Raw genomic sequence first — 223,500 nt, forward strand, 5'->3', positions numbered from 1 at the left:
CTTCATCCGGGCAGCCCCGACGTCTCCTACGCCTACTACATGCGGGCGCTGTCCTATTACGAGCAGATCACCGACGTCCGCCGCGACCAGCGCATGACCCGTCTGGCGCTCGATGCGCTGTCGGAGGTCGTGCGCCGCTTCCCGGACAGCCAGTACGCCCGCGACGCCAAGATCAAGATCGACCTGACCAACGACCATCTCGCCGGCAAGGAGATGGAGGTCGGGCGCTTCTATCTGAAGCAGGGTCAGTACACCGCCGCCATCGGTCGGTTCCGCACGGTGATTGAAAACTACCAGACCACCTCCCACGTCCCTGAGGCGCTGCACCGGTTGGTGGAGTGCTATCTGGCGCTGGGAATCACGGACGAGGCGAAGACCGCCGCCGCCGTGCTCGGCCACAACTTCCCCGGCAGCGAATGGTACACGGACAGCTACGCACTGCTGGTGGACGCCAACGTGCGTCCGGAGCGAAACGAGAAGTCCTGGATCAGCAGAGCCTGGAGCTCCCTGTTCTAGGACGATCCATGCTGGCGTCGCTGACGATCCGGGACGTCGTCCTGATCGAACGGCTGGGGCTGGGCTTCCGCAAGGGTCTGTGCGTCCTCACCGGCGAGACCGGTGCGGGCAAGTCGATCCTGCTCGACGCGCTGGGATTGGCGCTCGGTGCGCGGGCCGATTCGGGCCTCGTCCGCCACGGCGCCGATCAGGCGTCGGTGACGGCGGAGTTCGACCTGTCCGGCGACCACCCGGCGCTCGCCATCCTCAGGGAGCAGGGCCTCGACCCCGAGGAGCGGCTGGTCGTCCGCCGCACCGTCAGCGCCGACGGGCGCAGTCGAGCCTGGGTCAACGACCAGGCGGTCGGCGTCGGCCTGCTGAAGCGGCTGGGCGAGGAGCTGGTCGAGGTCCATGGCCAGTTCGACACCCACGGCCTGCTGAACCCGCAAACCCACCGCGGCGTGCTGGACGCCTACGCCGGGCTGTCCGGCCACGCCGCCCAGGTCGCCGCCGCCCACCGGGCGTGGAGGCAGGTCGAGGACGCGCGCGCCAACGCCGCCGCCGAGATCGCCCGCGCCCGCTCGGAGGAGGAGTATCTCCGCCACGCCGTGGCCGAGTTGGATGCCCTCGCCCCCAAGGCTGGCGAGGAGGAGGAGTTGGCCGAGACCCGCGCCGTGCTGATGCACCGGGAAAAGCTGGTCGACGCCCTGAACGCCGCCTATGGGGAGCTGTCGGGCGACCGCGGGGTGGAGCGCGCCCTGTCCTCGGCCATCCGCACGCTGAGCCGCATCGCCGACAAGGCCGCCGGCAAGCTCGACCCGGTCATCGCCGCCCTGGACCGCGCCGCGACCGAGGCGGGGGAGGCCATCGCCGGTCTCCAGGCCGTCTCCTCCGACGTGGACATGGACCCGCAGGCCCTGGAGAAGCTGGAGGAGCGGCTGTTCGCCCTGCGCGCCGCCGCCCGCAAGCACGGGGTGGACGTGGACGCGCTGGCCCCCCTGCGCAAGGACATGGCCGACCGGCTGCTGCTGATCGAGGACCAGGGCGATCTGCTGGCCCGCCTCGCCCGCGAGGCCGAGGTCGCCCGCGACGCCTACCGCAAGGCCGCCGAGTCGCTGAGCCGGGAGCGTCAGCAGGCCGCCGGCCGCCTGGATGCCGCCGTTGCCACGGAACTCGCTCCGCTGAAGCTGGAAAAGGCGAAGTTCCGCACGCTGGTCGAGCCGCTGGCCGACGAGTCGGACTGGACGGCGTCGGGCATGGACCGCGTGGCCTTCCAGGTCGCCACCAACCCCGGCTCGCCCCCCGGCGCGCTGAACAAGATCGCCTCCGGCGGTGAGCTGGCGCGCTTCATGCTGGCGCTGAAGGTGGTGCTGGCCCAGACCTCGACCGTCGGCACGCTGGTGTTCGACGAGGTGGATACCGGCATCGGCGGCGCCGTCGCCGCCGCGGTGGGCGAGCGGCTGAAGACGCTCGGGCAGGGGCTCCAGGTCCTGGTGGTCACCCACAGCCCGCAGGTCGCCGCCCGCGGCTCCATCCACCTCAAGGTGCAGAAGTCGGTGAAGGGCGAGCAGGTGACGACCGGTGTGGTCGAGCTGGACGGCGACGACCGCCGCGAGGAGATCGCCCGCATGCTGTCCGGCGCCACCGTCACAGCCGAGGCCCGCGCCGCCGCCGACAGCTTGATCGCCGGGCGGGGGTAGCATCCATATAGCGGCGAGCGAATGAACGGACCTTCTCCCTTCATTCGCTCGCCGGAGCGCCCGACTGGGCGCCGCGCCCAAGATGGAATTTGGCTTGGCGCGAAAAGCCTGCGTGGCGTTTGAACGCAATACGTCAAGCCAAGTCTTTGGCTTGACGGTATCAGGTCACAGCAATCGCCCGCAGCGGTCATACGGCGGCCACAGCAAAACACGCATAGTCCAGCCCTGCGCGTCCGGTAACCGGGCGCCGTTCGCCCAAGAACGAACAAGGTTGGCAAGATGTCGAACAGCTCCGCTTCCGCCGGCAACGTCGTTGTGATCGACAGCGGCCTGTCCTCCGCCTGGAACACGGGCCGGCTGGTCTATCAGCATGACTTCTACGGAAACGACAACGACGTCATGGTCGCCAACGCGAACACGCACGGCGCCCTGGTCACCGCGGAAATCCTGGAGAACGCGCCCGACGTCGGCATCATCGCGCTGAAGGTCATGCCCGACGACGGCAGCGGCGCCAGCGAGGCCAACATCGAGAAGGCCCTGCAGTGGGTCGTCGCCAACGCCGACGCCTACAACATCACGGCGGTGAACCTGTCGCTGGGCGGCGGCGCGCAGACGACCGCGGCCACCACCTCGATCTCCGACGAGCTGGCCGCTCTGGCCGCCAAGCGCGTGCTGACCGTGGCCGCCGCCGGCAACAGCGGCGACGGCGGGGTGTCGCAGAGCGTCTCCAGCTACTCGGCCGACGTGAACCAGATCTGCGTCTCGGCCTCGACCGGCGACGGCGCCTTCCCGTCCTGGGCGCAGCGCAGCCCGACCCTGACCGACGTCTGCGCCGATGGCACCGACGTGCGGATCACGAACCTCTCGGGGGTCACCTACACGGCCAACGGCTCCTCCTTCGCCGCTCCGGCGGTCACCGCGGCGGTGGCGAAGGCGCAGCAGGCCTGGGTGGAGCAAACCGGCACCCGGCTGACCCAGTCGGAATTCCTCGATCTCGCCCGCAGCACCGGCAAGGCCATGGGCACCGCCGGCTACTTCGAGCTGGACACCGATGCCCTGCTCGCCAAGATCGCCCAATCCGCTCCGGTCTCCACGGCGCAGAGCGCCACGACGATCACCGTCAACGCCTCCGGCGCGCCGGCCGGCGGGGTGAACGCCCATTTCAAGCTGCTGGTGGACGGCAAGACGGTGGGGCAGGCCACGGTGGATTCGGCGGCGAAGGACTACAGCTTCACCACGAACCTGACCGCCGACCAAGCCCACAAGGTGCAGGTCCAGTACGACAACGACGGCTTCGTGAACGGCCAGGACCGCAACCTGTTCGTCAACAAGGTCACCATCAACGGCACCGCCCACAGCCCGACCGCCGCCAACGTCACCTATGACAAGGGCGCTCTCGACGGCAAGGACGTGGTGAAGGGCCAGTCGTCCATGTGGTGGGGCGGCACGCTGGTGGTCGATGCCCCGGCCAAGGATTTCCCGGCCCAGACGGCGCCCGCCAACACGACCATCACGGTCAACGCCTCCGGCGCTGCGGCCGGCGGGGTGAACGCCCACTTCAACCTGTTGGTCGACGGCCAGAAGGTCGGCGAGGGCGTGGCCGGCACGGCGGCCAAGGACTTCGCCTTCGCCACCAACCTGACCGCCGATCAGGCGCACAAGGTCCAGGTGCAGTACGACAACGACGCCGTGGTGAACGGGCAGGACCGCTCGCTGTTCGTCAACAAGGTCACCATCAACGGCCACGCCGTCGCCCCCACGGCGTCGAACGTCACCTACGACAAGGGCGCTCTCGACGGCAAGGACGTGGTCAAGGGGCAGGCCGGCCTGTGGTGGAACGGCACGCTGGTCGTCGACGCCGACAAGTCCTGGTTCCCGTCTTCCGGAACCGCCTCGGGAAGTGGCGCCATGGCTTCCGCCCTGTCGGCGGACGGACAGGACACGGTGTGGCAGCACCTCGTTGCCCAGGGGTTGGAGGCCGCGGCGCCGGTCCATGCGGACGCGGCGCTGTCCATGGCGGATCTCGGCCTGTCGGGGGATGTCCACGCCCACGCCGCGCTGACGGACCATCACCCCGACCCGCTGCACCCGTTCGACGTGGCCTGAGCGACGGCGCCCTGAGCCGTACCATCAGGACGAGGGGTGGGAACGCCCCCGTCCGGTCACGCCGCCACGCGCAGGGACATCATGTGCGACAGGAACTTGTCCAGCGCGGCGCGCAGCTCCTCCGCCGTCCCGCTCAATCGGGCGGTGGTGTGGAAGGCGTCCTCGACCGACGCCATGACCGACCGTGCGCCGTCGGCGAGGTGCCCGGCCTCGTCGGACATGCGTTCGGCGGACTGGCTGGCCTCGTGGATGTTCTGGGCGATTTCCCGTGTCGCTTCGTTCTGCTGGCCCATGATGGACAGCACGTCCTGCGAATGGGCGCGCAACGCTCCAACCACTGAGCCAATTCCGGCGATCTCGTCGCGGGTCCGGCCCGTCGCGCCGTCGATCTCCTGAAGCAGGCGGGTGATGTCCTCCGTGGCTCCGGCGGTCTGCTTGGCGAGCACCTTGACCTCCGCCGCCACCACGGAGAAACCGCGCCCGGCCTCGCCGGCGCGGGCCGCCTCGATGGTGGCGTTCAGCGCCAGCAGGTTGGTCTGGTTGGCGATGGCGTTGATGAGCTTCAGCGTCCCGCCGATCCGTCCGGCGATCCCGGCCAGCGCGGTGACCGCCTCGGTGGAGCGCTGGGTGGCGGCCTGCGCCTGGTTGACGATGGAGAAGGCGCTCTCCATGCGCGATACCACGCTGTGGTTGGTGGCGGTCAGCTCCTCGGCGGCGGCGGCGATGGCGCGGGCGTTGCTGGCGGTTCCGGAAACCGCGCCGGTCAGATGCTCCGTGCGCACGCCGGTGTCCTGGGCGATGCCGCGCACAGCGCCGGTCGCCGCGTTGACCGCCGCCGCCGAATGGCCGACGGTATCGATGGCACCCTGCACCGTGTCCCGGAAATTCTCCGCCAATTCGACCAGCATCCGGTTGGTCATGGTCATCACGGCGGTGCTGTAGGCGTCGAAGGACAGGTCGAGGTCGAGGAAGATCGCGGTTTCCACCGCTCCCATGATCTTCATGGCGCGCGGCGCGTCGCGGCGGTGCCGCTCGCCGATCAGCCCGCCCAGCCGTCCCATGACCAGCCGGTAGGCTCCGAAATACCAGCGCGGGTGCAGGCCGATGCGGTAATGCGCCTGGCCCACCGCCTTCACGCGCGTCAGGTAGACGTCGTCGAAGCTCCCGGAAAACAGGTATCGCCAGTGGTTGACCTGGGCATCCTTCAATCGCTCGACGGATTTTCCGTCCAGGATCTTCCGGAGTTCGGGTATGGCGAGAAGGTGGTCGTAGAAGTCTTTGAGAATGACGGGCAGGTGCGGCTCGGCGATGCTCCAGGCTTCCTTCAGAAGCGTGGCCGTCTCACCACCAATCCGCAGAAAGGAAAGGCGTTCCTGAATGCCGCCTTGAGTGCCGCCTTGAATGCCACTGTCCATGGTGTTCGTCTCTTTGTTCTTGGTTGGCAAGCGTTGAGCTGCGGCTGGACCGGGGCTCCTCCCGGCTGATCACCGCTCGGCTATCACCATGCGGGCATCATGGACATGACAATTTTAACGATTGGTTTCATGATCTATTGCAGCTCTGTAAAATATTAAATTTATCGAATTTCCGGAGATAAAAAGAGAAAACCAGGGGAATTGCATAATTTCCCATGCCCGTCTTTTGCCTGGGTCATAGGAGATAAGGCAGCTTATCAAGTTGCTGGAAATCTTCGCAAAGATGCTGCGAGGCAACTTTGACCGCTGTCTGGCGGTTCACTGCCGGAACGTTTTAATACTGTGGTATGCGACAACCGGGCGCAGGTCTATGCCGGTCTCATGCGGCGCTCTTCCAAGGTTGCCAGCCGCCCAGACGAAGTCCGACCGCGATGCCGGTGAAAGGGATGCGCAACTCCAGGTCGCGGGGCTGAAAGAAGGTCAAGCGTTCCGGCGTGCCGGTGGCTCCGTATTCCAGGCGGGCGCCCTTCGGCTCCTCGGCGAACTCGTCGCTCATCACCTGCCAGATCTCCAGGTCGTCGCCGTGGTTGGAGATCTTGTACTGGCCGCAGCGCCAGACCGGGGCCTCGCCCACGCCGCCCTCGACCACCTTCTTGTCGCCGTCCATCTTCACGTCGCCCACGCCGGCGGCCCGGCCCGACATGGACGGCCCCTGGCTTTCCGCCCGAAATCCCAGACGCAGCCAGGGGGATCGGGTGCGCGGGATCATGCGGCGCAACAGGCGCGCGTCCTCCGTCGCGAAATGGTCGGGATCGTCGTACAGGATGCGGTCAAGCGCCGCGGCGATGACGAATCGATCGTCGATGGTCAGGCTGCCGGCGGTCGCACGGCTGGTCGGCTCGGTCATACAGCACATCCGTTCACGGGCGCCGGCTCATCATACACACAACCCTCGCGCCCCCGCAGCTTTCTAGGTCTGCTCAATCTCGGCGGTTTCAAGGTTGGTGCGCACGGGGTCGAATGCCAGACCGGCTCAAGGCCGGACTCCACGCCACGCCCCCGCGGCGCTATGCTGCGCGCCCGGCGGCGCCCGCCGATCCAGCGCCGTCCTCATGAGAAGGCACCGAAGAGACCCGCCATGAACGACCTGTTCGACACCCCCGCCGCGCTCCGCAGCATCCCCGTGGAGGAGCTGACGGTGGAGCAGGCGCAGGCGGAACTGGCCGCGCTGGCCCAGGAGATCGCCCACCATGACCGGCTCTACCACCAGCAGGACAAGCCGGAGATTTCCGACGCCGCCTACGATGCGCTGGTCCGCCGCAACAACGGGATCGAGGCGCGCTATCCGGAGCTGCGCCGGGCCGATTCGCCGTCGCTGCGCGTCGGCGCCGCCCCGGCGGCGGCTTTCCGCAAGGTGCGGCACGCGCTGCCCATGCTGTCGCTCGGCAACGCCTTCGAGCCGGAGGAGGCGCACGAGTTCGTCGCCCGCGTCCGCCGCTTCCTCGGCTTGTCCGACGACGCCCCGCTGGAGTTCGTGGCCGAGCCGAAGATCGACGGGCTGTCCTGCTCGCTGCGCTACGAAAACGGCCGGCTGGTCCTGGCCGCCACCCGCGGCGACGGGACGGAGGGCGAGGACGTGACCGCCAACGTCCGCACCATCAAGGACGTGCCGCAGGCCCTGGAGGCGCCGTTCCCCGCGGTGCTGGAGGTGCGCGGCGAGGTCTACATGAACCGCGACGACTTCCTGGCGATGAACCGCGCCTATGCGGAGAGGGGCGAGGATCTGTTCGCCAACCCGCGCAACGCCGCCGCCGGGTCGCTGCGCCAGAAGGACTCGAAGATCACCGCGTCGCGCCCGCTCTGCTTCTTCGGCTACGCGCTGGGCGAGCTGTCGGAGCCGATCGCCGACACCCAATGGGGCATCCGCGAGCGGTTGCGCGGCTGGGGCTTCTCGCTGAACCGCCCGGCCAACCTGTGCGACGGTGCCGAGGCGCTGCTGACCCATTACCGCAAGATCGGTGAGGAGCGCTCGGCGCTGCCCTTCGACATCGACGGGGTGGTCTACAAGGTCAACAGCCTGGAGCTTCAGCAGCGGCTGGGCTTCGTCAGCCGGGCGCCGCGCTGGGCCATCGCCCACAAATTCCCGGCCGAGCAGGCGCAGACCCGGCTGAAGGGCATCACCATCCAGGTCGGCCGCACCGGCGCCCTGACCCCGGTGGCGGAGTTGGAGGACATCACCGTCGGCGGCGTGGTGGTCAGCCGCGCCACCCTGCACAACGAGGACGAGATCGTCCGCAAGGACGTCCGCATCGGCGATCTGGTGACCGTCCAGCGGGCCGGCGACGTGATCCCGCAGATCGTCGGGGTGGTGGAGGGGCAGCGCCCCGACGACGCCGTGCCCTACGTCTTCCCCGACCATTGCCCGGTCTGCGGCAGCCTCGCCGTGCGCGAGCCGGACGAGGCGGTGCGCCGCTGCACCGGCGGCCTGATCTGCGCCGCCCAGGCCAAGGAGCGGCTGCGCCATTTCGTGTCGCGCAACGCCTTCGACATCGAAGGGCTGGGCGAGAAGACCATCGAGGAGTTCTGGGAGGACGGGCTGATCCGTTCCCCCGTGGACATCTTCACGCTGGAGCGCCGGGTGGAAGCGGGGGAGATCGCCATCCTCGGCCGTCCGGGCTGGAAGGAGAAGTCGGTCGAGAACCTGTTCGCCGCGATCAACCAGCGGCGTGAGCGCATCGACCTGCACCGCTTCATCTTCGCGCTGGGCATCCGCCACATCGGCGAGGTGACCGCAAAGTCCCTGGCCCGCCATTACGGCTCGATCGACGGCTGGCTGGAGGGGATGGAGCGTGCCGTCGCCAACATGCCGGGGGAGGCGTGGCGCGACCTGCACGCGCTGAGCGGGCTCGGCCCGGTGAAGGCCGACGCTCTGCTCGCCTGGTTCGCCGACCCGGAGAATCTGCCGAAGCTGGACTTCTACGCCGGTCCGGAGGCGCTGCGGCTGGACAGCGTCATCAAGCTGCTCGGCATCAAGAAGGTGGACAGCCGCGCCGCCCAAGCGCTGGCCGAACGCTACGGCACGCTGGCGGAGTGGAAGGCGGCGATGCTGGCCGCCGTTGGTGCGCAGCCCGGCCCCGGCTGGGGCGAGCTGGTCGCCATCCCCGACGTGGGCGAGGTCGCTGCCGAGGAGCTGGCCGGCTTCTTCCAGGAGGAGCGCAACCGCGCCATCATCGACGACCTGCGCGCCGCGGGCGTGCGGGTGGCCGACGCCGAGCGCCCGAAGGCGGCCAGCGGTTCCCCCGTCGCCGGCAAGACGGTGGTCTTCACCGGCACGCTGGAAACCATGACCCGCACCGAGGCGAAGACCCGCGCGGAGTCGCTGGGGGCCAAGGTCGCCGGCTCGGTCTCGGCCAAGACCGATTACGTCATCTGCGGGGCGGACGCGGGGAGCAAGGCCGCCAAGGCGCGCGACCTGGGCGTGACCATCCTCAGCGAGCAGGAGTGGGCCGAGCTGATCGCCGGCTGATCGCCGGCCGGCCCTGGGGGTGGAAGGGGAGGGGCGGCGCGGCTGAGTGCCGCGTTGACGCCCCTCGCCGCCGGTTCCATAAAGGGACGAAGCACCATAAGAAAAACGAGACGGGGGATCGCTATGGACTCCATTCAATGGTCGCGCTGGATGAGCGTCGGCATCGAAGAACTCGATGAGGATCATCGTGTTCTCGTGGACATCGTCAACAAGCTGGGCGCGGACGAAAACCGCGCCTCTCCTGACGTCGTCGAAGCGATCCTCGACGAATTGATCCACTACACCAAGGATCATTTCGCACGCGAAGAAGCGCACATGGCGCAGGCCAATTACCCGACCTTCGCCGCGCACAAGGCCCTGCACGACACCCTGACGCGCAACGTGGAATCCTACCGCGAGCGCTTCCACGCCCAGCGCGACACCATCACGGGCGACGCGGTGTTCGAGTTCTGCGCCGACTGGCTGGGCAAGCACATCCTGAAGGAAGACACCCGCTTCGGCGCCTACGCCGCGGAGCAGTGAGTGAGTGGCCCTCTCCCCTCTGGGGAGAGGGAAGGGACCCACGCCGTAGGCGTGGGAAGGGTGAGGGGGTTACGCCTGGTGGTGTGTTCGGCAAAAGCACACCCCCCTCACCCCGACCCTCTCCCCAGAGGGGAGAGGGATTTGATGGCGTCGCCTCCGGCGACATCTCAAAAACACCACACAAAATATTGATATAATTCAATATTCTATTGACTCTGAATGCGGCGCGCAAAAATCCTGTCCCTCACTCCCCCGGAAGGGGAGGGGAGTGCGCGTGCGACTCGCCTTGCGCGAATCCGAGAGGGGAGGGGGGTGCGCGAAACGAAAATGCCCTCCCCGGAAGGGGAGGGCAGGGGCAACGCGGCGCTGTGAGGCGCGTATCAGGCGACGGCCAGCCGCTCGGTCGCGTGCCAGACGGCGCCCGGCAGCGCCGTGCTCGGCGGGGTCTCGTAGCACCAGGCGTTGGCGTCGGCGAACAGAGCGCGCAGGAGCTGGTTGTTCAGGGCGTGGCCGGACCGGACGCCGTGGAAGTGACCGACGAACATTGCGCCGGCGAGATAGAGGTCGCCCACCGCGTCCAGGATCTTGTGGCGCACGAACTCGTCGTCGAAGCGCAGGCCGCCTTCGTTCATCACCTCGTCGCCGGAGATGACCACCGCGTTGTCCAGCGAGCCGCCGCGGGCGAGGCCCATCTTGCGCAGGCCCTCGACCTCGTGCAGGAAGCCGAAGGTGCGGGCGGCGCTGATCTCGTCGCGGAAGGTCTCGGCGTCCAGCTCCATCTCGTGGCTCTGCTGGGCGATGGCCTTGCTGGCGAAGTCGATTTCGAAGCTGAAGCCCGTCGTGTGGTCCGGCGTGAAGGTGGCGCTCTTGTTGCCCTCGGTCACGGTGACCGGCTTCAGGATGCGGATGGCGCGGCGCGGCGCGTTCTGCGACACGGTGCCGACGCGCTCGATGGCCTCCACGAAGGGGGCGGCGCTGCCGTCCATGATCGGCACCTCAATGTTGTCCAGCGCGACCACGGCGTTGTCCACGCCGCAGCCGGCCAGCGCCGACATCAGATGCTCGATGGTGCCGATGGTGGTGCCGTGGGCGTTGCCGATGACCGTGCACAGCTTGGTGTCGACCACATGGTCCCAGCGTGCCGGGATCACCGCGGCGGGGCCGCTGAGATCGGTGCGCCGGAAGACGATGCCGCTGTTCGGCTCGGCCGGGGAAATCGTCAGGGTGACCGTCGCGCCCGTATGCAGCCCGACGCCCGAGCAACGCACCGGCTTCGCCAGGGTACGCTGCAGCATGCCTTCGGTCTTGATGCGATTTTGAGCCACGGTGTCTGTCCCGTTTCAATCTTGGTCTTGTGCGGTCGGTCCGCGATTTGCCGCCGGTCTCCGCCGAGGGCGGGGCGGGTCAGCGCTTATGACCGCATATGCTAGGTATCATTGGCCCCTATGGAGGACAAATCACTCTTTGTTACCGTTTGTTGCAGGGCGGTAGAGCACCGTCGCCGGACGCGAAACGGGCGTCCCCCAGACACGAAAAGACCGCCCCCGGAGCGTTCTTGCGAAGCTCTGGAGGCGGCTGAAGTCTAACAGGTTGTGGATGCCCGCCGATGCCGCTTCGAAAGAGGCGGCGGCGACCGGCGGGTTGCTGTTGCCCTCAGATCAATTGGGCCAGCCTCTGTGACGCGTCAGTTGGCCTGACGGCGCAGGAAGGCGGGGATGTCCAGCGCTTCCTCGTCGATCTTCTGGGTGGTGCCGTCGCCCATCGCCTGCGGGCGCGGGGCCTGGGCCATCGGCTGCTGCGGGGCGGCCATCGGCGGCTGCGGCATCATCGGCTGCTGGTGTTGCGGCTGGTGATGCTGGGGCTGATGGTGATGCTGCGGCTGGTGCTGCGGCTGCGGGGCCGGCTGGGGTGCCGGTTCGGCCTTGCGGCCGGCCAAGCCGGTGACCAGACCGAACAGGAAGTTCGGCTTGCGGGCCGGCGGCTCCGCCTGGGCTGCGGCGGCGAGCTGGCTCGACATCGGCGGGGCATTCATCGGCTGGCGCGGGCCGGGATCGGCGGCCTTCGGGGCGATGAAGTGGCCGTCGCGGCGCTCGCTGTGCAGCGGGCCGGTGGCGACGTTGCGGGTGGGGGCGGATTCGACCGGCTGCATGGCGTCGTGGCCCATCGGCATGTGCGGGTGGGGCGCATGCTGCGGAGCGTGCTGGACCATCGGATCCATGGGCTGCTGGACCGGCTGAGGCGCCGGCTGCTGCGGAACGTGCTGCTGGAACTCCGACGGGTGCGGCGGCTGAACCTGGGGCTGCGCGACTCCGCCCATCGGGCGCGGGGCCAGACCGGCGCCGGGAATCGCCGGGGCGACCTGACCGGGGGCGGCGAGCGGCGCCGGGGCGGCCTGGGTCAGGCCGGTCGCGCCGGCGGGCTTCTTGGCGCCGCCGTTGCCGCCGTTGCGGTCGGAAACCAGCGACAGGTTGACCGGATGCAGGGTGCGCGGGTTGGACATGGCCGCGGCGTCGATGCCGGTGGCGACCACCGACACGCGCATCACGCCGTCCAGCGAGCTGTCGAAGGTCGAGCCGAAGATGATGTTGGCGTCCGGATCGACCTCGTCGCGGACGCGGTTCGCCGCCTCGTCGACCTCGAACAGGGTCATGTCGTAGCCGCCGGTGATGTTGATGAGGACGCCGCGGGCACCCTTCATCGACACGTCGTCGAGCAGCGGGTTGGAGATGGCGGCCTCGGCGGCCTCGATGGCGCGGCGCTCGCCGCCGGCCTCGCCGGTGCCCATCATCGCCTTGCCCATCTCGGTCATCACCGAGCGGATGTCGGCGAAGTCCAAGTTGATGAGGCCGGGCATCACCATCAGGTCGGTCACGCCGCGCACGCCGGAATGCAGAACGTCGTCGGCCATCTTGAAGGCGTCCGCGAAGGTCGTCTTCTCGTTGGCGATGCGGAACAGATTCTGGTTCGGGATGATGATCAGCGTGTCGACATACTGCTGCAGCTCGGCGATGCCCGATTCGGCCAGCCGCATGCGGTGCGCGCCCTCGAAATGGAAGGGCTTGGTCACCACGCCGACGGTCAGCAGGCCGCGCTCGCGGGCCGCGCGGGCGATGACCGGGGCAGCGCCCGTGCCGGTGCCGCCGCCCATGCCGGCGGTGATGAACACCATGTTGGCGCCTTCGAGGTGACCGATGATCTCCTCGAGCTGCTCCTCGGCGGAAGCGCGGCCGACGTCCGGCTTGGAGCCCGCGCCCAGGCCGCGGGTCATGGTGGTGCCGAGCTGGACGCGCTTCTCGCAGAGCGAGCCCTTCAGGGCCTGCGCGTCGGTGTTGCCCACGACGAAGTCCACGCCTTCCAGGTTGGACTTGATCATGTTGTTCACGGCGTTGCCGCCGGCGCCGCCGACACCGAAGACGGTGATGCGGGGCTTCAGCTCGGGTTCGATGCTGGGGATGGTCACGTTGATCATGTTATGGCCTCCACAACCTTTTGATTGGTTCGATGCTTTGCGTCGCGGGTTCTTTGCCCGGTTGGGTCCGGGTGATGTTTTTAGGCAGGAATGACAGGGCGTGCCGGGAGCCTTTTTGGGTTCAGTTCAAAGGTTCTCCCGCAGCCACAGGCCGACACGCCCGAAGAACCCCGTGCCGGCGCCAGCCTCATGGCCCGCCACGGGAAGTTCCGCCGGATTGCGCACGGCGTGGAGAAGAAGGCCCGCGGCGGTCGCGTAGGACGGACCGCCTTGCGCCTCGTTCAGACCGGTGATCCGCGTCGGTCGCCCGATGCGGACCTGTTTGTCCAGGATCAGCTGCGCCAGCTCGCGCATGCCCGGCAACTGGCTGGCGCCGCCCGTCAGGACGACGCGCCGGCCGACCAGCTTCGCGTAGCCGGAATGCTCCAGCCGCGAGCGGACATGCTCGAAGATCTCCTCCAGCCGCGGCTGGATGATGCGCACCAGATAGGATTTCGGCAGGTTGTTGGCGCCGAGGCGCTCCTCCTCGCCGACCTGGGGGACGTCGATCATCTCGCGCTCGTCGGCGGGGCTGGTGATGGCGCTGCCGTGCAGCGTCTTCATGCGCTCCGCATGGACGACCGGCGTGGTCAGCCCGCGCGCGATGTCGTTGGTGACGTGGTTGCCGCCCAGCCGGATGCAGTCCGACCAGACCAGAGTGCCTTCGGAGAAGACCGAGATCGTCGTGGTGCCGCCGCCCATGTCGATGCAGGCCGAGCCCATCTCCATCTCGTCGTCGACCAGACAGGCGAGGCCGGACGCGTAGGGGCTGGCGACCAGACCCTCGATGTCGAGGTGGCAGCGGGCCACGCAGGTCTGCAGGTTGCGCACCGCCCCGGCGGGCGAGGTGATGACGTGGGCCTGGACGCCCAGCCGCTCGCCGTACATCCCCTTGGGGTCGCGGATGCCGCGGCTGCCGTCGAGCGCGAAGCCGACGGGGATCGCGTGGACCAGCGCTTGGTCCGGGCCGACCTGCAGGCTGCGGGCGTGGGCCAGCGCGCGGCGGACGTCGCTCTCCGTCACCTCCTGGCCGGAGACGGGGACCTCGGCGTTGAAGCCATGGGAGATCGGGGAGGACACGTTGACGATCACGTCGCGGATCGTCTCGTTGGCCATCTGCTCGGCCGCGTGGACGGCGGCGCCGATGGAGGTCTCCGCCGCTTCCATGTCGATGATGGCGCCGGCGCGCACGCCCGTGGCGATCTGGTGGCCGATTCCCACGATGCGCACGGCCCCCGCATCCTCGACGCGGGCGATGAGGCAGCACACCTTGGTCGAGCCGACGTCCAGCGCGGCGATGATCCCGCCGCGGGTGGCTCGTTTTGGCTTTTTCGCCCCGTTGAAGCCCATGTTCAGCACAACCCTATGGCCTCGATGCGTCCGGTCGTTCGCGTTTCAGAAAGAGGGGTTCAGAAAGAGGAATGGCGGAGGATCACGTCTTCTTGCCGGGCTTCTTCTTGTTCTCCTCCTCCGTCCAGGGCAGGACGGCGGTGGCGGAGGTCTGCAGCACGGCGCGGTCGTTCTGGCGCAGGTCGATGGCCACGATGTCGCGGTCCAGGACCTGACCCGTCGCGTCCATCTCCGCCAACTGGCGCAGCGCGGACGGCATGCGGGCTTCCGGCAGTTTCACCACGACACCGTTCTTCAGCTTGAGGTCCCAGCGGCGGTCGCCGACCCAGGAGGCGGCGCTCACCTTTTCGCGCAGAGCCGGCACGTTGTCGAGGGCCGCGAGCAGCTTCGGCACCTGCATCGGCGCGTTGGCGCCGACGACCTGCGGCAGCGTCTCGATCCGCCGGTTGCCGCGCCGCGCCAGCTCGGTCGCGTCGGCCAGCGGGCGGCCCTCGCGGTCGATGACGGTGAACTTGCGGTCGTGCTGCCAGATCGCCATCGGCTGCCGTTCGGTCAGGCGGACGAACAGGATGCCGGGCAGGTGGCGCTCGATGGAGGCCGAGGCCACCCAGGGCAGGCTTTCCAGCTTCTCCTTGGCGTCGGACAGCGTGACGGCGAGAATCGGGTCGCCGCGCTGCACGCCGAGCACGCGCAGGATGGAGGCCGGGTCGGTCTCGGTCCGGCCCTCGACCAGCACGTCGGCGATGGCGAAGCCGGCGGACGCGCTGGTCTGGATCAGGCTTTCCTGAAGCGCCGCCGTGGTCTCGGCGAAGGTGCCGCGCTGCCACGCCGACACAGCCATGCCGGCGACGACCAGGACGGGTGTCAGCAGGATGGCCGCCTTGACCGCGGGACGGGTCCAGCGCGGCCAGGCGCGGCGGCGGTTGCCTTTCTGGGCCGACTTCGCCATGGCGCGCGGCGGCACCGGCATGTCGTCGCGGCCCCGGTTCGCAGAGCCCCCGAAGCCGGCGCGGAACTGCGGATCGATGCTCAGTCGAGTTGACATGCGGCGTTCTCCACCATCCAAGCAACGAGAGCCCCGTAGGAGAGCCCCACGGCAGCGGCCTGTTCGGGAACCAGCGACAGCGGCGTCATGCCCGGCTGGTTGTTGATTTCCAGGAAAAAGAGTCCGTCGGTCCCACTTTTACGATCATCCCAGCGGAAGTCGCTGCGCGAAACGCCGCGGCATCCGAGGGTCCGGTGGGCCAGGACCGCCAACCTCTTGGCTTCTTCCGCGACTTGCTCGGGAATCTGCGCGGGCACAGTATGAACGGCATGGCCCGCGCTGTATTTAGCCGTGTAGTCATACACCTGTGCTTCGAAGTGGATCTCCGTCACGGTCAGGGGGCGGCACTCGCCGTCCAGCCCGCCCATGACGCCCACGGTCAACTCGCGGCCCGGGATGAACTCCTCGACCAGGGCGCGCTCGCCGAAGGTCCAGGCATCGCCGACCGGGCTGTTCTGCCCCTCGCGCACCAGCGTGACCCCGACCGTCGAACCCTCGTCCACCGGCTTGACGATGTAGGGGGCGGGCATCGGGTGGGCGCCGCCGGTCAGCTCGCCCTTGGTCAGGACGAGGCCCTTGGGCGAGCGCACGCCGACCGGGGCGAGCAGCGCCTTGGTCATCGCCTTGTCCATGGCGACCGCGGCGGCGCGCACGCCGGAATGGGTGTAGGGGATGCCGAGGAATTCCAGCACGCCCTGGATGGTCCCGTCCTCGCCGCCGCGCCCGTGCAGGGCGTTGAACACCGCGTCGGGGCGCGGGTCGGTCAGCGCGCGCAGCAACCCCTCCAGGTCGCGCTGCACGTCCACCGCGGTGACGCGGTAGCCTTCCTCCTCCAGCGCCTTGGCGACGCCGGCGCCGCTGACCAGCGATACCTCGCGCTCCGCCGACCAGCCGCCCATCAGGACGGCGACATGCTTCTTGTGGGGGGTGGTCATGCGGACGCTCCTTCGCGGGCCACGCCGACCCGCTTGATTTCCCACTCCAGCGTGACGCCGGAGGTCTCGAACACCCGGCGCCGGACCTCTTCGCCCAGCGCCTCCAGCTCCGCCGCGGTGGCGGTGCCCTGGTTGATGAGGAAGTTGCAGTGCTTCTCCGACACCTGCGCGCCGCCGATGGTCAGCCCGCGGCAGCCGGCCCGGTCGATCAGCTCCCACGCCTTGTGGCCGGGCGGGTTCTTGAAGGTCGAGCCGCCGGTGCGCGAGCGGATCGGCTGGGTGTCGGCGCGCTTGCCGGAAATCTCCGCCATGCGTTGGGCGATCTCCGCCGGGTCGCCGGCTGCGCCGCGCAGGGTGGCGCCGGTGAAGATGACGTCCTCCGGCACCCCGGCGTGGCGGTAGGTGAAACCCATGCCGGGGTTGTCGTAGGACACCCGTTCGCCGCGGCGGGTCACGCCCTGGGCGGACACCAGCACGTCCTTGATCTCGTGGCCGTAGGCGCCGCCGTTCATGCGCAGCGCGCCGCCGATGGTGCCGGGGATGCCCGACAGGAACTCCAGCCCGGCGACGCCGGCGTCGCGCGCCACGGCGGCAACGTTCAGGTCGAGCGCCGCGGCGCCGGCCTCCAGCGTCAGCCCGTCCGCCGCGATGCCGGCGAAGCCGCGGCCCAGACGGATGACCACGCCGGGAATGCCGCCGTCGCGGATCAGCAGGTTGGAGGCGACGCCCAGCACCGTCACCGGCACGTCGTCCGGCAGTCCGGCCAGGAAGCCGGCCAGATCGTCGGCGTCCTCCGGCCGGAACATGACCTCCGCCGGACCGCCGACGCGGAACCACGTCACGTTGGCCAGCGGCGCCGCGGCGGTCAGCCGTCCGCGGCAGGCGGGCATCCGATCGATGAGGGAGGCGGTGGTGGCTGTCATCGGACGATCCGTCACGCCTTGCCCGACAGCTTGTCCAGCTCGCCCGGCAGGGCGTTGGCCCACTGGGTGATGTTGCCGGCGCCCAGGCAGACCACGAGGTCGCCGGACCGCGCGATCTCGCGGACCAGCTGCGGCAGCTCGTCCGGGCCGTGCAGGGCGAGCACCTGACGGTGGCCGTGCATGCGCAGGCCCTCGACGAGGCTGTCGCGGTTGACGTTCTCGATCGGCTGCTCCCCGGCGGCGTAGACGTCGGCCACGATCACCGCGTCGGCGTCGTTGAAGCAGGTGCAGAATTCCTCGAACAGGTTGGCGAGGCGCGAATAGCGGTGCGGCTGGACCACGGCGATGGTGCGGCCGGTGCCGGCCGTGCGCGCGGCCTTCAGCACGGCGGCGATCTCCACCGGGTGGTGGCCGTAATCGTCGATGACGGTGATGCCGTTCGACTCGCCGGTCTTGGTGAAGCGGCGCTTGACGCCCTGGAACTTCGCCATGCTGTCGCGCATCACCACGTCGGGCAGGCCCATCTCGTTGCCCACGGCGAAGCAGGCCAGCGAGTTCTGGACGTTGTGCGGCCCGTACATCGGCAGGCGCACGCCGATGATGGTCCGGCTCTCCCCGGTGTGGCGGTCGTCGATCACCACGTCGTACTCGGCGCCCTCGGTGCCCAGCCGCATGTTCACGGCGCGCACGTCGGCCTGCGGGCTGAAGCCGTAGGTGATGATGCGGCGGTCCGACACGCGCGGGATCATCGCTTGCACCTCGGGATGGTCGATGCACAGCGCGGCGAAGCCGTAGAAGGGGATGTTCTGGACGAAGCTGTCGAAGGCGGCCCGCATGTTGTCGAAGGTGCCGTAATAGTCGAGATGCTCCGGGTCCATGTTGGTGACCACAGCGATGCAGGCCGGCAGCTTGATGAAGGTGCCGTCGCTCTCGTCCGCCTCGACGACCATCCAGTCGCCGGAGCCGAGCCGCGTGTTGGTGCCGTAGGCGTTGATGATGCCGCCGTTGATCACCGTGGGGTCGAGGTTGGCGTGCTCCAGCATGTTGCCGACCATCGAGGTCGTCGTGGTCTTGCCGTGGGTGCCGCCGATGGCGATGGCCCATTTCAGGCGCATCAGCTCGCCCAGCATCTCGGCGCGGCGGACGACCGGGACCAGGGCGGCGCGGGCGGCGACGACCTCCGGGTTGTCGCGCTTGACGGCGGAGGAGACGACGACGACCGCGGCCCCGGCGATGTTCTCCGCGCGGTGGCCGATGCTGATCTGGATGCCCAGCCCGCGCAGGCGCTTGACGTTGGCGCTCTCCGCCAGGTCGGAGCCCTGGACGGTGTAGCCGAGGTTGCGCAGCACTTCGGCGATGCCGCTCATGCCGATGCCGCCGATGCCGACGAAATGGATGGTGCCGATCGAGAGGGGGAGGGCGCGCATGTCTGGATTACTTTCCGCGGCGGAGCATCAGGCTGAGGGTGGCGTCCACGGCCATGTCGGACAGGCCGTAGGGAAGGGGCTGGGAACCGATCGTGACGTGCAGCCGGTCGCGCAGGAAGCCGGCGCCGGCGCGCGGCAGCAGCGGGCAGTCGGGCCGATTGCCCCAGGCGCCTTCGGTCCGCGTCATGGCCGCCGGCCAATCGCCCAGGGGCCGGGACAAGGGGGGCCGGGACGAGCGGGGGCGTGCGATGGTGCTGCGCGTTGCCTTGTTCATTCCGCGGCTTCCTTGGTTCGGGCGTGGTTCGGGTTGGCGATCATGTCGAGCACGGCGTCGGCCAGCCGTCGCGCGGCGTCGGCCATGCCCCAGCCGTGGGCGGCCTGCGCCGCTGCGGTCAGCGCGTCGGGCGACTCCAGCAGCGCCGTCAGGCGGGCGGCGAGCGCGTCGGCGGTGAAGTCCGGCTGCGGCATCACCCAGGCGGCCCCGGCGGCGGCGAGCTGCCGCGCGTTGGCCGTCTGGTGGTCGTCCATGGCATGGGGATATGGCACAAGAATGGCCGGGCGCCCGATGCAGGTCAGTTCGGCGATGGTCGAGGCGCCGGCCCGCGTGATGGCGAGATGGCAGGCGGCCAGCCGGTCCGGCACGTCGCGGAAGAAGCTCTCCAGCTCCAGCCCGCCGAGGCCCATGCCGGCGTAAGCGGCGCGGGCGGCCTCCAGGTCCTCGGGCCGGCACTGCTGCGCCAGATGGATGCGGGCGCGCAGTTCGGTGGGCAGGCGGCCCAGCGCCTCGGGGATGACCTCTGAGAAGACGCGCGCGCCCTGGCTGCCGCCCATCACCAGGATGCGGACGGGGCCGCCGACGCCGGGAACAGCGTAGGCGGCGTCGCGCTGGGCGGCGACGGCGGGGCGGACCGGGTTGCCGGTGCGGACGAGGCGCGGACGGTGCTCCGCCTTCACCGAGGCGACCTCGGGGAAAGCGACGGCGATGCGGCGCGCCGCGGCGGCGAGCATCCGGTTGGCGCGGCCCAGCACGGCGTTCTGCTCGTGCAGCATCACCGGCACGCGGCCCTGCGCGGCGGCGTAGACCGTGGGGACGGAGGGGTACCCGCCGAAGCCGACGACGGCCGCCGGCTTCAGGTGGCGCATCAGCGCGTTGGCACCGAGCAGGCCGAGGCCCATCTGCCACGCCGCGTTCATCTTGGCCAGCAGGTTGCCGCCGGGGGCGGCGGAGCGGATGCGGTGGACCGTCACCTCCGGCAGGCTGTCGCCGAAGGCCTGGCCGCGCTTGTCGGTGACCAGCGCCACCGCCTCGCCGCGGGCCAGCAGCTCGCGCGCCAGCGCCTCCGCCGGGAAGAAGTGCCCACCGGTGCCGCCGGCGGCGAGGATGATGGGGCGTTGCGTGGTGTCGGCCATCGTCGTCACTCCGCCGGGCCGAAGCGCTTGCGGGTCAGCGCCAGCACCATCCCCATGCCGAAGCCCAGCGCCAGCAGCGAGGAGCCGCCGTAGGAGATGAAGGGCAGCGTCATGCCCTTGGTCGGCATCAGATGCAGGGCGGAGCCCATGTTGATCGCCGCCTGCAGGCCGAACTGGATCAGCAGGCCGCTCGCCGCCAGCAGCACGAAGTAGTTGGTGTCGTTGAACACCCGCGCGAAGCCGCGCAGCACGATGAAGGCGAACAGGATGATGATGATCAGGCAGAAGATCAGCCCCATCTCCTCGCCGGCGACGGCGAAGATGAAGTCGGCGTGGCTGTCCGGCAGCGAATACTTCACCGTTCCCTGGCCGGGCCCCGTGCCCATCAGCCCGCCGTTGGCGAAGGCCTCCAGCGAACGGCTGACCTGATAGGTGTCGCCGCTCGACGGGTCGAGGAAGCGGTTGATGCGGCTGTGGACGTGCGGCAGCGTGAAGTAGGCGCCGACGAGACCGGCGACGCCCAGCACGCCGAGCCCGCCGACCAGCATGATGTTCAGCCCGGCCAGGAAGAACTGCGAGAACCACACCGCCGACACCACCACCGTCATGCCCAGGTCGGGCTGGAGCAGCAGGCCGCCGACGGTGAGGCCGTAGAGCAGGATCGACAGGATCGTGCCGGGAAAACCGGGGTTGGTGCGCGACAGCGAGAACAGCCACGCCCCGACCACCGCGAAGGCCGGCTTCACGAACTCCGACGGCTGGATCGACAGGCCGGGGATGTGAATCCAGCGCCGCGCGCCCTTGATCTCGACGCCGACGACCAGCGTCGCGTAGACCAGCGCCACCGAAATCAGGAAGACCGCCAGCGCCGCCCGCCGCACGCCGCGTGGGCTGAGCAGCGAGACGCCGCACATGATGGCGACGCTGGGGATCAGCATCATCAGATGGCGTTCGACGAAGTAGAAGGTGTCCTGGATGCCGATGCGCTCCGCCACCGGCGGGCTGGCTGCGGTGATCAGGACCGTGCCGAGCGCCATCAGCACCGCCAGCGCGGCGAGCTGCCAGCGGTCGACCGTCCACCACCAGCGGCCGAAGATGGATTGGTCGGTGCGGTCGAAGGTCATCATCAGGCGCGGTCCTCCGGAGCGGCGTTGCCTTCGAGGCGGTTCACGGCGTCGGCGAAGGCAGCGCCGCGCTTCTCGAAATTCGCGAACTGGTCCCAGGAGGCGCAGGCCGGCGACAGCAGCACGCAGGCGCCGGGCAGCGCTTCGGCCAGCGCCAGCTCAGCCGCGGCGTTGACCGCCACGTCCAGCGTGCCGCAGCGGGTGTGCGGGACCTTGTTGGCCTCCAGCCACGCGGCGAAACGGTCCGACGCCTCGCCGATCAGGAAGGCGTGGCGGACGCGCGGTGCGTAGGCCTCCAGCCCGTCCAGACCGGTCTCCTTCGCCTGACCACCGAGGATCCAGTAGATCGGGTCGAAGGTCGCCAGCGCCTTCTCCGTCGCGTCGGCGTTGGTCGCCTTGCTGTCGTTGACGAAGCGCACGCCGTCGATGGTCCGCACCAACTGCTGGCGGTGGGCGAGGCCGGGGAAGGTGGTCATGGCGGCGACGATGGCCGGGGCCGGCACGCCCGCCGCCTTGCAGGCGGCATAGGCCGCGGCGGCGTTCTGCCAGTTGTGCGTGCCGAGCAGCGCCGGGAAGGCGGCAAGCTCGGCCACGCGCTCCGCGGCGCCGAAGGTGTCGTCGACCAGCCAGCCGTCCGCGGCGTAGACGCCGCCGGCCACCGAACCCAGGGCGGAGACCGGCCAGATCACTTGGTCGCCCTTGGCCTTGAGGTCCTCCCAGATCGCCCGGCAGGTCGGGTCGTCCACGCCGATCACCGCGGTGCGCGGCTTGGTCTGGCGGTGGAAGATCAGTTTCTTCGCGGCGACGTAGCCGTCCATGCCGCCGTGCCGGGCCAGATGGTCCGGCGTGATGTTGAGCAGCACCGCCACGTCGAAGGTGATCGAGTAGGTCAGCTCAAGCTGGTAGCTTGACATCTCCAGAACGTAGCTGCCGCCGGCCCCGACGGAGGGGAAGGTCAGCGCCGGGGTGCCCAGGTTGCCGCCCACCGCGATGCGCCGCCCGGCGGCCTCCATCACATGGCCGATCAGGGTGGTGGTGGTGGACTTCCCGTTGGTGCCGGTGATGCCGATGTAGGCCGAATCACGCTCCGACCGGGCCAGCAGCTCGATGTCGCAGACCAGCTCGATGTTCGCGGCGCGGGCGCGCAGGGCCACCGGGTGGGGCTTCGGGTGGGTGTGCGGGATGCCCGGCGACCAGACGATGGTGGTCAGCTCGGTCAGGTCCGCGGTGGTCAGGTCGACGACCTTGTAGCCCTTGCTCAGCGCGGCGGCGCGGCTGGACTCATTGTCGTCCCACACCCAGACGTCGGCGCCGCTCTGGGTCAGCGCCTCCGCCGTGGCGAGGCCCGACTTGCCCAGCCCCATGACCGCCACCGGCAGTCCTTCCATGTAGAACAGGTTGATCATCGGGCGGCGACCCTTACCGGAGCTTCAGCGTGGACAGGCCGACCAGGGCCAGGATGGAGGCGATGATCCAGAAGCGGATGACCACGGTGGACTCCGCCCATCCCTTCTTCTCGAAGTGATGGTGCAGAGGCGCCATGCGGAACACCCGCTTTCCGGTCAGCTTGAACGAGGCGACCTGGACGATCACCGACACGGTCTCCAGCACGAACAGGCCGCCGATGATCGCCAGCACGATCTCGTGCTTGGTGACCACGCTGACGGCTCCCAGCGCGCCGCCGAGGGCCAGCGAGCCGGTGTCGCCCATGAAGACCATGGCGGGGGGCGCGTTGTACCAGAGGAAACCGATCCCCGCACCGACCAGAGCCCCGCAGAAAACGGCAAGCTCACCAGCACCGGGCACATGGTGGATCTGGAGATAGTTGGCGAAGATCGCGTTGCCGGTCAGATAGGCGATCAGGCCGAAGCAGCCCGCCGCGATCATCGTCGGCACGATGGCCAGCCCGTCCAGCCCGTCGGTCAGGTTCACCGCGTTCGAGGCGCCGACCATGACGAAGGCGCCGACGGGGATGAAGAACCAGGAGAGCTGGATCAGGAAATCCTTCACGAAGGGCACGGCCAGACCGCCGGACAGCGGCGGCGCCGACACATACATGATGGCGGCGGCGGCGGAGACGCCGATGATGATCTCCCAGGTCAGGCGGAAGCGGCCCGACAGGCCCTTGGTGTTGCGCTTGGTCAGCTTCAGGTAGTCGTCGCCGAAGCCGATCAGCCCGTAGCCGATCGTCACCAGCAGCACGATCCAGGTGTAGGCGTTGGTCAGGTCGACCCACAGCAGCGTGCTGATCGACACGGCGATCAGGATCATCAGGCCGCCCATGGTGGGCGTGCCCTTCTTCTTCATATGGCTTTCCGGCCCGTCGGAGCGGATCGGCTGGCCCTCGCCCTGCTTGCGTTTCAGCCACGCGATCAGGCGCGGAAAGAACACGAAGCTGATGACGAGCGCCGTCAGCACCGCGCCTCCCGTCCGGAAGGTCAGATACCGGAACAGGTTGAACGGCGTGAAGACGTCCGCCAGGGGGAAGAGCAGGTTGTAGAGCATCGTGAAGCGGTCAGCCTTTGTGCCCGTGCGCCGCGGTCTGATCCGTGTCAGCCGCGGGCGAGGAGCCGTTGTTGTTCTTTTCGGTTTGTTTGCTGTCTTTGGTGTCCAGGGCGGACAGGGCGTCCACCACCGTCGCCATGCGGCTGCCCAGCGAACCCTTGATCAGCACCACGTCGCCGCCGCGCACCGCACCGGCCAGGAGAGGGGCCAGCTCGGCGCTGGTCTCCGTCCAGGCGCCGCGCATGGCGGCGGGCAGGCGGTCGAACAGGGCGCGCATGTGCGGGCCGCAGGCGTAGACCGCGTCCACACGCGCAGCGCGCAGCGGTTCGGCCAGCGCGGCGTGCAGGGCGTCGGCGCGGTCGCCCAGTTCCCGCATGTCGCCCAGCACGGCGAGGCGACGGCCGCCGGCGCCGGGGTCGATCTTGCCGAGCACCGCGAAGGTCGCGGTCATGGCGGCGGGGCTGGCGTTGTAGCTCTCGTCGATCAGGGTGAAGGCGCCCCGCGCGGCCTGGACGCGCTTGCGCGTGCCGCGGCCCTTGACCGGCGCGATGGTCGACAGCGCGCGGGCCGCCGCGGCGACGTCGGCGCCCAGCGCCTTGACCGCCAGCAGCACGGCGAGGCTGTTCATCACCCAATGCCGGCCGGGCAAGGCCAGGCAGTATTGGATGCGCTCGCCCCGGACGATCGCGGTCACCGCGCTGCAGGTGGCGTGCAGCGAGCAGTCCACCAGACGCGCGTCGGCGTCGGCGTGGGAGCCGAAGCTCCAGATGCGGCTCAGCCCCTGGGTCCGCGCGGCGGCGAGCAGGCGTGCGAAATGCGGGTTGTCGCGGTTCAGCACGGCGACGCCGTTGGGGTTCATGCCCTCGAAGATCTCGGCCTTGGCGTCGGCGATCGCCTCGACGGAGTCGAAGAACTCCAGATGGGCCGCCTCGACCGTGGTGATGACCGCGACGTCTGGCATGACCTGCCGCGACAGCGGTCCAAGCTCCCCGGCGTGGTTCATGCCCAGCTCGAACACGCCGAACTCGCTGTCCTCCGGCATGCGGGCCAGCGACAGGGGCACGCCCCAATGGTTGTTCAGGCTGCCTTCGGTGGCGAAGGTGCGGCCCTGCGCCGACAGGACGTGGCGCAGCGCCTCCTTGGTGCTGGTCTTGCCGACCGAGCCGGTGACGCCCACCACCTTGGCCTGGGTGCGCAGCCGCGCGACGTGGCCGAGATCGCCCAGCGCCGCCAGCGTGTCCTGCTCCACCGCCAGAAGGGAGGCGTCGCCCGGCACGCCGGGCGGCACGGTGCTGACCAGCGCCGCGGCGGCGCCGGCCTCCAGCGCCTTCGCCACGAAGTCGTGCCCGTCGAAGTTCGGCCCCTTGATGGCGACGAACAGGTCGCCCGGCGCCACCTTGCGGCTGTCGATGCTGACCCCGGTCGCCGCCCAGGAGCGGGTCGCCTGACCGCTGGTGGCGGCGGCGGCGTCCTCGGCGGTCCACAGGACGGTCTTGGCCTCGCTCATGCTGCTCCAACCTCTGCCACGGCGGCTCGTGCCTCGGTCGCGTCGTCGAAGGGAAGGACTTCCGTCCCGACGATCTGACCATGCTCATGTCCCTTGCCGGCGATGACCAGGACGTCACCGGGCCGAAGGCTGCGGACGGCGGCGCGGATGGCCTCGCGCCGGTCGCCGATCTCCTCCAGGGCCGGGTGGCCCGCCAGGACCTCCTTGCGGATGGCCGCCGGCACCTCGGTGCGCGGGTTGTCGTCGGTGACGATGGCGCGGTCAGCCAGACGGCCGGCCAGCTCCCCCATCACCGGCCGCTTCCCGCGGTCGCGGTCGCCGCCGCACCCGAACACCGCGATCAGGCGGTTTCGGGCGTGCTGCTTCAGCGCCAGCAGCACCGTTTCCAGCGCGTCGGGCGTGTGGGCGAAATCGACATAGACCGCCGCCCCGCAGGGGTGGGTGGCGACGTGCTGCAGGCGCCCCGGCACGCCTTCCAGGCGGGTCAGGGTGGCGAGAGCCTCGTCACGGTCCGCGCCGGAGCCGATCACCAGGCCGAGCGCGCACAGCACGTTCCACGCCTGGAAGCGGCCCGCCAGCGGCAGGTCCACGGTGATGTCGCGGCCCAGGACCGTCAGATCCAGGCGCTGGCCGTGGGCCAGCGGCTCGACCCCGTTCACCCGGATCTCGCGACCGGCCAGACCGTATCCGAAGACGCGGTGACCGCGCTGTGAACAAATCCCGGCAAGTTCGGCGAAGGTGCCGCTGTCGGCGTTCAGGACGGCGGTTCCCCCATCGGGCAACACCCGTCCGAACAGCATCGCCTTGGCCTGGAGATAGGCCTCCATGGTGCCGTGATAGTCCAGATGGTCGCGGGTCAGGTTGGTGAAGCCCGCGGCCTTGAGGGTCACGCCGTCGAGACGGAACTGCTCCAGCCCGTGGCTGGACGCCTCCATCGCCAGATGCTCGATCCCCTTGTCCTTGACGACGGCGAGGTCGCGATGGAGCGACACCGGGTCCGGTGTGGTCATCCCGCCGTAATCGTCCAGCCCCGGCCCGATCAGCCCCAGCGTGCCCAGGCTGGCCGCCTTCAGGCCCATCAGGTCCCACATCTGGCGGGCGAACTGCACGGTGGAGGTCTTGCCGTTGGTCCCCGTCACCGCCACCACGGTGTCCGGCTGCCGCCCGTGGAAGGCGGCGGCGAGGCGGGCGAAAAGGCGGCGCGGCTGCTCGTCCGCAATCAGCGTCGCGGCGCTGCCGGCGGGCAGGGCGGTCCCGACGGGCGCCACCACCGCGACGGCGCCCTTGGCGAGCGCGTCGGCGATGAAGGCGCGCCCGTCCGCCTTCGCGCCCGGCAGGGCGGCAAAGACGAAACCGGGCCTGACCGCGCGGCTGTCCGCGGTCAACCCGGTCACTTGGACGGCTGGCACCTCGACGGAGGAGGACGCAGCGTCAGCGCGGCTTGTTGCCAGCAGGTGGGACAGAAGCAACGGTGCTGCCTTTCGGTTGCGCGGGCGGAGGCGGCGGTGCGGGCGGGGTCGTCTGACCGGCGGTGTTGATGTAGGTGGCGTTGATGACGTCGGGGGAAGCCTCGTCCACCGGCTGGACGCCCAGCAGCGGGCCGATCTGCTTCACGATCCGGCCGACCGCGGGAGCGGCGACCCAGCCGCCGGTGGCGAAGCCGTAGGTCTTCTTGGTGCCCTTCGGCTCGTCCACCAGGACATAGACGATGTAGCGCGGGTCGTGCATCGGGAAGGCGCCGAGGAACGACGACATGCGGGAGTTCCGGACGTAGCTCCGGCCCTTCTGCTTCTCCGCCGTGCCGGTCTTCCCGCCGACGACGTAGCCCTTGGCGTTGGCCGACTTCGCCGTGCCGTCGGTGACCACGAAGCGGAACAGGCGGCGCATCATCGCCGAGGTCTTCGGGCTGATGACCTGCTCGCCCGGCACCTCGACCGCGGGGTCGCGCTTCAGCAGGGTCGGCGGGTGGAGCACGCCGCCGTTGATGATCGAGGCGGCGGCGTTGACCGTGTGCATCGGGCTGACCGACATGCCGTGGCCGAAGGAGATGGTCATGGTGTTGACCTCACGCCACGGGTTCGGCACCAGCGGCCAACCGTTCTCCGGCAGCTCCAGTGAGGTCGGGCGGGTCATGCCCAGCTTGGTCATGAAGGACTTCTGGTGCTGCACGCCCAGCGACATGGCCATGCGCACCGAGCCCAGGTTCGACGATTCCTGGAACACCTCGGCCACCGTCAGGTTGTGGCGAAAGGGGTGGTATTCGCGGATCGTGAAGCGGCCGACCTGGATGTTGTTGATCGTGTCGAAGGTGTCGGAGACGCGGATCTTGCCCGAATCCAGCGACATCGCCGTGTTGAAGATCTTGAAGGTGGAGCCCATCTCGTACACGCCGAGCGTCGCGCGGTTGAACAGCGTGTCCGGGTCAAGTCCCGTCGGGTTGTGCGGGTCGAAATCGGGCAGCGAGACCATCGACATGACTTCGCCGTTGCGGACATCATAAATGATGCCGGTGGCGCCGATGGCGCTGAACTCGTCGATCGTCGTCTGCAATTCCTTCTTCATGATGTGCTGAAGGCGCAGGTCGATCGACAGCTGCAGCGGCTTCGGGTCGGTGGTCAGCCGCTTGTTGAACTGCTGCTCCAGCCCGGCGAGGCCGTTGTTGTCCACGCCGGTGAAGCCGACCAGATGCGAGGTCAGGTTGGAGGCCGGGTAGAAGCGGCGCTCCTCCCGTTCGAAATAGACGCCGGGCAGGCCGAGCCGGAACACCGCCGCCTGCTGCTTGGGCGTCAGGTTGCGCTTGATCCAGACGAACCGCTTGTCGCCGCTGAGCTTGGTCAGCAGGTCCTTGTAGTCCAGCTCGGGCAGGGCGGTGGTCAGCTTGCGCGCCACCTCGTCCGGGCGGCTGATCAGCTTCGGGTCGGCGTAGAGCGACTGCGTGGCGAGCGAGGTCGCCAGCAGGTTGCCGTTGCGGTCCACGATGTCGGCGCGGTTGACCGGCGGGGCGTCGACCTCCGCGGCCATGCGCGGGCGCGGCTCCGCCGCATGGTTGAACAGCGTCGCGTCCACCAGCTTCACGCCGATGGCGGAAAAGACCACGGCGACCATGGCCGCGGTCACCATCAACCGGTTCCGGCTCTGCTCCAGCGCGACCGACAGCGACGTCCGCGGCTTGGAAGCCGGGGGCGGAACGCTGTAGGCGCCGTGCGCGGGATCGATGCCGGGCGGCGGAACGCTCATCGGTTGGCTCCGAGACGGGCGACGAGAAGACCGATGCTGTCATGCGGGGCGGCCGGCGGCGGGGCGGCTTGGAAGCCGGCCTGCTGCGGCTGCGGACGGGCCGCGGGCGGCGCCAGCGTCCGGGAGGTGACCGGCGGCTTGGTGGCGACCTCCGTCGGCTTGGTCGTTACCACCGGAGCCGGGGCGGACTTGGCGGCGGAGGGCAGGGGCGGGACCTTGGCCGAGGCGGGCACGATGGCCGAGGGCTTGATCGGGGCCGGCTTGATCGGCGAGGCCGAGGCCGGAATGATCACGCCGCCCTGAATGCCACCCTGAACGATGGCGCCGCCGCCCACGACGCTGTCCCCGGTCGAGGCCGTCGCCACGTTCGGCGCCTTGCCCGGCGTCTGGTTGCGGACCATCGGCGGCAGCGGGGCCTCCTCCGGCGCGACGGTGGGGGAGGGGCGCATCGGCACGATGTTCATCGCCACGAACTGGCGCGCCTCGGTCGGCTGCAGCGCCAGATGCTCGCGCGACAGATTCTCGAGACGGGTCGGGTCGTTGAGGAAGCTCCACTCGGCCTTGAGGACCTGGATGGCCTCCTGCTCCACCATGATCTTGCGGTTGAGCGAGCCCAGCTTTTCCTCCAGCTCCTGAACCTCGTAGCTGGTCTCGAACAGGACGAAGCCGGCGGCGGCGATCAGGCCACCCCAGAAAAGTGCGGATTTGTATTTCATGCCGCCTCCTTGCCGGGCGCCGGATAGGCCGGCGCCGCCGTGCGTTCAGCCGCGCGCAGCCGGGCAGAGCGCGCGCGTGGGTTGCTGTGGGCTTCCTGGTCCGTCGGCACGATGGGCTTGCGCGACAGGAGCCGGAAGGATGGGGAGCGCGCGTCCGCCGCAAGGCTCGGCGCGTGTCGGGACGGGGAGGGCGGGGGCGAGGAGCGTTCCTTCAGGAACGTCTTCACTTCCCGGTCCTCCAGCGAATGGAAGGAGACGACGGCGAGACGGCCGCCGGGCTTCAGAAGGGATTCGGCGGCGGCGAGGCCGCGGCGCAGCTCGCCCAGCTCATCGTTCACATGGATGCGCAGCGCCTGGAAGGTGCGGGTCGCCGGGTCGATGGCGTCGCCCTTCCCCTTCGGCACCACCGACCGTACCACGTCGGCCAGCTGCTTGGTGCGCGCGAACGGGGTGTCCAGACGCGCGGCGATGATGGCGCGGGCCACGCGGCGGGCCATGCGCTCCTCGCCGTAATGGAAGATGATGTCGGCCAGCTCGTCCTGGGTGGCGGTGTTCACCACGTCGGCGGCGGTCGGCCCATCGCGTCCCATCCGCATGTCGAGCGGACCGTCGAATCGGAAGGAGAAGCCGCGCTCCGGTTCGTCGATCTGCGGGGAGGAGACGCCGATGTCCAGCGCCACGCCGTCCACCGATTCGACGCCGTGCCCGGCGAGCAGCCGGTCCATGTCGCCGAATCGGCCTTCGACGATCTCCAGCCGGCCCGGATAGGCGAGGGCGAGCTGGCGGCCGCGCTCGATGGCTTCGGGATCACGGTCGATTCCCCAGACCCGGCAGTCGGCACGATCGAGAATCGCGCGGGAATAGCCGCCGGCGCCGAAGGTGCCGTCCACATAGACGCCGCCGTCGCGCGGGGAGAGCGCGTCCACGACCTCGTTCAGCAGGACGGAGATGTGGGGGGAAGCCGGGACGGCGGCGGTGGGAGCGGGGCCAGGGGGCTTCACGATCATGCGCCCTCCCCTGCCCGGCCGGCGGCGGCGCGGGACGCCTTGGCGACGATCTGGCTCAGCGAAATGTCCTTGCGCACGACCTGGTCGCGCAGCGTCTGTTCATGGGCCTTCAGGGCGCCGGGCTCCCAGATCTGGAAGGTCTTGCGGCGGCCGATGAAGGCGGCTTCCTCGTCGATTCCGGCGAACTCGGCGAGTTCCTTGGGCAGGACGATCCGGCCTTCGGTGTCCAGCGAGACGGGGATCAGCTTGCCGAAGATGAAGGTCTCGATCATGTCGCGCTCGTCCGAATCCAGATCGGGGGATTCCAAGCTTTCGGAAAGCACGTCGAGATAATCCTGATCGGCGCCTTCCAGCGCCTGATGATTCAGCGAAGGCCAGAGATAGACGGTGCCGGGAGCCGACGTCTTGGCAAGCGACTGCCGGAACTGCGCCGGGATGGAGCAGCGGCCTTTCCTGTCAACTTTGTTGACGTATGTGGACAGGAAAATGGCCATCGGCCTGACGAACGCCCCCCTTATCCCGTTGCCGGTCTTCGCCGTCGCGAAGCCCTATCCGCTCTTGCCGCTGAACGCGCCCGGTTTGGCTACCTTGGTTGGGTAGTTCCCCCTCCGAACTGGGCTTTCATGGGATAGCATGGGACAGTTTGGGCGTCAACGCCCCCTCCAGTATTCATATGGTGCTGTCAAGACTTTTGGGGCGATGTGTTGCCAGCGTGCAAATAGGTGAACCGAATCGGCGAGAATCGGCAATATACCAGCGCGCTAATGAGCGATTACGCGGCGTTGCCCCACAGAGTTCGCAGGATGTTCCGTGAGTCCCGCGAATGGTTCCCACCATGTGGCTTTCCATAAAGGCGAATCGCACCCTACGAATGGTATAGCCTGCTGGGGTAACCTGCCGTGGTGGGGCATGGGACGGCATGGGAATTTGCCCCACAGTTATCCACCGGCTGTGGATGAAGCTGGGGACATCTGTGGACAAGGGGGCGCCATCCCAGTCCCGCGCCGCGGAAAAGGGGTGGTCCGGTGATCCGGAGGTGGTGGGGATAAACGCCAGATGGCCTGTAAGCCGGGTTTTGTCCTCAGGTTACCCTGATGGATGGCCATTCATCTGGGACGCCGGTTGCCCGGCGCCTCACGCAACCAACCCGGGCGGCGGCGCGGAAACGCGCTTGGCCCCAGACCATCTCCTAAGAGATGGCGGGCCGTGCCGCCCCTATTCGGTCTTGCTCCCGGTGGGGTTTACCGTGCCGCCCCTGTTGCCAGGCGCGCGGTGCGCTCTTACCGCACCCTTTCACCCTTACCGCCGGCACGAGGCCGGTGGCGGTTTGCTCTCTGTGGCACTTTCCCTAGGGTCGCCCCCGCCGGCCGTTAGCCGGCACCGTGTTTCCGTGGAGCCCGGACTTTCCTCCCCCGATCTAAAAGGTCGAAGGCGGCCATCCGGCCATCTGGCGCGGCACTGTGTACAGAGTCGCCGTTCGATTCGCAACGGTGTTCGGAGGCGATTCGGATTCTCAGCGCCCGGTCATCCGCAGCAGCGCGCGCAGGCGGCGCAGCGTTTCCGGATCGGGCTTCCCGGTCAGGCGTTCGGGGTGGAAATGGCGCTGGAAGGACAGCAGGACCCGCGATTCGGCGGTGTCGTACCCATAGCGTCCCAGAAGCGCCGCCACATCCTCTGCAGACTCCGCCGAGTCGATCGGCGTGTCGTCCACCGCGGTTGGCTGGGGCCACAGCCCGATTCCGCGCGCGGCCAGCCCCGGCCAGTCGAACAGCTCGCCGGGGTCCTCCTTGCGGGCGGGCGCGATGTCGCTGTGGCCGAGCACATCGGCCGGTGCGATTCCATGCCGGCCCATGATGTCGAGGCAGAGATCGGCCACGGCGGCCATCTGGACGGCGGGGAAGGGGCGGTAGCCGAACTCGTGCCCCGGATTGACGATCTCGATTCCGATGGAGCGGCTGTTCACGTCGGCCTGCCCCCTCCAGGAGGACAGGCCGGCGTGCCAGGCGCGGCGGTCCTCCGGCACATGGGCGTAGACGGTACCGTCCTCGTCCACCGTGTAGTGGGCGCTGACCTGGGCGGCGGGCTCGCACAGCCGGGTCAGCGCCGACTCGGCGGTGGGCATCCCCGTGTAATGGAGGATCAGCAGCTCCACTACCACCCCCTCGGGCCGCGGCCCGTGGTTGGGGGAAGGGCGGTCGATGCATCCGGTGCCCGTGCGCATCATGGTGTCCTCAGGTCGGATTCGTCACCTTCTCCGCCAGCGCCGTGGGGCGCCGCTTCACGATGACGGCCATGCCGCCCACGGTCAACAGCCCGCCCAGGACCAGACGGAGCGTGAAGGGATCGTCCATCAGCAGAACGCCCGCCAGAACGCCGAAGACCGGCACGGTCAGCAGGAAGGGCATGGTCTGGTTGACCGAGTATTTGCGCAGCAGCGGGTACCACATCCCATAGGCGCCCATGGTCACGCCCACCGCCATGTAGGCGACGGAGCCCCAGCCCCACAGGGTGGCGTCGGTGAGCGCGGCCATCTGCCCCTCCTCGAACAGGAAGGAGAGCAGGAGCAGCTGCGGGGCGGCGAACAGCGCCATCCAGCCGTTCAGCGCGAAGCCGTCCACCCCGACGATCATCTTCATCTGGATGCTGGCGACGGCGAAGGCGAAGCTGGCGCCCAGGATCATGAACAGCGGCACCAGCGATCCGGACAGCCGCGGCTCCCCCGCGATCACCGCGACGCCGGCGAAGGCCGCGGCCATGCCGATGGCCCGGCGCCAGCCCAGCTTGTCCTTGAAGATCAGTGCGGCCAGCAGGGAGGAGAAGGGCACCTGCGCCTGCGCGGCCAGCGAGGCGGTGGCCGCGTCGATGCCGTTCAGCCCGGTGAACATCAGCGGAAAATGCACGGTCCCCAGCGTCACCGACAGAATCGCGATGGGCCGCACCGCGCTCCACGGGATTCGCTTGAAGGGCAGGATCAGCGCCGCCACCGCGATGAAGCGCAGGGCCATGATGAACAGCGGCGGGAACTCGGCCAGTCCCCATTTGGCGACAACGAAGTTCAGGCCCCAGATCGCCATGACCAGGAGCGCCAGCAGCGAGTCGCGCAGACTCATCCGCGGCCGCCTTCCAGCTCCTCGCGCAGGGCCTCCAGCTCCAGCCAGCGCTCCTCGGCGGCGGCCAGCTCGTTTTGTTTCGCCTGCAACTGATCGGACGTCTTCTGGAACTTGGCGGCGTCGCGGGCGAACAGGTCGGGATCGGCCAGCGCCGCTTCGAGCTTCGCCACCTCCGCGGTCAGCTTGTCCATGCGGGCGGGCAGGTCGTCCAGCTCCCGCTGGTCCTTGTAGCTCAGCTTGCCCTTCGGCTTGGCGGCCGCCGGAGCGGCAGCGGGCTTCGCCTTGGCCGGGGCGGCGGCCTTCTCCTTGGGCGGCGGGCGCTGCACCAGATAGTCGGAGTAGCCGCCGGGATATTCGGCGATCACGCCGTCCCCCTCCACCGCGATGGTGCTGGTGACCAGCCGGTCGAGGAAGTCGCGGTCGTGGCTGACCAGCAGCAGCGTGCCCTGGTAGTCGCCGAGCACATCCTCCAGCAGGTCCAGCGTGTCCATGTCGAGGTCGTTGGTCGGCTCGTCGAGGATCATCATATTGCTGGGCCGCGCGAACAGCCGGGCGAGCAGCAGCCGGTTGCGCTCTCCGCCGGACAGCGCCTTGACCGGGCTGTCGAGCTGGCGCGTGTCGAACAGGAAGTCGCGCATGTAGCCGGCAACGTGGCGCGGCTGGCCGTTGACCATCACGCTGTCGCCGCCAAAGGGGCAGAGCACCTTGCGGATGGTGTCCTCGGGGTCCAGCCCGTCGCGCCGTTGGTCGAAATAGGCGGTTTCCATGTTGGTGCCCAGCCGGACCGTGCCCTCGTCGGGCTCCATCTGGCCGGTCAGCATCTTCAGCAGGGTGGTCTTGCCGGCGCCGTTCGGCCCGATCAGCCCGACCCGGTCGCCGCGCAGGATGCGGGTGGAGAAGTCGTTGACGATGGTCTTGCGGCCGTCCGCCGTGTCGAAGCCCTTGGAGATGCGCTCGGCCTCGATGACCAAGCGCCCGCCGCGCTCGGCCTCGGCGACGGCGAGCTTGGCCTGCTGGCCACCCTTGATGCGCTCGGCGCGGTCGGTGCGGAGCTGGAGCAGGGCGCGCACGCGGCCCATGTTGCGGGTGCGCCGGGCCGAGATGCCCTCGCGCAGCCATTTCATCTCGCCTTCGATCTTGCGGTCGAGCTTCTGGGCGGCAATCTCCTCCGATTCGAACACCTCGGCCTGCCAGGTCTCGAACTCGGCGAAGCCGCGGTCGGTGGCGCGCACCGTGCCGCGGTCCAGCCACAGCGTGCGCTTGGCCAGCCGGTTCAGGAAGCTGCGGTCGTGCGAGATCAGCAGCAGACCGCCGCGGTAGGCCAGCAGTTCCTCCTCCAGCCACTCGATGGTGGGGAGGTCGAGGTGGTTGGTCGGCTCGTCCAGCAGCATGACGTCGGGGGCGCCGACCAGCGTGCGGGCCAGCGCCGTGCGCCGCGCCTCGCCGCCCGACAGCGTGTTGGGGTCGAGATGGCCGGGCACCTGGAGCCGGTCCAGCACGGCGTCCACCCGGTGCGTCTCGTCCCGCTCGTCGGCGGGCAGGCCGGCGGCGACGTAGTCGTGGACGGTGGCGCAGCCGGTGAAGTCCGGCTCCTGCGGCAAATAGGCGATGCGGGCGCCCGGCTGGGTGAAGACGGTGCCGCCGTCCGGCTGGATCATGCCAGCCAGCACCTTCATCAGCGTCGATTTGCCGGACCCGTTCCGCCCGACCAGACAGGCCTTGTCGCCCCGCCCGATGGACAGGTCGATGGTTTCGAACAGCGGACGGCCACCGAAGGTGACGGACACGCCCTGGAGCGCGGTGATCGGAGCGGGAGGAGCCATGACCCAACGGTACGGTGTGCGGAGGTGTGCTTATATAGCGTGCGGTCCGCAGGCTCGCGACACCCGATTGCGCCGGGGCGGGGATGCGTCGGCAGGGCAGGAAGGCGCGACGCCTGACTTTACCCGCGCGCGCGCTCCTTCTCGATCCGGTCGAAGGCGGCGTTGATGGCGGCGACCTTCTGCGTCGCCAGATCCACGAACTCCTGCGGCATGCCCTGGGCGATCAGCACGTCCGGATGATGCTCGCGCACCAAGCGGCGGTGCGCGGCCTTGATCGCTTCGTCGCTGGCCCGGCGGGAGACGCCGAGCACGCCGTAGGGATCGGTCTCGTTCGGCGTGCCGGCGATGTGGTGGCCGGCGACGATGCGCTCGAACTCCTCGTCGGTGAAACCGAAGATGTGGGCGACCGTGCGCAGATACTCGACTTCCGTCTCGTGCAGCTCGTCGTCGGCCTCGGCGATGGCCAGCAGGCTGTCGAGCAGTTCCTCCAGAACGGCGCGGCGGTCCTCGAACAGGCCGGCGATCTGCTGGGCGTATTCCTCGAAGCCGTGGGTGTCCTTGCGGGCGAGGTCGAAGACGTGGCCCACCGTGTCCAGCTCCTCCGGCGGGACGCGGAACAGGCGCTTGAAGGTGTCCACCTCCACCCGCTTCACCACGCCGTCGGCGCGGGCCATCTTCGCCGACAGGGCGATCACGCCGATGGTGAAGGCGATGGACTTGGTGGCGTCCGCCGGGCCGCACAGGCCGCGGATGCCGCGCCCCACCGCGTAACCGGCGGCAAGACCGATCAGGCCCCCGATCGGCCCGCCGATGGTGAAACCGGCCGCCCCGCCCAGGACGCTGCCCCAGATGCTCATTTTTATCCGCCTTTCGCCCGCGGGAGCAGCATACCGGCAGTCCGGCACCGCGCCAACCGGCCCATACTTTTTCGTTGTTTCCCAAAATCTTCGCGCGCCGCGCCCTTTTCATCCGTTGGGGGTACGGGATTTTCCGGCGGGGCGGGATGTTGCTGCACTGCAACAGAGTCGTGCCGTCGTCGCCAGGGGCCTTGCCCTTTGGTCCCGTCTTCTCCATGTTGCGCCGCAACAAAAGAGGGTGGCTGGTCCAAGCCGCCGATGGGGAAGCGGACGGCGCGAAGCGGTGCGATGTCCCGAATCACCAGCGCCACGAGTCCCCCCATGTCCGCCATCCGCAAGCTTCTCCCCGCCGAGCGCGGCCAATACCGCGCGCATCTTCTGCGGCTGGACAAGGCGGACCGCTACGCCCGCTTCACCGGCACCGTTTCCGACGAGGTCATCGCCCAGCATTGCGAGTCGCTCGACTGGACGCGGACGACGCTGGTCGGCTTGTTCGACCGCGGCGAGCTGCGCGGCGCGGTGGAGCTGTGCTTCGACCGGCTGCTGTGGCCCGGCGCGGCGGAGCTGGCGATCAGCGTCGAGAAGGGGTTTCAGGGGCGGGGCGTCGGCTCCACCCTGGTCCGCCGCTCGCTGTCCATCGCCGCCAACCGGGGCATCCGGCAGGTCCACCTGATGTGCCTGTCCGACAACACCCGCATGCGTGCCCTGTCGCGCCGCTTCGGCGGAACGATGGAGCGCGACGGCGGGGAGTTCGCCATCACCTTCGACCTGCCGCGGCCCTCCCAGGTTTCGTTGGCGCTGGAGGCGTTCGAGGATGGGGCGGGGGCCGTGAACGCCGTACTGGACGGGTTGCCCGCGCTGCTCAAGGCGGCCTGACCGGACGGGCAGGAGGAGGGGGCGCATCCCACCCTTTCGTGCACCCCGTCTTGACCCGCGGCGGCGTATCGTCACACTCCCGTCAAGACATCAGGCGTCGAGACAAGACATCAGGGAGTTGGGTATGGCGTCCCAAGCGCAGGGTCGGTGGCAGTTCTGGATCGACCGTGGCGGCACCTTCACCGACATCGTGGCCAAACGCCCGGACGGGTCGGTGGTCACGCACAAGCTGCTGTCGGAGAATCCGGAACGCTACCGCGACGCCGCCATCCAGGGCATCCGCGACCTGCTGGGCCTCGCCGCCGGCCAGCCGATCCCGGCGGAGGCGGTCGAGGCGGTGAAGATGGGCACCACCGTCGCCACCAACGCGCTTCTGGAGCGCAAGGGCGAGCGCACGCTGCTGCTCATCACCGAGGGGCTGGGCGACCAGCTCCGCATCGGCTATCAGGCCCGCCCGAAGATCTTCGCCCGCCACATCGTGCTGCCCGAGCTGCTGTACGAGCGGGTGGTCGAGGTGCCGGAGCGGGTCAAGGCCGACGGCACGGTGCTGAAGGCCGTGGACCTGCGCGCCGTGCGGGTCCAACTGGAGCAGGCCTACCAGGACGGCTTCCGCGCCGCAGCGGTGGTGCTGATGCACGGCTACCGCTTCCCGGACCACGAGAAGCAGGTGGCGGCGCTGGCCCGTTCCATCGGCTTCACCCAGGTGTCGGTCAGCCATCAGGTCAGCCCGCTGATGAAGATCGTCGGGCGCGGCGACACCACGGTGGTCGACGCCTACCTGTCGCCGATCCTGCGCCGCTATGTGGAGCAGGTGGCCGGGGACCTCTCCGGCGTGCGGCTGATGTTCATGCAGTCGAACGGCGGGCTGACCGACGCGCGCTGGTTCCAGGGCAAGGACGCCATCCTCTCCGGCCCGGCGGGCGGCATCGTCGGGGCGGTGCGCACCGCGCGCATGGCCGGCTTCGACCGGGTCATCGGCTTCGACATGGGCGGCACCTCCACCGACGTGTCGCACTACGCCGGGGAGTATGAGCGCGCCTTCGACACGGTGGTGGCCGGGGTGCGGATGCGCGCCCCGATGATGCACATCCACACCGTGGCGGCGGGCGGCGGCTCGGTCTGCTTCTTCGACGGGACCCGTTTCCGCGTCGGGCCGGAGAGCGCCGGGGCCAACCCCGGCCCGGCCTGCTACCGCCGCGGCGGTCCGCTGACCGTGACCGACTGCAACGTGATGGTCGGCAAGCTGCACCCCGACTTCTTCCCCCACGTCTTCGGGCCGGAGGCCGACCGGCCGCTGGACGCCGCCATCGTCCGCGAGAAGTTCGCCGATCTGGCCGAGGAGGTGAACGAGGCGCTGGGCACCGAGATGACCCCGCATCAGGTGGCCGAGGGCTTCCTGAAGATCGCTGTGGACAATATGGCGAACGCCATCAAGAAGATCTCGGTCCAGCGCGGCTACGACGTCACCCAATACACGCTGAACGGCTTCGGCGGGGCGGCGGGGCAGCATGTCTGTCTGGTCGCCGACGCGCTGGGCATGCGCAAGGTCTTCCTGCACCCGCATGCCGGCGTGCTGTCCGCCTACGGCATCGGCCTCGCCGACACGGTGGCGATCCGCGAGCGCGCGGTGGAGGCCCGCCTCGACGACGCCCTGGTGGACGAGCTGACCGTTACGCTCGCCGCGCTGGAGGCCGAGGGGCGCATGGAGCTGGCCCGCCAGGGCGTGCCGGAGGACCGTCTCGCCGTTCTGCGCAAGGCGCACATCAAGGTGGAGGGCTCCGACAGCCCGCTGGTCGTCGATTTCGGGCCGCTCGACGCCATGGCCGCGGCCTTCGAGGCGGCGCACCGCCAGCGCTACGGCTTCATGATGGAGGGCAAGGCCCTGGTGGTCGAGGCCGTGTCGGTGGAGGCGGTGGGCCGCACCGAGAGCGCCGACGACCAGGACCTGCCCGGCGTCACCGGCGCCCTGCCGCGCCGCCTCGCCACGGTCACCCTGCACACCGGCGGCGCCGACCGCGAGGCGCCGGTTTACGACCGCGACCAGCTCCAGCCCGGCAACCGCGTCACCGGCCCCGCCGTCATCAAGGAGAAGATCGCCACGACGGTGGTCGAGCCCGGCTGGATCGCCGAGGTGACCCGCAAGAACCACCTCGTGCTCACCCGCTTCGAGGAGCTGCCGCAGCGCCTTGCCATCGGCACCAAGGCCGACCCGGTGATGCTGGAGGTCTTCAACAACCTCTTCATGTCCATTGCCGAGCAGATGGGCTTCACGCTGGAGAAGACCGCCTATTCGGTGAACATCAAGGAGCGGCTGGATTTCTCCTGCGCCCTGTTCGACGCGGACGGCGGTCTGATCGCCAACGCCCCGCACATGCCGGTGCATCTCGGCTCCATGGGCGAGAGCGTGCGCGCCATCGTCGAGCGGCGCCACGGGGAAATGAACCCCGGCGACGTCTACATGCTGAACGACCCCTATCATGGGGGCACGCATCTGCCGGACATCACCGTCATCACCCCGGTCTTCGACGAGGCCGGCGAGCGCGTGCTGTTCTACGTCGCCTCGCGCGGGCACCACGCCGACGTCGGCGGGATCACCCCCGGCTCGATGCCGCCGGACAGCACGACGATCGATCAGGAGGGCGTCCTCCTCGACAACATCCAGTTGGTCGAGCGGGGCCGCTTCCTGGAGGAGGAGGTCGTCGCCCTCTTCACCGCCGGGCCGCAGCCGGCGCGCAACGTGGCGCAGAACCTGGGCGACCTGAAGGCCCAGATCGCCGCCAACGAGCAGGGCGCGCGCGAGCTTCGCCGGATCGTCGCCCAGTTCGGGCTGGAGACGGTCAACGCCTACATGAAGCTGGTCCAGGACAACGCCGAGGAGCAGGTCCGCCGCGTCATCGACGTGCTGACCGACGGCGAGTTCGTGCAGGAGCTGGACAACGGCGCCGTCATCAAGGTCCGCATCACCATCGACAAGGACGAGCGGTCGGCGCGGGTGGACTTCACCGGCACCAGCCCGCAGCTCACCAGCAACTTCAACGCCCCGACGGCGGTGTGCCGGGCGGCGGTGCTCTACGTCTTCCGCACGCTGGTGGACGACGAGATCCCGATGAACGAGGGCTGCCTGAAGCCCATCGAGATCGTCATCCCGCCGGGCACCATGCTGTCGCCCAGCTACCCCGCCGCGGTGGTGGCCGGCAATGTGGAGACCAGCCAGTGCGTCACCGACGCGCTGTACGGCGCGCTCGGCGTGCTGGCCTCGGCCCAGGGGACGATGAACAACACAACCTTCGGCAACGAGCGCTACCAGTATTACGAGACGGTCTGCGGCGGCTCCGGCGCCGGCCCCGGCTTCGACGGGACGGACGCGGTGCACACCCACATGACCAACTCGCGCCTGACCGACCCGGAGGTGCTGGAATGGCGCTTCCCGGTGCTGCTGGACAGCTTCCGCATCCGCCGCGAATCGGGCGGGGCGGGGCGCTGGCGTGGCGGCGACGGGGTGGTGCGGCGCCTGAAGTTCCTGGAGCCGATGACCGCCGCCATCCTGTCCAACCACCGCCGGGTTCCCCCCTTCGGCCTGAAGGGCGGCGCCCCCGGCCAGATCGGGCGCACCTGGGTCCAGCGCACCGACGGCTCGGTGGAGGAACTCGGCCCCCAGGACAAGACCGCCATGGGGGAGGGCGACGTGCTGGTCGTCGAGACACCGGGCGGCGGCGGCTACGAGGAGGCGTGACGGCGCCAATCCCCTCTCCCCTCCGGGGAGAGGGTTAGGGTGAGGGGGTTGCGCGTGGCGATACGTCCGGCAAAAGCGCAACCCCCTCACCCTCCCCGCGCCTGCGGCGCGGGTCCCCTCCCTCTCCCCGGAGGGGCGAGGGGCTTCCAAAAGCGCAAGCCCCCCACCCATGCGCGCGAGTCGCTTGTCTGCGCGGGCGGGGGGGCTTAGCTTCTCCGGTCCTACCACCGCACGGCACCGTGCCAAAAGGACCCCCGGGGAGAATCGTCCATGACCGCCGTACCCGCCACCCAGCCTCGCGTCGCCTTCACCGACGAGATGAAGGCCGAGTTCAAGGCCCTGCTTGGGGACCGCTTCACCACCGCCGCGGCGGTGCGCGAGCATCACGGCAAGGACGAGTCCTACCACCCCAACTTCCCGCCCGACGGCGTCGCCTTCGCCACCTCCACCGAGGAGGTCAGCGCCATCGTCACGCTCTGCGCCAAGCACAAGCTGCCGATCATCCCCTTCGGCACCGGCACCTCGCTGGAGGGCGGCGTCGCCGCGCTGGCCGGCGGCGTCTGCATCGACGTGTCGAACATGAAGGAGGTCCTGCGCGTCAGCCCGGAGGACCTCGACGTCACCGTCCAGGCCGGCGTGACCCGCAAGCAGCTCAACGAGCATCTGCGCGACACCGGCCTGTTCTTCCCCATCGACCCCGGCGCCGACGCCTCGCTCGGCGGCATGGCCTCCACCCGCGCCAGCGGCACCAACGCCGTGCGCTACGGCACCATGCGCGAGAACGTGCTGGGGCTGACCGTGGTGCTGGCCGACGGCCGGATCATCAAGACCGGCGGGCGCGCCCGCAAGTCGGCCGCCGGCTATGACCTGACCCGCCTGTTCGTCGGGGCGGAAGGCACGCTCGGCATCATCACCGAGGTGACGCTGCGCCTCTACGGCATTCCGGAGGCGATCTCGTCGGCGGTCTGCCCGTTCAACGACATCCGCGGCGCCGTGGACACGGTGATCCAGACCATCCAGTCGGGCATCCCGGTCGCCCGCATCGAGCTGCTGGACGAGGTCCAGATGGACGCGGTGAACAAGTATTCCAAGCTGGATTACAAGGTTGCCCCGACCCTGTTCTTCGAGTTCCACGGCACCGCCGCCGGGGTGAAGGAGCAGGCGGAGATGGTCGCGGCCATCGCCGCGGAGTTCGGCGGCAGCGAATTCACCTGGGCGACCCGCCCGGAGGACCGCTCCAAGCTCTGGCAGGCCCGCCACGACGGCTACTACGCGGCGCTGGCGCTGCGTCCCGGCTCCAAGGGCTGGCCGACCGACGTCTGCGTGCCGATCTCGCGGCTGGCCGACTGCATCCTGGAGACCAAGAAGGACATCGCCGAATCCTCGATGCTGGCCCCGCTGGTCGGCCATGTCGGCGACGGCAACTTCCACCTCGTCTACGTCATCGACCCCGACAAGCCGGAGGAGCTGGCCGAGGCCAAGCGCCTGAACGACCGCATGGTCGACCGGGCGCTCGCCATGGGCGGCACCTGCACCGGCGAGCACGGCATCGGCTACGGCAAGATGGAGTTCCTGGAAAAGGAGGCCGGCGACGCCTTCGCCGTGATGGGCGAGCTGAAGCGCGCCTTCGACCCGGAGAACCGGATGAACCCCGGCAAGGTCGTCCGCATCTGAGGACAAAAAAAGGGGAGCGCCGCGGCGCTCCCCATCTCCTTTCCCTCAGCGCGTCAGCCGCGTCATCAGGCTGGAGGTGTCCAGCCGGTTGCCGCCCATCCCCTGGACCTCGGCGTAGAACTGGTCGACCAGGGCGGTGACGGGCAGGGTGGCGCCGTTGTTGCGCGCCTCGTCCAGCACGATGCCCAGGTCCTTGCGCATCCAGTCCACGGCGAAGCCGAAGTCGAACTTGCCGTCCAGCATCGTCTTGGCGCGGTTGTCCATCTGCCAGGACTGCGCCGCCCCCTTTCCGATCACGTCCACGACCTTGTGCCCGTCCAGACCCGCCTTCTGCGCGAAGGCCATGCCCTCGGCCAACCCCTGCAGCAGCCCGGCGATGCAGATCTGGTTGACCATCTTGGTCAGCTGACCGGCTCCCGCCGGCCCCATGTGGGTGACGGAGCGGCCGTAGCAGGCCATCAGCGGCTGGACGCGGGCGAAGGCGTCGGCGTCGCCGCCCACCATCACCGTCAGCACCCCGTTCTCCGCCCCGGCTTGCCCGCCGGACACCGGCGCGTCGAGGAAGAACAGTCCGCGCTCGCGGGCCAGTTCGGCCATCTCGCGCGAGACGGCGGCGGAGACGGTGGAATGGTCGGCGACGATGGTGCCGGGCTTCATGGCGCCCATCGCCTCGCCAGCCACCGCCCGCACGTCGTCGTCACCGCCGACGCAGAGGAAGACCACCTCGGCCTCACGGGCGGCGTCCGCGGGGGTCAGGGCGCTGGCGCCGCCGAAGCGGGCGGTCCAGGCGTCGGCCTTGGCGGCGGTGCGGTTGAAGACGGTCACCCGGTGGCCGCCCCGGACGGCCAGATGGCCGGCCATGGGAAAGCCCATCGTGCCAAGCCCCAGAAAGGCGACGGAGCGGGAAGCGGTCGCGGTGTCGGCCATGGTCCTGTCTTTCTTCGTTGTATCGGCTGCGGATCGTTTTTTGTCGGCGACCGCCTTTTTGTCGGCGTCTGCCCTTGGACCGCCAAGCTAGGCCGGGAGCGCGCCCTGATCAAACGCCGTCCGCCGGACGCAGCGCGATTGAAGTGCGGCGGGGTCCTTCCCCCGTCCGGCATCACCGGGGAGCGGCACTCTGCCGCGGGAGGCATGACTCTTTCGAACGAGGTTGTCTTGCCGCGCCCTTGCTACCGGCGCGTGATGTGTTAAGACGTAAATGCCGGGTTTGCAGCGCAGCACCCGGCCATGCCGGCGCAACGGCGCCGGTGAACCAGGGCAGAGCCGGGGCCGCAAGACCCGGGCCGGAGAACAAGGGAAGGATAGCCGCATGACGAATCAGTCGGGTTTCCAGGATGCGCCGCCGGACGAGCGTTCGAACCTCACGGACGAGCAGGAAAGCGCCATCCGCGTCCTCGCCAACAGCCTGCACCGCCTGAACGACGCCGTCGTCAAGGCCGTGGAAGCCGGCGTGACGGTCGAGCTGATGCGCACGGCCCGCTATCACAACGCGACGGGCAACTGGGGCGACCAGCTCACCCCGATGATCCGCACCAAGTAAGCGGCTCATCCCATCCGACCGGAGGGCCTCCCGTCCGAAAGGACAGGGAGGCCTTTTCCTTTTCGGCATGCCCCATCCTGTCCCACCATTGTTCCCATCGCGGTGCGGAACCGCGGTGCCCTTCGCCGGTTCCTTCCTTTTGGCCCCCAGCAAGGAAACGGTCATGAAGGACGCTCAGAACCACACCCCGCAGCGTCAGGGGCAGCGTCAGGGCATGAACGACCGCGAAGCGTTCTGGCGCATGCACTGCCTGTCGGAACCGACCTTCACCGACCTCACCCACGGCATTTTCCTGGGGCTGATCTGGTCGGCGGTGCTGTGGGCGCCGATGTTCATCAGCGTTCTGCTCTGACCCTCCCGTCCGCTCAGAACAGCCCCGGTCAGGCGGCCTTCGTGGTGCGGAGCAGGGCGCGGACGCGGGCGGCGAGCTGGTCCGGGGTGAAGGGCTTGGGCAGGACGGCGGCGTCGGCCTTCAGGCCGGACAGCGATTCCGGGCTGTAGCCGGAAATCAGAAGGACCCGGATGCCGGGCCAGCGCTCCTGGACCCGCCGCGCCAGATCGATTCCCGATACGCCGTAGGGCATCACCACGTCGGTCACGATCACGTCGAAGGCGGTGTCCTGCTCCAGGATCTCCAGGGCGGCGGCGCCGTGGTCGGCGGTCTCCACCTCGAAGCCCTCCTGGGTCAGCCCCTCCACGGTGGCCATCAGGACCAGCGCGTTGTCCTCGACCACCAGCAGGCGGACCGGGCCGCTTGGCGCCGCCTCCGCCGCGTCCGGCACCGCTTCCGGCTCCGGCGCCTGGCCGGACACCGGCAGGGACACGCGGACGACCGTGCCGCGGCGCGGCGCGCTGGAAATGGTCGCGTTGCCGCCCGATTGCCGGGCGAAGCCGTAGACCATCGACAGGCCCAGGCCCGTCCCCTTGCCGTGCGGCTTGGTGGTGAAGAAGGGCTCGAAGGCGCGGGCGGCGACCTCCGGAGGCATGCCGCCGCCGGTGTCGGTGATCTCCAGAACGGCCAGCGGGCCGTCGGGCGTTTCCTCCTGCCGGACGGCGATGCGGATTCGCCCGCCCTCCGGCATCGCGTCGCGGGCGTTCACCACGAGGTTCAGCACCGCCAGCTCCAACTGGACCGGGTCCACCTCCACCCGCAGCGGGGCGCTGGGAAGCGCCCAGTCCAGCGCGATGTCGGCGCGGATGGAGCGTTCCAGCAGATCGGCCATGGCGCGCAGGGCATCCCCCAGATCGATCACCTTGGGGTCCACCGCCTCCTGGCGCGAAAAGGCCAGCAATTGCCCGGTCAGCGTCCGGGCGCGCTCCAGCGCGGTGCGGGTGCCGTCCAGATAGCGCGTGCCTTCCGTCGGGAGGTGCCGTTCCATCAAATGCAGGTTGGTCAGGGCGGCGGTCAGCAGGTTGTTGAAGTCGTGGGCGACGCCACCGGTCAGCTGGCCCAGCGCCTCCAGCTTCTGCGACTGGCGCAGCGCGTTCTCCAGGGACTCGCGGGCACGGGCCTCCTCGGTCCAGCGGCGGACCGCCCGCATCTCGCTCTGCGCGCGGCGCAACGCCAGCAGGGTGATGCCGACCAGAGCCAGCATCGCCGGCACGGCGAAGCTGGCGTACAGAAGGATGTTGCGCGCCCAGCCGGCCCGGATGTCGGAGATCGGGATGCCGTAGGTGACGTAGATCGGGTAGGGCGCGACGTGCATGAAGCCGTTGAGCCTCGGCATGCCGTCCATGCGGCCCCGTGAGCGGAACACGCCCTCGGTCTGCCCGGTCGCCATGGCGCTGAGCAGAATGCTGTCCGCGGCATGGCGGGGCTGCCGGTCGCCCATGGACGGGAAGCGGACCAGGATCGAGCCGTCGCGGCGGACGAGGGAGATCGACTCCTTCGGATCGGAAACGACGAGCTGGTAGAAATCCACCAGATAATCGGTCAGCACCGCGGTCAGCAGGACGCCGTTGAACGGCCCTTCCGGCCCACCCGCGGCGGTGCGGCGGCGCGTGACGTTGAACTGCCGCTTGCCCGAGCCGCGCCCCGTGATCGCCTCGCTGACGAAGACGCCGGCGTCCCCGGCCGCCTGGGTGCGGAAATACTCGCGGTCGCCGACGTTGATCAACGAGGTGGGGAACAGGCGGTTGTCGTTGCGCACCGAGCCGTTGGGATCGATCAGCCCGACGACACCGATTTGCGGAAGCTCTTCGATCAAGGTGCGCAGATAGCCATGCAGATCGTCGGAACGGCCGATCTCGTCCCAGCTCTTGCCGGCGGTGCGCTCGTCCAGCCGGTCCAACACCTGTTCGACCGTGTCGAAGACCTTCTGCATGTGCTCGTGCAGGATCAGCACGGTCTTGCGGATGTTGCGCTCCGCCTCCGCTTCGGCCTCGCGGTAATCGTGCCAGGCGATGGCCGTGAACAGCAGGGTGGGAACCAGGATGGCGGCCACCAGCAGGATGCGCAGAAGACGCACCATTCCCGCCGATTCAGTTGCCAGGGCATCGAGGTAGCGAAGAGGCATGGATGGATTGTGGGGATGACGACCGGGGAAGGAAGGGACGGGTGGCGATGGGGCGGGTGCCTGGGTGCGGGACGCCGGGCTTGGGCCACCTTTGGGAGAAAGCTATGCCGGTCCGTGGCATCCGGGGCAACCTCAACTTTCCGGCGCCCCTATGACTTTCAGCGAGGAGCGCCATGAGGCGCGGGCCCTTCGCCATGGTCCTGCGGGAGGGAAGCGGCGACAATGGGGGGCGCCGGTGCCCCCGCACCGATGCCAACCCTGCCGCGGAGACCATCAGCCATGACCCTGAAGCCCATCGAGCACGCCGACGCCGCTCCTGAGGTGCGCGCCGTCTACGACGACATCAAGGCGGCCCGCAACGTGCCGGACGTCAACAATTTCTGGAAGATGGCCGCCCATCACCCGCCGACGCTGAAGCGCACCTGGGAGAGCCTGAGGGAGGTGATGGCCCCCGGCGCGCTGGACCCGCTGGTCAAGGAGATGATCTTCGTCGCGGTCAGCGTGACCAACGGCTGCGACTATTGCATCCGCTCGCACGAGGCCGCCGCGCGCCGCGCCGGCATGACCGACGCCCAGTTCGGCGAGCTGATGGCCGTCATCGGCATGGCCAACGAGACCAACCGCCTCGCCAAGGGCTATCAGGTGGAGATCGACGAGGCGCTGAAATAGCTCATCACGCGATGTCGTCGAGGGCGTCCTCCAGCGACGGGTAGATGCCCTCGGCCAGCGAACCGTCCACCCGCACCGGCCGGGGCAGGACGGCCACGGCGTCCAGCGCGCCGCGCAGCGTCAGGCCGGTGACCTCCACGAAGCCGCCGCGGTTGCCGTAGCGCCCGGCGGTCCATTCAGCCCGGTCGGGGTCGCCGGACAACCGCCCGTTGCAAGTGATCATCTCGTGGGTGTCGTCGCCGCCGCGCCGGTTCCAGGCCATGCCGCCGCCCACGCCGCTGCCGATGTCGCGGGGGCGGAAGCCGTGGGGCTGGAGCAGGTCGCGCACCGCGCGGGACACCACCACGGCCTTGGGGTCGATCTCCGTCCCCACCGGGCCGCCCGCCGCCTGGGGTTCCTGTCCGATCGCCTGTTCCATGGGTCCGCTCCCCGTCTTGTGTCGCTTACCAGGGACAACAGGCGGGAGCGCGGCCTGTGCCGCAGCGGCGGGCCGGAAAAGCGAATGGGCAAAAAGCGAAAGGGCCGATGCGTCACCGCATCGGCCCTTTTCGTATTGGTCGGAGAGAGAGGATTCGAACCTCCGGCCCCTGCCTCCCGAAAGCAGTGCTCTACCAGGCTGAGCTACTCTCCGGTCCAGTCGGTGCCGCCGTTGCCAGCGTCGCCGTGGAGCGGGTGTATAGACCCATTGCCCGCGGGCTGCAATGGGAATAAGCGGCATTTGCGGAATGTTTTTTGCCGGGAGCGCGAAAGCCGGTGCGCAGGCCGCTGCAACGGCTGGTTGGCCGGGCCGGAAAAGCGAAAGGGCCGATGCGTCGCCGCATCGGCCCTTTTCGTATTGGTCGGAGAGAGAGGATTCGAACCTCCGGCCCCTGCCTCCCGAAAGCAGTGCTCTACCAGGCTGAGCTACTCTCCGGTCCGTCGGTGGCGCCGTCGCCAGCGTCACCGTGGGCCGCGTATATAGCCGCTCGATCCGGGGGCTGCAACGTGAAAATCACCCCCGGCGGCGAAAAAGTTCCCGAGGCTTAGAAATCGCGCTCGATCACGAAATCCAGCACCTCCAGCAGGGCGGCCTTCACCGGCGTGTCCGGGAACAGGCCCAGCGCGTCGCGCGCGATGGAGCCGTAGTGGCGCGCGCGCTCCACGGTGTCCTTCAGCGCGTTGTGCTTGGCCATCAGTTCCTGGGCGCGCTCCAGGTCGCCCTCCTGCTGGTCCAGCTCCTCCATGGTGCGGCGCCAGAAGGCCCGCTCCTCGTCGTTGCCGCGGCGGAAGGCCAGTACGACGGGGAGGGTGATCTTGCCCTCGCGGAAGTCGTCGCCGACCGTCTTGCCCAGCTTCGCCTGCTTGGCCGAATAGTCCAGCACGTCGTCGACAAGCTGGAAGGCGATGCCCAGATTCATACCGTAATCGTAGAGCGCCAGCTCCTCCGCCTGGGGGCGGGCGGCCACCACGGCGCCGACGCGGCAGGCGGCGGCGAACAACTCCGCCGTCTTGGCCTTGATGACCTCCAGATAGGCCTGCTCGCTGGTCTCGGTGTCGTTGGTGGTGCGCAGCTGCAGCACCTCGCCCTCGGCGATCACCGCGGACGCCTTGGAGAGGATGCGCAGCACGTCCAGCGACCCGACCTCCACCATCAGCTCGAAGCTGCGGGAGAACAGGAAGTCGCCGACCAGCACGCTGGCCTTGTTGCCGAACACCGCGTTGGCCGAGGCGAGACCGCGGCGCAGGTCGCTCTCGTCCACGACGTCGTCGTGCAGCAGGGTGGCGGTGTGGATGAACTCCACCACCGCGGCCAGCATCTTGTGATCCTCGCCCTTGTAGCCGCACAGCTCGGCGGCGGCGAGGGTGAGGACGGGGCGCAGGCGCTTGCCGCCGGCGGCGATGAGATAGCCGGCAAGCTGCGGGATCATATCGACGGACGAATGCATCCGCTGGACAATGATCTCGTTCACCGCGCTCAGGTCATCGGCCACCAGGGCGGTCAGATCGTCGAGCGGGGTGGACTTCCGCCGTTTCGGCTCGAGGTTGGTCACGACCGCCAAGGTCGACTCCAATGATGATTGACGTGACGAATTCCGGCAGGGAGCATAACGGCATAGCCTCTTCGGTCAAGTCCGCAAGGCGAATAAGGGCACAGAACAGCCGGGATTTCATGAAGGAACTGCTGCGCACCACCGATCCGGTCCGTCTGAGCTGGCTTCTCGCCCTGCTGACCGACGCGGGAATCGAGGGGATCGTGCTGGACACCCACACCAGCATCCTGGAGGGCTCCATCGGCGCCATCCCCCGCCGCCTGATGGTGGCGGAGGAGGATCATGCGGCCGCCTGCCGCCTGCTGCGCGACGCCGGGGAGGAGCTGGGGGCGTGACGATGGAAAGCGACGCGGCGTTCGACACGCTTCTCGACGGGCGCGTCCGCCTGCACCAGCCGCGGGCCGGCTACCGCGCCGCCATCGACCCGGTGCTGCTTGCCGCCTTCACCGCCGCCGGGGCGGGGGAGCGGGTGCTGGACGTCGGCACCGGCACCGGGGCGGCGGCGCTGTGCCTCGCCGCCCGCGTGCCGGGTGTCGTGGTCGTCGGGCTGGAGAAGCGGGCGGAGGCGGCGGCGTTTGCCCGGCGCAACGCCGCCCTCAACGGGCTGGAAAGCCGGGTGGGCGTCCTTGAGGGCGACCTGCTGGCCCCGCCGCCGGAGCTGGTTCCCGGAATCTTCGACCGGGTGATGATGAATCCGCCCTATCTGCGCGCCGGGGCGGCCAGCGTCCCGCCCGATCCCTGGAAAGCCGCGGCGAACGTGGAGGGGGAGGCGGGGCTGGCCGACTGGGTGCGCTTCGCCGCCGCGATGCTGAAGCCGCGCGGCACGCTGACCATGGTCCATCGGGCCGACCGGGTGGACGAGATCCTGGCCGCCCTGCACGGCGCCCGATTCGGCTCCCTGACGCTCGTCCCGCTCTGGCCGAAGGCGGGGGAGGAGGCGCGGCGCATCCTGCTGGCGGTGCAGAAGGGGGGGCGATCGCCGGCGCGATTCACCGCCGGGCTGGTGCTGCATGGCCCCGATGGTGCCTATGGCGGGCAGGCGCAGCGGATTCTGCGCGACATGGAACCGCTGATCGCTTAAGCCAACGCTTTCAATCCGGCGTCAGCGCCACCATTTCAACCGGCGATGAACATGACGAAGCTGCTCGCCAAACTCCCGTTCGGCCCCTGGCGCGACGCCGGGCCGATCGTGTCCGTCCTCCGCCTGTCCGGTGTCATCGGTCAGGCCGGAGCCTTCCGCCAGGGCCTGACCATGGCCAACATGGCCGGGCTGATCGAACGCGCCTTTGCGCCGAAGGGTCAGGCGGCGGTGGCGTTGGTCGTCAACTCGCCGGGCGGGTCGCCGGTGCAGTCGGCGCTGATCGCCAAGCGCATCCGCGACCTCGCCACTGAGAAGAAGGTTCCCGTCTTCGCCTTCTGCGAGGACGCGGCGGCGTCCGGCGGCTATTGGCTGGCCTGCGCCGCGGACGAGATCTGGGCGGACGAGAGCAGCATCCTGGGGTCCATCGGCGTGGTGTCCGCCGGCTTCGGCGCGCACGAGTTCATAGAGCGTTACGGCATCGAGCGGCGGCTCTACACCGCGGGCGACAAGAAGGTGATCCTCGACCCCTTCTCGCCGGAGCGGGAGGACGGGGTTGCCCATCTCAAGGCGATTCAGGTGGAGATCCACGACGCCTTCAAGGCGATGGTGCGCGACCGCCGCGGCGCCCGCCTGTCCGGAGCAGAGGAGGAGCTGTTCTCCGGCGCCTTCTGGGCGGGGCGGCGCGCGCTGGAACTGGGGCTGATCGACGGCATCGGCGACCTGCGCACCGTGCTGCGCGGCCGCTTCGGCGAGAAGGTCCGGCTGCGCGTGGTGCAGGAGGACCGGCGCTGGTTCCGCCGCATGGGCTTCCGCGTGGATGCGCCGGTGGGCACGGCGGCGTTGGACCGTCTTGCGGCGGACCTCCCCGCGGCGGCTCTGTCCGCCGTCGAGGAGCGCGCGCTCTGGTCGCGCTACGGCCTCTGAGTTTTCCGTTTCGTGGCCGCTGCGGGCCCCCACCCTAGCCCTCCCCCGCTATCGCAGGGGAGGGAACTCCGCCGCACGACCATCAATCCCCTCCCTTGCGCAGCGGGGGAGGGTCAGGGTGGGGGCCCGGTACGGGGACTCACTCCCTCTTACCGGGGCTCCAAACTCTCACTGGGTGACTTCACGCAGGCGTTCGGACGGCGGCGGGACCGGCTCGCCGGTGCGGCGGGCGTTCTCGATCCAGGCGGCGATGGCGTCGAGCGCCGCCGTGCTGGCGTCGGCGGGGGTGGCGCCGCCCGCGGTGCAGCCCGGCAGGTCGGGCACCTCGGCCACATAGCCGACACCCTGTTCCGGGGGCAGGGGGCGGACGATGACCGGATAGGCGCTGGCGTTCATGACGTTGCGTCTCCTCTGCGCACGGTTTTCATCCATTAGGTGCCGCTTCCGCTGCGGACGACAAGGATTCTTTGCGCTGGACGGGCGCTTCTTTCGAAGTTCGATCCATTTTCGATGCTTCAACCGTTCGAGGTGCGCTCGGGGTGAAGGCCGCTCTTGACCGGGCGGCCCCGCACCCCCTAATCCTCCTCCCATGTTCAGTCTCTCCAAGATCCTGTTCCTGGCCCTGGTGATCGGCGCCGTGTGGTTCGGCTGGCGCTGGTACAACCGCGTCGGCGCGGTCGGCCGGGAGCGCCTGCGCGAGCGGGAGCGTCGCGGCTCCGGAAAGCCCACCGCCACCAGCGGCGGCTCGCCCCAGGTGGGCGCTGAGGACATGGAGAAGTGCCCGGAATGCGGCGCCTACGTCGCCCCGCGCTCCGCCGTGGCCTGCGGCCGGCCGGTCTGCCCTTACGGTCGTTGAACCTTAAACCCAGGCGGGCGCTTGATTCCGGGGATTCCGCCGCGTATCGTGCGGCGCGTTTTTCCACACCAATCATAAGTGACCGCCGATGGCCTCCCCGAGCGGGTCTTCCCAAGACAGCCGCGGCCTGTCCTTTCAGGCCCTGATCCTCAAGCTCCACCAGTTCTGGTCGGAGCAGGGCTGCGTGATCCTCCAGCCCTACGACATGGAGGTGGGTGCGGGCACCTTCCACCCGGCGACGACGCTGCGCGCGCTTGGCCCGCAGCCGTGGAAGGCGGCCTATGTGCAGCCCTCGCGCCGCCCGAAGGATGGCCGCTACGGCGAGAATCCGAACCGGCTCCAGCATTATTACCAGTATCAGGTGATCCTGAAGCCCTCGCCGGCCAACCCGCAGGAGCTGTATCTGGAAAGCCTGAAGGTGCTGGGCATCGACCCGTCGCTGCACGACATCCGATTCGTCGAGGACGACTGGGAAAGCCCGACGCTGGGCGCCTGGGGCCTCGGCTGGGAGGTCTGGTGCGACGGCATGGAGGTCACCCAGTACACCTACTTCCAGCAGGTCGGCGGCATCGAGTGCGACCCCGTCGCGGTCGAGCTGACCTACGGGCTGGAGCGTCTGGCCATGTATGTGCAGGGCGTGGAGAACGTCTACGACCTGGACTTCAACGGCCAGGGTGTGAAGTACGGCGACGTGTTCAAGCGCGCCGAGGTCGAGTATTCGGCCCACAACTTCGAGCACGCCAACACCGACATGCTGCTTCAGCATTTCAAGGACGCCGAGGCGGAGTGCCAGTCGCTGATCGCCAAGGGCGTCGCGCTGCCGGCCTACGACCAGTGCATCAAGGCGTCGCACCTCTTCAACCTGCTGGACGCGCGCGGCGTCATCAGCGTCGTGGAGCGCGCCGCCTACATCGGCCGCGTGCGCGCGCTGGCGAAAGCCTGCTGCGAGGCGTGGATCGCCGGGGGGGCCAAGTAACATGTCGGTCAACATGCCCGAACTTCTGATCGAGTTCTTCTCCGAGGAAATTCCGGCGCGCATGCAGGCGCGCGCGGCGGACGACCTCAAGCGCCTCGTCACCGAGAAGCTGACCGCCAACGGCCTGACCTTCGCGTCGGCCGAGGCCCATTCCACTCCCCGCCGTCTCGCGCTGGTGATCGACGGCCTGCCCGAGCGCACCGCCGACGTCCGCGAGGAGAAGAAGGGGCCGCGCGTCGGTTCGCCCGAGCAGGCGGTCGCCGGCTTCCTGAAGTCCGCCGGCCTGACCAGCCTGGACCAGTGCGAGCAGCGCGACACCGGCAAGGGCGTCTTCTACTTCGCCGTGGCGGAGAAGAAGGGCCGCGCCACCGCCGAGGTGCTGGCCGAGATCATCCCGGCGGTCATGGGAGACTTCCCCTGGCCGAAGTCGATGCGCTGGGGCACCGGCACGGTGCGCTGGGTGCGCCCGCTGCACTCGATCATCGCGCTGTTCGGCGGCGCGGTGCTGGAGGGCTCCTTTGACCTGGGCGGCGCGCAGGGCAAGCTGGCCTTCGGCAACAGCACCCGCGGCCACCGCTTCCTGTCGCCGGACGCCTTCACTGTCGAGAGCTTCGCCGACTACAAGGCCAAGCTGCGCGCCGCCCACGTCGTGCTCGACCGCGCGGAGCGCAAGGCCAAGATCAAGGCCGACGCCGAGGCGCTCGCCGCGCAGGAGGGCCTGACCCTCTCCCCCGACGACGGGCTGCTGGAGGAGGTTGCCGGCCTCGTCGAATGGCCGGTCGCCCTGGTCGGCACCATCGACGAAAAGTTCATGGATGTGCCGTCGGAGGTCCTCATCACCTCCATGCGCACGCACCAGAAGTATTTCGCGCTGCTGGACAAGACCGGGACGATGGCGCCGCGCTTCGTCGTGGTCGCCAACACGGTGACGGCGGACGGCGGCAAGGCCATCGTCGCCGGCAACGAGCGCGTTCTGCGCGCCCGCCTGTCCGACGCCAAGTTCTTCTGGGACCAGGACCGCAAGACGAAGCTGGAAGACCGCGTGTCCAAGCTGGGCGCCATCACCTTCCATGCCAAGCTCGGCACGGTGGCGGAGAAGGTCACCCGCGTCCAGGTTCTGGCCGCGGAGATCGCCCGCGCCATCGGCGCCGATGCGGACGCCGCGACCCGTGCCGCCCTGCTGTCCAAGGCGGACCTCGTGACCGAGGTGGTCGGCGAGTTCCCCGAGGTCCAGGGCATCATGGGCCGCTACTACGCGCTGGGCGAGGGCGAGAACCCGGCGGTGGCCGAGGCCATCGCCGAGCATTACAAGCCGCTCGGGCCCTCCGACAGCTGCCCGACGGCGCCGGTGTCGGTCGCCGTGGCGCTGGCCGACAAGCTCGACACGCTGGTCGGCTTCTTCGCCATCGACGAGAAGCCCACGGGCTCCAAGGATCCTTATGCGCTGCGCCGCGCCGCGTTGGGCATCATCCGGCTGATCCTGGAGAACGGGCTGCGGCTGAACCTGACGCAGCTCTTCAAGGCCGCGCACGGCGCCTATTCGGTCGGTGGTTTCGCCGCCGCCGATGGCGTCGCCACCGACCTGATGGCCTTCTTCGCCGACCGTCTGAAGGTCACGCTGCGCGACCAGGGCGTGCGGCATGATCTGGTGGACGCGGTGTTCGCGCTGGGTGGCGAGGATGACCTCGTCCGTCTGCTGGCCCGCGTGAAGGCGCTCCAGACCTTCGTCGGGTCGGAGGAGGGGGCGAACCTGCTCGCCGCCTACAAGCGCGCCAGCAACATCGTCCGCATCGAGGAGAAGAAGGACGGTAAGTCCTACGACCAGCCGGTCGATCCGGCCCTGCTGACGCTCGCGGAGGAAAAGGACCTCTACGGCGCCCTGTCCGCTGCCGGCGAGACGGCCCGGCCGCTGCTGGCGAAGGAGGACTTCACCGGCACCATGGCGGCGCTGGCCCGCCTGCGCGGCCCGGTGGACGCCTTCTTCGACAAGGTGACGGTGAACGCCGAGCAGGCCGACCTGCGCGCCAACCGTCTGCGCCTGCTCAGCCAGATCCGGGCGACGCTGAACGCGGTCGCGGACTTCTCGCGCATCGAGGGATGACGGGGGAGGGGTGCCGTCGTGGTGCCCCCACCCTCCCACGCTTGCGCGTGGGCCCCTCCCTCCCCCGCTGCGCAGGGGATGGGGAGTTTCCAAAGTTCCCTCCCTTGCGCAGCGGGGGAGGGTCAGGGTGGGGGCCCGTCGCGGACACTCCCCACCACCCCAACAAAAAAGGGGCGCCCCAGCCGGGCGCCCCTTTCTCTTATCCCCGAACCCCTTACCGCGAGGCGCGGTTCGCGGCGCTGACCAGGGCGCGCAGCGAGGCTGTCACGATGTCCGCGTCCATGCCGACGCCGAACAGGGTGCGCTCGTCGTTGGTCTTCACCTCGACATAGGCGCAGGCCTGGGCGTCCTCACCCTCGCCGACGGCGTGCTCGCGGTAGTCAACCACATGCAGGTCGATGCCGGCCCCCTGGCGCAGCGCGTCCAGGAAGGCGTCGATCGGACCCTTGCCCGAGCCCTTCAGCGTGCTGACCACGCCGTCGCGCGACACCACCACGTTCAGGACGCGGGCACCGGAGTTCGGGCCGCGCGGCTCGGTCGAATGTTCGATCAGGGCCAGCGGGGCGTCGATGTCCAGATACTCGGCCTTGAAGGCGTTGTGGATGTCGGCGGGGGCCAGCTCCTTGCCGGTCTCGTCGGCGATGCGCTGCACCGTCTTGGAGAACTCGATCTGCAGGCGGCGCGGAATCTGGATGCCGTAATCCTTCTCCAGCACATAGGCGATGCCGCCCTTGCCCGACTGGCTGTTGATGCGGATCACCGCCTCGTAGCTGCGGCCCAGGTCCTGCGGGTCGATGGGCAGGTACGGAACCTCCCAGGTGCCGTGGTTGGACTTGGCCAGCGCCTTCAGGCCCTTGTTGATGGCGTCCTGGTGCGAGCCGGAGAAGGCCGTGAAGACCAGCTCGCCGGCGTAGGGGTGGCGCGGATGGACGGGCAGCTGCGTGCAGTACTCGGCGACGCGGACGATCTCGTTGATATCGTCGATGCGCAGCTCCGGATCGACGCCCTGGGTCAGCAGGTTCAGCGCCAGCGTGATGACGTCCACGTTGCCGGTGCGCTCGCCGTTGCCGAACAGCGTGCCTTCCACGCGGTCGGCGCCGGCCAGCATGCCCAGCTCCGCCGCCGCGACGCCGGTGCCGCGGTCGTTGTGCGGGTGCAGGGAGATGATCGCCGCGTCGCGGTTCTTCATGTTGCGGCAGAACCACTCGATCTGGTCGGCGTGGATGTTCGGGGTGGACATCTCCACCGTCGCCGGCAGGTTCAGGATGACCTTGTTGGCGGCGTCGGCGCCCCAGGTCTCCATCACCGCCTCGCAGATTTCCAGGGCGAACTCCAGCTCGGTCCCGGTGAAGCTCTCCGGCGAGTACTGCAGGACGATCTCGGTCTCCGGATGCTCGGCGGCCAGCTGCTTGATCAGCTTGGTGCCGGCGACGGCGATGTCGACGATGCCCTGGCGGTCCAGCCCGAAGACGACGCGGCGCTGCAGCTCCGAGGTCGAGTTGTACAGGTGGACGATGGCGCGCTTGGCGCCCTTGATGCCCTCGAAGGTGCGGCGGATCAGCTCCTCACGGGCCTGGGTCAGCACCTGGATGGTCACGCCATCGGGAATCTTGCCGCCCTCGATGATCTCGCGGCAGAAGTCGAAATCGGTCTGCGAGGCGGCGGGGAAGCCGATCTCGATCTCCTTGAAGCCCATCTTCAGCAGCGCGTCGAACATCGCGCGCTTGCGGTCCGGACCCATCGGCTCGATCAGCGCCTGGTTGCCGTCGCGCAGGTCCACCGAGCACCAGACCGGCGCCTTCTCGATGGTCCGGTTCGGCCACTGGCGGTCGGTCAGCTTCACCGGGGCGAAGGGGACGTACTTCTCGTGCTTGGCAGCAGAGGTCGCAGACGTGGCGGCGGGGGTGGCGATGTGGTTCATGACGCTTCGTGATCCCTTGGGAGCCCCGGTTTGTGCTGCGGGGCGTTGTCTCGTGTGGTGTGGGGACCGGCGGGACTACGGTCGCCGAGCTGCCGGGCGGCTCAGCGACCGTTCCTAAGTCGCAGCCCCGGCCCCAGCCGGGAGACACGCTTCACCCCGCAAGGGCGCGTGCCGAAAGGACGCGTGCAATAGGTGCTCATGGGAAAACAGACACTTCGACCAGGGAACAGGGCAGACGAACGCAGACGACCCGGACGCTCAAAGCGCCGGGGTGATAAGTCGCAGAAGGGCGTTCGTGTGGTCGATGCGAGTCATGGGCCACACTCTGCGCAGGCAGGCTTGCTCTGTCAAGCCACGATTCCATGAAATCTTCTTTCCCGGAACGGGGCTTCACGTGAAGAACAGGCGGTAGAGAACCGGCAGGAGAATGGCCGTGACCAGCCCGTTCAGCCCCATCCCCAACCCGGCGAACGCTCCCGCCACCTCGTTGACCTGGAGCGCGCGGGCGGTGCCGATGCCGTGGGCGGCCACCCCCAGGCCGAAGCCGCGCGCCCGCCAGTCCGTCACCCGGACGAGGTTCAGGACCCAGGTGCCGAAGGAGGCGGCGATGATCCCGGTCAGGATCACGAAGACCGCGGTGAGGGAGGGCAGGCCGCCGATCTGTTCCGACACGCCCATGGCGATGGGCGAGGTCACCGACTTCGGCGCCAGCGACAGCATCGTGCGCTCCGACGCGCCCAGCGCCCAGGCGATGCCCACCGCGCTCAAGGCCGACGCGGCGGAACCGGTCAGCAGGGCGACCAGCAGCGCCACGGCGGAGCGGCGGACCTGCTGGAACTGGCGGTAGAGCGGGACCGCCAGAGCCACCGTGGCGGGGCCGAGCAGGAAATGCACGAATTGCGCGCCGTCGAAATAGGTGCGGTAGTCGATCCCTGCCACCATCAGCGTCGCGGCGATCAGCAGCACCGCGATCATCACCGGGTTCAGCGCGGGCCGCCGGCCGAACCGCTCGAACACCCACATTCCCGCCTGATAGGCGGCCAGCGTCAGGGTCAGGCCGGCGAGCGGGCTGGCCGACAGATAGACCCAGATCTCGTGGAAATCGGGGCTCACGGCGCGTCCTCCCCATTGCCGGTTTCGGCGTCGGGACCGCGGCGGCTCAGCACGCTCATCACCCAGGCGGTCAGCGCGACGCCGATCAGCGTGCTGCCCAGCAGGGCGGCGGCGATGGGCAGGGCCTCCGCCTCCAGCCGGTTCAGGTGCGCCATCACCCCGACGCCCGCCGGAACGAAGAGAAGCGACAGGTGGCGCAGGATGCCGCCCGCCGTCTCCTGCAGCGGCTCCGGCACGCCGCCGCGGACCAGCAGGCCGGCGAACAGCAGGACCATGCCGAGCACCGGCCCCGGCACGGGCAGATGCAGCAGGCGGGCGGTCAGTTCCCCCGCCAGCTGGCAGGAGAGAAGAAGGGTCAGGGTGCCGAGCATCGGCAGACTCCGGGCTTTTCGGGGAGGTGGCCGCAGCCTAATCCCGGAGCCTGCCGTGGGGGGAGAGGATATGCCCTACCGCGCCAGCAGTTGAGCCTTGAGCCAGTCGCGCACCTCGCGGCAGACGGCCTCGGCGGTCTCGTCCAGACAATGGCCGGCGCCGGGCATCAGGACCAGCTTCTTCGGCTCGCGCGCCATGCGGTGGACGTGGATGGAGCACATCGGCGTCAGCACCTCGTCGGCCTCGCCATGGACCAGCAACACCGGGCAGCTGAGGTCCGCCACCGCGTCGGTGCCCAGCCCCTGAGTCGCCAGCGTCACCACCGTGCAGACCGCGCCGCGGTTGGAGGCCGCAGCCTGGATCGCCACCGCCCCACCGAAGGAATGGCCGACCAGGGCGACATGGTGGATGCCCATCCGGCCCAGGAAGGTCAGGCCGCACAGCGAGTCATAGACCGCCTCGTCCAGCGCGCGGGGGTTGCGGTAGCGGACGCGCAGCGAGGCGATGCCGTCGGGCCTGAGATCGTCCGCCAGCCGCGGATAGAGCCCGTGGGCCGGCGAGTCGAAGCCGCCGCCGACGCCCCCCAACCAGATGACGCCCAGCGTTCCCGCCGCCTTGTGCCCGTCTGGGTGGCCATCGGGGGCGGCGTAGAGGCGGGCGTCCACGGTGCCGCGGTCGGTGTCCAGGCGCACGGGGGCGAACCCCTCGTCCACGGTGTCACCGATCTGCGCCGACAGGAGCGGCATGGGTGTTCTCCGGCTTGCCAAGGTCTTGCGGGAGTTAACAGGTCACCGGGCATCTCTGTTGCTTCGGAACCTCGCCGCACCGTCTCCGGTTGTGCCGAGAGACGGTTCGCGACACGGACCCCGCGATCAGGGCCGCGCGCAACGCCCCGCAGCGCCAAGGGCCGCCAATCCGACAAACCACACCGGGAGAAACCCCATGTCCCGCAGCAACCGCGACACCGAGCAGGAAAAGCACCAGTCCGGCGGCGCCGGAAAGGCCGCCAAGTCCGGCCATGAGGACCCGGCCAAGGCCGCCGGCAACAAGCCCGGCCAGAATCAGTCCAGCGGGCAGGGGCGCGAGCGCGGCTCGGGCTCCGGCGGGTCCCGCGGCGCGTCCGACGAGCAGCGCAAGCGGGACGGCTGACCGCCGCCGTTTCCGCGACGAACCCCCGGCCCGGCTGTTGGCGTCGGGCAAAGCCGTGCAACTGAAAAGAAGTGCGACACATGCTCAAACAGATTTCGGTCGATACCGTGAAGCAGGCCGCCGACCTTGCGTACGAGGCCGTGGCCGACCGTCAGCGTTTCCTCGCGGGAATGCGCAACATCGACCTCGGGGAACAGACCAGCGAGCGCGGTTCGCGGAACCCGACCGATCTCGACGCCCTCAGCATCCTGTCCTCCGACGCCAGCGGCGCGCTGAGCCAGTTGAACCGGATGCTGGAGGACCTGACCCCCGAACAGCGGATGGAACTGCGCGCGGTCATGTTCGTCGGGCGCGGCGATTTCGCCGGAAACCAGTGGGACCGCGCGCTGGACGAGGCCGGGCGGGCCCCGGACGCCACCCACTACACCGACATCGCGGAGCGCATCGACCTGCACCGCGACCTGATGAAGGGGCTGTACGAGTTGGACCTGCTGAAGAAGAAGGACGGGCAATGACCAGGGGCCGGGACGGCGGGCGGCGCCTGGAGGGCTCCGCCGGGACGCTCGAACGCTGGGCCGCCATCCTCGGCGGCACGGCGCTGGGCTTCGCCGGGGCGCGGCGGGGAAGCTGGGCGCTGGGCGCGCTCGGCGGCGGGCTGTTCCTCGCCGGGGCGGCGGGGGTTCCGCTGTCCAGCCCGCTGCGGCAGGCGGCGCTGCCGGCGATGCGCCGGGAGCCGACGACCACCCAGGCGAACGTCACCATCGCGGTCCCGGCCGAGAAGCTGTTCCGCCACTGGCGCAACGTCCGCCATCTGGCGGCGCTGTTCCCCCACCTCGACGCCGTGGAGATCCTGTCCGACACGGAAAGCCGCTGGAAGGCCCATGGCCCCGGCGGCGTTCCGGTGGTCTGGAACAGCCGGCTCGACAAGATCCGGGAAAACGAGCTCATCACCTGGCACACGCTGGAGGGGGCCGACCTGCCGCACCGCGGCACCGTCCTGTTCCGCCCGGCGCCGGGCGGGCGCGGGACGGAGGTCAGCCTGACGCTGGCCTACCACCCGCCGGGCGGTGTCGGCGGAAACGCCGTGTCCCGCCTGTTCGGGGCCGCGCCGGAACAGCAGGCGCGCGAGGCGCTGCGCCGCCTGAAACGGATCATGGAGGTCGGCGAGCTTCCCACCATCAAGGGCCAACCGAGCGGGCGGGCCGAGCGGGGTCGGGTGACGTCCAAACTGCGCGAGGTGACGGGATGAGGGCGCTCTGCTGGAACGGCGTGAACGACCTGCGGGTGGAGCGGGTGCCGGACCCAACGATCCTCGGTCCGCAGGACGCGATCATCAAGGTCAGCCTGTCCTCGGTCTGCGGATCGGACCTGCATCTGATCGGCGGCTACGTCCCCACCATGCGGGCCGGCGACATCATCGGCCATGAATTCCTGGGCGAGGTCGTCGAGAAGGGACCGGAGGTGACGCGGCTGAACCGCGGCGATCGGGTGATCACCGTGTCGATCATCGGCTGCGGCAAATGCTGGCACTGCCAGCACGAGGAGTTCTCGCTCTGCGACAACTCCAACCCGCAACCGGCCTTCGAGGAGGCGGCCTATGGGCACTGCACCGCCGGCATCTTCGGCTACAGCCACGCCTTCGGCGGCTACGCCGGAAGCCACGCCGAATACATCCGCGTCCCCTTCGCCGACACCAACTGCTTCCGCGTGCCGGAGGGGGTGACGGACGAGCAGGCGGTCTTCGTCTCCGACGCCGTGCCGACCGGCTACATGGCCGCCGACATGGGCAACATCAAGCCGGGCGACGTGGTGGCCGTGTGGGGCTGCGGCGGCGTCGGCCAGATGGCGATGAAGAGCGCCTTCCTGATGGGGGCGGAGCGGGTGATCGGCATCGATCGTTTCCCCGACCGGTTGCGCGCCGCCCAGATGAAGGCGGGGGCGGAGACGCTGGATTACAGCCGCGTCGATATCTACGACGCCCTGCTGGCGATGACTGGGGGGCGTGGCCCGGACGTCTGCATCGACGCGGTGGGCATGGAAGCGGACAGCGGCGCCTCGGCCATCGAGGATCTGTACGACCGCAGCAAGCAGGCCCTGCGGCTGGAGAACGACCGGCCCGCCGTCCTGCGCCAGATGATCCAGTGCTGCCGCAAGGGCGGCACCCTGTCCATCGTCGGCGTCTATGGCGGTCTCATCGACAAGTTCCCCATGGGAGCGGCGATGAACAAGGCGCTGACCTTCCGCATGGGGCAGCAGCACGGCCAGCGCTATGTCAAACGCCTGTTCGAGCACATCGAAAAGGGCGATCTCGATCCCGCCTACCTGCTGACCCACAAATGGGCGTTGGACGACGCGCCCCGGGGGTACCGCATGTTCAAGGAGAAGGCCGACGACTGCATGCGGGTCGTCTTCGCGCCGTGACGGCGGGCCAAAACAAGGGATGGAAGGCCATGAAGATCGTCTACGCCTACCCGGCGGAGAAGGGGCGCGGCGTCGAGGCGGAGATCGTCGGAGGCTTGCGCGACCGCTGCGGCCACGTCGTCCAGACCGCACGCGAGGAGCGCGACGCGGAGCGCGGCAGCGCCGTCGATGTCATCGTCACGCTGGAACTGGACGATGCCCAGCAGGACACCGCCCTCAACAGGCTGCGCGCCCACCCCGCGGTGATCGACGCGGCGGCGGAGAGCTTCGGGGAACGGGTGTAGGCCCCGTTCAACGGAGGCGGGATGGCCTGCCGCGGAGTCGCCCGAAGGGCGGGTGACGAAGACCGTCCACAACATCTCGTGGCGCTCCCCTCGGTGACGCCGCAGATGTTCGCCACCACCCCCGCCGCTCATGGGACGAAGCCGGTCGGCGCCTGTTGGGGCGATGGTCGAAACAGTGCGGTGAGAACATCCCGTGTCGAGTCCTCCCGATGCAGCGCACGCCGGCGGTTCGGCCTTCGCCGTCCGCCGTTGCCCCATAGGCGTCGAACCGGCGCCCGGCGACCGGGTGCTGGCGCGGGTCTGGGCGCCCGCCTGCCGTGGCGTCCGCCTGCTGGTCGGGCCGGAGGAGCGCGCGGTGGCGCTGGACGCGGAGGGTGACGGCTATTTCTCCGCGATGGTCGAAGGGGTGCCGGTGGGCAGCCTCTACCGGTTCCAGCTCGATGGCGGCCCGGCCTTCCCCGACCCGGCGTCCCGCTTCCAGCCCGACGGGCCGGAGGGGCCGTCGCAGGTGGTGGATGCGTCCGCCTTCGCCTGGACCGACACCGGCTGGGCGGGATGCGGCCTGCGCGGGCAAGTGGTCTATGAGATGCACATCGGCACCTTCACGCCGGAGGGGACCTGGGCGGCGGCGGCGCGCGAACTGCCAAGTCTGGCGGAACTGGGGGTGACGGTCCTCGAACTGATGCCGGTGGCCGAGTTTCCCGGCCGCTTCGGCTGGGGCTACGACGGGGTGGACCTGTTCGCCCCGACCCGGCTCTACGGCGGACCGGACGACATGCGGGGCTTCGTGGACCGCGCCCACGCGCTCGGCCTCGCGGTGATCCTCGACGTGGTCTACAACCACCTCGGCCCCAGCGGGAATTTCCTGTCCCGCTTCTCCCCGGACTACTTCACCAACCGCTACAAGAACGAGTGGGGGGACGCGCTCAACTTCGACGGCCCGAACTGCGGCCCGGTGCGGGAGTTCTTCCGGGCGAACGCCGCCTTCTGGATCGACGAGTATCATCTGGACGGGCTGCGGTTGGACGCCACCCAGCAAATCTTCGACCGCTCCACCCCGCACATCATCCAGGAGTTCGGGCAGGCCGTCCGCCAAGCGGCGCGCGGGCGCGGCACCCTGCTGATCGGGGAGAACGAACCCCAGCTGGCCACCATGGCGACACCGGTGGAGCGGGGCGGCTGCGGGCTGGACGCCCTGTGGAACGACGATTTCCACCATACGGCCCGGGTCGCGCTGACCGGGCGGAACGAGGCCTACTACACCGACTACCGCGGCACGCCGCAGGAACTGCTGTCGGCCGTCAAGCACGGCTTCCTCTACCAGGGGCAATGGTACCGCTGGCAGGGCAAGCGGCGGGGCTTGCCGGCCCATGGGATGCCGCGCCCGGCCTTCGTCACCTTCCTCCAGAACCACGACCAGATCGCCAATTCGGGCCGCGGCCAGCGGATCCACGCCCTGACCACGCCGGGGCGCTTCCGGGCGCTGACCGCGCTGACGCTGCTGGGTCCCGGCACGCCGATGCTGTTCCAAGGGCAGGAGTTCGCGGCGAGCGCGCCCTTCTACTACTTCGCCGACCACGAACCCGATCTGGCCGCCAAGGTGGAGACGGGGCGGGCGGAGTTCCTGTCCCAGTTTCCCAGCCTCGCCACCCCCGCCATGCGCGCCCATCTGACGCGTCCGCAGGACGAGGAGACCTTCCGGCGTTGCAAGCTCGACCACGCGGAGCGGGAGACCCACGCCGAGGTCTGGGCGTTGCACCGCGACCTTCTGCGCCTGCGCCGCGAGGATCCGGTGTTCCGCGCCCAGGGCGACGGCGGGCTGGACGGTGCGGTGCTGGGCCAAGAGGCGTTCGTCCTGCGCTTTTATGGAGAGGACGGGGACGACCGGCTGCTGCTGGTCAATCTGGGCCGCGACCTGCGGTTGGACATCCTGCCGGAACCGCTGCTGGCGCCGCCGGTTGCCAGGGATTGGACACCCCTGTGGTCCAGCGAGGACCCCCGCTACGGCGGCTGCGGCATCGCCCCTCTGGAAACCCCGGACGGTGGCTGGCGGCTTCCCGGCCACGCGGCGGTCGTCCTGGCCGGCACGGACGTTGTTCCGGACCAGGAACGGGGCGAAGGCAACGGCACGAGCGCTCAGGAGACCCATGGCTGATTTCATCCGCAAGATCACCCGCGACGCCCTGCGATCCGCGCCGGACGCTGCGTTGTCCCGCGAATGGCTGGTCGCCAACGGGCTGGGCGGCTACGCCTCCTCCTCCCTGTCGGGGGCGGTGACGCGGCGCTATCACGGACTTCTGGTGGCGGCGTTGCCGGCGCCGCTGGGCCGGGTGGTGATGCTGAGCCAGCTCAACGACGTGCTGATCGAGCGCGACGGGACCGAGCGGCGGCTGACCGGCCACAACCCGCAGGCGGACCAATGGCCCGACCCGAACTACCCGTCGGACGTTGCCCCCTCCGGTCTCGCCGAGTTCCGCATGGAATCCGGCCTGCCGGTCTGGCGCTACGAGATCGGCGACGTGGTGATCGAAAAGCAGATCGTGCTGCCGCACCTGCAGAACATCGTCCACGTCACCTACCGGGTGGTGAAGGCGCCGCAGCCGATTTGCCTGCGGCTTCGCCCGGTGATGGCCTTCCGCAAGCTGGAATCCGCGGTGGACGAGCCGTTGGCGCGCGACTACCGCGTCACCGCCCGTGGCCACGAGTATGAGATATGGGCCGGGCCGGAACTGCCCGTGCTGCGCATGACCATCGAGGGGGCGGAGCTTCCCCTGACGCTGGACGGCGGGGCGCGGCGCGACATCGTCTATCCGGTGGAGGCGGAGCGCGGCTATGAATCGCGCGGCTCGCTGTGGACGCCCGGCTATTTCAGCGGTCCCCTCAGCCAGGGCCAGACGCTGAGCTTCGTCGCGGCGACCGAGCCGTGGCAGCGGCTGTGGGCGTTGCCGCCCGCCGACGTCCTGCGCTTCGAGAAGGAGCGGCGGCGGCGCATCGTCGGGACGGCCCATCCGTCGCTGCGCGAGGGGGCAATGGCGGAGCTGGTGCTGTCGGCGGACAGCTTCCTGTTCGTGCCGGCGGGCCGCGTCGCCGACCAGATGCGCGCCCGCGCCGAGGGCGACGAGGTGCGCACGGTGATCGCCGGCTACCACTGGTTCACCGACTGGGGCCGCGACACCATGATCAGCCTGGAGGGGTTGACCCTGACCACCGGGCGCCACATGGAGGCCGGCTGGATCCTGCGCACCTTCGCGCACTACATCCGCGACGGGCTGATTCCCAACATGTTCCCCGACGGCAAGGACGAGGGGCTGTACCACACCGCCGACGCCACCCTGTGGTTCTTCCACGCGCTGAACCGCTACGTCCAGGCGACCGGAGACCGGCACACGCTGCAACTGCTGCTGCCCCGGCTGGTCGAGGTGATCGACCATCACCGGCGCGGCACCCGCTTCGGCATCGCCGTGGACCCGGGCGACGGGCTGCTGCGCCAGGGGCGGGAGGGCTACCAGCTCACCTGGATGGACGCGAAGGTCGAGGACTGGGTGGTCACGCCGCGCCGGGGCAAGGCGGTGGAGATCAACGCGCTGTGGTACAACGCGCTGTGCCTGACCGCCGGCTGGCTGACCGAGGAGGGGGACGCCCAGGCCGCCCGCCCGCTGGCGGAGCTGGCGGAGCAGGCCCGCGTTTCCTTCAACGCGCGCTTCTGGTGCGCCCACGCCGGGCACCTCTACGATGTGGTGGACGGGGAGCGGGGGGACGACGACGCCTGCCGGCCCAACCAGATCTTCGCCGTCTCGCTCGACAACCCGGTGCTCGACCGCTCCCGCTGGGAGCCGGTGGTGGAGACGGTGCGGCAGCGGCTGCTGACCCCGGTCGGGCTGCGCTCGCTGGCGCCGGGGCAGCGCGACTACAAGCCGAAATACTTCGGCGATCTGCGCGCCCGCGACGCCGCCTACCACCAGGGCACGGTCTGGGGGTGGCTGATCGGTCCCTATGTCGATGCGTGGCTGAAGCTGCATCCGGAGGAAAAGGCGGGGGCGCGGGAGCTGCTCCAGGGCTTCCTGCCGCATCTCGATCAGGCAGGAATCGGGACCATCTCCGAGATCTTCGACGCCGAGCCGCCCTTCAGCCCGCGCGGCTGCATCTCGCAGGCCTGGAGCGTGGCGGAGGTCCTGCGCTGCTGGGCGGCAACGGCGGAAGATCGATGATCCTGATGCCATCGTCATACCGCCTATGAAAAGCGTCATAAGAAGTTGTGGCGAGATGGTGAAAAAACCTGTCCGGTTACTGAAAAGAAAACTGCGACTCCGGAAAATTGTGAATCGATAACCGCGCTATAACATCGGCGAAACCCACATTTTGTTGAAGGTTTCTGCCGCCCGTGCCTATCATTGGTAGCGGGTCGATAAGAAAACGGACGAACACACGGCCGTGTGACTGACCCGCGCAGGATGATGACGGGAGGGGTCATGCTGGCACTGCTGTCGAAGCCCATGCGCCAGACGGTCGATTGGGACCGCTTGAGCCGGCGGATTCTGGACCAGGGCGCGCAGGCCTGCTGGGTGGTGGATCGCGAACTGGTGACCGTCGGCGTCAACCCGGCGCTCTGTGCGTTGCTCGGTTACCGGGCGGGGGAACTGGTTGGCACCCATCTTCTGGCCTATGTGGCCGAGGAAAGCCGGAACGTCCTGGAGCGGCAGGCGGCGATCCGTGATCTGACGCCGCACCGCAGCTACGACGTTACCCTGATCCGCTCCGACGGAACGCCGCTCCGCGCGATCTTCAACGACTCCCGGCTGGATGGCGATGCCGACTCGGACGGCGGGCCGTCCCCGGGCTACTGCATCTTCGTCACCGACATCACCCGTCGCAGCGAGGAGGAGGCGCAGCGCGCCCTGCGGGTGGACCAGCTGGCGGACGCGGTCGCGCGCATGAACCGCTTTCTGGGGCAGATCTGCCAGGAACTGAAGGACCCGCTGAGCGCGATCCTCGGCGCCACCCAGATGATCTCCTCCGACGTGGCGTCGCCCGATCCGGCCGGCGGCAGCCCCACCCCGGGGACCGCGCATCTGGGGGCCTACGCGGCGCTGTGCAGCGACGCCGGGCGGCAGATGATGCGGACCATCGAGAACCTGTCGCTGTGGTCCCGCCTGCAGCTGAATCAGGTGCCGCTCGAGCTGCGCGTCTATGAGCTGGGCGGCCTGCTCCAGGACGTGCTGGAGGAACTGGCGCCACGCGCCCGCGCCCGCGACATCCTGATCGTCAACCGCATCGTCGCCACCCCGGTGCTGGGCGACCTGTCCGCGCTGAACACGGTGCTGAAACATCTGATCGAGAACGCGGTGCGCTTCTCACCCTCGGGAAGCATGGTCATGCTGTCGGCCGCCCTGACGGACGGGCGGGTGACCGTGCGTGTCCAGGACAACGGGCTGGGCATCCCGGAGGAGCTTCAGCCCCATCTGTTCCGCATCGATCCGCACCACGCCGCGCCCGGCGCCGACGGGGAGGTGGGGAGCGGCCTCGGCCTGCTGATCTGCAAGGCTCTGGTCGAGCGCATGGGCGGCGGCATTCGTGTTTTCAGCAAGCCGGGCGGTGGAACCGCGGTCACGGTGACCCTGACCCCGGGAGGAAACGCCGGATTGTAACACCAGCGAACGGATGGTTGGGCAAACCAACGCCATCGGCCGGAGGAGGGGCGGTGGGATCGGGGTGCCCCATGCGGGGGATTCGGACATTCAGTTGTCAACAGGGCACAGACCCGCGCGAAATCGCCGCGCCGGGAGTCCGGCATCAGAATCCGATTGACAGGCGTGAGCGCTGCAACACCCCCCTCAATTCTGGAAAGGCAATGCATTTCAATGGTTTGTGTGACATGCCCAAAATTTGGGCAATTCGCGCTATGGCCTTGTCGCGCTTGACTCGAATCGGGAAAAGCCGGCCCTTGTCAACACAGTTATCCACAGACTCTGTGGAGAGCCTAAGCGGGAGGTGAGGGCGCCGGCCTCCGGCCCATAACCTTTGGCGGGAGGCCCGTCCAATCAGAATAAGTACTTCAGATTTTAGGCTTCGCGCGTTTTTGCCGCTATAGTGGTCGCGCCTCATCCCGCCGTATTGCTCCAAATCAACCGGCCTTGGATGAGTGATGACGGGAGGGGTGCCCATGCTGGATGTCTATGGGACGTCTTGCCCGGCGGCGCGTCCGCGATGGTCGTGGCGCGCGGCGGCCGGTGAGCCACGGTGCCGACGCGTGCAAGGATTTGCCGGTCCGGCCTTGACGGCGGTGATGCTGTCCGCGTTGATCCTCCATCTCCTGCTGACGCTTGCCGCTCATTTGGGCGGGGCCGACATGGCCGGGGTGCTGGCGGTGGCGGTGGGCATGGCGGCGGTGCTGGTGGTCTTGCTTCCCTTTGCCCTGCTGTGTGTCCGGCGGGCTCAGGAAGCGCTGGCGGCCGGATCGGATCGTCGCGGGAGGACGGCCTCGCCGCAAGGTTGAAGCGCCGCCGGTCGCGGAAATCCCGGTTGCCCCCTTTTGTAAGTCCGCGCATAAAGTGATGACGCCGTGGCGATGGACGGCGCTGTTCGGCGGGGGCGGTGCATGGGGTTGTTCGATTTTCTGAAAGTGACCGTCAAGGACGAGAAGAAGGCGGCGCCGCGCCGGCCCAACGCGTCCGCCGGCCCGTCGAACGTGATCGAGTTCGACGGCAAGAGCTTCCCCTTGGCCGGGGTCAGCCACAAAGGCTTCGTGGCGACCGGCTTCGACGGGTCCCTGATCCCCAGCCAGACCGCGCGCATCACGCTGCGGGTCGACGACGCCTATGGCAAATTCAGCTTCGCCGCCACCGTGACCATCGAGGAGGTCAAGGGCGGATCGGTGTCCGGTGCCTGGAACATGCTGCCGCCGGAGGTCGAGGCGACCATCCGCAAGTACCTACAGATCCGCAAGCAGAAGACCGGAAAGTAAGGGGCACGGTCTCGACCGGGCGACCGCCGTTCAGTTGGCGGTGCGGAGCGTCGCGTCGCCGGCTTTCCCCACGGCCTTGACAGTGGCGTTCGCCCCGCCGTTCACCAAGGTCGGGGCCATGGCCGTGGCCGGCGTGGCGATCTGGTGCATCCGCTCGATCCATTCCGACAGGGTGACGAACTCGCAGCCCTTCGCGCGCATCGCGGCGATCACGCGGGGCAGGGCGTTGAGGGTGGACGGGTAGGTGGAGTGCAGCAGAAGCACGCTGCCGGTTCCCGCCTCGGTCTTCACATGCTGCACGATGCGGTCGGGGTCGCGGACCTGCCAGTCACGGGTGTCCACCGTCCACAGGACCGGGCTCATGCTTTCCTCGCGGGCGATGGCCAGAAGGTCCGGCGTGTAGCGCCCATAGGGCGGCCGGAACAGCACCGGGTTGGCGCCGAATCCGCGCAGGATGCGGTTGGCCTCGGCGATCTCGTGGCGCTGCGCCTCGGGGTCCATGGCGCGCAGGTCGGCGTGCGTCAGGCTGTGGTTGCCGATCTCGTGCCCGGCGGCGATGAAGTCGCGGATCACCTCGCCCTGGTTCTCGGCGACGCTGGCGACCGGAAAATAGGTCGCGGGGATCTTTTCGCGGTTCAGCACGTCCAGGATCTGGCGGGTGACCACCCGGTGCGGCCCGTCGTCGAAGGTGAGGGCGCACAGGTTCCAGCCCTCCTCCTTCAGCGTCGCCGGCATGACGTCGAGCGCCGTGTCGGGAATCACCGCGCCCAGCCGGCCCTTGCGGCGCACCGACTTCTCGATGGCGGCCATGGTCCGGGCGGCTTCCGGGGGGTAGGTGATCGCGACGTCGGCCTTGACGTCCCCGCCAGGGCGGGGCGGGGCGAGTTGCGCGCTGTCGGCGGGCGGCCTGATCTCCGGTGCTTGGGGCGATGCCTGAGACGGCGCGGGCAGGGGAGGCGCGGGCGGCGGCGCGGAGGGGGGCGAGTCGAGGACGAGGCAGCCGAAACCGGCGCCGAGCATGCGGCGGCACAGCGCCGTCACGTCCAGCCCCACCGGGGCAGTGGCCCGCAGGGCGACGCCCTCACCCTGGCGCCGCGCGTCGAGTGGAACGACCGCCGGGCTGAGGCCGTCCGCCAGATCGGGGGAACGGCGGCGCAGGCTGTCCCACGCCCACCAGGCATCCCCTTCCCTTTGGAAGAGGCCGAGTTGCAGCAGCGACGGCCCATCGGCGGCGCGGGCGACGCCATCCGGAAGGGCAATCACCATCCCCGCGGCCAGCGGCAACGCGAACAGGGAGGTGCGGAAGCGGCGCATGCCCGTGAGAAGGGAGGACGTGAGGGAGCGTCCGTGTTCAGGCCGGTTCACACGTTTCTCCTCCGGATCGTCGCCGTCGTCGAATACCACCCCTTCGGGATTAATTCAAACGGCGCGGTCTCCGTTGGTTTGCCCGCTCCGATCATCCCTTCGGGAGGAACCTTCCGTGTTCCGGCGCGGTTGACGGGGAGCGCGCCCGGCCCAAAGGCCCCATCCCGCAGCGGGGTGGCGGGGGCGGCGCGGAACAAGAACGGACAGGAGGCAGCCCGGATGGCGGATGATTTGGAAAGCCGGATCAGAGCGCGCGCTCACCAGATCTGGGAGCGTGAAGGCCGTCCGGAGGATCGCGCCAAAGACCATTGGAAACTGGCGAGCGAGGAAATCGCCATCGAGGACAATTACCGGGACACCTTGCGCCCGAATCCGGCGCGCGGTCCCGACGACACCGCGGAACGGACCGAGCCGGTCGAACCCGTGCTGAGCATGGAGAGCCAGGGCGAGATGCCCGGCATCGCCGACCAGGGCGAGGAATTCCGCATTCCCGGCCAGGCCCGCGACTCCTGACGGCGGCTCCCACCGCTTTCCTCACGTCGTGCTTAGAGAGGACCCCCATGGACACGAACCTGGAAATCGCCTTCCACAACATGGACTCCCAGCCGGAGCTGGAGGCCTACATCCGCGAACGGGCGGAGAAGACGGAAAAGCTGTTCGACCGGCTGGTCGGCATGCGGGTCGCCGTGGAAGCCCAGCACCGCCAGCACAAGACCGGCAACGTCTTCGACGTCCATATCGAGCTGATGGTGCCGGGCCAGGACATCGTGGTCAGCCGCAAGCCGAACAAGGCGAAGGAGCGCTACGCCAACCCCGACGCCCGCACCTCGATCCGCGACGCCTTCGAAGCCGCGGAGCGGCAGTTGAAGGAGTACAAGGACAAGATGCGCCGCGACGTGAAGGTCCATGATCCGGAGCAACCCGGCCGCGTTTCGCAACTCAACCCGACCGAGGATCACGGCTTCATCACAACCAACACCGGGACGCAGCTCTATTTCCACCGGAACAGCTGCCTGAACGTCGACATGGACCAGCTCAAGACCGGCGATCCGGTGAAGTATGTGGAAACCACGGGCGACACCGGCCCGACCGCCTCCAAGGTCTGGCGGGCATCCGGGTCCGACACCGAATTGCGGGCCACCTGACGAGAAAGCCCCCGCCGATCGGCGGGGGCTTTTTCTTGGAACGGATTTTTTTGGGTTCAGGCTCTCTGGGCCGGGGGCATCGGGTCGGCCGAGGTCGGACCGCTCGGGTCCGGTGCCGCGGCGGGGACGGGGTCCTCGTTCAGGTCGTAGATGTCCGGATGCAGGCGGACGGCGTCGCGGTCGTCCACCGTCGCGGTCCAGTAGACGAAGCGCACCGGCACCGGCTGGGACAGCTTGATCCACTGCGGCTCCTGCCGGTCCAGCATGCGGTCGAGCCGCGCCGTCGAGACATGCTCGGTCGCCAGAAGCGCCTCGGCCATGCCGCGCGCGTCCTCCAGGCGGACGCAACCGGAGCTGACGGTGCGGATCTCGCGATCGAACAGCCGCGGCTCGTTAGTGCCGTGCAGATAGATGTTGTAGGGGTTGGTCATGTTGAACCGGTACCGGCCCAGCGCGTTGTGGTCGCCCGGCTGCTGGACGATCCGCACGCGGCGCGGCGAAACGTTGCGCCAGTCCACGACGCCCGGCTCGACCGGGGCGCCGTCCAGATAGACCACCGCGTTGGCGATGCCCGGCGTGCCCTTGGCCCGCAGCAGAGGCAGCTTGTCCTCCTTCAGGACGGTCGGCGGCACGGTCCAGGTCGGGTTGACGATGACGTGGGTGATCTGGTCCTGGAGCAGCGGCGTCTCGCGCGACGGGCGCCCGACGATGGACCGCATGGTCAGCGCTTCCTCCCCGTCGCGGACCAGCGTTGTGGTCTGGCTGGGCAGGTTCACCAGGATCACGGTGTCCGGCGCGGTGTCGCGGAAGGCGCGCATGGACAGCGCGCTGCGCCGCATCTGGGCGGCGGCCTCCTGCGGGCTGCGGTCCAGCGCCACCCGCGTGCCGCCGCCGACCAGCCCGTCGACCTTCATGCGCTGGCTGAACTGGAAGGCGCGCACCGCGGTGTCCACCTGCTCGTCGAACAGGTCGCCGCGCCGCGCCGCGTCGAGAAATCCCAGTTCCGCCAGCCTTTGGGTCAGCCGCTCGACGCGCTCGCCACTGGTTCCCTTCTTCAGGAGTGGTCCGGACCCGATGCGGGTGACGGGGCGCTCCGCCTCCGCCTCCAGCAGCGTGGCGGCGGCGTCCAGCCGGTCGGCCCAGCCGGTCAGCGTGTCGCCGTAGGGGGCCGCCTCGGCGGCGGCCGGGCTTGCGGCCGTACCGGCGATCACGGACAGCGCCAGCGTCAGCGCGGCCAGGACCGGCGCCGGGCGGCGTCGTTGGTCGGTAAGCGTCTGGGATGTGTGCATGATCCGTCCTCGGCTGGCAGGTGGTCCGATCCCCTGTCCTTTCTATCGAATGTAGTACGTGGAGCCCCGTCCGGCGAGGCGGGGACGCGCGTTCCAGGGGTCGGGAAATCGGCGTACGGCCTCCGGCCAGGGGGCAACCAGTGCGGGTGAGGGCGCCGAGGGCCGATTTGTGACCGATTCGGGCCATTTTCGGGTTGATCCCGGCCAAGCCCTAGCCTATAGGGAATAGTCGTTCGCTATGACCACAATATTTTGGTCCTATCCGAACAATCCCTAGGGGGCCGTCCGGCGCTGGAACGGTGCGGCCCGACCACCAAAATGCATAGGGAGTGATGCTTTTGGGGAGTGACGACCGTGCCGCGCCGATGAATGGGCGCGAGACTGGCCGCCGTGGGTTTCTGACCTTCGCCGCCGCGACCCTGACCGCCTTGGCCGTTCCGGTCCTGGTGCCCGCCGTGCCGGCCCTTGCGGCCCCCCTGGCCGGCGGCGTCCGCCGTCTGGCCCTGCACAACATCAACACCAACGAACAGTTCAGCGGCGTCTATTGGGCCGATGGCGCCTACCGACCGGACGCGCTGAAGAGGCTGGACGTGCTGCTGCGCGATCATCGGGCCAAGCAGGTCGGCCGCTACGACCCGCGCCTGTTCGACGTGCTGGCCCGCCTGCGCCAGACGCTGGACAGCGACGAGCCCTTCCGGGTCATCTGCGGCTACCGCTCGCGCCGCACCAACGCCATGGCCCGCCGCCGCTCGCGCGGGGTGGCGAAGGAAAGCTACCACACCCGCGGCATGGCCATCGACGTGATGCTGCCGGATGTCGAGTTGAAGGCCATCGCCACCGCGGCCCGCGGCATGGAGGCCGGCGGCGTCGGCTATTACCCGCGCAGCGGCTTCGTGCACATCGACACCGGGCCGGTCCGCACCTGGTGACCTGCAGGCCCATGGTGGGATGACGCGTCGTCACAGGCGTCATAGGCGGACTTGCCGTACGCCCTGCTCCCGGCGCCTGCCCAGTCGGTAGGCACCCCGGAACCATGGCCCGACGCGCCGGTTGCTCCAATCGGAATTCCCCGAACGAGCAACACGGAGGGCGACGAAGGCGATGTTCTGCAAACACGATCTGGAACGACTCCTGACCGTCGATGCCGCCCCGGCGGTGTCCATCTTCCTGCCCACCCACATCGCCGGGCGCGACATCCGCCAAGACGTGATCCGGCTGCGCAACCTGCTCTCCAAGGCGCAGGACCAGCTGTGCGAGAAGCACGGCCTGCGCCGGCCCGACGCCGAGGCCTTCCTGAAACCGGCGTCCGACCTGCTGGAGCAGAACGAGTTCTGGCGCCATATGGACCGTGGTCTGGCCATCTTCCTGGCCAAGGGCGTATCGGCCATCCACCGCGTGCCCGTCGAACTGCCCGAGGAGGTGGTCGTCAACTCCCGCTTCACGCTGCGGCCGCTGCTGCCGCTGCTGGCGGACGACGGGGCCTTCATGATCCTGGCCGTCACCGCCGGGCGGGCCCGCCTGTTCTGCGCCACGCGCCACGGCATCGCGGAGGAGGATGCCGACCTGCCGCAGGGTGTCGCGGAAATCCACGCCGAAACCAATTACGAGAACAACCTGCACTCGGCCCCGCCGGCCCGCCATGCCGACCGCACGGACCGCGGCGGCGTGTCGATGGTCAAGACGCACAACTTCGGCGAAGACCCCGAGGAACTGCGCAAGGCCCATCTCATCGAGTATCTCGGGCGGGTCGCCGGCCGCGCGCGCGATCACCTGAAACCGTTCCGTGGTCCGCTGGTGCTGGTGGCCGACGAGGAGATCCAGGGGCATCTGCGCAGGGATGCGCATCTTCAGGGGATGCTGGAAGAGGGGGTCGTGACGAACCCTGATGCCCTGGAGATCGACGATCTGCATCGACGCGCCTATGCGGTGGTCCGGCCGATGTTCGAATCGACGCGGCGAACGGCGGTGGAACGGTTCAATGCCCTCCATGGCGACCGCAACACGGCGGAGCGCACGACGACGCGGGCCGAGGACGTGATGGTGGCGGCGCGCGAAGGGCGGGTCGGGGTTCTTCTGGTGGCCGAGAACGACAAGGTCTGGGGCCATTTCCGGGAGGACTATCACCGGGCCTTCCCGTTGCATCACGAGACGGACGGCGCCATCGACCTCGTCGAGGAGGCGGCCACCGAAACGCTGCTGCGCGGCGGTGAGGTGCATGTGGTGACCAAGGCGGAACTGCCGTCCGGTGCCTCGACCGCGGCGATCCTGCGTTTCTGAGTCCGGTGCCCTGGAGTTTTCCGGCAGGCGGGGTGGTGTCCGATGGCGCCGCCCCGCTGTCGTTCCGCCGTCAGGTGGACGCCTTGCTGGGTTTGCCGGTGGGCGCCTTTCCGGCGCGGTAGATGTCCGCCGGGTCCCAGACGGCGCCGTGACGCCGCCGCTTGCCGCCGGTCGTCGTCTCGGCCTTGGCGCGGGGCTTGACGGCGGCCTTCAGGACCGCCTTGCCGATCGGTGCCGCCGGGACGGCCTTCGGCGCCACCGGGGCCGTCAGCATGATCGCCTCGCGCGGGAAAGCCTTTGCCGGTATGGCGGCTGAGGACGCGGCTTCCATTGGCCCGTCATGCTCGTCCTCCCGTGCGTCATGCAGATGGGGGGACAGGGAACTCAACAGCGAGAGAAGCTCGTCGCCCACGCCCTCCGGTGCCGCCCGCCACAAGCGAAGCATGCGCGCCTCGCGGCGGCTGATCGAACTGTCGCTGATCCGGGCGCTGTCCGCTGCAGTCGTTTTTCCGACCGGGGCCTGCGGGTCGTCGTAACAATCGAAGAAAAAACTGACGGGAACGTCGAGTACCTGCCCCAGGCGATAAAGCGTTCCGGCGGAAATGCGGTTGGAGCCCCGCTCATATTTCTGGACCTGCTGAAACGTCAGGCCGATGGCTTCGCCCAGCTTCTCCTGACTCATTCCCAGCAAGGTGCGGCGCATGCGCACGCGCTGCCCGACATGAGCGTCGACCGACCAGGATTCGGGCGATCCGCGTCGCCCTCTTTTGCGTACCGCAGGTTCGCTCATGGACCCGGAACTCCAATGCTTGCGAATAAATATGTAGGATTTGAGAATGTCGCTTGGATTGTTCACACAGAACTTTTCAGCAGGCAAGGGGAATCTCTGAGATTACTGCGCCGATGCCATGACTTGGACAGGTACAATGGCATACTGACTCTCTGGCGCCCTTGCCGCGGCGGGATGCTGAAAACACTGATTGCGGTGTGGTGCCAGCATCGCGCGTGCCGGTTGCGCCGCCGGTCCGGCGGGATGGTTGGGAAACAAACGGAGAGAAACGGTGCGGCGCGCGTGCTGAATATGTCGAATTGTGGTGATTTGGCGCCCGCGGCTTGGTGTGGAAACACTTTGATAATCAAATTCGGATAGGTCGCATGGGATAGAGTTCGCGCCACAGGCAGCGCCGGTCCGGCAGCATCGGGGCGGGGGTGCCGGTGGGCGGCGATGGTTGGCGGCGACGCTCCCCTGCGCCGCCGGATCGCAATCAAAGGATCAGGTCGATGCAGACAAGCAGTCTGGCGGGGCGCTTCAAGGTTGGAACCCGCATTTACTTCGGTTTCCTCGTGGTTCTGCTGCTGCTGGCGGTGGTCGTCGCGATCGGCGTGAGAGGCCTCGGGGTGGCGCGGGACGGCTTCGAGTCCTATGCGGCGGTGAGCAACCACTCGATCCAGGTCAGCTCCATCGATGCGCAGGTCGCCCAGATGCGCCGCCTCGCCTTGACCTTCAACACGTTCGGCGACCCGAAGGTGGCGGACCAGGTGCGCGCCGTCCAGGCGACCCTCGTGAAGGACCTGCGGGGTGCCCTGGACGGCACGACCGGTGAGCGCCGCGCCCTGCTGGAGCGGATGAACCAAGTCTTCGCCAACTACGTGACCGACTTCAACACGCTGGCGGAGCTTCGCCTGCGCCGCGACCGCCTCTACGCCGAGCAGCTCGTCCCGGCGGGCGAGAAGGCGCGCGAGACCGTGTCGCAGCTCGTCTCCACCCTGATCGCCGACGGCGAGCACGAGGCGGCGGCCAACGCCGCCCTCGCGCAGGAGCAGCTTCTGCTGGCGCGGCTGGCCGCGTCGCGCTTCTTCACCAGCCCGAACGAGTCGATCATCACGGAAGTGTCGGCCCGCGACGACGCCTTCGGCGAGGCCATCCGCCGGGCGACGGAGCGGTTGAACAACCCGGCGCGCCGGGCCACGGCGCTGGCCGCCGACCAGCTGGCCGACCGCTACGTCTCGCTGTTCCGCGAAACCGCCGCCGTCATGCTGGAAAACACCCGGCTGGTCGACGTGATGGGCGCGCGCGGCGTCGAATTCGCCGACCTCTCCGACCGCACCGTCGCGATCGAGGGCAAGGACCGCGACGCTGTGCTGGCCGAAACCACCGGCAGCATGGACCGCACCCTGTCGGCCAACATGACGATCGCGGCCGGCGCCTTCCTGTTCGGCCTGCTGCTGGCCTGGGCGGTGGCGCGGTCCATCGTGAAGCCGGTCGTGTCGATGACCGAGACGATGACCAACCTCGCCGACGGCGACCTGACGGTGACCATCCCGGCGCTGGCCAACCGCGACGAGATCGGGCGGATGGCCCAGGCGGTGCAGGTGTTCAAGGACAACGCCATCCAGAAGAAGGCGATGGACGAGGCCGAGCGCGAGCGTCTGGAGGCCGAGCGCCGCGCCGACGAGGCGCAGCGCGCCCGCGAGACGGCGATCGGCGAGGAGATCGCCGCGCTGATCGACGGCGTGTCGAAGGGCGACCTGTCGCGCCGACTCGATCTGACCGGCAAGGACGGCTTCTATCGGACCATGTCGGAGGGCATCAACCGCCTGACCGACACGGTGGAGGCGGTCATCGCCGACCTCGGCGCGGTGCTCAGCGCGCTCGCCCAGGGCGACCTCAACAAGCGGGTGGAGCGCGACTACCAGGGGGCCTTCCAGACGCTGAAGACCGACGTCAACACCACCTCCGCCAAGCTGTCGGAGATCGTCGGCCAGATCCTGCGCGCCACCGACGCAATCTCCGGCGCCGCCTCCGAAGTCTCGCTGGGGTCGAGCGACCTTGCGGAGCGGACGGAGCAACAGGCTTCCTCGCTGGAGGAGACGGCGGCGAGCATGGAGGAGTTGGGGGCGACCGTGCGTTCCAACGCCGACAATGCCCAGCGCGCCAACGGCATGGCCGCCGACGCCCGCACCGCCGCGGAGTCCGGCGGCACGGTGGCGGATTCGGCCATCGACGCGATGAAGCGCATCGAGGCGTCGAGCCGCAAGATCACCGACATCATCGGGGTGATCGACGAGATCGCCTTCCAGACCAACCTGCTGGCGCTGAACGCGGCGGTGGAGGCGGCGCGGGCCGGCGACGCCGGGCGCGGCTTCGCGGTGGTGGCGCAGGAGGTGCGCAACCTCGCCCAGCGCTCCGCCCAGGCGTCCAAGGAGATCAAGGGGCTGATCCTCGACAGCGACAGCCAGGTGAAGGACGGGGTGGAACTGGTCAAGAAGGCCGGCGACGCGCTGGAGGGCATCGTGTCGGGCGTCCAGCAGGTCGCCGGGCTGATCGCCGAAATGGCCTCCGCCTCCTCGGAGCAGGCGGCGGCGCTCGACGAGATCAACGCCACCGTCTCGCAGATGGACGAGATGACCCAGAAGAACGCCGCGCTCGTCGAGGAAACCACCGCCGCCGCGCAGTCGCTCGCCAATCAGGCGACGGATCTGCGGTCGCTGGTCAGCTTCTTCAAGCTGGACGCCGCGGCCTTCCTGGCGGCTCCCGCCGGTCATCAAGGTGGCGGGGCTCCGGCTCTGCGGCGCAGCATCGCCCCGACCAAGCCGGCCCCCGCCAAGCCGGTGGCCCGCAAGGCGGCGGCTCCGACCCGTCCGGCGACGGCGGGCAAGGCGGCCGCGGCGACTCTGCAGCGCGCTTCCGCCGACGAGGACGATTGGAAGGAGTTCTGACCGGGGGGGCTGAAAAAAGCGTGCGATGGAAAAGGCGGCGCGGACGTTTGTCAGGGAAAGCCATCACACCAACCGGGAGTGACGAACCCATGACCGCGCGCCGCCTCGACTCCGTGAAAATCATGGTGCCCCTGGTCCTTGCCGGCGCCCTGTGGGCGGGGCCGGTGGGGGCCGCCGAAACGCCACCCCCACCCGGCGCCGCACCGCCTCCTTCCGGTGCGCCCTCCACGCCGGGCGAACAGGCCCGCCAGGGGGTGGAACTGCTGATGAAGGCCCTGGAAGGGTGGGTGCGGCAGGTGCCGATGTTCGCACCCCCCGAAGTCACGCCGGAGGGCGACATCGTCATCCGACGGCTCGACCGCTCCCGTCCGGCGCCACCCAATCCGACACCGGCCGAACCCGCGCCGCCAAAGTCCGAACCGCCGGTGCCGAACGCGCCGACCGACCTGTAGGGCGGCTAAGCCCGATACAGCAGGTCACGCAGCGCAGCGACGTGGTTTCCGATGCCCGGCGGGGCCTTCGAAAAGGCTTAACGGCTCCTTAATTCATGGTTAATAACGAGTTAACGACCGTTTGCGAGCCGAACAGAGGCCGCATCGGTCCGTCTGCGTGACGCACTGTATCGGCCTTTCCGCCCCGCCGGTCAGCCAGCGTGCCAGGGGCCGCCCGGACGGGCGAATCCTTCCACCTGATCGCGCAGCTTCTGGATCTGCGACGGGGTGAGGGTGAGGCCAAGCCTGGTGGCAAAGGCGGCGGCGAGAGCGCCGCGCGTCGGGCGCTCCCCACGGTCCGACAGGATGCGGTACAGTTCGAACGCCGCGGCGTAGCGCCGCAAGGCTTCCGGACGGCGACGCAGTTGGGCCGCCTGCGGTGTGGCGGCGGCGTCCAGATGGTCTTCCAGACGGCGCAGGGCGTCCGCCGCCGACAGGGCGGGCAGGGGAACGGGCGGGTCCGGTTCACGCTCGGGCTGGCCGATGGCCGCCTTGGCGCGGTGCCGCCGCTGGCGCAAACGGTCCTCGTTGCGCAGCCGCTCCGCATAGGCGGGATCGCTGCGCCGCCGTTCGGTGCGGTTCCGGTTGGCACGGGCGTTGCGTTCCTCCCGGTCCGCGCGGCTCTGCGGATCGCTGAGAAGGAAGGCGAGTTCCTCCGCGGTCAGGCGCAGGGAATCGGTGTCCGGGTCGTTTTCGGCAGTCATGCCGAAAGCAACGTTCCAGGCCCCCTTTCCGATCCATACCACCGAAGAAGGTCACAGGCGGCGGCGCCGTCACGGCGTTTCCGGTCACGGCGATTTCGCTGTCCATCGCAACGGCGCCTCGTGCTAGAGAATGCCCACGACACCAGACGTCACCCCATTTCACAGCAGAACGGGACCCGGCCGGCCATGACCCCCAGGCAAGCCCTCCAGCAGCGCCTCGCCGCCCTGGACGCGCATCTCCGCGCGGAAAACCCGAACCTCCTCCCGGTCATTCCGACCTTCCGCAATTTCGACCGGGTCCTGGTCCGGCTGGGTCTGCTGGGTCCGCACGAGTCGCTGACCACGCGCATTCCATGGTGGCCGATGATCGCGGTGCTGGGGACCTTCTCCGCGGGCAAGTCCACCTTTCTCAACGGCTATCTCGGCGCGCCGCTGCAGAACACCGGCAACCAGGCGGTGGACGACAAGTTCACGGTGATCTGCCACGGGCCGGACACCCGGCGGGAAGCCCTGCCGGGCACCGCGCTGAACGCCGATCCGCGCTTTCCCTTCTACCGGATCGCCGACGAGATCGAGAAGGTCGCGGCGGGCGAGGGCAAGCGCATCGACAACTACCTGCAGCTCAAGACGCTGTCCGGCGACCGGGCACGCGGCAAGATCTTCATCGACTCGCCGGGCTTCGACGCCGACGACCAGCGCCGTTCGGTGCTGCGGCTGGTCGATCACATCGTCGAGCTGTCCGACCTCGTGCTGGTCTTCTTCGACGGGCGCCACCCGGAACCGGGGGCGATGCAGGACACGCTGAAGCATCTGGTGGCGAAGACGGTGGACCGCGCCGACGCCCGCAAGGTCTGCTACATCCTGAACCAGATCGACACCACGGCGAAGGAAGACAATCTGGAGGCGGTGTTCGGCGCGTGGCAGCGCGCCATCGCCCAGGCCGGTCTGGTGTCGGGCCGCTTCTACGCGCTCTACGACAGCAAGTCGGCGGTCGCCATCGCCGACGACGCGGTGCGCGCCCGTTACGAGGCGCGACGCGACTCCGACCTCGCCGAACTCCAGGTGCGCATCAACGAGGTGGAGGTCGCCCGCGCCTACCGCATCGTCGGCATGATCGACAGCCTCGTGAAGGAGCTGAAGGGCGAGATCGTCCCGCAGCTCGCCGCGGCGATGAAGCGCTGGCGCAAGCTGGTGCTGATCGGCGACGCGGTGTGGCTGGCCCTGCTCGCCCTGCTGTTCGGCGGGATCGCCAGTCTTGCCGGCGGCGACACGGTGTCGGCGTTCCTGACTTGGCTGACCCAGTCGCAGCCGGCCTGGGCCGGCGGCCTGCCGGTCGGGGTGCTGGCGGCGCTGGTGGTGCTGGGCGGCCTGTTCGGCGCGGGCCATTTCTGGCTGCGCTCCTTCATGGCCCGGCGGGTCGCCCGTAGCCTGCCGGAGCGCTACGGTGACGTCGACCTGAACCTCCAGCAGGGCTTCCTGCGCAACACCCGCTTCTTCCGCTCGATCTTCCGCAAGAGGCCGGCGGGCTGGAGCGGCGGTGCGGAAAAGCGCATCTTCTCCATCCGCGAAGCGGTGGCGGAGCATGTCCAGCGCATCAACGACCTGTTCACCGACCCCGCCGGGCGGCGCAACCGCGCCCCGGCGGAGTGAGCGGGCGTCCGCAGGAGAGGGGGTAGGGGAGAGGCGATGGCGGGGCGGCGGTGTCTTCTGGCCATGCTCCTGCTGCTGGCGGCGCTCGGTCCCGTCCAGGCGACCCCGCTCGACTCGGCCCCCTTCGACTCGGCCTTGGACCTGGTCACCGGCAACGACTTCGCTCCCTTCACCGGGGAGGATCTGCCAGAGGGCGGTCTGCTGACCGAGATCGTGCGCCGCGCCTTCGGCGAGGTCGGGCTGCGTTACGAGGTGCGCTTCATGCCTTGGCGCCGCGGCTACGACGGCGTCCTGGCGGGCAAGTTCCTGGGCACCTTCCCCTATGTGCGCACGCCGGACCGCGAGATGGAGATGCTGTTCTCCGACCCGCTGCTGGAGGTGCGACAACTCGTCTATCTGTCCACTCACAGCGGCATGGTGTTCCGCACCCCGGAGGATTTCCGGGGCCGCACGGTCTGCGCGCCGGTCGGTTACGCGTTGCCGGCGGAACTGGCGGAACTGGCCGCGGCGGGCGCGCTGTCGCGGGAAAGTCCGGCGGACCTGCCAGCCTGCGTGCGGATGGTCGCCTCGGGCCGGGTGGACGCCTTCGTCATCGATGAATTCACCGGGCGGAGCGCGGTGGCGAAGGCGATGGCCGGGGACGAGATCCGCCTCGCCCCCTTGCCCTACGCCCGCGCCGGGCAGCACCTGATTCTGTCCCGTTCGTTGCCGGAGGCGGCGGCGATCCTGGCCGCCTTCAACGTCGGATTGAGGAAATTGAAGGATGGCGGATCCTTCGAGGAGATCCTGCGCCGCCATCTGTCCGCCGCGCCGTGAGGCATTTGGCGTCGAAGGGGGCAGAACACGCCGAATGGGCGTAATGTTTGCGCCATGCGGCATTGCCAGCGCGACGCAAAGTGCTATAAACGCGCGGACTCGATCTTGGAAAAAGGGGCGTGGCCCGTGGCCATCGACGCTTCCGTTCTGGTCCTGAACGGACCGAACCTGAACATGCTGGGCGTGCGCGAACCGCACATTTATGGCTCCATGACGCTCGACGATCTGGAAGGAGCGTGCCAGGAACGCGCCGAACAGCTCGGGCTGGCCATCGATTTCCGGCAGTCGAACCACGAGGGCGAACTCGTTTCCTGGATTCAGCAGGCGCGGACGGAGCATGATGGCATCGTCATCAACGCCGGCGCTTACAGCCACACCTCCGTCGCCATCATGGACGCGCTGATCCTGTCCGAGCTGCCGATCGTCGAGGTGCATCTCTCCAACATCTACAAGCGTGAGGCCATCCGCCACCACTCGCACATTTCAGCGGTGGCCAAGGGGATGATCTGCGGCTTCGGCCCTCACGGGTATCTGCTGGCGCTGGACGCCATGGCGAATATCCTCGAGCGCGACTAAGGAACACGGGAAAAACGAACACCATGGCAAGCTTCGACATCGACGGCGATCTGGTCCGCAAGCTGGCGGATCTCCTGCGTGAGACGGGCTTGAGCGAGATCGAGTTTGCCGAGGGCGAGAAGCGGATCCGCGTCACCCGCCCGACGGCCGCCCAGGCGGTGGCCGTGCACGCTCCGGTCGCCGCTCCCGCTCCGGTCGCCGCTGCGGCCGCCGCCCCGGCGGGCAAGCCCGCCAGCCATCCCGGCGCCGTCACCTCGCCGATGGTCGGCACGGCCTACGCCGCGGCCGAGCCGGGCGGCACGCCCTTCGTGCGCGTCGGCGACACGGTGAAGGCCGGCCAGACCGTCCTCATCATCGAGGCGATGAAGGTCATGAACCCCATCAAGGCCCCGCGGGGCGGCACGGTTGTCGAGGTCCTGGTCTCCGACAGCCAGCCGGTGGAGTTCGGCGAAGTCCTTATGATCATCGAGTGAGCGGGGATCATCCCTTGGCGATGTTCGAGAAGGTCCTGATCGCGAACCGCGGTGAGATTGCTCTGCGCATCCACCGCGCCTGCCGTGAGATGGGAATCCAGACCGTGGCGGTGCATTCCACCGCCGACGCCGACGCCATGCACGTCCGCCTCGCGGACGAGAGCGTGTGCATCGGCCCCGCGTCGGCCCGCGAAAGCTACCTGAACATTCCGGCGATCCTGTCGGCGGCGTCGATCACCGGGGCGGACGCGATCCATCCCGGCATCGGCTTCCTGTCGGAGAACGCCCAGTTCGCGGAGATGGTGGAGGAGCACGGCTTCACCTTCATCGGCCCGACCGCGGAGCACATCCGCATCATGGGCGACAAGGTCACCGCGAAGAAGACGGTGATGGAGCAGGGGCTGCCCGTGGTCCCCGGTTCCGACGGCCCGGTGCCGACGCTGGAGGAGGCGGAGAAGATCGGCCGCGAGACCGGCTATCCGATCCTCATCAAGGCGGCGGCGGGCGGCGGCGGCAAGGGCATGAAGGTCGCCCGCAACCCCGACCAGCTCAAGGAAGCCTACCAGCTCGCCCGTGGCGAGGCGCGCGCCGCCTTCGGCAACGACGAGGTCTACATCGAGAAGTATCTCGGCAAGCCCCGGCACATCGAGATCCAGCTTCTCGGCGACGAGCACGGCAACTGCGTGCATTTCGGCGAGCGCGACTGCTCCGTGCAGCGCCGTCACCAGAAGGTCATCGAGGAGGCCCCGTCGCCGGCCCTGAACGCCGAGCAGCGCGCCTTCATCGGCGATCTGGCGGCCAAGACGGCGGCGGCCATCGGCTACCGCGGCGTCGGCACGATGGAGTTCCTGTTCGAGGACGGGCAGTTCTACTTCATCGAGATGAACACCCGCCTGCAGGTCGAGCACACGATCACCGAGATGATCACCGGCATCGATCTGGTGCGCGAGCAGATCCGCGTGGCGACCGGCGCTCCGCTCGGCTACGGCCAGGCGGACATCCGTTTCCAGGGCCATTCGATCGAGTGCCGCGTGAACGCGGAGCATCCGGAGACCTTCATCCCGTCGCCGGGGAAGATCGATGGCTACCACGCCCCGGGCGGCCTGGGCGTGCGCGTCGACTCGGCGCTCTACGACGGCTACCGCATCCCGCCGCATTACGACAGCCTGATCGCCAAGCTGGTCGTCCACGGCACCACCCGCAACGAGTGCCTGATGCGGCTGCGCCGGACGATCGAGGAGTATGTGATCGGCGGCGTCGACACCACGCTGCCCCTGCACCAGCGCATCATCGCGCAGCAGGCCTTCATCGACGGCAACTACGACATCCACTGGCTCGAACAGCTGATGGGCATGAAGAAGTAAGCCGTCGAACGGTTCGCTGAAAAGAGCCCTTCCTCCCCATCGGGAGGAAGGGCTCTTTTTGTTTGAGGCAGATTCTAAACCCTCTCCCCCCGGGGAGAGGGTGGCCCGAAGGGCCGGTGAGGGGGGTGCGCTTTTGCCGGAACCCATGGCAACGCACAACCCCCTCACCCTATCCCTCTCCCCGGAGGGGAGAGGGGACATCGGAAGCGTTCATCCCCCGTCACGGCGTCGCGGTCAGCAGCGCGTCGCGGCGGCAGCGGTCGACCACCTTGGCGCCGCAGGGCATGAAGGACAGGTCCTTGTTCAGGCACAGCCGCACCTCGGCCACGTCGCGCTTGGAGCAGACCAGCGCCACCGACTCCGGCTCCAGCCCCGGGTTGGCCTGGACGAACAGGCGTTCCACCTGGGTCGCCGGGATCGACAGGTCGGACTTTGGGGACTGGAGCGCCTCGGGGATCTTCACCTTGGCGAAGGCCTTGCGGACCTGCGCGAAATAGTCGGTGACGGGCAAGCCGCTGCAGGTGCCGTGCTTCGTCCATTGGTGCACGATCAGCCCGACGCTGGGCATCACCGGCATGGTGGCGTCCACCACGGCGCGGGGGACCGTGCGGTCGCGGGTGCAGGTGGCCGGGTAGCCGCCGTTGCTGTACTGCGGCCACAGGCCGTGGACGATGAAGCCGAACTTGCGCTCCACCCCGCACTGGTCGGGATCGGCGTCGCCCTGATTCTTGGCGCAGTGGGTGGGCGACCAGGACAGGCTGAGCACATAGTAATCGAAGGTGCCGGGCTCCGCCTTGCGCTGCGCCCATGACGCGCCGGTCATCGAGAGAAACGCAACCACCGATACGATGATGGCTGACAGAACCGTCTTCATGTTGGAGATCCTCCGGTGGACACCTCTTTCCGTTGCATACCATGGTGGGAGCCACCTGTCGCGCGGAAGTGGTGCGCTGAGATAAGGTTGCGGGGGTGAGGGGACGAACGGCTATAGTGTCCGCGATGATCGAACTGTCCGCATCGCTGCTTCTGCGCGCCTACGCCGCCGGCATTTTCCCGATGGCGGAGAACGCCGACTCCGAGGAGCTGTACTGGTTCGATCCGGAGCGGCGCGGCGTCCTGCCGTTGGAGGGCTTCCACGTCCCGCGCAAGCTGCGCAAGACCGTGCGGCGCGGCCCGTTCGCGCTGCGCTTCGACACGGCCTTCCGTGCGGTGATCGAGGCCTGCGCCGAACCGACGCCGGACCGCCCCAAGACCTGGATCAACGGCGACATTCTGCGACTCTACACCGAACTGCACGAGCGCGGCTGCGCCCACAGCGTGGAATGCTGGAGCGGCGGCCAACTCGTCGGCGGCCTCTACGGCGTCGCTTTGGGCGGCGCCTTCTTCGGGGAAAGCATGTTCAGCCGCGTCACCGACGCCAGCAAGGTGGCGCTGGTGCATCTGGTCGCCCGGCTGCGGGCGGCGGGTTACACGCTGCTGGACGCGCAATTCGTGACGGAGCATCTGAGCCAGTTCGGCGCCATGGAGATCCCGCGCGCCGAGTACCGCCGCCGGCTGGCCGCCGCCCTGGCGGTGCCGACCGACTTCGGCGGCGTCGACCAGGAGGCGGCCATCACGGCGCTGTTCGGCCCGGAGGGCTGAGGGCGGGGCGCTGGGCCGGGCTCAGTCGCCCTCGCAGGACAGGACCCAGACGTCGTAGATCGGGTGCTCCATCGCCGACAGGGCGGGGCTGGAGGCGAACATCCAGCCGCTGAACACCGGTTCGGCCTGTTCGCCGGGCTTGCTCTCGATCACTTCGAGGAAGGCCGCGGTCTCGGGCGGCTCGATCGGCGGGTTTTCCTTGCAGGCGCGCAGGGTGATGCGCAGGCTGCCGAGCGCCTTGGTCTCGCCGACAGCGATGGTGAAGGTGGAAGTGCGGGCGGTGATCTTGTCGAGCCCCTGCAGCTTGGCGGCGGGGCGGCTGACCATCTCCTCCGGCACCGGGGCGGCGGCGGCCGGGCCGGTCAGGCCCAGAACCGGAAGGCAGAGCAGCGCGGCCGCCAGGGCCGCGCCGCGAACGCGTTTGCCACCGATCGGGCTGATGAGGCTTTTCGGAGTCGTCGTCACTTGGATCGTCGTCACTGGGGATCGCTTCCGTGATGTCGAACGGCGTGGGCCGAAACCCGACAGCCTTCTAGCCCGGAAGCGTCTCCCCGTCTACTCCGTGCCAGCTTTGTTGGGCCCGCTTTACTGGGTGATGCTGCCGCTGGGACGGGTGCCGCCATAGGGAGCGTTGGTGGTGGACGGACCGGCGGTGCCCTCCTTCTCCTCGACCTTCTGGGTGGCGGTGCCGCCCGCGGCGCCCGCGGCGCCACCGACCACCGCGCCGACCGGCCCACCGATCACGGCGCCCGCCGCAGCCCCGCCCAGAGCGCCGCTGGCGGCCTTCTCCTCGGTGTTGACGCCGCAGGCGGCGGCGAGCAGGGCGAGGCCGAGAACCAGGAAACGGGCTTTCATCGCTGATCTCCTTTGATGAGGGTGCCGTGTTGGGTCTGCGGAAGGAAACGGCAGCGTGGCCGCGGCTGTTCCGAAGGGGGTTGGGAAAAAGTGGGTGAGCAAACGAAAAAAGGGGCCATGAGGCCCCTTCGTTCGTCGTCTCATTGTGCAGCGTTTACAGCTTGGGCGGCTCGCCGCCCTCCTGGCCGGGCTTGCTCATGTTCTGCAGCGAGAAGATGACCTGGCCCAGGAGCTGCTCGATGCCGGGGGTGCTCTGCGTGTATTCGACGCGGCCGTCCGGCTTGAGCATGTCTTCTTCGCCGCCTGGCTCCAGCGACAGGAACTTGCCGCCCAGCAGGCTTTCCGAGGCGATGACCGCCGCGGTGTCCTTGGGCAGCTTGATGTCCGGGTGGATCGACATGTGCACGACCGCCTGATAGCTCTTCGGGTCGAGCGTCAGTTCGGTGACCGACCCCACCTTCACGCCGCTGATCCGCACGTCCGCACCGCTCTGCAGGCCGGAGATGCTGGTGAAATTGGCGGTGAGGGCGTAGCCGTTCACCTTGCGCAAATCGGCGCTGGTGTAGGCGAAAGCCAGAAAAAAGCCGGCCACGGCGAGGACGACCCCGCCGAGCACGGTTTCAATCACATTGCGGCGCATGAGAGATTCCTAAAGGACCGCGCGGGCGTCTCAGCCCGGAGTCCAGGGTTCGTAATCGCCGGTGGCGCGCACGCGCTGCCCGCCCGCATACTGGTGCCCGGGCGGCCGGTAGGCCTGGAGCGAGCCGGACAGGTTCGGGAGATGTTCCTTCTGCCACGGCTTGTGGAAGGCGCTGTTGCCTTCCGGCAGCGGCTCCTTGGTGGTGTGGTGCAGCCAGGAATGCCATTCCGGCGGCACCTTGGAGGCATCCGGCTCGCCGGCATAGATCACCCAGCGGCGTTCCTTGACGCCGGCGATCGCGCTCGGGGCGCGGTAATAGGTGTTGCCGAAGCGGTCGGTGCCGACCTTGTTGCCCCGGCGCCAGGTGACAAACCGGATGTGGATGTTCGCCATCCAGGTGATCAGGGAGATCTTCTCGCTCATCGTCGCTCGCGGTCGGTAAGCCATTCGGCCGGACGGGCTGGCCGGTTAAACGCGGGCGGCACTATGACACCCCCGGCCACGCTCGTCCACAGACTCTGCAACGTCTTTTCCCGCCTGACGGATTTGCCGTCAGGCGATGCGCCGGTCGGTCAACAGAAGGCGCAACGCGAAACCCAGGAACAGCACCCCCGCGACGCCGTCCAGAACCGCCCGCACCCGCGCGCTCGACAGGGCGCGGCGCGCCGCACCGGCGCTGAGCGCCGCGACCCCCAGCAGGTAGAGGCCGCCGATGACGCCGAGGATCGCGCCGAGCAAGAAGATCTGCAGCGCGACGTGGCCGAGCGCCGGTGCGACGAATTGCGGCACGAAGGCGAGATAGAACAGGATGACCTTCGGATTCAGCAGGTTGGTCAGCAACGCCTGGAGGAAGACGCGGTGCGCCGGGGCCGACTCGGGCTTGGCGGTTGTCTCCTCTTCGCCGCCGCGCCGGCCGCAGCCGGTCCGCAGGGCGCTCCACAGCGCCCGCCCGCCGATCCAGCCCAGATAGGCGCCGCCGGCGTAGCGCAGCACGTCGAACAGGGCCGGCGAGGCGGCGACCAGCGCCGAGATGCCGGCGGCGGCGAGCAGCGCGTGGATCAGGTTGCCCAGCGTGATGCCGGCGGTGGCGACGACACCGGCGTTGCGTCCGTCCATCACGCTGCGCGACAGGACAAGCAGCGAATCCGGTCCCGGCGCCAGCGTCAGGACCAGCGCCGCGACGAGGTAGAGCTGAAGCAGATGCGGGTCGAGCGGCAGGGGCATGGAAGTCTCCGTCAGTCGGGCCAGCGCCGGTGCAGCCAGAGCCATTCGGCGGGGCGTTCGCGAATCCATTGCTCCAACAGCCCGTTCAAGCGCTCCATCAAAATCCGCACATCAGCGTTGCGGTCACCGGTGTTAGGAGACTCGACCGGCGGCAGGACGGTGATGCGGAAGCGCGCGCCGTCCAGGCGCTCGGTCCGCGCCGGCACCAGCGGGATGCCCAGCCGCAGGGCGAGCTGCGCCGCCGCCGGGGCGGTCATGGCGTCGCGCCCGAAGAAGGGGACAGGCATGCCGTCGTTCATCTTCTGGTCGATCAGCATGCCGACATGCCCGCCCTTGGTCAGCACCCGGATCAGCGTGCGCGCGCCCTCAGGTCCCTTGGGAATGTGCGTGCCGCCGGCGGCTCCCCGCAGTTCGGTCAGCAGCCGGCTCACATAGGGGTTGTTGGGCGCGCGGTAGACCACCGCCAGTTCCAATCCCATCTTGCGGGAGCAGACGGGCTTCACTTCCCAGTTGGCGAAATGGCCGGAGACGAGGATGCCGGCCTTGCCGTCGTCGCGCAGGGCGTCGATGTGCTCCGCCCCGATCACCTCGGTCCGCCCGCCGGGGCCGTACGCGCCGATGGCGTCGAGGTGCGGGTACTCGGCGATGACGCGGCCCAGATTGTCCCACATGCCGAGGACGATCGCGTCGATCTCCGCGCGGGACTTCTCGGGGAAGGCGCGTTCCAGGTTGCGGCGGGCGGTGCGGGTGCCGCGCAGGCGCGGGCCGACCGTCCGCCCGATCCAGCCGCCGAGCGCCGAGGCGCGGTCCACCGGAAGGGCGCGGAACAGGCCGCAGAAGCCATGGACGAGGACGGCCTCCAGCGGGTAGCCGACCCGGCGGGTCAGCCAGGACACCAGGGGGCCGCGCGGCTTAGCCATTGGGAACTCCAGTCGGAAGCCCGGTCAGAAGAGGGGCGAGCAGGCGGTCGAGGGCGGCGGGGTCCCGCCAGACGGCGCGCACCGGCACCGCCCGGACCAGGGCGCGCAGGGGCTCCGGCAGGCGGACGGCGTCCTTCACGGTGGTGACTGGCACGGCGCCCAGCGCGTTGGCGCGGTCGATCAGGGCCATCACCTCCTCGGGGCGGTAGGGATGGTGGTCGGCGAAGGCGACACGCTCCACCACGCGGGCGCCCAGCGCTTCCAGCGTCGCGAAGAACTTTGCCGGCCGCCCGATGCCGGCGAAGGCCAGGACCGTCCGTCCGGCCAGGGCACGGGCCTCGTCGACCGGTTCCAGCCGGGCGTGCAGGACGGGCAGGGCGCCGGCCACCCGGTGCTCCACCCCGGCACGGTCCTCGCCCAGCACGACCACCGCGCCGGCGCGGGCCAGCCCATGGGCCACCGGCTCGCGCAGGGGGCCGGCGGGGATGAGATGGCCGTTGCCGAAGCCCACCGCCCCGTCCACCACGATCAGCGAGAAATCCTTGGCGAGGCCGGGATTCTGGAAGCCGTCGTCCATCACCAGGACGGAGGCGCCCGCGGCGATGGCCGCCCGGGCCCCGGCTGCGCGGTCGCGCGCCACCCAGCAGGGGCCATGGGCGGCGAGCAGCAGCGCCTCGTCGCCCACCGCGGCCGAATCGTGGATGCCGAGATCGACGGCCAGCGGGCCGCGCTCCCGCCCGCCATGACCGCGGGTGAGGAAGGCGGGGGCGATGCCGCGGGCGCTCAGCGCTTCGGCCACGGCGATGCAGACCGGCGTCTTGCCGGCGCCGCCCGCCACCAGATTGCCGACGCAGAGGACCGGGGCCGCGGCCCGCTCCGGCTGACCCGCTGCCATGCGCAGCCGCCCGGCCAGCCCGTAGAGCGCGCCCAGCGGGGCGAGCGCCCAGCCGAGAGCCGCCCCGGCGGCTCCGCCGGACCCGTACCAGAAGCCGGGAGTCCTCATGCCGCGGGCCGGACGCGTCCGGCGCCGAGGACGGGAGCGAGCGCCGCGAGCGCGCGGTCGACGATCCGCCGGTTGCCCCCGGTCACCGCGGTCGCCGTCGCGACGACGCGGGCGCGGGCGGCCTCGTCGGTCAGCAGGCGCCCGACCGCATCGGGGAGGGACTCCGTCCCGGCCACCGGAAGGGCGCCGCCGGCGGCTTCGAGCTGGCGGGTGATCTCCGTGAAGTTCCACATGTGCGGGCCGTAGAGGACGGCGCAGCCGAGCAGGGCCGGTTCCACCGGGTTCTGGCCGCCGTGGGGGACGAAGGAACCGCCCATGCAGACCACCGGGGCCAGCCGGTAGAACAGCCCCATCTCCCCCATCGTGTCGGCGATGTGCACGGCGTCCGCGGCGGCGGGCAGGGCGCCTTCGCCGCGGCGCGAGACGGTCAGACCGCGCCCGCGCAGCAGCGCCGCGATGTCGGCGCCGCGATGGGCGTGGCGCGGGATCACCAGGGTCAGCAGGCCGGGCAGGCGCGGGGCCAGCGCCTCATGCACCGCGGCGGCCACCTCGTCCTCGCCGGGGTGGGTGCTGGCGAGCAGCCAGACGGGGCGCCCGGCGCAGGCCGCGCGCAGCGCCGCCAGAGCCGCGGGATCGGCGGGCGGCGGCTCGGCGGAGAATTTCAGGTTGCCGACGCTGACGACGCCCCGCGCGCCCAGCCGGCGCAGGCGGTCGGCGTCCTCCTCCGACTGGGCCAGCGTGACCTGGAAGGTGGAGAGCAGCGGCGTGATCAGGCCCGACGCGCAGCGCCAGCGGTTGAAGGAGCGCTCCGACATGCGGGCGTTGACCAGCGCCGCCGGAATGCCGCGCGCCCGCACGGCGCCGAGCAGGTTGGGCCAGATCTCCGATTCCGTCCACAGCACCAGATCGGGGCGCCAATGGTCGAGGAAACGGTCCACCGCGGCGGGCAGATCCACCGGCACATACTGGTGAAAGGCGCGCTCCGGCAGGCGGCGGGCCATCAGCTCCGCCGAGGTGACCGTGCCGGTGGTCATCAAAACCGTCAGGTCCGGCGTCTCGTCGAGCAGGCGGTCGATGAGGACAAGGACCGAGTTGGCTTCGCCCACGCTGGCCGCGTGAATCCAGGCAAGCCGCCCGGGAGGGCGTGGGCGCGCGGCCGTGCCGAACCGCTCCCCCCGGCGGGCGGAGTCCTCCTTGCCGGCGGCCAGACGCCGGTCGAGATACAGACGAACCGCCGGCCCGGCAAGGGTCGTCAGGCCGCGGTAGAGTGACTGAAGCATGCGGGTCGAAACGCCATCCGACAAAACCAGCGCGGCCAGATTTCCCGGCCACGGTCTCCACCACTTTAGCACGGTGGGCTGTGGCAGAGGTAAGGCTTTGCGCTAGCGCCCGCCGGAAGGCTGATGGCCGGATGGGGATTGTTCGCATACCAGGGTATGACGATTTTGCGACCCGTTATGATAATTTTGAAGCAATCCGATGCTATCCTGGTGGCGTAGAAACGTTGGCAGCTTCAAGGAAGGCGGGCATGCGCCGGCCTCCAACATTTCAGGATGATAACATCATGGCGGGCGTACAGGAACGTGACGGCCAGGAAAACCGGCTCCGGGCCTTCAGCATCACCGAAGGGGACATCGCGCGCCTGCGCGCCAACCGGGATTTCGCGCAGCACCGCCTGCCCGCGCTGCTGGAGCAATGGCACAGCGCCTTCGCGGCTTGGCCGGAAATCCGCGACGCCCTGACCCTGCCCGACGTCCACGCCGCGCGTGTCGCCCATTGGAGCCGCGTGGTCTCGGGCGATCTCGGGCCAGGCTTCCTGGAATCAGCCCATCGGCTGGCCAAGGCCTTCTACGACCATGGCGTGCCGGGCTATGCGGTCGCCATCTGCCATCACACGGTGTCCAGCGGCATCGTCCGCGAACTGGACCTCGACGCGGCGGAAGGGCGCGGATCGCTGTTCGGATCGAGAAAGGCGGCGGAGCGGGCAGCCCTGCGCGACACGCTGGGCCGCGTCACCTGGCTCGACCTCGAGGTGCTGCTGGAGACCTACGCGGCGGCCGAGCAGGAGAGCAAGCGCGCCATTCTGAACCAGCTCGCCGACAACCTGGAAGGCAGCGTCCGCGGCATCGCCGACAACACGGTGGCCGCGTCGGACGAGATGAGGGGCAACGCCCAGCGCATGGCGCAGATCGCCGCCGCCACCAACCGCCAGTCGCTCGCCGTCGCCGCCGCTGCCGAGCAGGCGTCGGCCAACGTGCAGACGGTCGCCGCCGCGTCCGAACAGCTCACCAGCTCCATCGCCGAGATCAGCCGGCAGGTCGCCCAGTCGTCGCAGGTCGCCCGCGGCGCGGTGGCCGAGGCGGAGCGGACCAACGCCACGGTGAACGGGCTGGTCGACGCCGCGCAGAGGATCGGCGCGGTGCTTCAACTCATCAACAGCATCGCGGGGCAGACCAACCTGCTGGCGCTGAACGCGACGATCGAGGCCGCCCGCGCCGGGGAAGCCGGCAAGGGCTTCGCGGTGGTCGCGCAGGAGGTCAAGAACCTCGCCAACCAGACGGCCAAGGCGACCGAGGACATCTCCATCCAGATCGCCAGCATCCAGGAGGTCGCGCGCGGCTCCGCCGAGGCGCTGAGCGGCATCGGCACCACCATCGGCAGCATCAACGACATCGTCATCACCGTCTCCGCCGCGGTGGAGCAGCAGACCGTCGCGACCCAGGAGATCGTCCGCAACGTGCAGGAGGCCGCACGCGGAACCCGCAGCGTGACCGACACCATCGGGGCGGTGACCAGCGGCGCGTCGGAGACCGGCAGCCTGGCCGAGGAGGTGCTGGGGTCCGCCGGCAATCTGCATCGCGAGTCCGACCGCCTGCGCGAGAGCGTGAACCTGTTCATGCAGCGCATCCGCGCCGCGTGATCGGAATGGGCGGGGACCGGCCGCGTGCCGGCCCCGCTCCATGTCGTTCTCAGGTGAATGGGCGCAGGTTCGCCAGGAACTGCTCGGCGGAGCGGCGCCAGGAGAAGTTCAAGGCATAGTCCCGGCACAGGTCCGGCGGGATGGTCAGGGCGCGCTCGATCGCCCCTTTCAGGTCCTCGTCCAGGCAGCCGACACCGGAACCGTCGACCACGTCCAAGGGGCCGGGCACCGGGTAGGCGGCCACCGGCACGCCCGAGGCCAGCGCCTCCAGCAGCACCAGACCGAAGGTGTCGGTGCGCGACGGGAAGACGAAGACATCCGCCGCCGCGTAATGCTGGGCCAGTTCCTCGCCATGGCGGGCGCCGGCCCAATGGACCTCCGGGTATTTCTGCTGAAGCTCCGCGCGGGCCGGGCCGTCGCCGACCACCAGCTTGCTGCCCGGCAGGTCGAGCTTCAGGAACTCCTCCAGGTTCTTCTCCACCGCCACGCGCCCGACATAGAGGGCGATGGGGCGGGGCAGCGCCAGGAAGCCCTTGGCGCGGGGGCGGAACAGGTCGGTGTCCACGCCGCGCGTCCAGCGCCGGATGTTGGTGAAGCCGCGGGCGGCGAGGTCGCTCTCGATGGATGGCGTCGCCACCATCACCGCCGAGGACGGCCTGTGGAAGCGGCGCACCACCGCGTAGCTGAGCGCAAGGGGAACCGGCGCCCGGTCGCGCACATATTCGGGAAAGCGGGTGTGGTAGGCGGTGGTGAAGGGCCGGCCGCGGTGGAGGCAGTAGCGCCGGGCGGCGAAGCCCAGCGGCCCTTCGGTGGCGATGTGGATGCAGTCGGGGCGCAGCGCGTCGATCATCGCGTTCAGCCGCCGTCCCGCGCCCAGAGCCAGCCGGATTTCCGGATAGGTGGGCATGGGCACGGTGCGGAAGCGGTCGGGGCCGATCACCTCGACCCTATGGCCCATGGCCTCCAGCTCCGAGCGGACGGTGCCGATGGTGCGCACCACGCCGTTGACCTGGGGGAGCCAGGCGTCGGAGACGATCAGGATGTTCACGCCGCAACCGACTCCTTGGCCGCCTTCTCCTTCACATTCTCCGGCTTCTCCTTGGCCGGGATGCGGGCGGGCAGCGTCGTTGCGGCGCGCCGGCGGATGTCCGCCGCCCAATCGATGATCTCCAGCCGGCCGCAGGGATGCTCGACCAAGGCGGTGCAGGACTCGACCCAGTCGCCGTCGTTGCAATAGAGGATTCCTTCCATGTCGCGGATTTCCGCGGTGTGGATGTGGCCGCAGACGACTCCGTCCACCTTGCGGCGCCGGGCCTCGTCGCCGAGAGCGGTCTCGTAGTTGCCGATGAACTCGACCGCCGTCTTCGTCTTGTGCTTCAGGAAGGCGGACAGGGACCAGTAGGGGAAGCCCAGCTTGCGGCGGGCCCAGTTGAACAGCGTGTTGGCCTGGAGCAGGACCACGTAGGCGTTGTCGCCGATGAAGGCCAGCCAGCGGGCGTACTTCACCACCACGTCGAAGCGGTCGCCGTGGGTGACCAGAAGCTGCCTCCCGTCGGCGGTGACGTGGATCATCTCCTCGACCACCTGGACGCCGCCGAACTGCAGGCCGGCGTAATCGCGGGCGGCCTCGTCGTGGTTGCCGGGAATGTAATAGACCTGCACACCCTTGCGAGCCCGGCGCAGGATCTTCTGCACCACGTCGTTGTGCGCCTGCGGCCAGTACCAGGTCTTGCGCAGACGCCAACCGTCCACGATGTCGCCGACGAGATAGAGGTGGTCGGACTCGTTGTGCTTCAGGAAATCGAGAAGATACTCCGCCTTGCATCCCCGCGTGCCCAGATGGACGTCGGAGATCCAGATGCTGCGGTATCGCTTGACGTCGCGTGATGCGCTCATGCCCCGCTCCATCGCCGTTCCGGCAAGGGTTCGTTGAAACGTCTTCCCTATATCCGCGGGTCATTCTCTTGACAATATTTTCGATCACCCGCATCTGTTGGGGATGATGATTTTGGTAAGACTTCTTGACAGCGTAACAAAGGCGAAAAATGACTTTATCAAAACTGAAACAGGATGGTCATATTGGGGGCTGGTGTGGCTGACGGGGGCGAATCGGTGCCTGAGGCGTCCGGGCCGGCCGCGGCGAGCCGGCGTCGTCTTCTGGTCATCCACAATCCGGTGGCCGGCGCCCGCCGGGCGCGCCGTCTGGGTGCGGTGCTGGAACTGCTGGAGCAGCGCCACGGGGCCGTGGTGACGCTTCGGGCCACCGGCGGGCGCGGCGACGCGGAGGCGATGGCCCGGGCGGTGGCGCCCGGCGCCTTCGACGCGGTGGTCGCGGCGGGCGGCGACGGCACCATCAATGAGGTGGTCAACGGGCTGGGGACGCGCGGAGGCGAGGAGACGACGATTCCCTTGGGCATCGTGCCGCTGGGCACCGCCAACGTGCTGGCCCATGAACTGGACCTGCCGCTGGATGCGGAGGGCGTGGCGCGGGTGCTGGCGGAAGGGCGCACGCTGCCCGTGCATCTGGGTGTGGCGAATGGCCGCGCCTTCGCCATGATGGCCGGCGCCGGCCTGGACGCCTGGGTGGTCGAGCGGGTGGACACGCGGCTGAAGCGGCTGATCGGCAAGGGCGCCTATGCGGTGGAAACGCTGGTCCGGATCGCCGCGGGCGGTGGCGGTCCCTACCGCGTGGCGGTGGACGGCGCAGAGCCGGTGGAGGTCGCTTCCGTCATCGTCGCCAAGGGGCATTTCTACGGGGGGCGCTTCGTCTGTGCGCCGGACGCCCGGCTGACCGACCCACGGCTGCACGTCTGCCTGTTTCCGCGGGCGGGGCGGGGGAACGCCCTGCGCTACCTCTGGGGCGTCACCGCCGGGCGGCTGCCGCGCTTCCCCGACTACCGCATCCTGCCGGCCCGCCGGGTGGTCGTCGACGGGCCGGCGGGGGAGCCCGTGCAGGGCGACGGTGACGTGATCGCCCGTCTGCCGGCTGAGATCGGGCTGGCGCCGTGGGTCCTGCCGCTGCTGGCGCGCTGAACAGTGTTTTAAGAGTCCGTTAAGGGGTCTCTTGGGAAAATTACTTGGGAACATTCGATAATTACTTCGGTCTCTAAGGATTAAGGCCCCGCGGTCCAGGCGGGACCGCAAGGGGGAAGCCATGTCCACGTCGATCAACGCCTTGTTTTCGGCCACCACGGCCAGCAGCACCGTGACCGCCACCAAATGGAAGCCCGCCGGAGGCGCCGCGGAGGCGGAGGGGACCTGGAAGGCGGCCTCCGACGCCGGGTCCTCCGCGGGCTCCGCGGCCCTGGCCGCCTTGAAGGGCGAGGACAGCGTGGAACTCAGCGGGCTGGCCAAGTCGCTGACCGGCGTGGCGGGGAAGGTCTTCGCGTCCATCGGCTCCAAGGGCCGCGCGATGCTGGAAGACTTCGTCAAGTCTGGCAAGATGACCGAGAAGGACGTGGCGCTTGGGCTGCGTCAGATGGCGACCAACGCCGTGAAGGACCGCTACGTGAAGGAGCGGCCCCAGGACGAGGAGGACAAGGCCTGGGCGGAGGAGGCCGAACTGGCTGAAAAAGCCTTCAAGACCAAGACGGAGCGCATGGGCAAGGCCATGTCGGCCCTGAACGAGGCGCGGACCGCCGCCTACGACGCCTTCGGAAAGGACGAGGACACCGAGGCGTTCCAGGCGGCGATGGCCCCGGCCAATGCCCTCTTCCGCGCGGAGGCGGCGGACATCCAGCGCGAGGCGGTCGAAACCGCCGGTGGCGATCCGAACAAGATCATGGGAAAGGCCTTCGGGTATTCCCTGCAAAAGGGAGAGGACGCGTTCGAAAAGCTGGATTTCGGCGCGGAAGTGGAAGGCGGCGAGGGTGGGCTGCTGTCATCGGACAATGAGAAGGGAAAGGCCGCCGCCAAGCTAATGAATGACCTGGGCTTCGAGGGGAAGCTTTACGCAAACGGTCTCGCGCAGTACGCCGCGGACGTGGACATTCCCGGCATCGGGCGCGGTGAGGTCGACAAGAGCCGCCCAGGGGGCAAAGACTTCGAGCCCTCCGCCAAGGAGGAGGCCGAGGCCGCCGGACTGCCGCCGCCGCCCACCACGGTGCTGACCACCAGCCAGACCCCGGGGCTCCAGGGCTTTGCGAAGGTCGTGCAGGACGCCCGCGACTCGCTGGACGCCACCTACACGGCCATGGCGAAGGAAGGCAAGGGGGTGAACTACTCCGACCCGACCGGCAAGGACGTGGAACGGTTGTTCGGCGGCTTCGACCGGCGCAGCCTCCACGCCATCGCCAGCAACAAGGATGGGACCTTCTCCAAGAACGAGCAGCAGGCGGCACAGTCCGTCATGGCCCGCCAGCAGAAGCAGGCGATGGACGCCGCCGACCCCCTCGGCACCGACAAGGCCGCCGCCTACCGCGCCGGGGTGAAGTTCCTTGACGAGGCCAGTCAGGAGGAAAAGGACTCGGTCAACTGGTCGGTGCAGCGGGCGGCACTCCAGTACAGCTACGAGAAAACGACGAAGGAAACCGGTGCGCCGATGGAGCGGTTGGGCAACGGCAGTGCGCTCGCCTCGGTGCTGAAGGATGCGCTGGAGGCCCAGGACGCGCAGACCACCGACGTGATGAAGAGCATCGGTGGAAAGACGATGGGCGGGGAGGGCCCCGGCTACGTGACCGACCTGAAGAGCCTGTCGCTGTTCCGGGATTTCCTGCCCAACCTGTCGGTGCGCGGCGCCGGTGGCCCGATGAGCGTGACGGTCTGATATCCTGCCCTTGCCACAGGCCAGCGGCGGAGCTTGAGGCTAATCCGATGGGGGTAGGGTCGCGGGGTGCGCCGGCGGCTCACCTTCGGCAGGCAGGGGAATGCGGATCATGAGCAGGGATCGGATGCGGCACCGGAGTGGGCGTGCCGCGCTGGCGCTTCTGGCGGTGCTGTCCATCACCAGTCCAGCCACCGGCCCGGCGCTGGCGGACAAGCCCGACTGGGCCGGTGGTCCCGGCGGAGGGCACGGCAAGCCGCAGGGTGGGCCGTCTTATGAATCCCAGGGGAGCGAATCCCAAGGGCGCGACTCAAAAGGGCGCGCCTCCGGAGGGTCGGTGTCCCGCGGCGAGGTGACGATCATCCGGGACTATTTCGTCGCCCATCCGGTCGGGGTGACGGCTCTGCCGCCGGGGATCGCGAAGAAGCTGGCGCGCGGCCAGCCGCTGCCGCCGGGAATCGCCAAAAAGGTGGCGCCCGTCGATCTGCGCCAGCGGGTGCCGGTGTGCATGAACGGCTGGGAGTGCATCCTGGCCGGCGCGGACATGCTGATCCTGGACGCGGTCCACGGCACCATCGCCGACATCGTCCGCGGCGTGGTTCGTTAACAGGGGGGTCCGCTGACCGAAAAAGGGGGCGCCTTGCGGCGCCTCCCATTGCGCTCACAGCCCGGCGATGGTCAGCCCGTCGATGCGGATGGTCGGGGCGTCCATGCCGAAGCGCAGTTCCAGGTCGCTGGCCGGTTCCAGGTTCAGGAACATCTCCTTCAGGTTGCCGGCGATGGTCAGTTCGGTGACCGGATAGGCGATCTGGCCGTTCTCGATCCAGTAACCAGCGGCACCCCGGCTGTAGTCGCCAGTCACCCCGTTGACGCCCGTCCCCATCAACTCCGTCACATAGAAGCCGTTGGGGATCTCGGCCAGCAGCTCATCGCGGCTCTTGGCGCCCGGGGCCATGTAGACGTTGGCCGGGGCCGGGCCCGGCGGGCCGGAGGTGCCGCGCGCCGCGTGGCCGGTCGTCGACAAACCAAGCTGACGAGCCGAGCGCAGGTCGAGCAGCCACGTGGTCAGGTGCCCGTCCTCGATCAGGTTGCGGCGGGTGGTGGCGACGCCCTCCGCGTCGAAGGGGCGGGAGCGCAGGCCGCGCTTCACATGCGGGTCGTCGACGATGGTGATGCCGGCGGCGAAAATCCGCTGCCCCATCTTGTCCTTGAGGAAGCTGGTGCCGCGCGCGATGCTCGGCCCGCTGATCGAGCCGGTCAGGTGGCCGAGCAGCCCGCGGGAAACGCGCGGGTCGAACACCACCGGCACCTTGCAGCTCTTGACCCGCCGCGGGTTCAGGCGGCGGATGGCCCGCTCGCCGGCCTCGCGCCCGATCGATGCCGGGTCGCGCAAGTCGGAGCCGTAGACCTTGCTGTCATAGTCGTAGTCCCGCTCCATCCCCGTGCCCGTCCCGGCGAGCACCGAGGCGGAGAGCGACTGCCGCGACACGCCGTAGCGGCCGGTGAAGCCGTTGGACGCGGCGATGGCGATGGTGGAGCGGCTCCAGCCCGCATCGGCGCCTTCGGAGTTGGTGACGCCCTCGACCGCCAGCGCGGCCTCCTCGGCGATGCGGGCGCGTTCGATCAGCAGCTCCGCCGACGGCTCCGATGGGTCGCACACGTCGAGGTCGGGGAGGGTGGTGTAGATCTGCTCCGGGTCGGCGAGGCCGCAGAAGGGGTCCTCCGGCACCACGCGGGCCATGGCGACGGCGCGCTCCACCAGCTCGTCCAACGCCTTGGCGCTGCGGTCGGTGGAGGAGACGATGGCCTGCCGCTTGCCGATGAAGACGCGCAGGCCCAGGTCGCCCGACTCGGACCGCTCCAGCTTCTCCGTCTTGCCGAAACGCTGGCTCAGCGACAGGGAGGCGCTGTCGAACAGCACGGCGTCGGCGGAGTCGGCCCCGGCGCCCTTCGCCTTGCGGATCAGATCGTCCAGCAGGTTCAGAACGTCGGGCTGCGAGGTGGTCGAAACGGGCATTACGGTCTCCGCTAGGTCTCCGGCTTGTCTAGCAAATGGGAGCCCGGAGAAGAAGAGGAAGGGGCATATCGCCTCAGGTCCGGTCCGTCCGTCGCACAAAAGCGGCGAGGCGCGGGGGGCTGGTGCCCGCCCGCGCGCCGCTCGTCATGCTCGCTTCAGGGTCAGGCCAGCCGGCTCTGAAGGGTGTTGCGGCCGGCGGTCGGCAGCTTCAGGGCGAAGGCGCCGTCGCCCAGCAGGGCCTGCACGCCGAGCAGCACCGTCCAGAACACCGGGAACTCCCAGCCGCCGCCCTGGGCCGAGAAGACCCAGCCGTTGCCGGTATGCTGGAGCGTCGCGCCGATCAGGATCGGCAGCAGGGCCAGCGAAATCCAGCGGGTGAAGACGCCGGCCACCAGCAGCAGGCCGCCGCCGATCTCGCCGAGGATGACCAGATAGGCGAAGAGGCCGGGGTAGCCGAGGCTCTCGAAGTAACCGACCGTGCCGGCGATGCCGAAGGTGAAGACCTTCAGGATCAGGCCGTGAGCGATGAACAGAAGGCCCAGGCTGACACGCAGCAGGAAGGCGGCGTAGGGGGCGGTGCGGGTGTCGATGGCGGCGGTGTTGGCGGTCATGGCGTGGTCTCCTTGTCTCAGCGTGGCGCCCCGCGTCGGGGCCGTTGTCGTCTGAGGGCAAGAATAGCGATGTCCACGTTTGGGATAATCCGCTTAATCATGCACTGATTGTTGCATCAATGAGAACGACGGCTCACGCCCGGAAAGCGTTGGCCGGATCGTAGCGGGAGGGCAGGGCGAACAGGTCGGCGGTGGTCCCGGCACCGTGGCGGCGCGCCTTGGCCGGGCTGTCATAGACCACCAGAAGGGCAGGCGGGGCGCCGTCGCGGCGGACGCAGGCGATGCCCTCCGCGTGGTCGTCGCCCTTGCCGTAGGGCAGGTTCAGCAGGGGAACCAGCCGGTCGCGCGGGATGACGGTCTCCTGGGTGACGGACAGGGCGTCGGTCCACCGCCACACGGCGACGGGACCGTCAAGGTCCATGGTCGGCCCGGCCAGGATGACCAGATCCTCGCCGTCGAAGGTCAGTTCGCGGATGCCCAGACCGTCCAGATCGACGAAATGCTTGCGGTACTTCTCGCCGTTCGGCCCGATGGGGCGCAGCCGCAGACGCTCCTCGACGTCCGGGTGGTCCTCCACCGCCAGTTCGAGAATGCAGGCCCAGCCGCGCAGCACCGGGCCGCGCAGCCCCAGCCAGACCCGGTCGACGTGGGCGGCCATGCCCTCCACGTCGAAGCCGTTCTCCTTGGCGGGCACCGCGACGAAGCGGGCTAGATGCTCGTCCTCCGCCAGCGCCTTGGTCAGCGCGTTGCCGCCCTTGCGGAACTTCAGGCAACCGGCCGTCCGCTTCCCGTCGCGGCGGACCGGGGTAAGGCGCCCATCCGCCTCGGTGACCAGCGGGATGCGGCCGAGCAGGAAGCGGTTGGGATCGCAGCGCACCTCGGTCAGCCGCTCCAGCGCCTTTTCGGTGCCGTTCTCCGCGCGCTCCGGCTTCTTGCGGGCCAGCGCGTGCGAGCCGGTGACCCACAGCCAGCCGTCGGCGATGGCCATGCCTTCGATGTCCGCCTCGTCCTCCCCCGGGATCGTCACCGGCAGGGTGAAGACGTCTGCCAGGGGAAAGGTGGCGTCCTGGCGGTAGAGGGTGCCGCCCTCCTCGGCCATCATCCGGACGACCCGCGCCCCCTCGTCCGACGCCACGAACAGGGTGTCTCCCGACCGCTCGGCCACCGACAGGTCCCCGGCGGTCTCGCCGCCGTCGCGGAAGACCAGACGGACGGTGGCGATGGGGCGGGCGATCTCGCTGGGCATGGCGGGGGTTCCCTTGAGGGTGCGGACCGTCCCTTAACGCCTCACTTCCAGATCGGGGTCCCGCTGCCCGGAAGACCGTAGGACGCCCATTTGCGCGACACTTCGTCGACCACGCCCTGGTCCATGCGTATTTTCTGGCCCCATTCGCGCTTGGTCTCCGGCGGCCACTTGTTGGTGGCGTCCAGCCCGACCTTGCCGCCGAGACCCGACTCGGGGCTGGCGAAGTCCAGATAATCGATGGGGGTGCCCTCGATCACGGTGATGTCGCGGGCGGGGTCCATGCGGGTGCTCATGGCCCACATCACGTCCTTCCAGTTCCGCGCGTCGATGTCGTCGTCCACGACGATCACCCATTTCGTGTACATGAACTGGCGAAGGAAGGACCAGACGCCCATCATCACGCGCTTGGCGTGGCCGGGATAGGCCTTCTTCATGCTGACCACGGCGATCCGGTAGGAGCAGCCTTCCGGCGGCAGCCAGAAATCCACGATCTCCGGGAATTGCTGGGTCAGCAGGGGGATGAAGACCTCGTTCAGCGCCTCGCCCAGCACCGACGGCTCGTCGGGCGGGCGGCCGGTGAAGGTGGAGAGGTAGATCGGGTTGCGCCGCATGGTCATCGCCGTGACGGTGAAGACCGGGAAGGGCTCGACCGAGTTGTAATAGCCGGTGTGGTCGCCGTAGGGCCCCTCGTCGGCGTATTCGTCCAGGCTGACATGGCCTTCCAGGATGATCTCGGCCTGGGCGGGCACCTTCAGCGGCACCGTCTTGCAATCCACCAGCTCGACCTTCTTGCCGCGCAGCAGCCCGGCGAACTGGTATTCCGACAGCGTGTCCGGCACCGGCGTGACGGCGGCCAGGATGGTGCCGGGATCGGCGCCGAGGACCACCGCGCAGGGAAGCGGCTCGCGCTTGCCGCCCAATTTGTTCTGGTGGGCCGCCCAGCGGTGATGGTGCTGCGCGCCGCCGCGGTGTTTCAGCCAGCGCATGATCGTCTTGTTCTTCCCCAGCACCTGCATCCGGTAGATGCCGAGGTTGAAGTCGTCCTCGCGCTTGCCCGTGGGCCCCTTGGTGACGACCAGCGGCCAGGTGATGAGGGGGGCCGGCTCGCCCGGCCAGCAGCTCTGCACCGGCAGGCGGCCGAGGTCGATCTGGTCGCCGGTCAGCACCACCTCCTGGCAGGGGGCGGAGCCGACCGTCTTCGGCTTCATCGACAGCACGGTCTTGGCGAGCGGGATCAGCTCCATCGCCTCGCGGAAGCCGCCCGGCGGCTCCGGCTGCTTCAGGAAGGCCAGCGTCTCGCCGACGCTGCGCAGTTCGTGCGGCTCACGGTCCATGCCCCAGGCGACGCGTTCCACCGTGCCAAACAGGTTGACCAGCACCGGCATCTCCGAGCGGGTGCCGTCGGCCTTGATGACGTTCTCGAACAGCACCGCCGGGCCGCCTTCGGCGAGCAGGCGGGTCTGGATCTCGGTCATCTCCAGCGCCGTGGACACCGGCTCCCGGACCACCACCAGCCGCCCGGCCTTCTCCAGCCGGTCGATGAAGTCGCGCAACGAGGTGTAGGGCATGGTCGAAGGTCCGTTCGGGTGCGATGGGGTCGGATCGGGAGAGGGCGCTTAGCATCGGCCTGGAGGGCGCCGCGTCAAGGGGGGAGGTGCCGCCTCACGCGGGTTCCTTCACGCTGCGCAGGGCGCGGCGGACGATGCGGCGGGTGGCGTCCGGGTCAGGGCTGTCCGTCTCCCAGCGGGCGCAGATGGCCTGCACCCAGCCGGGCTGGCTCTTCGCCGCGTCGTTCAGCCAGTTGGCGACCGAATCCTGGACGTAGCGCGCGCCGTCCGCCCGCAGCGGGTCGAGGACCGGCAGGCCGCGCGCCGGGTCGGTCTTCAGCGCACCGATGTGGCTGCACCAGACGCCGCGGGGGCGCGTGGCCTCGCTGGCGAAGCGGCGCAGTCGCTCCGACGGCTCGGCGGTCCACGGCGTGAGGAGGGCCAGCGCCTCGTCGATGGCGGCGGCGATGTGGGGGCGCAGCGCCAGCCACGCCCATTCGCGCACGCCGAAATGCGGGTCGTCGGCGAGCGGGCGGACACGATCCAGCCGCTCCGCCAGAGTCAGGCCGGAAGCCGCCGCCAGCGCATAGCAGGCCCAGCCGCGCACCGTGTCGGAGGGGTGGGCGGCCAGCCGCTCCACGGCCCCCAGACCGAGACGCTCGACGGCCGCGCTTCCCGCCGCCGCCATGCGCCGGGTCACGCCGTCCTTCGGGTCGAAGGACACGGCGTCCGCGGCTTCCGGAACGGCGGCGGCCAGCAGGGCGGCGAAGTCGATGGCGAGCGATTCGGCCAGCGTGGCGGTCTCGCGCCGGCCCGCGTTCAAGTCGGCCAGCACGTCCGGCGGGATGTCGGCCATCCGGGTGGCGCCCTTTCGCGGGGCGGTCGTGGTCATGCTCAGGCCTCCGGCAGCAGGCGCCAGATCACCGTTTCGCGCATCTCGCGGTCCTCCAACTCCAGGGAGGTCGGGACGCTGTACTGCGCGACCCGCTCGATTCCGTTGAGCGGGACATAGGCGCGGCCCGGATCGCCCAGCAGGACCAGCGTGCCGGTTGCGGCGATTCCGCGCAGCCAAGCGGTCACCCGGTCGGCCATCGGCTTCTCGTAGCAGACGTCGCCGGCCAGGACGACGTCGATGCCGGGCAGGGGACGGTCCACCAGATCGGCGCTGACCGCCTTCACGTCGACTCCGTTGGATTCGGCGTTCAGGGCGATGGCGGACAGGGCGAAACGGTCGATGTCGCAGGACTGAACGCGCGCCGCTCCGGCCATCATCGCGGCGATGCCGACCAGCCCGGTGCCGGCGGCGAAATCCAGCACCGACTTGCCCGCGACCAGCTCCGGCCGGTCGAGGACGAGCCGGGCCACCGCCTGACCGCCCGGCCAAGCAAAGGCCCAATAGGGCGGCGGTACATTGGACTCTTTCAAAGAATCCTCCGTAGCCTCCCACAACGGCGTGATTTCCGTCGCCAGATGCAGCGCGATTTCGGGCAGCAAAGGAGTCCGCGTTACGACCGTGTTGGAGCGGATGAAGTCGATTTGAGAAAAGTTGTTCATAACTGGACTCTCACCGGAGCTGCGCGGGGATGGATGATCTATCCACAACCGGTTTTGGTTACATAATTCAAACGGAGTAGACACACCTGCTGTCCCGTGTTACCCGTTCGAAAGGAGAAAAACAAAGGTCATGGGGCTGATATGCGGTCGAAAGGGATTGCACTCTGCGCATCGTTCGCGGCGTTCATCGCTCTCAGCCCGTTCACCATATCCCAAGCCCAGGCCCAGGACGGGGATTGCGTCCGCACGCTGCGTTCCATATCGGATTTCGAGATCCGGGGCGATGCCTGGACGTGGTGGAACACCGCCGCCGAGCAATATGAACGTGACAAGCGCCCGGCGCTCGGTTCCGTCCTCGTCTTCAAGCGGTCGCAACGGCTCGGCCGCGGCCACGTCTCCCTGGTCAGCCACATCATCGACCGCCGCACCATCGAGGTGGACCACTCCTGGCTCGACGGCCGTGGCCTGCGCCGCAACATGCGCGTGGTCGACGTGTCGCCGCGCAACGACTGGACGGCCGTCCGCGTCTGGCACGAGCCGTCGGACCAGCTCGGCCTGCGCGTCTACACCACCTACGGCTTCATCCTGCCGGAGGGCGAGGAGGCGGAGATCCGTCAGGCCGATGCCCGGGATGCCGGCATTGGCAGCACCTTCGCCGTGGCTCCGCAGGGCCGCGCCGCGCCCAAGCCCGCCGCCGGGCCGCGCCTGATGGAAGCCTCCCTGAAAGGCCACGCCGTCGCCGTTCCGGGCCGCAAGCCGCAGGTGCTGACCGCGTCCCTCACCCTCTCCGGCAAGGGTATCGCCGCGAAGATGGTTCCGCCGCTTCAGACCGCCGCCGTGCTGCCGGCCCGCAAGCCGACCCAGCCGGCCGCGCAGAAGGGCGTCGAGATGGTGGCCTCCACCGAGGGCATCCGTGCGGTCCTGCCGCCGCGCAAGCCGGGCTCCGGCGACAGCACCGTCGCCGAGCTGACGCGCTGAAACCTCCCTCCAAGGCCCCTGCCGCCTAGATTTTTCCGGCCAGGAAGGCCGCCAGCACCAGCCAGCCGAACCAGCGGTTCGACTTGAATTTCGTCAGGCAGTCCGTCTGGTCGTCGGGGTTCCAGGTCGCCACCTGCCAGGACAGCTGCAGCGCGGCCAGCGAAAGCAGCGGCAGGAACAGCCCGCCCAGCCCGGCCAGACGCCCGGCGATGCCGATCCCCACGAAGGTCAGCGTGTAGAAGCCGTAGATCCAGATCTTGCTCTGGTCGCCCAGCCGCAGGGCGGTGGACTTCACGCCGATTCGCGCGTCGTCCTCCTTGTCCTGGTGGGCGTAGATGGTGTCGTAGCCCAGCGTCCAGACGATCCCCGCGGCGTACAGCGCCAGCGCCGGCCATTCCAACTCGCCGCGCACCGCCGTCCAGCCCATCAGGGCGCCCCAGTTGAAGGTCAGCCCCAGGAACGCCTGCGGCCACCAAGTGATGCGCTTCATCAGCGGGTAGGTGAAGACCAGCACCAGCGACAGCACACCCAGCCCGATGGTGAGCAGATTGAACTGCACCAGCACCGCCAGCCCGATCAGGAGTTGGAAGACGAGGAAGGCCAGTGCCTGTTTCACCGACACCTGCCCGGAGGGGATCGGGCGCGTCCGCGTGCGCTCCACCATGGCGTCGAAGTCGCGGTCGAGGATGTCGTTGACCGTGCAGCCGGCCCCGCGCATGACCACGGCGCCGATTGCGAACAGCGCCATCAGCCAGAGGTCGGGCAGCGGCCCCGACCCGGCCAGCGCGATGCTCCACCAGCCGGGGAACAGCAGCAGCCATGTGCCGATGGGCCGGTCCAGCCGCGCCAGCCGCAGATAGGGACGGACCGCCGCCGGGGCGAAGCGGTCGATCCAGTCGCCGCGCCGGATGTCGGTGAAGTCGCCGGGGGCGGGGGAGGCGGGGCTGGTCATGGCGGACTCGAGATGGAGAGTGGAAGAAGCCGGGGGCAAGGTAGCGGCGGGGGTGGGTCCCCGCAAGGCTGGGCCGTTTCCGCCCCGCAGCGTTATCGCTATAGTCGGCGCCGCACACCGGAGACCTCGCGCCATGTCAATCCAACCGAAAACCCGCCTCTATGTGGACAGCCCCCTCGGCGAGGGGCAGGCGGTGGGCCTCGACCACGAGCGGGCGCATTTCCTGCGCCATGTCCTGCGGCTCGACAAGGGCGACGTCGTGGCCGTCTTCAACGGGCGGGACGGCGAATGGCTGGCCGCCATCGACGGCTTCGGCAAGGGCTGGTGCTCGCTTACCGTGACCGCGCAGCGGCGTCTCCAGGCGGCCGGGCCGGACCTCTGGCTGCTGTTCGCCCCGATCAAGCGCGGGCGCATCGATTTCGTCGCGGAGAAGGCCAGCGAGCTGGGCGTGTCGCGGCTGTGGCCGGTCTTCACCCGCCGCACCGACCCCAACCGCGTCAACACCGACCGCCTGCTTGCCAACGCCATCGAGGCCGCCGAACAGTCGGAGCGGCTGACCGTGCCGGAGATGGCCGACCCGCTGCCGCTGGACAGGGCGCTGGCCGGCTGGCCGGCCGAACGTACGCTGTACCTGTGCGCCGAGGCCGGGAACGTACGCCCCATCGCGGAGGCCGTCCGCGGGCGTCCGCGCGGCCCCGCCGCCTTCCTGATCGGGCCGGAGGGCGGCTTTGCGCAGTCCGAACTTGACGAAATTTGCAAACTCCCCTTTGTTGTTCCCGTCGGTCTGGGGCCCCGCATTCTCCGGGCCGACACGGCGGTGGTCGCGGCGCTCGCCTGCTGGCAGGCCCTTGCGGGGGACTGGACGGCGGACGGCGGCGACACCCGACCGCCCTTCCGCGCGCCGGCCGACCCCACCGTCGGGGAGTAAGGGCCGCTCGACGCGCCGCTGTTCCGAGGCGGGCCGTTTGACACTTTGGCGAATTCAGACTTTTTGAAAGCGGGAGCTTCCATGTCCGCACCTCCGCAGACGCGTGGTGAACCGATCACCGACCGCCGCCAACTGGCGGCCTATCTGGAATCCGGCAACAAGCCGGCCGACCAGTGGCGCATCGGGACCGAACACGAGAAATTCGCCTACCGCGTCTCCGACCACCGGCCGCTGCCCTACGAAGGGCCGGATGGAATCGGCGAACTGCTGACGCGCCTGCAGCGCTTCGGCTGGGACCCGGTGGAGGAGAAGGGCAACCTGATCGCCCTGACCCAGGGCATGGCGAACATCACGCTGGAGCCGGGCGGGCAGGTGGAACTGTCCGGCGCCCCGCTGGAGACCCTGCACCAGACCTGCGCCGAGGTGCACCGTCACCTCGATCAGGTGAAGGAGATCGGCGGGGAACTGGGCATCGCCATGATGGGCCTCGGCTTCCAGCCGAAGTGGCGGCGCGACGAGATCCCCTGGATGCCCAAGGGCCGCTACAAGATCATGGGCGACTACATGCCCAAGCGCGGCAATCTCGGCCTGGACATGATGATGCGCACCTGCACCGTGCAGGTGAACCTGGACTTCGCGTCGGAAGCCGACATGGTGAAGAAGTTCCGGGTCAGCTTGGCGCTTCAGCCCATCGCCACGGCACTGTTCGCCAACTCGCCCTTCACCGAGGGCAAGCCGAACGGCTTCCAGAGCTTCCGCAGCCACATCTGGACCGACACCGACCCCGACCGCACCGGCGACCTGCCCTTCGTGTTCGAGGACGGCTTCGGGTTCGAGCGGTACGTGGACTACCTGCTCGACGTGCCGATGTACTTCGTCTACCGAGACGGCACGTACATCGACGCTTCCGGCCAGTCCTTCCGCGACTTCATGCAGGGCCGCCTGCCGGCGTTGCCGGGCGAGGTCCCGCTGATCACCGACTGGGCCGACCACATGACCACCTCCTTCCCCGAGGTGCGTCTGAAGAAGTATCTGGAGATGCGCGGCGCCGACGGCGGTCCCTGGCGCCGCCTGTGCGCCCTGCCGGCCCTGTGGGTCGGGCTGCTCTATGACAGCCAAGCGCTCGACGCCGCCTGGGACCTCGTGAAGGGCTGGACGACGGAAGAGCGCGCCCATCTGCGCGCCGAGGTGCCGCGCCATGCCCTACGCACCCCCTTCCGTGGCCGTACGGTGCGGGAGGTCGCGCTTGAGGTTCTGGAGATCGCCCGCGGCGGTCTGGCCCGGCGCGCCCGCAACGACAACTGGGGCGACGACGAGGCGCATTTCCTGAACACGCTGCTCGACATCGCTGAGTCCGGCCAGACTCCGGCCGACGAGCTTCTGGCGAAGTTCAACGGCCCCTGGGGCGGCAGCGTGGACCCGGTGTTCAAGGAATACGCGTACTGAGTTCCGCCCTGGTGGCTGCTTGGCAAAGTGGTCGCGTTGGCCCCCCCACCCTAACCCTCCCCCGCTATCGCAGGGGAGGGGACTGCCGCCGCTTCGCAGAAGGCACCCTCCCCTGCGATAGCGGGAGGGCCGGGGTGGGGGCCCGGTGCGAGGACTGAAAGGGGCCGGCCTACCTCTTCCAGGCGATCAGCCGCCGGGCCGCCTCGGCGATGGTCTCCTCCGCGCCGGCGAAGCTGAAGCGCACGAAGCGGAGGCCGCGGGCCGGGTCGAAGTCGACGCCCGGGGTGCAGGCGATGCCGGTCTCCGCCAGGATGCGCTTGCAGAAGGCCTCGCTGTCGTCGGTCATCTCCGTCACGTCGGCGTAGATGTAGAAGGCGCCATCGGCCGGAGCCAGCTTGTCGAAGCCGGCCTTCGGCAGTTCCCTCAGCAGAAGCTCGCGGTTGCGGGCGTAGCGGGCGACATGGCCGTCCAGCTCCTCGGTGCAGCCGAAGGCGGCGACCGCGGCGGCCTGCGACAGGCTGGGAGCCGAGATGAACAGGTTCTGGGCGAGGCATTCGACCGAGCGGATCAGGTCGTCCGGCACGATCATCCAGCCCAGCCGCCAGCCGGTCATCGAGAAGTACTTGGAGAAGCTGTTCACCACCAGCGCGCTTTCGCTGACCTCGGCGGCGGTGACGGCCTCCGGCCCATAGGTCAGGCCGTGGTAGATCTCGTCGGAGACGAGGCGCACCCCCTTGGCGTCGCACCAAGCGGCGAGCGCGGTCAGTTCCTCGCGGCTCAGCATCGTGCCGGTCGGGTTGGCCGGGCTGGCGACAATCAGCCCCTGGATGGGCGGGTCGAGCTGTTCCAGAAGTTCGATGGTCGGCTGGAAGCGGTGCTCCGGCCCGGTCGGCAGTTCCACCGGCTCGACCCCGATGGCGGTCAGCGTGTGGCGGTAGGCCGGGTAGCTGGGCGAGGCCATGGCCACCCGGTCGCCCGGATCGAAGGCCGCCAGGAAGCCGAGCTGGAAGGCGCCCGAGGAGCCGGTGGTGACCACCACGCGCCGCTCCGGCACGTCGATCCCGTAACGGTCGCGGTACCAGCCGGCGATGGCCGCCCGCAGCGCCGGAATGCCCAGCGCCCCGGTGTAGCCCAGCACGTCGGCGTCGAGCATGCGGTGGGCGGCCTCCAGCACGCCCTTCGGCGCGCCGGTCGAGGGCTGCCCGACCTCCATGTGCAGGACCTCAAGGCCGGCGGCCTCGCGCTCGGCGGCGGCGCGCATCACTTCCATGACGAAGAAGGGCGGGATGGCGCCCCGTTTGGAGACTTTGGGTGCTTTGCTCATGATTCCAGACTTTGGTGCGTCAACGCTCGGTTTCGACCAGGATGCCCAGGGCATGGGCGCGCGGGTCGGCGGCGATCTGGCATTCCTTCCAGCCGCTCTCCATCGAGGTCTGGCAGGTGACGAAGGTGGCCCGGCCCGGCCCGTTCGCGGCGCGGCTGACCCGGATGGCGGCGCCCGGCTCCTTGTCCAGCGCGGCGGGCAGGGCGGCGGTCAGCAGGGCGGCGGGCGCGGCGGCGGGGCCGTCGTTGCCGGCCGCGCTGGCCGCCCCGGCGAACTGGGTGCGGCCGACGATGGCGTTGGTCAGCAGGGCGGGCGCGCCGAAGCCGGCGCCGTCCACGCCGCGGGCAGCCAGCAGGCCGGTGCCCGGCACCATGCGGCCGCTGCCGAAGGGCGCCCCCATGGTGAAGGAGCAGGCGACCCCATTCTCCTCGTGGTCGATCACCACGAGGCCGGCGCCGGGCGCGGAGGCGCCGTTGGAGGCGCCGCTGCCGGTGGCGCCCAGTGCCTGGGCCACGCGGGCGGCGCGCTGGTCGGACGGCAGGCCGGCGGCGGCGTTCCAGGCGGCGGTCAGGGCGGCGCCGTTGTTGGTCTCGGGAAGCTGGGCGAAATGCATCGAGACGATGCCCAGCGGAACGGCGGCGGTGCCGGTCCAGCGCGGCTGGAAGCCGCGGATGGTCGCGGGGTCGATGGCGGCGGCCTGGGCCACGGCACCGCCCAGCGGCCCGCCGTACATCGCGGCGATGCCGCTGCGCCGGACCTGCGACAGGGTTGCGGCCAGCTCGGGCTGGCTCAGCGGCGCGCCCTCGGCCAGCGGCGCGCCGGTTGGCAGGAAGACGCGGCGCGCCTCCGGGTCGGCGGACAGGCGAGCGGCGGAATCGGCGAGGTCGCGGGCCAGCGCCCGGCTGACCGGGGTGGAGCGGGCGAGTTGCTCGGCCGGGACCACGGCCTGCTCCCAGCGCATCGCCCCCGTGGCGGCCTGGAGCGCGTAGACGCCGCGCAGGAAGCCGGGCAGGGCGGCCCCGCCGGCACCAGCGGGCCGGGGCAGGAAGTCGAGCGTGCGGGTTTCCTTCTTCGCGGCGTCGAACACCACGCAGACGCCGCCGCCGGTCATCCCGACGCGCGACGGCAGGGTGACAGCCATGGCCATCGCCATGGCGGTGGCGGCGTCGCCGGCCTTGCCGCCCTGGGCGATGATGTCGCGCCCGATCTCCGCCGCGCGCGGCTCGTCGGCCGCGACGAAGCTCTGGGCCGGGGCGCCCGTGCGGTATTTCGTGTTGACGCATCCGCCCACCAGCGATGCGGCTATGGCAATCGCGCCCAACCCTTGCCAGATTCGGCGGGTGGAATGGGGCGCCCGGGCCGGCATCTTGACCGGCTGCCCGGTGTCCCGGTGTGCGGAGGAAGAAACGGTGCGCAAGCCCAGCAGGCTGGTTTCGGTCATCGCCATGGTTGCCGTGATGGTTCTGTCGTGGTCGCCGCCCGCGGGCGCGCAGCGGCGCCAGGAGATGCAATTCCTGAGCGACGCCGAGACGGAACATATCATCCGCGACATGGCGCGGCCAATCTTCCAGGCCGCCGGCATCGATCCGGACGCGGTGAACATCGTCCTGGTCAATGACAACACCATGAACGCCTTCGTCGCCGGCGGGCAGAACATCTTCCTGCACACCGGCCTGCTGCTGGGGCTGGAGGACGCCGGGCAGCTGATCGGCGTGATCGCCCACGAAACCGGCCACATCGCCGGCGGCCATCTGGTCCGCGGGTCGGAGGCGATGGAGAACGCCTTTCTGTCCTCGCTGATCGGCATGGGCATCGGCATCGTCGGCGGCATCGCCGCGGGCAACGCCGGGGCCGGTGCTGCGGGCGTCATGCTGGGCCAGCATCTGGCGGAGCGCAACTTCCTGTCCTTCTCGCGCAGCCAGGAATCCTCGGCCGACCAGGCGGGCCTGTCCTACATGGAGCAGTCGGGCATCTCGGCGGAGGGGCTGGTCACCTTCCTGGAGAAGCTGGGCGCCGCCGACGATCCGCTGCTGGTGGACCGCGACGCCGGCTACCGCCGCACCCACCCGCTGACCCGCGAGCGCATCGAGACGGTGCGCAATTTCGTGGAGCGGTCGCGCGCCGGCAAGAAGCCGGTGCCGGCGCAATGGAACGAGGAATTCCGCCGCATCCAGGCCAAGCTCTACGCCTATCTCGACCCCAACGGGGCGCTGCGCCGCTACAAGGCGGACGACCCGTCCTTCGTGGCGCGCTATGGCCGGGCCTACGCCTATTTCCGGCGCGGCGAGATCCGGCAGGCGCTGCCGCTGGTCGACGGGCTGATCGCCCAGGAGCCGAAGAACGCCTTCCTCTACGAGATGAAGGGCGACCTGATGCTTCAGAACGGGCGGGCGGTGGACGCCGCCGCCCCCTATCGCAAGGCGATCGAGCTGGAGCCGGACGCCGGCAGCATCCGTGTCTCGCTGGCCCATTCGCTGATGGAGCAGAACGACAGCCGGCTGGCCGATGAGGCGCTGCGCAACCTTCAGGTCGCCTCCAAGACCCAGGCCCAGTCCGCCTTCCTGTGGCGGCTGATGGCCCAGGCCTGGAGCATGAAGGGCAACGCCGGCATGGTCGCCTACGCCACCGCCGAGGAAGCCTTCGCCCGCGGCGACAAGCCGATGGCCCGCTTCCAGGCGGAGCGGGCGGAGAAGCTGCTGCCCGCCGGTTCCCCCGGCTGGTTGCGCGCCCAGGACATCCGCGGACAGGCGGGCGGCAAGTGAGCCTCCTCCGTTCGCGCGCCCTCCGTTTGCGCGGTGCACAGCCGTCTTGCCTGACCCCGCCGTCCCGGTCCACAGTATCGCCCCGATTCGCGCCGTTTTGGCTCCCCACGAGAGAGTTCGACATGACCCGCTTCCGCCCCGCCGCCCTGGCGCTCGCCGCCGCGCTGGCCCTTCCGACGGGGCTGCTGGCCCCCGCCCTCCAGGCGCAAAGCCCGATGGACGACGCGCAGCGCAAGGCCGTCGAGGAGGTCGTGCGCGACTACATCCTGAAGAACCCGGAAATCATCCTAGAGGCCGTGGACTCGCTCCAGAAGCGCCAGAAGATGGCCGAGGAGCAGAAGGCCAAGGCGGCGCTGGCCGACAACAAGGCGGCGCTGTTCCAGAACCCCGCCGATCCGGTGACCGGCAACCCCAAGGGCGACGTGACGGTGGTTGAGTTCTTCGACTACCAGTGCGGCTACTGCAAGGCCGTGCAGGCCGACACCGAGCGTCTGATCAAGGACGACGGCAAGCTGCGCTTCGTCTTCAAGGAGTTCCCGATCCTCAGCCCGGCCTCGCTGACCGCGGCCAAGGCGGCCCTGGCGTCGCGCGGGCAGGGCAAGTATCTGGAATTCCACAACGCGCTGATGGCCCACCGCGGTCAGCTCGACGACGACGTGATCCAGCGGCTGGCCAAGTCGGTCGGGCTGGACACCGACAAGCTGAAGAAGGACATGAACAGCCCCGAGGTGCTGAAGGTCATCGCCGCCAACCAGGCGCTGGCCGAGGAGCTGGGCATCCGCGGCACCCCGGCCTTCGTCATCGGCGACGAGCTGGTCCCCGGCGCGATCAAGCTGGACCAGATGAAAGACCTCGTCGCCGCGGCCCGCAAGGGCTGAGGCTGGGACGGGAAGTGACGATGACCAAGCCGACCACCGTCGTCTTCGACATCGGCCAGGTGCTCATCGAATGGGACCCGCGGCATCTCTACCGCGAGCTGTTCGACGGGTACGAGGACCTGATGGAGGACTTCCTCGACAACGTCTGCAGCCCCGCCTGGAACCTGGAGCAGGACCGCGGCCGCCCGTGGGACGAGGCGGTTGCCGCCCTGACCGCCGAGTTTCCCGACTGCCGTGAACTGATCCGCGCCTATCATGAGCGGTGGGAAGAGATGGTGCCCGGCCCCATGGCCGGGACGCCGGAAGTCCTGATGGAGTTGAAGCAGCGCGGAACGCCGCTCTATTCCATCACCAACTTCTCGTCGGAAAAGCTGGCGCTGACCCGCCGGCGCTTCGATTTCCTGAACGTCTTCGACGGGATCATCGTGTCCGGCGACGAGAGGCTGGTGAAGCCGGACCCGGCGATCTTCCAGCTCCTGCTGGATCGCTACGGTCTGCGGGCCGCGGACTGCTTTTTCATCGACGACAGCCCCGCCAACGTCGAGGCCGCCCGCGCCATCGGCATGACGGCTCATCGTTTCTCCGGCGCCGCCAGCCTGCGCGCCGAACTGGAGGAGCTGGGGCTTCTGTAGCCCCAGCCTTTCTTACGTCGCGTCGCCCGGATAGCGGATGGCGACGACTTCGATCTGCTCCAGCCCGGCGGGGGTGCGCAGGTCCACCACGTCGCCCTCCTGCGCCTTCAGCAGGGCGCGGGCGATGGGTGAAATCCAGCTCACATGGGCGCGGTCCATATCCACCTCGTCGGCGCCGACGATGGTGACGGTGTTCTCCGTCCCGTCCTCGCGCGCGTAGGTGACGGTGGCGCCGAAGAACACGCGGTCGCGGTTCTTCTGGAGCGTGGGATCGACCACCTCCGCCGATTCCAGGCGCTTGGTCAGGAAGCGGATGCGCCGGTCGATCTCGCGCAGGCGCTTCTTGCCGTAGATGTAGTCGCCGTTTTCCGAGCGGTCGCCGTTGCCGGCAGCCCAGGACACCACCTCGACCACCTTCGGGCGTTCGACCCGCAGCAGCGAGCGCAGCTCCTCCTGCATGCACTGGAAGCCTTCGGGCGTCATGTAGTTCTTCACGCCCTTGGGCAAGGGTTTGGGATCGTCGGCCTCGTCGTCGTCGGGGGCGGAGTCGTTCTCCCGGGTGAAGGCCTTGCTCATGGTCGGGACCCTTCGCGGTTCTCAGGAAAAAGAAAAGGCGCCGCGAGGCGCCTTTTCCAGTCTTTACGGCGATGAAGCGCGCGCTTAGCGGCTCCACCAACCCCGGCGCGGCTTGGCCTCCGGAGCGGCGTTGGCGCTGGCCGGCTCGTTGGCCGGGGCGACGGGCGCCTCGCTGACCGCCGGAGCGGGTGCTGCCTCGGCGGGAGCGTCCGCCGCGGTCTTGCGCTTGCGCGCCGGGCGCTTCTTCGCCTCCTCGGCGACCGGAGCCGCAACCGGGGCCGGAGCGGGCGCCGCCTCGGCGGGAGCGTCCGCCGCGGTCTTGCGCTTGCGCGCCGGGCGCTTCTTCGGCTCCTCGGCGACCGGGGCCGCAACCGGCGCCGGGGCGGGAGCGGCCTCAACGGCCGCGGTCTTCGCCTTGCGGCTGCGCGACGGCTTGGCCGGCGGCGGAGCGGTTTCCTCCGGCGCGGCGGCGGCCTTCGCGGTGGCCTTGCCACCCTTGGCGGCGCCCTTCGCGGCACGCTTCGGCTTGGCGGGGGCCGCTTCCGGCTCCGCCGTCACCGACTCGGCAGCCTCCGCGGCGGTCGCCTTGGCGCGGCCACGGCGCGGCTTGCGGGCCGGAGCCTCCTCGGCCACCGGGGCGGCTTCCTCGGCGGTCGGACCCTCCGCGGCGGTGTCCGGAGCGGCATCGGCGGCGTTGTCTTCGGCCACCGCGCTGGTCAGGACCCAGTCGAACTCGACCGGCTCCATGTCCGCCGGCAGTTCCGGCGGGTTGACGGCGCGGCCGGCCTCGACGGCGGTCGGGAAGGACTCGGCTTCCGCCTCGCCCTCGACGCCATCTTCCGATTCGGCGGCGGGCAGACCCTCGCCGGCCTCCAGGCCCTCGCGCTGGCGGGACCGCCGGCGACCACCGCGCTTGCCGCGGCGGCGCTTCTTGCGCTCGCCATTGGCGTCACCGTTCGTCTCGAACGCATCGGTGCCGTCGTCCGCCTCGGAGGCGGCCAGATCGGCGTCCTCGTCCTCGTCGTCCTCGATGTGGGCGGGGCCGACATCGACGTCGTTGATGACGAACTCCGGAGCGTCGATCTGGGCGCGCTCGATCGCTTCCTCGTCGACCGCCGTCTCGTCGGCGTCGGTGTCGGCGTCGGCGGCCTCGGCTTCGATCTCGTCGCCCTCGGTCGCCTCGTCGGACGCTTCGGCGGACTCGCCGAACGGCGCGCGGCCATCCTCGCGGTCACGCCCGCGGCCACGGCGGCGGCGGCGGCGGCGGCGGCGGTCGCCCTCGCTCTCCCCGGCGGCGTCGGCGCGTTCCGTGACCTCGGCCCCTGCGACCTCGGCGGCCTCGACGACGGGCGCCTCTTCCTCGGCCTCCTCGGCCTCGGCGGCCAGGATGCGGTCGGTCTCGGCCAGGACACGCTCGGCGCTGACCAGCGGCACGTCGTCTTCCGGCGTGCGGGCCTTCACGCGCTCAAGCCGCAGGTCCGGCGCGATCAGCGTGTCGTCGGCCTGGACCATGACGCGGAACCGGTAGCGGTCCTCGATCTTGGTCAGCTCGCCACGCTTCTGGTTGAGGATGTAGAGCGCGATGCGGGTCGGCACGAAGACGGTGATCTCCGACGACCGCTTGCGGATGCCCTCCTCCTCGATGGCGCGCAGCACGTGCAGCGAGGCGGACTCCACCGAGCGGATGACGCCGGTGCCGGAGCAGTGCGGGCAGCGCTCGAAGTTGGTTTCCAGCAGCGACGGGCGCAGGCGCTGGCGCGACAGCTCCAGCAGGCCGAAGGCGGAGATGCGGCCGAGCTGGATGCGCGCCCGGTCGTTCTTCATCGCCTCCTTCAGGCGGCGCTCCACGGCGGCGTTGTTGCGGGGCTCCTCCATGTCGATGAAATCGATCACGATGAGGCCCGCGAGGTCGCGCAGGCGGAGTTGGCGCGCCACCTCGTCGGCGGCTTCGAGGTTGGTCTTGTAGGCCGTTTCCTCGATGTTGCGCTCGCGCGTCGACTTGCCCGAGTTGACGTCGATGGAAACCAGCGCCTCGGTCGGGTTGATGACGATGTAGCCGCCGGAGCGGAGCTGCACGACCGGGCTGTGGATCGCGTCGATCTGCGTTTCCACCTGATAGCGGTGGAACAGCGGGATCGTGTCGTCCTGGTACTGCATGACGCGCTTGCTGTGGCTCGGCATCATCATGCGCATGAAGTCGCGCGCGGTGTTGAAGCCGGCGCTGCCCTCCACCCAGATCTCGTCGATGTCGTCGGTGTAGAGATCGCGGATCGAGCGCTTGATGAGGTTCGCCTCCTCATAGATGAGGCAGGGCGCGGAGGACTTCAGCGTCTGGACGCGGATGTCGTCCCACAGGCGCAGCAGATATTCGAGGTCGCGCTTGATTTCCTGCTTGGAGCGCTCCAGCCCCGCGGTGCGCAGGATAACCGCCATGCCTTCCGGAATGTCGAGATCGGACAGGATCTCCTTCAGGCGCTTGCGGTCGGCGGGGTTGGTGATCTTGCGGGAAATCCCGCCGCCGCGGCCCGTGTTGGGCATCAGCACGCAGTAGCGGCCCGGAAGCGACAGGTAGGTGGTCAGCGCCGCGCCCTTGTTGCCGCGCTCCTCCTTGGTCACCTGGACCAGCATGACCTGCCGGCGCTTGATGACTTCCTGGATCTTGTAGCTGCGCAGCGGGCGGGCGCGGCGGCGGTGGGCCTCCTCGACCTCGTCCCCGCCGATGACGTCCGGGCTCTCGGCCGGAGCGGCGCCTTCCGGAGCCTCGTCCGAATCCGCGGCCTCGTCCGAACCGCCATCCGAACCGGCGTCGGTGGCGAAGGCCGGGATGTCGCCCTCGAACCCGTCGCCCTCGGCCTCCGCGTAGGAGCCGGGCATCGGGGAGTTTTCCTCGACCACCACATCCGGGCGGATCGGCTCGGCCATCACCGCGCCGTCGGCGGCGGCCTCGGCGCGGGCCTCGGCCTGCTCCTCAAGCCGGCGCTCCTCGGCCAGCAGAGCCTCGCGGTCGGCGATCGGGATGCGGTAGTAGTCGGGATGGATTTCCGAGAAGGCGAGGAAGCCGTGGCGGTTCCCGCCGTATTCCACGAAGGCCGCCTGGAGCGACGGCTCGACCCGGGTCACCTTGGCAAGGTAGATGTTGCCCTTGAGTTGCTTCCGGGTGGCGATTTCGAAGTCGAGGTCTTCGAGTCTGTTCCCATTGACCACGGCAACCCGGGTTTCCTCCGGGTGCGTGGCGTCCACCAGCATGCGCTTGGCCATACAAGATCCCCATGACGCCCCAGGCCGCCCGCGCGACGGACAAGCCGCCAGGGCGCGTCATCGTTGTGAGCGAAGCCTGCGGAACCGGCCCCTAACCCGTCGAACGGCGCTGACGAAGCAGCCAGGACGGGTCGGGCTTCGGCCTCCGGGTTACGGCCTTGCGGCCGGCACCAGCTTCGAGGTTTCGTCCCAATCCACCGGCAACCCAGAAGCGTCACGCCCCGGACCGCGCCCGATGATGTAAATTTCGGCCGTGGGGGTCCGCGGGCGACGCCCACAGTCACCCCGGAGAGAAACCTCTCGGAAGAGTGGGCTGGTGGGTCGCGGTATGTCGCAGAGCTACCATAGACAAGCACGAAACCATGCACAACTTGGAATTCGGCGAAAGTTGCGGTCCGCCGCATCCGGTTCGGCGGCATTCCATCGGGATGGGGGCGAAGCAGGGCAGTGTTGCACGAACGGCACCCTCGCCGACAATTCCGCCACGCGCCCGGACACCACGGTTGAGCGCCTTGATTTCGCTGCGCTATAGCTGGGCGCTGGCTTTGCCGGTTTGTGGTTTCTGGTGGAACGGATGCCCCGATTGCTCGCGATTGTCGCTGCGCTGGGCGCCCTTCTGGGGGCGGTCGCCCTGCCGTGCGCCCCGGCGCAGGCCCAGACCACCGCGGCGCTGCCCTTTCCGCCGCCGATGCAGGAGCGGGTGTCCGTGCTGAACGCGCGGCTCGGCCTGCATCCCGACAAGACGCGGCTGGTTCTGGAACTCACCGACTCGGTGCCCTTCACCGTGTCGGTGCACGGCTCGCCCTACCGCGTCGTGGTCGATCTGCCGGACGTGAGCTGGCCGGGCGGCAACACGGTGATGGCGGGCAAGGGCATAGTCGCCCGCTACCGCTTCGAGGGGCGCGACGGCGGCGCCTCCCGCCTCGTGGTGGAGACCGACGGGCCGGCGCGGGTGGTCGAGTCCTACCTCATCCCGCCGCGCGACGGCTTCAAGCCGCGCTTCGTCCTCGACATCGCCCGCACCACCCCCGCGCAGTTCGCCGCCTCCGCCCCGGTCGCCGCGACCACGGCCACTGCGGCCACCGCGTCGGTGAGCCGCGACGCGGTCCGCCCGCCGGCGAAGAAGGACCCCATCGTGCCGGTCGCCGCGGCCCTTCCGCCCCCGGTCCCGCCGCGGGCGGCCCCGGTGCCGGAAAAGCCGATGATCGTCGTCGATCCCGGCCATGGCGGCGTCGATCCCGGCGCGGTCGGGGTCGGCGGGGTCTATGAGAAGGACATCACGCTGGCGATGGCGCGGGAGCTGAAGCGCCAGTTGGAAGGGTCGGGCCGCTACCGGGTGCGGCTGACCCGCGACAAGGACGTGTTCATCCGCCTGCGCGACCGCGTCGCCATCGCGCGGGAGTCCAACGCCGACCTGTTCCTGTCGCTGCACGCCGACAGCATCGGCTCCGCCAACATGCGCGGCCTGTCCATCTACACCCTGTCCGACCGGGCCTCCGACCGCGAGGCGGAGATGCTGGCCGCCAAGGAGAACCGGGCCGACGCGCTGGCCGGCATGGACCTGTCCTCCGAGAACGATCTGGTGGCCTCGATCCTGATCGACCTCGCCCAGCGCGACACGATGAACCACTCCAAGCGGTTCGCCAACATGGCGCTGGAGCATCTCGGCCGCGAGGTCAAGCTGATCCCCAACAAGCCGCACCGTCAGGCCGGCTTCGCCGTGCTGACCGCGCCGGACATGCCGTCCGCGTTGGTCGAGATGGGCTATCTGTCGAGCCCGCAGGACGTCAGCCTGCTGAGCAAGTCGGCCCACCGGGAAAAGCTGGGCCGCGGCATGGTCCGCACCATCGACGCCTATTTCAAATGGCTGACCGGGGCGCAGAAGAGCTGAGGCATCGACTGTTGGGCGCCGCCATCCGGTCACAGCCATGCGGGTGGGGGCGGGCGGGCATACGCGCTGCCGGGTCACCACTTTCTTGCATGCGCCTTGTGGCCGTCACATTTTCCTGACATGGCTGCGAGGGAGTCGGACTGCCGCCCCTCGCGGTGTAGGATGCCGCCCATCGGATGGTTCCGCGTCTTCCCGGTCTCTGTCCCGGACGAAGGCGGCGGGACCGCCGCCATGCCTGTCTGGGAACCGTCATGCGCTTTATTCTGTCCGCCCTGATGGCCGTCGTGATCCTCGCCCTGGCCGGGGCGGGAGGGCTGGTCTACATGCTGGACCATTACGATCACGAACTGCCGGACTACACCAAGCTCGCCAACTACGAACCGCCGGTGACCACCCGCGTCCATGCGGGCGACGGACGCCTGCTGGCGGAGTTCGCGTCGGAAAAGCGCGTGTTCGTCCCCATCGACGCCATGCCGAAGCGCGTGACGAACGCCTTCCTGTCCGCCGAGGACAAGAACTTCTACGACCACAAGGGCATCGACCCCGTCGGCATCGCCCGCGCCATCCTGACCAACGTGGAGAATCTCGGCCGCGACCGCCGGCCGATGGGCGCCTCGACGATCACGCAGCAGGTCGCCAAGAACATGCTGCTGACCAACGAGGTGTCCTTCTCGCGCAAGATCAAGGAAGCGATCCTGGCGGTCCGCATCGAGCGGGCCTTCAGCAAGGACCGCATCCTCGAGTTGTATCTGAACGAGATCTTCCTGGGATACCGCTCCTACGGCGTGGCGGCGGCGGCGCTGAACTACTTCAACAAGGCGCTGGACGAGCTGGACATCGAGGAGGCGGCCTATCTGGCGGCCCTGCCCAAGGCGCCCAGCAACTACCACCCGGAACGCCAGCGCGACGCCGCCATCGCGCGGCGCAACTGGGTGATCGGGCGCATGGCCGAGGACGGGCACATCACCCCGGAAGAGGCCAGGATCGCCCAGTCCAAGCCCCTGGTCGTGCGCAAGCGCGACGAGCAGGAGTATGTGACGTCGGAGTATTTCGCCGAGGAGGTCCGGCGCGAGCTGGTGAAGCTCTACGGCGAGCAGGCGCTCTACGAGGGCGGCCTGTCGGTCCGCGCCTCGATGGACCCGGTGCTCCAGCAGGCGGCGACCAAGGCGCTGCGCACCGGGCTGGTGCAGTACGACCGCCGCCACGGCTACCGCGGGCCGGTCGGCAAGATGGAGAATTTCGACAACTGGGCGAAGAAGCTCGCCTCCATGGCGCCGCCTCCGGGGTCCGAGGGCTGGCATCTGGCGGTGGTGCTGAAAGACGACGAGGCGGCGGCGCTCGACATCGGTCTGCCGGACGGCTCGCGCGGCCGCGTGCCGCTGGCCGAGCTGCGCTGGGCGCGGGCGCAGCGCGACGACAACCGGCTCGGCCCGGAAATCCGCCGCCCCTCCGACGTCGCCAAGCTGGGCGACCTGATTTTGGTCGAGGCCGCCGGCAAGGACGAGAAGGGCAAGGAGCCGCCGGCGGGCACCTACGCGCTGCGGCAGGTCCCGGCGGTGCAGGGCGGTCTGGTCGCGCTCGACCCGCACACCGGCCGCGTGCTCGCCATGGTCGGCGGCTTCTCGCCGCAGATGAGTTCCTTCAACCGCGCCACCCAGGCGATGCGGCAGCCGGGCTCCTCCTTCAAGCCCTTCGTTTATCTGACGGCGCTGAACCAGGGCTTCACCCCGTCCTCGCTGGTGATGGACGCGCCGTTCGAATACGACCCCGGCCACGGCCAGCCGATCTGGCGGCCGGAGAACTTCAGCCACGAATTCTACGGCCCGACGCCGCTGCGCGCCGGCATCGAGAAGTCGCGGAACGTCATGACCGTCCGTCTGGCCCAGGCCGTCGGCATGGACAAGGTGAAGGCGGTGGCCGAGAATTTCGGCATCACCGACAACCTCCAGCCCTACCTGCCGATGTCGCTCGGCGCCGGTGAGACGACCGTGCTGCGCCTCGCCACCGCCTACGCCATGCTGGCCAACGGCGGCAAGCGGGTGAGCCCGACCTTCATCGACCGCGTGCAGGACCGCAACGGCAAGACCGTCTTCCGCCACGACACGCGCCCCTGCGCCTCCTGCAACCAAGTGGCCTGGAGCGACGGGCTGACCGTTCCCGCCGTCGCCGACACGCGGGAGCAGGTGAACGACCCGCGCACCGTCTACCAGATGGTCTCCATGCTGGAGGGCGTCGTCCAGCGCGGCACGGCGACGAAGCTGCTGTCGCTGGGCAAGCCCCTGGCCGGCAAGACCGGCACGACCAACGACAGCCACGATGCGTGGTTCATGGGCTTCTCGCCCGACCTCGTCGTCGGCACCTACATCGGCTTCGACCAGCCGCGCTCGCTGGGCGCCCGCGAAACCGGCGGCTCGGCGGCGGTTCCGGTGTTCAAGGACGTGATGGAGGTGGCGCTGAAGGACCAGCCGGCCACGCCGTTCCGCGTGCCGCGCGGCCTGCGCCTCGTCCGTGTCAACCCGGAGAACGGGCGCCTCGCCCAGCCCGGCGAGCGCAAGGCCATCTGGGAGGCCTTTATCCCTGGCACCGAGCCGAACCCCGACCAGCCGCAGATGGTGCTGGACGGCTCGGCCCACGCTGCGGACGGCGGCTGGACCGGTGGGGTGCCCGGCGGCGATCCGGCGGCCCAGCAGCCGGGTGGCTGGGGCGCTCCGGCGGCTCCGCCCTCGGCGGCGACGGTGGGGACCGGCGGCCTCTACTGACCGCGTTCCCTCGGCAATAAAAAAGCCCCGCTTCCCGGTTCGGGAGGCGGGGCTTTTCTTTTGTGCGGAGGTTCAGGGCCGCGCGGCGGTGTGGGTGTCGGTGCGGATCTGGGCGATGGCCTCGGCCGGAGCCGTGTCGGTGGAGCAGTCGGCCAGCGGGCGCAGCCGGTCCTCCATCCGCGCCAGCATCACGCGGACCCCCTCCTGGTTGATGTGCAGGGCGTCCACGAAATGGGCCTCGTCCTCGACCTCGCGGCGGGTGTCGATGACCGGCACGTCGGGCGGCAGGCGGGCCTTCAGATCCTCGAAGAAGGCGTCGAAGTTGGTCACCTTCTCGATGTAGCCGGGGAAGAAGGGCGTGATGACCACGGCGACCCGCGTGCCCTTCTCCCGCGCCGTGCCGATGATGCGGTCCAGCGCGTCCCAGTTCGGCTGGAAGCCCTCCATCCGCTCCGTCGGCGCCTTTTCGAGCTGGGCCTTGAGGAAGGGAGACATGGTGCCGCTCAGCGTCCGGTCGCCGGTCGGATGCAGCCCGTCGAAGGCCAGCCGGATCGTCTGGTTGTTGTTGAAGATCAGCGTGTTGAACAGCTTGTTGGAGGCCCACATGGTGGCGTCGACCTGCCGGATGAAGCCGTCCACCCGCTCCGAGTAGTAGGCCAGCAGCGGCAGGTCGGCGAGCGCCTTGGGATCGTCGACCACGCTCGTCGGCTCGACCAGCAGCAGGCGGGGGGCGCCGTGCCGGTCCAGGTAATCCTCCCACAGCAGGTCGCCGACCGTGGTGGGGGCGCCGCCCATGCCCAGGTTCAGCACCCGCCCGCAGGTCAGCGCCTGCACCTCCTCCACCGGGAAGTGGTTGTCGGCGCGGGAGTTGCCCAGGATCACCACGTCGGCGGGGGGCCCGTTGCGGTAGACGGTCATGAAGCGGTCCGACGACTGGAGGAGCGTGTCGCCCATCCAGGACGCCACCGCGCGGTCCATGGCGACCACCATGCCCAGGATCAGTCCGACGACGGCCAAAAGGCGGATCATGGTTCGGGCTCCCTCAGAACTGGAAATAGATGAAGGATCGGTTGGCGAAGTTGCCGAAGAGCAGGAGCATCAGGATCAGCGTGGCGCAGCCGGCGGAGCGGACCACGACGTTCACCCCGGCGTAGCGGCGCCCGGCGCCGAACTCGATCATCGCGTCGATCATCAGCACGACGAGGCCGAACAGGGCGACGCGGACCAGATAGCTCATCTGCTGCATGCCGCGCGGCAGGCTGAAATCGCCCTCGGCGATGATGCCCAGGATGGTCCGCACCGTGTGCATGTCGTCGGCGCGGAAGGGCAGCCAGGTCAGCGTGATGAGAAGGAAGACCAGCCCGACGGTCAGCAGCTTGCCCGCCACCAGCGGTGCGCCGCTCAGCCGCAGCGGGCTGCGCTTGGCCAGCCAGCGCAGGCCGTCCTCCGCCGCCATCAGGGCGGCGTGCATGGCGCCCCACAGGACGAAGGTCCAGGCGGCGCCGTGCCACAGGCCGGACACCAGCATCACGATGGTCAGGTTGCGGATGCGCAGCCAGTGGGTGCGCCCGCCGCCCATCGGGATGTAGACGTAGTCGCGGAACCATGTGGACAGCGAGATGTGCCAGCGCCGCCAGAAGTCCTTCATGCCCATGGCGAAGTAGGGGCGGGCGAAGTTCTGGCAGAGCGTGTAGCCGAAGATCTGCGCCAGACCGATGGCGATCAGCGAGTAGCCGGCGAAGTCGCCGTAGATCTGGAGCGAGAAGCAGATCAGCCCGATGACGTGGTTCAGCGCGTTGAAGAACTCCGGCTGGGCGAAGCGCGCGTCGACCACCGCGGCGGCGTTGTCGGCCAGACCGAGCTTGAGGAAATAGCCCCAGATGATCTTCTCCAGCCCGGCGAAGCGGAAGGCGAAGCTGACATCCTGGCGGGGACCGTTCTGGATCTGGGGCAGCAGGTCGCGCGCCCGGACGATCGGGCCGGCGACGAGTTGCGGGAAGAAGGCGACGAAGGTCGCGTAGCGCAGCAGCGACCGCTCCGGCTTCTCCAGATGGCCGAGATAGAGGTCCAGCGTGTAGCTGAGATTCTGGAAGGTGTAGAAGGAAATGCCGACGGGCAGGATGATGGACAGCGTGCGGTGCCCGACGTCGAGGCCGAGCGAGGCCAGCGCCACCTGCGCGCTGTCGATGAAGAAATTGAAGTATTTGAAAAAGAACAGGATCGCCAGATTGGTCGCCACGCTGATCTGCATGAAGATGCGCGCGGTGGCCCGGTTCGGCGCGTCGGCGATGCGCAGGCCGCAATAGAAGTCCAGCAGCGTCGTGCCGGCGAGCAGCAGGCAGAAGCGGTAATCCCAGAAGCCGTAGAAGATGTAGCTGGACACCAGCAGCAGCGGCGTGAACAGCCGCGTCCTGGCGAGCATCATGAAGCCCGCCGTGAAGGCCGTGATGAACAGCAGGAACCCCAGGCTGGTGAAGTTCATCGGGGGGCCACGCTATTGTTGTTGGGGAACGGGGGCGCCGACAGCCCGCGCCCATCGAATGACGGGCACGAACGTCGGTGACGCTATCACGGGGGACTGCCACTTATTCGCGCCGCGAAAGTGGTTTTGCGGCGCAAAAACGGTTTCATCCGAGTGGGTTGCCCAGCTGTCCCTGTGACGGTGTGGTGCTCCGGCGGATTACCGTTCCGGTCTGGTCCAGCGTCGCGGAAGCCGGCGCGGCTGTGGAATAAGAGGGTGCAACGCCGCTCCCAACCCGCTACATAAGGGCCAAGACACTGGTTCAACTCTGGCTGACGAGGAGGCACTGCGATGCGGGCCGAGATCGAAGCGGCCGCCGGCGAGATTAGAGAATCGCTGGCGCTGCTGAGGAGGCATCTTTGACTGGGATAACGCGCTGCGTCGTCTCGACGAACTGAACGCCCACGCCGAAGACCCCAAGCTTTGGGACGACCCGTCCCGCGCGCAAACCATCATGCGCGAGCGCACCCAGCTCGAAACCTCGGTGAACGGCTATCGCGCCCTTGAGCGCGACCTGTCCGACAGCCTGGAACTGATCGAGATGGGCGAGGCCGAGGGCGACGCGACTGTGGTCGCCGATGCCGAGGCCCAGCTCTATGCGCTGCGCGACCGCGCCGCGAAGCTCCAGATCGAGAGCCTGCTCTCCGGTGAGGCGGACGCCAACGACTGCTTCATCGAGGTGAACGCCGGCGCCGGCGGCACGGAGGCCCAGGACTGGGCGCTGATGCTGATGCGCATGTACCTCCGCTGGGCGGAACAGCACGGCTACAAGACGCAGTGGCTTGAGGAAAGCCCCGGCGAAGAGGCTGGCATCAAGTCCGCCACCGCGCAGATCAGCGGCCACAACGCCTATGGCTGGCTGAAGACCGAGGCCGGCGTGCACCGTCTGGTGCGCATCAGCCCGTTCGACAGCCAGGCCCGCCGCCAGACCAGCTTCGCCGCCGTCTCGGTGTCTCCGGTGATCGACGACAAGATCAACATCGAGATCAACGAGAAGGACTGCCGCATCGACACCTTCCGGGCGTCGGGCGCCGGCGGCCAGCACGTCAATAAGACGGACTCGGCGATCCGCATCACCCACCTGCCCACCGGCATCGTGGTGGCCTGCCAGCAGGAGCGCTCGCAGCACAAGAACCGCGCCAAGGCGTGGGACATGCTGCGCGCCCGCCTGTACGAGCGGGAGCTGAAGATCCGCGAGGACGCCGCCGCTGCCCTTGAGGCGACCAAGAGCGACATCGGCTGGGGCCACCAGATCCGCTCCTACGTCCTGCACCCCTACCAGATGGTGAAGGACCTGCGGACCGAGGTGGAAACCTCGCAGAGCCAGGCGGTGCTGGACGGCGACCTGGACATGTTCCTGGAAGCCGCACTGGCCGCCCGGCTTAAGGGGCAGAGCGACGACGCGGCTGCGTGAGGTGCGGGAGGGGGGAGGTCTTGCCCCCTCCCTAACCCTCCCCCGCTCTCGGCGGACCGAAGGTCCGCCTGCCGCGTCAGCGCAAACCTCTGGTTTGCGCGAGAGCTGTCGCAGGGGAGGGGACTTGATCCTCCCTCCCCTGCGACAGCGGGGGAGGGCCGGGGTGGGGGTAATACACCCCCCCTAATTTTATCCCTTGGGAAGAAACGCGGCCTCTGCGTTGTTGATCTCCGCAACAAGAAACGGAGAGAGACCATGAACCGCAGCCTGTTCGCCGCCTTCCTCGCCGCCACGGCCTTCGCGGCGCCGGCCTACGCCGCCTGTCCGACGGATTCGATGACGCCGGACATGTACTTTGCTTATGTCGAAGGCATCCAGAAGACCCTGACCGAGCAGGGCTTCCGTCCCGGCGTGATCGACGGGAAGATCGGTCCGAACACCCGCTCCGCCATCCGCGCCTACCAGAAGGCCGCGAAGCTCCCGGTGGACGGCTGTCCGACGCAGGAGCTTCTCGACCATATCAACTTCTCCCAGCCGAAGGTCTACGGACCGGGCAAGCGGTGAACCCTACGTCCCCTCTCCCGCCCCGGGAGAGGGAGGGGCCCGCCGCGAAGGCGGCGGGAGGGTGAGGGCGCCGCCAAGGATCAATGCGCCGTTCTCGCACGACCCTCACCCGGCCCTTCGGGCCACCCTCTCCCGGGACGGGAGAGGGGTTTGGCGAGCAGCTCACTTCACGAAGGTCAGGTCCATGACGGACTTGGCGTCCAGCGCTTTGTCCACCTGACCTTCGGACTGCCAGAACTTCACCTGATTGACGACGTCGTCGACCAGCAGCTTGCCCTTCGGCTCGACATAGGGCAGGCCGGCGGCGACGACCTCGGGCTTCTGCTTGGTCGCCTCGGCGATGATCGCCAGAAGCTCGTCGTACCCGGGGCCCTTCACCACGGCGCCGGACGCGTCCTTGGCGTTGAAGGCGGCGTGGTACTCGGCCAGCCCGGTCAAATAGGCGCTGACGAACTTCTCGGCCAGCGGGCGGCGCTGGGCGACGGTCTTCGGGCTGGTGAAGAGGGCGCCGAGCTGCCACGGCGTCTCGTCGCCGACCCAACCGAGGATGGTGCCCGAGCCTTCGGCGGCGAGCTGGCGGGCCACCGTCACCGGGGCGATCACCGCGTCCACCTGACCGCCCTTGAAGGCGGCGACCATCTTCGGCACGTCCTGCATCGCCACCATGGTCACGTCCTTGACCGTGAAGCCGTGCTTCTGGCCGAGCAGGCCGACCATGTAATGGAAGGTCGAACCGACCGTGGTGATGGCGATGCGCTTGCCTTTGAGGTCGGCCGGCTTGGTCAGCCCGGCGTCATGCGCCGCCTTGGTCGCCACATAGGCGCTGAGCTGGAAGCCCGGCTCGTCGCGGCTCTGCGCTGCGATCATCGTGACGGCGCCCTTGGCGGCGAGGTTGTAGAAGCCCGCCGTCAGGCCGGTCACGCCGAAATCCACGTCGCCCGAGGCCACCGCCACCGGCACCTGCTGGGCCGAGGTGAACATCTTCAGGTCGACGTCCAGCCCTTCCTTCTCGAAATAGCCCTTGGACTTGGCGATGAAGATCGGGCCGGAGGAGGCCAGCGCCAGCACGCCGATGGAGGTCTTCTCCAGCCCCTGCGCCTCGGCGGCGGGCGTCCCGGCCAGCGCCAGGGCCGCGGCACCCATTGCACCCAGAACCAAACGGCGGCTCCAACGCACGACGGTCATTCTCAGTCTCCCATTCTCAATCATCATTTTTCTCACCGCCATTTCAGAAGGCGGCGTTCCAGGATGGACAGCACGGTCCCGATGCTCAGGCCGAGCAGCGAGAGAACCAGCACGCCGGCCAGCAGCTGGTCGGTCAGCATCAGGTTGCCGGCGGTCAGGACGAAGGCGCCGATGCCGTATTCCGCGCCGATCATCTCCGCCGCGACCACCAGGATCAGCGCGATGGAGGCGGTGATGCGGAAGCCGGCGAGGATGCCGGGCAGGGCGCCGGGAAGCACGATCTTGCGCAGGATCGACGCCCAGGGCAGGCCGAAGCTCTGCGCCATGCGGATCAGGTTGCGCGGCACCGAATCGATGGCGCTGTAGGTGGCGATCACCGTCGGGAAGAAGACGCCGAAGCCGATGGTGGCGAACTTCGACGGCTCGCCGATGCCGAACCACAGGATGAAAAGCGGCAGCAGCGCGATCTTCGGGATCGGGAAGAAGGCCGAGACCAGCGGCACGCCGACCGCCCGCGCCACCGAGCCGATGCCCATGGCGAATCCCACGGCCATGCCGGCCACCGTGCCCATGACCCAGCCGACGCCGATTCGCATCAGCGACGCCTTCAGGTGCTGCCACAGCGATCCGTCCTGCGCCATGGCGGCGAGCGCCGAGGCGACCGCGCTCGGCGGCGGCAGGAACAGCTCGCTGACGAGGCCGAAGCGGTTGGTGGACTCCCACACCGCGATCAGCACCACGAAGGCGAGCAGCGCTGCCCACCGGTGCCCCTTGACCGTGAAGCCGCCGCCGCGGAAGCGGACGGGTTGCGACGGCGCGGCGGAGCGGTCGGTCATGGGGAGACTGGTGTCAGGCATCGGCGATCTCCCGGTCGGCCAGTTGGGCCTCGGCCCGGATCAGGTGCCACAGCCGGTCGCGCACCTCCGCCAGATGGGCCTGGGCGGAGGGCTCCAGCCGCTGGTCGCGCGGCTCCTCGATGGTCACGATCTCGCGCAGGCGGCCCGGACGGCGGCTGAGCACGACGACCCGGTCGGCCAGACGCAGCGCCTCGTCCAGATTGTGGGTGACGTAGAGGGCGGTCGTCCGCTCGCGCTGCCAGAGCGACAGGAAGTCCTCCATCAGCAGCTCGCGCGTCTGGGCGTCGAGCGCCGACAGCGGCTCGTCCAGCAGCAGCATGGCCGGGCGCACGGCCAGCGCGCGGGCGATGCCAACGCGCTGCCGCATGCCGCCCGACAACTGCTTGGGCAGCGCCTTGCGGAAGTCCCACAGACCCATGCGGCGCAGGCCGGACTCGATGCGCTCCCGCCGCTCGGCCGCCGACAGCGGGTGGTGTTCGAGGACGAGCGACAGGTTGTCCTCGACGCTGCGCCAGGGCAGCAGGGCGAAGTCCTGGAAGATGAAGGTGATCGGGTTCAGGCAGCCGTCCGGCACTTCGCCCGCCACCGCGATGCTGCCGGAGGTGGGCGCCACGATGCCGCCGGCGATGCCGAGCAGGGTGGACTTGCCACAGCCCGACGGGCCGATGACGGCCAGAACCTCCCCCTCCTGCACCGTCAGGTCGATGCCGTCCAGTACGACGAGGTCGTCGTAGCGGTGGCACAGGTCCTTGATGATAAGCCTCATTGTCCCTTTCCTGTTGCCGACCCCGCCCAGGCGATCAGCAGTTCATCGCGCGAGGTCAGGCCCGCTTCCGGCAGCGCGTGGTTCACGACGGCCTTGGCGGCGCCGCCGGTCGCTTCCGGCAGGCGGTTCTCCCACATGGCCTGATGGAGCGTGGGCAGCTCGTCCCAGTTCCCGAGGTATGTCGTTGGCACACGGACCGCCCCCGACGCAATGACGCGGTTCAGCCCTGCGATTTCCGCAGCGTTCGAAAGATGCGTACCGACGATGGACGCGGATGGCATCAGGATGCGGCGCTGGCGCATCCACACCTGCGGCGCGTAGAAGCTGTAGCGACGACCATTTCCATTGGGGGCCATGTCGCCGCAATAGACGACGCGGCCCGTGTGCGGCTTCACGAGCATGGTGGAGACGGCCAGCGTGTCGCGCCGCGCCCGTTCCACCACCACGTCGGGCATGCCGCGCGGGTTGTCGGCGGCGCGCAGGATGCGGCCAACCGCTTGGCCCAGCGGCTTGAAGGTGTCCTCGGTGAACAGCCGCACGGCCTCCTTGAAGGCCGCGGTCTCGCGCTGCGGGTCGGGCAGGTCCGGCATGGTCTCGGGCCAGTCGAAATGCGGCACGCGTCGCTTGATCTCGGCCAGCGACACGGCGCCGGCCAGCGCCTCGCCATAGCCGAGCGACAGCACGAAGTCGCGTTCGGAATCCCGGTCGGTGACGACGCAGACGCGGGCACCGGACTCGCGGGCCGCCTCGATGGCCGACAGCGCCATGTCGTCGCGCAGCCCCACCGCCCCGGCGCCGTAGAAGACCAGCACGGCCTCGCCGGGGCGCAGGCGGGCGCGGCGCAGCATCTCGGCGGGCTCGGCGGAACCGGGCTTGCCGAGGAAGGTCATGTGGTAGCCGCTGGAGGCGCCGAAGAAGGTCAGCGCGCCGCCGTCCGCCAGCGATTGGAAGGTGCGCGGGAAGGTCGTCTCGCCGGCGTGGCTGACCGCGTAGTCCACGAGCTGGCCGCCGTTGGCGGCGCGCAGCGCGTCGAGGTAGGGGCGTCCGGCCTCCTCCCATGCCGCCCACTGCGCCGGGTCGGCGGGGATGCGGGTGAAGCCGGCCTCCGCGACGGAGCGGTCCACCGCCTCGGCCCCTCGGGCGCGGATGGCGGCGGCGCGGCGTTCCGACGACACCATGCCGGTCACCTTCATGCGCCGGGCCAGCGCCAGCTCGACGGTCCAGGCGCCGGTGCCGCCGGCCGCGCCCTCGACCAGCAGGCGCTTGCCGGGCTGCACGTCGAGGGCGGTGAACAGCGCGCGGTAGCCGGTTCCGGCGGCGAGCATGTAGCTGCCCGCCTCCTCCAGCGCGAGGCCGGGCGGCAGGGGGAAGAGCTGCGGCCCGTCGGCCAGCATGAACTGCTGGTGGCTGCCGTCCGGCGACTGGTAGCCCTGGATGTGGAAGTCGGTGAACATCGGGTCGGCCCCGGCCTCCGGGTCCAGCAGGTCGGAGACGCCGGAATAGATGGCGACCAGATCGCCGACCGCCAGCCGCCCCTGCGCCTGCAACGCCTCGCCCATGCGCACGACCATGCCGACGCCGCCGGAGCCGGTGACGTGCACGTCCTCGTCATGCTCGTCGAACAGGGAGATGGGAATGCCGGTCAGCGCCCAGACGTCGTTGTAGTTGACCTCGGAAGCCAGGACGTAGACGAGCGCTTGGTTGGGGCTGGGCTCGGGGACGGGGATGACGACCTCGGTTTCGGCCTGCTCCGGGTCGCCGTGGGCCGCCGCGCCGGTTTCCAGGTCGCGGACAACGGCCTGGGCGAGCTGCCAGCGGGGCAGGGGTGTGGCGCCGGGGACGAAGGGGCTGCCGATGGGCAGCACGCCGTCGCGGCTCGCGCGTCTTGGTCGTGCGGGCAGGGGCGGGGACTTCTTCTCCAGGAACAGGGTGATGCCCTTCTTGGCGCCGTTGTCGGAGTCCAGCAGGAAGCGGGCAAAGGCGTCGATCTCGGCCTTGCTGCCGGCGTCGCAGCCGTCACGCAGGCCGGTGTCGACCAACCGGACGATGGTGTCGGCCACCGGGCCGCGGCCGACGCTGTGGGCTTGTTTCAGCAGATGGGCGCATTGCCCCCACCCTCCCGCTTCGCGGGTCCCTCCCTCCCCCGCTGCGCAGGGGAGGGTTTTGTCGGCGGGCGGCGGAGTTCCCTCCCCTGCGAAGCGGGGGAGGGTTAGGGAGGGGGCAAGGGTGTTCGTGGGGGCAAGTGCGGCCTCCCTTGCCATCGCCTTCGCCAGTGTCAGCGCGTCGTCCGCCCACCGCGCCACCACATCGACCAAACCATACTCAAGCGCTGTCCCGGCATCGATCTGGCGCCCCGACAGCAGGATCTCCAGCGCCCGCCCATAGCCCCGCTCCGGGTCCTTGCGCAGCAGCAGGCGCGGCAAGCGTTGCGTGCCGCCATAGCCCGGCGGCAGGAACAGGTTGATCTCCGGCTGGCCCAGCCGGGCTCGCGGATCGGCCACCCGGACATGACAGGCCATGGCCAGCTCGCAGCCGCCGCCGAGCGCCACGCCGCGGATCGCCGCGAACACCGGCTTGTCCAGCGCCGCGAGGGCGCGGAAGACGGCGTGGGCCTTGGCGGGCAGGGCGCGGGCCTCGCTCTCGTCCCGCACCTCGTCGAGAAGCTGGCGGATGTCGGCGCCGGCCACGAAGTTGCGGCCCGTGCCGGTGATCACCACGGCGCGCACGTCCGCCCGCCGGGCGAGATGGGCGACCAGCGTGTCCAGCTCGTCGAGCAGGCGGTCGGAGAGCGCGTTGACCGGCGGGTTGTCGATGGTCACCGTCGCCATGCGCACGCCATCGGCCAGCCGGTCGTACTGAACGGACAGGAAGCGCTGCCGCTCGATGAGGGTCTGTTCCTCCGCCCGCTGTTGGCCGCGTGTCCAGGCGGCGATGCGCGCCTCAAGGTCGGTCAGGCACTCCGGGTTGCGCAGGGTGGAGGTGTCGCCCAGCGGCTCCCCGTTCATCATCGCCGCCAGGAAGCGGCGCATGTACTTGCCGGAGCGCGTCTCGGGAAAGGCCGGAACGGAAAGGATGTCGGAGGGGACGGCGACGGCGCCCTTCTCCTGCCGCACCAGATCCTTGAGCCGGCGCTCGTCGTCCGCCGTCAGGTCGCGGCCCTTGGCGGGCAGGACGAAGGCGACCGGGGTCAGGCCCTTCTCGCGGTGGGGGGCGCCGACCACGATGACGTTGCCGACCGGGCTGTCGGGGTTGATCTGCTTGTCGCGCAGGATCGCGCCCTCGATCTCCTCCGTCCCCATGCGGTGGCCGGACACGTTGATGACGTCGTCGGACCGGCCGTGCAGGCTGAAGCTGCCGTCCTCGTACTTGCGCGCGAAGTCGCCTTGCAGGTAGGCCCAGACCGGCTTGCCGTCCGCATCGCGGAAGCGCCCGAAATAGGTCGTCACGAAACGGTCGAAATCGCCTTTCCAGCCGGGTTTGCCGACATTCTCCGCATCGCCCCAGATGGTACGGGTCAGGTAGGGATAGGGGGCGGTGACGACGATCTCGCCCTTCTCCTCCACCTCGGCGGGGCGGAAGGCGACACGGCCCGTGGCGTCCGGCTCGCTCTCGGGAACCCAGACGTCGCCCAGAACCCAGGGCAGGGGGTAGGTGTGGGCGTCGGCGCGCAGCGGCTGGTCGGGGTTGCCGTAGGGGTGGGTCCAGACGATGCCGCCATGCTCCGTCGCCCAATAGCTGTTGATGTATTGCGGCGTCATCACCGCCATGCCGAAGGCCTGGACGGCGGGGCTGGTCGGCTCCGCGCAGAAGGTCGCGACGCGCAAGCTGCTGCGGTCGTAGCGCTCGACGTCGGCGCGATTCTCCGGGTGGGTCATGACCGTCTTCAGGAAGGTCACGCCCGCCTTGAAGATGGTCACCTTGTGCCGCTCGATGATCGAGGCGAAGCGCCCGGCGTTGGGGAAGACCGGCGCCCCCTCCGTCACGATGCCGGGGATGCGGGCGGCGAGGCTGGCGGTGATGAGGTAGCTCTGTCCGGTGATCCAGCCGGGATCGGCGACAACGTAGATCGCGTCGCGGCCCGGCAGGGCGTCGAAGCTGACCTTCATGGTGTGGGCAAGGCCGGCGACGTAGCCGCCATGGACATGCACCACACCCTTCGGCTTCCCGGTGGAGCCGGAGGTGTAGATGATGAACAGCGGATACTCGGCGTCCACCGGCACGCAGGGCACGGACTTCGCCACGGCGGCGTAGAGCGCCCGGTCGTCCAGCGCGCGCAGCGCCTCCATGCCGGGCAGGCCGGCGGTGGCGCACAGCTCCGCCTCGGCCTTCGTCAGCAGCTCGTGCGCCCAGACGTCGCGGCCCTCGGTCCACGGGATGTCGGGAAGCCCGGCGTGGCGGACGACGATCACCGCCTCGACGCGCGGCGGGGCGGCGGTCAGCGCCTCGGCGACGCTGGCGCGCAGGTCGGCCACGGTGGCGGCGTCGAGCGTCCCGGCGCGGTCCAGCGCCCGGCCAAGCTCGCGCATCACGTCGGCGGGGGCGACGGTGATCTCGCCCGCCAGCCCGCGGCGCACCGGCTCCATCAAGGCCGTGTCGCCCAGCTTGGCGCGCAGGACCTCTTCGGTGATGCGCAGCGCCGTGGGCAGGGCGACGAAGCGGTCGAGCGCCGGGTCGCTGTAGGCTTCCTTGAAGGGGGCCATCTCGGCGTTGCGGCTGGCGCCGTCGGCGGTGATGACGACGCGGGCGCCCGCGTTCTCGATGCGGTCGGACAGCGTCTTGTCGGAGAAGCCGCCGAAGACGGCGGTGTAGATGACGCCGATGCGCTTTGCTCCCTCCGTCCAGACGATCTGGTCAAGGATGTTGGGCATGTTCAGCGCGATGCGGTCGCCTTGCCTCAACCCCAGCCCGCGCAGCGCCAGCGCGGCCAGCGCGGAGCGGACCAGCAGCTCGCGCCGGGTCAGCGTGACGTGATGGACCGGGCCGCCGCGCCCGCCGTTGGCGGCGGCGTCCCAGCGGTCGCCCTCGTACCAGTAGGCGGTCTCCGACCCATGGCCGGACAGGACGTGGCGGTCCACCTCGTTGAAGGCGGCGTTGGTCAGCCCGCCCGCGAACCAGCGGTAGAAGGGCGCCTCCGACCCGTCGAAAGCCTGGGTCCAGGGCGTCCAGTCCGCCCGTTCCGCAGCCTCGCCCGTCGCGGCGTTCCAGCCGCGCCACACCCCGTCCGCCTCGCGCATCAGCCAGTGGGCCCCGTCGAACCAGTGGATCGTCTCTGCGGCGATGGCACCGTGGAAAGCGCCGGGATCGGCCGCGCAGGCGTCGCGCTGGCTCTGCCAGTCCGCGGCGGAGCGGATGGGGTTGACGGCGACATCCTGCGGCAGCGGCGGCTGTCCGGCGGACTCCGCGACGGCGTGATCCATGCTTTCCTCCCGATCGGGCATTTCTTCCTTGGCGGCCACGTCTTGTGCGCGGCGGGCATCACTATAGCGCGGCGCCCTGCATGGGCTGCAATGGCGCCGTGCGCGGCGGGGGTATGCCGTATACGCGGCTTTCGGTCATACTTGCCGCAATCAATAGCCATGGGAGGAAACGGCATGTCAAAAAACGACGCGCCTGCGAACGATTCGGTGACCTTCGCGGTCAGCCATCCCGACCCGGCGGACTTCAAGCGCGACGGGCTGCGGCCCTTCTTCGAGTACCGCGACCTGGGCATCCGCGCCGCCACGGCGGGCAAGGCGAACGCCCACGTCATCCGCGCCCGCCCCGGCGAGCCGTCGCACGGCGGCTGGCACCGGCACGCGCTGGATTTCCAGATGGTCTACGTTCTGAAGGGCTGGGTGAAGTTCGCTTACGAAGGCGTGGGGGAGGTGCTGTTGCAGGCCGGCTCCTGCGTCCACCAGCCGCCGGGCATCCGGCATGTGGAGATCGCCCATTCCGACGATCTTGAGATGCTGGAGATCACGCTTCCCGCCGACTTCCCGACCGAGGGGGCCGAAGCGCCCGCCGGGGACTGACGCCGCATCCGCCAAAAAAGTGCCGGCCAAAAAAGTGCCGGTCGCACCCGTCGTGGAAACGACGGTGCGGCCGGCCAGATGCTTTGGAGGAATCGCCGCCATGGCCACAGGGAACGACGCGGCCACGGGACGCTTCGTTGCAAAGGAAAGCAATGCCCATGCCAGCGCTTGGGCGGGCCCCCGGAGCCGGTTTTCCGTGCTTTCGGCAAGAAGCTCCGGACCGCACCTGTCTGGAAGACTGGACAGGTGACCGGATCGCTGGACAGGCGGGCGGGCGCCGCTGTTCTGGCATGTTGGGCGCGTCGAGGGTATTAGGGCGGTGTGTGGCGGCGTGATGAGGATGCGGACGGGATGCCCGAAGTCGAGATCTCCCGCGAGGACAAGGGGCAGGCGACGGTGTTCGAGGCGTCGCCGTCCAGCGTGCCGCCCCAGCGCTACGCCCACCTGCTCTATGCCGCCCTGCTGCTGGCCGGTTTCGTCGTCGTGGCCGAACTGACGCTGGAGCCGACGGCCTCGATGCTGCGCTGGCTGGGCGTCCTGTGCGCGGTGCCGCTTCTGCTGATGTGGATGATCACGCTGCTGCGGGCCGCAAGGCGCAGCGCCGTGCGGCTGGTCGTGGCGCCGGAGGGGCTGACCGCCCACGGGCAGCTTGTTCCCCACGACACGATCCGCGGGGTGGCGCTCTACCCGCCGCAGGGCAAACGCCCGCTGTTCGTGGCCCGCATCCAGACGATGACCCTGCAGCAGCACCAAAAGGAACTGGCGCTGGCCGGCGGGGATGTGGATGCGGAGGAGGATGGGAAACCGGGGAAGGGTCGTCGGCGGCGCGCCGGCTACCGGCTGCTTCTGCTGCGCCGGAACCATCTGCCGGCGCTCGTCCTGGTGCGTGGCCTCACCCTATCGGGCGGCGAGACGCTGATGGCCGGACTGGCCGCGGAACTGCGCCGCCACAGCCGGCCGGGCTGACAATCATTCTGAGTTCTGTCGGCGGGTTCCGACGGCGCGCGGGCAAGCGCCCCTCCCGCCGCGGGGGCGGGAGAGGACCGCGCTGGAAGGACGCCGGAAGGGCGTGACTCAGCGACGGGCCGTCGGGGCTGCCGGCAGGTCTTCTTCCAGGATGACGACGTGCAGGGCGTAGGAGACCTCACCCTCGTCCACGTCGCGGTGCAGGGTGCCGACGAACTCGTCGCCCAGCATGACTTCTGCGGACTGGCCGGCCTTCTCGGGCGGCTGGATGATGATCTTGTCGTTGCCGAGAGTCTTGCGCAGATAGCTCTGCACACGGGCGATTTCGGTTTCGGTCATCTTGGCGACCGTCGGCTTGGCGGGCGGCATGGCATGATCCCTGTGTTGTCGAAGGGGTCATATAGAAACCTTTCGGGCAAAGGGAAAGCACAACATCGCCCCGGATCGCCCCGGATCGCGCATTCGCCGCGCCGCCCGCCGCGGGCCCCGTCTTTCTTGCGGGGGACCATGCCCCCGCCTGTGGAGGGCTGTTAGCCGGTTTTGTCCTCTTGTTCCGGGAGGCGCGGCCAAATACTGGACGGGTTGGACTATGGGGGCGTCCGCGCCCCGCCGTCCGGTGACCATGGCAAGGGGTGACCATGGCTGCACGCCTTCGCCGTTTCGTCTCGTGCCGCATCCTTCTGGCGGTGACCGCCGGCCTGCTGCTGGTCATGGCGGCGTGGCCCATGCCCGGTCTGGCCGCCACCGCGCCGGAGCAGCGCATCGCGCTGGTCATCGGCGTCGGTGCCTACCGCCACGCCACCGAACTGCCCAACCCGCGCAACGACGCCCGCGCCATGTCGGCGGCCCTGCGCAAGCTCGGCTTCGCGGTGGAGGAGCGCTATGACCTCGACAACCGCGGCATGGCCGAGGCGTTGCGCGGCTTCGGCATCCAGGCGGCGCAGGCCGACGTGGCGCTGCTCTATTTCGCCGGCCACGGCATGCAGGTCGGCGGCACCAACTTCCTGATTCCCGCCGACGCCCGGCTGGAGCGCGAGCGCGATCTGGTCTACGAGGCGCTGCCGCTGAACCTGCCGATGGGCGAACTGGCCCAGGCGCGCAAGCTGGGCATCCTGATCCTGGACGCCTGCCGCAACAACCCCTTCGCCGACCGTCTGGTGCGGTCCGGCACCAAGAAGACGGAGGTGCATTCCGGCTTCGCCCGCGTTGACGACACGCCGACCGACACGCTGGTCGCCATGGCCACCCGCGCCGACGCGGTGGCCGAGGACGGGCAGGGCGACCACAGCCCCTACACCGCGTCGCTGCTGAAGAACTTCGACGTGCCGGGGCTGGAGCTGAGCCTGTTCTTCCGCCGCGTGCGCGACGACGTCATGCAGGTCACCCAGGGGCGGCAGGAACCGTTCCTTTACGGCTCGCTGGGGGCCGCCCCCTTCTATTTCAACCCGCTGCCCGAGAACCGGCCGCCGCAGCTCGCCGCCTTCAAGCCGCTGGAGGTGTTCGACCGCGGCGGGACGGAGGGGTTGGGCATCGCGCGGCCCAGCGATCCCGACAACGATCAGCTCTTTGCCCAGGTGACCGGCCTGCCGCGCGGCGGCGGGGTGCGCATCGGCGACCGGGTGGTGCTGATCGGCGACTATCTGACGCTCGACCAGCTCACCGCCGCGACCTTCCGGGCCGACGCCACCCACCTCGGCGATGCCGGCAGTTTCGAGTTCGCGGTGATGGACGGGCGCGGCGGGGTGGCGCGGGGCGCCGTGCCGATCGTCATCAAGCCGAGCAACCGCCCGCCGGTCGCCGTCGCCGAGCGCAGCGTGCGCGCCGTCGTCAACAGCCTGCGGCTGGAGGTGCCCACCGACCCGGACGGCGACCCGCTGACCTTCACCGTCAGCGCCGTGCCGGAGCGGGGCAAGGTCCACGACGGCACCACCCCGCTGAAGCCCGGCGACAAGCTGGCGCCGGAGCGGTTGACCGCGCTGACCTTCGACCCGGAACGCGCCCCCGCGGGACGCGCCGGGGTGTTCAGCGTGCTGGTCGAGGACGGGCGCGGCGGGCGCACGACGATGAGCGCGCTTCTGGAGGTCGAGGAGGCCGGTGCCGCCCCGCCTCAGGCCGATCTGGAGGAGTCGCTGTGGCGCCGCGTGCGCGACAGCCGCGACGCCGACGCGCTGGACGCCTTCCTCCGGCTGTTCGGCACCGGCCCCTTCGCCGCCCCGGCGCGGGACCGGCTGAACCGGCTGCGCGCCGAATCGGCCAAGGTCGCGGCGGCCGCCCCGGCCGGAGGGGCGGGAAGCAGCGGGTCGTCGGGAAATGGATCATCTGGCGGCAAGGCCACCCCGCCGCCGGAACTCCAGCTCGACACCGCCGGGGAGGGGATGTACGTGGCCGTCGCCGACGCGGAGTTGCGCGCCGGGCCGGACGCGCGGTCGGAGCGGGTCGGCGCCCTCGCCAAGGACGGCCCGGTGCGGGTGCTGGGCCGGGTGACCGACGCCGACTGGTACCGGGTGGCCCTGGATGACGGCACCCAGGGCGGCGTGCAGGGCTTCGTCCGCGGTCCCGCGCTGCGCCCCGCCGGGCCGGAGGACCGCCAGCGGCTGGCGCTCGCCGCACCGGCCCAGCCGGGGGGCTCGCAGGGGCGGGCGCAGGGCAACGGCAGCAGCTTCCAGGATTGCCCGGCCTGCCCGCCGATGATGCGCATTCCCGCCGGCAGCTTCGTCATGGGTAGCGAGCGCGGCGACGCGAGCCAGCGCCCGCCCCGCCGCGTCACCTTTGCCAAGCCCTTCGCCATCGGGGTCTACGAGGTGACGGTCGCCAACTGGCGGGCCTGCGTGGAGGGCGGCGGCTGCGCCGCCATGCCGCGGATGCGCAACCCCTCCGACGACACGCCGGTGCACAACATCCATGTCGAGGACGCGCTGGCCTACACCGAGTGGCTCAGCCGCAAGACCGGTCAGCGCTACCGCCTGCCGAGCGAGGCCGAGTGGGAGTATGCGGCGCGCGGCGGCAGCGCGGCGCGCTTCGCCTGGGGGGACAGCCTGACGCCGGGGGCGCGGCTGGCCAACTGCCGCGACTGCGGCGGGGCCGCCGACCGCTCCCTGCCGGCGCCGGTCGGCAGCTTCCAGCCCAACGCCTTCGGCCTCTACGACACCAGCGGCGGGGTGGCGGAGTGGGTCGCCGACTGCTGGAACCCCGGCTACAAGGGCGCCCCGACGGACGGCAGCGCCTGGATGGAGGGCGATTGCCGCAAGCGGGTGCTGCGCGGCGGCTCCTGGCGGGACGGGCAGGACGCCATCGCCGTCACCGCTCGCATCGGCTACGACGCCGACGTGCGCTATTTCGCCGACGGGTTGCGGGTGGCCCGCGACCTGAACTGACTCCGCCCGCGTTCGTTGGTGGGACGCACCGTCTGCGGATGGGACCGCGGCGCCCCCGAAATTGCAGAAATCGGTGCTGGGCCAATGCGCTAGACTTGGCCGTTCAAGGCTTGGCGATCCGCAAACCGGCTGCGGACCGGACGGCCCGAAAACAGGAGGCCGGCGGCGGCTTCGACCAAATTCGTTACAGCCGCCGCGGCCCGGGACTCCCTAAAGGGGTGGTCAAAGAAAGATTCAGGTGGAGGGTATCGACGTGTTGCGCTGGCCCCGGAGCGCCGTTTTGACCGTTGCGCTGGTCCTGGTGACGGCGAACTCCGCCTTTGCCCCCATGGCATTCGCCGACGACAAGCGCGTCGCGCTGGTGATCGGCAACGCGCAGTACCAGGAGGGCGGCCCGGCCGCCGGGGTGGGCGCCAACGCTGCGGTCGTCGCCGACGCGCTGCGCCGTGCCGGCTTCACCGTCACCGCTGCCGAGAACCTCGACCACCGCGGCATGGTCGCGGCGCTGAGCCGTTTCCAGGACGCGCTGGGGCAGGCCGACCTGGGTTTCCTCTATTACTCCGGTGTGGCGCTGAGCCTGTCGGCCAAGGGCTTCCTGGTTCCGGTGGATTCCAAGCCCGGCTCCGAATACGACGTGATCTTCGACACCGTCGAGCTGGACTACGCGCTGAAGGAGATCCAGCGCAGCGGGCGCAAGGCCGTCGCCGTGTTCGACCCGGTGCCCGCCCACCCGCTGGCCGACCGGCTGGCCGCGGCGATGGGCGAGGAGGGGCGGTCGGTCAAGCCGGCGCTGGCGGCCCCGGCGGCGCTCGACAACCTGTTCGTCGTCTACTCGCACCGGCCCGGCACGCCGCCCGCGACGGCGGCCGGCAAGGGAGCGGACGTTTTCTCCACCGCCCTGGCGCAGGAGATGGTCAAGCCGGGCGTGCCGCTGCGTGATGCGCTGGCCGAGGTTGCCCGCACCGTCGTCGGACGCACCCGCGGTACGCAGCACCCCTGGCTCCAGGACCGGTTGGGCGCCGATCTCGTGCTGGTGCCCGGCCCGCGCGCGCCGTCCGCCCCCGTCGTCGCCCGGACGGAGGAGGCGCCGCCCGCCGTGGAGGCGACGATCCCCGAACCGAAGCCGGCCGAATCCAAGCCAATCGAACCCAAGGCAATCGAACCTAAGCCGCTGCCGCAGAAGGCGGAGGAAAAGCCCGCCGCCCCGGTGGTCGCCGAGGTGGAGGTGGACCCGCTGAACGAGAAGCGGGTGGTGACGCGCGACACCAACCTGCGCGCCGGTCCCGACACCAAGGCGGCGGTCGTCGGCACGCTGCGCCACGACAGCGAGGTCACGGTCACCGGGCGGACCCGGCGCAACGGCGGCTGGCTGCGCGTCGAGCAGGACGGCAAGACCGGCTTCGCCTTCTCCAGCAACCTCGCCAAGCCGGAGGAGGTGCCGGTCGCCTCCGCCCAACCGACGACGCCCCAGCAACCGCCCCAGCCGGCGATGCTGACTCCCGGCGTCTACACGGTGGCGCGCGACGCCAACCTGTTCGCCCGCCCGGTGCTGGGCGCCCGCAGCCTGCGCGATCTGGAGCAGGGGCAACGGGTGACGCTGCTCCAGGCGGGGCCCGACTCCGGCTGGGTGCTGGTGCGGGATTCGTCGGGGCAGGAGGGCTACGTCACCACGGGGACATTGGCGGGCCGGTCGGGCGAGGCGGTGTCCATGGGTGGTGCGGCGCCCAACGCCTACCCGCCGCCCTCGGTGGTTCGCAACGACGTCGATCCGGTGGCCGGCGCGCTGTCCGGCACGACCGGTCCGACGCGGCTTGCCGCTCTTCCCGAGGGTGGCGGGGACAGCGCCGCGGGGCGCTCCGCCTCCGGCGCGGACCCGGTCGTCGCCGGGCTGGCCGAACCCTACCGCGACGCCGTGCAGGCGGGCCGCAACGCCGCCGCCCGTGCCGCCCGTTCGGCCACCGCCGGGCGCGGGGCGGAGGCGAAGGCGCGCGAGGCCCAGGCCGCCGCCCGCCGCGCCGCTGGTCAGGCCCGCGGCGGGGAGTCGGGCTTCGGGGTGCACCGCTTCCCCAACGGCGACGTCTACGAGGGAGCGTGGAACCGCGGTCTGGGCAATTTCTCCATCCAGGGAACGATCAGCCGCAACGGCGTCGGCGTCTACCGCTTCGCCAACGGGCAGGTCTATGAGGGAGAGTGGAAGGACGACCAGATGTCCGGCTACGGCGTCCTGGGTTTTCCGTCCGGCGACCGCTTCGAGGGGACCTTCGTGAACGCCGTGCCGAACGGCCCGGGCGTTTACCGCTTCGCCAACGGCGATTCCTACGCCGGCGAGGTCCGCCAGGGCCGCGTGGACGGCCACGGCGAGTTGGCCTTCACCAACGGCGAGCGGTTCAGCGGCGTGGTGGTGGACCGGCTTCCGGCGGGGCCGGGCGAGTTGTCGATGCGCGGCGGCACCCGCCATGTCGGGCAGTTCCGCGGCGGCATCCAAGACGGCCCGGGAGCAGCCATCGACGTCACCGGTGCGATGCAACCCGGCATCTGGCGCGGCGCGACGCTCTTGAGTCGGTAACGCCGCTTCGTCTTTCCGTTTCGGCTGATATGCTCCACATTGGAACGCATTGCGGCTCGCCCTCCCGCCGCGCCATGCGAGGACCCGGCCTGGATGGACACGCTGACCGACCCGAAGAAGACCGCTTCCGCAGCCAAGCCGGCCCCAATCAAGCCGGCCAAGCCCGCGAAGGTCACCCGCGACCCGGAGGGCACCCGCGCGCGCATCCTCGCCGCCGCGACGGAGGAGTTCGCGCGCCATGGGCTGGGCGGCGCCCGCGTGGAGCGGATCGCCGAGGTCGCCGGCACCAACAAGCGCATGCTCTACTACCATGTCGGCAACAAGGAGAGCCTGTACCTGACGGTGCTGGAGGGCGCCTACGCGCACATCCGCGCCACCGAACGCACGCTGAGCCTGGAGACGCTGGACCCGCCCGCCGCCATCGCCCGGCTGATCCACTTCACCTGGCAGTATTTCCTCGACCATCCCGAGTTCATGGCGCTGCTGAACATCGAGAACCTGCACCGGGCGGAGCTGCTGAAGACCTCCGACAAGGTGCACGCCATGCATTCTCCCTTCGTGCAGATGATCGCCGACGTGCTGGCGCGCGGCGTCGCCACCGGGATCTTCCGGACGGGGGTGGACCCGGTGCAGCTCTACATTTCCATCGCCGGGCAGTCCTACTTCTACCTGTCCAACGTCCACACCCTGTCGGTCATCTTCGGCCGCGACCTGCTCGCCGAGGAGGCCAAGGCGGAGCGGCTGGACCATATGGTGGAACTGATCCTGTCATCGCTGCGGGCGTGAGCCCGTGGAAGGTTTCATCATGAATAATCCGCATACCTGACCATCCGTCCTACCTCTTTGGCAGGGTTGACCGCTTTGCCGCGCCGGGCTTACTTTTAACCAGCCGGTTAAAAGAGCGCCTCACGTCGGCGCCGCAACGACCGGGGGAGGAGGAGCGATGGCTGTCGATGCGGCGGCTCACGGGAATGCGTCCCGTGGCGGTCCCGCTTCGGGAACGGCGGCGCGACGGGGCGGGGCGGGTGCCACGCTGCTGCGTCTGCTCAATTCCGGCTGGTTCCGGCCGGTGCTGTTCCTGGTGGTCCTGACCGTCCTGTGGGACCTGTCGGTGCGGATCTTCGCGATCCCGCCCTATCTTATACCGAAACCGGGTGATGTGGCCTTGGCGCTCGCCGCGGATTGGGACCAGCTTCTGGCGGCGTCGGTGCCGACCACGCTGGCGACCTTGGGCGGCTTCGCCCTGTCGGTGCTGTTCGGCATTCCCATCGCCATGCTGATCGCCGGGTCGAAGACGGTGGAATCCTACGTCTACCCGCTGCTGGTCTTCTCGCAGTCGATCCCGAAGGTCGCCATCGCCCCGCTGTTCGTGGTGTGGTTCGGCTTCGGGCTGCTGCCCAAGGTGATTTCCGCCTTCCTGCTGGCTTTCTTCCCCATCGTCGTGTCGGCGGTGCAGGGCTTCAAGTCGGTGGACGGCGACATGATGGACCTCGCCAAGTCCATGAAGGCGACGCGCCTTCAGACCTTCCGCATGGTCAGCCTGCCGCACGCCCTGCCGGCCATCTTCGCCGGCCTGAAGGTGTCGATCACGCTGGCCGTGGTGGGCGCCGTGGTGGGCGAGTTCGTCGGGGCGAATTCCGGCATCGGCTTCGTCCTGCAGCGCTCCATCGGCAATTTCGAACTTCCCCTGATGTTCGCGGCCCTGGTGGTGCTGGCGCTGATCGGGGTGGTGCTTTTCTGGGTCATCGACGTGATCGAGCGGCTCGCCATCCCCTGGCACGCGAGCCAACGCCACAACTACATCCCGACGTCGTAACGCCGACAACAAAACCAACAGCGACGCCGGACACCCTTCGGGAGGAGACGAGATGAAACGGACGCTCTTCGCGGCGCTCTGCGCCCTCACGGCCACGACGCTTCCGGCCCAGGCCGCGGACAAGGTCGTGCTGATGCTGAACTGGTACGTGTATGGCGAGCACGCCCCCTTCTACTACGGCAAGGACAAGGGCCTGTACGAGGCCGAGGGCATCGACCTGGAGATCCAGGAGGGCCGCGGGTCGGCGGTGACGACCCAGGCGGTGGCCGCGAAGACCGTCGATTTCGGGTACGTCGACGTGCCGACCATGATGAAGGCGGCGGTGAAGGGCGCCCCGGTCACCTCGCCGGGCGTGCTGCTCCAGACCAGCCCGATGTCGGCCATGGGCTTCACCGACAAGAACATCCGCAAGCCCGAGGACATCAAGGGCAAGACCGTCGCCATGACGCCGGGCGACAGCATGTCCCAGATCTGGCCGCTGTTCCTGAAGAAGACCGGCCTGAAGGACAGTGATTTCCGCGTCGTGTCGGGCGACGCCCAGACCAAGCTGAACGCCGTCATCAACGGGCAGGCGGACCTGCTTCTGGGCTACGTCATGGACCAGAGCATGAAGATCAAGGACGCCACCGGCAAGTCGGTGACGCCGATCCGCTTCGCCGACTACGGCGTCAACATGGTCTCCTCCGGCATCATCGCCCACACCGACACGCTGAAGGACAAGCCGGACCTCGTGAAGCGCTTCATGGCCGCGACGACCAAGGCGGTCGAGGGGGCGGAGAAGAACCCGAAGGAGGCGGTGGCCGCCATCCTCAAGGCCAACCCCAAGGGCGGCCAGGAAGCCACCCTGCTGGAGGGCTTCGAGCTGACCACGCCGCTCTACCGCACGGCGGAGACCAAGGGGCAGCGGCCCTTCCGCGTCACCGACGCCAACATGGCCGAGACCGTGGACCTGCTGGTCGAGTACGGCGGTCTGGACGCCGCGGCGAAGAAGAACCCGAAGGCCTTCTACACCCGCGATTTCCTCCCAGATCCCGCCGCGGCGGGCCAGTGAGGCCGGACGGACAGGAGAGCAGGGACATGGCTCAGCCCCAGTTGAAAGTCGTCGGATCGGCCGAAACGGCCCGCCTGTCGCAGAAGACCCTGATCCAGATCGACGGCGTGACCAAGACCTACCGCACCCGCGACGGGGAGGTGCCGTCCCTGCGCCCGATCACCTTCGACGTGCGGGACGGCGAGTTCCTGGTGGTGGTCGGCCCGTCCGGCTGCGGCAAGTCCACGCTGCTGAAGCTGGTCGCCGGCCTGCTGCCGGTCAGCGAGGGCGCCATCACCATCGAAGGCACCACGGTGACCGAGCCGCACGACGATGTGGGCATCGTGTTCCAGAGCCCGGTGCTGCTCGCCTGGCGGACGGTGCTGCGCAACATCATGATGCCGGTGGAGGTCCGCGGCCTGCCGCGCGACAAGTATCTGGAGCGCGCCCGCGCCCTGATCCGCATGACCGGGCTGGAGGGGTTCGAGAACAAGTACCCCTGGCAGCTCTCCGGCGGCATGCAGCAGCGCGCCTCGCTGTGCCGGGCGCTGGTCCACGACCCGAAGATCCTGCTGATGGACGAGCCGTTCGGCGCGCTCGACGCCATGACGCGGGAGAAGATGAACGTCGAGCTGCAACGCATCCAGCACGAGACGGGCAAGACGGTTCTGCTGATCACCCACTCGATCCCCGAGGCGGTGTTCCTGGCCGACCGGGTGATGGTGATGTCGGAGCGTCCCGGCGCCATCGCCGCGACCTACGAGGTGCCGCTGCCCCGCCCGCGTTCGCTGGATGTCATGGGGCACCCGGTCTTCATCGAGCTGACCCAGCGCATCCGGGCGCATTTCAACGCCCAAGGGCATCTGGACTGAGGGGGGTGAGGAGATGGATGAGTCTTGCCCCCTCCCCTTCCCTCCCCCGCTGCGCAGGGGAGGGGAATCACCTCCCTCCCCTGCGTCAGCGGGGGAGGGAAGGGGCCCGCGAAGCGGGAAGGGTGGGGGCACCGCACTTGGGCCAGCCCCCCTCCTCACCATCCGCGCCATCGACCTCTATGAACGCCCCGTCCGCTTCGTGAAGCCCTTCCGCTTCGGCAGCGTGACGGTGGAGGCGGCTCCCCAGGCCTTCGTCCGCGTCCTGGTCCATGTGGACGGCGTCGGCGAGGCGTGGGGCGGCACCGCCGAGATGATGATGCCGAAGTGGTTCGACAAACGCCCGGACCGCAGCCCGGACGAGACGGTGGACGGCCTGCGCCGCTCCCTGCGCCTCGCCCGCGACGCCTACGGGACGGATCGCACGGACACCGCCTTCGGCCACCATGCGGCGGCCTACGAGACTCAGCGGGCGGCCTGCCGCGCCGCCGGGTTGCCCGACCTGACGGCCGCCTACGGACCGGCGCTGATCGACAAGGCGGTGCTGGACGGGCTGCTGCGGGTCCTGAACACGGATTTCTTCACCGGCATGCGGGCGAACTGCGCCGGGATCGACGCGCGGCTGACGCCGGACTTGGCGGGATTCGACCTGGACGGTTTTCTCGCCGGGCTGGAGCCGCGGATGTCCGTGGCGCTCCGCCACACGGTCGGGCTGCTCGACGAGCCGGAGGCCCTGCGCGCCCTGCTGGCGCAGGAGCGGCTGGGGCGCTTCAAGATCAAGCTGGGCGGCGATCCGTCCGCCGATCTCGCGCGCTTGGCCGAGATCGCCGGCGTGCTGGACGCGGCGGCGGGCGACTATCGCGCCACGCTGGACGGCAACGAGCAATACGCGGACGCCGCGGCCCTTAACGCCTTCGTGGCGGGGCTGGAGCGCGACCCGGCGCTGGCCGGGTTCCGCGGGCGCCTGCTCTACATCGAGCAACCGGTGGCGCGGGAGCGCGCGCTGGAGGCGCCGCTGGGCGCCGTGGCGGAACGCATCCCCTTCATCATCGACGAGTCCGACGACGGCTACGACGCCTTCCCGCGCGCCCGCGCCGCCGGCTACCGCGGTGTGTCGTCCAAATCCTGCAAGGGTCTCTACAAGGCCGTCCTGAACCGGGCGCGCTGCGAGGCCTGGGGCGCGCCGCACTTCATCGCCGCGGAGGACCTGACCTGTCAGGCCGGGCTGGCGGTGCAGCAGGACACGGCCCTGGTCGCGCTGCTCGGCATCGCCGACGCGGAGCGCAACGGCCACCAGTACGGAAACGGCTTCGACGGAGCGCCGGAAGCCGACGCCTTCCTCGGCGCGCATCCCGGCTTCTATACCCGGCGGGACGGCATCGTCCGCCTCGCCACGGCGGGCGGCAGCCTGCCGACCGAAACCCTGGCCGTCCCCGGCTTCGCCAGCGCGGCGCAGCCCCGGTGGGACCGCCTGTCCCCTCTACAGAACGAATAATCCCCTAGGGAGTCCCCGACATGAGCACGAAGCGCCTTGGTATCATCATGCATGGCGTGACCGGCCGCATGGGCATGAACCAGCACCTGATCCGGTCGATCCTCGCCATCCGGGCGCAAGGCGGCGTCACGCTGTCCGACGGGTCCCGCGTCATGCCGGACCCCATCCTGGTCGGGCGCAACGCCGAGAAGATCCGCGAGCTGGCCCAGCGCCACGGCGTGGAGCGCTGGACCGACAATCTGGACACGGCCCTGGCGAACCCCGACGACACGATCTTCTTCGACGCCGGCACCACCCAGATGCGGCCGACGCTGCTGGAGGCGGCGATCCGCGCCGGCAAGCACGTCTATTGCGAGAAGCCCATCGCCACCAACCTGGAGGAGGCGCTGCGCGTCGTCCGGCTGGCCGAGGAGGCCGGGGTGAAGAACGGCACCGTGCAGGACAAGCTGTTCCTGCCCGGCCTGCAGAAGCTGAAGATGCTGCGCGACAGCGGCTTCTTCGGGAAGATCCTCTCGGTGCGCGGCGAGTTCGGCTATTGGGTGTTCGAGGGCGACTGGCAGCCGGCGCAGCGTCCCTCCTGGAACTACCGGGAGGAGGACGGCGGCGGCATCATCCTCGACATGGTCTGCCACTGGCGCTACGTGCTCGACAACCTGTTCGGGCAGGTGAAGAGCGTCTCCTGCCTCGGCGCCATCCACATCCCGGAGCGCTGGGACGAGCAGGGCAAGCGCTATCAGGCCACCGCCGACGACGCGGCCTACGCCACCTTCGAGCTGGAGGGCGGAGTCATCGCCCACATCAACTCCTCCTGGGCGACGCGCGTCTACCGCGACGATCTGGTGACCTTCCAGGTGGACGGCACCCACGGCTCGGCCGTCGCGGGTTTGAGCGACTGCGTGATCCAGCCGCGCCAGGGCACGCCGCGCCCGGTGTGGAACCCGGACCAGAAGCAGACCATGGACTTCTACGCGACGTGGCAGCCGGTGCCCGACAACCAGCCGACCGACAACGGCTTCAAGACGCAGTGGGAATCCTTCATCCGCCACGTCGTCGAGGATGCCCCCTTCGACCACGGCCTGATCGAGGGCGCCAAGGGCGTGCAACTCGTCGAGGCCGCGCTGAAGAGCTGGAAGGAGCGCCGCTGGGTCGACGTTCCCTCGCTGACCGCCTGACCGGAGTTCGCACTCATGGCATTGACCATCAAGCTGCCGCGCGCCGACCGGTCGTTGGAGACTTACGAGGTGGCCCCGGCGCGGGGCTTCCCCGCCCGCACCGACCGACCGCTGAACCGCGTGGCCTACGCCGCCGCGCACATGGTGGCCGACCCGCTGGCCGACAACGACCCCTGGCTGACCCCGGCCATCGACTGGGACCGCACCATTGCCTTCCGCGAGCATTTGTGGGACCTCGGCTTCGGCGTTGCCGAGGCGATGGACACCGCGCAGCGCGGCATGGGGCTGGACTGGAACGCCTCGCTGGAGCTGATCCGGCGCTCCCTGACCGCGGCGAAGGCGCGCGGCAACGCGCTGATCGCCTGCGGGGCGGGCACCGACCATCTGGCGCCGGAGGACGCGCGGTCTCTCGACGACGTGATCCGCGCCTATGAGACTCAGGTCGCCGCGGTCGAGGACCTCGGCGGGCGGGTGATCCTGATGGCGTCACGCGCGCTCGCCCGAGTGGCCAAGGGGCCGGACGATTACGTCCGCGTCTACAGCCGCATCCTGTCCCAGGTGCGCAGCCCGGTGATCATCCACTGGCTGGGCGACATGTTCGACCCGGCGCTGGCCGGCTATTGGGGAACCAACGACTTCCCGGTGGCTCTCGACACGGCGGTCGGCATCATCAACGACTTCGCGGCCAAGGTCGACGGGGTGAAGATCTCTCTGCTCGACAAGGACAAGGAGATCGTCATGCGCCGCCGTCTGGCCCCCGGCGTGCGCATGTACACCGGCGACGACTTCAACTACGCGGAACTGATCGCCGGCGACGCGGAGGGCCATTCCGACGCTCTGCTGGGCATCTTCGACGCCATCGCCCCGGCGGCGGCGGCGGCCTTGGCCGAGCTGGCGGCGGGCGAGGAGGGGCGCTTCCACGAAATTCTGGAGCCGACCGTCCCGCTGTCCCGCCACATCTTCAAGGCGCCGACCCGCTTCTACAAGACCGGGGTGGTCTTCATGGCCTACATGAACGGCCACCAGGACCATTTCACGATGATCGGCGGGCAGGAGGGCACGCGCTCCACCCTGCATCTGGCCGAGATTTTCCGGCTGGCCGACAAGGCCGGGCTGCTGCGCGACCCGGAAGAGGCGGTGTGGCGCATGGCCGACGTCCTGGCCGTCCGCGGCATCGAGGCGGTGTGAGGGGATAAGCCCCTCTCCCCTCTGGGGAGAGGGCGGCGCCGAAGGCGCCGGGTGAGGGGGTTCTCGGGGACCACGTACGCTCAGGCATCGCGGGACCCCCTCACCCCAGCCCTCTCCCCAGAGGGGAGAGGGGGCGAGAACGAAAAGGACCACGATCATGCGCGACTTCTCCGGCGATCATCGCTGGCTGTCCATCAACACGGCCACGGTGCGCAAGCAGGGCGACCTGCTGCAGATCTTCGACGCCTGCGCCCGCCACGGCATCCGCGCCGTCTCCCCCTGGCGGGATCAGGTGGCCGCGGTGGGGCTGGACCGCGCCGCGCGGGCCGTGAAGGAACTGGGGCTGGAACTGTCCGGCTACTGCCGCGGCGGCATGTTCCCCGCCGATCCCGACCGCCGAGCCGAGGTGCGCGACGACAACCGCCGCGCGGTGGACGAGGCGGTGGCGCTGGGCGCCCCTTGCCTTGTGCTGGTGGTCGGCGGGCTGCCGCAATTCTCCCGCCCCGGCTCCCCCCCGTCCAAGGACATCGCGCTGGCCCGCGCCCAGGTGGAGGACGGCATCGCCGAACTGCTGGAGCACGCCCGCGGCGCCGGGATGCCGCTCGCCATCGAGCCGCTGCACCCGATGTACGCCGCCGACCGCGCCTGCGTGAACACGATGCGCCACGCGCTCGACCTCTGCGACCGGCTGGACCCGCAGGGAACCGGCGCGCTGGGCGTGGCGTTGGACGTCTATCATGTCTGGTGGGACCCGGAACTGGAGGCGCAGATCCGCCGGGCGGGCCGGAATCGCCTGTGTGCCTTCCATGTGTGCGATTGGCTGGTGCCGACCGCCGACCTGCTGGAGGATCGCGGCATGATGGGCGATGGAATGATTGATGTACCGATGATTCGTGGCTGGGTGGAAGCCGTTGGTTTCCAAGGCTATTCCGAGGTCGAGATATTCTCGCGCCGCTGGTGGGCACGACCTTTGGATGAGGTGCTGTCGGTCTGTGTTGAACGGCATCGGTCTTCGGTGTGAGGTGACGCCTAAAAAGCAGTCATTCTGGCGGAAATGAGCAAAATTTGAGCATAAAACAACGGCATGCATAATTCGTAAGCGAATGCTGGGCTGTGAATCGCTGCGGATTCCCTGAACCGCCGTCCTGAGAACCCGTTGTGGCATCACATTTGCGAAGGACACCTCCGGGCGCCTGAGGCGGGCGCCAGACCAAAGAACGGGGGGTATTCACAATGTTGAAGACGGGGTTCCAGTCGGGCTTCAAGACCGGTCGCACCCTTGCGGCGGCCGCGGGTCTTGCCGTCACGTTCGCCGCGGGCTTCGCCGCCCCGGCGTCGGCCCAGGACACCATCAAGGTCGGCATCCTCCATTCCCTGTCGGGCACCATGGCGATCAGCGAGACCACGCTGAAGGACGTCATGCTGATGCTCATCGAAGAGCAGAACAAGAAGGGCGGCGTTCTCGGCAAGAAGCTGGAGCCGGTCGTCGTCGATCCCGCCTCCAACTGGCCCCTGTTCGCCGAGAAGGCGCGCGAGCTGGTCAGCAAGGACAAGGTGGCCGCGGTGTTCGGCTGCTGGACCTCGGTCAGCCGCAAGTCCGTCCTGCCGGTGTTCGAGGAGCTGAACAGCATCCTGTTCTACCCGGTGCAGTATGAGGGCGAGGAGTCCTCGCGCAACGTCTTCTACACCGGCGCCGCCCCGAACCAGCAGGCGATCCCCGCCGTCGACTATCTGGCGGCGACGGAAGGCGTGCAGCGCTGGGTGCTGGCCGGCACCGACTACGTCTACCCGCGCACGACCAACAAGATCCTGGAAACCTACCTGAAGTCCAAGGGCGTGAAGTCCGAGGACATCATGATCAACTACACCCCGTTCGGCCATGCCGACTGGCAGAACATCGTCGCCGACATCAAGAAGTTCGGTTCCGCCGGCAAGAAGACCGCGGTGGTCTCGACCATCAACGGCGACGCCAACGTCCCCTTCTACAAGGAGCTGGGCAACCAGGGCGTCAAGGCGCAGGACATCCCTGTGGTCGCCTTCTCCGTGGGTGAGGAGGAGCTGGCCGGCATCGACACCAAGCCGCTGGTCGGCCATCTCGCCGCCTGGAACTACTTTATGTCGGTGGACACGCCGGAGAACAGCGACTTCATCAAGAAGTGGCAGGCCTTCACCAAGAACGACAAGCGCGTCACCAACGACCCGATGGAAGCCCACTACATCGGCTTCAACATGTGGGTGAAGGCGGTCGAGAAGGCCGGCACCACCGACAGCAACGCGGTGATCGACAGCCTCGTCGGCGTCGCCGTGCCGAACCTGACCGGCGGCTATTCGGCCATGCTGCCGAACCACCACATCACCAAGCCGGTGCTGATCGGCGAGGTGCAGGAGAACGGCCAGTTCGAGACCGTCTCCAAGACGCCGGGCCTCGTGGCCGGCGACGAGTGGTCGGACTTCCTGCCGGACAGCAAGGATCTGATCTCCGATTGGCGCGCCCCGATGTCCTGCGGCAACTTCAACGTGAAGACCGGCAAGTGCGGCGGCAAGGGGTCGTGAGGACCGTCTGAAGTCTGAGTAAACGTACGACTGCGTGATGCCCCCTCCCTAACCCTCCCCCGCTTCGCAGGGGAGGGGATCATTCTCCCTCCTCTGCAAAGCGGGGGAGGGCCGGGGTGGGGGCAACGCCCTTCTCGAAAAATTGCCTTCCGACACATCACAGGAACCGCGATGCACCGCGCATTCTGCTGGCTGCTGGCCGCGTTTCTGGCGCTGGCCGCACCGTCCGCCTTCGCCGCCGATCTGGCACCGCTGGTCCGCGGTTTGGGCGCCGGCAGCTACACAGAGACCGAAAAGGCCATCGCCGGGCTGGCCGAGACGGGCGATCCCGCCGTCGTGCCGGTGATCGAGGCCCTCCAGGCCGGCGACCTGCACGTCCGCAAATCGGACGGTGCCGTGGTCGTCGCCAAGCGCGCCGGCAGCGGCTACGCCCTGACCGACCCGCTGACCGGCGCCGCATTGGGCGAGGCGGACCGCAACGCGGTCGAGAAAATCCGCATCAACAACGCTCTGCGCCGCACGATCAGCGCGACGCTCGGCGCGCTCACCCTGATGAGCCCCGACGCCAACACGCGCCGGCAGGCCGCCGAGGCGGTGTTCAAGAGCCGCGACGCCAACGCGCTGGACGCGCTCAACACGGCGCTGGCCAAGGAAACCGACGAACGCGTCCGTCGCGCGATGACCCAGGCGCGGGCCTCCGTCCTGCTGGCCGGGGACGCGCCCGATGCCGACAAGATCGCCGCCGTCGCGGTGCTTCAGGAGCGCGGCGACCAGGACGCGCGGGCCCTGCTGAACGGCGCTGCCAACACGGGAAGCGACGCGGCGAAGGACGCCGCGACGAAGGCCATCGCGTCCGTCGAGCAGCGGCTCGCCCTGTGGGGTGCCGCGCAGAACCTGTGGTACGGCCTGTCGCTCGGCTCGGTGCTGTTGCTGGCGGCGATCGGGCTGGCGGTCACCTTCGGCGTCATGGGCGTCATCAACATGGCGCATGGCGAGATGGTGATGATCGGCGCCTACGCCACCTTCCTGGTGCAGGAGGCCTTCCGCCAGTGGGCGCCGGGTCTGTTCGATTTCTCGATCCTGGTGGCGCTGCCCGTCGCCTTCCTGGTCTCCGGCGCGGTCGGCGTCGCCATCGAGCGCAGCGTGATCCGCTGGCTCTACGGGCGCCCGCTGGAAACGCTGCTGGCGACCTGGGGCCTGTCGCTGGCGCTCCAGCAGGCGGTGCGCTCCATCTTCGGGCCGACGAACCGCGAGGTCGGCGCGCCCTCCTGGATGTCCGGTGCCTTCGAGCTGGGCGGGCTGACCATCACCTACGGGCGGCTGTGGATCGTCGTCTTTGCCTTCCTCGTCTTCGGCGCGCTGCTGGTGGCGCTGCGCAAGACGTGGTTCGGGCTGAGCATCCGCGCCGTCACCCAGAACCGCAGCATGGCCAACGCCATGGGCATCCGCACCGCGCGGGTGGACGCGCTGACCTTCGGGCTCGGCTCCGGCATCGCCGGGCTGGCCGGGGTGGCGCTGAGCCAGATCGACAACGTCAGCCCCAACCTGGGCCAGGGCTACATCATCGACAGCTTCATGGTCGTGGTGTTCGGCGGGGTGGGCAACCTGTGGGGCACGCTGGTCGGCGCGCTGGCGCTCGGCGGCGTCAACAAGTTCCTGGAGCCCTACGCGGGCGCGGTGCTGGGCAAGATCCTGGTGCTGATCTTCATCATCCTGTTCATCCAACGGCGTCCGCGCGGCCTGTTCGCGCTGAAGGGCCGGGCGGTGGAGGCCTGATCCGATGCTGACCCGTTTCTTCCTGATGGGCCTCGACAAGAAGGCCGGCGTGCTGCTGACCGTCCTGGCGGTGCTGGCCGTGGCGGTGCCGGTCATGGCGCTGGGCACCGCCCCGGACTCGCCCTGGCACCTCTCCACCCACACGGTGGCGCTGCTCGGCAAGTATCTGTGCTTCGCCCTGCTGGCGCTGTCGCTTGACCTCGTCTGGGGCTTCGTCGGCATCCTGTCGCTGGGGCACGCCGCCTTCTTCACGCTCGGCGGCTACGCCATGGGCATGTACCTGATGCGACAGATCGGCTCGCGCGGCATGTACGGCAACGCCGACCTGCCGGACTTCATGGTCTTCCTGAACTGGACGGAGCTGCCCTGGTACTGGCACGGCTTCGACCAGTTCTGGTTCGCCGCGATCATGGTGATGCTGGTGCCGGGCCTGCTCGCCTTCGCCTTCGGCTGGTTCGCCTTCCGCTCGCGCGTCACCGGCGTCTATCTGTCGATCATCACCCAGGCGCTGACCTTCGCGCTGATGCTGGCCTTCTTCCGCAACGACATGGGCTTCGGCGGCAACAACGGCCTGACCGACTTCAAGGAGATCCTGGGCTTCGACATCCAGTCCGCCTCGACCCGCGTCGGGCTGTTCGTGGCGACGGTGGTGGCGTTGGCGGCCGGCTACATCCTGGCCTCGGCCGTGGTGGCGTCCAAGCTGGGCAAGGTGCTGATCGCCGTGCGCGACGCCGAAAGCCGGGTGCGCTTCCTGGGCTACGAGACCGACCGCTACAAGCTGTTCGCCTGGACGCTGTCGGCCTGCATGGCCGGCGTGGCGGGCGCGCTCTACGTGCCGCAGGTGGGCATCATCAACCCATCGGAATTCTCCCCCGCCAGCAGCATCGAGGCGGTGATCTGGGTCGCCGTCGGCGGGCGCGGCACGCTGGCCGGGCCGGTGCTGGGCGCGGTGCTGGTGAATTTCGGCAAGAGCTACTTCACGGCGGCGTTGCCGGAGCTGTGGCTGTTCGCGCTGGGCGGCCTGTTCGTCCTGGTCACCCTGTTCCTGCCCAGGGGCATCCTCGGTCTGGCGGCGCAGCTCCGCGACCGGCTGCCGGCGCGCGCCACGGTCACCGCCAAGCCGGTGGACCAGAAGGGAGTCTGAGAGAGATGAGCACCGAGGACACCCTGCTGTATCTGGACGGCGTGTCGGTCAGCTTCGACGGGTTCCGGGCGCTGAACAGCCTGTCGCTGGTCATCGAACCGGGGGAGATGCGGGCGATCATCGGGCCGAACGGCGCCGGCAAGACGACGATGATGGACGTCATCACCGGCAAGACCCGTCCCGACACCGGCACCATCCTGTTCGAGGGCCGCACCGACCTGACCAGCCTGCGCGAGCCGGCCATCGCCAACCTGGGCATCGGCCGCAAGTTCCAGCGCCCCACCGTGTTCGAGATGCACACGGTCTGGGACAATCTGGAACTGTCGCTGAAGGCGCCGCGCCGCCCGCTGAAGACGCTGACCTATTCGGCCACGAAGGAGGACCGGGCGCGGATCGAGGAGATCCTCGACATCACCCGCCTGTCGCCCCGGCGCGACCGCCCGGCCGGCAGCCTGTCGCATGGCGAGAAGCAGTGGCTGGAGATCGGCATGCTGCTGGCCCAGGACCCGAAGCTGCTGCTGGTCGACGAGCCGGTGGCCGGCATGACCGACGCCGAGACGGAGCAGACCGCCCACCTGCTGAAGGACATCGCCGGCAAGCATTCGGTGATCGTCGTGGAGCACGACATGGTCTTCGTCCGCGAACTGGGCGTGAAGGTCACGGTGCTGCACGAGGGCTCGGTGCTGGCCGAGGGCTCGCTCGACACGGTGAGCGCCAACAAGCAGGTCATCGACGTCTATCTGGGCCGGTGACCGCGAACGACAATCCCTCTCCCGTCCCGGGAGAGGGGGCCCGCGCAGCGGGCGGGTGAGGGTATCGCCAAGGATTGATGCACTGTTCCTGGCGGCACCCTCACCCTCCCATGCTTGCGCATGGATCCCTCCCTCTCCCGGGGCGGGAGAGGGGTTTTGGATCAGAGGAAGTTTCATGCTCGACGTACGGTCTGTCGATCTCCATTACGGCGCGGCGCAGGCGCTGCGCGGCGTGTCGCTGACGGCGGAGGTGGGAAAGGTCACCTGCCTGCTGGGGCGCAACGGCGTCGGCAAGTCCTCGCTGCTGCGCGCCATCGTCGGGCTGAAGCCGGTGACCGGCGGCACCATCGCCTGGGACGGCGGCGACATCACCAAGCTTGCCCCGTCGGAACGGGCGCGGCGCGGCATCGCCTATGTGCCGCAGGGGCGCGAGATCTTCCCGTTGCTGACGGTGCGGGAGAACCTGCTGACCGGCTACGCGCCGCTGAAGCGCGCCGACCGCTCGATCCCCGACGAGGTGTTCGAACTGTTCCCGGTGCTGAAGTCCATGCTGGACCGGCGCGGCGGCGACCTGTCGGGCGGGCAGCAGCAGCAGCTCGCCATCGGGCGGGCGCTGGTGACGCGGCCCCGGCTGCTGGTGCTGGACGAGCCGACCGAGGGCATCCAGCCCTCCATCATCAAGGACATCGGGCGGGCCATCGCCTACCTGCGCGACAAGGGCACGATGGCGATCCTGCTGGTGGAGCAGTATTTCGAGTTCGCCCGCGATCTGGCCGACGATTGGGCGGTGATGGAGCGCGGCGAGGTCATGCTGGCGGGAAGCCGCGACGGGCTGGAGGAGAGCGAGGTCCGGCGGTATCTCACCGTCTGACCCGCCTGCGTCCGGGGGTATCCTCGCGAAGGCGGAGCCGGGTCCCGCCATCCTGTGCTTCCCGTGGCGGGAACCGGGAACGCCGCCGTCGCGAGGATGGCACCCCTGCGCTTTGTGGAGCTTGGCGCGGAACCGCGATGCGCTACCATCGGTGCCAGTCATTCACACCGAAGGCAGTTCCGAATGTCGAGCGTCCTGTCAGCCGACCCCGTTCTCCAGCAGGTTGACCGCAGTTTCGAAGACTCCCTTGGCCGCCTCTGCGACCTGCTGCGCATCCCCAGCGTCAGCACCGACCCCGCCTACAAGGGCGACGTGCGCCGCGCCGCGGATTGGCTGGTGCGCGAGCTGAGCGGGCTGGGCTTCGACGCCTCCGTGCGCGAGACGGCCGGCCATCCCGCGGTCGTCGCCCACCATCCGGGGCCGGGCGGTTCCGATGTGCCTCACATCCTCTATTATGGCCATTACGACGTGCAGCCGGCGGAGCCGCTGGAGCTGTGGAACAGCCCGCCCTTCGAACCGGCCATCGTCGAGGCCGAGCATGGCCGCCGCATCGTCGCCCGCGGCGCGGTGGACGACAAGGGTCAGGTGATGACCTTCATCGAGGCGTTCCGTGCCTGGCACGCCGTGCACGGCACCCTGCCCATCCGCGTGACCGTCCTGCTGGAGGGCGAGGAGGAGACCGGCAGCCCGAACCTGCTGCCCTTCCTGAAGGCCAACGCGGAGGAACTGAAGGCCGACGTCTGCGTCATCACCGACACCAACGCCTGGAACATCGACACCCCGGCCATCACCACGCGGCTGCGCGGCCTGCTCTACGTCGAGGCGACGCTGCATGGGCCGAGCCACGACCTGCATTCCGGCATGTTCGGCGGTGCGGTGCTGAACCCGATCAACGCGCTGACCCGCATCCTCGGCCAGATCCACGACGAGGATGGCCGCGTCCGCTTCCCCGGCTTCTACGACGACGTGGCCGAGCCGACGGGCGAGGAAAAAGCGATGTGGCGCGACCTCGGCTTCGACGAGAGCGCCTTCCTGGCCGGCGTGGGGCTGAAGACCCCGGCGGGCGAGGCCGGGCGCAGCGCGCTGGAGCGGCTGTGGTCGCGCCCGACCTGCGACATCAACGGCATCTGGGGCGGTTACACCGGGGAGGGCTCCAAGACGGTCATCGCTTCCAAGGCGTCGGCCAAGCTGTCCTGCCGCCTCGTGCCGGCGCAGGACCCGGAGAAGATCCTGGCCGGCATCCGGAGCTTCCTGGAGGAGCGCACACCGGCCGACGGGCGGTGGGAGATCAAGGTGTTCGGCCGCTCGCCGGGCGTCCAGGTGCCGACCGACAGCCCCTATCTGCGCGCCGCCATGGCGGGGCTGGGCGACGTCTTCGCCAACAAGCCGGCGCTGGTCGGCAGCGGCGGTTCGATCCCGGTCGGCGGCTACATCCGGCAGGCGCTGGGCTTCGATTCGATCTTCGTCGGCTTCGGGCTGGAGGATGACCGCATCCATTCGCCCAACGAGAAGTTCGAGGTGAAGTGCCTGCACAACGGAATCCGCTCGCACGCGGCCATGCTGGCGCGCTTCGCCGCTCTCTGATCCGTCCCGGTCCGCAATTTTTCGTGGTTCAGCCCGCGGTTGCGCATCACGCGCCCGCGGGCTTTTTTGCGCCTTGGGCATCCGCTGGAGTTCTGTAATCTCCTCCGGCGAAACAAATGTTTCTCAAGTGGGAAACTTTGCAAAAGCACCAAAATAATAAATGAAAATAAAAAAGACCGCAGCTTTCATGGCGCTTTAATAGCTGATTTACTTATTTCATGAGATAACAGTCGTACTGGACGCAATCCAGATTGACATCGGCTTGCACTGGCAAGTTCCTGAAGGCTGTATTCTCCGGATAAAACATCATCAATCACCTGTTGTCGAAATCAAGCGTGTAGCCTGTGTGCTTACGCGTTGGGAAGATCTTGCGTGACTTGAAGGCCTGTTGGGGTCGCGTGTGCCATCACTGGTAGTGCTTTTCGCTTCTTAGAAAAAACAATCAAAACAAGCTTGCTGCACAAGGTGTCGCGCTGATCGTCCTGTGAATCCGTGGAGGGAGTATCGGATGTCTGTTCTCTCGAATATAACGATAAAAACGAAGATCGCCTCTTCGTTTTCCATACTTGTCATGTTCATCATCGGTTTGGGTCTTTTCAGCATCGACCGTATTTCGACGGTGAATGACGCGGGAAAGGACATCCGCGACAACTGGCTGCCGAGTGTTGGCCAGATTTCCCGGCTCACCGATTATTTCGAGTTTTACCGGATTCTGGAATCCGCCCACATTCTGGTTTCCGATCCTGCTCAGAAGGCCGAGGAGGAGAAGAGCTTGCGGTCGGCTCTGGAGAATTTTCAGGACGCCGCCCGCAACTATAAAGGCATGCTGACTCCCGGTTTCGAGATGGAGACGTTCCAGAAGCTCATGGAACACTGGGAGCGTTATCAAAATCTGAGCAACCAGAAGCTTCTCCCTTTGTCACGCGCCAATCGCGACAGTGAAGCGACCGAGCTTTATCGCGGGGATTCGAGGGTCGAGTTCCGCAAGGCCCAGACACTCATGCGTGAACTGTCCGAATTCAACATCCGCAATGGCCGCATCGCCGCCGACCATGGCGAGGCGATCTACGCGTCGAGCAGGATGCTGCTCATCATCGCCATCGCCATCGTGACCCTTCTCGGCGCCGTGATGGGATTGGTGATCATCGCCGGCGTCTCCAAGCCGATCCAGCAGCTTACCGGGGTGATGAACCGGCTGGCGGGGCGCGAGCTGACGGTCGCCGTGGACGGTGCGCAGCGCAAGGACGAGCTGGGCGCCATGGCCCGCGCGGTGCAAGTCTTCAAGGACGGCCTGATCGAGGCGGACCGGCTGGCCGCCGCCCAGACAGCGGAACAGGCGTCCAAGCAGCGCCGGGCGGAAGCCGTGGAACGGCTGGTGAGCCGCTTCGGGGATTCCTCTGCGGCCTCCCTGCGCACGGTGGCGGCCGCCGCGTCCGAACTGGACGCCACCGCCCACAGCATGACCTCCATGGCCGAACGGACCAACATCCAGGCAACCGCCGTCCAGGCGGCGGCGGAGCAGACCAGCGCCAACGTCCAGACCGTCGCCTCGGCCACGGAGGAGATGGCCAGTTCCATCCGCGAGATCGCGACCCAGGTGTCGCGCTCCTCGCAGATTGCCGGGCAGGCGGTGGAGCAGGCGACCCGCACCAACGAGACGGTGCGCGGTCTGGTCGAGGCCGCGCAGAAGATCGGCGAGGTGGTCAGCCTCATCACCAACATCGCCAGCCAGACCAACCTGCTGGCCCTGAACGCGACCATCGAGGCGGCGCGGGCGGGCGAGGCCGGCAAGGGCTTCGCCGTCGTCGCCGGCGAGGTGAAGCATCTCGCCTCCCAGACCGCCAAGGCGACCGATGAGATCGCCGCCCAGATCGCCGCCATCCAGGGCGCGACCGACGGCGCGGTGCGCGACATCTCGGCCATCGGCGGCATCATCGGCCAGATCAACGAGATCTCCACAACCATCGCCGCCGCCATTGAGGAGCAGGGCGCCGCGACCAACGAGATCTCCCGCAACGTCCAGGAGGCCGCGACGGGCACCCACCAAGTCTCCGGCAGCATCACCGAGGTCACGCTGGCCGCAGGCGAGACGGGTGCGGCGGCCGGTCAGGTGATGAGCGCGTCGGGCGAACTGGCCCGCCAGTCGGAAACGCTGCGCAAGGAGATTGAGAGCTTCCTGGCGGAGATCAGAGCCGCCTGAACGGCAACGGCTCGGAAATGGGTTCAGCAGGATCGACATGCGAAAACGGCGGGCGTCCCTGGGGGCGCCCGCCGTTTTTTGCTTGGCTTGCCGGTCAGTGCGGCTTCAGCGCCTCGACCACCTGCATGTGGCCCTGCAGCGCGCCGAGGGTGAGGGCGGAGTTGCCGGCGGTGTCCATGCGGAACGGGTTGGCGCCGCGCTCCACCAGCATCCGGGCCACGCGGTCGTGGCCGTTGTTGGCGGCGTACATCAGGGCCGACCAGCCGTGGCTGGCCACCCGGTCCACCGACACGCCGCGGTCGACCAGGATCTTCACCACCCCTTCATGGCCGCGGGCCGCGGCGGCCATCAGCGCGGTCTTGCCGTCGTCGTTGGTGGCGTCGAGTTCGGCCCCGGCGGCGGCCAGCGCGTGGATCACCGCCTCGTGCCCGCCCCAGGCGGCGTACATCACCGCGGTGGCGCCGTCGGCGGTGCGCAACTCCGTCTTGGCCCGGCGGTCGATGAGCATCCGCACCGCGTCGGTCAGCCCCTGTTCGGAGGCCAGCATCAGCAGGGTCTTGCCGTTGTCCACCCGCTTGTTCGGATCAGCGCCGCCGTCGAGCGCGCGCTTCAGCTCGTCGGTGCGGCGCATCAGAGCGATGGCGCCGTCACGGCTGTCCAGGCCGGGCCGCACCTCGGCGGTGGCCGGAGGCGCCGGAGGGGTGCCGGGCGCCGCCGAAGCCGTGGGCGTGGCGGGAAGCACGCGCCCTTCGCCGGCCGCCTTGATGCGGTCGCGCAGGTCGCCGGTGTTGGGGGCGACGATCAGGGCGCGCTCGTAGAAGCGCCGCGCCTCGTCCCAGTTGCCGTCACGCTCGGCCAGCGAGGCCCAGCGGCGGTAGGTCTCCTCCATGGTCGTCAGGAGTTCCTGGATCTCCGGCGTCGCCGGGGCGATCTCGCGCAGGCGCGACACCGTCTCGTAGGCGTTGTTGTTCGGCGGCGTGGTCAGCAGCTTGGCGGCGATCTGCCGGCGGGCCTGATCGACCAGGGTGCGGACGCGCGGGTTCAGGCCGTTGTCGCTGGCCGAGAAAGGCGTGGACGCCGTGGGCGCCGCGGGCTGCGGCATCGCCGGGGCGGCCATCTGGGGCGCCGGCTCATCGACCAGCGGCGGCAGGGTGGCGGAACCGGTCGGGCCTTCGCTCTGCTCCGTGCGGTATTCGGTCGCCCGCGGCTTGGGCGGTTGGGTGTGCTCCGCGGCCAGCGGATCGGCCGCCGGCGGCTTCGGGGCCTGGGCCGCCGGAGCGGCGGGCGTCTGCTCGGGCCTCGCCGCGACGACCGGGGTCGGAGCTGGCGTCGGCGTGGGCGTCGTGGCCGGAGGGGCGGCCACAGTGCGTGCGGCGGGCGGCGGAGCGTCCGTCCTGGTCGGGGCTGTCGGCGATGGACCGGCGACCGGCACACCCGCCTCGGCGGGAAGCGAGGCAAGATAGGGGTTCTGCGGCCGGGCGAGCGCCAGCGTGTCGGGACCGCGGCTGCCCAGGCTGGGCTCATCCGCGAAAGGATTGTGCACCCGCTCCGTCACGAAGGTGCGGAGGTCCTGCCAGCCCTGGCGGGCGTAATCGAGCGCCCGTTCGGGCGTGGCGTCGGGAACGGCCAGGGTCACGCCGGCTCCGGCGGCGCCCAGCAGGATCAGTGTGGTGATCGCCGCTCCGGCCAGCGCCGCGCGGCGGCGCGGGCGCTTGACCGGAAGATCGGCGGCCGGGCCGCCGGTCTCCGGGATCGTCCAGCCGTCCGGCGCGTCCCAATCGTTGGCCGGCCAGTCGTTGGCGTCGCGCTCCGCTGCCCGGCGCGGCGGCGGCGGCGCGGCGCGCGGTGGGGCGGCAGCCGGCCCGGTGGAGAGCCCGGCGGAGGGGATGGCGGCGGTGGGCGCGACGGACGGGCCGGCGCCGGGCGTCATGCGGTAGATCACGCCCAGTTCGCGCACCGCCTCGGCCAGTCCGGGGCGGGCCAGGGTCCGCTCCATCTCCGGCGTGCCGCAGAGAAGAACCTGGAGGAAACGCCCGCTCGGCGTTTCGGAGCGGGTGAGGTCGATCAGGTCGGCCAGGACCGGCGCGGCCAGGACGCCGGCGTTCTCCACCGCCAGCAGGCCCGTGCCGGCGAGGTCGAGCCGCTCCTCCAGCTCCTCGATCAGCGTGTCGAAATCGCGGTCGTCGTTGTCGGAGGGCAGGGCGGCGTCACCGGCGGCGGACACCAGATCCTCCACCTGCGCTCCGGCGCTGGCGGCGACCGGAAGCACCAGCGCCCCGTCGGAGCCGACCTGCTCGACGAGTTGGTGGAAGACCGCGGCCCGTCCGGACCCGGCCTCGCCGACCAGCACCAGCAGCCGCTTGCGCGCCAGCAGGGCCAGCAGAAGGCCGTCGAAGACCTCCGTCTGGTCGGGGCGCAGGCCGGCGGCCTGGGGTTGGGGCTTCGCCTTCGCCGCAGAGCGATTCGAGGATGGCGTGGCTTTCGGAGCGGAACGGTCCATGGGGGCGCGCGCAATCCAATTGATGGAAGTGACACTCCTGACTCTAGTGGTCCGCCGTCGTCCTGCGACGGTGCAAAGGGACGGGACCGCCACCTCTTATGGAGGAGGCGCGCGTCGGGATGGCTGATTCGGGCGGAGCGCTGCGCTATAGGGGGGACTGCTTTTTCCACCCCCCTTCACTGTCCACCCGCGCTGGGAGTCCCTCATGGGCATGGGTCCGATGCGAATCGGCGTCGATCTGGGCGGCACCAAGATCGCCGCCACCCTTCTGGCTCCCGACGGGACGGAGCGGGCGCGGCACCGCGCCGACACGCCGCGCGGCTATGCGGAGACGCTGCAGGCGCTGGCCGGCGCCGTGGCGGCCCTTGAGGAGCGGGCGGGGCGCCGGGACGCCACGGTCGGCCTGTGCCTGCCGGGAATCGTCGACGCCGCCGCGGGCACCGTGCGCGCGGTCAACCTGCCCTGGCTGGACGGGCGACCCTTCGCCGCCGATCTGGCGCGGGCGCTGGACCGTCCGGTGCGCATCGCCAACGACGCCAACGCCTTCGTCCTGTCGGAGGCGATGGACGGCGCCGCGGCCGGGGCGCCCCTGGTCTTCGGGATCATCCTGGGCACCGGGGTCGGCGGCGGGATCGTCGCGGACCGTCGCATCCTGCCCGGCGCCAACGCGCTCGCCGGAGAGTGGGGGCACAACCCGCTGCCCTGGCGGGTGACGGAGGACGGCCCGCCCGTGCCCTGCGGCTGCGGGCGGGAGGGCTGCATCGAAACGCTGCTGTGCGGCGCCGGTCTGGCCCGCCTGCATCTCTGGCGGACGGGGGAGACGCTGACCCCGCCGGAGATCGCCGCCCGCGCCCAGTCCGGCGACGCGCCGGCGCGGGCGACGCTGGACCGCCATGCCGACGCGCTGGCCCGCGCGCTGGCCGCCGTCGTCAATCTGCTGGACCCCGACGTGGTGGTGGTCGGCGGCGGCCTGTCGGAGCTGCCTGGGCTGTACGAGGCCGTGCCGGCCCGGTGGGGACGCTGGGCGCTGAGCCCGGCCCCCCGCACCCGTTTCCTCCGGGCGCGCCATGGCGCCGAAAGCGGTATGCGCGGCGCGGCGTGGCTTTGGCCCAAGGAGTGATCCCTTCAGCCGATGTTTCGAAATTGGCGCGGCTTTTGCTCTATACCCTCCGACACGGAAGGGAGAGGGCCCATGTTCGGCTTCATCACGGGATTTCAGAAGGGGCGGCGCGGGTCTTCGCTGCAAACTGCAAATCAAAATGCCTATCGCAATATGCACAAGGCGCCTTCGTCGCATCCTGCAAACGGCGTAATGGTCAAACGTCAGTTGGAGGAAGCCTGTGTCCTTCTGCAGGACGCCGCCGACGACCTGGAATCGGTCCTGTCGGGAATGCCTATGCCGGCCGGCCGGGCCGACCTGAACGAGGCGATCGGAACGATCATGGAGACGTTGAGGCTGGTTGCCTCCGCCCATGCGCGGCTGGAACACCCGCAGATCCATGGCGGCGCGCTGGCCGATTGAAGGCGCCGTCCGACGGCCGAATTGATGGCTCGGAAACGCGAAAGGGCGGCTCCACCGGGGAGCCGCCCTTTCGTTTGTCCGGATGTCCGGACCCCGGTCACTCGGAAACGGTCTGCCAGAAGAAGAACACGACGGCCAGAACCATCAGGGCGATGTCCATGGGTAACTCTCCTCGATGCTGCGTATGAGGGTCAAAATTCTGCGGCCTCTATACGACAGATTTGCGCGCGCGTGCAGGGGGTGTTTCACGGAACGGCCATTTTGCCGCTGATCCAGGTCGCCCTCACCCGCAGCCTCTCGTCGAGATGCACGAGGTCGGCGGCCAGGCCGGGCCGGATGCGGCCGCGCCGTCCCGCCATGCCCATGAAATCGGCCGGGTAGGCGGAGGCCATGCGCAGCGCCTCGTCCAGCGGGATGCCGACCCGTTCCACGGCGTTGCGCACCGCCGTCGCCATGTCCAGGGCGGAACCGGCCAGTGTGCCGTCGGCGGTGACGCAGCGCCCGTCCTCCACCCGGATCTCCTCGCCGTAGAGCTGGAAATTGCCGGCCGGGTGATCTTCGGGAGCGCCGACCGGCGGCATCGCGTCGGTCACCAGGAACAGCCGGCCGGGGGTCTTCGCCTTCCAGGCCAGACGGACGGAGGCGTCATGGACATGGTGCCCATCGACGATGATCCCGCACCAGACAGCATCGTCCTCCAGCGCGGCCCCGACCATGCCGGGCTCGCGGGAGCCGAGCGGGCTCATGGCGTTGAACAGGTGGGTCACTCCGGTGATGCCGGCGGCGAAGCCGGCCTTGGCCTGCGCCCAGGTGGCGGTGCTGTGGCCAGCGGCGATGCGCAGGCCGGCGGCGGCGAGCCGGCGGATCGGCTCCGGCGGAACCGCCTCCGGCGCCAGCGTGACCAGGGCCGGCAGGCCGGAGAGGCCGCCGAGCAGGGCGAGATCGTCCGCGTCGGGGGGTGCGATGAAGCGCGCGTCATGGACGCCGCGGCGTTCCGGCGCGATGTGCGGGCCTTCCAGATGGATGCCGAGCACGCCGGGCATTCCCTGCGCCAACGCGGCGCGCACCGCGGCGACGGCGACGGCGCGCTTTTCGGCCGAGTCGGTGATGAGGGTGGGCAGCAGGCCGGTGGTGCCGAAGCGGCGGTGCGCCTCGGCGATGCGGCGCAGCGTCGGCAGGTCGGGCGTGTCGTTGAACAGCGCGCCGCCACCGCCATTCACCTGAAGGTCGATGAAGCCGGGGGCGAGGATGCCGCCGCCCAGATCGATCACCGCGGCCTCCGGGGGAATCGCCTCGGGCGCAACGATGGCGGCGATGGCCGGGCCGTCGATCAGCAGGGCGGCACCCGCCAGCACCGAGTCCCCGGTGTGGAGCGTCGCGTTGACGAGCGCCGTCAGCGGCCGGTCGGCAGCGGGGCTGTGTTCATGGCTCAATTCGGCACCCGATGGGCTGCGGCGGGGAATCGGCGGTGGGCCGACAGGAAAACCCGGCGGGGCCTGTGGCGCAAGTGGGCGTCGTGGGGAGGAAAACCCTTCGCTTTGTGCGGATTATGCCGCCGGATTTGTTGGGGTATGGTGTTTGTTAGGGATTGCCAGAAGGGACAGGTTTCTGGCAGAAAAAAGGCCGCTGACGAACAGCGGCCTGAGTTTAGGGAGGAAACGCCCAAGAAGGGCGAAGCAGCCATCTCTTGCTGCGCTGCAAAATTAACAAAGATCTCAGGTGGGTGAAAACCCCGAAGCAATGGCCCCGTGTGGGGCCGTTGCTTTTTCCGGGGTCGCTGTGACCGAAGAGTCACAATCGTATCGGACGCGATAACATCGTTGGTTAACGCATCCGGACCTGATGGCGCGCTTTCCCGTTGTTCCGATCATGCGCCGGCGCGACAGCGCCCACCGACGATGCCCCGGACAACGAAGGAGAGCCGCCAGTGACCGACCAGCAGCCCCCCGCTTCCACCGAAGGCAAGCCGTCGGCGCTCGTCCGGTTCGACGCTTTCGTGGCGATGCTGGGCGACCGGCGGCCCGCCGTCTTCCTCGACTATGACGGGACCCTGACGCCCATCGTGGAGCGGCCCGATCTGGCACTTCTCGACGAGTCCGTGCGCGCGGTGATCCGGCGGCTGGTCGGGCTGTGCCCCGTGGCGGTGGTCAGCGGGCGCGATCTGGAGGATGTGGCCCGCCATGTCGGGATCAACGACCTGATCTACGCCGGCAGCCACGGCTTCGACATCCGCGGCCCCGGCCTGCGCACCCAGATCGGCGAGGAGTATCTGGGCGACCTCGACGCGGCCGAAGCGGACCTGCTGCGGCACCTGCACGGCGTCGAGGGCGCGCTGGTCGAGCGCAAGCGCTTCGCCATCGCCATCCACACCCGCAGGGTGGTCCCGGACCGCAAGGCGTCGGTCGGCGACACGGTGCGGGACGTCGCAGCGGCCTTTCCGAACCTGCGCGTCACCGGTGGCAAGGAGATCCACGAGTTGCGGCCCAACGTCCCCTGGGACAAGGGCAAGGCGGTCCTGTCGCTGCTCGACACCCTGGGGCTGGCGGGCCCGGAGACGCTGCCGCTCTACCTCGGCGACGACGAGACGGACGAGGACGCCTTCCGCGCCCTGGCGGCGTGTGGAGAGGGGCGGGGAGTCGGCATCCGCGTCATGGACCCGCCGGCCCCCAGCGCCGCCGGATGGAGCCTGAAGGACCCCGCGGAAGCCGGTGCCTTTCTCGACCGTCTGGCCGTCTGGCTGGCGGAGGGCTGAACCAGTCCGCCGGTCCCCATCGCTTTTCCGCCGAAAAAGGGGTGGGATGGTCGCCGATCAATCGAGGGGTCCCGCCATGGACATCGGCGCGCTCGGCGCACCGCGAATGCCGTCCCTGCAAGACGTCCAAGCCTCTGCCCTGGCGGGGCTTCAGGGCGCCCAGTCCCGCGCCGACGAGGCGGGGGCGCAGCTCGCCGCCGGCAACCTTGATCCGGCGGTGGTGGTCAGCCTCTCTTCGGCCCAGACCGACTTCGCCGCCAACGTCAAGGTCATGCAGGCCGCGCAGGACAACACCAAGCGCGTCCTCGACATGCTGGTGTGATCCGCCTTCACACTGCCAGATAGGCCCGGCGCACCGTTTCATCCTCCAGCAGCGTCCGCATCGGACCTTCGAAGCGGATCTGCCCCTTCTCGATGACGCTCGCGCGGTCGGCGACCGCGGCGGCGAAGGCGAGATTCTGCTCCGACACGAGGATTGACAGCCCCTCGGCCTTCAGGGCGCGCAGAGCGTCGGCCATCTGCTGCACGATGCGCGGGGCCAGCCCCTCCGACGGTTCGTCGAGCAGCAGGAGCGAAGGGTTGCCCATCAGCGTGCGGGCGAGCGTCAGCATCTGCTGCTCCCCGCCGCTCATCCGCCCGCCGCGGCGGCCCCGCATCTCGGCGAGGTTGGGAAAGAGGGCGTAGAGTCGCTCCGGCGTCCAGTGGGGGGCACCGTCGCGGGGCGGCTGACGGCCGACCTCCAGATTCTCCTCCACCGTCAGGTCGGTGAAGACGCGGCGGTCCTCCGGCACATAGCCGAGACCGAGCCGCGCGATGCGGTGCGGCGGCAGGTTGGAGACCTCGCGCCCGTCGAAGGCCACCGCGCCGGAGCGCCGGTCGAGCAGGCCCATGATCGCCTTCATCGTCGTCGTCTTGCCGGCGCCGTTGCGGCCCATCAGGGCGACCACCTCGCCCCGGCCCACCGCCAGATCGACTCCGGTCAGGATGTGGGCGCGTCCGTACCAGGCCTGAAGCCCGCGAACGCTCAGAAGGGGCTGGCCGGTCATGCCGCACCTCCCAGATAGACGGCCTGCACCCGCGGGTCGGCGCGCACGGCGTCGGGCGTGCCCTCGGCGATCAGCTGGCCGCGGTCGAGCACGATGATGCGGGTGGCGTGGCCGAACACGACGTCCATGTCATGCTCCGTGAACAGAACGGCGAGGCCGCGCTCGCGGACGAGGGACGAGGTCAGCGCCATCAGCTCCTGCCGCTCGCCGGGGGCCATGCCGGCGGTCGGCTCGTCCATCAGCAGGATTTTCGGGTCGCCGGCCAGCGCCATGGCGAGTTCGACGCGCTTCAGGTCGCCATAGGCCAGCACGCCGCAGGGCCGCTCCGCCTGGGCGCCCATGCCGACACGCTCCAGCAGGGCCATCGCCTCGTCGCGGAACCCGGAGGCGGCCGGGGTCCACAGCCCGAACAGGCGCCTGTGGACGGAGAGCAGGACCATCTGCACGTTCTCGCGCACCGTCATCGAGGCGAAGGTGGCGGTGATCTGGAAGGTGCGGCCGACGCCCATCCGCCAGATGCGGCGCGGCGGCAGGCCGACGATGTCCACCCCGTCCAGCCGCACCGTGCCCGCGTCGGGCCGCAGCTGGCCGTTCAGCAGGTTGAAGCAGGTCGTCTTGCCGGCGCCGTTCGGACCGATCAGCGCCAGCACCTCCCCGGCGTCCAGCGCGAAGGACACCCCGCGCACCGCCTGCACGCCGCCGAAGGCGCGCTGGAGATTCTCCACGGCGAGGCGGCGGCTCATGCGTCCCTCCCGCGGGTCCACAGGTCGCGGACGAAGCCGGCGACGCCCTTGGGGAAGGCCAGAACCAGCACCAGGATAATGGTGCCCAGGACCAGCCGCCACCAGTCGGTCCGGCTCATCGCCTCGGTCTCCAGCAGGTGGAACAGGGCGGCACCCACCACCGGGCCGCTCAGCGTCTGGATGCCGCCCATCAGCACCATGACCAGGGCATCCACCGACACCGGCACGGCCATCAGGGTGGGGAAGACGCTGCCCTTGGAAAAGGCGTAGAGACCGCCGGCCAGCCCGGCGGCGGAGCCGGCCAGGGCGAAGCTCAGCCACTGGTGCCGGCGAACGTCGATGCCCACCGATTCGGCGCGCAGCGCGGAATCGCGCCCGGCGCGTAGCGTGTAGCCGAAGGGCGCGAAGGCGGCGCGGCGCAGCAGCAGCAGCGCGCCGCCGGCCATCGCCAGGGTCAGCCAGTAATAGGCCGCCTTGCCCGCCGCCCAGTCCGGCGGCCAGACGCCGAGGATGCCGTTGTCGCCCCCGGTAAACCCGTACCATTGGAAGGTCACCGACCAGACGATCTGCGCGAAGGCCAGCGTGAGCATGGCGAAGTAGAGGCCCGACCGCCGCACGCAGAACCAGCCGGCAACCAGCGCCCCCAGCCCGGCGAGCAGCGGTGCGGCGGCCAGCGCCAGCGGCATGGGTGCTGCGAAATGCTTGACCAGCAGCGCCGCGCCGTAGGCACCGAGCCCGAAATAGGCGGCGTGCCCGAAGGAGACGAGGCCGCCCAGCCCGATCAGCAGATGCAGGCTGGCCGCCAGCAGCGCCAGGATCACCACCTCGGTCAACACGATCAGCGCGTAGTCGCCGGCGACCAGCGGCACCGTCGCCAGCAGGGCGAGCAGCAGGGCGGGCGCCCAGCGCGCGACGTCGGCCGCGGCGATCAGCGGCGGGCCGGGGCTGGCGGCGGTGGGCGGCGCGTCCTCGGCGCGTCCGAGCAGTCCGTAGGGGCGGATGACCAGCACCACCGCCATGAACAGGAAGACCAGGACCAGCGTGATCTGCGGGAAGACCAGGATGCCGAAGGCCTGCAACTGCCCGATCAGCAGCGAGGCGACGAAGGCCCCGGTCAGGCTGCCCATGCCGCCGACCACGACGACCACGAAGGCCTCGACCACGATGGCCATGTCCATGTGCAGGTTCACCGCCTCGCGCGGGACCTGGAGCGCGCCGCCGAGCCCGGCCAGCGCCGATCCCAGGAACAGCACCCCGGTGAACAGCCGCGCCGGATCGACGCCGAGCGCCGAGGCCATGTCGCGATCCTGGGTCGCCGCGCGGACCAGCGTGCCCCAGCGCGTGCGGTTGAACAGCAGCCAGAGCAGCCCCAGCACCAGCGGCCCCAGCCCGATCAGCACGAGGTCGTAGAGGGGGAAGGGCTGGTCGAGGATGTCCACGGAGCCGCGCAGCCCCGGCGCCCGCCGGCCGAGCAGATCCTCCGACCCCCAGATCCAGGAGGCGGCGTCCTGCACCACCAGCACCACGCCGAAGGTGGCGAGAAGCTGGAACAGCTCCGGCGAGCGGTAGAGGCGGCGCAGCAGCCCGACCTCCATCAGCGCGCCGAGCAGCCCGACCGCCAGCGAGGCGGCGGCCACGGCGCCCCAGAAGCCCAGCGGCGTGCTCCCCCAGCGCTCCACCAGCATCCAGCCGAGATAGGCGCCGAGCATGTAGAAGGAGCCGTGCGCGAAATTCACGATCCGCGTCACGCCGAACACGATGGTCAGCCCGGACGACACCAGGAACAGCGTCGCCGCCGTGGCGAGGCCGCTGAGGAATTGCACGAGGTAGAAGGACATCGGCTCTTTTCGGCAGTCTGCGGGAGCGGGGGCTGGCCCCCTCCCTAGCCCTCCCCCGCTTCGCAGGGGAGGGGACTAAATTTCCCTCTCCTGCGAAGCGGGGGAGGGAAGGGGCCCGCGGCGCAGCCGTGGGAAGGGTGGGGGCAAGCGCGGCCCCTCCGCCCTTTACTCCGGACGCATCTTGCGGACGGCCTCGTCGGACGGCAGATAGTCCGCGCCGTCGGCGTAGCGCCAGCCGGTCATCACGCCCTGGCCGTTCTTCACCGTGGTCTTGCCGACATAGGCGCCCATCGTCGCCTGGTGGTCGAGCGCGCGGAAGGTGATCGGGCCGAAGGGGCTGGACAGGGCCAGGCCGGACAACGCGTCCACGACCTTCTCCGCATCGGTGGAGCCGGCCTTTTCCACAGCGGCGGCGATGGCCTTGAAGGTGGCGTAGCCGACGACCGAGCCCTGGCGCGGCGGCTCGTTGAAGCGCTTCACATAGGCCTCGCGGAAGGCCTTGTGCTCCGGCGTGTCGATCTGCTCCTGCGGGTAGCCGGTGACGATCCAGCCCTCCGGCGCCTCGTCCTTCATGGGGTCGAGATATTCCGGCTCGCCGGTCAACAGGCTGACGACGGTGCGGTTGCGGAACAGACCGCGGCCCTCGCCCTCGCGCACGAACTTGGCGAGATCGGCGCCGAAGGTGACGTTGAAGATGGCGTCGGGCTTCGCCGCCGCCAGAGCCTGCACGGTGGGCCCGGCCTCCAGCTTGCCCTGGGCCGGCCACTGCTCGGCAACAAACTCCACATCCGGACGCTTCTCCGACAGGAGCTGGCGGAACCACTGCACCGCCGACTGGCCGTACTCGTAGTTGGGAGCGACGGTGGCCCAGCGCTTGGCCGGCAGCTTCGCCGCCTCCTCGACCAGCATGGCCGCCTGCATGTAGGTGCTGGGGCGCAGGCGGAAGGTGTAGCGGTTGCCCTTGGTCCAGGTGATGGCGTCGGTCAGCGGCTCCGCCGCCACGAAGGGCACCTTGTTGCGCGCGGCGAAGTCCGCCACCGCCAGCCCGACGTGGGAGAAATAGGTGCCGGCCAGCAGCTCGACCTTCTCGTTCGACAGCAGCTCCTGCGCGACGCGCACGGCGTCGTCCGGCTTGCCGGCGTCGTCGCGGGAGACGACCTCCAGCTTGCGCCCGCCGAGCAGGCCGCCCGCCGCGTTCACCTCCTCCACCGCGAGCTGCCAGCCCTGGCGGTAGGGGATCGTGAAAGCCGGCAAGCCGGTGTAGCTGTTGATCTCGCCGACGCGAATCGGCTGGCCGCCCGACTGGGCCGGGGCGGATTGCGCCTGGGCGGCGGGCATCGGCACGGCGATCCAGAAGGCGGCGGCGAGGGCGGCAGCGCCCGGCGCAAGCAGGAGATGGCGGCGGTTCATGGTCGGCGGTATCCCGGCGCGGTGGACGGCTGCGTGGACGCGTGGAGCGGCAGCCTGAACGCAATGTCTGCGTTCATAGCAAACCCACCGCAAAAGTCACCGTTCCGTTGCGCCGCACCACGCCAGTTTTCCGCGGATTGGTGCCGGAACCACCGGCCTCACATCAGGCGGGAGAGGAGCAGGAGGAAGGTCGCCTGCTCCTCCGGGGTCAGCGGGTCGAGCGTGCGGTGATGCGCCTGGGTGGCGTTCTCCAGCAGGGTGTTGACCAGTGATTGGCCGGCGCGGGTCAGGCTGACGCTGGTGCGGCGCCGGTCCTGCGGGTCCGGCTGGCGCTCCACCAGCTTGCGCTCCACAAGGCGCAGGATCACGCCCTGGGTGGTCGCCGGGTCCATGAAGGTCAGCCGTCCGAGTTGGTTCTGCGACAGCGACCCCTCGGTCCGCAGCGTGACCAGGGCGCCCCACTGGGTGGGGGTGAGCTGTGAGTCGCCGATCATGTCCATGAAGATGGACGACGCGCGCTGGTGAGCCCGGCGGAGGCGATAGTGCACCTGCCCAGTCAGCAGGTAATCGTCGGTCGGAGGATGGGCAATCTGATCCATGGGCGCACACGAGCGTTGCGGAGCCGGACCGTTTCCGGTTGCGGCGGGTGTCGGCGGAACACCGTGCGACAGGTTCGGCGCCGATCCCGGGGAATGTTCCCGGGCTTGCGCCAAATGCAGCAGGCTTCGCTTTGAAGCCTAGGGGTGGAAGTCGCAATAGGCAACGCTCGTCGCTGCGGCATAGAGCCACAGTCTAGGCCCTTTGACTATTTAAAGTGCAAAGCACTCGCGAACGAAGATGAGTCGTGTGTTTCAATAATCTTTCCGGGGGACTGACCGGCAATCTGCATATGCGGGTGTGTTTTGGTCATACCAGACGGTTGTCCGCATTTCGATTATGGGTTTTGTTTCGGTGGATAAGTGTTCGGCGGCGGAGTCCTTTCGCGGTCGGATTTCGGAAGGTCGCCGTCCGGGGGTGGGACACTCCCCGGTGTGTAAGGGGGCATCACGACATCGTCGCCGGGATGGCGGGGTGATTTGGGCGGCGGGGGCGTGGTCAGGGGTCTGGTCATGCTTTGGCGCTCTCTCATCGTTCCAAGGTGCGGCTCTGGGGTGCGGCTCTGGACCGCCTTTGCGTGAACGGATGTCGCCGATGGGTGGTTCCCGGGAAGACACGCGTCTCGAATCACGGTCGTATGACCTTAGCTCTAACGATGCGGACGTATGGCAATAGAGCGCGCGTCTGACGCAAGTCTTGTTGCGCCAACAACACAGGCGCGGGCAAAAACCACGGCTGAACGGCTTCACTGTTGCACGGACATCACGCTATGAGTTGTCTTTGCAGCGACTGTCCGCTTCTGCCGGAGCGGCGATTGCACATTCCAAGGCCATTCGGCCGCCCGATACGAGCCACTGATTTCAGCCTTGCGCGGTGACCCATGAAGCCCAGCTCCCTGTCCCTTCTCGCCCTCGCGCTCGCGTCCACCGTGCTGACGGCGCTGCCCGCGGCCACGCCGGTGAGCGCCCAGGAACTGCAGCCCGGTGAAACCGTGCTGGAGCGCCGCCGTCCGGAGGTCGAACAGCTCGGCATCCGCGCCGGATCGTTCCGAATCCTGCCGCGCATCGAAACCGGCCTGACCTATGAAAGCAACGTCTTCGCGACCGAGAGCAACACCCGCGACGACTTCATCTGGGTCACCCAGCCGCGCGTCGACGTGCGTTCGGATTTCAACAACCACGCCCTGAACTTCTCGGCCTCCGGCAACATCGGTCGCTTCTTCGACTACTCGTCGGAGAACTACGCCGATTACCGGGCGCAGGTGGACGGCCGCTACGACATCACCCGCGACAGCTCGGTCAGCGGCCTGCTGTTCAGCCGCCGCGACCATGAGGGGCGGTCCGACCCGAACTTCGACGTGTCGCTGGCCACCGGCACCGTGGTGCCGCGCTTCGCGGAACCGGTGAACTACTTCACCCATGGCGGCGAGGCGTCGTTCAATCAGCGCTTCAACCGCCTGCGCGTCCGCCTGACCGGCGGGGCCCAGTACACCTCCTACCAGGACGCCGAACTGACCAGCGGGCGGACGGAGTCGCAGGAGGACCGCGACCGCTGGAGCTACACGGGCACCGCCCGCGCCGGCTACGAGTTCATCCAGGGCTACGAGGCCTTCGTCCAGGGCTCCTACAACTGGACCCGGTACCGGCTGACCCCGGATTTCGGCGGCGTCAACCGCGACTCGGACGGCTACGAGGTCGTCGGCGGCCTGTCCACCGACCTGACCGGCCTCATCAACGGCGAGATCTATGCCGGCTATCTGAGCCGGACCTACGACGATCCGACGCTGAAGGATTTCGGCGGTCTGGCCTTGGGCGGCCGCCTGAACTGGTCGGTGACCCAGCTCACCTCGGTCACCGGCTCGCTCAGCCGTCAGGTCCGCGAATCGACCTACGCCCGCGGCAGCCAGATCGCGTCGAGCTACAACCGCACCGTCGCCGCGGTCGGCGTGGATCACGAGCTTCTGCGCACCCTGCTGCTGAACGCCCGCGTCCAGTGGCGCCAGGACGACTTCAACGGCGTGGACCGCACCGACGACGTCTACACGCTGGGGGCCGGTGCCAGCTACCAGCTCAGCCGCTATGTTTTCGTGAATGGCGGTTATACTTACGAAAAGCGTAACTCGAACCTCAGTGGCTTCGATTACTCCGACAATCTGGTCTATCTGCGCGTCGGCGCTCAGATGTAATCAGATCGTCCAGAGACTGTGCGAAGGGGCGTCCATCTGCCGATGGGCGCCCCTTTTGCATTTCCGCCTATACGGTGACGCGAATCCTTTTCCTCCGTTGGCGTTACTTCCTCTCCACTTTTTCCCAAGCGCGTGCGAGTTGCTAGTCTCCCTCCGTGACCGCTCAGGGTTCGGCCGCTCCATCCGCGGGTGGCTGGATCCGATGTCCTCACGAGCCATGGAAGGGTAAGGGATGAATCGACGTAACGTGTTCCGCGCGCTCGGAATGACCGTGGTCGCCGCCGCGATGGTCGGCTGCGCCGGTGGCCAGGATGCCCCTCTCGAACCGCCGGGCGTCGCCCAGATGACGGATTACCGCCTGGGGGCCGGCGACGCGCTGCGCGTCATCGTCTTTGGCGAGGAGCAGCTCTCTGGTGAATTCCGCGTCGACGGTTCGGGCAAGGTCGCCATGCCGCTGATCGGCGAGGTGAACGCCCGCGGCCACACCCCGCGCGAGCTGGAGGCCGACATTTCCAAGCGCCTGTCGCAGGGCTATGTCCGCGACGCCAAGGTCAGCGTCGAGGTGCTGAACCACCGGCCCTTTTTCATCCTGGGCGAGGTCCGCAACCCCGGCCAGTACCAGTATGTGAACGGCATGACCGCCCTGTCCGCGGTGGCGATGGCCGGCGGCTACACCTACCGCGCCAAGGAGGACTACGTCCTGATCACGCGCGGGGCCGATCCCAAGAAGGAACTGCGCCGCGCTCCGATCACCACCCCGGTGATGCCCGACGACGTGCTGCGCGTGCCGGAGCGCTACTTCTGATCGGCGACCGGTTCCGAACACTCGCCAGACGGTCCATCAGACGGCCCATTTGTTTCGGAAAACTGGGGCAGGCGCCCCGCCACCATTCGACGCCATGACGATGTCCCTCTTCCTGCCGGGAAGAGGGACATTTTTTTGCGCGGCAGTCCTTCCCGCCGCGGCGGTCATCCGTCGTCGCGGGTGCCCTCGCCGTAGGGAAGATCGCCTTTGCGGAAAGCGTCGGCACCCTTGGAATGGCCCGAGGGCGCGCGGGCCTCGGGAGGGGCGGGATCATGGTCGCTGGCGGCGGGAGGCGGTCGGGTGCCCGCGGCCTCGTCGTCGGTGCCCAGCGGGGCCGCAGCGGGGTCGGCGGCGGGGATCTTGTCGCCGGTCAAACCCTTGTCGATGGCGTCGCGCAGGCGCTGCGCCCCGGCGTTGGGCTTGGCGTCGGGAATGTCGGACGTTGTCATAAAGAAGCCTGGATCGGTTGCGGGAAGGGATCGTTCCTTCTCCAACCGGCGCCCGCAGGCACAGTTCCCCGGACGGCCTGGCACGGCCGTCTCAGGAGCGCAGGGCGTCCCGGTCGGCCTCGTCCAGGCTGTCCAGCCATTCGTCCATGGAAATCATCAGCGGCTCGTCGCCGGTGCGCCGGGCGGCTTCCACCAGCTCGGTGTCGGCGGTGTTGGAGTGCACGATGAACCACAGCATCAGCCGATTCGCATCGTCGCCGGTCAGCGGATCGCCGCGCTCGGCGGTCTTGATCAACGCATCGATGCTGGCAAGGTAGCTTCGGTGGGCCTGCTCGTGCCGCTCCCGCCGTTCCGGGGCCAGAACGGCCATCTCCACCGTCTCCGTGGCGAAATGCTCCGCCACCTCGTGCCGAAGCGCGGTGAGTTCCGCCAGCCCGGCCGGACCGCCCGCGGTCATCGCCGTGAGGAGGTCGAGGATGCCGCCGTGCTCCGCGTCGATGACGCCGGAACCAGTGGGGATCAGGGAGCCGTTTTGGAGGGTGTGCGTCATGACTTTTCGGGACCGCAGGGTCCGGGACGATGGGCGATATGGTTGTGGGACGCGTGACGCATGTGCAGGTCTGGACCCCGGCGGCCGGAAACCTCTGCGCCATCGGCATCCCGATGGATGACGTGAGCCATGACGCGAACCGCTGCGGCGCGTCGATGATTGCCATTTCGTAGAGTTTGCGCAATGTCGTTGTGAGAAAAATCCAATCCTCCGTCCATGCGAGGCGGATGTGGCCGGAGAGGCCGACGGCCCGTTTCACGGCGCCGAAGCCGCGCTTCATGGTGATTCGGCTGGTGACGGTAAGCCGAGGCGGGGTGCTTGCGAGCACTGGCGGCAATTGTGCCGCAATGGTCAGGTTGCTCAATGAGGGGTGATCTTTGTGCCGGCCGCTACGCCCGTATGGCGTCATGCTGAACGGCATCGACAACCCATAGGGCATCGTTGACAACCTAAAATTATTACAACACACTCGGGATAATTACCACATTCGGAGTGCATCGTTATGATGCGAAGGCTTTCAGTCGTTGTCGTGTTTGCCCTCTCAGTTGCGGCCTGCGGACCTGAAATGCCGCCCCTCAACTTTTCCGTTCCGAATGTTGGTCCTTCGCAGACGAAGTTGGACGCAGAGGTAAAATCCATTACCGTTTCCGTCGCCCGTCCGGATGAGGCCACGGGGAAGTTGGCGTTCGGCGTCGAGACGTCGGCCCCACTGTGGAAAACCTCTCTCGAAGAGGCCTTAACCAAGATGGCCATCTTCAAGGATGATGCCCCAAAGAAAGTCTCAGTAGCGGTAAAGGTGCTGAAGCTTGACTTGCCTGATTTTGGCGGCACGTTCACTACGGAAACAGCAGCGCGATATGAGATAATAGACCGGTCTGACGGATCAGTCATATTCACCACTGATGTGAACAGCAAGGGCGAGGTTACGCTTGACTATGCTTTTGTTGGCATGGTTCGGGCGCGGGAGAGTATCAACAGATCTGTCCAGAACAACATTCTCCAGTTCCTTCAGCAAGTGGAGACCGTCAGGATCGATCGGCCAATGTTTCCCGTGGCCAGGGCGCCGGCAAGCCTACCGGCTACGATCAGCGCGAAGGGAGCGCCAACGTCGTGAAGCCATGCCGCCCCCGTCTGCTCCTTGCCACAGGTGCATTTGTGGCCCTGTCCGCATGCGCGCCTGACATCTCGCCAAGCAGCTATGCTGTGGGTTCGGTGGGGCAGGTCAACAGAACCGTACGGGGAGTTGTGATCAGCGCCCGCCCGGTTGCCATCGGTGGCACGCAATCCGGTGTTGGGGCCGGGGCCGGAGCTGTCGCCGGTGGCGCTGCTGGATCGGCTATAGGCAGTGGCGTCAGAGCCAACATTGCGGGGGCGGTTGGCGGCGCTCTTGTCGGCGGTATTATTGGGGCAATGGCCGAAAATGCCGTCACCCGTCAGAGCGGCACGGAGTACGTCGTTCAAACCGAGAACAGTGCGCTCCTGACCGTTGTGCAGGGCGGCGGCCAAGAATTGAGCGTCAATCAAAAAGTCCTGGTGATCTATGGTTCCCAATCCAGAATCATAGCCGACCCAAGCTGAGCAATTGAGCGCAACCTGGAGGGGGCTAGGCATGCCCCCTCCAGGTTTCGACGACCCAAAGCAACCGAACGCCTCGCGGTTGATCGCCCGTTTGGTGAAACGGAACATGAGGTCATCGGGTCAGCGGCACAGACGATCGCAGTGACCAGCGCACATGCGCCAGAAGCAATTCGCCATGGCACACCTCTGTGTGCCTGTTCCTTGCTTGGATTCTTGCGCGACTCTTCGGAACGAGCCACCGCGCCTGGGATGTGTCGTCGAGCCCGGGAACTGCCAGGCGATCGCGACGCCCTTGAAAGACATGAAGGAAGAGGGGTGGTGCCGGTTGCAGGGCTCGAACCCGCAAGCCAGAAAGCTCTATGATATCAATGGCTTAGAGGGTGACTGATTCATCGTGTGGACTGTTGCCGTGGACCGTTGCAGATTTGCCATGATTGCCGATTCGCCGGGCTTGCGCAACATCGTTGGGGGAGGAGGCCCTCCTCCCCCAAACGCCACGCCCGGTCCTGATGGGCGAGGGGTGGTGAGCGGTCACGGGCAGGTGTAGTGCGCGGTCCAGGTCAGGAAGTCGCCAATGACATTATGGGCCGGCGTGCTGTAGACGGACAGGATCGTCGGCTCGGACGCGCAGAACTCCCGGATGTTTCGCAGGGCGTAGCGCCGGGAGTCCTCGTCCGACGTTTCGCCTACGTCCGTGGAGCCGTGAATCGTCCACACCGCCTTGCCGTCCTGCTCGCCGGTGACATAAGGCCGGGAGTAATGAGACGATAACGTGCAGGCGGTGAGCAGGAGAACGACAGGCAAAGCGCGAAAAGCGAAAGGCATGATTCCACCCATTTCGGTTGTGCCCATACGCTCGCCGCGCAATTTCCCGTCGTCAAGCTCATCCGTTCAGTACCCGCCGCGCAGCAAGCCGCCGGGCCGCATCTGCCGGCGCATCTCGTCGGAGACGACGGCGCGCACGCTGTTCTCCACCTGTCTGCCGATCTGCGCCGCAAGCTCCTGGTCGGCGACGGCGTTGCCGCTGGCGTGGCCCTCGACCCTGATGTCGTTGTTCACGGTGATGCTCGTCCCGCTGGTCGCCGTGGCGGCCTTCAGGATGCTGTCGGCGTTGTCCATCTGCTCCGGGGTGAAGATGCCCTCGCCGCGCTTGGCGATCACCGGCACCTCGCCGCGCAGCAGCCCGCCGGTGTGGAACTTCGGGGCGCCGGCGAACAGGCTCATGGGCACGGAGCGCGACGGCACCCCGCCAGCGCCGACGAAACCGCCCTCGTGATAGATGAAGCCGGTTCCGGGGCCGATTGCAGCCGCTCCAGTGGCCGCTGATGCGCTTGCGGTCGGGCCGATGCCCATCCACCCCATCGCGGCCAGGGCGGCTTGCTGGACCATCCAGCGCGCGAAGAAGTCGGCGAGCATCTTGCTCATGTTGCCGATCATGGAGCGGAACCCGTCGCCGATGCGCGCTTGGCCGGTCAGGATTGACGACACGCCGCCGGCGAACTCGTCGGTGAAGCTGCGGATGCCCTCGGCGCGGCTGAGCTGGAGGCGCTCCTCGGCGCCGAGGCTGCGATCCACGCCGCGGGCGGTCTCGCGCTGCTGACGCTGATGCGCGGCGGCCAGGATGCCCTCGCGCTCCTTGGCGCGGAGTTCGCCCAAGCGGTCGATCTCCTGATCGGTGAGCGTGTCGTCGCCCCCGGCGAGGGACTTCTCCAGTCGGGCGCGCAGCGTGTCCAGCTCGGCTTGGTCAGACTTAGCGAGCGGCATTGGGGGCCTCCTTCGTGAGCGAAGCGAGGGCCACTTTTCCGGCGGCCTCGGCGTCGGTGAGGAAACGCTCCACGTCCGCGTCGATGCGGGCGCAGATGGCCACCCATTCGGCGTCGGACACGGTGCGGCGGATGTCCTGCTCGTAGGCGCGGCGTAGCTTGTCGGCCTGGAGATCGTCGCCGAGACCGGCGACAATGCCCTTGCAGATTTGGCTGATGCGCTGCTTAGACAGGCCGTACGGAATGGCGAGCGCGGTGAGCGGAACGAAGGCGTAGCGGGCGCGGCAGGCGCGGAGGAGGGCGCGTTCGTAGGCCGGCATGGGACGCTTGGTCATTGCGCCAACTCCCGCAGCTTCGCCGAGATGGTACTCATGCGGGCGACCGCGGCGGTCGCGGCGGCCTCGGCCTCGGAGAACTCGGCGATCAAGCCCGGCAGGACGCGGCCGAGGTCGCGCTGGAACTTCAGCCCGGCGAGGCGATGGGCGGTTTCGGGGGCGTCGATGCGGGTGAGAGCGCCCTCCAGGTCGGTGATGGCCTTCGCGGCAATCCCACGGGTCTTCTCGATGGTGGTGAGCGCCTTCTCGTGGTCGCTCATGGCGGCCAGTATCGGGGCGCGGTCCAAGCCCTCGGTGCGATCGACCCATCGGGCGAGTGTGTCGGCGTCCTTCAGGGCACGGGAAGCCGGCGGTTGCTCGGCGGACAGGGTACGAGCCTGTTCAACGTACGCCGCGATAACGGCGCGGTCATTCGCCATGTCCGCCGGCATGTCCGCCAGCTTCGCCGCATCCTGCACCAGTGCCTTGAGGTCGGAGGCGCGCTTGGTAAGGCCCGTGCCGAAGGCGACCAGCTCGGCCGTGGCTTCCTGCACGATGCCAGCCAGCGCGGCGGCGGCCTCGGCCGGGGTCAGGGCCGCGGTGTCAGGGACGCGCACGCGCCAGCTCGCAATCTGCGAGCTGGCGACGGGATGCAGGCTGACGCCACCGACGAACGGGCACTCAAAATGGAAGTGAGCGTCGAGGGTGCCAATGATCGGAGATTTCGCGAAGTGCACTGTCCGCTCCAGGGTAATGGTCCTGGAGCGGATCTTAGGTGGTATCATTGGACAATGTCAAACCGCCTGCAGAAACCGCAAGAATAATCCCGAGCAAACGCCAAGTATAACCGAAATATACAAGCGCTAACTGCGCAAATTATGTTTTGGAGCGTCGCTTTTCAATTTTGTCGTCCAACAAGATTTGCTGGATTTTCCTGCGAGTCCTGCTCAGGCTCGAGGCCGAGCATGGTCATGAGCTGGCGGCGAAGGTCGTCCTCGGTGACCGGGACCGGCAGGGGCGGCAGATCGACCGCGCTGGCGGCGATTTCCGGGGCCGTGGATTCGGTCTGAGCTTCGGGGGTGGGGATGGGGGCCTGAATGGCTTGAGGGCGCTCCTGCGAGTCCTGACGGGCCGCCTGATACTCGGTCATCTGCCGGTCGATCTCGTCCATGAACTGCTTTCGCAACTCGGCCTCGGTCATGCCGGCGTAGGGGCCGGTTTCGATGATCCGCGAGCCGGGGACGGCGGGAGGCGTGATGTCCATGGCGCCGGTGCGGATCAGCCGGCGGAAGTCCTGTGTGCGGTGAGTGGTGCCGCCGTCCTCGACTTGGTTGCGAACGTGATAGCCGAACTGGCCCTTGATCCCACCGGGAGAGCCGTTGTGATCGCCGAGGTCGGTGACGTAGCCGTGCTTGTTCAGCCGGGCGCGGGTGGCGTCCATAATGCGGCTGTCGGGCAGGGCGACGGAGAGATGGATGTGCTCGCGGACGCCAGTCCGGGCGCGGGTCGGCACGCTGGTCCACTCGGCATAGAAGGGCTTGCCGGGGTAGGCGCGCTTGAAGGCCGTCCGGATCGTGTTCACGAGCTTGTCGTGCTCGGAGATCGGGTAGCCGCGGACATCCAGCTTGAACCAGATCAGGCGGTGCTGAGCCGCGACAGCTTCCGCGGCTTGGACAACCTCGACCGGGGCGTCATGCCATTTCTTCTTCCGCTTCTTCTTCCAGGCATCCCGGTTAGTGCCGGCTTCGCCGGCACCCATGTCGCTGGTCTGGGAGGTGGCGGGAGAGGAGACGGAATGGTGGCCTTTCGGCGAAATCTTTCGCTGGGCCTTGCGCCGTGCGGGTTTCGGGCCGGTCGAAAAAGAGCGTTTGTGTGAAGTTGAGGCGGTCGTCGTGACCGGGGTTCTATGGGCCTTCTCAGGCATGGCTATACGCTCTCCGCGGTTAGGGGGAGCGCAGGGGACTTGTGCGACAACAGTCCAGGCGGTAGAATCCGCGATAACATCATCTCGGTGGTGTCGCAGCGTGGCACCGCTGCGCGGACGATGGCGGCCCGGCAAGGCCGCCATTTCCATTTGCACCCTATCGCATTTGAGCCGAATCCGGCAAGCGCCCGGTGCAGCGCCGCGCCACCGGCCAGTGCGCGCCTGCGCGTTGACCTATTCCGAACGCCGCACAATGAGACGAAGGGAACCGCCCGCGGCATGGCGCGCTTTTTTTCTTGGCTCTGTTGGTCAGATCAAAGACTAAGTAAGCATTAGCTTCAATAAGTAATCGCTTATTTAAGCAAAAATAGCGCAATTGCGCTAATATTCCTTGATGATAATCCATCGAAAGAAGTAACTCTTTGGCGCAACATTGCGACAAGGAGTTCTATAACCATGGCTGAGTACGTGATCCGAGTGCGCGACGACAGCCTTGACGATCTGAGCCTTGCGGAGCGCGTCGAGTTCTTCTTGCTGCGGCTCCAGGAGGGCGTTCAGCCGATGGCCGGCGCGGAGTTGCTGAGCGCCGATGGCGTGGCCGTCGAGGCGTTGACCTAGGCCGCGGTCAACGGGCCGGTCAACATGGTGGTGATGAGGGGCGCGGTCGTCTGGCCGCGCCCTTCGTCGTTCTGGGAATAGCAAGGAACCTGTGGATTAACCGGCTCGTGGCATCGTCCGATCTTCTGTCCGTTCAAGGGTTGCGTTAGGGTGTTCTCCGCATCCAAGGAGTTCAGCCATGAGTGAACAGGTCGCTCGCCGGTTTGTCGTCGTTGCGAAGCAGCGTATTTCACCGCGCACGGAACACGACGTCGGCGGGTTCGCTACGCGCACCGCGGTGTTCGAGGGCAACGTGACAATCGCCGAGATCGTTGATTGGGCGATTCCATACAGTTTTAGCGTCGGAACCCAAATCGAAGTGTTTGAGGATGAGATGACGCAGGTTAAGCGGAAGGGAGCAACTGAATCCCTAATGGATGACATTATGACTGGGCTGTCCGACGAAGATCGAAGCCTCTGAGGTTCAAAAAATGCAATGAAGGGCGCCCGTCGAGGCGCCCTTCGTCTGTTTAGCCTTCGAGCATGTTCTTGATGCTGGTCGCCGCATAGGGCTTGCCATTGACGTTCAAGAAGCCGAGGGCGGCAAGCTCCTCGCTAATCTGGCGGAGGGAGCGGGCCTTGCCGGTCTTGGGGCTCTTCCGCGCCAGACGCCTCGCCTCCTTCACCAGCTTCGGGTTCTGCTCGGCGTGACTCTTGCGGCCCTCGCACTTCCCGCTCTTTGCCTTCGCCTGCTCCCTGCCGTGCTTGAGCTTCTGGACGAGCTTCGCTTTCTCGTACTGGGAGAAAGCGCCAGCGATCTGGCGCATCATCACCTTGCTCGGGTCGGACTCGTCAGTGAGGTCTTGTCCGGATGCCGTCACCACGCGAATGCCGCGCTTGACCAGCAGCATCACGCCCATCTCCTGGGCGATCATCCCGCGGGCGAACCGGCTGGCATCCTCAACGATGATGAGGCCGATGCCGTCCTGGGCGGCCTGCTCCAGCATCGCAGCGAAGCCGTCGCGGGTTTCAATCGGGTCGGCGCCGCTCACCGCCGCGTCCCAATAGCACGCCACCACGTTGATGCCGGTGCGCGAGGCATAGCCCATCACCGCATCGTTCTGGCGGAAGGCGCTATCGCCCTCGACGTTCGCCGCGCTGGAGGTTCGGAGATACGCAAGGGCGTTGGCGGTCATTTGGGCCTCTGTCGACTGGCGTTCTATGGGCCTCATTATGAGACGCAGAGCGGGTTCCGTCCAGCTTTCTGTATAGCTTTCTTGAGAAAAATATACAGCCGGACCGGCATGAGCGCGAGGTCTAGCGCTTCGCGATGAGCGCCGCGTCGATGCCGGCATACTGGATGCTGTCGATGGCGGCTTTGAGGTCCGGCAGGTCGGCGCCCTTGCTGTAGCGCCCTCTCTCGCCAGACACCTCATGGCCCGACAGTGCGCTGATGATGTCGGGGTGGACCTTCGCCCGGACCAGCGCCGTGATGGCGCTGTGCCGAAGGCTATGGTAGTCCACGCCGTCGAGGCCCACGGCCTTCCGGTAGCGCCCGAACCGCTTGCTGAAGGCGAAACCGAACCGCTGGGCGATGCCGCCGGGTTCCAGCTCGGGCCAGAGCATCACATCGTCCCTGCGGCGGCGCTCGGTGACATACTCCTTGAACCCGAGGTCGAGCGCGATGCGATGGACCGGCACCTTGCGCACGGCGGCCAGCGACTTGAGCCGCCGACCGGGCGCCTTCCCGTCGCCGTCGCCGTCGGTGTCGTCGGCGTGGATGTCGAGATAGGTCACGCCGTCCTCCTCCTTCACGTCCTCGACGCGGAGCTGGGCCAGTTCCTCCAGACGGCAGGGATGGAAGAGGCCGAGCACAGGGAGCCACCAATCGGCATCGCGCACGATGAAGGCGCCCGGCTCGCTGCGCCTGGCCGTGCTCTTGCAGCCGGCGTAGATCGGGCTGGAGAACAGCGTGCGGAGCTGGTCGGCGCTCCAGGCGTCGCGCTCGGCGTTGCGGCGCACGGTGCGCTTGGGCGCTTTGTAGACGGCGCTGGCGATGTTCTCGGTGACGAACCCCTGCGCAACAGCCCAGCCGAAGAAGCTGGACACCAAGTTCGCATATTTCTTCACCGTCTTGGCCGCGAGCGTCTCCAGCGACGGGTCGGCCTTCGTCATCGCCACCAGGTCAGCGAGCGACTTCCCTTTGAAGGCGGGCTTCTTGCTGCGATGGGCGGGGAGGGCCTGAAGCATCGCGACGAACGCGGACACGTCCTGCCTGGCGTAGCGGTCCAGCCGCCGGTCGCCGGCTGATTCGGAGAACAGGGTGAGCGCCTGCTCGGCATCGTGGGCCATGGACGGGCGCCATGCGCCGGCTTTGATCCTCTCCGCAGAGAACCGCGCCCATGCATCGGTGAGCTTCGGCGCTTGCTTGCCGCTGGAGGCCGCCGCCGACCGGAATGCTTCATCAGCGGGAGCGAAGCCAAAATCACCCGCTGCACGCGCGCCAAGCGTTTCCGCTGCGGCTACAGCGCCGCGCAGCACAAGCCGGCGGAAGGTCTGACCTACCTCGGACGCTGGATCAGCAACGATGCCGTGTTGGTCAAGAAGGCGGTAGGCCAGCGCGTCCGCCATGCTGGTGTCATTGCTGGCAAGAGCAAGGCGGATCTTCTCAATCGTTCCTTTGTTCGATTCGATGCGGGCGAGCGCCTCCTCACGAGTCTTCTTGACGGACCCAAGGGAGCGCTCGCCATCAGCCACGGTATCGGCGACCCACTCTTGAACGATGCGGATGGCGTCGGCGGCGGTTAGGTCGCGGTTGGTGCGCATTTGCGAGAACAGTTCATCGGACGTGACGGCGAGCGCGCGGGCCTTCTGAATAGCCTGGTCGTGCGGCAGTGAGCCGAGAGATTGCACCAGCTCGCGCTGGCCGCCAAAGCGATCAATGAGGTCCAGAGGGATTCGGCGACGGAAAATCCGGCGGCCAGCGCGGACGCGCAGGAAGCGATTCGACATGGCACACTCTATGGTGTGTCCGTCCGGCTACATTCCTCGCGTGGACTCGCCGCGTGGACCTTCGGCATGGACAACCCCGCCTGGGGCTGGTGCCGCGTCCAGAAACCGCTAAGCTATTGAAAGACTTAGGAAAGCTATGGTGCCGGTTGCAGGGCTCGAACCCGCGACCTTCGGTTTACAAAACCGCTGCTCTACCAACTGAGCTAAACCGGCGTGCCGCCCGGCCAGACCGCGGCGGGCGCTTACACTAGCGTCCCGCGCGGTCCGCGGCAAGCCTCACCTGTGCGGTGCGTTCGGAGACGCGTCAGCGCAGCCGGGCGACCTCGTAGAGGGCGACGGCGGCGGCGTTGGACACGTTCAGGCTGCCGACCGGCCCCTGGGTCGGCAGGCGGGCGATGATGTCGCAGCGCTCCATGGTCAGGCGGCGCAGCCCGGCGCCTTCCGCCCCCAGCACCAGAGCGGTGCGCCCCGTCAGGTTGCACTGGGCGAGCGTGCTCTTCCCCGACTCGGCGAGGCCAACGGTCCAGAAGCCGGCCTGCTGAAGATCGGCGAGCGCGCGGGCAAGGTTGGTGACGCGGACCAGCGGCACCGACTCCAGCGCTCCCGAGGCGCTCTTGGCGAGGACGCCGGTGGTCTCCGGCGCGTTGCGCTCCGTCACCACCACCGCCTTGGCCCCGAAGGCCGAAGCGGAGCGTAGGACCGCGCCGACGTTGTGCGGGTCGGTCACCTGGTCGAGGACGACGATGAGCGCCGACGGGTCCGAATCGGCCTCGGCGCAAAGATCCTCGATTCCGGTTTCCTCCAGGGGGGCGGCGTCCACCGCCACGCCCTGGTGCACGGCGCCCGGCGGCAGCATGCGGTCCAGGTCGTTGCGGTCGGCCGGCATCACGCCGGGGCGCTGGAGCCCGCGCGCCTTGGCCTGGGCCAGAACCGGCTCCAATGCCGCGCGGCCCGCTTCCGTCGCGATCAGGCGGTGGATCCGCCGTTCCGGGTTCAGCCACGCGGCCGACACCGGGTGCAGGCCGTAGAGCAGGACGCCCTGTGCGCCGCGCCCGGGGGAGGGGCGGTCGCCGCGCGACTCGCGGTGGGATGGAGAGTGGTCCTTGGCCGGGGCAGGGGGCTGGCCGTGGGGCGCGGATGGCTTCTTCGAACGGGTCATGGTGTCCGGCTGGAGGGGGCAGGCCTAAGCCCGCCGCGGTTATTCACAGTTTTCTGGTTTGGACTGCTTCAGACGTGTTGACAAGGCCTGAAAAATTCTCATAGTGCCGAACTCCGCAGCGGGCATGTCCCGCAGCGGGCCTGAGGAAGGGTGGCCGAGTGGTTAAAGGCAGCAGACTGTAAATCTGCCCGCGTAAGCGTACGCTGGTTCAAATCCAGCCCCTTCCACCACTACATTCCACGGCTTGTCCGTGATCGCGTTTCCCGGTCGATAGCGCCGGGCGGGGCATGGCGGGTGTAGCTCAATGGTAGAGCAGAAGCCTTCCAAGCTTACGACGGGGGTTCGATTCCCCTCACCCGCTCCAATCCCCCCGCGCTAAGGGAAATGTCGGTCTCGGCCGGGCCATTGTGTGCGTCCGGAACGTCGGGAACGAAAGACCAAAGCGATGGCGAAGGCAAAGTTTGAGCGGAACAAGCCGCACTGCAACATTGGCACGATCGGCCACGTCGACCACGGCAAGACGTCGCTGACGGCGGCGATCACGAAGGTGCTGGCCGAGAGCGGCGGCGCGACCTTCACCGCCTACGACCAGATCGACAAGGCGCCGGAAGAGAAGGCGCGCGGCATCACGATCTCGACGGCGCACGTCGAGTACGAGACGACCAACCGCCACTACGCCCACGTCGATTGCCCGGGCCACGCCGACTACGTGAAGAACATGATCACGGGCGCCGCGCAGATGGACGGCGCGATCCTGGTCGTGTCGGCCGCCGACGGCCCGATGCCGCAGACCCGCGAGCACATCCTGCTGGCCCGCCAGGTCGGCGTGCCGGCGCTGGTGGTGTTCATGAACAAGGTCGACATGGTCGACGATCCGGAGCTGCTCGAGCTGGTCGAGATGGAGGTGCGCGAGCTGCTGTCCTCCTACCAGTTCCCGGGCGACGACATTCCGATCGTCAAGGGCTCGGCTCTGTGCGCTCTGGAGGACCGTTCGCCGGAGATCGGCCGTGACGCGATCCTCAAGCTGATGGCCGAGGTCGACCAGTACATCCCGCAGCCGGAGCGTCCGAAGGACCGTCCGTTCCTGATGCCGATCGAGGACGTGTTCTCGATCTCGGGCCGCGGCACGGTGGTGACCGGCCGCGTCGAGCGTGGCATCGTCAAGGTCGGCGAGGAAGTCGAGATCGTCGGTCTGAAGACCACGGTCAAGACGACGGTGACCGGCGTCGAGATGTTCCGCAAGCTGCTCGACTCGGGTGAGGCGGGCGACAACATCGGCGCGCTGCTGCGCGGCACGAAGCGTGAGGACGTCGAGCGCGGCCAGGTTCTGGCCAAGCCGGGCAGCATCACGCCGCACACCACCTTCAAGGCCGAGGCCTACATCCTGACGAAGGAAGAGGGTGGCCGCCACACGCCGTTCTTCACCAACTACCGTCCGCAGTTCTACTTCCGCACGACCGACGTGACGGGCATGGTGAAGCTGCCGGAAGGCACCGAGATGGTGATGCCGGGCGACAACATCTCCATGGAAGTCGAGCTGATCGCTCCGATCGCCATGGACGAGGGCCTGCGCTTCGCCATCCGCGAGGGTGGCCGCACCGTCGGCGCCGGCGTCGTCGCCTCGATCATCAAGTAAGTTGAAGGAGTCAATCCCACCGCCGTCCCCATGGTTCGGCGGTGGGATTGATCCCTGTCGTTTTCGGCATGCCGGCCGATAAAAAGGCTAGCAAGCCACGCGGCTATGCGCTATAAGCTCCGCTCCCCGCCGGGGGTAGAGCCTGCGGCGATAGGAGTGTAGCTCAATTGGTAGAGCACCGGTCTCCAAAACCGGGGGCTGGGGGTTCGAGCCCCTCCACTCCTGCCACGCCGTACCGAACCAGAACGGGCCGCTGACCGCGCCCTACACGTCGCACCGGAGCCCGCACGGTCTACGATGGCTAAAGTGAACCCCGCAGAATTCGCGCGCGACGTCCGCCGCGAGGTGGCCAAGGTCACCTGGCCGACCCGCAAGGAAACCGGCGTGACGACCGCCATGGTGTTCGTCATGGTGGTGCTGGCTTCGCTGTTCTTCCTCGTCGTGGATCAGGTGCTGGCCTTCGCCGTCCGTATGATCCTTGGGCTGGGAGCCTGATCGCCATGGCCGCGCGCTGGTACGTCGTTCACGTCTATTCGGGCTTCGAAAAGAAGGTTTCCCAGGCCATCCGCGAAAAGGCGGCTCAGAAGGGTCTGGAAGACAAGTTCGAAGAGATCCTGGTGCCGACCGAGGAAGTGGTCGAGGTGCGCCGGGGTTCCAAGATCAACACCGAGCGGAAGTTCTTCCCCGGCTACGTCCTCATCAAGATGGATTTGACGGACGAGTCCTGGCATCTCGTGAAGAACACGCCGAAGGTCACCGGGTTCCTGGGTGGTGGCGGCAAGCCGCAGCCGATCAGCCAGCGCGAAGCCGAGCGGATCATCCATCAGGTGCAGGAAGGCTTTGAGCGCCCCAAGCCCTCGATCACCTTCGAGGTGGGCGAGCAGGTTCGTGTGAGCGACGGCCCCTTCACCTCCTTCAACGGCACCGTCGAGGAAGTCGACGAGGAAAAGGCCCGCCTCAAGGTGGCGGTGTCGATCTTCGGCCGCTCCACGCCGGTCGAGCTGGAATACACCCAGGTCGAGAAGGTCTGAGACCAACCGTTTTCCCGGGGCACGTGATGAACAGTCACGTGCTCCTTTCTGCTGCGGAAGGCCCGCCATAGCCGTACCGCAAAGCCCCGCGACGCCGGACAGCGTATCGAGGCGTCGTATCTGGAGGTTGTGACATGGCAAAGAAAATCGTCGGCTTCATCAAGCTGCAGGTTCCGGCCGGCAAGGCGAATCCGTCGCCGCCCATCGGCCCGGCGCTCGGTCAGCGCGGCCTGAACATCATGGAGTTCTGCAAGGCGTTCAACGCCAAGACGCAGGACCTGGAAGTCGGCATGCCGATCCCGGTGGTCATCACCGCCTACGGCGACCGTACCTTCACCTTCGTCACGAAGACCCCGCCGGTCAGCTACTTCCTGAAGAAGGCCGCTGGCATCGACAAGGGCTCGCAGACCACCGGCAAGGGCGCTTTCGCCGGCAAGATCACGAAGACCCAGATTCGTGACATCGCCGAGAAGAAGATGAAGGACCTGAACGCCCACGACGTCGAGGCGGCCGCGAGCATGATCGCTGGTTCCGCCCGCTCGATGGGCCTCGAAGTGGTGGAGGGCTGATCCCATGGCGAAGCTCGGCAAGCGACTGACCGATTCCTACAAGAAGGTCGACCGCGAGGCGCTCTACTCGCTGGAGGGCGCCGTCTCCCTGATCAAGGGCCTGCCCAAGGCGAAGTTCGATGAGACCATCGAAATCGCCATGAACCTGGGCATCGATCCGCGTCACGCCGACCAGATGGTCCGCGGCGTGGTGAACCTGCCGAACGGCACGGGCAAGACCGTGCGCGTCGCCGTGTTCGCAAAGGGCGCCAAGGCGGATGACGCCCTGGCCGCCGGCGCGGACATCGTCGGCGCCGACGATCTGGCCGAGAAGATCCTGGCCGGCAACATCGACTTCGACCGCTGCATCGCGTCCCCGGACATGATGGGCGTCGTCGGCAAGCTCGGTAAGGTCCTCGGCCCGCGCGGCCTGATGCCGAACCCGAAGCTCGGCACCGTGACCCCCGACGTGGCCGGCGCCGTCAAGGCCGCCAAGGCCGGCGCCGTGGAGTTCCGCGCCGAGAAGACCGGCATCGTGCACGCCGGCGTCGGCAAGGCCAGCTTCTCGGAAGAGGCTCTGGTGCAGAACATCCGCGCCTTCGTGGATGCCATCACCCGCGCCAAGCCGACCGGTGCCAAGGGCCAGTACCTGCTGAAGGTCTCGCTGTCCTCGACGATGGGCCCGGGCCTGAAGCTGGATCTGTCCACTCTGGCCGCCACGGCCTGAGTGATCTGAGTTTCGCCGTCGGCTCCCTCGGGAACCGGCGGCGATCGGGTGTCCCTGCGGGGATACCCACCCTGTCCAAGACCGCTGGCGCCCGCGTCTCTCCGGAGGCAAGGGCTTAAACCCGCCAGAGCAGACAGGAGTTGAACCGTTAACCACGCGGGCTTGCCCGCGGTTCAGGAACGGCTCGAACTTCTGGGACAGGTTCGCCGGGGCTCCCCAACGAAAGGGAAGGGGCCCCTCGTAAACCTCTGTGCAAGGAGGCGATCCGTGGATCGTACACAAAAAGAAGCGACGATCGCGGACCTGCAGTCGAAGCTCCAGGAGACGGGCCTGGTGGTGGTCACCCACCATCTGGGCCTGACGGTGGCGGAAGTCACCGACCTGCGTGGCAAGATTCGGGCCGCGGGCGCGAGCTTCAAGGTGACGAAGAACCGGCTCGCCCGCCGCGCCCTTCAGGGCACGCAGTTCGAAGGTCTGGACGGTCTCTTCAAGGGGCCGACCGCGATCGCTTACTCGAAGGATCCCGTTGCGGCCGCCAAGGTGGTGGCCGACTACGCGAAGACTAACGAGAAGCTGAAGATCGTCGGTGCCGCTCTCGGCGACCAGATCCTCGACGCGGAGGGAGTGAAGGCTCTCGCCACGCTCCCGTCGCTGGACGAACTGCGCGCCAAGCTCGTGGGCATGATCCAGACTCCGGCGACCCGCATCGCCGGCGTTCTCCAGGCTCCGGGCGGCCAGGTCGCCCGCGTGCTGGCGGCCTACGCGAAGAAGGACGAGGCGGCCTGAGCCGCACCCGTCTAGCTGTCTACCCATCCCAGAACATCGAGTTGTTGGAGCATTAAAATGGCTGATCTGCAGAAGCTGGTCGACGATCTCTCGGCCCTGACCGTCATCGAGGCCGCCGAGCTGTCGAAGCTGCTGGAAGAGAAGTGGGGCGTTTCCGCCGCCGCTCCGGTGGCCGTTGCCGCCGCCGGTCCGGCCGCTGCCGCCGCCCCGGTCGAAGAGCAGACCGAGTTCAACGTGATCCTCGCCGACGCCGGCGACAAGAAGATCAACGTGATCAAGGAAGTCCGCGCCATCACCGGCCTGGGCCTGAAGGAAGCCAAGGACCTGGTCGAAGGCGCTCCGAAGCCGGTCAAGGAAGGCGTGTCGAAGGACGAGGCCGCCAAGATCAAGAAGCAGCTTGAAGAGGCCGGCGCCAAGGTCGATATTAAGTAAGACCGTCTTGCTGCGACGGATAAGACATATCCACGCCGGACGGCGGCTGGTCCCCGAGGGGGCCTGCCGCCGCACGGCGTTTTCTGCCTTCCACCGGACCGGGTTCCTCGGTCCGGCTCTTTCCGTCCCTGCATAAGGGGCGGGCCGCGCGATCATCGCCGCGTCGCGGCGAGCACCCTGGTTCGCGTGCTTCTGGTCGAGCGTACTCACGATTCTGACGTTTGGGGACATCCATGGCCAAATCCTTTACGGGTCGAAAGCGTGTTCGGAAGAGCTTCGGGCGCATCCCGGAAGTCACCCAGATGCCCAACCTCATCGAGGTGCAGCGCAGCTCCTACGACCACTTCCTGCAAATGGACGTCCCGCCGGAAAAGCGGGCCAACCTGGGTCTGCAGGAGGTGTTCCGGTCGGTGTTCCCGATCAAGGACTTCTCCGACCGCGCCGTCCTCGACTTCGTGAAGTACGAGCTTGAGCAGCCGAAGTATGACGTCGAAGAGTGCCAGCAGCGCGGCATGACCTTCGCCGCCCCGCTGAAGGTGACCCTGCGCCTCTCCGTCTTCGACGTGGAAGAGGACACGGGGCTGCGCTCGATCCGCGACATCAAGGAGCAGGACGTCTACATGGGCGACATGCCCCTGATGACGGCCAACGGCACCTTCATCATCAACGGCACCGAGCGCGTCATCGTCTCGCAGATGCACCGCAGCCCGGGCGTCTTCTTCGACCATGACAAGGGCAAGACCCACTCGTCGGGCAAGTATCTCTTCGCCGCCCGCGTGATCCCGTACCGCGGCTCCTGGCTGGACTTCGAGTTCGACGCCAAGGACCTCGTCTACGTGCGCATCGACCGCCGCCGCAAGCTGCCGGCCACCACGCTGCTGTTCGCTCTGGACGGCGCGGAGACCGAGGCGCTGCGCGCCGAGCGGAAGGCTCAGAAGAAGGACCTGCTGCCCTACGAGGCGCAGGGCATGGCGAAGGAAGAAATCCTCAACTTCTTCTACGACACCATCACCTACACCCGCGCGTCGGGCGGCTGGAAGACCCCCTTCAACGCTGACCGCATGAAGGGCGTGAAGGTCGCCTCCGACCTCGTGGACGCGGCCTCCGGCCAAGTCGTCGCCGAGGCCGGCACCAAGATGACGCCGCGCCTGATCAAGAAGCTGGTCGAGGGCGGCCTCGCCGAGCAGCTCGTCTCCACCGAGGAGCTGACCGGCCGCTACCTCGCCGTCGACATCATCAACGAGCGGACCGGCGAAGTCCTGTTCGAAGCCGGTGACGAATTGTCGGCGAGCGATCTCGACAAGCTGGAGAAGGCCGGCGTCGACGAGCTGCCGGTGCTGGCGATCGACCACCTGAACGTCGGCGCCTACATCCGCAACACGATGGCCGCCGACCGCAACGCGTCCCGCGAGGACGCGCTGATCGACATCTACCGCGTCATGCGTCCGGGCGAGCCGCCGACCCTGGAGTCGGCCGAGGCGCTGTTCGCCGGCCTGTTCTTCGACAGCGAGCGCTACGACCTGTCGGCGGTGGGCCGCGTCAAGATGAACGCGCGCCTGAACTTCCAGACCGACGACAGCGTCCGCGTCCTGCGCAAGCAGGACATCATGTCGATCCTCAAGGTTCTGGTGAACCTGAAGGACGGCCGCGGCGAGATCGACGACATCGACCATCTCGGCAACCGCCGCGTCCGCTCGGTCGGCGAGCTGATGGAGAACCAGTACCGCGTCGGCCTGCTGCGCATGGAGCGCGCGATCCGCGAGCGCATGAGCTCGGTCGAGATCGACACGGTCATGCCGCACGACCTGATCAACGCCAAGCCGGCGGCCGCCGCCGTGCGCGAGTTCTTCGGCTCGTCGCAGCTCTCGCAGTTCATGGACCAGACCAACCCGCTGTCCGAGATCACGCACAAGCGTCGTCTCTCGGCCCTCGGCCCGGGCGGTCTGACCCGCGAGCGCGCCGGCTTCGAGGTGCGCGACGTGCACCCGACGCACTACGGCCGCATCTGCCCGATTGAGACGCCGGAAGGCCCGAACATCGGTCTGATCAACTCGCTGGCGACCTACGCCCGCGTGAACCAGTACGGCTTCATCGAGAGCCCGTACCGCAAGGTGCGCGACAGCATCGTCACCGACGAGGTGGTCTACCTCTCCGCCATGGAGGAGGGCCGCTACGTCGTCGCCCAGGCGAACGCCGAGCTGGACGCGGACAACCGCTTCGCCGCCGACCTCGTGTCGTGCCGGCAGGGTGGCGAATACCTGATGTTCCGCCCGGAGGCCATCGACCTGATCGACGTGTCGCCGAAGCAGCTCGTCTCCGTCGCCGCGGCGCTGATCCCGTTCCTGGAGAACGACGACGCGAACCGCGCGCTGATGGGCTCGAACATGCAGCGTCAGGCGGTGCCGCTGGTCAAGGCCGACGCGCCGCTGGTCGGCACGGGCATGGAGGCCACGGTGGCCCGTGACTCCGGCGTGACCATCGTCGCCAAGCGCAAGGGCATCGTCGACCAGATCGACGCGACCCGCATCGTGGTCCGGGCGACCGACTCGTCCGACGCCACGGCGCCGGGCGTGGACATCTACAACCTGCTGAAGTTCCAGCGTTCCAACCAGAACACCTGCATCACCCAGCGTCCGCTGGTGAAGGTGGGCGACCGCGTGGCGGCCGGCGACATCATCGCCGACGGCCCCTCGACGGAGCTGGGCGAGCTGGCGCTGGGCCGCAACGTGCTCGTCGCCTTCATGCCGTGGAACGGCTACAACTTCGAGGACTCGATCCTCATCAACGAGCGCATCGTCAAGGACGACGTCTTCACCTCGATCCACATCGAGGAGTTCGAGGTCATGGCCCGCGACACCAAGCTGGGCCAGGAGGAAATCACCCGCGACATTCCGAACGTCGGTGAGGAAGCCCTCAAGAACCTCGACGAGGCCGGCATCGTCTACATCGGAGCCGAGGTCCGTCCGGGCGACATCCTGGTCGGCAAGGTGACGCCGAAGGGCGAAAGCCCGATGACTCCGGAAGAGAAGCTGCTTCGCGCCATCTTCGGCGAGAAGGCGTCCGACGTCCGCGACACCTCGCTGCGCCTGCCGCCGGGCGTCGCCGGGACGATCGTCGAGGTCCGCGTGTTCAGCCGCCGCGGCGTCGACAAGGACGAGCGCGCCCTGGCGATCGAGCGGGCCGAGATCGAGAAGCTGGCCAAGGATCGCGATGACGAGCGCGCGATCCTGGAGCGCAGCTTCTACACCCGCCTGAAGGAAGTCATCCTCGGCCAGACCGCGCAGTCCGGCCCGAAGGGCATGCGGGCCGGCACGGTCCTGACCGACGCCGAGCTGGCGAACCTGACCAAGGGCCAGTGGCGCCAGATCTCCATCGCCGACGAGCAGGTGATGGAGACGGTGGAGAGCCTGGGCAAGGTCTTCGACGACTCGATCCAGGCGCTGCAGAACCGCTTCGAGAACAAGGTCGAGAAGCTGCAGCGCGGCGACGAGCTGCCGCCGGGCGTGATGAAGATGGTCAAGGTCTTCGTCGCGGTGAAGCGCAAGCTGCAGCCGGGCGACAAGATGGCCGGCCGCCACGGCAACAAGGGTGTGGTTTCCCGCATCCTGCCGCAGGAGGACATGCCGTACCTGGAAGACGGCCAGCCGGTCGATCTGGTGCTGAACCCGCTGGGCGTGCCGTCGCGCATGAACATCGGTCAGATCCTGGAGACCCATCTGGGCTGGGCGTCGGCCGGCCTCGGCAAGCAGATCGGCCGCGCCATCGACCAGTACCGTCTCGCCATGAAGGGCCGCGGCGACGCCGCCCAGACCATGGACGGGCTGCGCATCACGCTGAAGGAAGCCTACGGCCAGAAGGTCTACGACGACCAGATCGCCGACATGACCGAAGGCGAGCTGCTGGAGCTGGGCGGCAACCTGCGCAAGGGCGTTCCCTTCGCCACGCCGGTCTTCGACGGCGCGCGCGAGGAGGACATCTGCCAGCAGCTGGAGAAGGCGGGTCTCGACCGTTCCGGTCAGGTCACCCTGATCGACGGCCGCACCGGCGAGGCCTTCGACCGCAAGGTGACAGTCGGCTACATCTACATGCTGAAGCTGCACCACCTGGTGGACGACAAGATCCACGCGCGCTCGATCGGTCCCTACTCGCTGGTCACCCAGCAGCCGCTCGGCGGTAAGGCCCAGTTCGGCGGACAGCGCTTCGGTGAAATGGAAGTGTGGGCGCTCGAAGCCTACGGCGCCGCCTACACGCTGCAGGAAATGCTCACGGTCAAGTCGGACGACGTGTCCGGCCGCACCAAGGTCTACGAGGCGATCGTCCGCGGCGACGACAACTTCGAGGCGGGCATCCCTGAGTCCTTCAACGTTCTGGTCAAGGAGCTGCGCTCCCTGGGCCTGAACGTCGAGCTGAACCAGCGGTCGTACTGAGCCCAAGAGACTTGAACCCGCCGGAGGAGGGGCCATGTTGGCCCCTTCCGGCGGGAACTGCCCTTAACCGACAACGCGGCGCTGCCAGCGGGAGACGGTCATGAACGAGTTGATGAACATTTTCGGCCAGGTCCAGGGTCCCCAGAGCTTCGATCAGATCCGCATTCAGATCGCGAGCCCCGAGCGCATCCGGTCCTGGTCGTTCGGCGAGATCAAGAAGCCGGAAACCATCAACTATCGCACTTTCAAGCCTGAGCGCGACGGTCTGTTCTGCGCCCGCATCTTCGGCCCGATCAAGGACTACGAGTGCTTGTGCGGCAAGTACAAGCGCATGAAGTACCGCGGCATCATCTGCGAGAAGTGCGGCGTCGAGGTGACGCTGTCGAAGGTCCGGCGCGAGCGCATGGGCCACATCGAGCTGGCCTCGCCGGTCGCCCACATCTGGTTCCTGAAGTCCCTGCCGAGCCGCATCGGTCTGCTGCTCGACATGACGCTGAAGGATCTGGAGCGCATCCTCTACTTCGAGAACTACGTCGTCATCGAGCCGGGCCTGACCCCGCTGAAGCTCCACCAGCTCCTCAGCGAGGAGGAGTTCGTCTCCGCCCAGGACGAGTACGGCGAGGACGCCTTCACCGCCTCCATCGGTGCCGAAGCGCTGCGCATCATGCTGTCGGCGCTCGACATGGAGGAGGAGAAGAAGACCTGCCGCGAGGAGCTGCGGGACACTTCGTCCGAGGCCAAGCGCAAGAAGCTCGTGAAGCGCCTGAAGCTGATCGACGCCTTCCTGTCGTCGCAGTCGCGTCCGGAATGGATGATCCTGGAAGTCATTCCGGTGATCCCGCCGGAGCTGCGCCCGCTCGTCCCGCTGGACGGCGGCCGCTTCGCGACGTCCGACCTGAACGACCTGTACCGCCGCGTCATCAACCGCAACAACCGTCTGAAGCGGCTGATCGAGCTGAAGGCGCCGGACATCATCGTCCGCAACGAGAAGCGCATGCTGCAGGAGGCCGTCGACGCGCTGTTCGACAACGGCCGCCGTGGCCGCGTCATCACCGGCGCCAACAAGCGTCCGCTGAAGTCGCTGTCCGACATGCTGAAGGGCAAGCAGGGCCGCTTCCGTCAGAACCTCCTCGGCAAGCGCGTCGACTACTCGGGCCGTTCGGTCATCGTGGTCGGTCCGGAGCTGAAGCTGCATCAGTGCGGCCTGCCGAAGAAGATGGCGCTGGAGCTGTTCAAGCCCTTCATCTACGCGAAGCTGGAGCTGTATGGCCTCGCCTCGACCATCAAGGCCGCCAAGCGGATGGTCGAGAAGGAGCGTCCCGAGGTGTGGGACATCCTGGAGGAGGTCATCCGCGAGCATCCGGTGATGCTGAACCGCGCGCCGACGCTGCACCGCCTGGGCATCCAGGCCTTCGAGCCGACGCTGATCGAAGGCAAGGCGATCCAGCTCCACCCGCTGGTCTGCACCGCCTTCAACGCGGACTTCGACGGTGACCAGATGGCCGTGCACGTTCCGCTGAGCCTCGAGGCCCAGTTGGAAGCGCGCGTCCTGATGATGTCGACCAACAACATCCTGTCGCCCGCCAACGGCAAGCCGATCATCGTGCCGTCGCAGGACATCGTGCTGGGTCTCTACTACATCACGATGGACCGGCCGGGCGAGAAGGGCGAGGGCATGACCTTCGCCAACGTCGGCGAGATCGAGCAGGCGCTGGACGCCAAGGTCGTGACGCTGCACGCCAAGGTGAAGGCGCGCTACAAGGGCGTGGACGAGAACGGCGACGAGAAGATCTCCATCGTGGAGACGACTCCGGGCCGCATGCTGCTGTCCGAGATCCTGCCGCGCAACCCGGCGGTGCCCTTCGCGCTGATCAACCGCCTGCTGACCAAGAAGGACGTCGGCAACGTCATCGACGCCGTCTACCGCCATTGCGGTCAGAAGGAGACGGTGATCTTCGCCGACCGCCTGATGAAGCTCGGCTTCGGCCACGCCTGTCGCGCCGGCATCTCCTTCGGCAAGGATGACATGGTCATCCCCGAGGCGAAGAAGAAGCTGGTCAACGACAGCAAGGAGCGGGTGAAGGAGTTCGAGCAGCAGTATCTCGACGGCCTGATCACCCAGGGCGAGAAGTACAACAAGGTCGTCGACGTCTGGTCGGAATGCACCGAGAAGGTGGCGACGGAGATGATGAAGGTCATCTCCGACACCAAGCCGGGCAAGCCGGTCAACTCGGTCTACATGATGGCCCACTCCGGCGCGCGTGGCTCGGCCGCCCAGATCCGCCAGCTGGCGGGCATGCGCGGCCTGATGGCCAAGCCGTCGGGCGAGATCATCGAGACGCCGATCATCTCGAACTTCAAAGAAGGCCTGACCGTGCTGGAGTACTTCAACTCCACCCACGGCGCCCGCAAGGGCTTGGCCGACACCGCCTTGAAGACGGCGAACTCCGGTTACCTGACCCGTCGTCTCGTCGACGTGGCCCAGGACGCCATCATCGTCGAGACGGATTGCGGCACCGACAAGGGCATCACCGTCAAGGCGGTGATCGACGGCGGCGAGGTCATCTCGCCGCTGGGCGACCGCATCCTCGGCCGGACGGTGGTCGGTGACCTGATCGACCCGCTGAACGGCGAGCTGATCGTGCCGAACGCCGGCCTGATCGACGAGCCCACGGTGGACCGCATCGAGCGTTCGGGCATCGACAGCGTCATGATCCGCTCGGTCCTGACCTGCGAGACCAAGGACGGCGTCTGCGCCAAGTGCTACGGCCGCGATCTGGCCCGCGGCACGCTGGTGAACGTCGGCGAGGCGGTCGGCGTCATCGCCGCCCAGTCGATCGGCGAGCCGGGCACGCAGCTCACCATGCGCACGTTCCACATCGGTGGCGCGGCGCAGCGCGGTGCGGAGCAGAGCCAGGTGGAGGCGGCGTTCGATGCCACGGTGCGGATCCACAACCGCAACGTCGTCATCAACTCCTCCAACATCCCGGTGGTCATGGGCCGCAGCACCGAGGTGATCCTGCTCGACGAGCAGGGCCGCGAGCGGGCGCGTCACCGCGTTCCGTACGGTGCGAAGCTGCTGGCCGACGAGGGCGTGAAGGTCGAGCGCGGCCAGAAGCTGGCCGAGTGGGACCCCTACACCCTGCCGATCATCACCGAGCGCGAGGGTACCGCCCACTACGTCGACCTCGTCGAAGGCATCTCCATGCGCGAGGTGATGGACGAGGCGACCGGCATCTCGTCCAAGGTCGTGGTGGACTGGCGTCAGCAGCCGCGCGGTGCGGATCTGAAGCCGCGCATCACGCTGCGCGACGAGCGGGGCGAGATCATCACGCTGGCCAACGGTCTGGAGGCCCGCTACTTCATGTCGGTGGACGCCATTCTCTCGGTCGAGAACGGTGCCCATGTCCGGGCCGGCGACGTGCTGGCGCGTATCCCGCGCGAATCGTCCAAGACCCGCGACATCACGGGCGGTCTGCCGCGCGTGGCCGAGCTGTTCGAGGCGCGCCGTCCGAAGGACTTCGCGATCATCTCGGACCTCGACGGCCGCGTGGAGTTCGGCAAGGACTACAAGACCAAGCGCCGCATCGTCGTCCGCAACGACGAGACGGGGGACGAGCGCGAGTATCTGATCCCGAAGGGCAAGCACATCTCCGTGCAGGAGGGTGACTATGTCCAGCGCGGCGATCTGCTGATGGACGGCAACCCGGTGCCGCACGACATTCTGTCGGTGATGGGCGTGGAGGCTCTGGCCAACTACCTCATCAACGAGATCCAGGACGTCTATCGACTGCAGGGTGTGAAGATCAACGACAAGCACATCGAGGTGATCGTCCGCCAGATGCTGCAGAAGGTCGAGATCACCGACGCCGGCGAGACCACCTTCCTGGTGGGCGAGCAGGTCGACCGTCAGGAGTTCGACGAGGAGAACGAGAAGACCGTCGCCGAGGGGCTGAAGCCGGCCGCCGGCCATCCGGTCCTGCAGGGCATCACCAAGGCGTCGCTGCAGACCCGGTCCTTCATCTCCGCAGCGTCGTTCCAGGAAACCACCCGCGTCCTCACCGAGGCGGCGGTGTCGGGCAAGACCGACAACCTGGAAGGCCTGAAGGAGAACGTCATCGTCGGCCGCCTGATCCCGGCGGGCACCGGCTCCGTCGTCAACCGCCTGAAGCAGATCGCCGCCGAGCGGGATCGCGCCCTGGCGGAGGGCGAGGGCCAGGACGGCGAGGCTCCGGCCCTGCCGCATCCGGGCGAGAGCACCGCGGCCTGAAGGTCCGAAGCCTGAGGCTTCGGCGCATAGGGTAGGGCAGGGGGCGCGTTCCGCAGGGGACGCGCCCCTTTCTCATTCCGGCACGTGGGGTTAGGATCGTCGCCCCCACGCATCGGAGCGCCCGACATGACCGAGAACGCGCCAAGCTTCGGCCTGCTGCTGTTTCCCAACGTCACGCAACTCGACCTCACCGGCCCCTATGAGGTGCTGGCTCGTGTGCCCGGCGCCCAGGTGCATCTGCTGTGGAAGACGCTCGATCCGGTGCGCTCGGACACCGGCCTGACCATTCTTCCCACCTCCACCCTCGCCGAAGCGCCGCCGCTCGACCTTCTTCTGGTGCCGGGCGGTGGCGGGATCAACGCGCTGCTCGCCGACGAGGAGGTCCTCGCCTTCCTGGCGGAACGGGCATCCGGCACCCGGTATCTCTCCGGGATCTGCACCGGTTCCCTGGTGCTCGGCGCCGCCGGGTTGCTGGAGGGGAAGCGGGCCGGCACGCATTGGGCGTCCCGCGGCTTCCTCTCCGCCTTTGGCGCCACGCCGGTCGCCGAGCGCGTGGTGGTGGACGGCACGCTGTTCACCGGCGGCGGCGTGACGGCCGGAATCGATGTGGCGCTGCGGATCGTCGGCGAACTGTTCGGCGAGCAGACCGCGAAGCTCATCCAGCTTTCCATAGAATACGACCCGAAGCCCCCCTTCGACTCCGGTTCGCCGGACGGGGCGGGCGCCCAGGTGACGGACCAGCTTCTCGCGCGGATGCGCCCGATGCTGGACGCGCGGGCGGCGGCGGTGGCGGCGGGCGCGGAGGCGTTGCGCCGCCGCCGGTCCGCTCGCGCCAGCTGACGCAAAAACGTCGTCGAAGCGCACGACGAACGGTCATCTGCGCGCTTGACGGGTTCCTGGCAGACCCATATAGTCCGCGAACTTCAAAAGGAGCCTCGGGAAGGTCTTTCGTCCATCCTGGCCGGCATCCGGCTGAACCCAAGCGACATAGCCGAACGACGGGTTCCTTGTGAACCGATTCGACGGCGATCGACCATTGGGCCCGCTCGAAGCCCCTCAGGCTTCGCAGGCGGGCTTTTGCATCGTCCGGTACCGCTGGGCGATTTTCCAATCGGTCCGGCTCCGCCGGCCGATCGACCTGAAGGGATGAAGGGCAGATATGCCGACGATCAACCAGTTGATCCGTAAGCCGCGCGAGCCCTTGGCCGCGCGCAATAAGGTTCCCGCGATGGAGGCGTGCCCGCAGAAGCGTGGCGTCTGCACCCGCGTCTACACGACCACGCCGAAGAAGCCGAACTCGGCTCTGCGTAAGGTCGCCCGCGTTCGCCTGACGAACGGCTTCGAAGTGACCTCCTACATCCCCGGTGAAGGCCATAACCTCCAGGAACACTCGGTGGTTATGATCCGCGGCGGCCGTGTGAAGGATCTTCCCGGCGTTCGCTACCACATCATCCGCGGCACGCTCGATACCCAGGGCGTGAAGGACCGTAAGCAGCGTCGTTCGAAGTACGGCGCGAAGCGTCCGAAGTAAGGAGTATTCACGATGTCCCGTCGTCGTCGCGCCGAGAAGCGTGAGGTCCTGCCGGACGCCAAGTATGGCGACCGCGTCCTGACCAAGTTCATGAACTGCCTGATGCTGGACGGCAAGAAGTCCGCCGCCGAGCGCATCGTCTACGGCGCCCTCAGCCGCATCGAGGCCAAGACCAAGAACGAGCCGGTTCAGGTCTTCCACGACGCCCTGCTGAACGTGAAGCCGCACCTCGAAGTGCGCTCGCGTCGCGTCGGTGGCGCCACCTACCAGGTTCCGGTCGAGGTCCGCACGGACCGCGCCCAGGCCCTGGCCATCCGCTGGCTCATCGGCGCCGCCCGCGCCCGCTCGGAAAACACCATGACCGAGCGTCTGTCGGGTGAGCTGCTGGATGCCGCCAACCAGCGTGGCACCGCCGTGAAGAAGCGCGAAGACACCCATCGTATGGCGGAAGCCAACAAGGCCTTCTCGCACTACCGCTGGTAAGGCACCCACCGGCCCAGGTGCTTGTCATGCCCCGTTCCCATCCCCTGAACCGTTACCGCAACATCGGCATCATGGCTCACATCGATGCCGGTAAGACCACGACCACCGAGCGGATTTTGTACTACACTGGAAAGTCGTACAAAATCGGCGAGGTGCACGAGGGCACCGCGGTGATGGATTGGATGGAGCAGGAACAGGAACGGGGCATCACCATCACCTCCGCGGCCACGACCTGCTTCTGGCGCGACCACCGCATCAACATCATCGATACGCCGGGTCACGTCGACTTCACCATTGAGGTCGAACGCAGCCTGCGCGTGCTCGACGGTGCCGTTGCGGTGTTCGATTCCGTCGCGGGGGTGGAGCCTCAGTCCGAGACCGTGTGGCGGCAGGCCGACAAGTACGGCGTGCCCCGCATGTGTTTCATCAACAAGCTGGATCGCACCGGCGCGGACTTCTTCCGCTGCGTCGCCATGATGAAGGAACGGCTGGGCGCTTTCCCGCTCGTCCTCCAGCTTCCGATCGGGTCCGAGGCCAGCTTTGTCGGCGTCGTCGATCTGGTCGCCATGCGTGCCATCGTCTGGAAAGAAGAGACGCTGGGCGCCGAATTCTATTACACCGACATTCCGGACACCCTGAGAGACGAGGCGGCGCGCCACCGCCAAGCGCTGCTCGACGCCGTCCTGGAACTCGACGACGCGGCCATGGAGGCCTATCTCGAGTCCGGCCAGGAACCATCCGAGGACACGCTCAGGGCCTGCATCCGCAAGGGCACCGTGGGCCTGCGCTTCGTGCCGGTGCTCTGCGGCTCCGCGTTCAAGAACAAGGGCATCCAGCCGATGCTGGACGCCGTGGTGGACTATCTGCCGGCCCCCGTGGACGTCGGGGCGGTCCGGGGGCACCGCGTCGGCAGCCCCGAGACGGATGAGCGCGCGCCGGACGATGCCGCTCCCTTCTCCGCGCTCGCCTTCAAGATCATGAACGACCCCTTCGTCGGGACGCTGACCTTCGTGCGCGTCTATTCCGGCACCGTCGCCTCCGGCACCGCCGTGCTGAACCCCGGCAAGGACGAGAAGGAGCGCATCGGCCGCATGCTGCTGATGCACGCCAACAGCCGGGAGGAGATCGACGAGGCCTACGCCGGCGACATCGTCGCCTTCACCGCGCTGAAGAGCACGACGACCGGCGACACGCTGTGCGATCCCGCCAAGCCCATCGTCCTGGAACGGATGGAGTTTCCGGAACCGGTCATCGAGGTGGCCGTCGAGCCGAAGTCCAAGGCCGACCAGGAAAAGATGAGCATGGCGCTGTCCCGCCTCGCCCAGGAGGACCCCTCCTTCCGGGTGGCCGTCGACCATGAAAGCGGTCAGACGATCATCAAGGGGATGGGCGAACTGCATCTGGAAATCATCGTCGACCGCATGAAGCGCGAGTTCAAGGTGGATGCGAACGTCGGCGCGCCGCAGGTGGCGTACCGCGAGACCATCACCAGGACCGCCGAGATCGACTACACCCACAAGAAGCAGACCGGCGGCACCGGCCAGTTCGCCCGCGTCACGCTGGTCTTCGAGCCGCAGCCCGCCGGCAGCGGCTTCGTCTTCCAGAACAAGGTCGCCGGCGGCGCCGTGCCCAAGGAGTTCATTCCGGGCGTGCAGAAGGGTTTGGACGCCTCGCTGCACAGCGGGGTGGTCGCCGGCTTCCCGGTGATCGACCTCAAGGTCGCGCTGGTCGACGGCGCCTTCCACGACGTCGACTCCTCGGTGCTCGCCTTCGAGATCGCGACCCGCGCGGCCTTCCGCGACGGCATGCAGAAGGCCGGCCCGATGCTTCTGGAGCCGATCATGAGGGTTGAGGTGGTGACGCCCGAAGACTACATGGGCGACATCATCGGGGACCTGAACAGCCGCCGCGGACAGATCACCGCCATGGACCAGCGGGGCAACGCCCGCTCGATCCTGGCGATGGTTCCGCTGGCGTCGATGTTCGGTTATGTGAACACCCTGCGCTCGATGAGTCAGGGGCGCGCGCAGTACACGATGCAGTTCGACCACCACGAGCCGGTGCCGCAGACCATTGCGGAGACCATCCGCGCCAGGATGGCCTGAAACCGCTGGAACGACAAAGAGACGGAGAGCACACACCATGGCGAAGGCAAAGTTCGAGCGGAACAAGCCGCACTGCAACATCGGCACGATCGGCCACGTCGACCACGGCAAGACGTCGCTGACGGCGGCGATCACGAAGGTGCTGGCCGAGAGCGGCGGCGCGACCTTCACCGCCTACGACCAGATCGACAAGGCGCCGGAAGAGAAGGCGCGCGGCATCACGATCTCGACGGCGCACGTCGAGTACGAGACGACCAACCGCCACTACGCCCACGTCGATTGCCCGGGCCACGCCGACTACGTGAAGAACATGATCACGGGCGCCGCGCAGATGGACGGCGCGATCCTGGTCGTGTCGGCCGCCGACGGCCCGATGCCGCAGACCCGCGAGCACATCCTTCTGGCCCGCCAGGTCGGCGTGCCGGCGCTGGTGGTGTTCATGAACAAGGTCGACATGGTCGACGATCCGGAGCTGCTCGAGCTGGTCGAGATGGAGGTGCGCGAGCTGCTGTCCTCCTACCAGTTCCCGGGCGACGACATTCCGATCGTCAAGGGCTCGGCGCTGTGCGCGCTGGAGGACCGTTCGCCGGAGATCGGCCGTGACGCGATCCTCAAGCTGATGGCCGAGGTCGACCAGTACATCCCGCAGCCGGAGCGTCCGAAGGACCGTCCGTTCCTGATGCCGATCGAGGACGTGTTCTCGATCTCGGGCCGCGGCACGGTGGTGACCGGCCGCGTCGAGCGTGGCATCGTCAAGGTCGGCGAGGAAGTCGAGATCGTCGGTCTGAAGACCACGGTCAAGACGACGGTGACCGGCGTCGAGATGTTCCGCAAGCTGCTCGACTCGGGTGAGGCGGGCGACAACATCGGCGCGCTGCTGCGCGGCACGAAGCGTGAGGACGTCGAGCGCGGCCAGGTCCTGGCCAAGCCGGGCAGCATCACGCCGCACACCACCTTCAAGGCCGAGGCCTACATCCTGACGAAGGAAGAGGGTGGCCGTCACACGCCGTTCTTCACCAACTACCGTCCGCAGTTCTACTTCCGCACGACCGACGTGACGGGCATGGTGAAGCTGCCGGAAGGCACCGAGATGGTGATGCCGGGCGACAACATCTCCATGGAAGTCGAGCTGATCGCTCCGATCGCCATGGACGAGGGCCTGCGCTTCGCCATCCGCGAGGGTGGCCGCACCGTCGGCGCCGGCGTCGTCGCCTCGATCATCAAGTAAGGTCGTCTTTTGCGGAGGGGGCCGACCTGCGGGTCGGCCCCCTTTTGCATGGCCGATCCGCGAAAATGCGGCGTGACTCGCCGAGCCGGGCCGATCCCGTCATCCTCCTGTCACAAGGGGGAAAATGTGGGTTGACACCGGGGCGCCTAGGGCATACACGTTACGCCCTCTGGAATTTGGGTTGGTAGTAGGCACGTCCGGCCTAGACGCAGCCCGATCACGAACGGCACCGCAAGCTCCACTTGCACCGGTTGCTGCCAGGAACATCCATCCGCATTGCGATGCGGGGGATGTTCTTTTTCGTATCGGCCGTCAGATCGGACAGACGAACCGCCGCCCACCGCTTCGGTGAGCCGGCGCAGGTTCGCCTGCCGCCGCGGGTCCCCGGGGGACAGATTTTGGGGTGCCGGTGGCGCAGTCGCGTCACCGAAACGAGGTGCAAGGGACGTTTGGACATGGACAGCCAGAACATCCGCATCCGCTTGAAGGCGTTCGATCATCGCGTGCTCGACCAGTCGACCAGCGAGATCGTCAACACCGCCAAGCGGACCGGTGCTCGGGTGCGGGGCCCGATCCCGCTGCCGACGCAGATCGAGAAGTTTACGGTGAACCGCTCGCCGCACGTCGACAAGAAGTCGCGCGAGCAGTTCGAAATCCGCACCCACAAGCGTCTGCTCGACATCGTCGATCCGACGCCGCAGACGGTGGACGCGCTGATGAAGCTCGACCTCGCTGCCGGTGTGGACGTCGAGATCAAGCTCTAATTCGTTGCTGTTGAGGGACCTCTCCCTCTGAGGATGTCCCTGGTCAGGAGATAAAGAACAATGCGATCCGGTTTGATCGCGCAGAAAGTCGGCATGACCCGCGTCTTCACGGACGACGGGCAGCACGTGCCGGTGACTGTGCTGAAAGTCGACAGCTGCCAGGTCGTCGCCGTCCGCACCGAGGACAAGGATGGCTACACCGCCGTCCAGCTCGGCGCAGGCGCCATCAAGGTGAAGAACGTCACGAAGCCGCAGCGCGGGCATTTCGCCAAGGCGCGCGTCGAGCCCAAGCGCAAGCTGGTCGAGTTCCGCGTCGATGCCGACGCGCTGATCGAGGTCGGCGCCGAGCTCTCGGCTGCGCATTTCCTCCCGGGCCAGTTCGTCGACGTCACCGGCACTTCCATCGGTAAGGGCTTCGCCGGTCCGATGAAGCGCTGGAACTTCGGTGGTCTGCGCGCGACGCACGGCGTGTCGGTGTCGCACCGCTCGCACGGTTCGACGGGTAACCGCCAGGACCCCGGCAAGGTCTTCAAGAACAAGAAGATGGCCGGTCATCTCGGCGACGAGAAGGTCACGGTTCTGAACCTGAAGGTCGTGTCGGTCGATGAGGACCGCGGTCTGATCTTCCTCAAGGGTGCCGTTCCGGGCGCCGAGGGAGCTTGGCTCCGCATCCGCGACGCGGTGAAGAAGAAGGCTCCGGAAGGTCTGCCGTTCCCCGCCGGGATCAAGGCTGCGCCGGCCGCTGAAGCCGCCGCCGAGCCGCAGGAGTGATGGCCATGAAGGCGACCATTAAGAACCTGAACAACGAGACCGTCGGCGAGATCGAGCTGGCTGACGAGATCTTCGGCCTTCCGTCCCGCACGGACATCCTCGCCCGTATGGTCAACTGGCAGCTGGCCAAGCGCCGCGCCGGTACGCACAAGACCAAGACGATCAGCGAGATCTCCGGCACCGGCAAGAAGCCGTACCGCCAGAAGGGCACCGGCCGCGCCCGTCAGGGCTCCATGCGCTCCGCCCAGTTCCGTGGCGGTGCGACCATCTTCGGCCCGGTCGTCCGTTCGCACGAGCACGACCTGACCAAGAAGGTCCGCAAGCTGGCCCTGAAGACCGCGCTGTCCACCAAGGCCGCGGAAGGCAAGCTCCTGGTCCTCGACGCCGCTTCGGCCGAGAGCCACAAGACCAAGGAACTGGCTGTCCGTCTCGCTTCGCTCGGCCTGACCTCGGCTCTGATCATCGATGGCGCCAACCTGAACGAGAACTTCGCTCGGGCCTCGCGCAACATCCCGCTGATCGACGTGCTGCCGGAGCAGGGCGCCAACGTCTACGACATTCTTCGCCGCGATACGCTGGTCCTGACCCGCAACGCGGTCGAGCAGCTGGAGGCTCGCCTGAAATGAGCAAGCAGTCGAAACCTGCGGTGAGCCAGGAGCGGATGTACGACCTCATCCTGGCTCCGGTGATCACCGAGAAGTCGACGATGGCGTCGGAGCACAATCAGGTGACGTTCCGCGTGCCGCTGTCGGCGACCAAGCCGGAGATCAAGTCGGCGGTCGAGGGGCTGTTCAACGTGAAGGTGACGGCGGTCAACACCCTGGTTACCAAGGGCAAGACCAAGCGCTTCCGCGGCACCATCGGCCGTCGCTCGGACTTCAAGAAGGCCGTCGTGACCCTCGCCGAGGGGAACAAGATCGACGTGACCACGGGCATCTGAGCGGGAGTGTGATCCGATGGCTCTGAAGCAATATCGCCCAATTACGCCGTCGCTCCGCCAGCTGGTCATCGTCGACCGCTCGGAGCTGTGGAAGGGCAAGCCGGTCAAGACCCTCACCGAGGGCCTGACCAAGTCCGGCGGCCGCAACAACACCGGCCGCATCACCGCGCGCCGGATGGGTGGCGGTCACAAGCGCGTCTACCGTCTGGTGGACTTCAAGCGCCGTAAGTTCAACGTTCCGGCGACCGTCGAGCGCCTGGAGTACGATCCGAACCGTACGGCCTTCATCGCCCTCATCAAGTATGAGGACGGCACCATGTCCTACATTCTGGCGCCGCAGCGCCTGAAGGTGGGCGACACGGTGATCGCCGGCGAGAAGGTGGATGTGAAGCCCGGCAACGCCATGCCGCTGAAGAACATCCCGGTCGGTTCGGTGCTGCACAACGTCGAGCTGAAGCCCGGCAAGGGTGGTCAGCTGGCCCGTTCGGCCGGCACCTACCTGCAGCTGGTCGGTCGCGACGGTGGCTACGCCCAGCTGAAGCTGCCCTCGGGCGAGCTTCGCGTGGTCCGCGGCGACTGCATGGCCACCCTGGGTGCCGTGTCGAACCCGGACAACATGAACACCAACAAGGGCAAGGCCGGTCGCAGCCGTTGGCTGGGCATCCGTCCGTCCGTCCGTGGTGTCGCCATGAACCCGATCGATCACCCGCACGGTGGTGGTGAAGGCCGCACTTCGGGTGGCCGTCATCCGGTCACGCCGTGGGGCAAGCCGACCAAGGGCAAGAAGACTCGTCACAACAAGAAGACGGATGGCCTGATCCTGCGCCGCCGTCATTCGAAGTAAGGAGGGCGGACGATGGCACGCTCCGTTTGGAAGGGCCCGTTCGTCGACGGCTACCTGCTCAAGAAGGCGGACAAGTCGCGGGCCTCGGGCCGCAACGAGATCATCAAGATCTGGTCGCGTCGCTCGACGATCCTGCCGCAGTTCGTGGGTCTCACGTTCGGCGTGTACAATGGCCACAAGTTCCTGCCGGTTCTGGTGACCGAGAACATGATCGGCCACAAGTTCGGTGAGTTCGCTCCGACGCGCACCTTCTACGGGCACGCGGCGGACAAGAAGGCGAAGAGGAAGTAAGCCATGGGCAAGCCCTCCAACCCCAGCCGTATCGCGGAGAACGAGGCCATCGCCTCCAATCCGATGATCCGCACCAGCCCGCGCAAGCTGAACCTCGTCGCCCAGCTCATCCGGAACAAGGATGCCAGCAGCGCCGTGGCCGAGCTGACCTTCTCCAAGCGCCGCATCGCCGGCGAGGTGAAGAAGGTCCTCCAGGCCGCGATCGCCAACGCCGAGAACAACCATCAGCTCGATGTGGACCGCCTGTACGTCTCCTCGGCGACGGTCGGCCGCGCCCTGGTGATGAAGCGCTTCCACGCCCGTGCCCGTGGGCGCGGCGCGCGGGTCGAGAAGCTGTTCTCCAACCTGACGATCATCGTGCGTGAGCGCGACGCCGCCGCTGCCGAAGGGGCCGAGTAAGATGGGTCAGAAAGTCAATCCGATCGGGCTGCGCCTCGGCATCAACCGGACCTGGGACAGCCGTTGGTTCGCCAAGCGCGACTACGCCAACCTGCTGCACCAGGACCTGAAGCTGCGCGGTTACCTGCAGGGTCGCCTGCAGCAGGCCGGCTGCTCGCGCGTTATCATCGAGCGTCCGGCCAAGAAGGCCCGCGTCACCATCCACTCGGCCCGTCCGGGCGTGGTGATCGGCAAGAAGGGCGCGGACATCGAGAAGCTGCGCACCGAGCTGTCGAAGATGGCCGGCGGCGAAGTGAGCCTGAACATCATCGAGATCCGCAAGCCGGAGATCGATGCCAAGCTCATCGCCGAGAACATCTCCAACCAGCTCGAGCGCCGTGTCGCCTTCCGCCGCGCCATGAAGCGTGCGGTCCAGTCGGCCATGCGTCTGGGCGCCCAGGGCATCCGGATCAACTGCTCCGGTCGTCTCGGCGGCGCCGAGATCGCCCGCCTGGAGTGGTACCGCGAGGGCCGCGTTCCGCTGCACACCCTGCGTGCGGACATCGACTACGGCACCGCGACCGCGAAGACCACCTACGGCACCTGCGGTGTCAAGGTGTGGGTCTTCAAGGGCGAGATCATGGCGCACGACCCGATGGCGCAGGACAAGCGCATGGGCACCGAGCCGGTGTCGACCGATGGCGAGCCGCGGCGCGAGCGTCGCGAGCGTGGTGACCGTGAGGAGCGTGGGGGCCGTGGTCGCGGCGACCGTGACCGCTCCGAGCGGGCTGACCGCTAGTAAGGGGCACGAGCGATGCTTTCTCCGAAGCGTACCAAGTACCGCAAGGCCCACAAGGGCCGCATCCACGGCAACGCGAAGGGCGGCACCCAGCTGAACTTCGGCTCCTTCGGCCTCAAGGCCCTGGAGCCGGAGCGCATCACGGCCCGCCAGATCGAGGCGGCCCGCCGCGCGATCACCCGCGCCATGAAGCGTCAGGGCCGCGTGTGGATCCGCGTGTTCCCGGACCTGCCGGTCTCCACCAAGCCCGCCGAAGTCCGCATGGGTTCCGGTAAGGGCACGCCCGAGTACTGGGCGGCCCGCGTTCATCCCGGCCGCATCCTGTTTGAGCTGGACGGCGTGCCCGCGGATGTGGCAAAGCAGGCGTTCGCCCTGGCGGCCGCCAAGCTGCCGATCAAGACCAAGCTGGTGACCCGCCTCGGCGGCGGTGAGGAGGTGGCGGCATGAAGTCCGTCGACGTTCGTGCGAAGAGCACCGAGGAGCTGAACGATCAGCTCCTCCAGCTCAAAAAGGAACAGTTCAACCTGCGTTTCCAGCGGGCCTCCGGCCAGCTGGAGAACACCGCGCGGGTGCGAGTGGTGCGTCGCGACATCGCGCGCATCAAGACGATCCTCGGCGAGCGTTCGCGCTCGGCCGAAGCCGGCAAGTAAGGAGGGCTACCTATGCCTCGCCGCGTTCTGCAGGGCACGGTGGTCAGCGACAAGGGCGACAAGACGGTTATCGTCCTGGTCGAGCGCCGCGTCATGCACCCCGTGTACAAGAAGTTCATTCGTCAGTCGAAGAAGTACGCCGCCCACGACGAGGGCAACCAGTTCAAGGTCGGCGATACCGTTTCGATCATCGAATGCCGCCCGATCTCCAAGCGCAAGCGCTGGACGGTCGTGCTTGAGTCCGCCGCCGTTAGCGGCGCCGCGTAAACGGAAGGGTACAAACCATGATCCAGATGCAAACCAACCTGGAAGTCGCCGACAATAGCGGGGCGCGCCGGGTGCAGTGCATCAAGGTGCTTGGCGGGTCCAAGCGGAAGGTGGCCACCGTCGGCGACGTCATCGTCGTCTCCGTCAAGGAGGCCATTCCGAAGGGTCGCGTCAAGAAGGGCGACGTGCATCGCGCCGTCATCGTCCGCACCGCGAAGGAACTGCGCCGGGAGGACGGGTCCGCGATCCGTTTCGACCGCAATGCCGCCGTGCTGATCAACAAGCAGGGCGAGCCGATCGGCACGCGTATCTTCGGGCCGGTCACTCGTGAGCTTCGCGGCAAGAAGTTCATGAAGATCATCTCGCTGGCGCCGGAGGTGCTGTGATGGCCGCGAAGATCAAGACCAAGGACAAGGTCGTCATCCTTGCCGGCAAGGACAAGGGGAAGACCGGTGAGGTCCTCAAGGTCATCCCGGCGGAAAACCGTGTCGTCGTGCAGGGCGTGAACGTGGTGAAGAAGCACCAGCGTCCGAGCGCCACCTCGCAGGGCGGCATCGTTGAGTTCGAGGCGCCCATCAACGTCTCGAACGTTGCTCATGTCGACCCCAAGGACGGCAAGCCGACCCGCGTCGGTTTCAAGGTCCTTGAGGATGGCCGCAAGGTGCGTGTCGCCAAGCGGTCCGGCGAAGTCATCGACGTGTGAGGACCGGACCAATGGCTGCACGTTTGAAGGAAGTGTACGACTCCAAGATCCGCGCTGCGCTCAAGGCTGAGTTCGGCTACGCGAACGACATGGAAGTTCCGCGGATCGAGAAGATCGTCATCAACATGGGTGTCGGCGAGGCTGTCGGCGACTCCAAGAAGATCCAGAATGCGGTGAGCGAACTGACGGCGATCAGCGGCCAGAAGCCGATCGTCACGAAGTCCCGCAAGTCGATCGCGCAGTTCAAGCTGCGTGAGGGCATGGCGATCGGGTGCAAGGTCACGCTCCGTCGTGAGCGGATGTACGAGTTCCTGGATCGCCTGGTCACGATCGCGTTGCCGCGTGTCCGCGACTTCCGCGGCATCCCCGGCAACAGCTTCGACGGCCGTGGCAACTATGCCATGGGCGTGAAGGAGCAGATCATTTTCCCGGAGATCGACTACGACAAGATCGATCAGATCCGCGGCATGGACATCATTTTCGTCACCTCGGCGAAGACCGACAAGGAGGCCAAGGCTCTCCTGAAGGCCTTCGACATGCCGTTTGTGGCCTGATTGGCTGGAGCACGACCCCATGGCTAAGACCAGTGCCATCGAGAAGAACAAGCGTCGCACCAAGCTGGTGAAGCAGTTCGCCAACAAGCGTGCCCGCCTGAAGGCCATCGCCTCCGATCGCTCCCTCCCGCCGGAAGAGCAGTTCGCCGCCCGCCTCAAGCTGGCCGAAATGCCGCGCAACTCGTCGAAGGTGCGCATCCGCAACCGCTGCGAAATGACCGGCCGTCCGCGGGCGTTCTATCGCAAGTTTAAGCTGTCCCGCGTCACCCTCCGTGAACTGGCCTCGACTGGCCAGATCCCGGGGATGGTGAAGTCGAGCTGGTAAGGAGGGTCGGAGAATGTCTTTGAGCGATCCGCTCGGCGATATGCTGACCCGCATTCGCAACGGTCAGCACGCCCGTATGTCTGTTGTGCAGAGCCCGGCGTCGAAGCTGCGCAGCAACGTGCTTGAGGTTCTCAAGCGCGAGGGTTACATCCGCGGCTACTCCGAGGAGGAGCTGCGCCCCGGCATCAAGAACCTGAAGATCGAGCTGAAGTATCACGAAGGCGAGCCTGTGATTAAGCAGATCGCCCGTGTGTCGAAGCCCGGCCGCCGCGTCTATTCGAAGATCACCGATCTGCCCCGCGTCTTCAACGGCCTCGGCATCGCGATCCTCTCCACGCCGCGCGGCGTGATGTCGGACAATGAGGCCCGCGCCGCCAACGTCGGCGGTGAAGTCCTCTGCCGCGTGTTCTAAGGGGGACCCTTCGATGTCGCGCATTGGAAAGCATCCCGTGCCGGTTCCGGCTGGTGTTGACGTCTCCGTCAACGGCCAGCAGGTGTCGGCCAAGGGCAAGCTGGGTTCGCTCAGCCTGACCCTCATCGACGACATCACGGCCAAGCTGGAAGACGGCAAGGTCGTGGTGGCCCCGGCGAACGACAGCAAGCGCGCCCGCGTCATGTGGGCAACCTCGCGCACCCTGATCAACAACATGGTCACGGGCGTCAACCAGGGCTTCACCATCAACCTCGAGATCAACGGCGTCGGTTACCGTGCCGCCGTGCAGGGCAAGGAGCTGGTCATGCAGCTCGGCTACTCGCACGACGTCAAGTACCCGATCCCGGAGGGCATCACCATCAAGTGTGACAAGCCCACCGCGATCTCGGTGTCGGGCTTCGACAAGCAGAAGGTCGGTCAAGTCGCCGCGGAGATCCGCGGTTGGAAGAAGCCGGAGCCCTATAAGGGCAAGGGCATCAAGTACGAGACCGAGACGCTGATCCGCAAGGAAGGCAAGAAGAAGTAAGGTCCGCCATGCTCAAGCCAAAGCAACTCCACGAGCGCCGCAAGCAGCGCGTGCGCGCGCAGATTGCCAAGAAGGCCGGCGGGCGGGCTCGCCTCTCGGTTTTCCGGTCCAATCTGCACATCTACGCCCAGATCATCGACGACGAGAACGGCCGCACGGTCGCCTCGGCCTCGTCCGTGGAAAAGGAGCTGCGCGAGCAGCTCAAGCACGGTGGGAACGTCGAAGCCGCCCAGAAGATCGGTGCGCTCATCGCCGAGCGCGCCAAGGCGGCGGGCGTCACCGAGGTCGTGTTCGACCGTGGTGGCTACATTTACCACGGCCGGGTCAAGGCCCTGGCTGACGCCGCCCGCGAGGGCGGGCTGTCGTTCTAAGGAGGCTCCGAAATGGCACGTGAAAGAGGCGAGCGGAGCGACCGTGATCGGCAGCCGCGCGATCGCGACCGGGAAGAGAGCGAGCTGATTGAAAAGCTCGTTGGGATCAACCGCGTCGCCAAGGTTGTGAAGGGTGGCCGTCGCTTCGGCTTCGCCGCCCTGGTGGTGGTCGGTGACGGCAAGGGCCGCGTCGGCGTCGGATCGGGCAAGGCCCGTGAAGTGCCGGAGGCGATCCGCAAGGCCACCGACCAGGCGAAGCGCGGCATGATCCGCGTTCCGCTGCGCGAAGGCCGCACGCTGCACCACGACTCCAACGGTCACTTCGGTGCCGGCAAGGTCGTGCTGCGCACCGCCCCGGCCGGTACCGGCATCATCGCCGGCGGTCCGATGCGCGCGATCTTCGAGGCGCTGGGTGTGCAGGACGTGGTGACGAAGTCCATCGGCACCTCGAACCCGCACAACATGATCAAGGCGACCTTCGACGCCCTGTCGCAGGTTTCCAGCCCGCGCAGCGTCGCCGCCCGCCGCGGCCGTCGCGTGAGCGACATCCTCGGCAAGCGTGAAACCGGCGCCGCCGGTGCGCAGGAGGCTTGATCATGGCCGAGAAGAAGACCGTCATCGTCACCCAGACCGGCAGCCCGATCGGTCGTAAGCACGACCAGCGCGAGACGCTGGTCGGTCTGGGTCTCAACAAGCTGCACCGGACCCGCGAGCTGGAGGACACTCCGGCCGTGCGGGGCATGATCGCCAAGGTCGCGCACCTGGTCCGCGTCGAGAACGAGGGCTGAACCCATGACGAAGCTGAACGATCTCCGGGACAACCCCGGTGCCCGTAAGGAGCGCATGCGCGTCGGCCGCGGTATCGGTTCGGGCAAGGGCAAGACCGGCGGCCGTGGCGTCAAGGGTCAGACCTCGCGCACCGGCGTGGCCATCAACGGCTTTGAAGGCGGCCAGATGCCCCTTCACCGCCGCCTTCCGAAGCGCGGTTTCCGCAACATCTTCGCGAAGGAATACTCGGTCGTGAACCTGGGCCTGGTCCAGAAGTTCATCGACGCCGGCAAGCTCGACGCCAGCCAGACCATCGATGCGGTGGCTCTGGAAGCGGCGGGCGTCACCGGCAAGGTGAAGAAGGACGGCATTCGTCTGCTGGGCAAGGGCGCCCTGACGACGAAGGCCAGCTTCACCGTGGCCGGCGCCTCCAAGTCGGCTGTGGAAGCGGTCGAGAAGGCGGGTGGCAGCGTCACGCTGACCGCGTCCGCCGCCGAAGCCGCCGAGTGATCGGAAGCCCGCGCTTGCGCGCGGGCATCTTCCGGCACTAAATGAAGCGAAGTTGCGAGGGGCGGCCTGCATCCTGCAGGACCGCCCCGTTCGTGCATTAGGGACAGGGATACGACCCATGGCATCAGCGGCCGAGCAGCTTGCCGCGAACATTAATTTCGGGGCCTTCTCCAAGGCGACCGAGCTGAAGAAGCGGATCTGGTTCACCCTTGGTGCCTTGATCATTTACCGCCTGGGCACCTACATCCCGATTCCGGGCGTCAACCCGCAGATCCTGGCCGATATTTTCCGGCAGCAGGGCGGGGGCATCCTGGGCATGTTCGACATGCTGGCCGGCGGCGCGCTGCACCGCATGACGATCTTCGCGCTCAACATCATGCCGTACATTTCGGCCTCCATCATCGTGCAGCTTCTGACCGCGGTGTCGCCGCAGATGGAAGCGCTGAAGAAGGAGGGCGAGTCGGGCCGCAAGAAGCTGAACCAGTACACCCGCTACGGCACCGTCCTTCTGGCGACCGTGCAGGCCTGGGGCTTGGCGGTGGGGCTTGAGGCGATGACCGGCGCGTCCGGCGCCGCGGTTCCGGAACCGGGGCTGTTCTTCAAGATCGCCACCGTCATCACGCTGGTCGGCGGCACGATGTTCCTGATGTGGCTGGGCGAGCAGATCACCGCCCGCGGCATCGGCAACGGCATCTCCCTCATCATCTTCGCCGGCATCGTCGCCGAGCTGCCGCGCGCTCTCGTCAGCACGCTGGAGCTGGGCCGCACCGGCGCGCTGTCCACGCTGTTCATCGTCTTCCTGCTGCTGATGGCGGTGGGCGTCGTGTTCTTCATCGTGTTCATGGAGCGCGCGCAGCGCCGGCTGCTGATCCAGTATCCGAAGCGGCAGATGGGCAACCGCGTGTTCGGTGGCGAAGCGTCGCACCTGCCGCTGAAGCTGAACACTTCGGGCGTCATCCCGCCGATCTTCGCGTCGTCGCTGCTGCTGCTGCCGCTGACCGCGGTCGGCTTTGCCGGCGGCGAGGGTCCGGAGTGGCTGCAGACCGTCACGCGCTATCTCGCGCACGGCACGCCGCTCTACATGATCCTGTATTCGGCGCTGATCATCTTCTTCTGCTTCTTCTACACGGCCATCGTCTTCAACCCCGCGGACACGGCCGAGAACCTGCGTAAGTATGGCGGTTTCATTCCCGGCATCCGTCCGGGCAAGAACACCGCGGACTACATCGACTACGTGCTGACCCGGTTGACGGTGATCGGCTCGGCCTACCTTGTGGCGGTTTGTCTCCTCCCCGAAATCCTGATTTCCCAGCATTCGGTTCCGTTCTATTTTGGCGGCACCAGCCTGCTGATCGTGGTCACGGTGACGATGGACACGGTTGCGCAGATTCATTCCCATCTGCTGGCCCACCAGTATGAGGGGCTGATTAAAAAAGCGAAGCTTCGGGGGAGAAAGTAATGAATCTCATTCTGCTCGGACCGCCGGGCGCCGGGAAGGGGACCCAGGCGCGGCGTCTCGAAGACACGCGCGGGCTCGTCCAGCTTTCCACGGGCGATATGCTCCGCGCGATGGTCGCCGAGGGTGGTCCGCTTGGGCAGCAGGCGAAGGACATCATGTCCGCCGGCAAATTGATGCCGGACGAGCTGATGGTCAAAATCATCGCTGAGCGCATTTCCAAGCCGGATGTGGCCAACGGCTTCATCCTCGATGGTTTCCCGCGCACGGTCGCCCAGGCCGAAGCGCTGGACACCATGCTGTCGGACAAGGGCCTGAAGCTCGATCACGTGATCGAGATGAAGGTCGTGGACGACATCCTGGTCGAGCGCATCACTGGCCGTTACACCTGCGCCAAGTGCGGCAAGGGCTACCACGACGTCTTCGAGAAGCCGAAGGTCGAGGGCGTTTGCGATGTCTGCGGCAGCACGGAGTTCAAGCGCCGGGCCGACGACAACGCCGACACGGTGAAGACCCGCCTCGCCCAGTATCACGAGCAGACCGCGCCGATCCTGCCGTATTATCAGAGCCGTGGTGTTCTGAAGACGGTGGACGGCATGGCCGAGATCGACGACGTGACCAAGCAGATCGAGGGGATCCTGGCGGCCTGACCGGGCCGCCTGACCCAGGATCGCCATGATCGGCTGAAAAGAAAAGCCGCGAGGATCTTCGGACCCTCGCGGCTTTTTCCATGCCGTGACGACGAGGCGGGGAGGGCGGTCCTCCCCAACGGCGCCGCCCCTCGTTACGGAGCGGCGTCGGTGTCGGGGCGCGAGAGGTCTTCCGCCTTGCGGCTCAGATCGTTGTAGCGGTCGAGCACCCAGCCGAGGTGATCGGTGGCCGCAACGGCGGCGGCATCGGCGTCGCGGCGCCGGATGGCGTCGTAGATGGCGCGGTGATGGTCGATCATCAGCGCCTCGCGGCCCAGCGCGAAGGGTTCGGTGTGATGGTACTCCATCATCTGGCCGAGGATGTCGCGGATGGTCGCCAGCAGATGCAGGTAGACCGGGCTCCCGGCCGCCTGGGCGACGGCGAGGTGGAAGTCCATGTCGTCGGCGGCCTGTTTGCCGTCGCGGCCCGTCTCGCCCATCGCGGCGAGGACCCGCCCGATGTGGTCGATCTGCTCCTGGGTCGCGCGCTCGGTGGCGCGCCGGGCTGCCCAGCTTTCCAGGGCCTGCCGGATCTCCACGAGGTCGCAGAGGTTGGCGTGTTTCACGCGGACCATCTCGGTCAGGGCGCCGTCCATGGCGCCCGCGGAGGACACCACGCGCGTGCCGCCGCCCTGCACGGCGGTCAGGAAGCCCTGCGTCTTCAGCTTCTGCAGGGCCGCGCGCACCGACACCCGGCTGACGTGGAGCTGCTCCGCAAGCTGGCGCTCGCCGGGCAGGCGCTCTCCCGGAACGAGTTCGCCACGGGCGATCCGCTCGAGAATCCGCTCCGCCACCCATTCGGAAATGCGCTGGGAGGAGGCCGGTACGTGGTGGGGTTCTTCGGTGTCGGACACGGTGGCATGCCCTTTCATCAGCAATCGGTCATAGGTCGTACCCGAGTCGGGCAAATCACGTCAACTCGCATCCGGACGGCGGCGTATGGTCCGCGTCATCGGCGGCGTTTCATCGGCTCCCGCGCCGGGCCATCAGGATGCCGGCCAACACCACGGCACCGCCCACCGCCTGAAGAGCGCCGAGCGGTTCGGCGAGCAGCGCCCAGGCCAGCACCGCCGCCGCCGCCGGCTGGAGCAGCAGGCTGACGGAGGAGAAGGCGGCGGGCAGATGGGCCAGCGCATAGGCAATCAGGCTCTGGCCGCCGGCATGGCTGACCAGCGCGAGCCCCAGCAGCACCGTCCAGCCCCCAAGCGATCCGGCGATCAGGCTCTCGCCAGACAGCAGGGCGATGGGCAGCAGGGCGAGGCCGGTGACGACTCCGCTCCAGGTCATGATGGTGGCCGTGGAAAACTCCGCCCGCAGCCGGCCCACCGCCAGGATGTAGCCGCCGTAGAAAACCGCGGTCAGCAGCCCGAGGGCGTCGCCGAACAGATGGTCCGGGCTCAGCTTCAGGCTCTGCCCCATCAGCACGACGGCTCCGCACAGCGCCAGACCGAGCCCCATCAGGAAAGTCCGGCTGAACCGCTCCTTGAACACCAGCCAAGAGACCAGCGTCACGAAGATCGGTGCGAAGTTCGCGAGCAGCGTGGAGTTGGCGACGGAGGTGTAGCGGATCGACCAGTGCCAGATGGCGAGGTCTCCGGCGAAGAACAGGCCCGCCGCGGTCAGCCGCGCGTAGTCGGACCGCGACGAAGGCTTGCGCGACCGCGCGCCTCCTTTCGGTTCCACCGCCATCCAGACCCACAGGGCCGGGATGGCAAAGGCGAGCCGCCAGAAGGCGGTGGCGCTCGGCCCCAGTTCGGACAGGCGCACGAAGATCGGGGCGAAGGCGATTCCCAGCGCCCCGGTCAGAAGGGCGATCAGCGCGATCCGCTGCGCCGAGTCGGCGCGCGCGGTGGGGGCGAGGGTGCTGGCGTCCGGCATGGCGTCCGTTATAACGGACGCACCCCCTAGGCGCCACGGGCGCCCGCCGCATGGCTCATCTGCGGAAGCCCCGGATTGTGGGACATTGCCGCTCCGTCGGGATCATCCGTGCCGCCGGACCGTTGCCTTGGGAACCAGCCGGCGGGAACTTCCGCTGCGACCGAGACCCTGCAATACTGTGCCATCATGACGCAGCGATCCCCCTGCAAGCCCGCCGAACACCCGCGACCGGTGACCCTGCCGTCGCCACCCCGCGTCGCGCCGGCCCCACCGTTGCTGGGTCCCGATGATCCGCCGCCGGTCACCGTGCTGCGTCCGGAGT

The 223,500-nt window shown here is 68.4% G+C and carries 206 protein-coding genes, 6 tRNA genes and 1 other RNA gene (2 of these 213 running past the window's edge); 124 read left to right on the plus strand and 89 right to left on the minus strand.

What is annotated here, in order from left to right:
• The 3 genes from Sp245p_RS04805 to Sp245p_RS35625 all read left to right on the plus strand — a co-directional run.
• Positions 1-516, plus strand: partial view of an outer membrane protein assembly factor BamD gene (locus Sp245p_RS04805; RefSeq protein ID WP_014241237.1) — the 3' portion only. Its footprint begins 303 nt before the window's first position; 516 of the gene's 819 nt are visible here — the last part of the coding sequence; its start codon lies off the left edge, out of view; its stop codon occupies positions 514-516.
• Positions 517-524: 8 nt separating this feature from the next.
• Positions 525-2,195, plus strand: coding sequence for a DNA repair protein RecN (gene recN, locus Sp245p_RS04810; RefSeq protein WP_014241236.1), 1,671 nt, complete (start codon positions 525-527; stop codon positions 2,193-2,195).
• A 279-nt stretch (positions 2,196-2,474) separates the two neighbouring features.
• A complete protein-coding gene (locus Sp245p_RS35625) occupies positions 2,475-4,301 on the plus strand; it encodes a carbohydrate-binding domain-containing protein (RefSeq protein ID WP_014241235.1) in 1,827 nt (608 codons plus the stop codon).
• Between the two features lie 56 nt (positions 4,302-4,357).
• Here the strand turns inward: Sp245p_RS35625 and Sp245p_RS04820 are convergent, their stop codons facing one another.
• Together Sp245p_RS04820 and Sp245p_RS04825 are read right to left on the minus strand one after the other, a co-directional pair.
• Positions 4,358-5,716 (minus strand): globin-coupled sensor protein, encoded by a 1,359-nt coding sequence (locus Sp245p_RS04820; protein WP_014241234.1) that lies wholly within the window; start codon positions 5,714-5,716, stop codon positions 4,358-4,360.
• A gap of 379 nt (positions 5,717-6,095) precedes the next feature.
• Positions 6,096-6,623 carry a hypothetical protein gene (locus Sp245p_RS04825; RefSeq protein WP_109138389.1) on the minus strand — a complete coding sequence of 176 codons (528 nt, stop codon included), beginning with the start codon at positions 6,621-6,623 and terminating at the stop codon, positions 6,096-6,098.
• Positions 6,624-6,854: 231 nt separating this feature from the next.
• Between Sp245p_RS04825 and ligA the strand changes: the two genes are divergently transcribed.
• On the plus strand, positions 6,855-9,242 hold the full coding sequence (ligA, locus tag Sp245p_RS04830; RefSeq protein ID WP_014241232.1) for an NAD-dependent DNA ligase LigA: 2,388 nt from the start codon (positions 6,855-6,857) through the stop codon (positions 9,240-9,242).
• Positions 9,243-9,365: 123 nt separating this feature from the next.
• Complete coding sequence (locus tag Sp245p_RS04835; RefSeq protein WP_109138390.1) at positions 9,366-9,764, plus strand: bacteriohemerythrin; 399 nt, start codon at positions 9,366-9,368, stop codon at positions 9,762-9,764.
• Between the two features lie 380 nt (positions 9,765-10,144).
• Here Sp245p_RS04835 and lpxC read toward each other — a convergent pair whose 3' ends face one another.
• From lpxC to Sp245p_RS04950, 23 genes are all read right to left on the minus strand, one after another.
• A complete protein-coding gene (lpxC, locus tag Sp245p_RS04840; RefSeq protein ID WP_244439317.1) occupies positions 10,145-11,059 on the minus strand; it encodes a UDP-3-O-acyl-N-acetylglucosamine deacetylase in 915 nt (304 codons plus the stop codon).
• A 389-nt stretch (positions 11,060-11,448) separates the two neighbouring features.
• The gene (gene ftsZ / locus Sp245p_RS04845; protein WP_014241228.1) at positions 11,449-13,233 is read right to left on the minus strand and encodes a cell division protein FtsZ; all 1,785 of its coding nucleotides are present in this window, start codon (positions 13,231-13,233) and stop codon (positions 11,449-11,451) included.
• Between the two features lie 126 nt (positions 13,234-13,359).
• Positions 13,360-14,622, minus strand: coding sequence for a cell division protein FtsA (gene ftsA, locus Sp245p_RS04850; RefSeq protein WP_041811946.1), 1,263 nt, complete (start codon positions 14,620-14,622; stop codon positions 13,360-13,362).
• An 82-nt stretch (positions 14,623-14,704) separates the two neighbouring features.
• The gene (locus Sp245p_RS04855; RefSeq protein ID WP_014241226.1) at positions 14,705-15,667 is read right to left on the minus strand and encodes a cell division protein FtsQ/DivIB; all 963 of its coding nucleotides are present in this window, start codon (positions 15,665-15,667) and stop codon (positions 14,705-14,707) included.
• Positions 15,652-16,602 (minus strand): D-alanine--D-alanine ligase, encoded by a 951-nt coding sequence (locus tag Sp245p_RS04860; protein ID WP_014241225.1) that lies wholly within the window; start codon positions 16,600-16,602, stop codon positions 15,652-15,654. The genes Sp245p_RS04855 and Sp245p_RS04860 overlap by 16 nt, the downstream gene beginning before the upstream one ends.
• The gene (gene murB, locus Sp245p_RS04865; RefSeq protein WP_014241224.1) at positions 16,599-17,525 is read right to left on the minus strand and encodes a UDP-N-acetylmuramate dehydrogenase; all 927 of its coding nucleotides are present in this window, start codon (positions 17,523-17,525) and stop codon (positions 16,599-16,601) included. The genes Sp245p_RS04860 and murB overlap by 4 nt, the downstream gene beginning before the upstream one ends.
• Positions 17,526-17,536: 11 nt before the next feature.
• On the minus strand, positions 17,537-18,952 hold the full coding sequence (murC, locus tag Sp245p_RS04870) for a UDP-N-acetylmuramate--L-alanine ligase (RefSeq protein WP_014241223.1): 1,416 nt from the start codon (positions 18,950-18,952) through the stop codon (positions 17,537-17,539).
• Between the two features lie 7 nt (positions 18,953-18,959).
• Positions 18,960-19,226 carry a hypothetical protein gene (locus Sp245p_RS04875; protein ID WP_014241222.1) on the minus strand — a complete coding sequence of 89 codons (267 nt, stop codon included), beginning with the start codon at positions 19,224-19,226 and terminating at the stop codon, positions 18,960-18,962.
• Entirely contained in the window at positions 19,223-20,362 is a 1,140-nt protein-coding gene (gene murG, locus Sp245p_RS04880) for an undecaprenyldiphospho-muramoylpentapeptide beta-N-acetylglucosaminyltransferase (RefSeq protein WP_109138391.1), read from the minus strand. Before murG ends, Sp245p_RS04875 begins: the two co-directional genes overlap by 4 nt.
• A gap of 5 nt (positions 20,363-20,367) precedes the next feature.
• Complete coding sequence (ftsW, locus tag Sp245p_RS04885; protein ID WP_173400344.1) at positions 20,368-21,489, minus strand: putative lipid II flippase FtsW; 1,122 nt, start codon at positions 21,487-21,489, stop codon at positions 20,368-20,370.
• Positions 21,489-22,892, minus strand: a complete 1,404-nt coding sequence (gene murD, locus Sp245p_RS04890) for a UDP-N-acetylmuramoyl-L-alanine--D-glutamate ligase (RefSeq protein ID WP_014241219.1) — start codon at positions 22,890-22,892, stop codon at positions 21,489-21,491. Before murD ends, ftsW begins: the two co-directional genes overlap by 1 nt.
• Before the next feature lie 13 nt (positions 22,893-22,905).
• Positions 22,906-23,991: a phospho-N-acetylmuramoyl-pentapeptide-transferase gene (gene mraY, locus Sp245p_RS04895; RefSeq protein ID WP_014241218.1), complete on the minus strand. Its 1,086-nt coding sequence runs from the start codon at positions 23,989-23,991 to the stop codon at positions 22,906-22,908.
• A gap of 10 nt (positions 23,992-24,001) precedes the next feature.
• Complete coding sequence (locus Sp245p_RS04900) at positions 24,002-25,498, minus strand: UDP-N-acetylmuramoylalanyl-D-glutamyl-2,6-diaminopimelate--D-alanyl-D-alanine ligase (protein ID WP_014241217.1); 1,497 nt, start codon at positions 25,496-25,498, stop codon at positions 24,002-24,004.
• Positions 25,495-26,949 carry a UDP-N-acetylmuramoyl-L-alanyl-D-glutamate--2,6-diaminopimelate ligase gene (locus tag Sp245p_RS04905; protein WP_211108811.1) on the minus strand — a complete coding sequence of 485 codons (1,455 nt, stop codon included), beginning with the start codon at positions 26,947-26,949 and terminating at the stop codon, positions 25,495-25,497. The genes Sp245p_RS04900 and Sp245p_RS04905 overlap by 4 nt, the downstream gene beginning before the upstream one ends.
• Entirely contained in the window at positions 26,930-28,735 is a 1,806-nt protein-coding gene (locus Sp245p_RS04910) for a peptidoglycan D,D-transpeptidase FtsI family protein (protein WP_014241215.1), read from the minus strand. The genes Sp245p_RS04905 and Sp245p_RS04910 overlap by 20 nt, the downstream gene beginning before the upstream one ends.
• On the minus strand, positions 28,732-29,451 hold the full coding sequence (gene ftsL / locus Sp245p_RS04915; RefSeq protein ID WP_014241214.1) for a cell division protein FtsL: 720 nt from the start codon (positions 29,449-29,451) through the stop codon (positions 28,732-28,734). Before ftsL ends, Sp245p_RS04910 begins: the two co-directional genes overlap by 4 nt.
• Positions 29,448-30,458, minus strand: coding sequence for a 16S rRNA (cytosine(1402)-N(4))-methyltransferase RsmH (gene rsmH / locus Sp245p_RS04920; protein WP_014241213.1), 1,011 nt, complete (start codon positions 30,456-30,458; stop codon positions 29,448-29,450). The genes ftsL and rsmH overlap by 4 nt, the downstream gene beginning before the upstream one ends.
• Positions 30,455-30,952 carry a division/cell wall cluster transcriptional repressor MraZ gene (locus Sp245p_RS04925; protein ID WP_014241212.1) on the minus strand — a complete coding sequence of 166 codons (498 nt, stop codon included), beginning with the start codon at positions 30,950-30,952 and terminating at the stop codon, positions 30,455-30,457. The genes rsmH and Sp245p_RS04925 overlap by 4 nt, the downstream gene beginning before the upstream one ends.
• Positions 30,953-31,506: 554 nt before the next feature.
• An RNA gene (gene rnpB, locus Sp245p_RS04930) (RNase P RNA component class A) lies at positions 31,507-31,909 on the minus strand.
• Between the two features lie 62 nt (positions 31,910-31,971).
• On the minus strand, positions 31,972-32,682 hold the full coding sequence (locus Sp245p_RS04935; RefSeq protein WP_014241210.1) for an N-acetylmuramoyl-L-alanine amidase: 711 nt from the start codon (positions 32,680-32,682) through the stop codon (positions 31,972-31,974).
• A 7-nt stretch (positions 32,683-32,689) separates the two neighbouring features.
• Entirely contained in the window at positions 32,690-33,568 is an 879-nt protein-coding gene (locus Sp245p_RS04940) for a DMT family transporter (RefSeq protein WP_014241209.1), read from the minus strand.
• Positions 33,565-35,391, minus strand: a complete 1,827-nt coding sequence (locus Sp245p_RS04945) for an ATP-binding cassette domain-containing protein (protein WP_014241208.1) — start codon at positions 35,389-35,391, stop codon at positions 33,565-33,567. Before Sp245p_RS04945 ends, Sp245p_RS04940 begins: the two co-directional genes overlap by 4 nt.
• 119 nt (positions 35,392-35,510) lie before the next feature.
• Positions 35,511-36,248 carry a TerB family tellurite resistance protein gene (locus tag Sp245p_RS04950; protein ID WP_014241207.1) on the minus strand — a complete coding sequence of 246 codons (738 nt, stop codon included), beginning with the start codon at positions 36,246-36,248 and terminating at the stop codon, positions 35,511-35,513.
• Positions 36,249-36,569: 321 nt separating this feature from the next.
• On the opposite strand from Sp245p_RS04950, the gene Sp245p_RS04955 reads away from it, so the two are divergent.
• The 3 genes from Sp245p_RS04955 (at position 36,570) to Sp245p_RS04965 (ending at position 42,531) form a co-directional block, all read left to right on the plus strand.
• Positions 36,570-37,124 carry a GNAT family N-acetyltransferase gene (locus tag Sp245p_RS04955; protein WP_014241206.1) on the plus strand — a complete coding sequence of 185 codons (555 nt, stop codon included), beginning with the start codon at positions 36,570-36,572 and terminating at the stop codon, positions 37,122-37,124.
• 124 nt (positions 37,125-37,248) lie between these two features.
• Positions 37,249-40,857 carry a hydantoinase B/oxoprolinase family protein gene (locus Sp245p_RS04960; RefSeq protein ID WP_014241205.1) on the plus strand — a complete coding sequence of 1,203 codons (3,609 nt, stop codon included), beginning with the start codon at positions 37,249-37,251 and terminating at the stop codon, positions 40,855-40,857.
• Between the two features lie 270 nt (positions 40,858-41,127).
• Positions 41,128-42,531: an FAD-binding oxidoreductase gene (locus tag Sp245p_RS04965; RefSeq protein WP_014241203.1), complete on the plus strand. Its 1,404-nt coding sequence runs from the start codon at positions 41,128-41,130 to the stop codon at positions 42,529-42,531.
• Between the two features lie 45 nt (positions 42,532-42,576).
• Here the strand turns inward: Sp245p_RS04965 and Sp245p_RS04970 are convergent, their stop codons facing one another.
• Positions 42,577-43,458 carry an NAD(P)-dependent oxidoreductase gene (locus tag Sp245p_RS04970; RefSeq protein WP_109138392.1) on the minus strand — a complete coding sequence of 294 codons (882 nt, stop codon included), beginning with the start codon at positions 43,456-43,458 and terminating at the stop codon, positions 42,577-42,579.
• Between the two features lie 382 nt (positions 43,459-43,840).
• Between Sp245p_RS04970 and Sp245p_RS04975 the strand changes: the two genes are divergently transcribed.
• Positions 43,841-44,071, plus strand: a complete 231-nt coding sequence (locus tag Sp245p_RS04975; RefSeq protein WP_014241201.1) for an SMc00767 family acetate metabolism repressor — start codon at positions 43,841-43,843, stop codon at positions 44,069-44,071.
• Between the two features lie 163 nt (positions 44,072-44,234).
• A complete protein-coding gene (locus tag Sp245p_RS04980; protein ID WP_014241200.1) occupies positions 44,235-44,423 on the plus strand; it encodes a hypothetical protein in 189 nt (62 codons plus the stop codon).
• 28 nt (positions 44,424-44,451) lie between these two features.
• On the opposite strand, the gene Sp245p_RS04985 is transcribed toward Sp245p_RS04980, so the two are convergent.
• The gene (locus tag Sp245p_RS04985) at positions 44,452-46,542 is read right to left on the minus strand and encodes a hybrid sensor histidine kinase/response regulator (RefSeq protein ID WP_246119770.1); all 2,091 of its coding nucleotides are present in this window, start codon (positions 46,540-46,542) and stop codon (positions 44,452-44,454) included.
• A 324-nt stretch (positions 46,543-46,866) separates the two neighbouring features.
• Here Sp245p_RS04985 and Sp245p_RS04990 point away from each other — a divergent pair, with 324 nt between their 5' ends.
• Entirely contained in the window at positions 46,867-47,256 is a 390-nt protein-coding gene (locus Sp245p_RS04990; RefSeq protein ID WP_014241198.1) for a carboxymuconolactone decarboxylase family protein, read from the plus strand.
• A 4-nt stretch (positions 47,257-47,260) separates the two neighbouring features.
• Here the strand turns inward: Sp245p_RS04990 and Sp245p_RS04995 are convergent, their stop codons facing one another.
• From Sp245p_RS04995 to Sp245p_RS05010, 4 genes are all read right to left on the minus strand, one after another.
• Positions 47,261-47,674, minus strand: coding sequence for a hypothetical protein (locus tag Sp245p_RS04995; protein ID WP_014241197.1), 414 nt, complete (start codon positions 47,672-47,674; stop codon positions 47,261-47,263).
• A 136-nt stretch (positions 47,675-47,810) separates the two neighbouring features.
• Positions 47,811-47,887 (minus strand) — tRNA-Pro (locus tag Sp245p_RS05000).
• Between the two features lie 205 nt (positions 47,888-48,092).
• Positions 48,093-48,169 (minus strand) — tRNA-Pro (locus Sp245p_RS05005).
• 109 nt (positions 48,170-48,278) lie between these two features.
• On the minus strand, positions 48,279-49,295 hold the full coding sequence (locus tag Sp245p_RS05010) for a polyprenyl synthetase family protein (RefSeq protein ID WP_014241195.1): 1,017 nt from the start codon (positions 49,293-49,295) through the stop codon (positions 48,279-48,281).
• Positions 49,296-49,405: 110 nt separating this feature from the next.
• On the opposite strand from Sp245p_RS05010, the gene Sp245p_RS05015 reads away from it, so the two are divergent.
• The 3 genes from Sp245p_RS05015 to Sp245p_RS05025 are packed head-to-tail and all read left to right on the plus strand — an operon-like array spanning position 49,406 to position 51,291.
• Positions 49,406-49,621 (plus strand): putative signal transducing protein, encoded by a 216-nt coding sequence (locus Sp245p_RS05015; RefSeq protein ID WP_014241194.1) that lies wholly within the window; start codon positions 49,406-49,408, stop codon positions 49,619-49,621.
• A 2-nt stretch (positions 49,622-49,623) separates the two neighbouring features.
• Positions 49,624-50,367 (plus strand): tRNA1(Val) (adenine(37)-N6)-methyltransferase, encoded by a 744-nt coding sequence (locus Sp245p_RS05020; protein ID WP_041811186.1) that lies wholly within the window; start codon positions 49,624-49,626, stop codon positions 50,365-50,367.
• A gap of 51 nt (positions 50,368-50,418) precedes the next feature.
• Positions 50,419-51,291, plus strand: coding sequence for a S49 family peptidase (locus tag Sp245p_RS05025; RefSeq protein ID WP_244439315.1), 873 nt, complete (start codon positions 50,419-50,421; stop codon positions 51,289-51,291).
• A gap of 168 nt (positions 51,292-51,459) precedes the next feature.
• On the opposite strand, the gene Sp245p_RS05030 is transcribed toward Sp245p_RS05025, so the two are convergent.
• Positions 51,460-51,687: a type II toxin-antitoxin system HicB family antitoxin gene (locus tag Sp245p_RS05030; protein ID WP_014241191.1), complete on the minus strand. Its 228-nt coding sequence runs from the start codon at positions 51,685-51,687 to the stop codon at positions 51,460-51,462.
• A gap of 193 nt (positions 51,688-51,880) precedes the next feature.
• Between Sp245p_RS05030 and Sp245p_RS05035 the strand changes: the two genes are divergently transcribed.
• From Sp245p_RS05035 to glyS, 3 genes are all read left to right on the plus strand, one after another.
• On the plus strand, positions 51,881-52,147 hold the full coding sequence (locus tag Sp245p_RS05035) for a hypothetical protein (protein ID WP_014241190.1): 267 nt from the start codon (positions 51,881-51,883) through the stop codon (positions 52,145-52,147).
• Positions 52,148-52,235: 88 nt separating this feature from the next.
• Positions 52,236-53,123, plus strand: coding sequence for a glycine--tRNA ligase subunit alpha (locus Sp245p_RS05040; protein ID WP_014241189.1), 888 nt, complete (start codon positions 52,236-52,238; stop codon positions 53,121-53,123).
• Between the two features lie 13 nt (positions 53,124-53,136).
• Positions 53,137-55,224, plus strand: a complete 2,088-nt coding sequence (gene glyS / locus Sp245p_RS05045) for a glycine--tRNA ligase subunit beta (protein WP_041811940.1) — start codon at positions 53,137-53,139, stop codon at positions 55,222-55,224.
• Between the two features lie 214 nt (positions 55,225-55,438).
• Here the strand turns inward: glyS and leuA are convergent, their stop codons facing one another.
• The 4 genes from leuA to Sp245p_RS05065 form a co-directional block, all read right to left on the minus strand.
• Complete coding sequence (gene leuA / locus Sp245p_RS05050; protein WP_014241187.1) at positions 55,439-57,145, minus strand: 2-isopropylmalate synthase; 1,707 nt, start codon at positions 57,143-57,145, stop codon at positions 55,439-55,441.
• A 390-nt stretch (positions 57,146-57,535) separates the two neighbouring features.
• Positions 57,536-58,258 (minus strand): LrgB family protein, encoded by a 723-nt coding sequence (locus Sp245p_RS05055; RefSeq protein ID WP_014241185.1) that lies wholly within the window; start codon positions 58,256-58,258, stop codon positions 57,536-57,538.
• The gene (locus tag Sp245p_RS05060; RefSeq protein WP_014241184.1) at positions 58,255-58,629 is read right to left on the minus strand and encodes a CidA/LrgA family protein; all 375 of its coding nucleotides are present in this window, start codon (positions 58,627-58,629) and stop codon (positions 58,255-58,257) included. The genes Sp245p_RS05055 and Sp245p_RS05060 overlap by 4 nt, the downstream gene beginning before the upstream one ends.
• A gap of 75 nt (positions 58,630-58,704) precedes the next feature.
• Positions 58,705-59,376: an alpha/beta hydrolase gene (locus tag Sp245p_RS05065; protein WP_014241183.1), complete on the minus strand. Its 672-nt coding sequence runs from the start codon at positions 59,374-59,376 to the stop codon at positions 58,705-58,707.
• 196 nt (positions 59,377-59,572) lie between these two features.
• On the opposite strand from Sp245p_RS05065, the gene Sp245p_RS05070 reads away from it, so the two are divergent.
• The 10 genes from Sp245p_RS05070 to Sp245p_RS05115 all read left to right on the plus strand — a co-directional run bounded on the left by Sp245p_RS05070 (position 59,573) and on the right by Sp245p_RS05115 (position 69,445).
• On the plus strand, positions 59,573-59,779 hold the full coding sequence (locus Sp245p_RS05070; protein WP_014241182.1) for a hypothetical protein: 207 nt from the start codon (positions 59,573-59,575) through the stop codon (positions 59,777-59,779).
• 80 nt (positions 59,780-59,859) lie between these two features.
• The gene (locus Sp245p_RS05075; protein WP_038526583.1) at positions 59,860-60,294 is read left to right on the plus strand and encodes a DUF3775 domain-containing protein; all 435 of its coding nucleotides are present in this window, start codon (positions 59,860-59,862) and stop codon (positions 60,292-60,294) included.
• Complete coding sequence (locus tag Sp245p_RS05080) at positions 60,291-61,028, plus strand: SRPBCC family protein (RefSeq protein ID WP_014241180.1); 738 nt, start codon at positions 60,291-60,293, stop codon at positions 61,026-61,028. Before Sp245p_RS05075 ends, Sp245p_RS05080 begins: the two co-directional genes overlap by 4 nt.
• Positions 61,025-62,200, plus strand: coding sequence for a zinc-dependent alcohol dehydrogenase (locus Sp245p_RS05085; RefSeq protein ID WP_014241179.1), 1,176 nt, complete (start codon positions 61,025-61,027; stop codon positions 62,198-62,200). Before Sp245p_RS05080 ends, Sp245p_RS05085 begins: the two co-directional genes overlap by 4 nt.
• A 29-nt stretch (positions 62,201-62,229) precedes the next feature.
• Entirely contained in the window at positions 62,230-62,484 is a 255-nt protein-coding gene (locus Sp245p_RS05090) for a hypothetical protein (RefSeq protein WP_014241178.1), read from the plus strand.
• Positions 62,485-62,677: 193 nt separating this feature from the next.
• Positions 62,678-64,639, plus strand: a complete 1,962-nt coding sequence (gene treZ, locus Sp245p_RS05095; RefSeq protein WP_211101760.1) for a malto-oligosyltrehalose trehalohydrolase — start codon at positions 62,678-62,680, stop codon at positions 64,637-64,639.
• Positions 64,632-66,692 (plus strand): amylo-alpha-1,6-glucosidase, encoded by a 2,061-nt coding sequence (locus tag Sp245p_RS05100; RefSeq protein ID WP_014241177.1) that lies wholly within the window; start codon positions 64,632-64,634, stop codon positions 66,690-66,692. Before treZ ends, Sp245p_RS05100 begins: the two co-directional genes overlap by 8 nt.
• Positions 66,693-66,953: 261 nt before the next feature.
• Positions 66,954-68,129 carry a PAS domain-containing sensor histidine kinase gene (locus Sp245p_RS05105; RefSeq protein WP_014241176.1) on the plus strand — a complete coding sequence of 392 codons (1,176 nt, stop codon included), beginning with the start codon at positions 66,954-66,956 and terminating at the stop codon, positions 68,127-68,129.
• A gap of 515 nt (positions 68,130-68,644) precedes the next feature.
• Positions 68,645-68,977: a hypothetical protein gene (locus Sp245p_RS05110; RefSeq protein ID WP_014241174.1), complete on the plus strand. Its 333-nt coding sequence runs from the start codon at positions 68,645-68,647 to the stop codon at positions 68,975-68,977.
• A 102-nt stretch (positions 68,978-69,079) separates the two neighbouring features.
• A complete protein-coding gene (locus tag Sp245p_RS05115) occupies positions 69,080-69,445 on the plus strand; it encodes a hypothetical protein (protein ID WP_014241173.1) in 366 nt (121 codons plus the stop codon).
• A gap of 30 nt (positions 69,446-69,475) precedes the next feature.
• Here the strand turns inward: Sp245p_RS05115 and Sp245p_RS05120 are convergent, their stop codons facing one another.
• A complete protein-coding gene (locus Sp245p_RS05120; RefSeq protein WP_244439313.1) occupies positions 69,476-70,810 on the minus strand; it encodes a polysaccharide deacetylase family protein in 1,335 nt (444 codons plus the stop codon).
• A gap of 219 nt (positions 70,811-71,029) precedes the next feature.
• On the opposite strand from Sp245p_RS05120, the gene Sp245p_RS05125 reads away from it, so the two are divergent.
• Positions 71,030-71,323, plus strand: coding sequence for a DUF2934 domain-containing protein (locus Sp245p_RS05125; protein WP_014241171.1), 294 nt, complete (start codon positions 71,030-71,032; stop codon positions 71,321-71,323).
• A gap of 47 nt (positions 71,324-71,370) precedes the next feature.
• The gene (locus Sp245p_RS05130) at positions 71,371-71,955 is read left to right on the plus strand and encodes an HPF/RaiA family ribosome-associated protein (protein ID WP_014241170.1); all 585 of its coding nucleotides are present in this window, start codon (positions 71,371-71,373) and stop codon (positions 71,953-71,955) included.
• A 56-nt stretch (positions 71,956-72,011) separates the two neighbouring features.
• Here Sp245p_RS05130 and Sp245p_RS05135 read toward each other — a convergent pair whose 3' ends face one another.
• Positions 72,012-73,244 carry a L,D-transpeptidase family protein gene (locus Sp245p_RS05135; RefSeq protein ID WP_014241169.1) on the minus strand — a complete coding sequence of 411 codons (1,233 nt, stop codon included), beginning with the start codon at positions 73,242-73,244 and terminating at the stop codon, positions 72,012-72,014.
• 332 nt (positions 73,245-73,576) lie between these two features.
• Between Sp245p_RS05135 and mepK the strand changes: the two genes are divergently transcribed.
• Complete coding sequence (gene mepK, locus Sp245p_RS05140; protein ID WP_052584290.1) at positions 73,577-74,173, plus strand: peptidoglycan L,D-endopeptidase MepK; 597 nt, start codon at positions 73,577-73,579, stop codon at positions 74,171-74,173.
• Positions 74,174-74,345: 172 nt separating this feature from the next.
• Complete coding sequence (locus tag Sp245p_RS05145; protein WP_014241166.1) at positions 74,346-75,521, plus strand: baeRF3 domain-containing protein; 1,176 nt, start codon at positions 74,346-74,348, stop codon at positions 75,519-75,521.
• Positions 75,522-75,591: 70 nt separating this feature from the next.
• Here the strand turns inward: Sp245p_RS05145 and Sp245p_RS36495 are convergent, their stop codons facing one another.
• Positions 75,592-76,311 (minus strand): helix-turn-helix domain-containing protein, encoded by a 720-nt coding sequence (locus tag Sp245p_RS36495; RefSeq protein WP_082188172.1) that lies wholly within the window; start codon positions 76,309-76,311, stop codon positions 75,592-75,594.
• 491 nt (positions 76,312-76,802) lie between these two features.
• Here Sp245p_RS36495 and Sp245p_RS05155 point away from each other — a divergent pair, with 491 nt between their 5' ends.
• Both Sp245p_RS05155 and Sp245p_RS05160 read left to right on the plus strand, forming a co-directional pair.
• Positions 76,803-79,241, plus strand: a complete 2,439-nt coding sequence (locus Sp245p_RS05155; protein ID WP_014241163.1) for a methyl-accepting chemotaxis protein — start codon at positions 76,803-76,805, stop codon at positions 79,239-79,241.
• An 89-nt stretch (positions 79,242-79,330) separates the two neighbouring features.
• Positions 79,331-79,693, plus strand: a complete 363-nt coding sequence (locus tag Sp245p_RS05160) for a hypothetical protein (protein WP_014241162.1) — start codon at positions 79,331-79,333, stop codon at positions 79,691-79,693.
• A gap of 191 nt (positions 79,694-79,884) precedes the next feature.
• On the opposite strand, the gene Sp245p_RS05165 is transcribed toward Sp245p_RS05160, so the two are convergent.
• The gene (locus Sp245p_RS05165) at positions 79,885-80,436 is read right to left on the minus strand and encodes a hypothetical protein (protein WP_014241161.1); all 552 of its coding nucleotides are present in this window, start codon (positions 80,434-80,436) and stop codon (positions 79,885-79,887) included.
• A gap of 186 nt (positions 80,437-80,622) precedes the next feature.
• On the opposite strand from Sp245p_RS05165, the gene Sp245p_RS05170 reads away from it, so the two are divergent.
• From Sp245p_RS05170 to accC, 5 genes are all read left to right on the plus strand, one after another.
• A complete protein-coding gene (locus Sp245p_RS05170) occupies positions 80,623-82,086 on the plus strand; it encodes a dynamin family protein (RefSeq protein WP_014241160.1) in 1,464 nt (487 codons plus the stop codon).
• A gap of 63 nt (positions 82,087-82,149) precedes the next feature.
• A complete protein-coding gene (locus tag Sp245p_RS05175; RefSeq protein WP_246119771.1) occupies positions 82,150-82,902 on the plus strand; it encodes a substrate-binding periplasmic protein in 753 nt (250 codons plus the stop codon).
• A 126-nt stretch (positions 82,903-83,028) separates the two neighbouring features.
• Positions 83,029-83,478: a type II 3-dehydroquinate dehydratase gene (gene aroQ / locus Sp245p_RS05180; RefSeq protein WP_014241158.1), complete on the plus strand. Its 450-nt coding sequence runs from the start codon at positions 83,029-83,031 to the stop codon at positions 83,476-83,478.
• A gap of 23 nt (positions 83,479-83,501) precedes the next feature.
• On the plus strand, positions 83,502-83,951 hold the full coding sequence (gene accB / locus Sp245p_RS05185) for an acetyl-CoA carboxylase biotin carboxyl carrier protein (RefSeq protein WP_014241157.1): 450 nt from the start codon (positions 83,502-83,504) through the stop codon (positions 83,949-83,951).
• 20 nt (positions 83,952-83,971) lie between these two features.
• Complete coding sequence (accC, locus tag Sp245p_RS05190) at positions 83,972-85,315, plus strand: acetyl-CoA carboxylase biotin carboxylase subunit (RefSeq protein WP_014241156.1); 1,344 nt, start codon at positions 83,972-83,974, stop codon at positions 85,313-85,315.
• 220 nt (positions 85,316-85,535) lie between these two features.
• On the opposite strand, the gene Sp245p_RS05200 is transcribed toward accC, so the two are convergent.
• The gene (locus tag Sp245p_RS05200) at positions 85,536-86,189 is read right to left on the minus strand and encodes a ribonuclease T2 family protein (protein ID WP_014241155.1); all 654 of its coding nucleotides are present in this window, start codon (positions 86,187-86,189) and stop codon (positions 85,536-85,538) included.
• Between the two features lie 125 nt (positions 86,190-86,314).
• Between Sp245p_RS05200 and aat the strand changes: the two genes are divergently transcribed.
• Complete coding sequence (gene aat / locus Sp245p_RS05205) at positions 86,315-86,956, plus strand: leucyl/phenylalanyl-tRNA--protein transferase (protein WP_014241154.1); 642 nt, start codon at positions 86,315-86,317, stop codon at positions 86,954-86,956.
• 21 nt (positions 86,957-86,977) lie between these two features.
• On the opposite strand, the gene Sp245p_RS05210 is transcribed toward aat, so the two are convergent.
• From Sp245p_RS05210 to Sp245p_RS05245, 8 genes are all read right to left on the minus strand, one after another.
• The gene (locus Sp245p_RS05210; RefSeq protein WP_014241153.1) at positions 86,978-87,436 is read right to left on the minus strand and encodes a DUF2155 domain-containing protein; all 459 of its coding nucleotides are present in this window, start codon (positions 87,434-87,436) and stop codon (positions 86,978-86,980) included.
• Between the two features lie 105 nt (positions 87,437-87,541).
• On the minus strand, positions 87,542-87,811 hold the full coding sequence (locus tag Sp245p_RS05215) for a hypothetical protein (protein WP_014241152.1): 270 nt from the start codon (positions 87,809-87,811) through the stop codon (positions 87,542-87,544).
• 154 nt (positions 87,812-87,965) lie between these two features.
• On the minus strand, positions 87,966-88,451 hold the full coding sequence (gene mlaD, locus Sp245p_RS05220; protein ID WP_014241151.1) for an outer membrane lipid asymmetry maintenance protein MlaD: 486 nt from the start codon (positions 88,449-88,451) through the stop codon (positions 87,966-87,968).
• 30 nt (positions 88,452-88,481) lie between these two features.
• Entirely contained in the window at positions 88,482-88,874 is a 393-nt protein-coding gene (locus Sp245p_RS05225; RefSeq protein ID WP_014241150.1) for an NADH:ubiquinone oxidoreductase subunit NDUFA12, read from the minus strand.
• A 129-nt stretch (positions 88,875-89,003) separates the two neighbouring features.
• Entirely contained in the window at positions 89,004-89,675 is a 672-nt protein-coding gene (locus Sp245p_RS05230) for a LysE family translocator (RefSeq protein ID WP_014241149.1), read from the minus strand.
• A gap of 11 nt (positions 89,676-89,686) precedes the next feature.
• On the minus strand, positions 89,687-90,595 hold the full coding sequence (locus Sp245p_RS05235; RefSeq protein ID WP_109138395.1) for a lipid A biosynthesis lauroyl acyltransferase: 909 nt from the start codon (positions 90,593-90,595) through the stop codon (positions 89,687-89,689).
• A complete protein-coding gene (gene lpxK, locus Sp245p_RS05240) occupies positions 90,588-91,598 on the minus strand; it encodes a tetraacyldisaccharide 4'-kinase (protein ID WP_014241147.1) in 1,011 nt (336 codons plus the stop codon). Before lpxK ends, Sp245p_RS05235 begins: the two co-directional genes overlap by 8 nt.
• Positions 91,595-92,878: a 3-deoxy-D-manno-octulosonic acid transferase gene (locus Sp245p_RS05245; RefSeq protein WP_109138396.1), complete on the minus strand. Its 1,284-nt coding sequence runs from the start codon at positions 92,876-92,878 to the stop codon at positions 91,595-91,597. The genes lpxK and Sp245p_RS05245 overlap by 4 nt, the downstream gene beginning before the upstream one ends.
• Positions 92,879-93,162: 284 nt before the next feature.
• Here Sp245p_RS05245 and Sp245p_RS05250 point away from each other — a divergent pair, with 284 nt between their 5' ends.
• On the plus strand, positions 93,163-94,518 hold the full coding sequence (locus tag Sp245p_RS05250) for a globin-coupled sensor protein (protein ID WP_014241145.1): 1,356 nt from the start codon (positions 93,163-93,165) through the stop codon (positions 94,516-94,518).
• A 49-nt stretch (positions 94,519-94,567) separates the two neighbouring features.
• Here Sp245p_RS05250 and Sp245p_RS05255 read toward each other — a convergent pair whose 3' ends face one another.
• Together Sp245p_RS05255 and Sp245p_RS05260 are read right to left on the minus strand one after the other, a co-directional pair.
• Positions 94,568-95,566 (minus strand): glycosyltransferase family 4 protein, encoded by a 999-nt coding sequence (locus Sp245p_RS05255; RefSeq protein WP_014241144.1) that lies wholly within the window; start codon positions 95,564-95,566, stop codon positions 94,568-94,570.
• The gene (locus tag Sp245p_RS05260) at positions 95,563-96,414 is read right to left on the minus strand and encodes a UDP-2,3-diacylglucosamine diphosphatase (protein WP_014241143.1); all 852 of its coding nucleotides are present in this window, start codon (positions 96,412-96,414) and stop codon (positions 95,563-95,565) included. Before Sp245p_RS05260 ends, Sp245p_RS05255 begins: the two co-directional genes overlap by 4 nt.
• Before the next feature lie 216 nt (positions 96,415-96,630).
• Here Sp245p_RS05260 and Sp245p_RS05265 point away from each other — a divergent pair, with 216 nt between their 5' ends.
• The 3 genes from Sp245p_RS05265 to Sp245p_RS05275 all read left to right on the plus strand — a co-directional run bounded on the left by Sp245p_RS05265 (position 96,631) and on the right by Sp245p_RS05275 (position 99,887).
• Positions 96,631-97,551, plus strand: coding sequence for a diacylglycerol/lipid kinase family protein (locus tag Sp245p_RS05265; RefSeq protein ID WP_244439312.1), 921 nt, complete (start codon positions 96,631-96,633; stop codon positions 97,549-97,551).
• A gap of 121 nt (positions 97,552-97,672) precedes the next feature.
• Positions 97,673-99,283, plus strand: a complete 1,611-nt coding sequence (locus Sp245p_RS05270; protein WP_014241141.1) for a hypothetical protein — start codon at positions 97,673-97,675, stop codon at positions 99,281-99,283.
• 109 nt (positions 99,284-99,392) lie between these two features.
• The gene (locus Sp245p_RS05275; RefSeq protein WP_014241139.1) at positions 99,393-99,887 is read left to right on the plus strand and encodes an anti-virulence regulator CigR family protein; all 495 of its coding nucleotides are present in this window, start codon (positions 99,393-99,395) and stop codon (positions 99,885-99,887) included.
• A 54-nt stretch (positions 99,888-99,941) separates the two neighbouring features.
• Here the strand turns inward: Sp245p_RS05275 and Sp245p_RS05280 are convergent, their stop codons facing one another.
• The 6 genes from Sp245p_RS05280 to Sp245p_RS05305 form a co-directional block, all read right to left on the minus strand.
• Positions 99,942-101,297: a TldD/PmbA family protein gene (locus Sp245p_RS05280; RefSeq protein ID WP_014241138.1), complete on the minus strand. Its 1,356-nt coding sequence runs from the start codon at positions 101,295-101,297 to the stop codon at positions 99,942-99,944.
• 161 nt (positions 101,298-101,458) lie between these two features.
• Positions 101,459-101,908, minus strand: coding sequence for a DoxX family protein (locus Sp245p_RS05285; RefSeq protein ID WP_014241137.1), 450 nt, complete (start codon positions 101,906-101,908; stop codon positions 101,459-101,461).
• Between the two features lie 133 nt (positions 101,909-102,041).
• Entirely contained in the window at positions 102,042-103,154 is a 1,113-nt protein-coding gene (locus Sp245p_RS05290) for a DUF3616 domain-containing protein (RefSeq protein WP_014241136.1), read from the minus strand.
• A gap of 41 nt (positions 103,155-103,195) precedes the next feature.
• On the minus strand, positions 103,196-104,722 hold the full coding sequence (locus Sp245p_RS05295; protein WP_014241135.1) for a UbiD family decarboxylase: 1,527 nt from the start codon (positions 104,720-104,722) through the stop codon (positions 103,196-103,198).
• 94 nt (positions 104,723-104,816) lie between these two features.
• Entirely contained in the window at positions 104,817-105,593 is a 777-nt protein-coding gene (locus Sp245p_RS05300) for a HEAT repeat domain-containing protein (protein WP_014241134.1), read from the minus strand.
• A 2-nt stretch (positions 105,594-105,595) separates the two neighbouring features.
• Positions 105,596-106,255 (minus strand): class I SAM-dependent methyltransferase, encoded by a 660-nt coding sequence (locus Sp245p_RS05305; protein ID WP_014241133.1) that lies wholly within the window; start codon positions 106,253-106,255, stop codon positions 105,596-105,598.
• 141 nt (positions 106,256-106,396) lie between these two features.
• Between Sp245p_RS05305 and Sp245p_RS05310 the strand changes: the two genes are divergently transcribed.
• Positions 106,397-107,233, plus strand: coding sequence for a CHAP domain-containing protein (locus Sp245p_RS05310; protein ID WP_014241132.1), 837 nt, complete (start codon positions 106,397-106,399; stop codon positions 107,231-107,233).
• A 25-nt stretch (positions 107,234-107,258) separates the two neighbouring features.
• Here the strand turns inward: Sp245p_RS05310 and ubiA are convergent, their stop codons facing one another.
• Positions 107,259-108,185, minus strand: a complete 927-nt coding sequence (gene ubiA / locus Sp245p_RS05315; protein WP_014241131.1) for a 4-hydroxybenzoate octaprenyltransferase — start codon at positions 108,183-108,185, stop codon at positions 107,259-107,261.
• A 133-nt stretch (positions 108,186-108,318) separates the two neighbouring features.
• On the opposite strand from ubiA, the gene Sp245p_RS05320 reads away from it, so the two are divergent.
• Together Sp245p_RS05320 and Sp245p_RS05325 are read left to right on the plus strand one after the other, a co-directional pair.
• A complete protein-coding gene (locus tag Sp245p_RS05320; protein WP_014241130.1) occupies positions 108,319-109,113 on the plus strand; it encodes a 16S rRNA (uracil(1498)-N(3))-methyltransferase in 795 nt (264 codons plus the stop codon).
• Between the two features lie 81 nt (positions 109,114-109,194).
• A complete protein-coding gene (locus tag Sp245p_RS05325; RefSeq protein ID WP_014241129.1) occupies positions 109,195-110,559 on the plus strand; it encodes a glutamate--cysteine ligase in 1,365 nt (454 codons plus the stop codon).
• Positions 110,560-110,728: 169 nt separating this feature from the next.
• Here Sp245p_RS05325 and Sp245p_RS05330 read toward each other — a convergent pair whose 3' ends face one another.
• Positions 110,729-111,883 carry a pyridoxal phosphate-dependent aminotransferase gene (locus Sp245p_RS05330; RefSeq protein WP_014241128.1) on the minus strand — a complete coding sequence of 385 codons (1,155 nt, stop codon included), beginning with the start codon at positions 111,881-111,883 and terminating at the stop codon, positions 110,729-110,731.
• A 19-nt stretch (positions 111,884-111,902) separates the two neighbouring features.
• The gene (locus tag Sp245p_RS05335; RefSeq protein ID WP_244947768.1) at positions 111,903-113,324 is read right to left on the minus strand and encodes a gamma-glutamyltransferase; all 1,422 of its coding nucleotides are present in this window, start codon (positions 113,322-113,324) and stop codon (positions 111,903-111,905) included.
• On the opposite strand from Sp245p_RS05335, the gene Sp245p_RS05340 reads away from it, so the two are divergent.
• The 3 genes from Sp245p_RS05340 (at position 113,293) to Sp245p_RS05350 (ending at position 116,155) form a co-directional block, all read left to right on the plus strand.
• On the plus strand, positions 113,293-114,645 hold the full coding sequence (locus tag Sp245p_RS05340) for a M48 family metalloprotease (RefSeq protein ID WP_109138399.1): 1,353 nt from the start codon (positions 113,293-113,295) through the stop codon (positions 114,643-114,645). The two genes, Sp245p_RS05335 and Sp245p_RS05340, sit on opposite strands and share 32 nt — an antisense overlap.
• Positions 114,646-114,767: 122 nt before the next feature.
• Complete coding sequence (locus tag Sp245p_RS05345) at positions 114,768-115,523, plus strand: DsbA family protein (protein WP_014241126.1); 756 nt, start codon at positions 114,768-114,770, stop codon at positions 115,521-115,523.
• Between the two features lie 20 nt (positions 115,524-115,543).
• Complete coding sequence (locus Sp245p_RS05350) at positions 115,544-116,155, plus strand: HAD family hydrolase (protein WP_014241125.1); 612 nt, start codon at positions 115,544-115,546, stop codon at positions 116,153-116,155.
• A 12-nt stretch (positions 116,156-116,167) separates the two neighbouring features.
• Here Sp245p_RS05350 and greB read toward each other — a convergent pair whose 3' ends face one another.
• Together greB and Sp245p_RS05360 are read right to left on the minus strand one after the other, a co-directional pair.
• Complete coding sequence (gene greB / locus Sp245p_RS05355) at positions 116,168-116,731, minus strand: transcription elongation factor GreB (RefSeq protein WP_014241124.1); 564 nt, start codon at positions 116,729-116,731, stop codon at positions 116,168-116,170.
• A gap of 84 nt (positions 116,732-116,815) precedes the next feature.
• The gene (locus Sp245p_RS05360) at positions 116,816-119,989 is read right to left on the minus strand and encodes an Rne/Rng family ribonuclease (RefSeq protein WP_014241123.1); all 3,174 of its coding nucleotides are present in this window, start codon (positions 119,987-119,989) and stop codon (positions 116,816-116,818) included.
• 574 nt (positions 119,990-120,563) lie between these two features.
• Here Sp245p_RS05360 and Sp245p_RS05365 point away from each other — a divergent pair.
• On the plus strand, positions 120,564-121,880 hold the full coding sequence (locus Sp245p_RS05365) for an N-acetylmuramoyl-L-alanine amidase (protein ID WP_082188171.1): 1,317 nt from the start codon (positions 120,564-120,566) through the stop codon (positions 121,878-121,880).
• A gap of 251 nt (positions 121,881-122,131) precedes the next feature.
• Positions 122,132-124,639 carry a penicillin-binding protein 1A gene (locus tag Sp245p_RS05370; protein WP_014241121.1) on the plus strand — a complete coding sequence of 836 codons (2,508 nt, stop codon included), beginning with the start codon at positions 122,132-122,134 and terminating at the stop codon, positions 124,637-124,639.
• A 72-nt stretch (positions 124,640-124,711) separates the two neighbouring features.
• Here the strand turns inward: Sp245p_RS05370 and Sp245p_RS05375 are convergent, their stop codons facing one another.
• On the minus strand, positions 124,712-125,668 hold the full coding sequence (locus Sp245p_RS05375; protein ID WP_014241120.1) for an SGNH/GDSL hydrolase family protein: 957 nt from the start codon (positions 125,666-125,668) through the stop codon (positions 124,712-124,714).
• Positions 125,669-125,681: 13 nt separating this feature from the next.
• Complete coding sequence (locus Sp245p_RS05380) at positions 125,682-127,121, minus strand: MBOAT family O-acyltransferase (RefSeq protein ID WP_014241119.1); 1,440 nt, start codon at positions 127,119-127,121, stop codon at positions 125,682-125,684.
• A 330-nt stretch (positions 127,122-127,451) separates the two neighbouring features.
• Here Sp245p_RS05380 and prfB point away from each other — a divergent pair.
• Together prfB and Sp245p_RS05390 are read left to right on the plus strand one after the other, a co-directional pair.
• A protein-coding gene (gene prfB, locus Sp245p_RS05385) for a peptide chain release factor 2 (protein WP_104675338.1) occupies positions 127,452-128,574 on the plus strand; the annotation gives its coding sequence in 2 pieces (ribosomal slippage) (positions 127,452-127,520 and positions 127,522-128,574; 1,122 coding nt in all).
• Positions 128,575-128,829: 255 nt separating this feature from the next.
• Complete coding sequence (locus tag Sp245p_RS05390; RefSeq protein WP_038526709.1) at positions 128,830-129,138, plus strand: peptidoglycan-binding domain-containing protein; 309 nt, start codon at positions 128,830-128,832, stop codon at positions 129,136-129,138.
• Positions 129,139-129,300: 162 nt separating this feature from the next.
• Here the strand turns inward: Sp245p_RS05390 and Sp245p_RS05395 are convergent, their stop codons facing one another.
• From Sp245p_RS05395 to Sp245p_RS05410, 4 genes are read right to left on the minus strand one after another with little or no spacing between them, the layout of a single operon-like run.
• Positions 129,301-130,323, minus strand: a complete 1,023-nt coding sequence (locus tag Sp245p_RS05395; protein WP_014241116.1) for an ABC transporter substrate-binding protein — start codon at positions 130,321-130,323, stop codon at positions 129,301-129,303.
• A gap of 32 nt (positions 130,324-130,355) precedes the next feature.
• Complete coding sequence (locus Sp245p_RS05400; protein WP_109138400.1) at positions 130,356-131,180, minus strand: ABC transporter permease; 825 nt, start codon at positions 131,178-131,180, stop codon at positions 130,356-130,358.
• Complete coding sequence (locus Sp245p_RS05405; RefSeq protein WP_014241114.1) at positions 131,173-131,946, minus strand: ABC transporter ATP-binding protein; 774 nt, start codon at positions 131,944-131,946, stop codon at positions 131,173-131,175. Before Sp245p_RS05405 ends, Sp245p_RS05400 begins: the two co-directional genes overlap by 8 nt.
• Positions 131,943-137,363, minus strand: coding sequence for an AMP-binding protein (locus tag Sp245p_RS05410; protein ID WP_109138589.1), 5,421 nt, complete (start codon positions 137,361-137,363; stop codon positions 131,943-131,945). Before Sp245p_RS05410 ends, Sp245p_RS05405 begins: the two co-directional genes overlap by 4 nt.
• Positions 137,364-137,537: 174 nt before the next feature.
• On the opposite strand from Sp245p_RS05410, the gene Sp245p_RS05415 reads away from it, so the two are divergent.
• Together Sp245p_RS05415 and Sp245p_RS05420 are read left to right on the plus strand one after the other, a co-directional pair.
• Positions 137,538-137,957 carry a cupin domain-containing protein gene (locus tag Sp245p_RS05415; RefSeq protein WP_014241111.1) on the plus strand — a complete coding sequence of 140 codons (420 nt, stop codon included), beginning with the start codon at positions 137,538-137,540 and terminating at the stop codon, positions 137,955-137,957.
• A gap of 351 nt (positions 137,958-138,308) precedes the next feature.
• Positions 138,309-138,923, plus strand: coding sequence for a hypothetical protein (locus tag Sp245p_RS05420; RefSeq protein ID WP_014241109.1), 615 nt, complete (start codon positions 138,309-138,311; stop codon positions 138,921-138,923).
• A 108-nt stretch (positions 138,924-139,031) separates the two neighbouring features.
• On the opposite strand, the gene Sp245p_RS05425 is transcribed toward Sp245p_RS05420, so the two are convergent.
• The gene (locus Sp245p_RS05425) at positions 139,032-139,292 is read right to left on the minus strand and encodes a DUF3126 family protein (RefSeq protein ID WP_014241108.1); all 261 of its coding nucleotides are present in this window, start codon (positions 139,290-139,292) and stop codon (positions 139,032-139,034) included.
• 269 nt (positions 139,293-139,561) lie between these two features.
• Between Sp245p_RS05425 and Sp245p_RS05430 the strand changes: the two genes are divergently transcribed.
• From Sp245p_RS05430 to Sp245p_RS05510, 17 genes are all read left to right on the plus strand, one after another.
• Positions 139,562-142,297 carry an SUMF1/EgtB/PvdO family nonheme iron enzyme gene (locus tag Sp245p_RS05430; protein ID WP_014241106.1) on the plus strand — a complete coding sequence of 912 codons (2,736 nt, stop codon included), beginning with the start codon at positions 139,562-139,564 and terminating at the stop codon, positions 142,295-142,297.
• A gap of 280 nt (positions 142,298-142,577) precedes the next feature.
• A complete protein-coding gene (locus tag Sp245p_RS05435) occupies positions 142,578-144,863 on the plus strand; it encodes an SH3 domain-containing protein (protein WP_109138401.1) in 2,286 nt (761 codons plus the stop codon).
• Between the two features lie 93 nt (positions 144,864-144,956).
• Positions 144,957-145,649, plus strand: a complete 693-nt coding sequence (locus Sp245p_RS05440; protein WP_014241103.1) for a TetR/AcrR family transcriptional regulator — start codon at positions 144,957-144,959, stop codon at positions 145,647-145,649.
• Positions 145,650-145,806: 157 nt separating this feature from the next.
• Positions 145,807-146,679 (plus strand): ABC transporter permease, encoded by an 873-nt coding sequence (locus Sp245p_RS05445; protein WP_014241102.1) that lies wholly within the window; start codon positions 145,807-145,809, stop codon positions 146,677-146,679.
• Between the two features lie 52 nt (positions 146,680-146,731).
• On the plus strand, positions 146,732-147,730 hold the full coding sequence (locus tag Sp245p_RS05450) for an ABC transporter substrate-binding protein (RefSeq protein ID WP_014241101.1): 999 nt from the start codon (positions 146,732-146,734) through the stop codon (positions 147,728-147,730).
• 26 nt (positions 147,731-147,756) lie between these two features.
• Entirely contained in the window at positions 147,757-148,581 is an 825-nt protein-coding gene (locus Sp245p_RS05455) for an ABC transporter ATP-binding protein (RefSeq protein ID WP_014241100.1), read from the plus strand.
• A gap of 199 nt (positions 148,582-148,780) precedes the next feature.
• Positions 148,781-150,073, plus strand: a complete 1,293-nt coding sequence (locus tag Sp245p_RS05460) for an enolase-like domain-containing protein (protein WP_014241099.1) — start codon at positions 148,781-148,783, stop codon at positions 150,071-150,073.
• 20 nt (positions 150,074-150,093) lie between these two features.
• Positions 150,094-151,245, plus strand: coding sequence for a Gfo/Idh/MocA family protein (locus Sp245p_RS05465; RefSeq protein ID WP_014241098.1), 1,152 nt, complete (start codon positions 150,094-150,096; stop codon positions 151,243-151,245).
• A 15-nt stretch (positions 151,246-151,260) separates the two neighbouring features.
• Positions 151,261-152,433, plus strand: coding sequence for a dihydrodipicolinate synthase family protein (locus tag Sp245p_RS05470; RefSeq protein WP_014241097.1), 1,173 nt, complete (start codon positions 151,261-151,263; stop codon positions 152,431-152,433).
• Between the two features lie 157 nt (positions 152,434-152,590).
• Positions 152,591-153,454 carry a sugar phosphate isomerase/epimerase family protein gene (locus tag Sp245p_RS05475; RefSeq protein WP_014241096.1) on the plus strand — a complete coding sequence of 288 codons (864 nt, stop codon included), beginning with the start codon at positions 152,591-152,593 and terminating at the stop codon, positions 153,452-153,454.
• Between the two features lie 212 nt (positions 153,455-153,666).
• Positions 153,667-154,986 (plus strand): urea ABC transporter substrate-binding protein, encoded by a 1,320-nt coding sequence (urtA, locus tag Sp245p_RS05480; protein WP_014241095.1) that lies wholly within the window; start codon positions 153,667-153,669, stop codon positions 154,984-154,986.
• Between the two features lie 171 nt (positions 154,987-155,157).
• Positions 155,158-156,762, plus strand: coding sequence for an urea ABC transporter permease subunit UrtB (gene urtB, locus Sp245p_RS05485; RefSeq protein WP_014241094.1), 1,605 nt, complete (start codon positions 155,158-155,160; stop codon positions 156,760-156,762).
• A 4-nt stretch (positions 156,763-156,766) separates the two neighbouring features.
• Positions 156,767-157,906 carry an urea ABC transporter permease subunit UrtC gene (urtC, locus tag Sp245p_RS05490; RefSeq protein ID WP_014241093.1) on the plus strand — a complete coding sequence of 380 codons (1,140 nt, stop codon included), beginning with the start codon at positions 156,767-156,769 and terminating at the stop codon, positions 157,904-157,906.
• A gap of 5 nt (positions 157,907-157,911) precedes the next feature.
• Complete coding sequence (gene urtD / locus Sp245p_RS05495) at positions 157,912-158,658, plus strand: urea ABC transporter ATP-binding protein UrtD (protein WP_014241092.1); 747 nt, start codon at positions 157,912-157,914, stop codon at positions 158,656-158,658.
• A 175-nt stretch (positions 158,659-158,833) separates the two neighbouring features.
• Positions 158,834-159,529, plus strand: a complete 696-nt coding sequence (gene urtE, locus Sp245p_RS05500; RefSeq protein WP_014241091.1) for an urea ABC transporter ATP-binding subunit UrtE — start codon at positions 158,834-158,836, stop codon at positions 159,527-159,529.
• 183 nt (positions 159,530-159,712) lie between these two features.
• A complete protein-coding gene (locus Sp245p_RS05505; RefSeq protein ID WP_014241090.1) occupies positions 159,713-161,113 on the plus strand; it encodes a dipeptidase in 1,401 nt (466 codons plus the stop codon).
• Positions 161,114-161,621: 508 nt separating this feature from the next.
• Entirely contained in the window at positions 161,622-163,313 is a 1,692-nt protein-coding gene (locus Sp245p_RS05510) for a methyl-accepting chemotaxis protein (protein WP_041811170.1), read from the plus strand.
• A gap of 94 nt (positions 163,314-163,407) precedes the next feature.
• Here Sp245p_RS05510 and Sp245p_RS05515 read toward each other — a convergent pair whose 3' ends face one another.
• Entirely contained in the window at positions 163,408-165,813 is a 2,406-nt protein-coding gene (locus Sp245p_RS05515) for an ankyrin repeat domain-containing protein (RefSeq protein ID WP_014241088.1), read from the minus strand.
• A gap of 205 nt (positions 165,814-166,018) precedes the next feature.
• On the opposite strand from Sp245p_RS05515, the gene Sp245p_RS05520 reads away from it, so the two are divergent.
• Both Sp245p_RS05520 and Sp245p_RS05525 read left to right on the plus strand, forming a co-directional pair.
• Positions 166,019-166,933: an ROK family protein gene (locus tag Sp245p_RS05520; RefSeq protein ID WP_014241087.1), complete on the plus strand. Its 915-nt coding sequence runs from the start codon at positions 166,019-166,021 to the stop codon at positions 166,931-166,933.
• A gap of 72 nt (positions 166,934-167,005) precedes the next feature.
• Entirely contained in the window at positions 167,006-167,335 is a 330-nt protein-coding gene (locus tag Sp245p_RS05525) for a hypothetical protein (RefSeq protein ID WP_129557155.1), read from the plus strand.
• 245 nt (positions 167,336-167,580) lie between these two features.
• Here Sp245p_RS05525 and nagA read toward each other — a convergent pair whose 3' ends face one another.
• On the minus strand, positions 167,581-168,768 hold the full coding sequence (gene nagA / locus Sp245p_RS05530) for an N-acetylglucosamine-6-phosphate deacetylase (protein WP_014241084.1): 1,188 nt from the start codon (positions 168,766-168,768) through the stop codon (positions 167,581-167,583).
• A 494-nt stretch (positions 168,769-169,262) separates the two neighbouring features.
• On the opposite strand from nagA, the gene otsB reads away from it, so the two are divergent.
• Both otsB and Sp245p_RS05540 read left to right on the plus strand, forming a co-directional pair.
• Positions 169,263-170,087 carry a trehalose-phosphatase gene (gene otsB / locus Sp245p_RS05535; RefSeq protein ID WP_014241083.1) on the plus strand — a complete coding sequence of 275 codons (825 nt, stop codon included), beginning with the start codon at positions 169,263-169,265 and terminating at the stop codon, positions 170,085-170,087.
• Between the two features lie 106 nt (positions 170,088-170,193).
• Entirely contained in the window at positions 170,194-170,409 is a 216-nt protein-coding gene (locus Sp245p_RS05540; protein WP_103041763.1) for a hypothetical protein, read from the plus strand.
• Positions 170,410-170,416: 7 nt separating this feature from the next.
• On the opposite strand, the gene Sp245p_RS05545 is transcribed toward Sp245p_RS05540, so the two are convergent.
• The 5 genes from Sp245p_RS05545 to Sp245p_RS05565 all read right to left on the minus strand — a co-directional run bounded on the left by Sp245p_RS05545 (position 170,417) and on the right by Sp245p_RS05565 (position 175,723).
• The gene (locus tag Sp245p_RS05545; RefSeq protein WP_014241081.1) at positions 170,417-171,133 is read right to left on the minus strand and encodes an ABC transporter ATP-binding protein; all 717 of its coding nucleotides are present in this window, start codon (positions 171,131-171,133) and stop codon (positions 170,417-170,419) included.
• On the minus strand, positions 171,130-171,876 hold the full coding sequence (locus Sp245p_RS05550; RefSeq protein ID WP_014241080.1) for an ABC transporter ATP-binding protein: 747 nt from the start codon (positions 171,874-171,876) through the stop codon (positions 171,130-171,132). Before Sp245p_RS05550 ends, Sp245p_RS05545 begins: the two co-directional genes overlap by 4 nt.
• Complete coding sequence (locus Sp245p_RS05555) at positions 171,873-173,714, minus strand: ABC transporter permease (protein WP_014241079.1); 1,842 nt, start codon at positions 173,712-173,714, stop codon at positions 171,873-171,875. The genes Sp245p_RS05550 and Sp245p_RS05555 overlap by 4 nt, the downstream gene beginning before the upstream one ends.
• Before the next feature lie 165 nt (positions 173,715-173,879).
• Positions 173,880-175,124: an ABC transporter substrate-binding protein gene (locus Sp245p_RS05560; RefSeq protein WP_014241077.1), complete on the minus strand. Its 1,245-nt coding sequence runs from the start codon at positions 175,122-175,124 to the stop codon at positions 173,880-173,882.
• A 158-nt stretch (positions 175,125-175,282) separates the two neighbouring features.
• On the minus strand, positions 175,283-175,723 hold the full coding sequence (locus Sp245p_RS05565) for a MarR family winged helix-turn-helix transcriptional regulator (RefSeq protein WP_014241076.1): 441 nt from the start codon (positions 175,721-175,723) through the stop codon (positions 175,283-175,285).
• 878 nt (positions 175,724-176,601) lie between these two features.
• On the opposite strand from Sp245p_RS05565, the gene Sp245p_RS05570 reads away from it, so the two are divergent.
• Positions 176,602-177,906, plus strand: coding sequence for an outer membrane beta-barrel protein (locus Sp245p_RS05570; protein ID WP_014241074.1), 1,305 nt, complete (start codon positions 176,602-176,604; stop codon positions 177,904-177,906).
• Between the two features lie 232 nt (positions 177,907-178,138).
• Entirely contained in the window at positions 178,139-178,711 is a 573-nt protein-coding gene (locus Sp245p_RS05575; protein WP_014241071.1) for a polysaccharide biosynthesis/export family protein, read from the plus strand.
• A 164-nt stretch (positions 178,712-178,875) separates the two neighbouring features.
• On the opposite strand, the gene Sp245p_RS05580 is transcribed toward Sp245p_RS05575, so the two are convergent.
• Together Sp245p_RS05580 and Sp245p_RS05585 are read right to left on the minus strand one after the other, a co-directional pair.
• A complete protein-coding gene (locus Sp245p_RS05580; RefSeq protein ID WP_014241070.1) occupies positions 178,876-179,160 on the minus strand; it encodes a hypothetical protein in 285 nt (94 codons plus the stop codon).
• A gap of 91 nt (positions 179,161-179,251) precedes the next feature.
• The gene (locus Sp245p_RS05585; protein WP_014241069.1) at positions 179,252-179,710 is read right to left on the minus strand and encodes a hemerythrin family protein; all 459 of its coding nucleotides are present in this window, start codon (positions 179,708-179,710) and stop codon (positions 179,252-179,254) included.
• A 29-nt stretch (positions 179,711-179,739) separates the two neighbouring features.
• On the opposite strand from Sp245p_RS05585, the gene Sp245p_RS34815 reads away from it, so the two are divergent.
• The 3 genes from Sp245p_RS34815 (at position 179,740) to Sp245p_RS05595 (ending at position 181,288) form a co-directional block, all read left to right on the plus strand.
• Positions 179,740-179,883 carry a hypothetical protein gene (locus Sp245p_RS34815; RefSeq protein ID WP_158310401.1) on the plus strand — a complete coding sequence of 48 codons (144 nt, stop codon included), beginning with the start codon at positions 179,740-179,742 and terminating at the stop codon, positions 179,881-179,883.
• Between the two features lie 329 nt (positions 179,884-180,212).
• Positions 180,213-180,824 carry a hypothetical protein gene (locus Sp245p_RS05590; RefSeq protein ID WP_198421067.1) on the plus strand — a complete coding sequence of 204 codons (612 nt, stop codon included), beginning with the start codon at positions 180,213-180,215 and terminating at the stop codon, positions 180,822-180,824.
• Between the two features lie 41 nt (positions 180,825-180,865).
• A complete protein-coding gene (locus Sp245p_RS05595) occupies positions 180,866-181,288 on the plus strand; it encodes a hypothetical protein (protein WP_211101761.1) in 423 nt (140 codons plus the stop codon).
• 531 nt (positions 181,289-181,819) lie between these two features.
• Here the strand turns inward: Sp245p_RS05595 and Sp245p_RS05600 are convergent.
• The 5 genes from Sp245p_RS05600 to Sp245p_RS05620 form a co-directional block, all read right to left on the minus strand.
• The gene (locus Sp245p_RS05600) at positions 181,820-182,140 is read right to left on the minus strand and encodes a hypothetical protein (protein ID WP_041811165.1); all 321 of its coding nucleotides are present in this window, start codon (positions 182,138-182,140) and stop codon (positions 181,820-181,822) included.
• 39 nt (positions 182,141-182,179) lie between these two features.
• Positions 182,180-183,052: a hypothetical protein gene (locus Sp245p_RS05605; RefSeq protein ID WP_014241064.1), complete on the minus strand. Its 873-nt coding sequence runs from the start codon at positions 183,050-183,052 to the stop codon at positions 182,180-182,182.
• The gene (locus Sp245p_RS05610) at positions 183,039-183,386 is read right to left on the minus strand and encodes a hypothetical protein (RefSeq protein WP_014241063.1); all 348 of its coding nucleotides are present in this window, start codon (positions 183,384-183,386) and stop codon (positions 183,039-183,041) included. The genes Sp245p_RS05605 and Sp245p_RS05610 overlap by 14 nt, the downstream gene beginning before the upstream one ends.
• Positions 183,383-184,102, minus strand: a complete 720-nt coding sequence (locus Sp245p_RS05615) for a hypothetical protein (RefSeq protein WP_014241062.1) — start codon at positions 184,100-184,102, stop codon at positions 183,383-183,385. The genes Sp245p_RS05610 and Sp245p_RS05615 overlap by 4 nt, the downstream gene beginning before the upstream one ends.
• A gap of 161 nt (positions 184,103-184,263) precedes the next feature.
• Positions 184,264-185,289, minus strand: coding sequence for a hypothetical protein (locus Sp245p_RS05620; protein ID WP_129557156.1), 1,026 nt, complete (start codon positions 185,287-185,289; stop codon positions 184,264-184,266).
• Positions 185,290-185,745: 456 nt separating this feature from the next.
• On the opposite strand from Sp245p_RS05620, the gene Sp245p_RS34820 reads away from it, so the two are divergent.
• Complete coding sequence (locus tag Sp245p_RS34820) at positions 185,746-185,907, plus strand: hypothetical protein (protein ID WP_014241060.1); 162 nt, start codon at positions 185,746-185,748, stop codon at positions 185,905-185,907.
• A 178-nt stretch (positions 185,908-186,085) separates the two neighbouring features.
• Complete coding sequence (locus Sp245p_RS05625; RefSeq protein WP_041811163.1) at positions 186,086-186,367, plus strand: hypothetical protein; 282 nt, start codon at positions 186,086-186,088, stop codon at positions 186,365-186,367.
• Between the two features lie 49 nt (positions 186,368-186,416).
• Here Sp245p_RS05625 and Sp245p_RS05630 read toward each other — a convergent pair whose 3' ends face one another.
• From Sp245p_RS05630 to rlmB, 4 genes are all read right to left on the minus strand, one after another.
• Positions 186,417-187,082 (minus strand): recombinase family protein, encoded by a 666-nt coding sequence (locus Sp245p_RS05630; protein WP_014241059.1) that lies wholly within the window; start codon positions 187,080-187,082, stop codon positions 186,417-186,419.
• A 121-nt stretch (positions 187,083-187,203) separates the two neighbouring features.
• Complete coding sequence (locus tag Sp245p_RS05635; protein WP_014241058.1) at positions 187,204-188,898, minus strand: site-specific integrase; 1,695 nt, start codon at positions 188,896-188,898, stop codon at positions 187,204-187,206.
• A 137-nt stretch (positions 188,899-189,035) separates the two neighbouring features.
• Positions 189,036-189,111 (minus strand) — tRNA-Thr (locus tag Sp245p_RS05640).
• Between the two features lie 91 nt (positions 189,112-189,202).
• A complete protein-coding gene (gene rlmB, locus Sp245p_RS05645; protein WP_014241055.1) occupies positions 189,203-190,057 on the minus strand; it encodes a 23S rRNA (guanosine(2251)-2'-O)-methyltransferase RlmB in 855 nt (284 codons plus the stop codon).
• A gap of 144 nt (positions 190,058-190,201) precedes the next feature.
• On the opposite strand from rlmB, the gene Sp245p_RS05650 reads away from it, so the two are divergent.
• The 40 genes from Sp245p_RS05650 (at position 190,202) to Sp245p_RS05845 (ending at position 221,261) form a co-directional block, all read left to right on the plus strand.
• Positions 190,202-190,287: transfer RNA gene (locus tag Sp245p_RS05650), tRNA-Tyr, on the plus strand.
• 60 nt (positions 190,288-190,347) lie between these two features.
• A tRNA-Gly gene (locus tag Sp245p_RS05655) sits at positions 190,348-190,421 on the plus strand.
• An 81-nt stretch (positions 190,422-190,502) separates the two neighbouring features.
• Positions 190,503-191,693 (plus strand): elongation factor Tu, encoded by a 1,191-nt coding sequence (gene tuf / locus Sp245p_RS05660; protein WP_014241041.1) that lies wholly within the window; start codon positions 190,503-190,505, stop codon positions 191,691-191,693.
• Positions 191,694-191,845: 152 nt separating this feature from the next.
• Positions 191,846-191,921, plus strand: a tRNA-Trp gene (locus Sp245p_RS05665).
• A 69-nt stretch (positions 191,922-191,990) separates the two neighbouring features.
• Positions 191,991-192,188, plus strand: a complete 198-nt coding sequence (gene secE / locus Sp245p_RS05670) for a preprotein translocase subunit SecE (protein WP_035675069.1) — start codon at positions 191,991-191,993, stop codon at positions 192,186-192,188.
• A gap of 5 nt (positions 192,189-192,193) precedes the next feature.
• On the plus strand, positions 192,194-192,724 hold the full coding sequence (gene nusG / locus Sp245p_RS05675) for a transcription termination/antitermination protein NusG (protein ID WP_014241052.1): 531 nt from the start codon (positions 192,194-192,196) through the stop codon (positions 192,722-192,724).
• Positions 192,725-192,858: 134 nt separating this feature from the next.
• Entirely contained in the window at positions 192,859-193,293 is a 435-nt protein-coding gene (gene rplK / locus Sp245p_RS05680) for a 50S ribosomal protein L11 (protein ID WP_014241051.1), read from the plus strand.
• Between the two features lie 4 nt (positions 193,294-193,297).
• The gene (gene rplA / locus Sp245p_RS05685) at positions 193,298-193,999 is read left to right on the plus strand and encodes a 50S ribosomal protein L1 (protein WP_014241050.1); all 702 of its coding nucleotides are present in this window, start codon (positions 193,298-193,300) and stop codon (positions 193,997-193,999) included.
• 267 nt (positions 194,000-194,266) lie between these two features.
• Positions 194,267-194,785 carry a 50S ribosomal protein L10 gene (gene rplJ, locus Sp245p_RS05690; protein ID WP_014241049.1) on the plus strand — a complete coding sequence of 173 codons (519 nt, stop codon included), beginning with the start codon at positions 194,267-194,269 and terminating at the stop codon, positions 194,783-194,785.
• A 57-nt stretch (positions 194,786-194,842) separates the two neighbouring features.
• Positions 194,843-195,217 (plus strand): 50S ribosomal protein L7/L12, encoded by a 375-nt coding sequence (gene rplL, locus Sp245p_RS05695; protein WP_014241048.1) that lies wholly within the window; start codon positions 194,843-194,845, stop codon positions 195,215-195,217.
• A gap of 233 nt (positions 195,218-195,450) precedes the next feature.
• A complete protein-coding gene (gene rpoB, locus Sp245p_RS05700) occupies positions 195,451-199,644 on the plus strand; it encodes a DNA-directed RNA polymerase subunit beta (RefSeq protein ID WP_041811159.1) in 4,194 nt (1,397 codons plus the stop codon).
• Positions 199,645-199,744: 100 nt separating this feature from the next.
• Complete coding sequence (rpoC, locus tag Sp245p_RS05705) at positions 199,745-203,914, plus strand: DNA-directed RNA polymerase subunit beta' (protein ID WP_014241045.1); 4,170 nt, start codon at positions 199,745-199,747, stop codon at positions 203,912-203,914.
• 126 nt (positions 203,915-204,040) lie between these two features.
• Positions 204,041-204,754: a DJ-1/PfpI family protein gene (locus Sp245p_RS05710; protein ID WP_014241044.1), complete on the plus strand. Its 714-nt coding sequence runs from the start codon at positions 204,041-204,043 to the stop codon at positions 204,752-204,754.
• Positions 204,755-205,073: 319 nt separating this feature from the next.
• On the plus strand, positions 205,074-205,445 hold the full coding sequence (gene rpsL / locus Sp245p_RS05715; RefSeq protein ID WP_012973201.1) for a 30S ribosomal protein S12: 372 nt from the start codon (positions 205,074-205,076) through the stop codon (positions 205,443-205,445).
• 12 nt (positions 205,446-205,457) lie between these two features.
• On the plus strand, positions 205,458-205,928 hold the full coding sequence (gene rpsG, locus Sp245p_RS05720; protein WP_014241043.1) for a 30S ribosomal protein S7: 471 nt from the start codon (positions 205,458-205,460) through the stop codon (positions 205,926-205,928).
• A gap of 26 nt (positions 205,929-205,954) precedes the next feature.
• Complete coding sequence (gene fusA / locus Sp245p_RS05725; RefSeq protein WP_014241042.1) at positions 205,955-208,033, plus strand: elongation factor G; 2,079 nt, start codon at positions 205,955-205,957, stop codon at positions 208,031-208,033.
• A 37-nt stretch (positions 208,034-208,070) separates the two neighbouring features.
• On the plus strand, positions 208,071-209,261 hold the full coding sequence (gene tuf / locus Sp245p_RS05730; protein ID WP_014241041.1) for an elongation factor Tu: 1,191 nt from the start codon (positions 208,071-208,073) through the stop codon (positions 209,259-209,261).
• Between the two features lie 455 nt (positions 209,262-209,716).
• Positions 209,717-210,025 carry a 30S ribosomal protein S10 gene (gene rpsJ, locus Sp245p_RS05735; RefSeq protein ID WP_014241039.1) on the plus strand — a complete coding sequence of 103 codons (309 nt, stop codon included), beginning with the start codon at positions 209,717-209,719 and terminating at the stop codon, positions 210,023-210,025.
• A gap of 60 nt (positions 210,026-210,085) precedes the next feature.
• Positions 210,086-210,796: a 50S ribosomal protein L3 gene (gene rplC / locus Sp245p_RS05740; protein ID WP_035675049.1), complete on the plus strand. Its 711-nt coding sequence runs from the start codon at positions 210,086-210,088 to the stop codon at positions 210,794-210,796.
• A gap of 5 nt (positions 210,797-210,801) precedes the next feature.
• Entirely contained in the window at positions 210,802-211,422 is a 621-nt protein-coding gene (gene rplD, locus Sp245p_RS05745; RefSeq protein WP_041811900.1) for a 50S ribosomal protein L4, read from the plus strand.
• Positions 211,419-211,736: a 50S ribosomal protein L23 gene (locus tag Sp245p_RS05750; protein WP_035675048.1), complete on the plus strand. Its 318-nt coding sequence runs from the start codon at positions 211,419-211,421 to the stop codon at positions 211,734-211,736. The genes rplD and Sp245p_RS05750 overlap by 4 nt, the downstream gene beginning before the upstream one ends.
• A gap of 16 nt (positions 211,737-211,752) precedes the next feature.
• Positions 211,753-212,580, plus strand: coding sequence for a 50S ribosomal protein L2 (gene rplB / locus Sp245p_RS05755; protein ID WP_014241035.1), 828 nt, complete (start codon positions 211,753-211,755; stop codon positions 212,578-212,580).
• 12 nt (positions 212,581-212,592) lie between these two features.
• A complete protein-coding gene (rpsS, locus tag Sp245p_RS05760; protein ID WP_014241034.1) occupies positions 212,593-212,871 on the plus strand; it encodes a 30S ribosomal protein S19 in 279 nt (92 codons plus the stop codon).
• Positions 212,872-212,874: 3 nt separating this feature from the next.
• A complete protein-coding gene (gene rplV / locus Sp245p_RS05765; RefSeq protein ID WP_014241033.1) occupies positions 212,875-213,270 on the plus strand; it encodes a 50S ribosomal protein L22 in 396 nt (131 codons plus the stop codon).
• Between the two features lies 1 nt (position 213,271).
• Complete coding sequence (rpsC, locus tag Sp245p_RS05770; protein ID WP_014241032.1) at positions 213,272-214,048, plus strand: 30S ribosomal protein S3; 777 nt, start codon at positions 213,272-213,274, stop codon at positions 214,046-214,048.
• A gap of 15 nt (positions 214,049-214,063) precedes the next feature.
• Complete coding sequence (rplP, locus tag Sp245p_RS05775) at positions 214,064-214,495, plus strand: 50S ribosomal protein L16 (protein ID WP_014241031.1); 432 nt, start codon at positions 214,064-214,066, stop codon at positions 214,493-214,495.
• On the plus strand, positions 214,492-214,698 hold the full coding sequence (gene rpmC / locus Sp245p_RS05780; RefSeq protein ID WP_014241030.1) for a 50S ribosomal protein L29: 207 nt from the start codon (positions 214,492-214,494) through the stop codon (positions 214,696-214,698). Before rplP ends, rpmC begins: the two co-directional genes overlap by 4 nt.
• A gap of 12 nt (positions 214,699-214,710) precedes the next feature.
• Positions 214,711-214,965 carry a 30S ribosomal protein S17 gene (gene rpsQ / locus Sp245p_RS05785; RefSeq protein WP_014241029.1) on the plus strand — a complete coding sequence of 85 codons (255 nt, stop codon included), beginning with the start codon at positions 214,711-214,713 and terminating at the stop codon, positions 214,963-214,965.
• Positions 214,966-214,982: 17 nt separating this feature from the next.
• Positions 214,983-215,351 carry a 50S ribosomal protein L14 gene (gene rplN / locus Sp245p_RS05790; RefSeq protein ID WP_012973215.1) on the plus strand — a complete coding sequence of 123 codons (369 nt, stop codon included), beginning with the start codon at positions 214,983-214,985 and terminating at the stop codon, positions 215,349-215,351.
• Positions 215,348-215,668: a 50S ribosomal protein L24 gene (gene rplX / locus Sp245p_RS05795; protein ID WP_088123921.1), complete on the plus strand. Its 321-nt coding sequence runs from the start codon at positions 215,348-215,350 to the stop codon at positions 215,666-215,668. The genes rplN and rplX overlap by 4 nt, the downstream gene beginning before the upstream one ends.
• Positions 215,669-215,679: 11 nt before the next feature.
• Entirely contained in the window at positions 215,680-216,222 is a 543-nt protein-coding gene (rplE, locus tag Sp245p_RS05800; RefSeq protein ID WP_035675042.1) for a 50S ribosomal protein L5, read from the plus strand.
• Between the two features lie 19 nt (positions 216,223-216,241).
• Positions 216,242-216,547, plus strand: coding sequence for a 30S ribosomal protein S14 (gene rpsN, locus Sp245p_RS05805; protein ID WP_014241026.1), 306 nt, complete (start codon positions 216,242-216,244; stop codon positions 216,545-216,547).
• 13 nt (positions 216,548-216,560) lie between these two features.
• The gene (gene rpsH, locus Sp245p_RS05810) at positions 216,561-216,959 is read left to right on the plus strand and encodes a 30S ribosomal protein S8 (protein WP_035675041.1); all 399 of its coding nucleotides are present in this window, start codon (positions 216,561-216,563) and stop codon (positions 216,957-216,959) included.
• Positions 216,960-216,972: 13 nt separating this feature from the next.
• The gene (rplF, locus tag Sp245p_RS05815) at positions 216,973-217,506 is read left to right on the plus strand and encodes a 50S ribosomal protein L6 (protein WP_014241025.1); all 534 of its coding nucleotides are present in this window, start codon (positions 216,973-216,975) and stop codon (positions 217,504-217,506) included.
• Between the two features lie 8 nt (positions 217,507-217,514).
• Positions 217,515-217,877 (plus strand): 50S ribosomal protein L18, encoded by a 363-nt coding sequence (rplR, locus tag Sp245p_RS05820; protein ID WP_014241024.1) that lies wholly within the window; start codon positions 217,515-217,517, stop codon positions 217,875-217,877.
• Positions 217,878-217,889: 12 nt separating this feature from the next.
• Positions 217,890-218,471 (plus strand): 30S ribosomal protein S5, encoded by a 582-nt coding sequence (gene rpsE, locus Sp245p_RS05825; RefSeq protein WP_035675037.1) that lies wholly within the window; start codon positions 217,890-217,892, stop codon positions 218,469-218,471.
• A 2-nt stretch (positions 218,472-218,473) separates the two neighbouring features.
• Positions 218,474-218,665, plus strand: a complete 192-nt coding sequence (gene rpmD, locus Sp245p_RS05830; protein ID WP_014241022.1) for a 50S ribosomal protein L30 — start codon at positions 218,474-218,476, stop codon at positions 218,663-218,665.
• 4 nt (positions 218,666-218,669) lie between these two features.
• Positions 218,670-219,155: a 50S ribosomal protein L15 gene (rplO, locus tag Sp245p_RS05835; protein ID WP_014241021.1), complete on the plus strand. Its 486-nt coding sequence runs from the start codon at positions 218,670-218,672 to the stop codon at positions 219,153-219,155.
• 118 nt (positions 219,156-219,273) lie between these two features.
• Positions 219,274-220,614: a preprotein translocase subunit SecY gene (secY, locus tag Sp245p_RS05840; RefSeq protein ID WP_014241020.1), complete on the plus strand. Its 1,341-nt coding sequence runs from the start codon at positions 219,274-219,276 to the stop codon at positions 220,612-220,614.
• Positions 220,614-221,261, plus strand: coding sequence for an adenylate kinase (locus Sp245p_RS05845; protein ID WP_014241019.1), 648 nt, complete (start codon positions 220,614-220,616; stop codon positions 221,259-221,261). The genes secY and Sp245p_RS05845 overlap by 1 nt, the downstream gene beginning before the upstream one ends.
• 134 nt (positions 221,262-221,395) lie before the next feature.
• Here Sp245p_RS05845 and Sp245p_RS05850 read toward each other — a convergent pair whose 3' ends face one another.
• Positions 221,396-222,154, minus strand: coding sequence for a FadR/GntR family transcriptional regulator (locus Sp245p_RS05850; protein WP_103041394.1), 759 nt, complete (start codon positions 222,152-222,154; stop codon positions 221,396-221,398).
• 109 nt (positions 222,155-222,263) lie between these two features.
• Complete coding sequence (locus Sp245p_RS05855) at positions 222,264-223,178, minus strand: DMT family transporter (protein WP_014241017.1); 915 nt, start codon at positions 223,176-223,178, stop codon at positions 222,264-222,266.
• 186 nt (positions 223,179-223,364) lie between these two features.
• Here Sp245p_RS05855 and Sp245p_RS05860 point away from each other — a divergent pair, with 186 nt between their 5' ends.
• On the plus strand, positions 223,365-223,500 hold the start of the coding sequence (locus tag Sp245p_RS05860; protein WP_014241016.1) for an N-formylglutamate amidohydrolase. 737 nt of this gene lie beyond the right edge of the window; 136 of the gene's 873 nt are visible here — the first part of the coding sequence; the start codon lies at positions 223,365-223,367; its stop codon lies beyond the right edge, outside the window.

It is taken from the genome of Azospirillum baldaniorum (assembly GCF_003119195.2).
In the GTDB taxonomy this organism is placed as follows: domain Bacteria; phylum Pseudomonadota; class Alphaproteobacteria; order Azospirillales; family Azospirillaceae; genus Azospirillum; species Azospirillum baldaniorum.

What these genes read in the sequence shown, in the direction of transcription:
- accC (WP_014241156.1), top strand. Translation starts at nt 83,972, where the DNA reads ATGTTCGAGAAGGTCCTGATCGCGAACCGCGGTGAGATTGCTCTGCGC.
- Sp245p_RS04825 (WP_109138389.1), bottom strand. Translation starts at nt 6,623, where the DNA reads ATGACCGAGCCGACCAGCCGTGCGACCGCCGGCAGCCTGACCATCGAC.
- murC (WP_014241223.1), bottom strand. Translation starts at nt 18,952, where the DNA reads ATGCGCGCCCTCCCCCTCTCGATCGGCACCATCCATTTCGTCGGCATC.
- urtD (WP_014241092.1), top strand. Translation starts at nt 157,912, where the DNA reads ATGAGCACCGAGGACACCCTGCTGTATCTGGACGGCGTGTCGGTCAGC.
- Sp245p_RS04995 (WP_014241197.1), bottom strand. Translation starts at nt 47,674, where the DNA reads ATGGAACAGGCGATCGGACAGGAACCCCAGGCGGCGGGCGGCCCGGTG.
- Sp245p_RS05750 (WP_035675048.1), top strand. Translation starts at nt 211,419, where the DNA reads ATGAGCAAGCAGTCGAAACCTGCGGTGAGCCAGGAGCGGATGTACGAC.
- Sp245p_RS05455 (WP_014241100.1), top strand. Translation starts at nt 147,757, where the DNA reads ATGGCTCAGCCCCAGTTGAAAGTCGTCGGATCGGCCGAAACGGCCCGC.
- Sp245p_RS05440 (WP_014241103.1), top strand. Translation starts at nt 144,957, where the DNA reads ATGGACACGCTGACCGACCCGAAGAAGACCGCTTCCGCAGCCAAGCCG.
- Sp245p_RS04935 (WP_014241210.1), bottom strand. Translation starts at nt 32,682, where the DNA reads ATGATGCGCACGGGCACCGGATGCATCGACCGCCCTTCCCCCAACCAC.
- Sp245p_RS04875 (WP_014241222.1), bottom strand. Translation starts at nt 19,226, where the DNA reads ATGAACAAGGCAACGCGCAGCACCATCGCACGCCCCCGCTCGTCCCGG.
- Sp245p_RS05625 (WP_041811163.1), top strand. Translation starts at nt 186,086, where the DNA reads ATGAGTGAACAGGTCGCTCGCCGGTTTGTCGTCGTTGCGAAGCAGCGT.
- Sp245p_RS05470 (WP_014241097.1), top strand. Translation starts at nt 151,261, where the DNA reads ATGGCATTGACCATCAAGCTGCCGCGCGCCGACCGGTCGTTGGAGACT.
- Sp245p_RS05710 (WP_014241044.1), top strand. Translation starts at nt 204,041, where the DNA reads ATGACCGAGAACGCGCCAAGCTTCGGCCTGCTGCTGTTTCCCAACGTC.
- Sp245p_RS05580 (WP_014241070.1), bottom strand. Translation starts at nt 179,160, where the DNA reads ATGACAACGTCCGACATTCCCGACGCCAAGCCCAACGCCGGGGCGCAG.
- glyS (WP_041811940.1), top strand. Translation starts at nt 53,137, where the DNA reads ATGCCCGAACTTCTGATCGAGTTCTTCTCCGAGGAAATTCCGGCGCGC.
- Sp245p_RS05085 (WP_014241179.1), top strand. Translation starts at nt 61,025, where the DNA reads ATGAGGGCGCTCTGCTGGAACGGCGTGAACGACCTGCGGGTGGAGCGG.
- Sp245p_RS05040 (WP_014241189.1), top strand. Translation starts at nt 52,236, where the DNA reads ATGGCCTCCCCGAGCGGGTCTTCCCAAGACAGCCGCGGCCTGTCCTTT.
- Sp245p_RS05525 (WP_129557155.1), top strand. Translation starts at nt 167,006, where the DNA reads ATGTTCGGCTTCATCACGGGATTTCAGAAGGGGCGGCGCGGGTCTTCG.
- Sp245p_RS05260 (WP_014241143.1), bottom strand. Translation starts at nt 96,414, where the DNA reads ATGAGCGCATCACGCGACGTCAAGCGATACCGCAGCATCTGGATCTCC.
- Sp245p_RS04855 (WP_014241226.1), bottom strand. Translation starts at nt 15,667, where the DNA reads ATGTCAACTCGACTGAGCATCGATCCGCAGTTCCGCGCCGGCTTCGGG.
- Sp245p_RS05410 (WP_109138589.1), bottom strand. Translation starts at nt 137,363, where the DNA reads ATGGATCACGCCGTCGCGGAGTCCGCCGGACAGCCGCCGCTGCCGCAG.
- Sp245p_RS04985 (WP_246119770.1), bottom strand. Translation starts at nt 46,542, where the DNA reads ATGGTGCGTCTTCTGCGCATCCTGCTGGTGGCCGCCATCCTGGTTCCC.
- Sp245p_RS05405 (WP_014241114.1), bottom strand. Translation starts at nt 131,946, where the DNA reads ATGAGGCTTATCATCAAGGACCTGTGCCACCGCTACGACGACCTCGTC.
- tuf (WP_014241041.1), top strand. Translation starts at nt 208,071, where the DNA reads ATGGCGAAGGCAAAGTTCGAGCGGAACAAGCCGCACTGCAACATCGGC.
- Sp245p_RS05620 (WP_129557156.1), bottom strand. Translation starts at nt 185,289, where the DNA reads ATGCCTGAGAAGGCCCATAGAACCCCGGTCACGACGACCGCCTCAACT.
- Sp245p_RS05465 (WP_014241098.1), top strand. Translation starts at nt 150,094, where the DNA reads ATGAGCACGAAGCGCCTTGGTATCATCATGCATGGCGTGACCGGCCGC.
- greB (WP_014241124.1), bottom strand. Translation starts at nt 116,731, where the DNA reads ATGAGCAAGGCCTTCACCCGGGAGAACGACTCCGCCCCCGACGACGAC.
- Sp245p_RS04955 (WP_014241206.1), top strand. Translation starts at nt 36,570, where the DNA reads ATGTCCGCCATCCGCAAGCTTCTCCCCGCCGAGCGCGGCCAATACCGC.
- Sp245p_RS05370 (WP_014241121.1), top strand. Translation starts at nt 122,132, where the DNA reads ATGCGCTTTATTCTGTCCGCCCTGATGGCCGTCGTGATCCTCGCCCTG.
- Sp245p_RS05225 (WP_014241150.1), bottom strand. Translation starts at nt 88,874, where the DNA reads ATGAGCGAGAAGATCTCCCTGATCACCTGGATGGCGAACATCCACATC.
- Sp245p_RS05630 (WP_014241059.1), bottom strand. Translation starts at nt 187,082, where the DNA reads ATGACCGCCAACGCCCTTGCGTATCTCCGAACCTCCAGCGCGGCGAAC.
- rplC (WP_035675049.1), top strand. Translation starts at nt 210,086, where the DNA reads ATGCGATCCGGTTTGATCGCGCAGAAAGTCGGCATGACCCGCGTCTTC.
- Sp245p_RS05510 (WP_041811170.1), top strand. Translation starts at nt 161,622, where the DNA reads ATGTCTGTTCTCTCGAATATAACGATAAAAACGAAGATCGCCTCTTCG.
- Sp245p_RS05270 (WP_014241141.1), top strand. Translation starts at nt 97,673, where the DNA reads ATGTCCACGTCGATCAACGCCTTGTTTTCGGCCACCACGGCCAGCAGC.
- Sp245p_RS05450 (WP_014241101.1), top strand. Translation starts at nt 146,732, where the DNA reads ATGAAACGGACGCTCTTCGCGGCGCTCTGCGCCCTCACGGCCACGACG.
- Sp245p_RS05515 (WP_014241088.1), bottom strand. Translation starts at nt 165,813, where the DNA reads ATGGACCGTTCCGCTCCGAAAGCCACGCCATCCTCGAATCGCTCTGCG.
- rsmH (WP_014241213.1), bottom strand. Translation starts at nt 30,458, where the DNA reads ATGATCGTGAAGCCCCCTGGCCCCGCTCCCACCGCCGCCGTCCCGGCT.
- Sp245p_RS05020 (WP_041811186.1), top strand. Translation starts at nt 49,624, where the DNA reads ATGGAAAGCGACGCGGCGTTCGACACGCTTCTCGACGGGCGCGTCCGC.
- Sp245p_RS05110 (WP_014241174.1), top strand. Translation starts at nt 68,645, where the DNA reads ATGCTGGATGTCTATGGGACGTCTTGCCCGGCGGCGCGTCCGCGATGG.
- Sp245p_RS05155 (WP_014241163.1), top strand. Translation starts at nt 76,803, where the DNA reads ATGCAGACAAGCAGTCTGGCGGGGCGCTTCAAGGTTGGAACCCGCATT.
- Sp245p_RS04970 (WP_109138392.1), bottom strand. Translation starts at nt 43,458, where the DNA reads ATGGCCGACACCGCGACCGCTTCCCGCTCCGTCGCCTTTCTGGGGCTT.
- ftsZ (WP_014241228.1), bottom strand. Translation starts at nt 13,233, where the DNA reads ATGATCAACGTGACCATCCCCAGCATCGAACCCGAGCTGAAGCCCCGC.
- secY (WP_014241020.1), top strand. Translation starts at nt 219,274, where the DNA reads ATGGCATCAGCGGCCGAGCAGCTTGCCGCGAACATTAATTTCGGGGCC.
- rpsL (WP_012973201.1), top strand. Translation starts at nt 205,074, where the DNA reads ATGCCGACGATCAACCAGTTGATCCGTAAGCCGCGCGAGCCCTTGGCC.
- Sp245p_RS05375 (WP_014241120.1), bottom strand. Translation starts at nt 125,668, where the DNA reads ATGATCCGCCTTTTGGCCGTCGTCGGACTGATCCTGGGCATGGTGGTC.
- rpsG (WP_014241043.1), top strand. Translation starts at nt 205,458, where the DNA reads ATGTCCCGTCGTCGTCGCGCCGAGAAGCGTGAGGTCCTGCCGGACGCC.
- fusA (WP_014241042.1), top strand. Translation starts at nt 205,955, where the DNA reads ATGCCCCGTTCCCATCCCCTGAACCGTTACCGCAACATCGGCATCATG.
- Sp245p_RS05200 (WP_014241155.1), bottom strand. Translation starts at nt 86,189, where the DNA reads ATGAAGACGGTTCTGTCAGCCATCATCGTATCGGTGGTTGCGTTTCTC.
- ftsA (WP_041811946.1), bottom strand. Translation starts at nt 14,622, where the DNA reads ATGGGCTTCAACGGGGCGAAAAAGCCAAAACGAGCCACCCGCGGCGGG.
- tuf (WP_014241041.1), top strand. Translation starts at nt 190,503, where the DNA reads ATGGCGAAGGCAAAGTTTGAGCGGAACAAGCCGCACTGCAACATTGGC.
- murD (WP_014241219.1), bottom strand. Translation starts at nt 22,892, where the DNA reads ATGATCAACCTGTTCTACATGGAAGGACTGCCGGTGGCGGTCATGGGG.
- Sp245p_RS05325 (WP_014241129.1), top strand. Translation starts at nt 109,195, where the DNA reads ATGTCCGCACCTCCGCAGACGCGTGGTGAACCGATCACCGACCGCCGC.
- Sp245p_RS05360 (WP_014241123.1), bottom strand. Translation starts at nt 119,989, where the DNA reads ATGGCCAAGCGCATGCTGGTGGACGCCACGCACCCGGAGGAAACCCGG.
- rplL (WP_014241048.1), top strand. Translation starts at nt 194,843, where the DNA reads ATGGCTGATCTGCAGAAGCTGGTCGACGATCTCTCGGCCCTGACCGTC.
- Sp245p_RS05585 (WP_014241069.1), bottom strand. Translation starts at nt 179,710, where the DNA reads ATGACGCACACCCTCCAAAACGGCTCCCTGATCCCCACTGGTTCCGGC.
- rpsS (WP_014241034.1), top strand. Translation starts at nt 212,593, where the DNA reads ATGGCACGCTCCGTTTGGAAGGGCCCGTTCGTCGACGGCTACCTGCTC.
- rpmD (WP_014241022.1), top strand. Translation starts at nt 218,474, where the DNA reads ATGGCCGAGAAGAAGACCGTCATCGTCACCCAGACCGGCAGCCCGATC.
- murG (WP_109138391.1), bottom strand. Translation starts at nt 20,362, where the DNA reads ATGGCCGACACCACGCAACGCCCCATCATCCTCGCCGCCGGCGGCACC.
- Sp245p_RS05320 (WP_014241130.1), top strand. Translation starts at nt 108,319, where the DNA reads ATGTCAATCCAACCGAAAACCCGCCTCTATGTGGACAGCCCCCTCGGC.
- Sp245p_RS04960 (WP_014241205.1), top strand. Translation starts at nt 37,249, where the DNA reads ATGGCGTCCCAAGCGCAGGGTCGGTGGCAGTTCTGGATCGACCGTGGC.
- Sp245p_RS05430 (WP_014241106.1), top strand. Translation starts at nt 139,562, where the DNA reads ATGGCTGCACGCCTTCGCCGTTTCGTCTCGTGCCGCATCCTTCTGGCG.
- Sp245p_RS05215 (WP_014241152.1), bottom strand. Translation starts at nt 87,811, where the DNA reads ATGAAAGCCCGTTTCCTGGTTCTCGGCCTCGCCCTGCTCGCCGCCGCC.
- Sp245p_RS05030 (WP_014241191.1), bottom strand. Translation starts at nt 51,687, where the DNA reads ATGAACGCCAGCGCCTATCCGGTCATCGTCCGCCCCCTGCCCCCGGAA.
- Sp245p_RS05345 (WP_014241126.1), top strand. Translation starts at nt 114,768, where the DNA reads ATGACCCGCTTCCGCCCCGCCGCCCTGGCGCTCGCCGCCGCGCTGGCC.
- Sp245p_RS04950 (WP_014241207.1), bottom strand. Translation starts at nt 36,248, where the DNA reads ATGAGCATCTGGGGCAGCGTCCTGGGCGGGGCGGCCGGTTTCACCATC.
- Sp245p_RS05330 (WP_014241128.1), bottom strand. Translation starts at nt 111,883, where the DNA reads ATGAGCAAAGCACCCAAAGTCTCCAAACGGGGCGCCATCCCGCCCTTC.
- rpsH (WP_035675041.1), top strand. Translation starts at nt 216,561, where the DNA reads ATGTCTTTGAGCGATCCGCTCGGCGATATGCTGACCCGCATTCGCAAC.
- Sp245p_RS05400 (WP_109138400.1), bottom strand. Translation starts at nt 131,180, where the DNA reads ATGCCTGACACCAGTCTCCCCATGACCGACCGCTCCGCCGCGCCGTCG.
- Sp245p_RS05235 (WP_109138395.1), bottom strand. Translation starts at nt 90,595, where the DNA reads ATGGCTAAGCCGCGCGGCCCCCTGGTGTCCTGGCTGACCCGCCGGGTC.
- rpmC (WP_014241030.1), top strand. Translation starts at nt 214,492, where the DNA reads ATGAAGTCCGTCGACGTTCGTGCGAAGAGCACCGAGGAGCTGAACGAT.
- Sp245p_RS05275 (WP_014241139.1), top strand. Translation starts at nt 99,393, where the DNA reads ATGAGCAGGGATCGGATGCGGCACCGGAGTGGGCGTGCCGCGCTGGCG.
- Sp245p_RS05540 (WP_103041763.1), top strand. Translation starts at nt 170,194, where the DNA reads ATGCCGTCCCTGCAAGACGTCCAAGCCTCTGCCCTGGCGGGGCTTCAG.
- rplA (WP_014241050.1), top strand. Translation starts at nt 193,298, where the DNA reads ATGGCGAAGCTCGGCAAGCGACTGACCGATTCCTACAAGAAGGTCGAC.
- Sp245p_RS05555 (WP_014241079.1), bottom strand. Translation starts at nt 173,714, where the DNA reads ATGTCCTTCTACCTCGTGCAATTCCTCAGCGGCCTCGCCACGGCGGCG.
- Sp245p_RS05080 (WP_014241180.1), top strand. Translation starts at nt 60,291, where the DNA reads ATGACCAGGGGCCGGGACGGCGGGCGGCGCCTGGAGGGCTCCGCCGGG.
- Sp245p_RS05145 (WP_014241166.1), top strand. Translation starts at nt 74,346, where the DNA reads ATGTTCTGCAAACACGATCTGGAACGACTCCTGACCGTCGATGCCGCC.
- urtE (WP_014241091.1), top strand. Translation starts at nt 158,834, where the DNA reads ATGCTCGACGTACGGTCTGTCGATCTCCATTACGGCGCGGCGCAGGCG.
- Sp245p_RS05855 (WP_014241017.1), bottom strand. Translation starts at nt 223,178, where the DNA reads ATGCCGGACGCCAGCACCCTCGCCCCCACCGCGCGCGCCGACTCGGCG.
- Sp245p_RS34820 (WP_014241060.1), top strand. Translation starts at nt 185,746, where the DNA reads ATGGCTGAGTACGTGATCCGAGTGCGCGACGACAGCCTTGACGATCTG.
- rpoB (WP_041811159.1), top strand. Translation starts at nt 195,451, where the DNA reads ATGGCCAAATCCTTTACGGGTCGAAAGCGTGTTCGGAAGAGCTTCGGG.
- Sp245p_RS05605 (WP_014241064.1), bottom strand. Translation starts at nt 183,052, where the DNA reads ATGCCGCTCGCTAAGTCTGACCAAGCCGAGCTGGACACGCTGCGCGCC.
- leuA (WP_014241187.1), bottom strand. Translation starts at nt 57,145, where the DNA reads ATGAACCACATCGCCACCCCCGCCGCCACGTCTGCGACCTCTGCTGCC.
- Sp245p_RS05130 (WP_014241170.1), top strand. Translation starts at nt 71,371, where the DNA reads ATGGACACGAACCTGGAAATCGCCTTCCACAACATGGACTCCCAGCCG.
- Sp245p_RS05295 (WP_014241135.1), bottom strand. Translation starts at nt 104,722, where the DNA reads ATGCCCTACACCTCGTTGCGCGACTTCATCGACCGGCTGGAGAAGGCC.
- secE (WP_035675069.1), top strand. Translation starts at nt 191,991, where the DNA reads ATGGCTAAAGTGAACCCCGCAGAATTCGCGCGCGACGTCCGCCGCGAG.
- Sp245p_RS05035 (WP_014241190.1), top strand. Translation starts at nt 51,881, where the DNA reads ATGTTCAGTCTCTCCAAGATCCTGTTCCTGGCCCTGGTGATCGGCGCC.
- Sp245p_RS05380 (WP_014241119.1), bottom strand. Translation starts at nt 127,121, where the DNA reads ATGAACTTCACCAGCCTGGGGTTCCTGCTGTTCATCACGGCCTTCACG.
- Sp245p_RS05135 (WP_014241169.1), bottom strand. Translation starts at nt 73,244, where the DNA reads ATGCACACATCCCAGACGCTTACCGACCAACGACGCCGCCCGGCGCCG.
- Sp245p_RS05600 (WP_041811165.1), bottom strand. Translation starts at nt 182,140, where the DNA reads ATGGGCACAACCGAAATGGGTGGAATCATGCCTTTCGCTTTTCGCGCT.
- Sp245p_RS05245 (WP_109138396.1), bottom strand. Translation starts at nt 92,878, where the DNA reads ATGCTTCAGTCACTCTACCGCGGCCTGACGACCCTTGCCGGGCCGGCG.
- Sp245p_RS04860 (WP_014241225.1), bottom strand. Translation starts at nt 16,602, where the DNA reads ATGACCACCCCCCACAAGAAGCATGTCGCCGTCCTGATGGGCGGCTGG.
- Sp245p_RS05100 (WP_014241177.1), top strand. Translation starts at nt 64,632, where the DNA reads ATGGCTGATTTCATCCGCAAGATCACCCGCGACGCCCTGCGATCCGCG.
- rpoC (WP_014241045.1), top strand. Translation starts at nt 199,745, where the DNA reads ATGAACGAGTTGATGAACATTTTCGGCCAGGTCCAGGGTCCCCAGAGC.
- Sp245p_RS05570 (WP_014241074.1), top strand. Translation starts at nt 176,602, where the DNA reads ATGAAGCCCAGCTCCCTGTCCCTTCTCGCCCTCGCGCTCGCGTCCACC.
- Sp245p_RS05105 (WP_014241176.1), top strand. Translation starts at nt 66,954, where the DNA reads ATGCTGGCACTGCTGTCGAAGCCCATGCGCCAGACGGTCGATTGGGAC.
- Sp245p_RS05415 (WP_014241111.1), top strand. Translation starts at nt 137,538, where the DNA reads ATGTCAAAAAACGACGCGCCTGCGAACGATTCGGTGACCTTCGCGGTC.
- mlaD (WP_014241151.1), bottom strand. Translation starts at nt 88,451, where the DNA reads ATGCGCCGCAATGTGATTGAAACCGTGCTCGGCGGGGTCGTCCTCGCC.
- Sp245p_RS04980 (WP_014241200.1), top strand. Translation starts at nt 44,235, where the DNA reads ATGAAGGACGCTCAGAACCACACCCCGCAGCGTCAGGGGCAGCGTCAG.
- recN (WP_014241236.1), top strand. Translation starts at nt 525, where the DNA reads ATGCTGGCGTCGCTGACGATCCGGGACGTCGTCCTGATCGAACGGCTG.
- Sp245p_RS05445 (WP_014241102.1), top strand. Translation starts at nt 145,807, where the DNA reads ATGGCTGTCGATGCGGCGGCTCACGGGAATGCGTCCCGTGGCGGTCCC.
- Sp245p_RS05250 (WP_014241145.1), top strand. Translation starts at nt 93,163, where the DNA reads ATGGCGGGCGTACAGGAACGTGACGGCCAGGAAAACCGGCTCCGGGCC.
- ubiA (WP_014241131.1), bottom strand. Translation starts at nt 108,185, where the DNA reads ATGACCAGCCCCGCCTCCCCCGCCCCCGGCGACTTCACCGACATCCGG.
- ftsL (WP_014241214.1), bottom strand. Translation starts at nt 29,451, where the DNA reads ATGAAATACAAATCCGCACTTTTCTGGGGTGGCCTGATCGCCGCCGCC.
- ftsW (WP_173400344.1), bottom strand. Translation starts at nt 21,489, where the DNA reads ATGATGACCTTCGACCGCACCGACCAATCCATCTTCGGCCGCTGGTGG.
- Sp245p_RS04990 (WP_014241198.1), top strand. Translation starts at nt 46,867, where the DNA reads ATGACCCTGAAGCCCATCGAGCACGCCGACGCCGCTCCTGAGGTGCGC.
- lpxK (WP_014241147.1), bottom strand. Translation starts at nt 91,598, where the DNA reads ATGAGGACTCCCGGCTTCTGGTACGGGTCCGGCGGAGCCGCCGGGGCG.
- Sp245p_RS05590 (WP_198421067.1), top strand. Translation starts at nt 180,213, where the DNA reads ATGATGCGAAGGCTTTCAGTCGTTGTCGTGTTTGCCCTCTCAGTTGCG.
- Sp245p_RS04925 (WP_014241212.1), bottom strand. Translation starts at nt 30,952, where the DNA reads ATGGCCATTTTCCTGTCCACATACGTCAACAAAGTTGACAGGAAAGGC.
- Sp245p_RS05395 (WP_014241116.1), bottom strand. Translation starts at nt 130,323, where the DNA reads ATGACCGTCGTGCGTTGGAGCCGCCGTTTGGTTCTGGGTGCAATGGGT.
- Sp245p_RS05310 (WP_014241132.1), top strand. Translation starts at nt 106,397, where the DNA reads ATGCGGTCGAAAGGGATTGCACTCTGCGCATCGTTCGCGGCGTTCATC.
- urtB (WP_014241094.1), top strand. Translation starts at nt 155,158, where the DNA reads ATGCACCGCGCATTCTGCTGGCTGCTGGCCGCGTTTCTGGCGCTGGCC.
- Sp245p_RS05165 (WP_014241161.1), bottom strand. Translation starts at nt 80,436, where the DNA reads ATGACTGCCGAAAACGACCCGGACACCGATTCCCTGCGCCTGACCGCG.
- aat (WP_014241154.1), top strand. Translation starts at nt 86,315, where the DNA reads ATGATCGAACTGTCCGCATCGCTGCTTCTGCGCGCCTACGCCGCCGGC.
- Sp245p_RS05070 (WP_014241182.1), top strand. Translation starts at nt 59,573, where the DNA reads ATGTCCCGCAGCAACCGCGACACCGAGCAGGAAAAGCACCAGTCCGGC.
- rplV (WP_014241033.1), top strand. Translation starts at nt 212,875, where the DNA reads ATGGGCAAGCCCTCCAACCCCAGCCGTATCGCGGAGAACGAGGCCATC.
- Sp245p_RS04910 (WP_014241215.1), bottom strand. Translation starts at nt 28,735, where the DNA reads ATGAGCGTTCCGCCGCCCGGCATCGATCCCGCGCACGGCGCCTACAGC.
- rpsN (WP_014241026.1), top strand. Translation starts at nt 216,242, where the DNA reads ATGGCTAAGACCAGTGCCATCGAGAAGAACAAGCGTCGCACCAAGCTG.
- rplR (WP_014241024.1), top strand. Translation starts at nt 217,515, where the DNA reads ATGCTCAAGCCAAAGCAACTCCACGAGCGCCGCAAGCAGCGCGTGCGC.
- Sp245p_RS05170 (WP_014241160.1), top strand. Translation starts at nt 80,623, where the DNA reads ATGACCCCCAGGCAAGCCCTCCAGCAGCGCCTCGCCGCCCTGGACGCG.
- Sp245p_RS05610 (WP_014241063.1), bottom strand. Translation starts at nt 183,386, where the DNA reads ATGACCAAGCGTCCCATGCCGGCCTACGAACGCGCCCTCCTCCGCGCC.
- Sp245p_RS05015 (WP_014241194.1), top strand. Translation starts at nt 49,406, where the DNA reads ATGAAGGAACTGCTGCGCACCACCGATCCGGTCCGTCTGAGCTGGCTT.
- Sp245p_RS05300 (WP_014241134.1), bottom strand. Translation starts at nt 105,593, where the DNA reads ATGACCACGACCGCCCCGCGAAAGGGCGCCACCCGGATGGCCGACATC.
- lpxC (WP_244439317.1), bottom strand. Translation starts at nt 11,059, where the DNA reads ATGCTGCAGCGTACCCTGGCGAAGCCGGTGCGTTGCTCGGGCGTCGGG.
- urtA (WP_014241095.1), top strand. Translation starts at nt 153,667, where the DNA reads ATGTTGAAGACGGGGTTCCAGTCGGGCTTCAAGACCGGTCGCACCCTT.
- Sp245p_RS05560 (WP_014241077.1), bottom strand. Translation starts at nt 175,124, where the DNA reads ATGAACCGCCGCCATCTCCTGCTTGCGCCGGGCGCTGCCGCCCTCGCC.
- Sp245p_RS05025 (WP_244439315.1), top strand. Translation starts at nt 50,419, where the DNA reads ATGACGAAGCTGCTCGCCAAACTCCCGTTCGGCCCCTGGCGCGACGCC.
- Sp245p_RS05305 (WP_014241133.1), bottom strand. Translation starts at nt 106,255, where the DNA reads ATGAACAACTTTTCTCAAATCGACTTCATCCGCTCCAACACGGTCGTA.
- Sp245p_RS05125 (WP_014241171.1), top strand. Translation starts at nt 71,030, where the DNA reads ATGGCGGATGATTTGGAAAGCCGGATCAGAGCGCGCGCTCACCAGATC.
- rpsE (WP_035675037.1), top strand. Translation starts at nt 217,890, where the DNA reads ATGGCACGTGAAAGAGGCGAGCGGAGCGACCGTGATCGGCAGCCGCGC.
- Sp245p_RS35625 (WP_014241235.1), top strand. Translation starts at nt 2,475, where the DNA reads ATGTCGAACAGCTCCGCTTCCGCCGGCAACGTCGTTGTGATCGACAGC.
- Sp245p_RS05390 (WP_038526709.1), top strand. Translation starts at nt 128,830, where the DNA reads ATGAACCGCAGCCTGTTCGCCGCCTTCCTCGCCGCCACGGCCTTCGCG.
- Sp245p_RS05505 (WP_014241090.1), top strand. Translation starts at nt 159,713, where the DNA reads ATGTCGAGCGTCCTGTCAGCCGACCCCGTTCTCCAGCAGGTTGACCGC.
- Sp245p_RS05565 (WP_014241076.1), bottom strand. Translation starts at nt 175,723, where the DNA reads ATGGATCAGATTGCCCATCCTCCGACCGACGATTACCTGCTGACTGGG.
- rplN (WP_012973215.1), top strand. Translation starts at nt 214,983, where the DNA reads ATGATCCAGATGCAAACCAACCTGGAAGTCGCCGACAATAGCGGGGCG.
- Sp245p_RS05350 (WP_014241125.1), top strand. Translation starts at nt 115,544, where the DNA reads ATGACCAAGCCGACCACCGTCGTCTTCGACATCGGCCAGGTGCTCATC.
- rplK (WP_014241051.1), top strand. Translation starts at nt 192,859, where the DNA reads ATGGCAAAGAAAATCGTCGGCTTCATCAAGCTGCAGGTTCCGGCCGGC.
- murB (WP_014241224.1), bottom strand. Translation starts at nt 17,525, where the DNA reads ATGACAGCCACCACCGCCTCCCTCATCGATCGGATGCCCGCCTGCCGC.
- Sp245p_RS05160 (WP_014241162.1), top strand. Translation starts at nt 79,331, where the DNA reads ATGACCGCGCGCCGCCTCGACTCCGTGAAAATCATGGTGCCCCTGGTC.
- Sp245p_RS05285 (WP_014241137.1), bottom strand. Translation starts at nt 101,908, where the DNA reads ATGACCGCCAACACCGCCGCCATCGACACCCGCACCGCCCCCTACGCC.
- ligA (WP_014241232.1), top strand. Translation starts at nt 6,855, where the DNA reads ATGAACGACCTGTTCGACACCCCCGCCGCGCTCCGCAGCATCCCCGTG.
- Sp245p_RS05635 (WP_014241058.1), bottom strand. Translation starts at nt 188,898, where the DNA reads ATGTCGAATCGCTTCCTGCGCGTCCGCGCTGGCCGCCGGATTTTCCGT.
- rplE (WP_035675042.1), top strand. Translation starts at nt 215,680, where the DNA reads ATGGCTGCACGTTTGAAGGAAGTGTACGACTCCAAGATCCGCGCTGCG.
- mepK (WP_052584290.1), top strand. Translation starts at nt 73,577, where the DNA reads ATGCTTTTGGGGAGTGACGACCGTGCCGCGCCGATGAATGGGCGCGAG.
- nusG (WP_014241052.1), top strand. Translation starts at nt 192,194, where the DNA reads ATGGCCGCGCGCTGGTACGTCGTTCACGTCTATTCGGGCTTCGAAAAG.
- Sp245p_RS34815 (WP_158310401.1), top strand. Translation starts at nt 179,740, where the DNA reads ATGGGCGATATGGTTGTGGGACGCGTGACGCATGTGCAGGTCTGGACC.
- Sp245p_RS04965 (WP_014241203.1), top strand. Translation starts at nt 41,128, where the DNA reads ATGACCGCCGTACCCGCCACCCAGCCTCGCGTCGCCTTCACCGACGAG.
- rplB (WP_014241035.1), top strand. Translation starts at nt 211,753, where the DNA reads ATGGCTCTGAAGCAATATCGCCCAATTACGCCGTCGCTCCGCCAGCTG.
- Sp245p_RS04820 (WP_014241234.1), bottom strand. Translation starts at nt 5,716, where the DNA reads ATGGACAGTGGCATTCAAGGCGGCACTCAAGGCGGCATTCAGGAACGC.
- Sp245p_RS04835 (WP_109138390.1), top strand. Translation starts at nt 9,366, where the DNA reads ATGGACTCCATTCAATGGTCGCGCTGGATGAGCGTCGGCATCGAAGAA.
- Sp245p_RS05075 (WP_038526583.1), top strand. Translation starts at nt 59,860, where the DNA reads ATGCTCAAACAGATTTCGGTCGATACCGTGAAGCAGGCCGCCGACCTT.
- Sp245p_RS05280 (WP_014241138.1), bottom strand. Translation starts at nt 101,297, where the DNA reads ATGCCCGTTTCGACCACCTCGCAGCCCGACGTTCTGAACCTGCTGGAC.
- mraY (WP_014241218.1), bottom strand. Translation starts at nt 23,991, where the DNA reads ATGCTCTACAACCTGCTCTTCCCCCTGGCGGACGTCTTCACGCCGTTC.
- accB (WP_014241157.1), top strand. Translation starts at nt 83,502, where the DNA reads ATGGCAAGCTTCGACATCGACGGCGATCTGGTCCGCAAGCTGGCGGAT.
- Sp245p_RS05420 (WP_014241109.1), top strand. Translation starts at nt 138,309, where the DNA reads ATGCCCGAAGTCGAGATCTCCCGCGAGGACAAGGGGCAGGCGACGGTG.
- Sp245p_RS04945 (WP_014241208.1), bottom strand. Translation starts at nt 35,391, where the DNA reads ATGGCTCCTCCCGCTCCGATCACCGCGCTCCAGGGCGTGTCCGTCACC.
- Sp245p_RS04900 (WP_014241217.1), bottom strand. Translation starts at nt 25,498, where the DNA reads ATGAGCGAGGCCAAGACCGTCCTGTGGACCGCCGAGGACGCCGCCGCC.
- Sp245p_RS05845 (WP_014241019.1), top strand. Translation starts at nt 220,614, where the DNA reads ATGAATCTCATTCTGCTCGGACCGCCGGGCGCCGGGAAGGGGACCCAG.
- Sp245p_RS05175 (WP_246119771.1), top strand. Translation starts at nt 82,150, where the DNA reads ATGCTCCTGCTGCTGGCGGCGCTCGGTCCCGTCCAGGCGACCCCGCTC.
- Sp245p_RS05090 (WP_014241178.1), top strand. Translation starts at nt 62,230, where the DNA reads ATGAAGATCGTCTACGCCTACCCGGCGGAGAAGGGGCGCGGCGTCGAG.
- urtC (WP_014241093.1), top strand. Translation starts at nt 156,767, where the DNA reads ATGCTGACCCGTTTCTTCCTGATGGGCCTCGACAAGAAGGCCGGCGTG.
- Sp245p_RS05425 (WP_014241108.1), bottom strand. Translation starts at nt 139,292, where the DNA reads ATGCCGCCCGCCAAGCCGACGGTCGCCAAGATGACCGAAACCGAAATC.
- Sp245p_RS05060 (WP_014241184.1), bottom strand. Translation starts at nt 58,629, where the DNA reads ATGCTCGGCACCCTGACCCTTCTTCTCTCCTGCCAGCTGGCGGGGGAA.
- rpsJ (WP_014241039.1), top strand. Translation starts at nt 209,717, where the DNA reads ATGGACAGCCAGAACATCCGCATCCGCTTGAAGGCGTTCGATCATCGC.
- Sp245p_RS04975 (WP_014241201.1), top strand. Translation starts at nt 43,841, where the DNA reads ATGACGAATCAGTCGGGTTTCCAGGATGCGCCGCCGGACGAGCGTTCG.
- Sp245p_RS05520 (WP_014241087.1), top strand. Translation starts at nt 166,019, where the DNA reads ATGGGCATGGGTCCGATGCGAATCGGCGTCGATCTGGGCGGCACCAAG.
- Sp245p_RS05550 (WP_014241080.1), bottom strand. Translation starts at nt 171,876, where the DNA reads ATGAGCCGCCGCCTCGCCGTGGAGAATCTCCAGCGCGCCTTCGGCGGC.
- rplF (WP_014241025.1), top strand. Translation starts at nt 216,973, where the DNA reads ATGTCGCGCATTGGAAAGCATCCCGTGCCGGTTCCGGCTGGTGTTGAC.
- Sp245p_RS04940 (WP_014241209.1), bottom strand. Translation starts at nt 33,568, where the DNA reads ATGAGTCTGCGCGACTCGCTGCTGGCGCTCCTGGTCATGGCGATCTGG.
- rpsQ (WP_014241029.1), top strand. Translation starts at nt 214,711, where the DNA reads ATGCCTCGCCGCGTTCTGCAGGGCACGGTGGTCAGCGACAAGGGCGAC.
- Sp245p_RS05545 (WP_014241081.1), bottom strand. Translation starts at nt 171,133, where the DNA reads ATGACCGGCCAGCCCCTTCTGAGCGTTCGCGGGCTTCAGGCCTGGTAC.
- rpsC (WP_014241032.1), top strand. Translation starts at nt 213,272, where the DNA reads ATGGGTCAGAAAGTCAATCCGATCGGGCTGCGCCTCGGCATCAACCGG.
- Sp245p_RS05230 (WP_014241149.1), bottom strand. Translation starts at nt 89,675, where the DNA reads ATGCCCCTGCCGCTCGACCCGCATCTGCTTCAGCTCTACCTCGTCGCG.
- rplP (WP_014241031.1), top strand. Translation starts at nt 214,064, where the DNA reads ATGCTTTCTCCGAAGCGTACCAAGTACCGCAAGGCCCACAAGGGCCGC.
- Sp245p_RS05115 (WP_014241173.1), top strand. Translation starts at nt 69,080, where the DNA reads ATGGGGTTGTTCGATTTTCTGAAAGTGACCGTCAAGGACGAGAAGAAG.
- Sp245p_RS05475 (WP_014241096.1), top strand. Translation starts at nt 152,591, where the DNA reads ATGCGCGACTTCTCCGGCGATCATCGCTGGCTGTCCATCAACACGGCC.
- rlmB (WP_014241055.1), bottom strand. Translation starts at nt 190,057, where the DNA reads ATGACCCGTTCGAAGAAGCCATCCGCGCCCCACGGCCAGCCCCCTGCC.
- Sp245p_RS05065 (WP_014241183.1), bottom strand. Translation starts at nt 59,376, where the DNA reads ATGCCGCTCCTGTCGGCGCAGATCGGTGACACCGTGGACGAGGGGTTC.
- Sp245p_RS05575 (WP_014241071.1), top strand. Translation starts at nt 178,139, where the DNA reads ATGAATCGACGTAACGTGTTCCGCGCGCTCGGAATGACCGTGGTCGCC.
- Sp245p_RS05365 (WP_082188171.1), top strand. Translation starts at nt 120,564, where the DNA reads ATGCCCCGATTGCTCGCGATTGTCGCTGCGCTGGGCGCCCTTCTGGGG.
- Sp245p_RS05290 (WP_014241136.1), bottom strand. Translation starts at nt 103,154, where the DNA reads ATGCCCAGCGAGATCGCCCGCCCCATCGCCACCGTCCGTCTGGTCTTC.
- rplO (WP_014241021.1), top strand. Translation starts at nt 218,670, where the DNA reads ATGACGAAGCTGAACGATCTCCGGGACAACCCCGGTGCCCGTAAGGAG.
- Sp245p_RS36495 (WP_082188172.1), bottom strand. Translation starts at nt 76,311, where the DNA reads ATGAGCGAACCTGCGGTACGCAAAAGAGGGCGACGCGGATCGCCCGAA.
- rplD (WP_041811900.1), top strand. Translation starts at nt 210,802, where the DNA reads ATGAAGGCGACCATTAAGAACCTGAACAACGAGACCGTCGGCGAGATC.
- Sp245p_RS05335 (WP_244947768.1), bottom strand. Translation starts at nt 113,324, where the DNA reads ATGACCGAAACCAGCCTGCTGGGCTTGCGCACCGTTTCTTCCTCCGCA.